At 59.3% G+C, this 230,686-nt stretch carries 196 protein-coding genes and 2 pseudogenes (1 of these 198 cut by a window edge); 89 read left to right on the forward strand and 109 right to left on the reverse strand.

The genetic code is table 11. The features are described from left to right. Positions 1-377: 377 nt before the first annotated feature. The 4 genes from DFT_RS17835 to DFT_RS17850 all read left to right on the forward strand — a co-directional run bounded on the left by DFT_RS17835 (position 378) and on the right by DFT_RS17850 (position 8,060). Entirely contained in the window at positions 378-2,474 is a 2,097-nt protein-coding gene (locus tag DFT_RS17835) for a serine protein kinase (RefSeq protein WP_054032637.1), read from the forward strand. Further along, on the forward strand, positions 2,475-3,851 hold the full coding sequence (locus DFT_RS17840) for a DUF444 family protein (protein ID WP_054032638.1): 1,377 nt from the start codon (positions 2,475-2,477) through the stop codon (positions 3,849-3,851). 20 nt (positions 3,852-3,871) lie between these two features. Then, a complete protein-coding gene (locus DFT_RS17845) occupies positions 3,872-5,521 on the forward strand; it encodes a SpoVR family protein (RefSeq protein WP_054032639.1) in 1,650 nt (549 codons plus the stop codon). 217 nt (positions 5,522-5,738) lie between these two features. Then, a complete protein-coding gene (locus DFT_RS17850; protein WP_054032640.1) occupies positions 5,739-8,060 on the forward strand; it encodes a serine protein kinase PrkA in 2,322 nt (773 codons plus the stop codon). Positions 8,061-8,153: 93 nt separating this feature from the next. Here DFT_RS17850 and DFT_RS17855 read toward each other — a convergent pair whose 3' ends face one another. Together DFT_RS17855 and fliN are read right to left on the reverse strand one after the other, a co-directional pair. Then, positions 8,154-8,456, reverse strand: a complete 303-nt coding sequence (locus DFT_RS17855) for a hypothetical protein (RefSeq protein WP_152972072.1) — start codon at positions 8,454-8,456, stop codon at positions 8,154-8,156. 417 nt (positions 8,457-8,873) lie between these two features. Further along, entirely contained in the window at positions 8,874-10,238 is a 1,365-nt protein-coding gene (gene fliN / locus DFT_RS25570; protein ID WP_083453618.1) for a flagellar motor switch protein FliN, read from the reverse strand. Positions 10,239-10,499: 261 nt separating this feature from the next. Here fliN and DFT_RS17865 point away from each other — a divergent pair, with 261 nt between their 5' ends. The 4 genes from DFT_RS17865 to DFT_RS17880 are packed head-to-tail and all read left to right on the forward strand — an operon-like array spanning position 10,500 to position 16,144. After that, entirely contained in the window at positions 10,500-12,155 is a 1,656-nt protein-coding gene (locus tag DFT_RS17865; RefSeq protein ID WP_054032642.1) for an ABC1 kinase family protein, read from the forward strand. 25 nt (positions 12,156-12,180) lie between these two features. Continuing rightward, positions 12,181-13,560, forward strand: a complete 1,380-nt coding sequence (locus DFT_RS17870) for a TrkH family potassium uptake protein (protein WP_054032643.1) — start codon at positions 12,181-12,183, stop codon at positions 13,558-13,560. A gap of 17 nt (positions 13,561-13,577) precedes the next feature. Continuing rightward, a complete protein-coding gene (locus DFT_RS17875) occupies positions 13,578-14,234 on the forward strand; it encodes a potassium channel family protein (protein ID WP_054032644.1) in 657 nt (218 codons plus the stop codon). After that, a complete protein-coding gene (locus DFT_RS17880) occupies positions 14,231-16,144 on the forward strand; it encodes a cation:proton antiporter (RefSeq protein ID WP_054032645.1) in 1,914 nt (637 codons plus the stop codon). Before DFT_RS17875 ends, DFT_RS17880 begins: the two co-directional genes overlap by 4 nt. A gap of 43 nt (positions 16,145-16,187) precedes the next feature. Here DFT_RS17880 and DFT_RS17885 read toward each other — a convergent pair whose 3' ends face one another. The 10 genes from DFT_RS17885 to DFT_RS17930 form a co-directional block, all read right to left on the reverse strand. Beyond that, positions 16,188-16,763, reverse strand: coding sequence for a VOC family protein (locus tag DFT_RS17885; RefSeq protein WP_054032646.1), 576 nt, complete (start codon positions 16,761-16,763; stop codon positions 16,188-16,190). Between the two features lie 233 nt (positions 16,764-16,996). After that, on the reverse strand, positions 16,997-18,505 hold the full coding sequence (locus DFT_RS17890; RefSeq protein ID WP_054032647.1) for a long-chain-fatty-acid--CoA ligase: 1,509 nt from the start codon (positions 18,503-18,505) through the stop codon (positions 16,997-16,999). A gap of 88 nt (positions 18,506-18,593) precedes the next feature. Further along, positions 18,594-19,745 (reverse strand): acyl-CoA dehydrogenase family protein, encoded by a 1,152-nt coding sequence (locus DFT_RS17895; RefSeq protein ID WP_054032648.1) that lies wholly within the window; start codon positions 19,743-19,745, stop codon positions 18,594-18,596. Further along, positions 19,742-21,772 carry an oxidoreductase gene (locus DFT_RS17900; protein ID WP_054032649.1) on the reverse strand — a complete coding sequence of 677 codons (2,031 nt, stop codon included), beginning with the start codon at positions 21,770-21,772 and terminating at the stop codon, positions 19,742-19,744. Before DFT_RS17900 ends, DFT_RS17895 begins: the two co-directional genes overlap by 4 nt. Before the next feature lie 19 nt (positions 21,773-21,791). Then, positions 21,792-22,601, reverse strand: coding sequence for a TIGR03084 family metal-binding protein (locus DFT_RS17905; RefSeq protein ID WP_054032650.1), 810 nt, complete (start codon positions 22,599-22,601; stop codon positions 21,792-21,794). Between the two features lie 89 nt (positions 22,602-22,690). Further along, positions 22,691-24,460 carry an acyclic terpene utilization AtuA family protein gene (locus DFT_RS17910; protein WP_054032988.1) on the reverse strand — a complete coding sequence of 590 codons (1,770 nt, stop codon included), beginning with the start codon at positions 24,458-24,460 and terminating at the stop codon, positions 22,691-22,693. A gap of 5 nt (positions 24,461-24,465) precedes the next feature. After that, positions 24,466-25,242 (reverse strand): enoyl-CoA hydratase/isomerase family protein, encoded by a 777-nt coding sequence (locus tag DFT_RS17915; RefSeq protein WP_054032651.1) that lies wholly within the window; start codon positions 25,240-25,242, stop codon positions 24,466-24,468. A gap of 43 nt (positions 25,243-25,285) precedes the next feature. Continuing rightward, positions 25,286-25,837, reverse strand: coding sequence for an acyl-CoA carboxylase biotin carboxyl carrier protein subunit (locus DFT_RS17920; RefSeq protein WP_054032652.1), 552 nt, complete (start codon positions 25,835-25,837; stop codon positions 25,286-25,288). A gap of 40 nt (positions 25,838-25,877) precedes the next feature. After that, positions 25,878-27,365, reverse strand: coding sequence for an acetyl-CoA carboxylase biotin carboxylase subunit (locus DFT_RS17925; RefSeq protein ID WP_054032653.1), 1,488 nt, complete (start codon positions 27,363-27,365; stop codon positions 25,878-25,880). A 52-nt stretch (positions 27,366-27,417) separates the two neighbouring features. Continuing rightward, the gene (locus DFT_RS17930; RefSeq protein WP_054032654.1) at positions 27,418-29,034 is read right to left on the reverse strand and encodes a carboxyl transferase domain-containing protein; all 1,617 of its coding nucleotides are present in this window, start codon (positions 29,032-29,034) and stop codon (positions 27,418-27,420) included. Between the two features lie 291 nt (positions 29,035-29,325). Here DFT_RS17930 and DFT_RS17935 point away from each other — a divergent pair, with 291 nt between their 5' ends. Further along, the gene (locus DFT_RS17935; RefSeq protein WP_054032655.1) at positions 29,326-31,047 is read left to right on the forward strand and encodes a sigma-54-dependent Fis family transcriptional regulator; all 1,722 of its coding nucleotides are present in this window, start codon (positions 29,326-29,328) and stop codon (positions 31,045-31,047) included. Positions 31,048-31,136: 89 nt separating this feature from the next. Here the strand turns inward: DFT_RS17935 and DFT_RS17940 are convergent, their stop codons facing one another. From DFT_RS17940 to DFT_RS17950, 3 genes are all read right to left on the reverse strand, one after another. Further along, complete coding sequence (locus tag DFT_RS17940) at positions 31,137-32,900, reverse strand: formate--tetrahydrofolate ligase (protein WP_054032656.1); 1,764 nt, start codon at positions 32,898-32,900, stop codon at positions 31,137-31,139. Between the two features lie 263 nt (positions 32,901-33,163). Next, positions 33,164-35,185 (reverse strand): ABC transporter ATP-binding protein, encoded by a 2,022-nt coding sequence (locus DFT_RS17945; RefSeq protein WP_054032657.1) that lies wholly within the window; start codon positions 35,183-35,185, stop codon positions 33,164-33,166. Next, entirely contained in the window at positions 35,175-36,914 is a 1,740-nt protein-coding gene (locus tag DFT_RS17950; RefSeq protein ID WP_054032658.1) for an ABC transporter ATP-binding protein, read from the reverse strand. The genes DFT_RS17945 and DFT_RS17950 overlap by 11 nt, the downstream gene beginning before the upstream one ends. Positions 36,915-37,367: 453 nt before the next feature. Here DFT_RS17950 and DFT_RS17955 point away from each other — a divergent pair, with 453 nt between their 5' ends. The 3 genes from DFT_RS17955 to DFT_RS17965 are packed head-to-tail and all read left to right on the forward strand — an operon-like array spanning position 37,368 to position 40,884. Next, complete coding sequence (locus tag DFT_RS17955) at positions 37,368-39,350, forward strand: ribonuclease catalytic domain-containing protein (RefSeq protein ID WP_054032659.1); 1,983 nt, start codon at positions 37,368-37,370, stop codon at positions 39,348-39,350. 15 nt (positions 39,351-39,365) lie between these two features. After that, on the forward strand, positions 39,366-39,782 hold the full coding sequence (gene arfB, locus DFT_RS17960; RefSeq protein ID WP_054032660.1) for an alternative ribosome rescue aminoacyl-tRNA hydrolase ArfB: 417 nt from the start codon (positions 39,366-39,368) through the stop codon (positions 39,780-39,782). 37 nt (positions 39,783-39,819) lie between these two features. Beyond that, entirely contained in the window at positions 39,820-40,884 is a 1,065-nt protein-coding gene (locus tag DFT_RS17965; RefSeq protein WP_054032661.1) for an NADH:flavin oxidoreductase/NADH oxidase, read from the forward strand. Positions 40,885-40,921: 37 nt separating this feature from the next. Here the strand turns inward: DFT_RS17965 and DFT_RS27030 are convergent, their stop codons facing one another. Beyond that, positions 40,922-41,050 (reverse strand): hypothetical protein, encoded by a 129-nt coding sequence (locus DFT_RS27030; RefSeq protein WP_268750697.1) that lies wholly within the window; start codon positions 41,048-41,050, stop codon positions 40,922-40,924. 10 nt (positions 41,051-41,060) lie between these two features. On the opposite strand from DFT_RS27030, the gene DFT_RS17970 reads away from it, so the two are divergent. The 3 genes from DFT_RS17970 to DFT_RS17980 all read left to right on the forward strand — a co-directional run bounded on the left by DFT_RS17970 (position 41,061) and on the right by DFT_RS17980 (position 43,465). Beyond that, a complete protein-coding gene (locus tag DFT_RS17970; RefSeq protein WP_235506273.1) occupies positions 41,061-41,468 on the forward strand; it encodes a DUF2179 domain-containing protein in 408 nt (135 codons plus the stop codon). A gap of 267 nt (positions 41,469-41,735) precedes the next feature. Further along, positions 41,736-42,071, forward strand: coding sequence for a hypothetical protein (locus tag DFT_RS17975; protein ID WP_054032662.1), 336 nt, complete (start codon positions 41,736-41,738; stop codon positions 42,069-42,071). Positions 42,072-42,388: 317 nt separating this feature from the next. Beyond that, complete coding sequence (locus DFT_RS17980) at positions 42,389-43,465, forward strand: porin (protein ID WP_054032663.1); 1,077 nt, start codon at positions 42,389-42,391, stop codon at positions 43,463-43,465. Between the two features lie 330 nt (positions 43,466-43,795). On the opposite strand, the gene DFT_RS17985 is transcribed toward DFT_RS17980, so the two are convergent. Next, positions 43,796-45,670 carry an acyl-CoA synthetase gene (locus DFT_RS17985; protein ID WP_054032664.1) on the reverse strand — a complete coding sequence of 625 codons (1,875 nt, stop codon included), beginning with the start codon at positions 45,668-45,670 and terminating at the stop codon, positions 43,796-43,798. A gap of 258 nt (positions 45,671-45,928) precedes the next feature. Between DFT_RS17985 and DFT_RS17990 the strand changes: the two genes are divergently transcribed. From DFT_RS17990 to DFT_RS18005, 4 genes are all read left to right on the forward strand, one after another. Then, positions 45,929-46,396, forward strand: a complete 468-nt coding sequence (locus DFT_RS17990; RefSeq protein WP_054032665.1) for a Spy/CpxP family protein refolding chaperone — start codon at positions 45,929-45,931, stop codon at positions 46,394-46,396. A 210-nt stretch (positions 46,397-46,606) separates the two neighbouring features. Further along, entirely contained in the window at positions 46,607-46,861 is a 255-nt protein-coding gene (locus tag DFT_RS17995) for a hypothetical protein (RefSeq protein WP_054032666.1), read from the forward strand. Between the two features lies 1 nt (position 46,862). Continuing rightward, positions 46,863-47,558, forward strand: coding sequence for a response regulator (locus DFT_RS18000; protein WP_054032667.1), 696 nt, complete (start codon positions 46,863-46,865; stop codon positions 47,556-47,558). Further along, entirely contained in the window at positions 47,551-48,882 is a 1,332-nt protein-coding gene (locus tag DFT_RS18005; protein ID WP_054032668.1) for a sensor histidine kinase, read from the forward strand. Before DFT_RS18000 ends, DFT_RS18005 begins: the two co-directional genes overlap by 8 nt. A gap of 27 nt (positions 48,883-48,909) precedes the next feature. Here the strand turns inward: DFT_RS18005 and DFT_RS18010 are convergent, their stop codons facing one another. From DFT_RS18010 to DFT_RS18055, 10 genes are all read right to left on the reverse strand, one after another. Continuing rightward, positions 48,910-50,370: a DNA integrity scanning protein DisA nucleotide-binding domain protein gene (locus tag DFT_RS18010; protein WP_054032669.1), complete on the reverse strand. Its 1,461-nt coding sequence runs from the start codon at positions 50,368-50,370 to the stop codon at positions 48,910-48,912. A gap of 67 nt (positions 50,371-50,437) precedes the next feature. After that, entirely contained in the window at positions 50,438-51,019 is a 582-nt protein-coding gene (locus tag DFT_RS18015; RefSeq protein WP_054032670.1) for a DJ-1/PfpI family protein, read from the reverse strand. Between the two features lie 612 nt (positions 51,020-51,631). Next, entirely contained in the window at positions 51,632-52,831 is a 1,200-nt protein-coding gene (locus DFT_RS18020; RefSeq protein ID WP_054032671.1) for a hypothetical protein, read from the reverse strand. A gap of 37 nt (positions 52,832-52,868) precedes the next feature. Further along, positions 52,869-53,885 (reverse strand): glycine betaine/L-proline ABC transporter substrate-binding protein ProX, encoded by a 1,017-nt coding sequence (proX, locus tag DFT_RS18025; protein WP_152972073.1) that lies wholly within the window; start codon positions 53,883-53,885, stop codon positions 52,869-52,871. Between the two features lie 137 nt (positions 53,886-54,022). Continuing rightward, positions 54,023-54,853 (reverse strand): ABC transporter permease, encoded by an 831-nt coding sequence (locus DFT_RS18030; protein ID WP_054032672.1) that lies wholly within the window; start codon positions 54,851-54,853, stop codon positions 54,023-54,025. A 23-nt stretch (positions 54,854-54,876) separates the two neighbouring features. Then, positions 54,877-56,121, reverse strand: a complete 1,245-nt coding sequence (gene proV / locus DFT_RS18035; protein WP_054032673.1) for a glycine betaine/L-proline ABC transporter ATP-binding protein ProV — start codon at positions 56,119-56,121, stop codon at positions 54,877-54,879. A 40-nt stretch (positions 56,122-56,161) separates the two neighbouring features. Then, the gene (locus DFT_RS18040) at positions 56,162-56,659 is read right to left on the reverse strand and encodes a MarR family winged helix-turn-helix transcriptional regulator (protein WP_161807199.1); all 498 of its coding nucleotides are present in this window, start codon (positions 56,657-56,659) and stop codon (positions 56,162-56,164) included. Positions 56,660-57,263: 604 nt separating this feature from the next. After that, entirely contained in the window at positions 57,264-57,782 is a 519-nt protein-coding gene (locus tag DFT_RS18045) for a shikimate kinase (RefSeq protein WP_054032675.1), read from the reverse strand. Further along, positions 57,779-58,648 (reverse strand): shikimate dehydrogenase, encoded by an 870-nt coding sequence (gene aroE, locus DFT_RS18050; RefSeq protein ID WP_054032676.1) that lies wholly within the window; start codon positions 58,646-58,648, stop codon positions 57,779-57,781. Before aroE ends, DFT_RS18045 begins: the two co-directional genes overlap by 4 nt. 115 nt (positions 58,649-58,763) lie before the next feature. Next, entirely contained in the window at positions 58,764-61,268 is a 2,505-nt protein-coding gene (locus tag DFT_RS18055) for a cation:proton antiporter domain-containing protein (protein WP_235506274.1), read from the reverse strand. 154 nt (positions 61,269-61,422) lie between these two features. Here DFT_RS18055 and DFT_RS18060 point away from each other — a divergent pair, with 154 nt between their 5' ends. Next, positions 61,423-62,034: a DUF3786 domain-containing protein gene (locus DFT_RS18060; protein WP_054032677.1), complete on the forward strand. Its 612-nt coding sequence runs from the start codon at positions 61,423-61,425 to the stop codon at positions 62,032-62,034. A gap of 15 nt (positions 62,035-62,049) precedes the next feature. Here DFT_RS18060 and DFT_RS18065 read toward each other — a convergent pair whose 3' ends face one another. Beyond that, positions 62,050-62,550, reverse strand: coding sequence for a rhodanese-like domain-containing protein (locus tag DFT_RS18065; RefSeq protein ID WP_054032678.1), 501 nt, complete (start codon positions 62,548-62,550; stop codon positions 62,050-62,052). Positions 62,551-63,443: 893 nt separating this feature from the next. On the opposite strand from DFT_RS18065, the gene aroF reads away from it, so the two are divergent. Both aroF and DFT_RS18075 read left to right on the forward strand, forming a co-directional pair. Further along, positions 63,444-65,312 (forward strand): 3-deoxy-7-phosphoheptulonate synthase, encoded by a 1,869-nt coding sequence (gene aroF, locus DFT_RS18070; RefSeq protein WP_054032679.1) that lies wholly within the window; start codon positions 63,444-63,446, stop codon positions 65,310-65,312. Between the two features lie 14 nt (positions 65,313-65,326). Next, on the forward strand, positions 65,327-65,710 hold the full coding sequence (locus DFT_RS18075; RefSeq protein WP_054032680.1) for a PilZ domain-containing protein: 384 nt from the start codon (positions 65,327-65,329) through the stop codon (positions 65,708-65,710). A gap of 98 nt (positions 65,711-65,808) precedes the next feature. On the opposite strand, the gene DFT_RS18080 is transcribed toward DFT_RS18075, so the two are convergent. From DFT_RS18080 to DFT_RS26550, 7 genes are read right to left on the reverse strand one after another with little or no spacing between them, the layout of a single operon-like run. After that, a complete protein-coding gene (locus DFT_RS18080) occupies positions 65,809-66,192 on the reverse strand; it encodes a hypothetical protein (protein ID WP_054032681.1) in 384 nt (127 codons plus the stop codon). A gap of 48 nt (positions 66,193-66,240) precedes the next feature. Further along, on the reverse strand, positions 66,241-66,492 hold the full coding sequence (locus tag DFT_RS25225) for an FmdB family zinc ribbon protein (protein ID WP_076750783.1): 252 nt from the start codon (positions 66,490-66,492) through the stop codon (positions 66,241-66,243). Positions 66,493-66,510: 18 nt separating this feature from the next. Beyond that, positions 66,511-66,930: an iron-sulfur cluster assembly scaffold protein gene (locus DFT_RS18085; protein WP_076750801.1), complete on the reverse strand. Its 420-nt coding sequence runs from the start codon at positions 66,928-66,930 to the stop codon at positions 66,511-66,513. Positions 66,931-66,980: 50 nt separating this feature from the next. Then, a complete protein-coding gene (locus DFT_RS18090) occupies positions 66,981-67,364 on the reverse strand; it encodes a NifB/NifX family molybdenum-iron cluster-binding protein (RefSeq protein ID WP_054032683.1) in 384 nt (127 codons plus the stop codon). A 24-nt stretch (positions 67,365-67,388) separates the two neighbouring features. Beyond that, complete coding sequence (locus tag DFT_RS18095) at positions 67,389-68,273, reverse strand: ATP-binding protein (RefSeq protein ID WP_054032684.1); 885 nt, start codon at positions 68,271-68,273, stop codon at positions 67,389-67,391. After that, positions 68,266-69,144, reverse strand: a complete 879-nt coding sequence (locus DFT_RS18100) for a nucleotide-binding protein (protein WP_054032685.1) — start codon at positions 69,142-69,144, stop codon at positions 68,266-68,268. The genes DFT_RS18095 and DFT_RS18100 overlap by 8 nt, the downstream gene beginning before the upstream one ends. Continuing rightward, positions 69,141-69,995 carry a DUF134 domain-containing protein gene (locus DFT_RS26550; RefSeq protein ID WP_200907090.1) on the reverse strand — a complete coding sequence of 285 codons (855 nt, stop codon included), beginning with the start codon at positions 69,993-69,995 and terminating at the stop codon, positions 69,141-69,143. Before DFT_RS26550 ends, DFT_RS18100 begins: the two co-directional genes overlap by 4 nt. Before the next feature lie 87 nt (positions 69,996-70,082). Here DFT_RS26550 and DFT_RS26820 point away from each other — a divergent pair, with 87 nt between their 5' ends. Beyond that, positions 70,083-70,400, forward strand: a complete 318-nt coding sequence (locus DFT_RS26820; RefSeq protein ID WP_054032686.1) for a hypothetical protein — start codon at positions 70,083-70,085, stop codon at positions 70,398-70,400. A gap of 41 nt (positions 70,401-70,441) precedes the next feature. Here the strand turns inward: DFT_RS26820 and DFT_RS27370 are convergent. From DFT_RS27370 to DFT_RS18155, 9 genes and pseudogenes are all read right to left on the reverse strand, one after another. Continuing rightward, positions 70,442-70,528 (reverse strand): annotated as a pseudogene (locus tag DFT_RS27370) (DUF5320 family protein); the annotation flags it as partial. Between the two features lie 33 nt (positions 70,529-70,561). Next, positions 70,562-70,930, reverse strand: a complete 369-nt coding sequence (locus DFT_RS18115; protein WP_054032687.1) for a DUF134 domain-containing protein — start codon at positions 70,928-70,930, stop codon at positions 70,562-70,564. 223 nt (positions 70,931-71,153) lie between these two features. Then, complete coding sequence (gene prxU, locus DFT_RS25235) at positions 71,154-71,870, reverse strand: thioredoxin-dependent peroxiredoxin (protein ID WP_083453623.1); 717 nt, start codon at positions 71,868-71,870, stop codon at positions 71,154-71,156. A gap of 139 nt (positions 71,871-72,009) precedes the next feature. After that, complete coding sequence (locus tag DFT_RS18130) at positions 72,010-72,213, reverse strand: hypothetical protein (protein ID WP_054032690.1); 204 nt, start codon at positions 72,211-72,213, stop codon at positions 72,010-72,012. Positions 72,214-72,240: 27 nt separating this feature from the next. Next, positions 72,241-72,681, reverse strand: coding sequence for a Fur family transcriptional regulator (locus tag DFT_RS18135; protein ID WP_054032691.1), 441 nt, complete (start codon positions 72,679-72,681; stop codon positions 72,241-72,243). Between the two features lie 88 nt (positions 72,682-72,769). After that, positions 72,770-73,192 carry a hypothetical protein gene (locus tag DFT_RS18140; RefSeq protein WP_054032692.1) on the reverse strand — a complete coding sequence of 141 codons (423 nt, stop codon included), beginning with the start codon at positions 73,190-73,192 and terminating at the stop codon, positions 72,770-72,772. 58 nt (positions 73,193-73,250) lie between these two features. Then, positions 73,251-73,613 carry a hypothetical protein gene (locus DFT_RS18145; protein WP_054032693.1) on the reverse strand — a complete coding sequence of 121 codons (363 nt, stop codon included), beginning with the start codon at positions 73,611-73,613 and terminating at the stop codon, positions 73,251-73,253. Positions 73,614-73,616: 3 nt separating this feature from the next. Then, positions 73,617-74,045, reverse strand: coding sequence for a thioesterase family protein (locus DFT_RS18150; RefSeq protein ID WP_054032694.1), 429 nt, complete (start codon positions 74,043-74,045; stop codon positions 73,617-73,619). A 129-nt stretch (positions 74,046-74,174) separates the two neighbouring features. Next, entirely contained in the window at positions 74,175-74,645 is a 471-nt protein-coding gene (locus DFT_RS18155; protein WP_054032695.1) for a YbhB/YbcL family Raf kinase inhibitor-like protein, read from the reverse strand. A 335-nt stretch (positions 74,646-74,980) separates the two neighbouring features. On the opposite strand from DFT_RS18155, the gene DFT_RS18160 reads away from it, so the two are divergent. Both DFT_RS18160 and DFT_RS26825 read left to right on the forward strand, forming a co-directional pair. Then, positions 74,981-77,002, forward strand: coding sequence for a PAS domain-containing protein (locus DFT_RS18160; RefSeq protein ID WP_083453624.1), 2,022 nt, complete (start codon positions 74,981-74,983; stop codon positions 77,000-77,002). Beyond that, complete coding sequence (locus DFT_RS26825; RefSeq protein ID WP_439950917.1) at positions 76,893-78,569, forward strand: hybrid sensor histidine kinase/response regulator; 1,677 nt, start codon at positions 76,893-76,895, stop codon at positions 78,567-78,569. Before DFT_RS18160 ends, DFT_RS26825 begins: the two co-directional genes overlap by 110 nt. Before the next feature lie 336 nt (positions 78,570-78,905). Here DFT_RS26825 and DFT_RS18170 read toward each other — a convergent pair whose 3' ends face one another. Both DFT_RS18170 and DFT_RS18175 read right to left on the reverse strand, forming a co-directional pair. Then, positions 78,906-79,676, reverse strand: coding sequence for an ADP-ribosylglycohydrolase family protein (locus DFT_RS18170; RefSeq protein WP_054032698.1), 771 nt, complete (start codon positions 79,674-79,676; stop codon positions 78,906-78,908). Positions 79,677-79,879: 203 nt separating this feature from the next. Continuing rightward, entirely contained in the window at positions 79,880-81,724 is a 1,845-nt protein-coding gene (locus DFT_RS18175; RefSeq protein ID WP_200907091.1) for a BCCT family transporter, read from the reverse strand. Positions 81,725-81,903: 179 nt separating this feature from the next. Between DFT_RS18175 and DFT_RS18180 the strand changes: the two genes are divergently transcribed. Continuing rightward, positions 81,904-82,155: an acyl carrier protein gene (locus tag DFT_RS18180; protein WP_054032699.1), complete on the forward strand. Its 252-nt coding sequence runs from the start codon at positions 81,904-81,906 to the stop codon at positions 82,153-82,155. A gap of 37 nt (positions 82,156-82,192) precedes the next feature. Here DFT_RS18180 and DFT_RS18185 read toward each other — a convergent pair whose 3' ends face one another. The 28 genes from DFT_RS18185 to DFT_RS18325 all read right to left on the reverse strand — a co-directional run bounded on the left by DFT_RS18185 (position 82,193) and on the right by DFT_RS18325 (position 113,420). Further along, complete coding sequence (locus tag DFT_RS18185) at positions 82,193-84,883, reverse strand: bifunctional acetate--CoA ligase family protein/GNAT family N-acetyltransferase (RefSeq protein WP_054032700.1); 2,691 nt, start codon at positions 84,881-84,883, stop codon at positions 82,193-82,195. A gap of 24 nt (positions 84,884-84,907) precedes the next feature. Next, positions 84,908-85,399, reverse strand: coding sequence for a universal stress protein (locus DFT_RS18190; RefSeq protein ID WP_054032701.1), 492 nt, complete (start codon positions 85,397-85,399; stop codon positions 84,908-84,910). A gap of 40 nt (positions 85,400-85,439) precedes the next feature. After that, positions 85,440-86,405 (reverse strand): protein kinase family protein, encoded by a 966-nt coding sequence (locus DFT_RS18195; protein WP_054032702.1) that lies wholly within the window; start codon positions 86,403-86,405, stop codon positions 85,440-85,442. 72 nt (positions 86,406-86,477) lie between these two features. Beyond that, positions 86,478-86,774: a hypothetical protein gene (locus DFT_RS18200; protein ID WP_076750785.1), complete on the reverse strand. Its 297-nt coding sequence runs from the start codon at positions 86,772-86,774 to the stop codon at positions 86,478-86,480. A 21-nt stretch (positions 86,775-86,795) separates the two neighbouring features. Continuing rightward, on the reverse strand, positions 86,796-87,044 hold the full coding sequence (locus tag DFT_RS18205) for an MBL fold metallo-hydrolase (protein WP_054032703.1): 249 nt from the start codon (positions 87,042-87,044) through the stop codon (positions 86,796-86,798). A gap of 132 nt (positions 87,045-87,176) precedes the next feature. Continuing rightward, positions 87,177-87,812: an MBL fold metallo-hydrolase gene (locus DFT_RS18210; RefSeq protein ID WP_054032704.1), complete on the reverse strand. Its 636-nt coding sequence runs from the start codon at positions 87,810-87,812 to the stop codon at positions 87,177-87,179. A gap of 13 nt (positions 87,813-87,825) precedes the next feature. Next, positions 87,826-88,005, reverse strand: coding sequence for a hypothetical protein (locus DFT_RS18215; protein WP_054032705.1), 180 nt, complete (start codon positions 88,003-88,005; stop codon positions 87,826-87,828). Between the two features lie 213 nt (positions 88,006-88,218). Beyond that, positions 88,219-88,542, reverse strand: a complete 324-nt coding sequence (locus DFT_RS18220) for a DUF6955 family protein (RefSeq protein WP_054032706.1) — start codon at positions 88,540-88,542, stop codon at positions 88,219-88,221. A gap of 451 nt (positions 88,543-88,993) precedes the next feature. Next, the gene (mtgA, locus tag DFT_RS18225) at positions 88,994-89,755 is read right to left on the reverse strand and encodes a monofunctional biosynthetic peptidoglycan transglycosylase (protein ID WP_083453627.1); all 762 of its coding nucleotides are present in this window, start codon (positions 89,753-89,755) and stop codon (positions 88,994-88,996) included. Between the two features lie 85 nt (positions 89,756-89,840). Continuing rightward, positions 89,841-90,152, reverse strand: coding sequence for a hypothetical protein (locus tag DFT_RS18230; protein ID WP_054032707.1), 312 nt, complete (start codon positions 90,150-90,152; stop codon positions 89,841-89,843). Positions 90,153-90,283: 131 nt separating this feature from the next. Next, positions 90,284-92,152, reverse strand: a complete 1,869-nt coding sequence (locus tag DFT_RS18235; RefSeq protein WP_054032708.1) for a hypothetical protein — start codon at positions 92,150-92,152, stop codon at positions 90,284-90,286. Positions 92,153-92,168: 16 nt separating this feature from the next. Continuing rightward, complete coding sequence (locus DFT_RS18240; protein ID WP_152972074.1) at positions 92,169-92,630, reverse strand: hypothetical protein; 462 nt, start codon at positions 92,628-92,630, stop codon at positions 92,169-92,171. A gap of 73 nt (positions 92,631-92,703) precedes the next feature. Next, positions 92,704-93,636: an alpha/beta fold hydrolase gene (locus DFT_RS18245; RefSeq protein WP_054032710.1), complete on the reverse strand. Its 933-nt coding sequence runs from the start codon at positions 93,634-93,636 to the stop codon at positions 92,704-92,706. Positions 93,637-93,680: 44 nt separating this feature from the next. Further along, entirely contained in the window at positions 93,681-97,172 is a 3,492-nt protein-coding gene (locus DFT_RS18250; protein WP_161807201.1) for a PAS domain S-box protein, read from the reverse strand. A 333-nt stretch (positions 97,173-97,505) separates the two neighbouring features. Continuing rightward, entirely contained in the window at positions 97,506-98,045 is a 540-nt protein-coding gene (locus DFT_RS26565; protein ID WP_200907092.1) for a putative adhesin, read from the reverse strand. 390 nt (positions 98,046-98,435) lie between these two features. After that, the gene (locus tag DFT_RS18260) at positions 98,436-99,320 is read right to left on the reverse strand and encodes a DUF2971 domain-containing protein (protein ID WP_054032713.1); all 885 of its coding nucleotides are present in this window, start codon (positions 99,318-99,320) and stop codon (positions 98,436-98,438) included. Then, positions 99,317-99,505 (reverse strand): hypothetical protein, encoded by a 189-nt coding sequence (locus tag DFT_RS18265; RefSeq protein WP_054032714.1) that lies wholly within the window; start codon positions 99,503-99,505, stop codon positions 99,317-99,319. The genes DFT_RS18260 and DFT_RS18265 overlap by 4 nt, the downstream gene beginning before the upstream one ends. Before the next feature lie 236 nt (positions 99,506-99,741). Further along, entirely contained in the window at positions 99,742-100,425 is a 684-nt protein-coding gene (locus DFT_RS18275; RefSeq protein ID WP_235506275.1) for an acetate--CoA ligase family protein, read from the reverse strand. Beyond that, positions 100,425-101,894 (reverse strand): CoA-binding protein, encoded by a 1,470-nt coding sequence (locus DFT_RS18280; RefSeq protein ID WP_054032716.1) that lies wholly within the window; start codon positions 101,892-101,894, stop codon positions 100,425-100,427. The genes DFT_RS18275 and DFT_RS18280 overlap by 1 nt, the downstream gene beginning before the upstream one ends. Positions 101,895-101,957: 63 nt before the next feature. Next, positions 101,958-102,398, reverse strand: coding sequence for a DMT family transporter (locus DFT_RS18285; protein WP_054032717.1), 441 nt, complete (start codon positions 102,396-102,398; stop codon positions 101,958-101,960). A 121-nt stretch (positions 102,399-102,519) separates the two neighbouring features. Next, positions 102,520-103,104, reverse strand: a complete 585-nt coding sequence (locus DFT_RS18290) for a DNA-3-methyladenine glycosylase I (protein ID WP_054032718.1) — start codon at positions 103,102-103,104, stop codon at positions 102,520-102,522. A 16-nt stretch (positions 103,105-103,120) separates the two neighbouring features. Continuing rightward, on the reverse strand, positions 103,121-104,542 hold the full coding sequence (locus DFT_RS18295) for a serine hydrolase domain-containing protein (protein ID WP_054032719.1): 1,422 nt from the start codon (positions 104,540-104,542) through the stop codon (positions 103,121-103,123). 66 nt (positions 104,543-104,608) lie between these two features. Further along, the gene (locus DFT_RS18300; protein ID WP_054032720.1) at positions 104,609-105,385 is read right to left on the reverse strand and encodes an enoyl-CoA hydratase; all 777 of its coding nucleotides are present in this window, start codon (positions 105,383-105,385) and stop codon (positions 104,609-104,611) included. Positions 105,386-105,457: 72 nt separating this feature from the next. Then, positions 105,458-106,258, reverse strand: coding sequence for an SDR family NAD(P)-dependent oxidoreductase (locus tag DFT_RS18305; RefSeq protein WP_054032721.1), 801 nt, complete (start codon positions 106,256-106,258; stop codon positions 105,458-105,460). 142 nt (positions 106,259-106,400) lie between these two features. Continuing rightward, the gene (locus DFT_RS18310; protein WP_054032722.1) at positions 106,401-107,843 is read right to left on the reverse strand and encodes an acetate--CoA ligase family protein; all 1,443 of its coding nucleotides are present in this window, start codon (positions 107,841-107,843) and stop codon (positions 106,401-106,403) included. A 45-nt stretch (positions 107,844-107,888) separates the two neighbouring features. Then, the gene (gene lpdA / locus DFT_RS18315) at positions 107,889-109,301 is read right to left on the reverse strand and encodes a dihydrolipoyl dehydrogenase (RefSeq protein ID WP_054032723.1); all 1,413 of its coding nucleotides are present in this window, start codon (positions 109,299-109,301) and stop codon (positions 107,889-107,891) included. Positions 109,302-109,303: 2 nt separating this feature from the next. Next, complete coding sequence (gene odhB / locus DFT_RS18320) at positions 109,304-110,590, reverse strand: 2-oxoglutarate dehydrogenase complex dihydrolipoyllysine-residue succinyltransferase (protein WP_054032724.1); 1,287 nt, start codon at positions 110,588-110,590, stop codon at positions 109,304-109,306. A gap of 52 nt (positions 110,591-110,642) precedes the next feature. Next, on the reverse strand, positions 110,643-113,420 hold the full coding sequence (locus DFT_RS18325; RefSeq protein ID WP_369688337.1) for a 2-oxoglutarate dehydrogenase E1 component: 2,778 nt from the start codon (positions 113,418-113,420) through the stop codon (positions 110,643-110,645). A 358-nt stretch (positions 113,421-113,778) separates the two neighbouring features. Between DFT_RS18325 and DFT_RS18330 the strand changes: the two genes are divergently transcribed. Continuing rightward, entirely contained in the window at positions 113,779-114,339 is a 561-nt protein-coding gene (locus tag DFT_RS18330; RefSeq protein WP_054032725.1) for an HD domain-containing protein, read from the forward strand. A gap of 18 nt (positions 114,340-114,357) precedes the next feature. On the opposite strand, the gene DFT_RS18335 is transcribed toward DFT_RS18330, so the two are convergent. After that, the gene (locus DFT_RS18335; protein ID WP_054032726.1) at positions 114,358-116,007 is read right to left on the reverse strand and encodes a B12-binding domain-containing radical SAM protein; all 1,650 of its coding nucleotides are present in this window, start codon (positions 116,005-116,007) and stop codon (positions 114,358-114,360) included. Positions 116,008-116,434: 427 nt separating this feature from the next. Beyond that, positions 116,435-117,580 (reverse strand): sigma-54-dependent transcriptional regulator, encoded by a 1,146-nt coding sequence (locus tag DFT_RS18340; protein ID WP_054032727.1) that lies wholly within the window; start codon positions 117,578-117,580, stop codon positions 116,435-116,437. Positions 117,581-118,191: 611 nt separating this feature from the next. Here DFT_RS18340 and DFT_RS18350 point away from each other — a divergent pair. The 26 genes and pseudogenes from DFT_RS18350 to DFT_RS18470 all read left to right on the forward strand — a co-directional run bounded on the left by DFT_RS18350 (position 118,192) and on the right by DFT_RS18470 (position 144,153). Then, positions 118,192-119,031: a hypothetical protein gene (locus DFT_RS18350; RefSeq protein WP_054032729.1), complete on the forward strand. Its 840-nt coding sequence runs from the start codon at positions 118,192-118,194 to the stop codon at positions 119,029-119,031. 169 nt (positions 119,032-119,200) lie between these two features. Then, a complete protein-coding gene (locus tag DFT_RS18355) occupies positions 119,201-119,683 on the forward strand; it encodes an arsenate reductase/protein-tyrosine-phosphatase family protein (protein ID WP_054032730.1) in 483 nt (160 codons plus the stop codon). Continuing rightward, positions 119,680-119,985, forward strand: coding sequence for a transcriptional regulator (locus tag DFT_RS18360; RefSeq protein ID WP_054032731.1), 306 nt, complete (start codon positions 119,680-119,682; stop codon positions 119,983-119,985). Before DFT_RS18355 ends, DFT_RS18360 begins: the two co-directional genes overlap by 4 nt. A 264-nt stretch (positions 119,986-120,249) precedes the next feature. Then, the gene (locus DFT_RS18365; protein WP_054032732.1) at positions 120,250-121,185 is read left to right on the forward strand and encodes an ABC transporter ATP-binding protein; all 936 of its coding nucleotides are present in this window, start codon (positions 120,250-120,252) and stop codon (positions 121,183-121,185) included. Between the two features lie 4 nt (positions 121,186-121,189). Next, positions 121,190-121,891 (forward strand): ABC transporter permease, encoded by a 702-nt coding sequence (locus tag DFT_RS18370; RefSeq protein ID WP_054032733.1) that lies wholly within the window; start codon positions 121,190-121,192, stop codon positions 121,889-121,891. A 16-nt stretch (positions 121,892-121,907) separates the two neighbouring features. Continuing rightward, positions 121,908-124,115, forward strand: a complete 2,208-nt coding sequence (locus tag DFT_RS18375) for a Gldg family protein (protein ID WP_054032734.1) — start codon at positions 121,908-121,910, stop codon at positions 124,113-124,115. A 48-nt stretch (positions 124,116-124,163) separates the two neighbouring features. Beyond that, a complete protein-coding gene (locus tag DFT_RS18380) occupies positions 124,164-125,150 on the forward strand; it encodes a DUF4340 domain-containing protein (RefSeq protein WP_054032735.1) in 987 nt (328 codons plus the stop codon). 357 nt (positions 125,151-125,507) lie between these two features. Then, positions 125,508-125,906, forward strand: coding sequence for a glycine cleavage system protein GcvH (gene gcvH, locus DFT_RS18385; protein WP_054032736.1), 399 nt, complete (start codon positions 125,508-125,510; stop codon positions 125,904-125,906). A 5-nt stretch (positions 125,907-125,911) separates the two neighbouring features. Next, complete coding sequence (gene gcvPA / locus DFT_RS18390) at positions 125,912-127,246, forward strand: aminomethyl-transferring glycine dehydrogenase subunit GcvPA (protein ID WP_054032737.1); 1,335 nt, start codon at positions 125,912-125,914, stop codon at positions 127,244-127,246. Continuing rightward, positions 127,243-128,688 carry an aminomethyl-transferring glycine dehydrogenase subunit GcvPB gene (gene gcvPB / locus DFT_RS18395; protein ID WP_054032738.1) on the forward strand — a complete coding sequence of 482 codons (1,446 nt, stop codon included), beginning with the start codon at positions 127,243-127,245 and terminating at the stop codon, positions 128,686-128,688. The genes gcvPA and gcvPB overlap by 4 nt, the downstream gene beginning before the upstream one ends. 4 nt (positions 128,689-128,692) lie before the next feature. Then, positions 128,693-129,412 carry a lipoyl(octanoyl) transferase LipB gene (gene lipB / locus DFT_RS18400; RefSeq protein ID WP_054032739.1) on the forward strand — a complete coding sequence of 240 codons (720 nt, stop codon included), beginning with the start codon at positions 128,693-128,695 and terminating at the stop codon, positions 129,410-129,412. Then, positions 129,409-130,293 carry a lipoyl synthase gene (gene lipA, locus DFT_RS18405; protein WP_054032740.1) on the forward strand — a complete coding sequence of 295 codons (885 nt, stop codon included), beginning with the start codon at positions 129,409-129,411 and terminating at the stop codon, positions 130,291-130,293. Before lipB ends, lipA begins: the two co-directional genes overlap by 4 nt. 235 nt (positions 130,294-130,528) lie before the next feature. Then, positions 130,529-132,064 (forward strand): sigma 54-interacting transcriptional regulator, encoded by a 1,536-nt coding sequence (locus tag DFT_RS18410; protein WP_054032741.1) that lies wholly within the window; start codon positions 130,529-130,531, stop codon positions 132,062-132,064. A gap of 317 nt (positions 132,065-132,381) precedes the next feature. Further along, positions 132,382-133,260 (forward strand): nitrogenase iron protein, encoded by an 879-nt coding sequence (gene nifH, locus DFT_RS18415; protein WP_152972075.1) that lies wholly within the window; start codon positions 132,382-132,384, stop codon positions 133,258-133,260. Positions 133,261-133,291: 31 nt separating this feature from the next. Further along, positions 133,292-133,648 carry a P-II family nitrogen regulator gene (locus DFT_RS18420; RefSeq protein WP_054032743.1) on the forward strand — a complete coding sequence of 119 codons (357 nt, stop codon included), beginning with the start codon at positions 133,292-133,294 and terminating at the stop codon, positions 133,646-133,648. After that, on the forward strand, positions 133,645-134,025 hold the full coding sequence (locus tag DFT_RS18425; RefSeq protein WP_054032744.1) for a P-II family nitrogen regulator: 381 nt from the start codon (positions 133,645-133,647) through the stop codon (positions 134,023-134,025). The genes DFT_RS18420 and DFT_RS18425 overlap by 4 nt, the downstream gene beginning before the upstream one ends. Positions 134,026-134,089: 64 nt before the next feature. Beyond that, a complete protein-coding gene (gene nifD, locus DFT_RS18430; protein ID WP_083453631.1) occupies positions 134,090-135,769 on the forward strand; it encodes a nitrogenase molybdenum-iron protein alpha chain in 1,680 nt (559 codons plus the stop codon). A 169-nt stretch (positions 135,770-135,938) separates the two neighbouring features. After that, positions 135,939-136,379: pseudogene (locus DFT_RS27035) on the forward strand (nitrogenase component 1); the annotation flags it as partial. A 127-nt stretch (positions 136,380-136,506) separates the two neighbouring features. Next, positions 136,507-137,232 carry a nitrogenase component 1 gene (locus tag DFT_RS27040; RefSeq protein ID WP_268750698.1) on the forward strand — a complete coding sequence of 242 codons (726 nt, stop codon included), beginning with the start codon at positions 136,507-136,509 and terminating at the stop codon, positions 137,230-137,232. Positions 137,233-137,565: 333 nt separating this feature from the next. Next, positions 137,566-138,933 carry a nitrogenase iron-molybdenum cofactor biosynthesis protein NifE gene (nifE, locus tag DFT_RS18440; RefSeq protein WP_054032745.1) on the forward strand — a complete coding sequence of 456 codons (1,368 nt, stop codon included), beginning with the start codon at positions 137,566-137,568 and terminating at the stop codon, positions 138,931-138,933. A 12-nt stretch (positions 138,934-138,945) separates the two neighbouring features. Further along, positions 138,946-140,352: a nitrogenase component 1 gene (locus DFT_RS18445; RefSeq protein ID WP_076750789.1), complete on the forward strand. Its 1,407-nt coding sequence runs from the start codon at positions 138,946-138,948 to the stop codon at positions 140,350-140,352. A gap of 19 nt (positions 140,353-140,371) precedes the next feature. Further along, a complete protein-coding gene (locus tag DFT_RS18450) occupies positions 140,372-141,649 on the forward strand; it encodes a NifB/NifX family molybdenum-iron cluster-binding protein (protein ID WP_152972076.1) in 1,278 nt (425 codons plus the stop codon). 63 nt (positions 141,650-141,712) lie between these two features. Further along, a complete protein-coding gene (locus tag DFT_RS18455; RefSeq protein WP_054032747.1) occupies positions 141,713-142,018 on the forward strand; it encodes a (2Fe-2S) ferredoxin domain-containing protein in 306 nt (101 codons plus the stop codon). A gap of 118 nt (positions 142,019-142,136) precedes the next feature. After that, positions 142,137-142,619, forward strand: a complete 483-nt coding sequence (locus DFT_RS18460) for a hypothetical protein (RefSeq protein WP_054032748.1) — start codon at positions 142,137-142,139, stop codon at positions 142,617-142,619. Continuing rightward, complete coding sequence (locus tag DFT_RS18465; RefSeq protein ID WP_054032749.1) at positions 142,610-143,113, forward strand: GNAT family N-acetyltransferase; 504 nt, start codon at positions 142,610-142,612, stop codon at positions 143,111-143,113. The genes DFT_RS18460 and DFT_RS18465 overlap by 10 nt, the downstream gene beginning before the upstream one ends. After that, positions 143,083-144,153: a hydroxymethylglutaryl-CoA lyase-like TIM-barrel protein gene (locus DFT_RS18470; RefSeq protein WP_054032750.1), complete on the forward strand. Its 1,071-nt coding sequence runs from the start codon at positions 143,083-143,085 to the stop codon at positions 144,151-144,153. Before DFT_RS18465 ends, DFT_RS18470 begins: the two co-directional genes overlap by 31 nt. A 16-nt stretch (positions 144,154-144,169) precedes the next feature. Here the strand turns inward: DFT_RS18470 and DFT_RS18475 are convergent, their stop codons facing one another. Then, positions 144,170-144,673 carry a PaaI family thioesterase gene (locus DFT_RS18475; RefSeq protein ID WP_054032751.1) on the reverse strand — a complete coding sequence of 168 codons (504 nt, stop codon included), beginning with the start codon at positions 144,671-144,673 and terminating at the stop codon, positions 144,170-144,172. A 239-nt stretch (positions 144,674-144,912) separates the two neighbouring features. On the opposite strand from DFT_RS18475, the gene DFT_RS18480 reads away from it, so the two are divergent. The 10 genes from DFT_RS18480 to DFT_RS18525 all read left to right on the forward strand — a co-directional run bounded on the left by DFT_RS18480 (position 144,913) and on the right by DFT_RS18525 (position 155,527). Further along, positions 144,913-145,362 carry a cytochrome c3 family protein gene (locus DFT_RS18480; RefSeq protein WP_054032752.1) on the forward strand — a complete coding sequence of 150 codons (450 nt, stop codon included), beginning with the start codon at positions 144,913-144,915 and terminating at the stop codon, positions 145,360-145,362. A gap of 78 nt (positions 145,363-145,440) precedes the next feature. Beyond that, complete coding sequence (locus DFT_RS18485; protein ID WP_054032753.1) at positions 145,441-146,727, forward strand: 4Fe-4S dicluster domain-containing protein; 1,287 nt, start codon at positions 145,441-145,443, stop codon at positions 146,725-146,727. Continuing rightward, positions 146,720-147,679, forward strand: coding sequence for an RnfABCDGE type electron transport complex subunit D (locus tag DFT_RS18490; RefSeq protein ID WP_054032754.1), 960 nt, complete (start codon positions 146,720-146,722; stop codon positions 147,677-147,679). Before DFT_RS18485 ends, DFT_RS18490 begins: the two co-directional genes overlap by 8 nt. A 1-nt stretch (position 147,680) precedes the next feature. Then, complete coding sequence (rnfG, locus tag DFT_RS18495) at positions 147,681-148,274, forward strand: RnfABCDGE type electron transport complex subunit G (RefSeq protein ID WP_054032755.1); 594 nt, start codon at positions 147,681-147,683, stop codon at positions 148,272-148,274. A 14-nt stretch (positions 148,275-148,288) separates the two neighbouring features. After that, positions 148,289-148,912 carry an electron transport complex subunit RsxE gene (gene rsxE / locus DFT_RS18500; protein ID WP_054032756.1) on the forward strand — a complete coding sequence of 208 codons (624 nt, stop codon included), beginning with the start codon at positions 148,289-148,291 and terminating at the stop codon, positions 148,910-148,912. 14 nt (positions 148,913-148,926) lie between these two features. Next, entirely contained in the window at positions 148,927-149,499 is a 573-nt protein-coding gene (gene rsxA / locus DFT_RS18505; RefSeq protein WP_054032757.1) for an electron transport complex subunit RsxA, read from the forward strand. A 249-nt stretch (positions 149,500-149,748) separates the two neighbouring features. Continuing rightward, a complete protein-coding gene (locus DFT_RS18510) occupies positions 149,749-151,830 on the forward strand; it encodes an FAD-dependent oxidoreductase (RefSeq protein WP_200907093.1) in 2,082 nt (693 codons plus the stop codon). 622 nt (positions 151,831-152,452) lie between these two features. Continuing rightward, on the forward strand, positions 152,453-153,490 hold the full coding sequence (dctP, locus tag DFT_RS18515) for a TRAP transporter substrate-binding protein DctP (protein ID WP_054032758.1): 1,038 nt from the start codon (positions 152,453-152,455) through the stop codon (positions 153,488-153,490). 172 nt (positions 153,491-153,662) lie between these two features. Then, positions 153,663-154,217, forward strand: coding sequence for a TRAP transporter small permease subunit (locus DFT_RS18520; protein ID WP_054032759.1), 555 nt, complete (start codon positions 153,663-153,665; stop codon positions 154,215-154,217). Continuing rightward, the gene (locus DFT_RS18525) at positions 154,214-155,527 is read left to right on the forward strand and encodes a TRAP transporter large permease (RefSeq protein ID WP_054032760.1); all 1,314 of its coding nucleotides are present in this window, start codon (positions 154,214-154,216) and stop codon (positions 155,525-155,527) included. The genes DFT_RS18520 and DFT_RS18525 overlap by 4 nt, the downstream gene beginning before the upstream one ends. A gap of 90 nt (positions 155,528-155,617) precedes the next feature. On the opposite strand, the gene DFT_RS18530 is transcribed toward DFT_RS18525, so the two are convergent. From DFT_RS18530 to DFT_RS18540, 3 genes are all read right to left on the reverse strand, one after another. Further along, positions 155,618-157,009 (reverse strand): FAD-binding oxidoreductase, encoded by a 1,392-nt coding sequence (locus DFT_RS18530; RefSeq protein WP_054032761.1) that lies wholly within the window; start codon positions 157,007-157,009, stop codon positions 155,618-155,620. Positions 157,010-157,084: 75 nt separating this feature from the next. After that, on the reverse strand, positions 157,085-157,876 hold the full coding sequence (locus DFT_RS18535) for an IclR family transcriptional regulator (protein ID WP_054032762.1): 792 nt from the start codon (positions 157,874-157,876) through the stop codon (positions 157,085-157,087). Between the two features lie 92 nt (positions 157,877-157,968). Beyond that, on the reverse strand, positions 157,969-158,871 hold the full coding sequence (locus DFT_RS18540; protein WP_054032763.1) for an MBL fold metallo-hydrolase: 903 nt from the start codon (positions 158,869-158,871) through the stop codon (positions 157,969-157,971). 429 nt (positions 158,872-159,300) lie between these two features. Here DFT_RS18540 and DFT_RS18545 point away from each other — a divergent pair, with 429 nt between their 5' ends. The 6 genes from DFT_RS18545 to DFT_RS18570 all read left to right on the forward strand — a co-directional run bounded on the left by DFT_RS18545 (position 159,301) and on the right by DFT_RS18570 (position 164,716). Further along, positions 159,301-160,461, forward strand: coding sequence for an MFS transporter (locus tag DFT_RS18545; protein WP_054032764.1), 1,161 nt, complete (start codon positions 159,301-159,303; stop codon positions 160,459-160,461). A gap of 59 nt (positions 160,462-160,520) precedes the next feature. Then, positions 160,521-160,820 (forward strand): putative quinol monooxygenase, encoded by a 300-nt coding sequence (locus tag DFT_RS18550; RefSeq protein WP_054032765.1) that lies wholly within the window; start codon positions 160,521-160,523, stop codon positions 160,818-160,820. 198 nt (positions 160,821-161,018) lie between these two features. After that, on the forward strand, positions 161,019-162,161 hold the full coding sequence (locus DFT_RS18555) for an acyl-CoA dehydrogenase family protein (RefSeq protein WP_076750805.1): 1,143 nt from the start codon (positions 161,019-161,021) through the stop codon (positions 162,159-162,161). Between the two features lie 264 nt (positions 162,162-162,425). After that, on the forward strand, positions 162,426-163,343 hold the full coding sequence (locus DFT_RS18560; protein WP_076750791.1) for a nucleotide-binding protein: 918 nt from the start codon (positions 162,426-162,428) through the stop codon (positions 163,341-163,343). Beyond that, entirely contained in the window at positions 163,343-163,993 is a 651-nt protein-coding gene (locus DFT_RS18565) for a J domain-containing protein (protein ID WP_054032768.1), read from the forward strand. Before DFT_RS18560 ends, DFT_RS18565 begins: the two co-directional genes overlap by 1 nt. Before the next feature lie 321 nt (positions 163,994-164,314). Then, on the forward strand, positions 164,315-164,716 hold the full coding sequence (locus DFT_RS18570; RefSeq protein WP_054032769.1) for a hypothetical protein: 402 nt from the start codon (positions 164,315-164,317) through the stop codon (positions 164,714-164,716). Between the two features lie 148 nt (positions 164,717-164,864). Here the strand turns inward: DFT_RS18570 and DFT_RS18575 are convergent, their stop codons facing one another. Together DFT_RS18575 and DFT_RS18580 are read right to left on the reverse strand one after the other, a co-directional pair. Beyond that, entirely contained in the window at positions 164,865-166,220 is a 1,356-nt protein-coding gene (locus DFT_RS18575; RefSeq protein ID WP_054032770.1) for an NHL repeat-containing protein, read from the reverse strand. 308 nt (positions 166,221-166,528) lie between these two features. Next, entirely contained in the window at positions 166,529-167,812 is a 1,284-nt protein-coding gene (locus tag DFT_RS18580; protein WP_054032771.1) for a DUF2254 domain-containing protein, read from the reverse strand. A 181-nt stretch (positions 167,813-167,993) separates the two neighbouring features. Between DFT_RS18580 and DFT_RS18585 the strand changes: the two genes are divergently transcribed. Beyond that, positions 167,994-171,326 carry an ATP-binding protein gene (locus DFT_RS18585; protein WP_054032772.1) on the forward strand — a complete coding sequence of 1,111 codons (3,333 nt, stop codon included), beginning with the start codon at positions 167,994-167,996 and terminating at the stop codon, positions 171,324-171,326. A 297-nt stretch (positions 171,327-171,623) separates the two neighbouring features. Further along, on the forward strand, positions 171,624-171,950 hold the full coding sequence (locus DFT_RS18590) for a hypothetical protein (protein ID WP_054032773.1): 327 nt from the start codon (positions 171,624-171,626) through the stop codon (positions 171,948-171,950). An 81-nt stretch (positions 171,951-172,031) separates the two neighbouring features. Here DFT_RS18590 and DFT_RS18595 read toward each other — a convergent pair whose 3' ends face one another. After that, positions 172,032-175,088 carry a PAS domain-containing protein gene (locus DFT_RS18595; protein ID WP_161807202.1) on the reverse strand — a complete coding sequence of 1,019 codons (3,057 nt, stop codon included), beginning with the start codon at positions 175,086-175,088 and terminating at the stop codon, positions 172,032-172,034. Positions 175,089-175,846: 758 nt separating this feature from the next. Between DFT_RS18595 and DFT_RS25995 the strand changes: the two genes are divergently transcribed. Then, positions 175,847-178,183 carry a DUF6600 domain-containing protein gene (locus DFT_RS25995; protein WP_152972077.1) on the forward strand — a complete coding sequence of 779 codons (2,337 nt, stop codon included), beginning with the start codon at positions 175,847-175,849 and terminating at the stop codon, positions 178,181-178,183. On the opposite strand, the gene DFT_RS27375 is transcribed toward DFT_RS25995, so the two are convergent. Next, on the reverse strand, positions 178,064-178,591 hold the full coding sequence (locus DFT_RS27375; protein WP_369688335.1) for a L,D-transpeptidase family protein: 528 nt from the start codon (positions 178,589-178,591) through the stop codon (positions 178,064-178,066). The two genes, DFT_RS25995 and DFT_RS27375, sit on opposite strands and share 120 nt — an antisense overlap. Before the next feature lie 221 nt (positions 178,592-178,812). On the opposite strand from DFT_RS27375, the gene DFT_RS18610 reads away from it, so the two are divergent. The 3 genes from DFT_RS18610 (at position 178,813) to DFT_RS18620 (ending at position 182,987) form a co-directional block, all read left to right on the forward strand. Further along, positions 178,813-180,258 (forward strand): HD-GYP domain-containing protein, encoded by a 1,446-nt coding sequence (locus DFT_RS18610; RefSeq protein ID WP_152972078.1) that lies wholly within the window; start codon positions 178,813-178,815, stop codon positions 180,256-180,258. Continuing rightward, positions 180,255-180,884 (forward strand): tetratricopeptide repeat protein, encoded by a 630-nt coding sequence (locus tag DFT_RS18615; RefSeq protein WP_054032778.1) that lies wholly within the window; start codon positions 180,255-180,257, stop codon positions 180,882-180,884. The genes DFT_RS18610 and DFT_RS18615 overlap by 4 nt, the downstream gene beginning before the upstream one ends. Before the next feature lie 402 nt (positions 180,885-181,286). Continuing rightward, on the forward strand, positions 181,287-182,987 hold the full coding sequence (locus DFT_RS18620) for a tetratricopeptide repeat protein (protein WP_054032779.1): 1,701 nt from the start codon (positions 181,287-181,289) through the stop codon (positions 182,985-182,987). Positions 182,988-183,038: 51 nt separating this feature from the next. Here DFT_RS18620 and DFT_RS18625 read toward each other — a convergent pair whose 3' ends face one another. Beyond that, positions 183,039-183,539, reverse strand: coding sequence for a tetratricopeptide repeat protein (locus tag DFT_RS18625; protein ID WP_054032780.1), 501 nt, complete (start codon positions 183,537-183,539; stop codon positions 183,039-183,041). 392 nt (positions 183,540-183,931) lie between these two features. Between DFT_RS18625 and DFT_RS18630 the strand changes: the two genes are divergently transcribed. The 4 genes from DFT_RS18630 to DFT_RS18645 all read left to right on the forward strand — a co-directional run bounded on the left by DFT_RS18630 (position 183,932) and on the right by DFT_RS18645 (position 188,167). Continuing rightward, positions 183,932-184,957, forward strand: a complete 1,026-nt coding sequence (locus tag DFT_RS18630; RefSeq protein WP_054032781.1) for an amino acid ABC transporter substrate-binding protein — start codon at positions 183,932-183,934, stop codon at positions 184,955-184,957. A 131-nt stretch (positions 184,958-185,088) separates the two neighbouring features. Continuing rightward, positions 185,089-186,285, forward strand: coding sequence for an amino acid ABC transporter permease (locus DFT_RS18635; protein ID WP_054032782.1), 1,197 nt, complete (start codon positions 185,089-185,091; stop codon positions 186,283-186,285). Between the two features lie 4 nt (positions 186,286-186,289). Continuing rightward, entirely contained in the window at positions 186,290-187,378 is a 1,089-nt protein-coding gene (locus tag DFT_RS18640) for an amino acid ABC transporter permease (RefSeq protein ID WP_054032783.1), read from the forward strand. Positions 187,379-187,396: 18 nt separating this feature from the next. After that, on the forward strand, positions 187,397-188,167 hold the full coding sequence (locus DFT_RS18645) for an amino acid ABC transporter ATP-binding protein (RefSeq protein ID WP_054032784.1): 771 nt from the start codon (positions 187,397-187,399) through the stop codon (positions 188,165-188,167). A 51-nt stretch (positions 188,168-188,218) separates the two neighbouring features. Here DFT_RS18645 and DFT_RS18650 read toward each other — a convergent pair whose 3' ends face one another. The 11 genes from DFT_RS18650 to DFT_RS18695 form a co-directional block, all read right to left on the reverse strand. Continuing rightward, complete coding sequence (locus DFT_RS18650; protein WP_054032785.1) at positions 188,219-189,142, reverse strand: MBL fold metallo-hydrolase; 924 nt, start codon at positions 189,140-189,142, stop codon at positions 188,219-188,221. Between the two features lie 143 nt (positions 189,143-189,285). Continuing rightward, the gene (locus DFT_RS18655; protein WP_054032786.1) at positions 189,286-191,664 is read right to left on the reverse strand and encodes an ATP-binding protein; all 2,379 of its coding nucleotides are present in this window, start codon (positions 191,662-191,664) and stop codon (positions 189,286-189,288) included. Beyond that, positions 191,661-192,869, reverse strand: coding sequence for an amino acid ABC transporter substrate-binding protein (locus tag DFT_RS18660; protein WP_083453636.1), 1,209 nt, complete (start codon positions 192,867-192,869; stop codon positions 191,661-191,663). The genes DFT_RS18655 and DFT_RS18660 overlap by 4 nt, the downstream gene beginning before the upstream one ends. Before the next feature lie 101 nt (positions 192,870-192,970). Beyond that, positions 192,971-194,536, reverse strand: coding sequence for a long-chain-fatty-acid--CoA ligase (locus DFT_RS18665; protein ID WP_054032788.1), 1,566 nt, complete (start codon positions 194,534-194,536; stop codon positions 192,971-192,973). A gap of 370 nt (positions 194,537-194,906) precedes the next feature. Further along, positions 194,907-195,779, reverse strand: coding sequence for a DMT family transporter (locus DFT_RS18670; protein WP_054032789.1), 873 nt, complete (start codon positions 195,777-195,779; stop codon positions 194,907-194,909). A 333-nt stretch (positions 195,780-196,112) separates the two neighbouring features. Next, positions 196,113-196,826, reverse strand: a complete 714-nt coding sequence (locus DFT_RS18675) for a ZIP family metal transporter (RefSeq protein ID WP_054032790.1) — start codon at positions 196,824-196,826, stop codon at positions 196,113-196,115. Between the two features lie 99 nt (positions 196,827-196,925). After that, positions 196,926-197,441, reverse strand: a complete 516-nt coding sequence (locus DFT_RS18680; RefSeq protein WP_054032791.1) for a hypothetical protein — start codon at positions 197,439-197,441, stop codon at positions 196,926-196,928. Positions 197,442-197,527: 86 nt separating this feature from the next. Then, positions 197,528-197,857, reverse strand: coding sequence for a type II toxin-antitoxin system PemK/MazF family toxin (locus tag DFT_RS18685; protein ID WP_054032792.1), 330 nt, complete (start codon positions 197,855-197,857; stop codon positions 197,528-197,530). Beyond that, positions 197,845-198,096, reverse strand: coding sequence for an AbrB/MazE/SpoVT family DNA-binding domain-containing protein (locus DFT_RS18690; RefSeq protein WP_054032793.1), 252 nt, complete (start codon positions 198,094-198,096; stop codon positions 197,845-197,847). Before DFT_RS18690 ends, DFT_RS18685 begins: the two co-directional genes overlap by 13 nt. 472 nt (positions 198,097-198,568) lie before the next feature. After that, on the reverse strand, positions 198,569-198,931 hold the full coding sequence (locus DFT_RS26000) for a hypothetical protein (RefSeq protein WP_152972080.1): 363 nt from the start codon (positions 198,929-198,931) through the stop codon (positions 198,569-198,571). 754 nt (positions 198,932-199,685) lie between these two features. Beyond that, positions 199,686-201,353: a long-chain-fatty-acid--CoA ligase gene (locus DFT_RS18695; protein WP_054032794.1), complete on the reverse strand. Its 1,668-nt coding sequence runs from the start codon at positions 201,351-201,353 to the stop codon at positions 199,686-199,688. Between the two features lie 1,151 nt (positions 201,354-202,504). Between DFT_RS18695 and DFT_RS27380 the strand changes: the two genes are divergently transcribed. The 4 genes from DFT_RS27380 (at position 202,505) to DFT_RS18710 (ending at position 205,455) form a co-directional block, all read left to right on the forward strand. Continuing rightward, positions 202,505-202,936: a phage integrase N-terminal SAM-like domain-containing protein gene (locus tag DFT_RS27380; protein WP_200907094.1), complete on the forward strand. Its 432-nt coding sequence runs from the start codon at positions 202,505-202,507 to the stop codon at positions 202,934-202,936. Next, a complete protein-coding gene (locus tag DFT_RS27385; protein ID WP_369688336.1) occupies positions 202,918-203,469 on the forward strand; it encodes an integron integrase in 552 nt (183 codons plus the stop codon). The genes DFT_RS27380 and DFT_RS27385 overlap by 19 nt, the downstream gene beginning before the upstream one ends. Positions 203,470-203,678: 209 nt before the next feature. Then, positions 203,679-204,191, forward strand: a complete 513-nt coding sequence (locus DFT_RS18705) for a DinB family protein (protein ID WP_054032795.1) — start codon at positions 203,679-203,681, stop codon at positions 204,189-204,191. Positions 204,192-204,444: 253 nt separating this feature from the next. After that, positions 204,445-205,455: a zinc-dependent alcohol dehydrogenase gene (locus DFT_RS18710; RefSeq protein ID WP_054032796.1), complete on the forward strand. Its 1,011-nt coding sequence runs from the start codon at positions 204,445-204,447 to the stop codon at positions 205,453-205,455. 50 nt (positions 205,456-205,505) lie between these two features. On the opposite strand, the gene DFT_RS18715 is transcribed toward DFT_RS18710, so the two are convergent. Continuing rightward, a complete protein-coding gene (locus DFT_RS18715) occupies positions 205,506-206,132 on the reverse strand; it encodes a TetR/AcrR family transcriptional regulator (RefSeq protein WP_054032797.1) in 627 nt (208 codons plus the stop codon). A gap of 384 nt (positions 206,133-206,516) precedes the next feature. On the opposite strand from DFT_RS18715, the gene DFT_RS18720 reads away from it, so the two are divergent. Together DFT_RS18720 and DFT_RS18725 are read left to right on the forward strand one after the other, a co-directional pair. Then, positions 206,517-208,475: an oxidoreductase gene (locus DFT_RS18720; RefSeq protein ID WP_054032798.1), complete on the forward strand. Its 1,959-nt coding sequence runs from the start codon at positions 206,517-206,519 to the stop codon at positions 208,473-208,475. A gap of 64 nt (positions 208,476-208,539) precedes the next feature. After that, positions 208,540-209,337, forward strand: coding sequence for an SDR family NAD(P)-dependent oxidoreductase (locus tag DFT_RS18725; protein WP_054032799.1), 798 nt, complete (start codon positions 208,540-208,542; stop codon positions 209,335-209,337). Between the two features lie 61 nt (positions 209,338-209,398). Here DFT_RS18725 and DFT_RS18730 read toward each other — a convergent pair whose 3' ends face one another. The 9 genes from DFT_RS18730 to DFT_RS18770 all read right to left on the reverse strand — a co-directional run bounded on the left by DFT_RS18730 (position 209,399) and on the right by DFT_RS18770 (position 222,160). Then, positions 209,399-209,839 (reverse strand): GNAT family N-acetyltransferase, encoded by a 441-nt coding sequence (locus DFT_RS18730; RefSeq protein ID WP_161807203.1) that lies wholly within the window; start codon positions 209,837-209,839, stop codon positions 209,399-209,401. A 250-nt stretch (positions 209,840-210,089) separates the two neighbouring features. Further along, positions 210,090-211,943 (reverse strand): acyl-CoA dehydrogenase, encoded by a 1,854-nt coding sequence (locus DFT_RS18735; protein WP_054032801.1) that lies wholly within the window; start codon positions 211,941-211,943, stop codon positions 210,090-210,092. Between the two features lie 37 nt (positions 211,944-211,980). Next, a complete protein-coding gene (locus DFT_RS18740) occupies positions 211,981-213,150 on the reverse strand; it encodes a CaiB/BaiF CoA transferase family protein (RefSeq protein ID WP_054032999.1) in 1,170 nt (389 codons plus the stop codon). Positions 213,151-213,155: 5 nt separating this feature from the next. Then, the gene (locus DFT_RS18745; protein ID WP_054032802.1) at positions 213,156-214,298 is read right to left on the reverse strand and encodes an acyl-CoA dehydrogenase family protein; all 1,143 of its coding nucleotides are present in this window, start codon (positions 214,296-214,298) and stop codon (positions 213,156-213,158) included. A 130-nt stretch (positions 214,299-214,428) separates the two neighbouring features. Next, positions 214,429-215,583: an acyl-CoA dehydrogenase family protein gene (locus tag DFT_RS18750; RefSeq protein ID WP_054032803.1), complete on the reverse strand. Its 1,155-nt coding sequence runs from the start codon at positions 215,581-215,583 to the stop codon at positions 214,429-214,431. A 47-nt stretch (positions 215,584-215,630) separates the two neighbouring features. Continuing rightward, positions 215,631-216,830, reverse strand: a complete 1,200-nt coding sequence (locus tag DFT_RS18755; protein ID WP_054032804.1) for an acetyl-CoA acetyltransferase — start codon at positions 216,828-216,830, stop codon at positions 215,631-215,633. Between the two features lie 13 nt (positions 216,831-216,843). Next, on the reverse strand, positions 216,844-219,591 hold the full coding sequence (locus DFT_RS18760; protein WP_054032805.1) for an SDR family NAD(P)-dependent oxidoreductase: 2,748 nt from the start codon (positions 219,589-219,591) through the stop codon (positions 216,844-216,846). Between the two features lie 85 nt (positions 219,592-219,676). Then, the gene (locus DFT_RS25575; RefSeq protein WP_083453638.1) at positions 219,677-221,440 is read right to left on the reverse strand and encodes an SDR family NAD(P)-dependent oxidoreductase; all 1,764 of its coding nucleotides are present in this window, start codon (positions 221,438-221,440) and stop codon (positions 219,677-219,679) included. Between the two features lie 93 nt (positions 221,441-221,533). After that, on the reverse strand, positions 221,534-222,160 hold the full coding sequence (locus DFT_RS18770; protein ID WP_235506276.1) for a TetR/AcrR family transcriptional regulator: 627 nt from the start codon (positions 222,158-222,160) through the stop codon (positions 221,534-221,536). 356 nt (positions 222,161-222,516) lie between these two features. Between DFT_RS18770 and DFT_RS18775 the strand changes: the two genes are divergently transcribed. After that, entirely contained in the window at positions 222,517-223,164 is a 648-nt protein-coding gene (locus tag DFT_RS18775; protein WP_054032806.1) for a lysoplasmalogenase, read from the forward strand. Positions 223,165-223,257: 93 nt separating this feature from the next. Here the strand turns inward: DFT_RS18775 and DFT_RS18780 are convergent, their stop codons facing one another. The 3 genes from DFT_RS18780 to DFT_RS18790 are packed head-to-tail and all read right to left on the reverse strand — an operon-like array spanning position 223,258 to position 226,035. Then, positions 223,258-224,061 carry an SDR family NAD(P)-dependent oxidoreductase gene (locus DFT_RS18780; protein WP_054032807.1) on the reverse strand — a complete coding sequence of 268 codons (804 nt, stop codon included), beginning with the start codon at positions 224,059-224,061 and terminating at the stop codon, positions 223,258-223,260. Positions 224,062-224,079: 18 nt separating this feature from the next. Further along, the gene (locus DFT_RS18785) at positions 224,080-225,039 is read right to left on the reverse strand and encodes a D-2-hydroxyacid dehydrogenase (protein ID WP_054032808.1); all 960 of its coding nucleotides are present in this window, start codon (positions 225,037-225,039) and stop codon (positions 224,080-224,082) included. Between the two features lie 12 nt (positions 225,040-225,051). Then, a complete protein-coding gene (locus DFT_RS18790) occupies positions 225,052-226,035 on the reverse strand; it encodes a GlxA family transcriptional regulator (protein WP_054032809.1) in 984 nt (327 codons plus the stop codon). Between the two features lie 367 nt (positions 226,036-226,402). Here DFT_RS18790 and DFT_RS18795 point away from each other — a divergent pair, with 367 nt between their 5' ends. The 3 genes from DFT_RS18795 to DFT_RS18805 all read left to right on the forward strand — a co-directional run. Continuing rightward, on the forward strand, positions 226,403-227,377 hold the full coding sequence (locus DFT_RS18795; protein ID WP_054032810.1) for an NAD(P)H-dependent flavin oxidoreductase: 975 nt from the start codon (positions 226,403-226,405) through the stop codon (positions 227,375-227,377). A gap of 216 nt (positions 227,378-227,593) precedes the next feature. Beyond that, positions 227,594-229,831, forward strand: a complete 2,238-nt coding sequence (locus DFT_RS18800; protein ID WP_054032811.1) for a molybdopterin-containing oxidoreductase family protein — start codon at positions 227,594-227,596, stop codon at positions 229,829-229,831. Positions 229,832-229,920: 89 nt separating this feature from the next. Beyond that, positions 229,921-230,686, forward strand: the 5' portion of a protein-coding gene (locus DFT_RS18805) for a 4Fe-4S binding protein (RefSeq protein WP_054032812.1). The gene runs 317 nt beyond the window's last position; only the first 766 of its 1,083 coding nucleotides appear in the window; it begins with the start codon at positions 229,921-229,923; its stop codon lies off the right edge, out of view.

The raw sequence follows: 230,686 nt of genomic DNA on the forward strand, positions 1-230,686 counted from the left end.
GTTTGAGCGCAGCGAGTTTCTGGGCCGCCCGCCGTGCATTTTACCGGCACTCGACCGCTTGGCGTGTGGCATCGGCCACTTGCTCTACCCACGCCGGGTTTAATGCAAAGCATTCAGATAGAATCGCTGGCGCCGCCAAAATAAAGTTGCGTCCCCATCTTCCAGCACTATAATTGATGTGTAGTGAACACCCATGCAGAACTCGACCTGATCCAGACCACCACCCGCTCCGGTTCCCAAGGCACGCGATTCTCCTCCTGAACATGCAATCATTTGTTTTGCAGGATCCCTACGAAGGCGCACTCAAGGCAAATCCACCCCTGGATGCACCTGCAAACACCAGTCGTCAACACTATCTATCAACGATGGGGGATGTCATGGCCAAAAAAGCCCAGGTCAAAATCAACACCCAAACTCAGAATCACAACCAAACCCAATTGCGCCATCACTGCCTGCAGGTCAGGGAAGGTGCCCGTTCGTTCGAAAATGCCTTTCAGAGCGTGGCCCGCATGATTCTGGAAAGCCACATCGAAAAGGTGGTCGTTAACGGAAGAACCACCTATGATTTCAGCATCTTCAGGCAGGGCAAAAAGCATGTGATCGGCGTCTACGACGAGATCAACAGCTTTGTCTCGTACGTAAAAGATGCGGCCGAGGGCGGATCCTCCAAGGAGATGGCCTTCGTTCTTGTTGGGGAGCCGGGCAACGGCAAAACCTTTTTCGTGGAATTTCTCTGCGCCCAGTACCGCGCCTTTCTGTCCCAGCCCAGGAACCGGAAATACACCTTCCGTTTCAAGGGGATCGATGCGCTCGGCAGCTATGGCCGTATTTCCACCATCGAATCCCAGACCTACGAAGACCCCATGATACTGGCCATGAACCTCTTCGACGACCCGAATGAAAACAAGGCGCTTCTCGCCCGCGACATCGGATTCGACGACCGGGCCATCGACAAAATCTACGACGATTATCGCCCCCTGGGCGCCTGCAGCGGCTATATCTGGAACGATATACGGAACTATTGCGACGGCGACCTGGATCGAATGCTCGCATTCGTGGAGATCATCCCGGTGCCGCTCACCGAAAGCCTCGGTACGGTGACCGGCAAATATCCGGCCAAGGACAAGATTACCTCGTCGGCCGTCGACCTGCTGGGCGAAGAGTCGATTCAACGTCTGCTGCACATCACCGACACCAACAACCCCTATCGGTTCGACCTGCGCCGTGGCGCCCTGGCGCGCGTGGCCGGCGGCGGCATCCACTTTGCCGACGAAATCTACAAGAACAAGAAAGACCTGGTCCAAGTCTACCTGGGCGTCATCCAGAACCGCAACATCGAAATCGATGGTTACAAATGGCCCATCGACACCCTGATCATCGCCACCAGCAACAATTCGGAGTTCAATCGCTTCCTGTCGGAAAAGGAGGAGGCGCCCATCGTGGACCGCTGCCGCATCTGCTACGTCTCGCACAACACCAATTACAAGATGCAGTCGGAGTTGACCAGCTACGCCATCGGCACCGAAGCCCGCACCACATTGACCCGCGAGGCGTTGCACCAGGATCCCAATCTCAACTACGCCGCTTCGGTGGCCACGGTGCTGACCCGCCTGCCCCGATCTGAAAAGCTCACGCCCATCGAGACCATGAAGCTGGCCGCCGGCGAGGTGGCCGGAGAAAAGAGCATCAAGACCCTTGCCGAGGTGATCGATACGCTCAACCAGGAGCCCGACATCACCAAGCGTTTCGGCCAAAAAGGACTGGGCCAGCGCAATCTGGGACGCGCCATCCAGCTGCTCACCGAAAGCTCGGAGACCAACGAAGGCCAGTGCATGTTCGCCTACGATGTCTTCCGCGCCCTGGAGCGCATCATCCTGGATTATGTATCCGAAGCCAATGACCGGGCCAAGTACCTGGAAGACCTCAAGCTGGCCAAGGGGCTCTACCGCGAGCGCATCATGACCGAGATGTTCAACGCCTACATGGACGAACCGCTGGCCATCCGCAAGGATGTGATGAACTACGTCAACATGATCATCGGCACCGACGCGGAGAACCTGGGTCCGGACAAGATGTGGAAATACAAGGACCCCCAGACCGGCGAGTTGCGGGCCCTTAAAATCGACGACCGCTTCGTCAAGAGCGTGGAGGAACGCCTGGGTCTGAAAACCGAAGAGCAACGGGATACCTTCCGCACCTCGATCCGCAAGATCTACGGCCAGAAAATCTCGGTGGACCCCAATTATGATTTCATGGACAACCTCGAGCTGGTCAAGGCGGTCACCGATGTGCGGCTCAAGTCGGACATCGCCGGCGCGGGCAGCTTGATCGGTGCCCTGGCCAACCGCACCAATGAGGAGAACCAGAAGCTCTACGACCGCATGATCAGCACCATGCTCAATAAACTGGGGTATTGCCGGACATGCGCACAGAAAACGATCGAGTATTTCTGCACCCAGGAAGATGAGAACTAGATGAAAAAAAGCCTTTGGGACATTTATCAATCGCTCAAGGAAAAGGGGCTCTCTCCGGAACAGGAAGAGAAAATCCTCGCCGAGATCCGTCTAAGCGAAGCGCACATGGAAGAGGGCCGGGGGGCGCCCAAGGCCCCGCCCGTCCAACCGAGCATTTACGCTTTCAACGACATGGCCATGCTCCAGGACCTGACCGTGGGCATGGGCAATTATTACGCCCACATCCGCACCATCGACGAATTGCTGGCAAAAGACCGGCAACGGGCTAAGGACGGCTTCCCCCGCAAACTCAAGGTGGGCCGCATGATCAAACCGGGACGCGGCGGCCACGACAAGGTCATCGTGGTTCCCACCACGGCCGAGGAAAAATTGATCCACGATCCCTCGTTTCGCCAGGAAGAGGAGGAAGAGGCCGGCGCCGGTTCGGGGGAAGGCCAGGAGGGTGATGTGATCGGCGAAGAGCCGGTGCGTCCGACCCAACAGGGCGGCGGCGCCGGTCCGGGCCAGGGCGAAGGCGAAGAGCACGAGCTGGAGTCCACCGCCTATGACATGGGACGCATCCTCACCGAGCAGTTCGAACTGCCCAATCTGAAGGACAAAGGCAAGAAGCGCTCGCTGACCCGTTACACCTACGACCTGACCGACCGCCACCGGGGTTTTGGACAGGTGCTGGATAAAAAGGCCACCCTGCGCAAGATCGTCGAGACCAACATCCACCTGGGCAACATTCCCGATGTCTACGACATCGACCCGGTCGGCTTCCTGATCTCGCCCAAGGACATGATCTACCGCATCCTGAGCCGCGAAAAGGACCTCGAATCCCAGGCCATGGTTTTTTTCGTCCGCGACTATTCGGGCTCGATGGTGGGCAAGACGACCGAACTGGTGGTGGCCCAGCACGTGCTGATTTACAGCTGGCTGCTCTACCAATACACCCACCAGGTCGAAACCCGGTTCGTTCTGCACGATACCAAGGCCAAGGAAGTCCCCGATTTTTACACCTATTACAACTCCAAGGTGGCCGGCGGCACCCAGGTATCGTCTGCCTACAAACTGGTCAACAGCATCGTGAAAGAGGAAAACCTGGCCAAGGACTACAACATCTACGTCTTTCACGGCACGGACGGCGATGATTGGGATACCGAAGGACGGGAGGCAATCCCGCAACTCAACATCATGCTCGGTTACGCCAACCGCGTCGGCATCACCGTCGCGCGGCACAGCTCCAGCAGCGCCACAGAAGTGGAACGATATGTGAAACGATCCGGCCTGCTGACCGCATCTCCGGAATTGATTCGCATGGACATTCTGGATGACGATGCCGACGAGTCCCGCCTGATCGAGGGCATTCGCCACCTGATTTCCCAGGAGAAGTAGCATGCACCAGGAGAGATAACGTGGAATTGATCGACCAACACACCAAGGACATCATGGAGGGATGCAAAACGCGCGCCCGGGAAGCCGGCTTGCGCTTTGAAGACGAGTCCCTCGAATATGTGGTGACGAACCGGGACCTGCTCGAGCTGTCGCCCAAATTGATGATTCCCACTCTCTATGACTACTGGGTTCACGACGTGGAGGTGCTCAAGGGCAAGGGCAAATATGAACTCTATCCCAGCAATCCCTATGAGACCGTGATCAACACGCGGCCGGCGATCTCCTATTACAACGACAACAACCCCGACTGGCTCAATGTGATGATCTTTTACCATGTGCTGGCGCACATCGACTTTTTCCAGAACAACATATTCTTTCGCCACACCTGGGATTACGACTTTACCGGAGAGGCCCTGTCGGACAAACGGGTCATCGCAAAATTGCGCTCCGAGCACGGCCGATGGGTCGACTATGTCATCGAATTCAGCCGCAGCATCGACAACCTGGTGGGCTACTATCAGGAGCTGGAAAATCTTTTCCCCGTTGCCACGACCCGACATACGCTGCGATTGGACTATTACTTCGATATTTTTCTTCAGGACGTCAAGAAGGTGAAAACCAACGAATACATCAAGGAAATCGAACGCTACAACCAGTGCCGGACAGAGATCGGCGAACTTTTCGAGGACATCTTTTTTGCCGAAGTGGACCGGCGCTATCCTGAATTCAAGGCCCTGCTGGCCAAATACAAAAGTACCCGAACCACACGACCCAACGATCTGCTCCAACACATCCTGGCGCATTCCGAATTTGTCAACAAGGAAGAGAACAAGTGGATGAAGACGATTATCGAAATCGTGCGCAAGACCTCCCTGTTCTTCCAACCCCAGATCCGCACCAAGATCATGAACGAGGGGTGGGCCAGCTACTGGCACGAAACGCTCTTCCTTCAGGACGACCGCATCCGGGGCCATGAAGTCGAATTTGCAAGGGTCAACGCCGGGGTCACGGCCATGCCCCGTGTGGGCCTCAATCCCTACGCGCTGGGCATGCGCCTGTTTTACGACATCGAAGAGGCGGCCGACAAAGGCAAATTGCACTGGGATTTCCAACGGCTCAACGATGCGCATATCCGTGATACTTTCGACACCCATGCGGGCAACGGACGGGAATATATCTTCTACGTGCGTGAGAATCTCAGCGATTTCAACTTAATCCACCAGTTCGTCACCCAGGATTTCGTGAACCGCCACCGGCTCTTCGTCGCCGGGCGACGACTCAACGAAAGCAAAATGGTTTGGGAATACTACGTAAAAAGTCGCGACGCGGAGGCCTACCGCGACATGCTGCGCCAATCGCTGTATCATCCGCCGACAATCGTCATCGATTACGAGAAGGGCAAAAAGAAGAACGCCCTCTATCTGATTCACACATTCGAGGAGAAACCCCTGCTCAAGGATTTCATACCCAACACCCTGTTGGGCATCGAATATCTTTGGGGAGGGCCGGTGATGCTCGAGACCCACGAGTTGGCCCCCACCGGCCCCCGGTCGGATCGACCGCGCTCTGGTACCTCCGGCGTCGACACACCCGAAAAGCCCGAGCTCCGCTGGCAGCGCGTGGTTTACAGCATGGAAAATCGCCAGATCAAACGGCAACTCATGGAATGACAATGGAAACACGAAAGATTCTAAAGGGGGACGGCCGGCACCCATGCCGGCGGCCAGCAGTTTGTATCAGGGTGGCTATGAGGCAACAGTCTATTCAATTGGTTAGAAAATCTAAAATCTTAAATCGACACCATACCTTCACTTTTAACTTAACACTTTAAACTTAACACTTAAAGCTACCGGCATCACCGGTTCAGAACCAACAAGGCAATTTACCATGGTGCAAAAAACAGCCATCAGCGAACCCGCGTCGAACATCGACAAGGCCATGCATCAGATTCAACGGGCACAGGCCACGCTGGACCAGGATTTTCCCATCACCTTCAGAGCCTTTCTGGAACGGGTGGTTCAGCAACCCGACACCATGATTCGCAATGTGTTTCAGTATTTTCACGACATGGTCAAAGCCTATGTGGGCACCGGTGTCGATGAATATCCCGACGACCCCGAGTCGATCAAATATGTGGATTACGATTGCACACGGCTCTTCGTGGAGGATTCGGACCATCCGTTTCTGCCCGACCGGCTCTTTGCCAACCGGTTTGTCAAACAGGTGGAAAGCATGCGCCAGGGCGCCCAGCAAAACAAAATCTACATTTTCGATGGGCCGCATGGCTGCGGCAAAAGCACGTTTCTGAACAATCTGCTGACCAAGTTCGAAGCGTATGCCAATACAGAGGAGGGCACCCGCTTTGAAACCATCTGGCGCATCGACACCTCGGCCCTGGGCGGTCCGGCGGTGAGCGACGAGACTTTCTCCATCTTGGAAAGGCTGTTCCAGCTGCAAAAAGAATCCCAGCAGGACCAGTACGATCGGATCAAATCCCGAATGCTGCGGCGGCGCAGCGATCAGTATATCGACATCCCCTGCCCCAGTCACGACAACCCGCTGCTGCTGGTGCCCAAGGCCCAGCGTCGCGCCTTTTTCGACGATTTATTCAAGAACGATGCCTTCAAATATGCCTTATTCACGCACAAGGACTACGAGTGGGTCTTCAGCGACCAGCCGTGCACCATCTGCAGCTCCCTGTTCGACATCCTGCAACGCCGATTCAAGGACCCCTTGAGGGTCTTCGATATGCTGTGGGCCAGGCCCTATCATTTCAACCGGCGCCTGGGTAATGGCATCAATGTCTTCAATCCCGGCGACAGCCCCCAGAAGCAATCCGTCCTGACCAACGAGATGCTTCAGAGCCGCATCAACCGGCTATTTGGAGACAGCAACCAGGTGCAGTACCTCTATTCGCGCTATGCCAAGTCCAACAACGGACTCTATGCCCTGATGGACATCAAGTCACACAACATCGAACGTCTTATCGAACTGCACAACATCATCTCCGAGGGCGTTCACAAGGTCCAGGACATCGAGGAAAACGTCAACTCCCTGTTCATGGCCCTGATGAACCCCGAAGACAAAAAAAACATTCAGAACATTCAGTCTTTTTCCGACCGCATTGCCTATATCAACATCTCCTACGTGCTGGACCACAACACCGAGGTGGATATCTACCGCAACATCTTCGGTCGCCACATCGACAACGCTTTCCTGCCGCGCGTGTTGCACAACTTCTCGCGCATCATCATCTCTTCACGGCTGAGCCTGCGGTCCGAGGCCCTTCTGGAGTGGATCGGCGAACCGGAAAAATACAGCCGGTATTGCGACAAAAACCTGCAACTGCTCAAGATGGAGATCTACACCGGCTATATTCCCACCTGGCTGAGCGAAGAGGATCGCAAACGCCTGACGGCCAAAAGGCGCAGGCGCATCATCGCCGAGGCCGAAAACGAAGGCAAGCACGGGATCTCCGGTCGCGATTCGATCAAAATTTTCGGCGAGTTTTACACCACCTACGCCAAAGACGGCGAACTGATCGACATGTCGACCCTGTGCAAATTCTTCAGGTCCCGCAAGGATCTGCGCGCTTCCATACCCGACGGCTTCCTCGACTCCCTGTTGCACATGTACGATTACGCGGTCTTGCAGGAGGTGAAAGAGGCCCTGTATTACTACAACGAGGATCAGATCGCCGTCGAGATCCAGAACTACATCTTTGCCGTCAATTTCGAACCCGGATCCGTCGAGCGCTGTCCCTACACGGGGGAAAAGATTGAAATCACCGAGGAGTACCTGGGGCATTTCGAGCGGCGCATCCTCGGTTCCGGCGCCTCGCGGGCCGAGCGCCACGCCTTGCGCAAAGACGTCCAGAAGGAGTATGCCACCCAGACCCTTCCCCTGGAAGTGCCCAGCCACGTCAAGGACCTGCGTCAAACCACCCTGTTCGCAAAACTCAATGAACGTTACATCTACAACATCAAGGAAAAGGTGCTCGATCCCTTCCTTGAAAACGAAAATTTCCGCAGGGCCATCAAGGATTTCGGTGAGGAGGATTTTAAAACCTACGACCGCAGGATCCGCGGCGATGTGACCTACCTGATGAAGAACCTGACGGCCAAATTCGGCTATACCCCCCAGGGCGCCAAGGCGGTTTGCATCTATGTGATCGACAACGATCTGGCGCGGGTGTACATGGGGCCTTAGGCCGTCCGGCCGAGGCCGGGGTTGAATCACGAATCCGTGTCCGTCCACAAACAGGCGCATTGGGCCTTTGCGGATGGGCACGTATCAAGGGTTTCAGGCGGTTTCGGGTGGGTCGGTGCGCTTTGGCGGCGGGGGAGCACAGGCCGCGGAAAAGTGGTCGTCCTTGACGAAATCATAGAGTCGGCCGTTGTAACGGCACTGGATCATATCCCGTATCTTGCGCATCAGATACTCTCGCGTGGCGCTCTCCCCATCGATGCGCAGACGGAAGGCCAGAAGACGTTGAAGGGCCACATCCTGCTGGTCCCTTTCCGGCACCATGCGCATGATGTTCTGCAGCATCATGGACAATGCTTTGTCCAACGATTCGATGGAGATGATTTTTTCTTCAGACATGGCATGCATCCTGGAAATGAATTCGGCGCCCGTGGTCATTAATGGCTATCATAACGAATCCATCTCTTTTTGCAAGCCTAACGATGTGACGGCAGCGACTCTAACTCAAGGCTATTCATTAAACCCGGCGTGGGTGGAGCAGGTGGTCGATGCCACACGCCAAGCGGTCAAGTGTCGCTAAAATGCACGGCGGGCGGCCCAGAAACTCGCTGCGCTCAAACAGTCTGGACCGCTTGTCCGCCGTTTGCATTCAAGCGACACTAAACCGCATGGCTCACGTGGCCCTGGCCACCTGCTCCACCCACGCCTGCCATGTCCGTTGCGAGGCGAATTTTTTAATCAAAAAACTTTTTGAAGGCGCGCCCTTCAAGGTGAATCACATTCAATCAGAATGGCTGATGCGACGGCGGTTCGGGTTTACAACCTGAAACTGCTGACCCGCTCCATGCGGCTGACCACTTCGACGATGCGGATGCCGTACTTTTCCTTTTCCACCACCACCTCCCCCTTGGCGATCAGGGTGTCGTTGACCAGCAGATCGACCGGTTCGCCCTCGAGTTGCACCAGATCGACCACCGATCCCTGGTTGAGCTTGAGCACATCGTAAATGCGCTTGCTGGTGCGCCCCAACTCCACCGTCAGCTCCAGGGGAATCTCCATGATCAGGTCGAGGTTGCGCCATGGGTCATCGAGCGCTTCCTCCGAAACGGAGGGGGCATCCTGTTTGGCGAGCTCCTCGGGCGAAAAATCGGAACCCACCGGCGCATCCAGCTCATCTTTCTTGATTCCGGCATCGACGATGATCGTGTTCCCGCCGCACGAAAACAGAAACCGCTGGGTCTTGATGATGTTGAGCGACTCGACCCGGAAATCCATGCCATTGGTGATCGCCGGTGTGGAGAGCACGCACGACAGGCCCACGTCCACAAAAGCCGACTTGAGGTTGCCGCCGATGATGTTGCTCAGTTCACGCATCACGTCGAACACCTCTTCCTCGCTCTCGATCTCGCTGACGTCCATGCCCAGCATGGCGGCCGTCATGGTGCGGGCAAAGTCGTCATTGACCTGGATGTTGAACAATCCCTGCACATCGCCGGCGAAACTGACCGTGCCCACCGTGCGTTTATCTTCACGGAACCCTTCGGGCACCGCCGGGATATTTTCGGTCTCCATGGAGAGCATGGTGTAAAAGACGTCGATGACCGCGTTGATCACGGTGGTGGGAATATCCACCGAATTGATCTTGGACAGGATTTCGGCGCTTTCCAACTGGGCGATGCCGGCGATTTCGCGCTTGGCGCCGATATCTTCCTTGAGGGAAATTTCGACGATGATTTCATGCTTTTTGTGCCTGAAGATCCATCGATTGAGATCGCCCATCTTGCTGGCCTCGATTTTGAAATCGGAGCCGCGGGTGATCGAGGGGGTCGAAATCACGCAGGCCAGGTCACTGTCCAGAAAGTCACTCTTCAAGTTGCCGCTGATGATATTGGCCAGCTCGCCGAGGACATCCTTGATCTCCTCCACACCGTCGATCTCGCTCTCATCGATGCCCAGCATGGCGGTCGTCATCAGCGAGGCGAACTCCTGACTCACATGCAGGCTCATGGTGCCGACCACCTCGCCGGCAAAATGCACGGCGCCCACCAGCCGTTTTTCATTGAGTCCCGGATCGGTGACCTTGCCCACCTTGTTCAGATCCATGGAAAGCATGGTATCGAAAGTCTCGATCATGCAGTTGGTAACGGTCTTTTCGACGGCGGTGATGCGAATCTTTTCCATAGCGTGTTATCCGGCAGTCCATTCGAATACGAGCCCCGGCCAGGAGCGACAGTCAGTAATTTGACAGGCCGACCGACCCCTGTCGGCGGCCCGATGCGGCATTCGGCGGCGACCAGCGGCCGAATCACCTCAATATCCTTTTATTTCAATATAATAAAAGTGCACTGACCATCCTCGGCCATACACCCCAATTGTCGTTGCAAATAGTTGGCCAAAAAATTAATATAGCGCCCACTCGCATTCATGCCCTATGAAAGACATATGATGGAATTGAAAACCTTGATGCGGCTCGGCCGTTTTAAAGAGATCGTCATGATCCTGTTCAAGTATGGCTTCGACGATCTCATCGACCGTCTCGACCTGCCCGGCGTCGGGCTTCTCAAAAGAATCACCCGTGCGAACGACGGGCTGAACACCTTCCAACGGATCCGCCATGCAGCCGAAGAGTTGGGTCCGACTTTCGTCAAGTTCGGACAGATCATGAGCCTGCGTCCCGACCTGCTGCCACCCGGGCTCATCGAAGAGCTGAGCAGGCTCCAGGACGACGTGGCGCCGGTCGAACTGGCCCAGATCCAGGCGGTCGTGGAAGAGAGCACCGGGCGGCCCCTTTACGAGATCTTTTCCATCTTCGATGTCGAACCGCTGGCGGCCGCCTCCATCTCCCAGGTGCACCGGGGCGTATTGAAACAGGAAGGGCATATCGTTTCCATAAAGGTACAACGCCCCGGCATCCGGGCCAAAATGAAGAGCGACCTGGACATCCTGGCCATGGCGGCCGATCTGCTTCATGAACGTATCGAAGAACTCGAAAGCTTCGATCTGCCCCGTCTGGTGCAAAATGTACGCAAAACGCTGCTGCGCGAACTGGACTTCAAAAGAGAAGCCCGGAACATGACAATCGCCCGCAGCCGGGCGGGAGAGAAGCCGCTGGTCGACATCCCCGAGCCGTACGAAGACTACTGCACCGAGCGCGTGCTGGTGATGACCTTCATCCAGGGGACGCCCCTCAAGCAGCTGCCCATCGATACGCTCACCGACCCCGAATCGCTGGCCAGGGCGGGCTTGAGTGCCGCCATCAAACAGATCCTGGAAGACGGCTTTTTCCATGCCGATCCCCATCCAGGCAACGTCCTGGTCACCCCCCAGGAACGGCTCTGCCTGATCGACTGGGGAATGACGGGCCGGCTGGCCGAGCGCGATCGCCATGAACTGATCCAGCTGCTCAAGGCGGTCCTGGAAAAGGACGGCGAGGCCATGGTCCACGCCCTTCTGCGGGTGGGCCATGCCCTGGAGATAGTGGACCGCGAAGCCCTGGAACGGGAATTGCTCGACATTCTGGATGCCCACCATGCGGTTCCCATTCAGGAGATGAACATCGGCGCCCTGCTCATGGCGGTCACCGACCTGCTCAGGACCCACCGTCTCAAACTGCCGCCGGACCTGGTCATCATGATCAAGGCCCTGGTGGCGGCCGAAGGCACGGCCCGGCGCATCTATCCGGATCTGGACATCGTGGCCGAAGCCAGGGACCAGATCACGACGCTCGCCAAGCGGCGATTCAAACCTAAATCGCTGCTCAGGCGCCTGCGGTTTACGCTCTTCGAATTTTTCAGCCTGCAGCAATCCCTGCCCAGGCGCATGGAGACCCTTCTGGGCCAGGCCGAACAGGGCAAACTGACCTTTGGATTCCGGCACGAAAACCTCGGCGGCCTGATTCATACCCTGGACAGCATCATCAACCGGCTCACCTTCGGGATCATCATCGCCGCCATGATCATCGGCTCCTCCATGATCATCACCACCGGTATCGGCCCCTTTCTGTTCGGATTTCCTGCCCTGGGCGTAGTGGGCTACCTGATTTCCGGCGTCCTCGGGCTGTGGCTGGTCTTCACGATCCTGCGGCAGCGCAAATATTGAGCCGGCCCAAAACCAAGGAGTGTTCATGCCAGATCCCCCGCTCTCATCCTGGTTGCACCGGCGCCTTTATCACGCCCATCCCACCAACCTGCTGTTGACCAGTTACCTGGCGACCATCGTCATCGGGAGCCTGGCCCTAATGCTGCCGGCGGCCACCGTAGGCCGGGGCATCGCCCCCGTCGACGCCCTGTTCACCGCCACCTCGGCCGTGTGCGTGACCGGCCTGATCGTCGTGGACACGGCCACCTGTTTCACCAGCTTCGGCCAGGCGGTGATCCTCTTTCTGATCCAGATCGGCGGCCTGGGCATCATGACCCTTTCCGTGGCCCTTTTCCAGATCATCGGCAAACGGGTGGTGTTTCAACAGCGCATGGCCATGCAGGAAGTCTTTTCGCATGCACCCCGGGAAGACATCTACGCCCTGATCCGATCGGTCCTCGTCTTCACCCTGGCGATCGAAGCGGCCGGCACCGTGCTGCTCTTCGCCCACTGGCAATCGACCTATCCCTGGCCCGAAGCGCTCTTCAAAGCCGTTTTCCATTCGGTCTCCGCGTTCTGCAACGCCGGTTTTTCCCAATTCAGCAACAACCTGATGGATGAACGCACGTCCATCCTGGTGAATCTCACGGTAGGCGGCCTGATCGTGCTGGGAGGCATCGGATTTCCGGTGGTGTACGAGCTTTTCCAGCGGGCAACGGGCCGCCGGAGCGGCAAGGTGTCCCTGCAGACCAAGAGCGTCATCGCCACCACCATCGGACTGACCGCCGCCGGCGCGCTGGTGCTGCTGATTTCGGAGCGCTCCCTGACCGGCACCCTGGGGTCGGGGCAGGGGATCATGGCCGCCCTTTTCCAATCGGTGACCTGCCGCACGGCCGGTTTCAACACCCTGGACATCGCCGGCCTCAATACGGCCACCCTGCTTTTCATGATGTTCCTGATGCTGGTGGGCGCCTCGCCGGGATCGTGCGGCGGCGGCATCAAAACCACCACCCTGGCCGTCCTGGCCACCTTTTCGTGGAGCCGGCTGATGCGGCGCAAGTGCGCCAACCTTTTCGGCAAGACCCTTCCCCAGGAGACGATCGCCAAGAGCATTTCGGTGCTGGTGTTCTCCCTGGCCGCCGTTTGCCTGGCCGTCTTCCTGATCCTGATGTTCGACCCGGACCATGGGGCGCGCATCTCGGGCAACCGCCAGTTTTTGAGCTTTCTTTTCGAGACCGTATCGGCCTTTGCCACGGTGGGCCTCTCCATGGGCATCACCGCGGCGCTTACGTGGTCCGGCAAACTGGTGATCATCGTGTTGATGATCATCGGCCGCGTGGGCGTGCCCGCCTTCACCTATATCATTGCCGGCGGCGGGGCCACCAAAGGCGTCCAGTACGCCGAAGAGAACATGATGATCGGATAGCAAAGAAAGGAATTCCCATGAAACGATTCGCCGTCATCGGCGCCGGAAGTTTTGGATACTACGTGGCCAGGGCCCTTTACGAGAACAAGAACGAGGTGATCGCCATCGATCGCAGCAAGGAGCGGGTCCAGGCCATCGAACCCCACTGCACCAGCGCCATCGTGCAGGACGTCACCGACATGGAGGCGCTCAAGGGGCTGGGACTCAAGGAGATGGATGCGGTCATCGTCAGTACCGGGGCCAACATCAAGCCGAGCATCCTGATCTGCTTTCACCTGAGCCGCCTGGGCATCAAGCGCATCATCGTCAAGGCCGAGGACGACGACCACGGCGAAATCCTCAAGGAGCTGGGCGCCACCGAAATCATCCGGCCGGGCATGGACATGGCCCAGCGCCTGGCCTTGCGGCTCACCTCGCCCAACATCCTCGAGTTTCTGCCCCTGGAGGAAGACTACACCATCGTCCAGGTCGACCCGCCGCCCTCGTTCATTGGCAAGACCCTCAAGGATCTGAACCTGCGCAAACGCTACGAAGTCTACATCATCGCCGTCAAGGAACTGGTGCCCGAACGCTTCAGGATGGTGCCCGACGCCGATTTCACCATCAAGGACAGCGATGTGCTGATCATGTTGGGCCGCGACGGCGATTTGAAAAAAATCAAGGAGCTGAAATGACGCCGGCCGGCCTCGCCCAGAATCCGGGCATGACCATTTCACTGGCCCTGGCCCTTGGCATGGCGGCCCAGACTCTGGCCCATCATCTCCGGGTGCCCGGCATCGTTCTGCTGCTGGCCGCCGGTGTGGCCTGCGGTCCGGACGGCCTCGGCCTCATCCATCCCGCGGCCCTCGGCCCGGCCTTGGGCATTCTCACCGGATTCGCCGTGGCGGTGATTCTCTTCGAAGGCGGCATGAACCTGAAGTTCAGGCGGCTGCGACGCGCCCAGCGATCGGTGCGGCAGCTCATTCTGCTCGGCGGGGCGGTGACGGTCGTCGGGGCCGCCGCGGCGACCCACTTCATTCTGGAGTGGCCCTGGAAGAGCGCCATCCTCTTCGGCACCCTGGTCATGGTGACCGGCCCCACGGTGATCAATCCACTGCTGAAACGCCTCAAGGTCAAACGTTCGGTGGCCGTGGTGCTCGAAGCCGAGGGGGTGCTCATCGACGCCCTCGGCGCGGTGGTGGCCGCCGTGGCCCTGGAAGCGGCCCTCAGCCCGGCCCACGGCAGCCCCCTGGTGTGGGGCTGGCATGTGGTGTCGCGCCTTGGCTTCGGGGCTCTGGCCGGCGGAGCGACAGGGTTGGCGCTCATGTTTCTCTACCGCTTCCGGCGCATGATCCCCGAAGGCACCGAAAACGTCTTCACCTTGTCCATCGTCCTGGCCCTGTTCCAGGGCAGCAACCTGGTGCTGGCCGAAAGCGGCATCGCCGCCGTGACCATGGCCGGCCTCGTCATCGGCAATTTCAGCACCTACGTTCTACAAGACCTGGTTGAATTCAAAGAAGAACTCACCGTTCTGCTCATCGGCATGCTCTTCGTACTCCTGGCCGCCGACGTGCGCATGGCCCAGGTCGCCGACCTGGGCTGGCCGGCCCTGGGCGTGGTCCTCGTGCTCATGTTTCTCGTCCGTCCGGCCGCCGTGCTGGCCGGCACCGGCATGACCGAACTCAAGTGGAAAGAGCGGGCCTTCATCGCCTGGATCGGTCCGCGGGGCATCGTGGCCGCGGCCGTGGCCTCGTTTTTCGCCGCCGCCTTCGCCGAACGCGGCCTTTCCGGCGGGTACGAACTGCGCGCCCTGGTGTTCCTGGTGATCGCGGTCACGGTGGTCTTCGCCGGATTGACCGGCGGCCCCATGGCCGGCCTCCTCGGCCTGCGGCGCCCCAGTCAGGCGGGGTGGGTGATTCTGGGCGCCGGTTCCCTGGCCCGGGCCGTGGCCAAGCTGTTCAAACAGACCGGCCAGGAGGTGGTGTTGATCGACTCCAACGCCGACCACTGCAAGGCCGCCGAACAGGACTGCACCCGCGTCATCTACGGCAACGGACTGCAATCGAGGAACCTGCTGCGCGCCGAGATCGACACGCGCCGCGGGGTCCTGGCCCTGACCGCCAACGACGAAGTCAACTATCTCTTCGTACAGAAGGTCAAGCAGGAGTCCAAAGAGATCCCCCTCTATGCTGTCCTGAAGACCGACACCGCCTCCCTGACCGTCAAGATGCTGCACCAGGCCGGCGCCCATCTGCTCTTCGGCGCCACCGCGGATGTGGAGATCTGGCAGCGCCGCTTCAACAACGAACAGGTGTACCTCGACATCTGGCAGCCCGCCCCGGACACCATCGGCGAGACGAACGGCGATCCGCCGCTGGCCGGTTACAGCGGCAACGGCCTGCTGGCCGCCGCCGTGCGCCGCAACGAGCGCCTCATCCCCTTCGGAGACGGCATCCAGCTCAAGAAAGGCGACCAGGTCTGCTTCCTGGTCTTCGAGCCCGAACAGAAACCGGCCGGTGAATTTCTGGAAAAAGCAGGCTGGCAGCGCATCGGCCAGGCCGACCGGGAGGCTTTCACCACCTCGACGTGCGCGCTCGAACCTTGATGGCCATGTGAAAAGTCGTGACCAGGGCAATCATCTCCATCAACTATGTCATGGCCGACAACTCCCGTATCAACGCGTCGATCTGATCCCGGTCCAGGTGTTTTTCGACGATTCCGCCGCCCGGATGGGCCATCTTCAGGGTGCAGCCCGTGTCGGTGCGGGTCACTTCCCAAGCCTTGCCCCGGGGCATGGTCACCTCCGGCGCCAGCCACTCGTCGGCCTCGAACTCGGCGATCTGGATCAGTACCCCGAAGGCATGCCGGGGATGGATGAACAGCTCCTTCCAGTAGGCATCCGGATACTCGTTGTATCCGAAGTAGGGAATCCCCGCCGCGTCCAATGTTTTTTTGGCGGCCTCGATGTCGAGGGTCTGCATGGTGATGTGGTGCACGCTGCCCTGGCGATCCGCGAGAAACGGGTCGAGGAAACTGCCCGCCTCGGTGGCGTGCAGCAGTTCGATGCGGCTCAGGTCGCCCAGGGCAAAGCTTTGCCAGACATACTTCATCCGGTCGTCACGGGCCGTGGCGCAGGGAATGGCGCCCAGCACCTTCTCGAAAAAGGCGCGCGCCGCGGGGTAGTCCTTCACCGCAACGGCCACATGGTCAATTCGTGAAATCATGATGATCCTTTCATGGCTGGCGCTCCCATATGTGCGATTTTGAAAGTGGTCGATAGATCCAAACTTTGAAGCAAAAAAGCATCAATCCCATGTAGGTGTCAAGCCACAAAAATACGCCCGGACCGAAGCCCGGGCATCGGTTTGAACATTCGTATCGCGGGTGCACGGAAGATGCCGCTCACCTTGCAGTCCGGATCGACGTCGTTACGGCGAAAGGCAGGGTTAGCGCTGCCCTAGTTGAACTTTTCCCGCAGCAGCCGCTTGAGGATCTTGCCGGTGGGGGTGCGCGGGATCTGATCCGTGAAAACCACCTGCTTGGGCGTCTTGAATCGCGCCAATTTGTCCCGGCACCACTCCCTGAGGGCGTCCTGGGTGAGGCTCTCGCCCTTCTTGAGCACCACGATGGCCTTGACGGCTTCACCCCACTGTTCGTCCGTGACGCCGATCACCCCGACATCGGCAATCGCCGGGTGGGCCAGCAGGCACTCCTCCACCTCGGCCGGATAGATATTCTCTCCGCCGGAGATGATCAGGTCCTTCTTGCGGTCCAGGATGTACAAAAAGCCGTCGGCATCCATCCGGGCGATGTCGCCGGTATGGAGCCATCCGTCGATGATGGTCTGGGCCGTGGCCTCGGGGTTGTTGTAATAGCCTTTCATAAGGTGGGTGGTGCGCATAAGCACCTCGCCGGGTTGGTCAGGGGCAACGGGTTTTCCTTCCAGGTCCACCACCCGGATATCGGTGTGGAAGAACGGGGGGCCGCACGATCCGGCTTTCTTGATCGCCCACTCCGCGTCGATGACCGAGGCCGGGCCCGTGCATTCGGTCAAACCGTAGAGTTGGCGCACCCCCATGCCCTTCTCGGCAAAGGCCTGGATCAGGGGCACGGGCACGGGCGCTGCATAGACCAGGGCCAGCTTGATGGTGGACCAGTCGAAGGTTTCGAATTGCGGCACCGATCGCAGGAACATCAACACCTGGGGAACGGAGCCGAACCAGGAGATGTTCTCGGTCTGAATCAGCTTGAGAAACTCGGCCGGCTCGAAGGCGCGCTGGAAGATCATGGCAGAGCCGAAGTGCACGCACATGGGCACCGGCGCCAGGGCGCCGATGTGGAACAGCGGCAGCGGCATCAGCATCCGGTTGCCGACCTCACCCAGCGTGGCCTTGAGATTGACCGAGGTGTGGTAGTAGCCCAGGTGGGTCAGCTCGGCCCCTTTGGGCCGGCCGGTGGTGCCCGAAGTGTAGAGGATGGTCAGGGTGTCGTCATCCCCGCCGACGTGCTCGGGTTCGTCTGCCGGGGCGGTATCGATGACTGACTTGTAGGCGCCGGCCCACGCCGGAGGGCTGTCCATGATGCCGATAAGGGTCTTGGCCGGGATCTGGGCGCGGATGGCCTCGGCCACCGGTGCGAATTCCTTGCCGAAGATGAGGGCTTCCGCGCCGCAATTATTGGCGATGTAGGCCACCTCGGGCGGTGCCAGGCGATGGTTGATCGGCACCATCACCACCCCGATCTTGGCCAGGCCGAAGAAGAGTTCCAGGTATTCGGGCTCGTTCAAAGCCAGCACCGCCACGCGGTCCCCCGGTTTGATTCCCATCTCGCGCATGGCGTTGGCGACCCGGTTGGCGCCGTCGTTCAACTCCCGAAAAGAACGCCGCACATCTCCGACCACGAGGGCCTCCAGCTTGGGACTCAGCATGGCCCGCTTGTAGAGCAGATAACCGATGTTGATCTTCATGACCCAGCTCCTTTTTTAATGGTTTTTGGTTACACGTCGACCCTCCTGAAGTGGATGGAACTGCCACTGAGTTTAAGACATCAACACCCTAAAACCCTTCGAGCTTGGCGACGATATCGCTCATCACTTCGCTGGCGCCCGCACCGATGGAGATCAACCGGGCGTCCCGGAAGAACCTGGACACGCGCATCTCGTTCATGAATCCCATGCCGCCGTGCATCTGCAGGCAGCCGTCGGCGACCTGGTTGAGCAGACGCCCGCCGATCAATTTACCCATGGAGATCTCCCGGGTGGCGTCCTGGCCGGCCATCTTCATGCGCACGATGTGATAGGTGAGCTGCCGCAGGCACTCGATTTCGCTGAGCCAGTCCACCAGCCGGTGGCGCAGCACCTGCTTTGTGATCAAAGGCTTGCCGAAGACGACGCGCCCCTTGATGTAGGCCACGGTTTCGCGGATCATCTCTTCCGCGCCGATGTAGCAGATCGGCAGGGCCGAGAATCGCTCGTGCTGAAACTGCCGCATCTGGTAGATGAAGCCTTCGCCTTCCTGGCCGATGAGGTGATCGGCCGGAATGCGCAGGTCGTCGAAGTAGAGCTCGGCCGTGTCGCTGCTGCGCATGCCCAGCTTGTCGAGTTTCCGGCTGATCTTGAACCCGGGCAGATCGGTGGGGACCACGAAGAGGCTGAACGAATGATATCCCGGCGCCTCGCTGGTGCGGGCCAGGAGGGTCAGAAAATCGGCTTGGGTGCCGTTGGTGATATAGGTCTTGGAGCCGTTGAGCACATAGGTGTCGCCGTCCCGCCGGGCGAATGTCTTCAGCGCCGCCACGTCCGAACCGGCGTCCGGTTCGGTGACGGCGATGGCGCCCACCATCTCACCGCGGATGGCGGCGGCCAGGTACTTCTCTTTCAGATAATCGCTGCCGAACTCGGCGATGGCCGGCGTCGCCATGTTGGTCTGCACGGCAATGGCCATGGGCACGCCGCCGCAACGCGCGCGGGCGATCTCTTCGAGCATCACGGTCTCGTACCAGTAGTCGAGGCCTTCGCCGCCGTACCGCTCGTCGTAGCGAATGCCGAGGAACCCCAGTTCCCCCATCTCCTTGAACAGATCGTGAAGCGGCGCGGCCCCCTTCTCTTCCCATTCGTCGATGAACGGGTTGATCCGCCGGTTCACGAAATCCCTTATGGCTGCGCGCACCTGCTCGTGCGCTTTGGTGAAATACAGATTCTGGCTCATGCGGCTTCTCCCTGCTTCTGCTTCCGGTCGAGGTTGAAAGCGGCCAGGAAGCCGCCGTGAATGGCGTCCTGGATCTTGCGCGGTCCGGTGCAATCGCCCACGGTCGTAAATGGTATTTCCTGGGCCGTCAGACGCTCGGCCAGGGTGTTGACCGGACACGAGCCCGAGGCCACGACGACCTGGTCGAACGCCCGATGATGCGCCGTGCCGTCCTGTTCCCAGGCCACCGACAGGGCGGTCAATTCGGTGACCCTCGCGCCGGTTTCGATGGTCACCCCGTACTGCTTCAGGCGTTCGAACAGCACCCAGCGCGTGGAGCGTCCCACATCGCCGCCGGCCCGGGGCAGCATTTCGAAAACCGTCACCCTGGAGCTGCCGTTGAAGACCAACTCGCGCAGCCGCTCCTCGGAAGCCGCCCGGTAGGTGAACAGGAAGGCGAGGGTTTCGGCGGAGATGGTGCCCTTGGCGGCTACGAAAAGCGCGGTTTCAAGTCCCACGGCGCCGCCGCCGATGATGGCCACCTCGCGGCTCAGGGGCGGGTTGTGGCGTAGCACTTCCCAGGCGGTCAATATGCCTTCGGCGTCCGCGCCGGGTATGGGCGGCCGCAGCGGTGCGGCCCCGGTGGCGGCGATGACGTGGTCCGGCGCCTGGGCGCGGATCAGCGCCGCATCCACCGGCGTGTTGAGATGCACCGGGATCTCGAGCCGGTTGAGCATGGCCCGGTAGTAGCGGATATACTCGAGGTACTCCTGCTTGTGCGGCGGGGCGCCGGCGAGCCAGAGCTGCCCGCCGATGTCCGGTGCCTGTTCGAAAAGCTCCACCCGGTGCCCCATCAGGGCGGCGGTGACGGCCGCCTCCAGGCCCGCCGGACCAGCGCCGGCCACCAGAATACGTCGCGGCGTGTCGGTCTTCTCGATCACCCGCTCGGCCTCGAATCCGGCCCGGGGATTGCCTGCGCAAAAGACCGGCTGGCCGGTGAACACCTGGTCGGCGCACCCCTGACCGCAGGCCGTGCAGGGCCGGATTTCGGCGGCGCGCCCTTCGAAGGCTTTCTGAGGCCAGAAGGGATCGGCGATGAGCACCCGGCCCAGGTTGACCATGTCGGCACACCCGTCGCGCAGCAGTCGATCGGCCCCTTCTGGATCGGAGATACGGTTGGAGGCCATCACCGGCACGGACACGGCCCGCTTGATGTTCAAGGCCAGGTAGGCGTAAGCGCCGCGCGGCAGCTCCATGGGCAATTGGGGCACCCGGGTCTCGTGCCAGCCGCCGGTGACGTTGATCACGTCCACGCCCGCCGCTTCATACGCCCTGGCGATGGCCGGCGTTTCCGAATCGGTGTTGCTGCCCGGTACGAAGTCGTTGCCGGCCATGCGGACGCCGACGGGAAAGTCGTCCCCCACCGCGGCACGCACCTTTTGGATGGTCTCGCGGGGAAAGCGCGCCCGGTTCTCGAAACTGCCGCCGTACGGGTCGGTGCGCTGGTTTTTGAGCGGCGACCAGAACTGGGTGAGCAGGTATCCGCCGCTGGCGATGATTTCGACCCCGTCGAAACCGGCTTCCCGGGCGCGCCGCGCCGCCGCGGCAAAGGCTTCCTGAACCCCCAGAATGTCTTCGAGGGTCATCTCCCGGGGGGTGGTCCGGGAGTATTTGGAGAATACGGCCGATGGGGCCATGGGCGTCTGGTTGTCGATCAATATCGGGTGCGAATAGGCGCCGGCATGGAAGAGCTGGATCCATGGGCTGGCCCCTTCGCGGCGGATCATGTCGGTGAGGCGCTTGAAATCAGGAATGGCGCCGTCGTTGTCCAGGGTCAGCACGATAAAACCGGCGCCGATGACGTCGACCCCCACGGGTCCCACGGTGACGATTCCGGCACCGCCCCGGGCGATCTCCTGGAAGTAATTGAAATAGCGGTCGTTGAGCCGCTGGTCATGGGAAAAGGCCAGGCCGAGGGCCGGGTAGGCGATGCGGTTTTTGACCTCCAGCCGGTTGATGCGGATGGGGCGGAACAGATAGGGATACATCCAAACCTCCTGGCAATGGCTAAGTATGGTGCTTCTGAATGACCCGGGTCCCGGGTGCCGGCCCCAGGGTGGGCGGCCCGGCGAAGCACTGGGCCACTGCCATCCACTGGCGGGCGACATCGCCGACCACCACCAGGGCCGTGTCGTCCACGTGCCGCCGCTGGATCACCACCTGGCAGAAGTCCACGACCGGGCCGCTGATGCACTGCGAGGCGGCCGCATCGCCCCAGGTCCAGATTTCGCCTGAGGGCGCGGCCAGTTCCACGCGCACGGGCGTTTCCGGCACCGCCATGCCCCGGTTGGCGAAGCTCCATCCGAAAGTCGTGACCCCCAGGTGGGCGATATGGCGCAACCCCGGGCTGACGGGCCGCTCGATGGCCAGGGCATCGTAAATGTCCTGGCCGTGGGCCCAGGTTTCCATGAGCCGGGCGCTGGCGAACGAGCGCGCGCTCATGGGCGGCCCATACCACGGCAGGCGGTCTTTGGGGTCCAGACGAACCAGGGCGTCGACCAGTTGCCGCCGCTCCCCTCGCCACCAGGCGAGCAGGTCGCCGATGGACATGGCCCGTCCCTTGGCCAGAGTGATTTCCGTGGCTTCATCCATATTCTTGATCCGGCCCAGATCCTCGATCAGGTGGCGCTGGAACGCCTCGGGATCCGTGGCTGCCAGGCGGGCGGTGTGGTCGAAGTAGGCCAGGTGGCAGATTTCGTCCTTGACCGTCCAGCGGCCGCACGGTGCCAGGAGTTGCCACTGGTCCGGGGCCAGTCCGCTCACCAGGGCGTCCAGGGTATCCTGCTCCCAGGCCAGGTCGGCGCAGATCGCTTTCATCCAATCTCCTTTACTTCAGGCCCTATTTGCTTCCGGGCTATTTTGGTTCCGGTCAACCTATTTTGATTCCGACCAGCTCATTTTACTTCCTAATGGGTCACCAGGATCGAAACGGGCATCTCCACTATTTTGGCCCGCAGATATTCCCCTAAAGTCTTGGCCTGGGGGTCGCTGCGCACCGATGCCGCCACGCCGTCCCCCAGCAGACCGCGGATGTAGAAATTGACCGCCAGCAAATTGGGCAGTTCGTAGCGCTCGATGGGCAAGGACGCGCAATCGGGAAGCAGCCGCTTGAGACGCTCGATGGTGAGAAAGCGTCGCAAGAACGCATAGGCTTCCGGGGTCTGCGCCCAGATGCCGAGATTGGCGTTGCCGCCCTTGTCGCCCGACCGCGTGGCAAAGGCCCGCCCCAGAGGCGCCCGGACGGTCGGGCCGCCGGGGACCGCCGGGATGTCCGGGATGGGGGCCGACACCACGAAGGGTTCATCGGCACCGGCGGCTTCGACCACCACCGCCGGCCGGTCGTCGATGCAAATCGTCTGGTGGATGTGGCGATTGGAGACCAACGCGGGCCAGTGCACCACCGCCGGCGCGCCGTTGGTGGGCGGCGACGTCAAGGTGAAGCCGGGGATGTTGGCCAGGGCCATCTCCACCACCTTGGCCGAAAACCGTTTACCCACCTTGTCGGCATCCGGATCCATGACCGTGATGCGCAGGAAGGCGAAGGCCTCGTCGTTGGTGGCCGGATCGATCTTTTCGGCGTGCACGAGCTGCACGTCCACCGTTCGGAACCGCTCCCGGCCGCCCAGGCTGTCGAACAGGGTGTCGGCGACGATCTCGGCCTTGCGGTCGATGTCCAGGCCGGTCAGCACCACGGTCATGGTGTTCTTGTAGCCGCCCAGGGTGTTGATGCACACCTTGGTGGTCTCCGGCGGCGGTTCGCCCCGGGTGCCTGCGCCCCGCACCCGGTCGGGCCCTTCCTGGGTCAGCGACAGGGTGTCGATCCGCACCGCCACGTCCGGGGTCAGGTAGGTCGGTGCCGCGATTTCATAGAGCAGTTGGGCCGTCACCGTGCCCACCGACACCAGGCCGCCGGTGTCCGGATGCTTGGTGATGACGAAGCTGCCGTCCGGATGCATCTCGGCGATGGGAAACCCTACGTTGCGGTAGGAGGGCACCTCGTGGACGAACGAATAGTTGCCGCCCGTGGCCTGGGCGCCGCACTCGATGATGTGACCGGCGGCATAGGCCCCGGCCAACCGGTCCCAGTCGGTGCGTTGCCAGCCGAAGCGCCAGGCGCAGGGGCCGGCCACCAGGGCGGCATCGGCCACCCGGCCGCAGATCACGATGTCGGCCCCCTGCGCCAGCGCCGCGGCGATGCCCCAGGCGCCCAGGTAGGCATTGGCTGTGATGGGAACGGCGCCGGCATCGGCCAGGGACACCCCCTTGTCCAGGTGGGTGAAGGGTTCACCGGCCTGTTGGAGCGTTTTCAGACGCGGCATCAGATCGTCGCCTTCGATGTAGGCGATTCTGGGCGACAACCCCAGCGTTTGAACGGTGGTCTTCAGTGTCCGCGCCAGGCCCGCGGGGTTCAATCCACCGGCGTTGGCCACCACGCGGATGCCCTTCTCCAGGCATTGGCCCATGACCGCTTCCATCTGTTTGAGGAAGGTGGGCACGTAGCCGCCCTCAGGCGACTTGAGCTTCTTCTGGAAGAGAATCGCCATGGTCAGTTCGGCCAGATAATCTCCGGTCAGCACGTCGATGGGGCCGCCCTGGACCATCTCCCGGGCCGCCGACAGGCGGTCGCCGAAAAACCCGCTACAGTTGGCGATGATCAGTTTTTCAGGATCGCTCATGCGGATCATTCTCCTTTGAATCGGGGCGGGCGTTTTTCCAGAAAGGCGGTGATGCCTTCCCGGGCGTCCCGGGTGCCTGCCACCTCGACCAGTTGGCCGCCGAGGAAGCGCACGGCTTCGGCCAGGGGCATCCGTTCGGCGGCGGCAAAGGCCGCCTTGCCCAACTTGAGGCCGATGGGGCTCTTGGCCGCCAGGGCGGCAAGCACCATGCCCACCTCGGCGTCGAAATCCTCCTCCGGCGCCACCCGGGTGACCAACCCCATCTCCAGGGCTTGGGCGGCGGTGAGCCGCTCGCCGAGCAGGATCATCTCCATGGCCTTCTTGCGGGGCACGTTACGGAAAATCAGGGCGCCGATCATCATGGGAAACAACCCGACGTTGACCTCCGGGGTGCCGAATTGGGCCGACGCCCTGGCGATCACGATGTCGCAGGCCAGCATGAAGCCGGTGCCGCCGGCCAGGCAGTGACCGTTGACGCGCGCCACGGTCGGTTTGGGAAATTCCGCCAGTCGGCTGATGAGCCGGGCATAGCTGTCGAAGTGGCTTCGACGGTCGGCGTCGTCCTGCATGCCGCCGCCCAGGTCGGCGCCAGAACAAAAGGCCTTGTCGCCGGCGCCGGTGATACAGACCACGCGCACACCGTCATCCGCCTGGGCCTGGTCCAGGGCCGAGTGGAACAGGACCACCGCTTCGGGCGTGATGGCATTGCGCGCGGCGGCCCGGTTGATGGTCACGGTGGCCACCTGCCCGTCGACTTGGTAGATCAGATCCTTTTCAGCCATGAACCGCCCTCCTTGATCGTTTCGACGATCATTACGCCGATTTTTACGACGCCCGTGACGACGCCCCTCCGGCGGATGGCGCCCCTGGCGAATCGGCCGCCTCGGGTTCGATATCCACCAGCACCTGCTTGGGCGCCACTTTCTCTCCTTCGGCCACGTTGATCCGCGTGACCACTCCGGAGTAGGGTGCAGTCAGGGTGGTGTCCATCTTCATGGCCGACACCACCACCAGGCCCTGCCCCTGTTCGACCGTCTGGCCTGCGGCGACCAGGATCTGGGTCACCACCGACGGCATGGGCGGCGTAACCGTCTTGGGCCCCGCTTTGGACCCTGACCGGGTACGCATTTGCGGCGCGCGGTCGTCCGACAGGAAAAAAGTGCACCCCTCGATCATCACCGCCTTGCCCTCGGCGGTTTCGACAGCGAACGCCGAGGTCTGGCGGCCGTCCACGATCAGGTGCAACCGGTGCTCGGAAATGCGCTCGAACACCACATGGGCTTCCCGATCGCCGAAGTTCGCGATAAACCCGCTCTCTCCGGACGGTTCCACCGCCAGGGCGATGGTCTCTTCTTTGTATCTCAGCTTCCAATCCATGCAGCCGATCCTCCACTTTCCGGTCCTGGTCGATGGCGGGCTACAGCCGCCAATGGTTCAACGTGTGCCAGGGGCCGGGATGCGCCGCAGTCGCAGCCACCGGCCCTGCCGTACGCGCCCGGGGCGCCATGGCATCGGCCGCATAGGCCATGGCAGCCAGTTCCAGGCGCTTGCGATCCGGCGCCCAGTCGGCGAAATGGGCGGCGATGAAATCAGTATAGGTCTCTCCGGCCTGGAACGGCGCCGAGGCGAGCACATCGAGCAGAAAGTCCATGGGCGTCCGCACCCCCAGCACCACATAGGATGTCAGGGCCCGGATCATCCGCCGGATGGCCAGCTCCCGGGTTTCCGCATGGACCACCAGCTTGGAGAGGATGGGGTCGTACTCCACCGGGACCTCGCTCCCGGCATAAACCCCGCAGTCGTTGCGGACGCCCGGCCCGGCCGGTTCCCGCAAGAATGCAATCCGTCCCGGCGACGGCATGAAGCGCTGCTCGGGGTCTTCCGCATAGATGCGGCATTCGATGGCGTGGCCCCGGCCGCGCACCTCGTCCTGGGTCAGGGCCAGCGGCCGGCCGGCGGCGATCTCGATCTGGTGGCGCACCAGGTCCAGGCCGGTGATCATCTCGGTGATGGGATGTTCCACCTGCAGGCGCGTGTTGACCTCCAGGAAGTAAAAACGGCCGGCCGGGTCCAGGATGAACTCCACCGTGCCCGCGTTCACGTAGCCGGCCGCCCGGGCCGCCGCCACGGCCGCCTGTCCCATCTCGGCGCGCAGCTCGGGGCTCAAGGCCGGGCTGGGGGTCTCCTCGATGATCTTCTGGTGCCGGCGCTGGATCGAACACTCCCGTTCGAAGAGGTGAAGGATTCGGCCCTGGCCGTCGGCCAGGATCTGGAACTCCACGTGCCGCGACTTGGGCAGAAATTTCTCCAGGTAGATGGTGCCATTGCCGAAAGCGGCGGCCGCCTCCCGGGAGGCCGCCCGGCAGGCCTCGGCCAGGTCGTCGGGGCGCTCGACGATGCGCATGCCTTTGCCGCCGCCGCCGGCCGATGCCTTGACGAGCAGCGGGAAGCCGATCCGTTCGGCAGCGGCCGCCCAGGCGCCGGGGGCGTCGGCCGCCTCGATCATGCCCGGTATGATGGGCACCCCGCCCGCCTGCATGATCCGCCGCGCCGTGAGTTTGTCCCCCAGGCTGCGGATCACCTGGGCCGGCGGACCGATGAAGACGATCCTTTCCCGCTCGCAGCGTTCGGCGAAGTCCGCATTTTCGGCCAGAAACCCATAACCGGGATGAACGGCCTCGGCGCCGGTCTGTTTGGCCGCATCGACGATGCGGTCGATGTCCAGGTAACTCTTGGATGGCTCGGCGGGTCCGATGGGCACCGCCTCGTCGGCCTCCAGGGCGTGCAGGGCGTGCCGGTCGGCATCGGAACAGACGGCCACCGTGGCGATGCCCATCTCCTGGCAGGTGCGCATGATCCGCACCGCGATCTCTCCGCGGTTGGCGATCAGAATCTTTTTAAACATGCGGTTCCCCATGGGATTGGCCTCTGCTGTCGGGCATGGGTTACAATGAATGTTACATGCGGAAAATGCCGTAGCCGTGTACATCGCTGCGCAAAGGCGCGTTGAGGGCCGCGGAAAGGCCAAGCCCCAGGACGTCGCGGGTCTTGGCCGGATCGATGATCCCGTCATCCCAAAGGTTGGCGGTGCTGTAATAGGCATCGCCCTCCTTGAGGGCCGCCGCGATGACCGGCTCCCGGATGGCCTCGACCTCCTCCCCGGTCATGGGCGGCTGGCCCGCCCTCGCCCGCTGGTCGTTCTGCAGGGTGATGAGCACGTCGGCCGCCTGGCGGCCCCCCATGACCCCGATCTGGTGGTTGGGCCAGGTCCACAAAAACCGAGGCCCGTATGCCCTTCCGCACATGGCGTAGTTGCCGGCGCCGAACGATGCGCCCACCATGACGGTGAACTTGGGGACCGTGGCCGTGGCCACCGCGTTGACCATTTTATGGCCGTTCTTGGTGATACCCCCGCGCTCGTAATCCCGGCCGATGATAAAACCGGTGATGTTCTGCAGGAACACCAGGGGAATCTGGCGCTTATCGCACAACTGGATGAACTGGGTGCCCTTCAGGGCGCTTTCGGAAAAGAGGATGCCGTTGTTTCCCAGGATGCCCACCGGGTAGCCGTGAATGTGGGCGAAACCGCAGATCAGGGTGGCGCCGTACATCTCCTTGAACTCGATGAACTCGCTGCCGTCCACGATCCGGGCGATGATTTCCCGGCTGTCGTAAGGTTCCGAAATATCCCCGGGCACGATCCCGTAGATCTCTTTAGGGTCGTAGAGGGGCGGCCGGGGCTCCCGGGCGGTCAGGCGGGCCTTGGGGGTGTCCGGCAGGTTGGCCACCAGCCGGCGCACGATCTCGATGGCGTGGGCGTCGTCTTCGGCATAGTAATCCGACACCCCCGATTCGGCACAGTGCACCTCGGCGCCGCCCAGTTCGTCGGCCGTGACCTCCTCGCCGGTGGCGGCTTTCACCAGCGGCGGGCCGCCCAGGAAGATGGCGCCGTGGCCCCGGACGTGGACCACCTCGTCGCTCATGGCCGGCACGTAGGCCCCGCCGGCCGTGCACAGGCCCATGACGGCCGTGATCTGGGGGACGCCCATCTTGCTCAGGATCGCCTGATTGTAAAAGACCCGCCCGCCGTCGTCCACATCCGGAAAAATTTCGGACTGCAGAGGCAGAAAGGCGCCCGCCGAATCGAGCAGATTCACCATGGGCAGTCGGTTCTCCATGGCGATCGTCTGGCTGCGCAAGGTCTTCTTCACGGTCATGGGATAGGAGGAACCCCCTTTGATGCCGGGGTCGTTGATCGACAGGAGCACCTCCCGGCCGGAGACCATGCCGATCCCGATGATCACCCCGGCCTTGTGAATCGTGCCGCCGTACATACCCTTGGCGGCCAGCGGCGCGATTTCGAGAAACGGGGTGTTGGGGTCCAGGAGCAGATCCAGCTTCTTGGGCGTCGGCAGTTTGCCGATTTCTTCCAGCCGCCTCAGCGCCTTTTCCGGACGTTCGTTCATCGACCGGCTCAATTCCACGTTCAAATCGGCCACGCGCGCCGCCATGACCTCATAATTCTTCCGATACCCATCCGATTGGGTGTCGATGCGGGACTCGATCACATGCATGGTGTCGCCTGTCTCCTTTTGGGTGCCTGCGCTGTTTGCCGGGAGATGCGTGAAAAGGGATGGACGATGGCGATAACGCTGTGATTCAGGTGCAAAGGCCCATCCCTATCAGGGGAAGGGTCTTTCAAGGTTGGTGCCAAACATCGGGATCGAATCTTCAGGTTGATTTAACAACGAATATGAATCGACGGGAATCGATTGACGCCCGACATGTTTCAATTTATGCTTAACGCGAATGAAATATGTGAAACATCAGAGAAACAACATTGAAACACGAGGAGCGATCTCCATATGCCGCCCAACGCCGTGAACTCCCGGGACAACGTCAACTTCAAGCGGATCCTCGACGATCTGAAGATCAGTTACTGGCTCACCGATCTCAACTTCGTCCTCCTGGACGTCAACGAGACCTTTCTCGAATTTGCCGGTGCCAGCCGGAAGAACTTGATCGGCCGGGACATGCGCACCCTGATCAGCCGCGAAGAGATTCAAATGGTGGAGCATAATGCCAGGCTGCTCAAGGAGGGGAAAAAAACGGTCCAGTACGAACTCTACATCTACGGACCGCGCAACCGGGAAAAGATTCCGATCCTGTTTCACCAGTCGCTCAACACCGACGCCAACGGCCGACCGGCCACGGTCAACATCCTTCTGGTGGATATCAGCGAACAGAAACGCATGCGCGACGACCTGGAAAAAGAGAAGCGTATGCTCCAGAGCATTCTCTTCGGCATCCGGGATTGCGTCTCGATCTTCGATGAGAACGGACGCTACATGTTCGGCAGCCCCGAGAGCTTGACCCTGCATGGCGGCCGCACATCGCCGTTGGTGCCCCTGGGCGCCAAGGGTCCGGTCGAACTATCCATGACCGCGGCTGGTCAAACCCGCCAGTTTCTGGGTGAGATCCGCCCGATCCACGACCACGAAGGCCGCCTGTTCGCCCATGCCGAAACCCTCACCGACATCACCGACAACGTCCGCCTGGCCGAAAAGGAGCGGGAGTTGTTTCACTTCAGGCGGCAGAAGCGACGCAGCGACTTGCAGACCGAAATGATCGGCAGCGGACGGGAGATGGAGGCGGTCTTTGAAACTATCGTGCGCTGTGCGGAGGTCGACTCCAGCGTTCTGATCACCGGGGAGACGGGGGTGGGCAAGGAGGTGGCCGCCCGTGCCATCCACGGCCAGAGCCATCGTAAGAACAAGCCCTTCGTGGCCGTCAACTGCGGGGCCCTGCCGGAAACGCTGCTCGAGTCGGAGCTCTTCGGCCATGTAAAAGGCGCCTTCACCGGGGCGATCTCGGACCGGGCCGGCCTGTTCAGGGAGGCCCACGAAGGCACGCTCTTTCTGGATGAAATCGGAGAGCTGGACACGGGCATGCAGGTCAAGCTGCTCAGGGTGCTGCAGGAACGCAAGGTGCGCCCGGTGGGCTCGGACCGCTTCTATCCGGTGGACGTGCGCATCATCTGCGCCACCAACCGGGATCTGCAGGCCGGTGTCCGCCAGGGAAGATTCCGGATGGATCTCTACTACCGGGTGGCGGTGATTCCCCTGGTCCTTCCCCCGCTGAGGGAGCGATCGCAGGACATCCTCCGGCTGGCGGGCCACTTCATCGACAAGCACCAGAAGAAAGACCGCCGGCATCTGAAAACCCTCAGCCTCTCCGCACGGCAACTGCTCCAGCAGTACCCATGGCCGGGCAACATTCGTGAACTCGAGAACGCCATGGAGCACGCCCTGGCCATGAGCCGGGAGATGGAAATCACGCCCGCCTGCCTACCCCTGCAGATCCTCTATCCCGAAAGCCAGGCGCCGATGGCTGCCCAGGAGTCCCACTTTGCCGGCCTCCTGAACGATCCACCGAAACGGCACGAACGCGAGCACCGCGCCATCGTGGACGCTCTCGCCAGGCACGACGGCCACCTGGGCGACGCGGCCGAGGAATTGGGCATATCCCGGGTCACCCTCTGGCGGAAGAGAAAGAAGTACGGATGCATATCATCCGTATCGCGATAAAGCTGAAAAGATAATGTCACTTGGGGGCATCAAAAAAACGCCCCGGCCGAAGCCGGGGCGTTTGATGTATTTACATATCCTGGTAAAGCTTAGAACAGGCCGCTCACCTTGCCGGTAGCCGGATCGACGTCGATGCGGCGGAAGGCCGGGTTGGAGCTGGTGCCGGGCATCAGGCTGATGGTGCCTGCGCAGGGGCACAGGAACTTGGCGCCCGAGTAGATGAGGACGTCGCGGATCGGCAGACGCCATCCCTTGGGCACGCCCTTCTTGACCGGGTCGTGGCTCAGGGAGAGGTGGGTCTTGACCATCATGGTGGCGAAATCGGCGTACTTGGGATCGTTCTCCAGCATCTCGGCCTTGGCGGCGGCATCGGGCAGCCAGTCCACGCCGTCGGCGCCGTACACTTCCTTGGCGATCAGGTCCACGCGGTCGCGCAGCTTCATCTCCAGCGGGTAGAGGAATTTAAAGTCGTTGCCTTCCTCGCAGGCTTCGATGACCGCATCGGCGAACTCCAGGGCGCCTTCGCCGCCCTTTTCCCAGTGCTTGGACTCGGCGCAGCGGGCGCCGGCGGCTTCGGCCGCCTTACGCACGATGGCGCACTCGGCGTCGGTGTCCGTATAGAAGCGGTTGATGCAGACCACCGGGTTGATGCCGGATTTGCGGATCACGCCGATCATGTGCACCATGTTCTCGACACCCTTTTCCACCAGGGCCAGGTTCTCCTTGGTGTAGGCATCGTCCAGGGCCTTGCCGGCCACGACCTTGGGACCGCCGCCGTGCATTTTCAGGGCGCGGACGGTGGAGGTCAGAACCGAAACATGGGGCTTCAGACCGGAGAAGCGGCACTTGACGTTCCAGAACTTCTCGAATCCGATGTCGGCGGCGAAGCCGGACTCTGTGACATGGTAATCCCACAGCTTGAGGCCCACGCGGTCGGCGATGATCGAGCTCTGGCCCACGGCGATGTTGGCGAACGGGCCGGCATGCACCAGGCAGGGCTGATATTCGGCCGTGCTCATGAGGGTGGGGTTGATGGTGTTGCGCATGAAGGCGGCCATGGCGTTGCCCACTTCCAGGTCGCGGCAGGTGACCGGTTTGCCGCTCTTGTCGAAGGCCACGGTGATATTGTTGATGCGCTCTTTCAGGTCGGCCAGGTCGGTGGCCACCGCCAGGATGGCCATCAGCTCGGAACCCACGGCGATGCCGAACTTGGACTGCATGGTGTAGCCGTCGGTGCGGCCGCCGAGGCCGATGACGATGTTGCGCAGGGCCTGGGCGCAGAAGTCGATGATCCAGCCCATCTCGACGCGGGTGGGGTCGATGTCCAGCCTGCGCATCTTGGTCAGGCGGGCCAGCTGCTCGTCGTTGTAGTTGCGCTCGTGCTGCATGCGGGCGGTCATGGCCACCATGCCCAGGTTGTGGGCGTTCATGATGTCGTTGATGTCGCCGGTCAAACCCAGGGAGAACTCGGTCATGGGGATCAGCAGGGAGTTGCCGCCGCCGGCCGCGGTACCCTTGACATTCATGGTGGGGCCGCCCGAAGGTTGACGCAGGGCGCCGCCCACGCTCTTGCCGCGGGCGCCCAGGCCTTCCATCAAGCCTAACGAGGTGGTGCTTTTGCCCTCGCCCAGCGGGGTCGGGGTGATGGCGGTCACTTCAATGTACTTGCCGTCCGGTTTGCCTTGCAGGCGCTTGATGATTTTCAGAAAATCCAGTTTGGACAGGCGGCCCATGGGCAGCATCTCGTCCGCTTCAAGACCCAGCTTGGCCCGCCACTCCTCGGGCATGGGCATGTTCTTTTCCGCTTCTTCGGAAATTTGCCAGTCGGCCATCTTTGTCGCATCGTAAGCCATCGATCCAACCTCCTTTTAAGGGTTTCGTTATGAGAATGACGGGCGCATGGTCCTGAGTGCGCCGGGTGATTGCGTGGTTGCGAGCCGCATGGAAACCTTTGAAGTTGTGCAGCAGGAAACGCCGGCGGTTTAGACTTCTTACATGGTGCAAACAGTGCGCTCCTTAGCATGCGACCGCAAATTTGGCAAGCGCAAACGGGAGGAACCGGCGATTCTCACTGAATGCCATTCATTAAATTCGGCGTGGGTGGAGGGTGCTGATTTTATGGCATGGACCGGGCGGCCGCGTTGATGCGGTCCTGCCGGTGAAGCCGGGCGTAGAGCCCGCCGGCGGCCAGGAGTCGGTCGTGGGATCCCTCTTCAACGATGCGCCCCTCATGGAGCACTACGATGCGGTCGGCCATGCGGGCCGTGGAGAGACGGTGGGCCACGATGATGCAGGTGCGCCCGGCCATCAGGTTGTCCAATGCGCCATATATGGCGGCTTCGGTCTGGGAGTCGATGTAGGAGGTGGCTTCGTCCAGCAGGATCAACTGCGCATCGCGTGCCAGGGCGCGGGCGATGGTGATCAGCTGGCGTTCGCCGCTGGAGAGTCCGCCGCCGCCCTTGTCGAGATAGGTATCGAGACCCTGGGGCAGCCTTGCCACCAGCTCTTCGCAATGGGCCGCGGCGATCACACGGCCCTCGGCGGCCGGATCGACCTCGTCCGAATCAGGGAAAATGTTTCGGCGCAAGGTGGCGGAAAAAAGAACCGGCTCCTGGGTGACCAGGGCGGTCAGCCCCCGGAGGCGGCGCGGATCGATGCGGCGCACATCGAAGCCGTTGATGCGCACCTGTCCGGCGGTCGGGTCGTAAAAGCGCTGCACCAGATTGAGCACGCTGGTCTTGCCCGCACCGGTGGGGCCGACCAGGGCCATCCGCTGGCCCTGGCGAAGCTCGAGGCTCACGTCGCGCAGCACCCATTCGCCCGGCGTATAGGCGAACGAGACACGGTCGAGGGTCAGCCGTTCGAGGACCAGGGGCGTCGATGGGGAGGCAACCTCGGCGTCCGCATCCTGGGACAGCCGTTCGTCGATATCGAGCAGCCCGAAGATGCGTTCGGCCGAGGCCATGGCGTTTTGCAGGACATTGTAATTTTCGGCCAGGTCCCGCATGGGTCGGAAAAACATCCGGATGTAGGAGATGGCCAGGACCAGGACGCCCAGAGTGATGTGGCCGCCCAGCACCTGGTGGCCTCCGTAGAGCACCAGCACGGCCAGCGTGGCGATGCCCAGGGCCTCGATCATGGGCATGAAGACGGCGAACACATGGATCTCCTGCATGCCCAGTCGATAATTCTCTGCATTGAGGCGCTCGAAGCGTTGCCGGTTGCGCGCCTCCTGCACAAAGCACTGGATGGTCTTGATGCCATCGATGGACTCGGCCATGTGCGTGTTGATTTCGGCCACCTTGACGCGCAGGGCGCGAAACACTCCCCGGGCACGGGCCGAAAAGCGCATGGCCAGCCACACCACGATGGGCAGGACGGCGAAGGCCACCAGGGTCAGTTGCCAATCGAGGGCCAGCAGCACGATGGTGATGCCCGCCAGAAGGAAAACGTCCTTGAACACCATGGAGACGAAGGTGGTGAACAGTTCGTGCATGTTCTGCACGTCGTTGGTGGCCCGCGTGACCAGGCTGGCCACCGGCCGGCGGGCAAAAAAGGCCATGCTCTGCCGCTGGATATGCGCATACAGCCGCATGCGCAGGTCGTGCATGATGGTGTGGCCGGCCCGTTCCATGATGACGCGCTGGAAAAAGGTGAGTCCGAACTCGGCCGCCACAAGGACGAGAAAGACGACCACCGCCCATCCCAGCCCCCGGATGTCGCCCCGCCGCAATGCGGCGATGTCCTCCGGCGATAGATGCGCCAGATCGTCGTAGGCGATGCGGGCCGTATGGCCGTCGGTCGCGAAGAGATCGGCGTGCGCGGATACGATGGCGCGCGCCTCGGGCGTGGTCAACGGCACGGTGAGATAACGGCTCGCCTCTGTTTCGCTGGCACCGCCAGTCGCACCCGGAGCAACATCGCCGCTGTTGGCCGGCGGCACGATGTAGCGGTCGATGGCGATTTTGCCGAAATAGGGCAAGGCCAGCTCGATGAGCGTCAGGACCACGACCAGGGCCACCGACCCCAGGAGCATGCGCCGATGGGGCCGCACCAGTGGCCAAAGCCGACGGATCAGGGCCGGATCGTAGGGCTTGCCGCTGTGCCCCTCTTCCACATAGCCGTAATCAGCGCGCATGTTCCAACTCCTGCAGACCATGGACCCGGGCGTAATACCCCCCGGTGGAAAGCAGCTGCTCATGGGTGCCGGCCTCGACCAGGCGGCCGTTGTCCAGGGTGACGATCTGGTCGGCAAACCGCACGGCCGACAGCCGGTGGGAAGCGATGAGAATCGTCTTGCGGCCGGCCATGCGCCGGATGGCCGCCACGATGACGGCCGCGGTCTGGGTATCCACCTGGCTGATGGGATCGTCGAGCAGCAGGATGGGGGCATCGACCAGCAGGGCCCGTGCCAGGGCGATGCGTTGCTTCTGACCGCCTGACAGCAGGACTCCCTTTTCACCCACGCGCGTCTCCAGGCCGGCCGGCAGATGGGCCAACGTTTCGGTCAATCCGGCATCGGCCGCAACCTGGTCGAAACGGGCGGCGCAGTCGCGGGGGCAGCCGAACATCAGGTTCTCCCCCACTGTGCCGGCAAACAAAAAGGGCTCCTGGGGCACATAGGCCACCTGGCGGCGCAAGTCGGCCAGGTCGATGTCGCGCACATCCATCCCATCGATGGTCAACCGGCCCCGGGTGGCATCGTACAGCCGCGGCACCAGGCTCAGCAGGGTGCTCTTTCCGCTGCCCGGCGCCCCCACGATGCCCAGCACCTCACCGGGTCGGATCTCGAGCCGGATGTCGGACAGCACCGCATGGCGCGGATCTCGATCATAGGAGAAGGTGACGCCGTCGAACACGATGTCTCCCCGGACCGACGGCAGACGCTTGGCTGAGGAAGCATTGCGGATTTCGGGCTGCTGTTCGAAGATGGCGCCGAGGCGTTGCAGCGAGGCCCCCCCGCGCTGGATCAGGTTGGTCACCCAGCCCAGGGCCATCATGGGCCAGGAGAGCAGGCCGAGGTAGCTGATGAAGGCCACGAAATCGCCGGGCGTGATCTCGTTGAGGATCGCCTTGCGGCCGCCGAAATAGAGCACCACCGCCAGGCTCAGGTTGGTCAGCATGACCATCAGCGGGAAGAAAACCCCGGTCACCCCCACAAGCCGCATGTTCTGGGCCACATAGTCCCGTGACACGCTCTCCACCGCCGCCAGGGACGCCCCTTCGGCGTTGTGCGCCTTGATCATGCGCATGCCGGCCAGACGTTCCCGCACCGCTTCGGTCAAGTCCGAGAAAGCGGCCTGCACCCCCTGGTAGCGATGGTGCAGACGGCGCCCGAGCAATCGTGCGCTGAGCACCACCAGCGGCATGGGGATGAGCACGTAGAGGGTCAATTCCACGTGGATATAGAGCATGAAGCCGATGGCGGCGGCGCCCAGTACGATGGCATCGTTGAGCGCCACCAGCCCCATGCCGGCGGCCATGCGCACCTGCTGGATATCATTGGTGGCGTGGGCCATCAGGTCGCCGGTCTTGGTCCGGTCGAAAAATCCGGCCGACAGGGTCTGCAGATGGGTCAGCAGGCGGTTGCGCAAATCCGCCTCCAGGTACCGCGCCGTGCCGAGCAGGCAGCGCCGCCAGACATAGCGGAATCCGCCGATGAAAAGCGCCAGGACGGCGATGGCCGCCGCATAGCGCAGCAAGCCGCTCCCGCTGGCGCGCAGCAGGGTCAGGTCATCCACCGCCCACTTGATGACCCGCGGCACCATGAGCTGCAAGAAATCGACGATGATCAGGGAAACCAGTCCCAGGGCGATGACGCGCCAGCGTGAAACGAAATAGGGTTTGATGAGTTCACGGGGTTTCATGGGGACAGAAGTTTAAAGTGTAAAGTTTAAAGTGTAAAGCGGAGGTATTCTGTCGATTTATAACCAATGTCGTTTGCTTACTGCATATAGACGCTCCAATTTTGGGGGATACACTCAGCCCCAAGAATGTGGGTTTATGGTAACGGACGGTAGGACCACCCGAATCTCGTCGGGGCGAGTTTTACAGCCTGCCCCGCAACCTCCGCTCGAGTTAAGAATGACGACACGTTACATCGCCATCAATTTTAAACGATAGAATTCCTTCACTTAAAACTTAACACTTCAAACTTTAAACTTATTCATCCCTCGACCATCGCCTTTCCGAAAAAACCAGGTGATAACCTAAGACGCCCGCCGCCATTGGTCAACACCTTGTTTTGGCTTATTTTTCTTTCATGACGCCGATTGACTTCGACCGGGCGGCTTGTTAAAAGGGGCCGAGAAAGGAATCCTATGGAACCGGGTCAGGTCGTTGAATATATCGAAAGCCAGAAAATATTGTGCGCCGTGGTGCTGGAGGCGAAAAATCTGCGGTTGCGGCTCCTGTCGGAAAACAACCGCGAGGTCAAGCTCTCGGCCGGCCGGCTGCTGCACCGCTCGACCGAACGGCTCGACCCGACCATAGGGCGGGACAAGCTGACCGCCCGTCTCAAGGAAATCGCCGCCCGCAGAAAGGCGTTGAGCCTCACCGTGGATATCCAGGGGCTGTGGGAGGTACTGCAGGAAGAGCAGGCCGCCGTGGACCTGACCACCCTGACGGCACTCAGCTTTCCTGAGCATGCCAACAGCGAACAGGAATCGGCGGTGATGCGCGCCCTGTTCGACGACCGGCTCTACTTCAAGTTCGGTCCCGATCAATTCCATCCTCACCCGGCGGCCAAGGTCGAGGAGATGATCGCCCAGCGCGCCCGCCAGGAACAGGAGGCGCGCCTCGTGGAGCAGGGCGGCGCCTGGATGAAGAGCGTCCTGTCGGGTCCGGCGGCTGCCGGTCGGCCCGAACTGGCCGACGGCATCGTTCCGATCCTGATCTCCTACTACCTGTTTGAAAAAGAGAGCCCCCGGCGAGATCTGGGGCGGGACATGATCAAGCGGGCCGGGGTCGGTTCCATAGAGACGATCTTCGACTTCCTGGTCAGGATCGGTGTCTGGCAGCCCAATGAAAATCTCGATCTGCTGCGCGAGGGCGTCACGGATGCGTTTCCCGAGGCGATCCAAAAGCGCGCCGCGTCCCTGGCCGACCATCCGCCGACGGCCGAAGAGGGCCGGCGCGATCTGCGCGAGCTGGCCTTGATGACCATCGACGGGCCGTCGACCCAGGACTTTGACGACGCCTTGAGCATCACCCCCAAGGGCGATCACTTTGTGATCGGCATCCATATTTCGGATGTCGGCCATTACCTCGACCGCCACGATCCCATCGACCAGGAGGCCAGGGGCCGCGCCAGTTCCATTTACATGCCGGACCGTAAGATCTCCATGCTGCCGGAACCCTTGTCAGTGGGCATCTGCAGTCTCAAACAGGGCCAGGACCGCCCGGCCATCAGCACCCTGGTGACCCTGACGTCCAACGCCGAGGTGGTGGCCTACGACATCGTGCCCAGCCTGATCCGGGTCAGCCGGCAGCTCACCTATCAGGATGCGGACGCCTTGACCGAAACCGACGCGCAAATGCGCGCCTTGCACGCCATCGCCCAACACTACCGCAGCCGGCGGCTGGACGACGGCGCCCTGATCATCGAACTGCCCGAGATCGCCATCCGCATCGATGCCAATGGCAAACCGGTGGTGACGCGCATCGAACGCGAAAACCCCTCCCATCTGTTCGTCTCCGAGCTGATGATCCTGGCCAACAGCCTGGCCGCCCGCTTCCTCAGCGAAAATGGGCTCCCGGCCATCTTCCGCTCCCAGGCCGAACCGCGCGAGCGCCTTTTCGACCGCGACCAGGGGTCCCTGTTTCAATCCTGGATGCAGCGCAAGCAGATCAACCGCTTCAACCTGAGCAGCAGCCCCGAACCTCACGCCGGCCTGGGCGTGGCGGCCTACGTCACCTGCACGTCACCGATCCGCAAATACTTCGACCTGGTGACCCAGCGTCAGCTGCGGGCGGCACTGGGCCTGGAGAAGCCGTACCAGGCCGAAGCGATAGATGCGGCCATCGCCGCCCTGGCCGAACCCATGGCCCGGGTCGGCCGGCTTCAGTACCGCCGCCACCGCTACTGGCTGCTCAAATACCTGGAGGGCCGCATCGGCACCAAGGAAGAGGCCGTCATTCTGTACAAAAGGCGCGGCACCTATTTCATCCTGCTGCCCAAATACCTGATCGAATGCCCGCTGGCCGGCGCCGAAAACATCAAATTCAAGCCCGAAGACCTGGTCCAGGTCACCATCCAGCATGTCCATGCGCGCAAGGATGTCATCACGGTCTACCTGGGATAGGAGAAAGGGCCCGGCATGTTGCCCATCACCGACACAGTGGCCATCCCCCTCGGGGAAATCGACATCGAGGCCATCCGCGCCCAGGGGGCCGGCGGCCAGAATGTGAACAAGGTGGCCTCGGCCGTCCATCTGCGATTCGATATTCCGGCATCCTCCCTGCCCGAGCCGTTCAAGGAGCGCCTGCTCAAACTGAACGACCAGCGCATCACCCGGGAAGGGGTGGTGGTGATCAAGGCCCAGGAGTTCCGCAGCCAGGAGAAAAACCGTGCCGCGGCCCTGGCCCGCCTCCAGCAACTGATCCGCAGGGCGGTCGTCACCCCCAAACGGCGACGGCCCACCCGACCGAGCCTCAAGGCCAGGCAAAAACGGGTGGACCAGAAGGTCCGCCGTGGGCGCATCAAGGCGCTGCGGACCAAATTCGAAATGGAATAGGCGCGTTGCACCGAACCGATGCCACGGAGACCGAAAAATGAGCCGACTCTTTACCCCATTGCAAATAAGATCCATCACCTTCAAGAACCGCATCTTCGTCTCGCCCATGTGCCAGTACTCCTGCAGGGACGGGATGCCCAACGAGTGGCACCTGGTCCACCTGGGCAGCCGGGCCGTGGGAGGCGCGGCCCTGGTCATCGTCGAAGCGACCGGCGTAAGCCCCGAGGGGCGCATCTCACCATGGGATTGCGGCTTGTGGAACGATCGGCAGGTCGAAGCCTTCAGACCCATGACCGCGTTCATCAAATCCCAAAATTGCGTGCCCGGCATCCAACTGGCCCACGCCGGGCGCAAGGCCTCCACCGATGTGCCCTGGCGCGGCGGTGGAACGGTCGCCTTAAACGACGGCGGTTGGCAACCCATCGCGCCCAGCCCCCTGCCCTTCAGCAACGCCTCGCCCATGCCGCGGGAGATGACCACCGAAGAGATCCAACAGGTCGTGGATCAATTCGCCGAAGCCGCCACCCGGGCCCTGGCCGCCGGCTTCGAGGTGCTGGAACTGCACATGGCCCACGGCTACCTGCTGCACGAATTCCTGTCGCCGCTCTCCAACCGCCGCACCGACCGCTTCGGCGGCGACCTGGAAAATCGCATGCGCCTGCCGCTGATGGTGGCCGAGGCCGCCCGCCAACAGTGGCCGGCGCACCTGCCGCTCTTCGTGCGCATCTCCTGCACCGACTGGGTGGACGGCGGCTGGGACCTGGACCAGTCGATCCAATTCTGCCGGCGGCTCAAGCCCATGGGCATCGATCTCATCGACTGCTCCAGCGCCGCCTTGGTGCCCCATGCCAAAATCCCGGTCGCGCCGGGCTTCCAGGTGCCTCTGGCGGCCGCCATCCGCAAAGAGGCCGACATCGCCACCGGTACCGTCGGCCTCATCACCCAGCCGGTGCAGGCCGAACAGATCCTGGCCACGGGGCAGGCCGATGCCGTGCTGCTGGGCCGCGAAATGCTGCGCCAGCCTTACTGGCCCTTGAAGGCCGCCCGGGAGTTGGGCCAGGACATCGACTGGCCCGACCAGTACGCCCGCGCCAAGGTTTAGGCCACAGGAGTACCGTTCCATGTTCGAGATGCACATCTTACTGACCGGCCTCATCATCTTCGTCGCCAGAATCTGCGACGTCTCCATCGGCACGGTGCGCACCATCATCACGGTTCAGGGCCGCACCACCATCGCCTTTTTTTCTGGCCACCTTCGAGATCACCATCTGGGTCCTGGTGGCCAGCGCCGTCATCAACCAGGTCAAGGAACAGCCCCTGCTGGTGCTGTTCTATGCCCTGGGGTATGCCACCGGCAATGTGGTCGGCATCGTCGTCGAACGCAAGCTGGCCTTCGGCCTGATCATCCTCAAGGTGATCACCCCCGATACCGGCCGCCAACTGGCCGACAGCCTGCGCCAGAACGGCCAGCCGGTCACCATCTTCCGCGGCGAAGGCATGTATGGCCCGGTCGAAGAGCTCTACATCGCCTGCCGCCGCAGGGATTTGAAGTGGATCCTCAGCGACGTGCGCCGCATCGACCCGGCAGCCTTCTATGTCATCGAGCAGGCCCGGGACATCAGCAAGGTGCTGCGCCCCACCTATTCCGCCCTGGGCGGGTGGCGCTCGGTGGCCAAACGCAAATGACACAAGCGGCACCTGCCATTCCCCTGCCATAGCACCCCTCTTCATCTGCCATTGAACCTGCATCCAGAATACCTAAATTTTTGTCATAACAATTGATTGTTTTAATGAGTGTCCGTCCACAAATAGGCAAATTGGGTTGAGATCAAGGCGCGCGAAAAATTTAACCGCAGGCATATGGTCGATATTCCGAGGATTAAATTTTTCGCGCAGCGCCGATATCGGGCCAATTGGCCATTTGTGGATGGGCAATGAGAAGGAGGTATCGTGATGAACGCTCATATCAACGACGTGCTCGACCGTATTGGAGAGATTTACCATGACCAGATCGAACCCGACGCCAGACACTACATGGAGGTGAATATCGGCGAAAAAGCCAGAGAACTGGGCTACCATGAGCTGTATGCACCCTTGCGCGACGTTTACGCCGTGGTCCCACTCAAATCTCCGGTGCCCGGCATGAAGGTGCGCATCGACGGACGCACCTTCCTGAACTACCGCCGCCACCCCGCCGGCATCGCCATCCCCGGGCATGTGGCCGAAGCGGCCGGGAGGGGGTTCGATAGATATACGGCGCGGGATAGTATGATATTGAATTTTGGATGAGGCCCGGTGGGGCAAGTTATAAGGGATAGTTTAAAGTCTAAAGTGTAAAGTTTGAAGTGAAGGTATTCTGTCGATTATAAAGAGGGGAGGAAAACGCCCGCCTAACCGACATCTAACGATAAGCTATCACAGACCTCATGAAATAGTTGCTAAATGCGCAAAGTTTGGTAATAGGGAATGCCAACGGTTTTTGAAGATCCGCGGCCGGATTCCAGACCGTACTATCTCGCCTGTCGATGGTTCGTCCAGGAGTGCGCCCGCGGTATAACCTAAGTGGGGATTCCCCGCAAAAGATCCAATCCCTTAAAGGAGGAAACATGAAACAGGTTTGTGCAAAAACTCTATTGGTAGGCGCGGTCTGCGCGGCGATGGTGTTTGCCGGCATCAATCCGGCCTGCGCCCTGGAGGCCAAAGTGAGCGGGCAGATCAACCAGATGGTGATGTATGCGGATGATGGGGATCAGAGCGACGTCTTCATCACCGACAACGACGCCTCCTCGACCCGCGTGCGCATTACCGGCTCCGAGCAGTTCGGCCAGGTGAAGGTCGGTATGCAGTTCGAAATCGAGGCCCAGCGCAACGCATCCAATCGGGTGACCATCGATCAGGATAATGATGGTGCTTTCGAATGGAACGATCGTTGGTTCAATGTCTATTTCGACACCCGCTTCGGTATGTTCGAAATCGGGAAGGGCGACACCGCCACCAACGGCACCCTCGAAGTGGATCTCTCCGGCACCTCTGTGGTCACCTATTCGGACATCAACACCACGGGCGGATCGCTTCTGTGGAAAAATGACGACGGAACCTTGTTTGGAGGCGGTGTCGACATCGGCGATACACGAAGCAATTTTGACGGCATTCTTAGCCGTGCGGAACGCGTCCGCTACAACACCCCCAGCTTTGCAGGCCTTACGCTCTCCGCGAGTGCCGCTAACGGAGGTGCCTATGACGCCGCCCTGTGGTACGCGACCGAATTTGGCGGAAACAAACTGGCGGCTGCTTTAGGTTATGCCAACCCCCAAGGTCAGGCCGATACCGTGGATGCCCAGTGGGGTGGTTCGGTCTCCTGGTTGATGCCCTTCGGCCTGAACTTCACCGTGGCCTACGGCCAGCGTGACTTCGAAGCCAGCGGCCGGGATGAAGCGGTCAGCTACTATGCCAAACTCGGCTACATGTTCGACATCCATGCCTTCTCCATCGAATACGGCGAAACCAAAGACCTGTTTGCCGAGGGAGTTGACGCCTCGAACTATGGCGCCGCTTACGTTGTGAAGCCCTGGAAGCCGATCGAGCTGTATGCCGCCTATCGCATCTACATGGCGGACGTAGATGGCGTTGGCGACCCGGAAGACATCCACGTGGCCGTGGCCGGTACCCGCATCAAGTTCTAAGCGAAGGCTCAATAGTACTTCAAGACAGGCGTAATTCTGTAATTAAAACGGCGATCCTCACCTGGTGGGGATCGCCGTTTTCTTTTGGCCGCCTACTATTTAAAACCTTAAGGAAACATAGCGGGCGGGCATAAAGCCCGCCCCTACATATTCACGGCAAAAAATAGGATAGCGGCAGTGCACGCATTCCCTCATCCGCCTCTTGTCTTTCCAACGCGAAGAGTTTGGATATTATGCTGCCGGTCGGTCTGCACTACAGCCACCCTCCAATCGACAGAATTCCTTCACTTTAAACTTAAAACTTTACACTTTAAACTTCTTCTTTTCCCTTTAAACAAACTCAACCCCAAACCGAACCGTATACCGCGCCAGCAACTCCCCGACCTTCGCCTCGATCGCCGCGCGGTCGGCGCCGGCCGCGGCCTGGATGCGGATGGTGGCCAGGGTGCCGTGCACCTTGTCTTCGGACACGCGCACCTCGATGGATTGGGCGAGATCTCCCAGCTGGGCGAGCTCCTGCTCGTAGGCCCGGCGGATGGCGTCCCAGCGTAGGGCCGGTTTGAAGACCTTGCCCACGGCCGTGAGGGGGATCTGATCCACGATATAGACCGCCTTGGGGATGGCGGCGCGCTCGCCGATGTGGCTCTGGGCCCACTGCACGATGTCGTTCTCGCTGATCCCGGCATCCTGGGCCAGCGCCACGTAGGCCACGGGCACCTCGCCGGCGTGGGCGTCCGGGCGCCCCACGGCCGCCACCATGTTGACCCCCTTCATTTTGTACAGGGGTTCTTCGATGGTGGCCGGATCGATGTTGTGGCCACCGCGGATGATCAGCTCCTTCATGCGGCCGGTGAGCCAGAAGAAACCATCCTTGTCCATGCGCCCCATGTCGCCGGTGTTGAACCATCCCTCTTTGACCCACAGCCCGCGGTTGTGGATCTCTTCCACGTAACCCTTGAAAGCCGTGGGACCGCTGATGCAGACCGAGCCGATCTCGTCGATCTCGGCGTCGCGCAGGTAGCGGCCGTCGGCGTCCAGGATCATCACCTTGACGTTCTGATAGGGCAGCCGGATGCCGATGCTGCCGATCTTGCGCTCGCCGTCCTTGGGGTTGACGCACGAGGCGCAGGTCGATTCGGTGAGGCCGTAGCCTTCCAGGATCTTCATGCCTGAATGGGCCTCGAAGCGCCGGAACAGCTCGACGCTCAGCGGCGCCGCCCCGCAGATCAGGTACTTGAGCGAGGAGATGTCGGCATCGCCCACGGGAATGTCCAGCAGCACCGAGAGCACGGTGGGCACGCAGGAGAAGAAGACGGGTTTGTAATATTCCACGATCTTGTAGAAATTCTTCATGATCGAGGGGTTGCGATAGCCTGACGGGGAGAGAATCACCACCTCGCCGCCCAGGGAAAAGGGCAGCAGGCCCGTGACGCAGGTGCCGTTGCAGTGGAACAGGGGCAGGCCCACCATGACCGCCTCGCCCGGCTGGAGTTCGGCGGCGGCTTTGAGCCCCCAGGAGAGGGCCACTTCGTTGAAATGGCTGCGCCTGGCCAGTTTGGGCCGGCCTGTGGTGCCGCCGGTGTGATAGAGGGAGGCGATATCGTCGGGCGCGATCTGCCGATCGAAGGTCAGGCGATCGCCCGCATAGCGCTCCACTGTCTCCTCGTAAGAAAAAATCCCTTCGGCCTCGTCCGTGGGGCCCATGACGCGCAACACCTTTTCCAGCGACGGTATGGATTTACGGATCTGCTCGACCTTGGGCCAGATATCGACCCCCGGCATGTCTCCCAGGGCGACCAGGACCTTGGTGCCGGCGGCCTGGCAGATCTCCTTAATGGTGTCGGCCTCCAGCATGGGGTTGATCGGGTTGGCGATGCCGGCCGTCTCCGCACCCCACAACACGAAATGGGTCTGGGGCAGATTGGGCAGCAGGTAGGTGACCACATCGGTCGGCCCCACGCCCCAATCGGCCAGCATGTTGGCCGTCTGGCGGATCTTGGCCATAAACTGGCCGTAGGTGACCCGGATCGGCTCCTGAAAGCGCTCGCCGTCCAGGATAAAGCTCATGGCCGTGGCGTCCGGATTGATCGCCGCGCCCTTACTAATCAGTTCATAGGTGCTTTTTTCGGTCACCCGTTCGAGCAACGGTACCTTTTCGATCGCTTCGATGTCGGCCAGATTGCGAATCGTGAATGTTTCCCCCATGCCTCTCTCCTTCCCGGTTGCTGTTTCGATTGCCAGGTTTCCCATTCGGAAACCGTTTGAGAAAGATTAGTCCAATTCCCTGGCGATCGCCAAGGCAAAAATGAAGAAAGACGCCTGACGATTGATCAACGACACCGATGTTACAACTTGTTACCATTCGTTACCCGCCTGAAAAGCGCCACGCCAGAATGTGCGATAGGGTCCACACACAATCGGAACCGTTTTAACTCCCATCAACAGACCCAAAAGGAGGTCATCATGAAAAAACGTCACATGGTTTACGGCGGCATGGTCGTCGCGCTGGCCGGCATCATTCTCACCGGCGCAGCCTATGGCTACCACCATTTCTATTCACCTGAGGAGCGCATCGCCCATTTGACCGACAAGATCGTCCGGGAACTCGAGCTGGACGAGCCACAGCAACAGCTCCTGCAGGAGATCGCCGCCGCGTTCAAGGAAAAAATCGTCGAGCTGCACACCGGACGCGAGCAGGCCCATCGTCAGGTGATCGCCCTGGTCGGACAGGAGCGTATCACCGAAGAGGAGGTAGCGGCGTTGATGGCGCAGCACCGCGAAAAATTCGACCGCATGGCCGCCTTTGCCGCCAGCCAGTTCGTGCGTTTTCATGCCGCCCTGTCCGACGAACAGCGCGGGCTGCTGGTGCAGGCCATGGAAAAGCACGCCTCGAGCCGTGGCGGTTGCCGCTTGTGGTGGGACGCCAGATAGAGTGCAGGCTTACATGGGATCCGGCCATCGGCGCACTACGGGTCCGGTGGCCGGATCGTCGCAAGGCAGCAATTCTAACTGAATCTGATTCACCTTGAAGGGCGCGCAGCGTGGCATCGGCCATCTGCTCCACCCACGCCGGGTTTAATGAATGGCATTCAGTTCGAATCGCTGACCGTACGGCTTCGAACTTGAAAGGATATGAAAACAATGCCAAAAGAGAATCAATCAAAATTCGATCAGACGCCCGCACCTTATGAAGATCACCCAACCGTCCCACCCCTCCGGCCGACCGGCAAGGCGGCGATACGTCCCCGGGAGGGCGCCCCCGGATGGGTGCCGGAGGGTGTGGACAGCCGATTCTGGTCCCTGTGGCGCGCCCATGTCTTGGCCGGCATCGGCTTGATCGCCGGCTATCCGATGGCCGTTCTCACGCCCGGCGGTCAACCGAGGAAAATGGAGTGATGTGAACACGACCCTGCTGATCATCGACGACGACGAAAAACTCAACCGCTTGCTGGTCAAGTATCTGGAAGGGTTTGGATTCAGGCTGCTGGCGGCCGCCCACCCGGGAAAGGGAATGGAGCTGCTCAAGCAGAAGGCACCCGACCTGGTCATCCTGGACGTGATGCTGCCGGATACCAATGGGTTCGAGGTGTGCAAACAGATTCGTGCGTCGAGCAGCGTGCCCATCATCATGCTGACCGCACGTGGAGATCTGATGGACAGGGTCGTGGGCCTCGAGCTGGGGGCCGACGACTACCTGCCCAAGCCCTTCGAACCACGCGAACTGGTGGCCCGGATCCAGTCGGTGCTGCGCCGCACGCGCCAGGCGCCGGATAACCGCCTGCTCGAGCGCGGACGCCTGACCATCGACCTGGGCCGGCGCCAGGCGATGATCGATGGCGCCCAGATCGCTCTGACCACCAACGAATTCAATGCGCTGTCTCTTTTGGCCAGCCATCCGGGCCGGGTTCTGGATCGCGATGACATCCTGCAGGAGCTGCGCGGCATGGACAGCGAGGCCTTCAATCGTACTGTGGATATTACCATCAGCCGGTTGCGACAGAAACTGGGCGACGATCCGCGCGCTCCCCGGTTCATCAAAACCGTATGGGGCGCGGGCTATGTTTTCGTGGGAGGCGATGCCCAGGATGCATAGGCGGCATTTCAAGCGGTTCTTTCACTCGGTCTTCTTCCGTCTCGTGGCCGTCATCGCGTTGGCCGGCATCCTGATGACCCTGACCGTCATGGGCGGGTTCTACACCCTGCGCCGGAACATGGCCGACGCTTTCCGGCTCAACTTCGCCCAATATATCCACTACCTGGTGCAGGATATCGGCGACCCGCCCGACCGGATGAGGGCCCAGGCCATCTCGGCCCGCACCGGCATGATGATCCATTTCGAGGGGCCCGATGGAAGCTGGACCATTCCCCAGGGAACACCTCTGCCCGATTTCAGCTCTCATCGGCACCTGTGGCACGACAGCCCGAAGGTGCAGGTCGGGGCTGGCCGGGAAGGCCATTTTATCCTTGTGGCCCACGGCGGCGGCCGACTGATTTTCTGGCGATTGAAAAGCGAAGCCTTCGAACGCCAGGCGGTGAAAACCCTGGTCATGGTCTGCATCGTTTTGATGCTGATCCTCGCCGCCGCCTATCTCTACATCCGCCGGGTGATGCAGCCGGTGCGCTGGCTGACCGCCGCCATGGATCAATACGGAGATGGAAACCTGGGCTATCGCATGCCGCTGAGACGTTCGGATGAATTCCAGGACCTGGCCGCATCGGTCAACCATATGGCCGAGCGCATCCAGAACCTGCTCGCATCCAAAGAAAAACTGCTGCTCGACGTAAGCCACGAGTTACGCTCGCCCATCGCCCGCATGAAAGTGGCCGTCGAGTTGTTGGACGACGAGACAACCAGGGCCGGCTTGAGGGAAGATCTGGACGAGATGGAGGCCATGGTGACCGACATCCTGGAGACGGCCCGCCTGCGCCAATCGGCTGCAGGGCTCGACCTGCGGGAAGTGGATATGAGCGAACTTATCCGTTCGGTGACGGCCGAGTTCACCGGTCAAACCCCTGCTGTAGAAGCGGCAACCATCGAAGCGGCCGCAGTGCGCGTCGACCCGCAGAAGGCGCGCACGGTGCTGAAAAACGTCATTGACAACGCAGTCAAATACTCCGGCCCAGAGAGCGGCCCGGTGAAAATCGCGGCCGGCCGGGACGGGACGGAGTATCGCATCACGGTTCAGGACCACGGCATCGGCATTCCACCGGAAGATCTGGACCGTGTTTTCGAACCCTTTTTTCGTGTCGATCCCTCGCGATCCCGCGCCACCGGCGGTTTCGGGCTGGGGCTCAGCCTGTGCAAGGCGATCATGGCGTCACACGGCGGCAGCATCCACATCGACAGCCAACCGGGCCAAGGCAGCCGGGTGACGATCCTGTTCCCCATGCTGAAAACAGATCCAAAAATGGAATAAAACCGAATCATGGAAGCTGGCATTGTTCTATTCTTCTATGTTCGCATCATGAACCGTCGAGTGGATCCAATCTTCAAGCAGCTGAGGCTCCATGACGGATGTCGGAAGAGGGCTCCACCCACACTGGGCGTTGATTTCAACGCCTTGCTGAATGACGGATACGGGGTGATCAATCGACACCACGACCACGATGATATTGGCGTTGGCCTTTGTAAAACGCAGCGCCGAATTGAACCTGGCACCTCGAGATCGGTCTTCATTCTCGAGTTTTAGTCCGTCCAGCAGGCATGCAAATCCATGCAACTTCAAATCCCGGCAGATGTGCAGGGCTCCGTCCACCCTGCAGAGGGACTGGGCCAATTCGATGGAATTGGGCGATGTCAGATCAATGGGATCATCAGGCTTGTGGCCTGCGATCGTTACAGGTGTCCAGTTCAAATCAACGACCAGCGTGCATCCGAAACGGTTAGCTTGGGCATGATGCACGAGCTGCAAGACAATTCTGTAGAGTTGACTTCCGGTTTCGTTATCCAGCTCCGATTCGAGCAATGCTTCTTCGACCTGTACCAGCTTGGCCCGACGGGTGGTGGATTTGAAGCTGCCATCCGAGAAACTGCACACTGCCTCTTCTTTGATGGATACATACCCATACTGACCAAAAAAATATGCCACCAAATAGAAGGCGGGCATCGCCCCCTCGGCAATGCCGATGATGAATATACCGTCAGACACCAAGACCCTCGGGGCGTTCTCCACCGCCTGGAGCAATTTGCACACGTGCTTGAAATTGGCCAATATCGGCAATTCGTTGGCCGGGAAGCGGATCACGTAGTTCAGCTCCTCAATGGATCCTCGCTCGACGAAAACAAGCCTTCCACGCGGCCAGGCATGCTCCTCACGTGTTTTGGATATGCTCAATACCGCGTCCAGAATGGGAAAAATGCGAAGTGGGGTATCCCATCCCAAATGGATATTCATCTGGTCGACGATATAATCTCGAACGGCGTGGGTGGCATACTCTCTTAAAAAGCTTCCGGATATGCCGGTATAAAGCTCGGTGCTGTTGGCCAGATCATGCGACAGACGCCAGGCGGCATATTCAAGCCAACGCTCGGTGGGACCGACGGAGCAGACATCGGGATGGTGCTCGGTAAACCACATCTGGTAAGCCACCTCTCGCGAACGGCTGCCGTAAGAGACCAACCCGGCTAAATGCAAGTTCTTCTCAGGAATAAAATGACCAAACCCCTTCATATACTCCGACAAGGCCGTCTTTGCCTGCCACTCCGCGCGATCCAGGTAAAGCTCTTTGAGGATGGGTTCATGTCCACGCAATAGATGTTGCGGATCGAAAATGGAGGGAGGGTCTTCCGGCTGAACCCTATAAATCACGGCGACACGACTGGCGCCAGAGTAATGAGAAAGACCGTCGCGCAATCCTTCGCCGGTGTCATTTATGCATTTACGAATAAAATTGGAATCGGCCAACGCACCTCTCCGTTTAAGACTTGGTCACAATGGCGTCACTGATCAGGCAGGGGATCTTCGCCCTGAATCACAATTCGATGCGCGTGCCCAAAGCAGCCAGAAATTTCGACATCCACTGGGGATGGGCGGGCCAGGCCGGGGCGCTGATCAAGTTGCCGTCGACGTGGGCCTGATCCACGGCAATATCCATATACTTGCCCCCGGCCCGCGTCACGTCGGGTCCCACGGCCGGATAGGCCGAACAGCTTCTGCCCTCCAGAACCCCGGCCGCCGCGAGCACCTGCGCGCCATGGCAGATAGCGGCAATGGGTTTGCCGGCCGAAGCGAAATGACGCACCATTTCCAACACGCGGCCGTTGAGGCGGATATATTCAGGTGCCCGCCCCCCGGGAATCACCAGTGCATCGTAACGCTCGGCCGCCACGTCGTCGAAGGTGGCATTGAGGGTAAAGTTATGCCCGCGCTTCTCGCTGTAAGTCTGGTCGCCCTCGAAGTCGTGCACCGCGGTCTTGACCGATTCCCCGGCCTTTTTATCCGGGCAGACGGCATGGACCTCGTGGCCGACCATCAACAGCATCTGAAACGGCACCATCACTTCGTAATCTTCAACAAAATCGCCGACGATCATCAATATTTTCTTTTGGGCCATGGGACACCTCCTGTTCCGGCGAAACCGGAAATTTAAAGATTAACGTCATAAAGAAAATCAAACAATGAAGGATGCCTCCGAACTCCGACAAACCCATATCGCAAGTTCTGCCGTTGAAGTCGCCGTCCCGACTGATGCCGCATGAATTTCAGGACTCGCAGAGTTGAAAGGGCCGGTCCAAGGTCGGGGCATATCAACACCATAGCATTTTAATCGCTGGCAGTGGATTTGACAACCGACAGGTTACCTTGTCAGCTATTCTAACTGAATGCTATCCATTAAACCCGGCGTGGGTGGAGCAGGTGGCCGATGCCATGCGAATTTTTTTATCAATCGCCTTTTGGAAAGCATGCCCTTCGGGGTGAATCGCATTCAATTAGAACTTCTGTTACCTTCTTAGACGGAAGGTCGTGCCAAGGCAATCATGTGGCCATTGATGCGCTGCAGATCGAGCAGGAGGCACAAGTCAGACACTCTCAATCGTAAAAAATAAAAGGATCGCAACCTCGCCAGCCCAATCCCCAGTGGCCGCGCGATGTCGCGATCCTTTTCAGTTTCCACCCGTTCCAGAACAGTCTCCGGTCAACCGGAGACTATACCCATTCACAGGGATTAGAAGTAATAGCCGAAATTGACGTTGAAGCGGTACTGCCAGTCGTTGTTCTGATTAGAACCAAAATCACCCGAGTCGCCGATGAAGTAGTTGCCGTCCGACCAGGCATAATCGATATACGTATACCATCCGCCGCTGGCGATGGCCATGCCGGTCACGTTCAGCTCGCTGTCTCTGAGGTCGTTGCCCAACTCATCCCTGCCGTCTTTGATGATGATGCTGTAGTCGTTGTAAAAGGTGATGCTGTCGATGAACGACACCGGGTTGGCCCAAGTGTAAGCGAGGGCTACCGAGGGAATGGTCCCTTCGCTGGCCACCGGGGCGGCATAAACCCATGCCCCCATGCCGATGAGGTCATCGCTATAAGCGGGATCGTCATAGTCGGCATCGTATTTGTACTTCGTCAACTGCAGCATCAGGGCCCAGTTGCCCCAGGTGGTCTTGCTGTGGACAGATCCAGCATAAGCGCTGGTATCGTCGGCATAATCCTCCTTGGCATCGAGCAGCCCGTACTGCAGCGAGACGCCCAGATCGGTGGGCAGGCTGCTTTCTCGGAAAAAGGAGTAGACGGCGCGCAGGTTGACCTGATGTTCCTCTTCGTAAGCGGAATATCCGGTGGGATCGTCCGTTTCGTGGACCATGTCGTAGGAGTAGCGATCGCTCTGGTCGCTGTCGCCGCGGCCGTTGGGTTCGGGCATGGCATAGTAGGCCAGGTCAAGCTTGAGATTGCCGAACTGGGTCATGTACTTGACACCCAGGTCCATGTCGTCGGAGAGCCCTACATAGTAATGTTGATCGAAAAAAAAGTTGTTAGAGGGACCGTAGGGGCCGACGCCGAAGGGCACCCGGTTCACGCCCGCCTGGATCTGGCTCTCCGGCGTGAGCTGATAGCCGACCCAGCCGGTGTGCAAAAAGTGATAGCCGTCGTAGAAGCGATACTCCACCTTGCCAAGCAGGTTGTCGCGCTGGTAGTCCAGGTTAACGCGGAAGGTGTCGAACTCGAAATTACCGTCGTTGTCACCCCGCTGGGCCCTGCCCGTGCCATCTTCGTCATAATCACCGTAGACATAATTAACGCGGATCGCGCCGCCCACCTTCAGGTCGCCGACCTGGAATGCCGATGCCGCTTCGGCACCCAACAATCCGCATCCTAAAACCACTGCCAAAATCCATAACCAAACACTTCGTGTCACTTTCATGGTAATCGCTAGTTCTCCTTTCCAGTTTGATCCATTACTACTTCGCTGCGTTACGGGCCGCCTCGATCCAACCGTTCCACTGGGCCTGGTTCTTGGCGATCCACTCGTCCACGTGACGTTCGATGTCTTTCTGGGATTTCTCCCCTTCGTTCATGCGCGCATTCTGCTCGTTGATATCCGCCAGCTTCAGGCTGAACACCTCGAAGAACTTCCGAGCCGCCGGATTGTCGGCCAGAAACTTCTTGTTGGCCACGATCTGGATGTCGTTGGCCTCGAATCCCATATGGATGGGATCGCTCACCGCACCTTCGAGTCCGGAAACGGCCTTGTCGGCGTCGTCCCTTTCCGGCACATTGATCCACATCACATCCTCGCCCGGCTTGAGTTTGTATGTGGTCCAGTTGGGCGTCCAGGTGTAGAAGAAGACGGGGCCTCCGGACTTGTAGTTGCCGATGGCCGAGGCCATGGCCGCCTCGTAACCGGCCTTGATGGGATTGATGTCATCCTCGAGGCCGTAGATGTCCAGATGATGGGCGATGGCCTTTTCACACCCCCAACCCGGCGGGCAGGCCGTCAGGTCGGCCTTGCCGTCGCCGTTGCTGTCAAAGGCCTTTTTGACATCGTCGCGTTTGAAATCGTCGAGGGACTTGATCTTGAACTTCTCGATCTCCTTCTTGGAGACGAGGTATCCCTGAAGTCCGCCGGACTTGGCGATGTACCCGACCACCTCGGCCTTTTCGTTGAAATCCTTGGGCAGCTGTTCGTCGTGCAGGGGAAACCAGCCATTGGCCCAGTAGTCCACATCGCCTAACACGACCGACTTGTAGAAGATGGGATTCTGAAGGTCTTTGGGCTGCTTGACATCGTACCCCAGCTCCGTGAGTCCCCGGCGCACCAGGGCTTCATTGAAAAAGCCGGTGCTCCACGTGGCCCGCGCCGGTTGAACCTTGATCCCTTTGCCCGGTTTCATCTGCTTGGCGAATACCGGCCCCGGCATCATGGCCAGAGCGGCCCCGACAAACAACACGGTCCATATTGAGATAAACTTGCGCATAACGTCTCCTCCTCTATCATGTTGATTAAAAGAACGGCCCGACCGCGCCTGCAACCGGGTCATCTACCCCCGGCGCCGGATCGATCCGGCTTCACTTTCCGAATGGTGATGCGATCCGATCGGTTCTGTCCGACGGCCTATCGCTTCTGTGCCATGGACTGGGTGATGCGATCGAGCACGATGGCCATGAGTACGATGGCCAACCCGCCGATCACCGCCCGACCGATATCCAGGGTGTTCAGACCCAGCATCACCGGAGATCCGAGACCGCCGGCACCGATGAGGGCCGCGATCACCACCATGGACAGGGCCATCATGATGGTCTGGTTCAGACCGGCCAGAATGGTCGGCATGGCCAGCGGCACCTGAACCCGGCGCAGCACCTGCCAGTTGGTGGCGCCAAAGGCCTGGGCCGCCTCGACCAGCTCCGGATGGACCTGGCGGATGCCCAGGCTGGTCAACCGGATGATGGGCGGAATGGAAAAGATGATCGTGGCCAGGACTCCCGCCACGTTGCCCACCGAAAACAGCATGACGATGGGAACGAGGTAGACGAAGGCCGGCGTGGTCTGCATGGCATCCAGGGCCGGCCGGATCCATGCCTCGAAGCGGTCGCTGCGCCCGGCGACAATGCCCAGGGGAATGCCCACGATGGCGCAGAAAATCACCGCCGACAGCACCATGGCCAGGGTGGTCATGGACTCCCCCCAAAGGCCGAGCAGACCGATCAGCGTCATGGTGATCATGGAAAAGATCGCCAGCGAAATGCCGGAAAACCGCCAGGCCGCTACGGCAATCAACACGATGACCAGAAGCGGCGGCAAAGCGTTCAGACCCGTATCGAATCCGTTCAACGTCTGCTCGATGGGCCACTTGATGGCCTGAAACACATGCCGATAATTGTCTACCAGCCAATCGACGAACTGGGACACCCATACATCCAGGGGAATTACTTTATCTTCAAACATGGGGCACTCCCGCTATGATATGGTTAAGCCGCACTCTCTTGATGGCGGCCATTTTCTTCCATCTGCTCTTCTGTGCGATGCAGCGTTCTCAGAAAACGATTCTTCGACACCACCCCTTTGTACACATTGTTCTCATCCACCACCGGCACCGGCCAGGCTTTCGATGCCACCTCCGGCAATATGTCCTGCATGGATGCGTCTGCTCTCACGGCAACGCCTTCATGAAGATAGGCCAAATCGATGGCGCTGCCCTTGGGAGAGGATTCGATGGCGTTTCGCAGCGACTCGGAAGAGACGACGCCCAGGAATCGATGCTTGGCATCGAGCACATAGCCGTGATCGCGCTCGCTGCTGCTGAGCAGTTCGTGGGCGGCCCGCAGGCTGCCCACCTTGGTCTTGATGATGGTGGGATGCGTGTCGCGGACGATGTCTCCTGCGGAGATGACATTGGTGGGGTCCACGCCCCGGAAGAACGCGCGCACATAATCGTCGGCCGGATTCTGCAAAATTTCTTCGGGCGTCCCGACCTGCACCACCCGGCCGCCCTCCATGATGGCGATCCGATCGCCGATGCGAAGGGCCTCGTCCAGATCGTGGGAGATGAACACGATGGTCCGCTGATCACTCTCCTGAAGTTTGAGCAGTTCATCCTGCATCTCGGTGCGGATCAACGGATCGAGGGCGGAGAAGGCCTCATCCATCAATAGAATATCCGGATCCACGGCCAGACCCCTGGCCAAACCGACCCGCTGCTGCATCCCGCCGCTCAATTGCGAGGGATAAGATTCTTCCCAGCCTTCGAGCCCGACCTGGGCCAGCGCCGCCATGGCGCGCTCGCGTTGTTTGGCTTTGTCCGCGCCGGCCAGCTCCAGTCCGAAGGCGGCATTTTCCAGGACCGTCAGATGGGGCATCAAGGCAAAGGATTGAAAGACCATGCTCATGTTGTGCAGCCGGAATTTGACCAGTTCATCCTGCCCCATTTTCACCACGTCCTTGCCATCCACCATGACCTGGCCGGACGTGGGCTCGATCAGCCGATTGAGCATGCGCACGATGGTCGATTTGCCCGAACCGGACAGCCCCATGATGACAAAAATTTCCCCGGCGTGAATCTCGAAATTGGCGTTGTTGACCCCGACGGTCATGCCCGTCTTTTCGAAAATTTCCGCCTTTTCGAGGCCCCTGGCCAACAGCTCCATCGCCTGATCGGGGTCTGATCCGAAGATCTTGTAAAGATTCCGCACGACGATCTTGGCATCGCTCTCCATGTGTTATGTCTCCGTGTAATTCCGGAACAGGTCGGAAATTCTATTCCGGGAAGTGAATGTCATCGGCCGCCACGGCTTCGCTGGGGCCGAAGGCCCAAACCGGCATGGCCGGCGCCTCCATCATTTGCACCAGCCGTTTGAGCATGGCGTCGATCTGCTCGATATCTTCTGCTTTCAATGCCGCCAGCCCCTTGGAAAACCGCTCCTGGAGCGGCCATGGCATGCCATTGGCCTTGCGGGCGCCGTTCCCCGTCAGCCGGACCAGGATCTTGCGGCGATCCAGTCGGCTGCGCTCGCGAACGATCCATCCTTTTTCTTCCAGCCGATCGATAATGCCGGTCACCGTGGCCTGGCTCAAGTAGACGCGTTGGGCCAAACGACCGGGCGTCAGCTCACCGTCCATGAGCAGTTGCCGCAGGCAGACCAGCTGCGGAACCGTGAGTTCATATCGCTTTCCAAGCTGCTTGTTGTGCTGATCGATGGATCGTATGATCCGTCTCAAGGACAGTAAAATACTGCCTGCATAGTCGGTTTTCATTCGCAAGTCCCGGTGAATGCCGGCCAAGGCTCGCATAAAAAATGGCACGACTTCCCGAAGCGGTATGCCGCTCGCTGATTTTTATTTCGTATACTAAATTTTCGTAAAAAAACCTTTTAACCTATAAATGTTAGAATGTCAATGTCGCGAAATGAGGGCCAGCAGTTCTAACTGAATGTGATTCACCTTGAAGGGCATGCATTCCAGTTGTTTGATAAAAAAATTCGCAAGGCAACGGAGATGGCAGGCCCTGGTGGGGCAGGTGGCCAGGGCCACGTGCGCCTGCGGTCTTAGAGCCAGTTAAATGCAAACGGCGGACAAGCGGCCCAGACTGTTTGAGCGCAGCGAGTTTCTGGGCCGCCCGCCGTGCATTTTACCGGCACTTGACCGCTTGGCGTGTGGCATCGGCGACCTGTCCCGCCCGGGCCGGATCTAATGAATGGCGTTCAGTTAGAATCGCTGAATGAGGGCCAGCGATCAGATAGAGGAGATAGATTGGGTGCAATGGGAAGGGCGTGTTTTTAAAAAAACTCGCTTCAGCAGCGGTTTCTGCAGGAACTCGGATGCAAAAAAGGAATTCGAAGGGATTAATCGGAAAGTGATATCATTGACCGCAGACGGCACGGTAAATATCGACGATCCTATGGGCAATCTGATCGATGGACAGATGGTCGGTGTCGATCTCGTGATGGGCCGCGGCCCGATACTTGGGTTTTCGCTGCGTGAGCACCTCGGCGACCTCATCGGTGAAGCTCTTGCCGCTGGTCAGGGCCGGCCGCTCGCTGCCCCCCGAGATTCGCGATACGATCACGTCCACCGAGGCCTTGAGCCACACCACGCAAGCATTGGCACCGAGAGTGGCCATGTTCTCGGGCCGTTCGATCACGCCGCCGCCGGTGTCGACGACCAGGCGGTCCCGGCCGCTCAGTTCCCGGGCCACCTCGGTTTCCCTATCCCGAAAGCCGGGCCAGCCGTATCGCTCCACGATTTGGGGGATGCTCATGCCTGCCTTTTCGACGATGCGGGCGTCCATGGAGACGCAATTCATCGCCAAACGCCGGGCCACCTCGGCGCCCACCGCACTCTTGCCGGTTCCCCGGTATCCGATCAGGACGATATTCATGGTTTCAAATGGGTCATGACCACCTGCCGCATCACGTCCACTGGCGCATCCACGCCGGTAAACCGTTCGAACTGCAGCACCGCCTGGTTGATAAACATCTCCACGCCGGAGATGGTCTGAAGCCCTCGGGCCCTGGCATCGGCCAGAAGACGGGTTTCGAGGGGCGTGTAGACGATGTCGAACACCACCTGGCCGGAGCGGAAAAGGGTTGGCGGCACCAGGGAGGCGTCCACGTTGGGATGCATGCCCACCGAAGTGCAGTGGATGATGACATCGGCTGTCGCCATGGCCGCGGCCAGGTGGCTTTCGGTGAATGCCTGGGTAGAGACGGGGATTCGGGTGCCGGCCGCCAGGTCCGCGCCGAGCCCTTCGCGCAGGGCGGCGTTGATGTCCAGAATCGAAAGCTGTGCGGGTTGCGCGGCGCGCACCAATGTAAAGGCGATCATGCGCGCCGCACCGCCGGCCCCCAGCATCAGGATGTGACGGCCGTGCAGGTCCACCCCGGCGTCGGTCAAGGCCTTGAGGGCGCCGGGGCCGTCCGTTCCCAGACCGACCAGGCGCTCCCCTTCGTGAATCACGGTGTTGATAGACCCGATGGAACGATCCAGCTCCCCGATCTCGTCCACGTGCTTCATGGCTTCTATTTTATGGGGAATGGTGATGCTCATGCCCCTGAAGTTGCTCAACGCGCGCATGCCGGCCAAGGCGCTTTTCACATCTTCGACCCGGCTGGCCAGGTAGACGAAATCCAAGTGCAGGGCCTGGAAGGCGGCGTTGTGGATGGCCGGCGAAAGGCTGTGGGCGATGGGATTGCCGATCACCATGCAGAACTGGGTGCTGGTGCCGATGGATCGGGGTGAACGCATTGTTGCTCCTTCATCAATCGTTGAAAGCCGCGGATGCAGGCTGCCGAGACTCCTTTTAGATCTTCCCGATAGGCGCCGTCAACCTCCTGCCACACCGGCGCCATCAACATACAATCTACACCTGTACGATATTGCGCAGCGCCCAGATGTTCCTGGCCCGCAGCCACCGCTCCTGGAATTGGGGCTGCTGGACCTGCTTGGCGATGGTCGAAAGGGCGAACAGGTGTTGATTACGCTGGTCCCGCGTGCCCGCCAGTACGACAACCGCCGTGACGCGGGGCGCCAGTTCTGAGAAATAGATACCGGCTTTGCAGCGCGCCAGCAGGATATGAAACGTTCCGGTCCCCTCGATGATGATATGCGGAATCGCAAGGTCCGGCCGCAAGGCAGTGCTGCTCTCCTTTTCCCTTTCCACAAGCAATCCATAGACGGTGTCGGATGAGACGCCGAGCGACTCGGACAACGCCTCTGCCGCACGCCGGAAAAACGAATCCACGTGCATGGGGTCATTGAAATCGAGAATCGAGCTGTTATCCAATGCCTGGCGGTAGCGCACCTTGCACAAATCGCCCTCTCCGCCGCAGGAGATCTCCCGGACCTCCTTCTCCAGCCGCTTAAACACCATCTGCTTTGGCACTGCGCGGCCAACCATACTCAATACGGCGTGGTCACGATTCTCCCCGAACTGCAGCATCATCTGTTCGAGGCTCGGTCTGGACCCCACCACGGTCAGCCAGTCGCCAACCTGCAGTTGGGTGAATCCGCCGCAGACGATCAATTCCCCATGCCGCCGGATTGAAATGATATGAATATCCAGGGGCAGAAGCAAATCGCGCACGGCAAACCCATCAAGGTCGGGATTGCGCAGTTCGAATTCGATCACTTCCCGTCCCTTTTCGAGGCCGAGCAGCAGCGTGGCGGCAGAGGGCGATCGGACAAATTGATCCAGCAGATTGACCACCGCTGTACTCGGCTCGACCACCAGGGCCCCGAGGTGATGGAAACGCCTGGCATGGCTCCTTTCGTTCAACCGCACGACCAGGTTCTGGGCCGTGAAATACTCCTGGGCCAATTCACAGATCCGGTAGTTCTCTTCGTCGGATAGCATGGCCACGATGGCGTCGGCCTGGGCGACCCCCAACCGGTTGAAGCATTCGAGGCTCACGTCGCTGATGGGATGGATTTCGATTTCCGGGTTCTGGGACGAATGTTGGGCGTAGCGCACCTGATTGGTGGCGATCTTGACCTCCCACCCATTGGATTGCAGCAGGCGCGCCAGGGCCAGGGACTCCCCGTCCAAACCAAAAATGAGCGCATCACGCACGCCGCCGAGGCTATGGGCAGCCAGCCGCGGCTGGACTTCATTGGCCAGGAACAGGGCCCATTTGAACAGCGGCGGCCCCAACAGCTGATTCAACACGATCACCGCGATGAGCAGCGTCGCAAAAACCGATCCCCAGTCGGGAAACTCCGCGGCCACCTCCTTGGCCAGACCCAGGCTGACGCCGGCCTGGGTCACGTAACCCATCCAGGCAAGGGCATTGTATTTGATCGGATCACCGGCCAGCTGTCCCCCGCAAAAAGCGCTGATGAAAATGGCGACCAGGCGAAAAGCAAAGAGGGCGAGCGCGATTCCCCAGCATTGAGCCAGGATATCCAAGGAGATGGCGGCGCCGGTAAGCGTAAAAAAGGCGACATAAACGATGGGTCCGAGATCATGGAGCACCTTCATCAACTCGGTGCGATAGGGAGTGTAGTTGCTGACCACAAAGCCCGCGATCATACAGATGAGCATGGGCTCCATCAGCACATCGATGACGAAATGGGCCTGGGACCAAGATCGAAGCCACGAAGACAGGACAAAAACCCCATAGCCGGTCAACAGCACCGCGACGGTCTTCAGGCCGCGACGCAGTCGCCAGGATAACACAGCTGCCAGCCACCGGCCGAGAGAGTATCCGACGACCGCGGAGAGGAACAGCTCCAGGACCAGGATCAATAAAAAGCGCAGATCGAAGGTTCGCCCGGTAAGCAGGGTTGCGGCCACGGCGGCGCAGATGCTGAACAACGTGATCACAATCACATCCATGATCATCGTTACGCCCAGGATCGTTTTGGTAAACGGGCCTTTTGCCCGCAGCTCGTTCACTACCGCCATGGCCGACGATGGCGATCGGGCCACCAGGATGGCACCGGCCATCATAGCAACCGCAAGCCGTTGGGAGGTCGGCAGGGAACGGGTAAAAGAGATCCACTCGGACAGGAAGAAAAAAGCGGCACTACCCAGAACGAAAATGGATGGAATCTGAAAATAGGCGTTGTATCGAATGGTTTTAAACCTGGGTTTGAGCTGGCGAAGCACCAATTCCGCACCTGCGGCAAAGGCAATAAAGGCAAGGGCCGCTTCATCCACGAACCTGAGACGCCGGACCGCATCGACAGGAATGAGATTCAACACGTAGGGACCCGCAACGATCCCGGTGAACAAAAAACCGCTGATCAGAGGAAGCTTGAGTTTTGCCAGAAGCTGGCCAATCTGCCTGGATGCCAGAACGACGATCACAAAACCAACGATCAATGCCGGCAGCATGAAAAATTGGCCCATCACGGCTTCACCCATATTCTTCTCAAAAAGATTCGATGGAAATGGTAAACGTCATACCGCATCCGGCGCCTCGGAACTCATCGTCGCGACCGGACCGGCAGACATTGATTTAACGTCCGAAACGAGTTAGAGTCCCACGCAACGTCAATACGCAAGGAGTCGCACACCCATGGCACGAGTCGATGATTTTCAACAAGCCCGGGACCTGGCCGCGCTGGAACTGGCCAATCAGAAGTTAGCCGAAATCGCCGACCGATCAGGATTTGAAACGATCGGAATCGATAAGTTGCGCATCCCTTTTCTGGATCGCGTCTACACCGTCTCCTATCCGGAATTTGCTTTCCGCGATGCATACGAAGCGTCGGCTGAAGTACCGCTCCAGGAACAAGTGCTGGTGCTTCATTACCTGCTGGGGTGCCAACCCAGGCTCACCGGCCAGTGGGTGGCCTACCGCGAAATCCCCGGGGCCGGATTCTACTATGGTCCGTTTGTCAAGCGCGCCATCGATCCGCTCAAAAAGGTATTCGGCCAGAACATTGCGGCATTTCAAAAAGCCGCCGGCAAACTCGGGGGCACGCCGATCGATGCCGGACCGGCCGCTTTTCAACTGGACGTGCTGCCCTACGCTCCGATTCAAATCTTCGTATGGGAAGGCGACGACGAATTCCCGGCGGAAGCCAATATTCTATTCGATGCGTCGATCGGGGACTACCTCTCACCGGAAGATGCTGCGTGGTTGGGCAGCCTGCCGATCTATCGCCTGATGGCCCTCGGGCGCTGATAACGTTATCAAATTTTACGGGGACGAGATCAAACTGGAAACCGGAAGGCCGTGTGCCTGCCACAATCCCCAGCCGTCCACCAGGTAGTAGACGCGTTCAAACCCCAGCCAGGTCAGCTTTTCGGCCAGTTCACGGGCGAGCGTGCACTGCGGACCGTCGCAGTAGGTGATGATCACCTGATCGGGCGCCGTGCCGGCCATCAGCCTATCGGCCCACTGATCGAAAGCGTAGGGATCGAGATGTATGGCGCCCTCGATATGGCCGACCTCGTAGGCGATCAACGGGCGCGCATCGGCAAACAGGGCCTCGTTGGCTTCATGCATCCGCCGGGCCTGTTCGAAATCGATGACTTTGAACAGATCCATGTCGATATTGCCGGAAGGCGCCGGCGGCGAAGTGGCCACCAGCGGCAGCACTTCCGGCCGCAACAGATAACTGCCGGCCGCGAGCACAACGGCGATGGCCACCACCATCAGGGTCTCATATAAAAACCGGTGCAAGATTATTTTTTTCATCGCTAAAACCAGCCTTCGGGAACGGCATCTGCATCGAATTCATGTGATCATGTGTGCCGATACTCTCTACCACGAGGCTTTCCTCAACTCAACATCCCCAGGCACCCGCCGGCAGTTCCAAATGAATGGGATTCACCTTGGAAGGCGTGCTTTCCATGCGTTGACGACACCGCAAAGAGTCCGATATCTGCGTTGCGCTCATCCCGTCGTCCTTGCGGCGTACGACAAGTACGCCTCAGGACACGGAATTTCGCACGCCTTGATCTTGAACCTTTTACGGCGCCGTCCGGCAACAACTTTTTACATGGCCACCATGCGTTGTTTGATAAAAAAATCGCATGGCAACGGTCATGGCAGGCCCGGGTGGGGCAGGTGGCCAGGGCCACGTCAGCCAGCGGTCGATAGTGCCGGTTGAATGCAAACGGCTGACAAGCGGCCCAGACTGTTTGAGCGCAGCGAGTTTCTGGGCCGCCCGCCGTGCATTCTACCGGCACTTGACCGCTTGGCGTGTGGCATCGGCCACCTGTCCCGCCCGGGCCGGGTCTAATGAATGGCATTCAGTTGGAATCACTGTTGCAACACAAACCCGTTGACGTGCGCTCGTTCGATGAGGTATAGGATGGATCAGATTGAATCAATGAAAAGATACCAAGCCATGTCGACCAGCAGCACAGGACATATTTTTCGTTTTTTTAGTGGATGCTTCTTTTTTAGCTTTAGAGGCATCCATCCGGCGGATTAGCATCTAAATCGAGCTGCGACCCCGGGTGGAGATCATCCTTCACCTGGGGTTTTCTATTTTCCGGCCCCGTGGAGAAGGCACCCCTCCACGGGGCCTTTTGTTTGCGACGGATGCACCGATAACCAAAGAACCGTAACAAAGGAGCAGGACCATGATTGTGGTATTGAAGCGCGATGCCAGTGACGAGGAGAAGGGTCGCATCCGGGCCGCATTGTATGAAAAAGGGTGCGTGGTGCGGGAGTTGGACACGGCCGGTCAGAGCGTGATCGGCGCCATCGGCCGGGGAGACCTGGACCCCAAGCATCTGACCGCCATGGCCGGTGTGTCCGAAGTGATTCCCATCAATGGAAAATTCAAGCTGGTGAGCCGCCAGTGGCATCCCCACGACAGCCAAGTGAAGGTGGGGCCGATCGCCATCGGCGGTCACCGCGTGGCAATCATCGCCGGCCCGTGTGCGGTGGAGAGTGCGGCGCAAGCCCTGACCATCGCCCGTGACGTCAAGCGTTACGGCGCTGCCATATTCCGGGGAGGGGCCTACAAACCGCGCACCTCGCCCTATTCGTTCCAGGGGCTGGAAGAGGAGGGTCTCAAGATCCTGGCCCGGGTGCGCGAGGAGACCGGCCTGCCGGTGGTTACCGAAATCACCTCGCCCGGCCAGGCTGAACTGATGCGGCAATATGTCGACATGGTTCAGGTCGGCGCACGCAACATGCAAAACTACGAACTGCTCAAATGCGTCGGCCGATTGGGCATGCCGGTGTTGCTCAAACGGGGGCTGGCTTCGACCATCGAGGAGTGGCTCATGTCCGCCGAATACATACTGGCCGAGGGCAACGACAACGTGGTGCTGTGCGAACGCGGCATCCGCACCTACGAGCCATATACCCGCAACACCCTGGATCTGTCGGCCATTCCAGTGTTGAAAAAATTGACCCATCTGCCGGTGGTCGTGGACCCGAGCCACGCCACCGGTATTCGTGAAAAGGTGGCCCCCATGGCCCGCGCGGCAGTAGCCGCCGGTGCCGACGGCTTGATGGTGGAGGTGCACCACGATCCGGATCACGCCCTTTCCGACGGCCCCCAGAGCCTCTACCCGGAGCAGTTCGGTCAACTAACCCGCGATATTTACGTGATCGCTCCCGTAGTCGGCAAGCAGCTCGATTTCGACTCCGTGGAAAAAGCCGGCCGCAATGGTAAAAGTGCCGATACCGACCCGGCCATGGTCGCCTATTTAGGCGAACCGGGCAGTTTCAGCCACATGGCCTGCCGCCAGTACCTGGGCGACGACATCAAAATGGCTCCCCAACCCGCCTTTCGATCCATCTTCGAAGCCGTTCGCTGCGGCCACGCCCACTATGGCGTGGTTCCTCTGGAAAACGCGCTGACCGGCAGCATTCATGAAAATTACGACCTGCTGCTCGAATACGACCTGAAGATCGTCGGAGAACTCTACCTGCGCATCATCCATCATCTCATCGCCTCAAAAAAGACGCCGCTGGACCAGGTGACGCACGTGCTGGCGAGCGAGCCGGCAATCAACCAGTGCCGCCAGTTCCTGGAGCGCTACCCCCACTGGCAGATCACCCACATGAACTCCACCACCAGCGCGGTGGGCCGCTTGAAGCAGATCGAGCGGAGCGGCTATGCCGCCATCGGCAGCCGCGACGCCGCCGACATCTACGGCATGTCCGTGATCGCATCAGGGATCGAAACAAACCCTCGCAATTACACCCGTTTTGTGATAATAGGCAAAACACCCCTTTCCGAAAGACCCAAAACCAAATCGTCCATTGTGTTTTCAACCGTGAATCAACCCGGCGCCCTGATCGAGGTCATGAAGGTGTTTGCCGAGAACCGGATCAATCTGGTCAAGCTGGAATCGCGGCCGATTCATGGCAAGCCATGGCAGTATATGTTCTATGCCGATGTTGAAGCCGACATCGAGGCCGACCCGTATCGAGAGGCCTTGGCGAACATTGCCGCCAAAACCGATTTTCTCAAAATTTTAGGCGGATACTAAAAAGGAGAAGATGCATGTCCCAGGATGAAAAAAGGCTTTACCCACGGCTGGCCCTGAACATCGAGGACGGTTATTTCGGTCATTTCACGCTTCCCAACCAGGACCGGGTTGCCGCTTTGATCGTCAACCTGAGTGCCGGGGGCATCAACATCGCGGTTGCCGAATCCCAAAGCCACAAACTGAAGGAAGAAGACATCCTGGAACTGCAGCAAATCGCGGGCGGCACATCCTTCTCCTTCTTGAAGCAACTCCGGGCCGAAGTGCGATGGATGAAGTCATTGGATATGCCGGGATATGTATCGGTGGGGTGCCGCTTCGTCGATCTCGCCGAGGAGTTGCGTGATCAGTTGAGCCGATTCGTGACCTCTGAAAGAATGGCCCGGGGGCAATACGATTGAACCCAAACAAAATACCCCCGATGGAGGTTCCGTCCCATCGGGGGTATTTTGTTAGGAGGCGCCAAGATGGTGGCACCGAAAAATGATCCGGCAGCGGACTATCCGAGAGGTGCCATCTCCCGCAACTTGGCGAGCAGACCGGCGGCATCCTTCTCATCGGGCCGCAGGGGCAGTCCGGCCAGCACACCCAGTCCCTCGCTGTGTTCGTGGAACAAGGCCTCGTCCATGTCGGTCAATACCGCGGTGTGGATAAAGGCATTGACCGATAACAGGCGTTGAACGATTTCCAGGGCCGTTGCCCCGGGCACCTGCTGATCGACAACAGCCATCACGGGTACCAGGCGAACGGCGGCATCGATGGCCTCTTCCGCAGTGCCGATGGTGATCAACTCCACGCCGGGATCCGACCGTAAGGCCTTCTCGAACGACGCCAACTGATCCAAACGCGACGTTACCAATAGAATGATCTGTGGATTTCCCATATTTATCCCCGTTGCATAAAATTCAGGTTCTGTCCGACGCGTTTGCTGTCAAAACGTTTTCCCGCAGCACGAACCCGGTCCTGCGCACGACGCTTCAGACGGACGCTTTCCGCAGCAGGCCGTATCTCCCGTGCCGGGAAAGGTTGGCGAAGATTTGCCGGTCATGCTGCTGGTGGCGGACATGAGCTTGCGGGTATCGGTGCTGCCGCACGACGGACATGCCAGCGGACCGCCGGCATTGAGCGCAATCACTTCTCCCGAATAACCGCATGCGGTACATGTAATCTCGTAAATCGGCATGGGATCCTCCCAGTTGCGTTACCGCATCATCGTCCGATACGCGTCGGCGATGGCTTCTCCGAGGGTATTGACCGCCAGTCTGGCACAATGACGATGATCCTCGGGCAGTCCTCCCAGTTCATTCTCCACATCTTCCGGTTGTAACCGCAGCGCCTCGTCGATGCTCCGGCCATGGGCCAGCATGCTCACGGCGCTGGCACACGCCACAGTGTAGGCACAGCCGTTGGGACGGTGGCCGATGTCCGCAATGGTTTCGCCATCGAGACGGATGGTCATCTCGATGGCATCACCGCAGCTGCCGACACCGGTCGCCCGGCCATCGGCGGCCGCCAGGATGCCAAGGTGTTGGGGAAAACGGGCATGCCGCTGGAACTGTTCGCAATCCGGTCCGGCATCGTGAAGCGCGTCTGCGTCCCTGTGATCCAATGAAGTTGTCATTGCATTCAATCCGATCGGCAATGAAGGGTCCATGGCAAACCGGGTGGAGACTAACGACCGCCTCCGCCGCCGCATGTATGCTCCTGGCTGAACTGGGGCAGGCGCCCTTCGATGGCAGCCTGCACCGCCTCGCCGACCGTCCTGGCGTTTCCGCCGTGATAGACCTCGATACCCACCTGGTTGAATCCCATCAACGGCCGCAATCCCATGCCGCCGGCGATCAGACGATGGACGCCCTTGCTGGCCAGGTACTGCACCGGCGCCATGCATCCGCCCTGTTGATGCGGCATGTTGGGAATCACCGTTACATCACCGATGGCGCCCCCCTCCACGCTGACGAGGGTATAGAGATCACAATGCCCGAAATGGGCGCCCAGGCCGGCTTCCAACCCGCCCGGGTTTTCCGAAGGGACAGCAATTAAAACATTATTCATAATTCCTCCTGTTCGTATAAAGCGTCATGCGGCTTTCAATTCAGCCGCTTGTTGAAGCAATTTCTGCCACGCCTCGCGAAGCTTCCGAGAGGTCGGGCCTTGGGAAAATTCGGTAATGGCGCGCGCCTGAACCATGGCATTGACGAAATCCGAATCGTGGGGCAACTCGCCCAAAAGGCAAATGCCCCTCTTATCACAAAAGGTACGGATATCGCCAGCAATGGTTTTATTCAGATCGCATTTGTTGATGATGACCGACGTGGGTATTTTAAAATAGTCACACAATTCCACCACGCGTTCCAAGTCGTGAATCCCGGATGGGGTCGGCTCGGTCACCATCACCGCCAGGTTGGTACCTGAAAGCGCGCTGATGACCGGGCAGCCGATACCCGGAGGGCCGTCGGCAAGGATCAGAGAGGCGCCTTCGGATGCGGCCAGCTCCCTGGCCTTGGTACGCAGGAGCGCGACCAGTTTTCCAGAATTCTCCTCACCCGGAAAGAGCTGGGCATGGGCCATGGTACCGAACCGGGTATCGGAAATCGACCAGTCACCGCAGTGCTTGGGTAGGAAATCGATCGCCTTTTCAGGGCAAAAATAGACGCAGACACCGCAACCTTCACAGCGGATGGGATCCACCACGGCACCTTCGTCGCCCACTTTAATGGCGCCGAAGCGGCACATCTGCTCGCAGGTCCCACACGATGTACACTTCTCAGCGGCAACCCTGGGTTCAAAACCCGATATGAACGCAGTGGTCTGCCTCGGCTCGGGTTGCAGTATCAAATGCAAATCAGGGGCATCCACATCCAGGTCGCAAATGACGGCCTTTTCACAGATATGGGCAAAGGCCGCCGTCACCGATGTCTTGCCGGTTCCGCCCTTGCCGCTGATGATCAGAATCTCATGCATGACGGGCCTCCTTTGCCGGTGCAGCCGCTTGGCGAATGGTTTCGGCAAGGCGCTGGAACAGGGCCGTCATCGATGCCGAGGTGCGGGCGATGACGTTACCCGCGGCATAGGCCTCCGCAATGGCCCGGTCATAGGGGATTTCGGCCAGGATCGACAAACCCGCCTGGGAACAGAACCGGTAGACCTCATCATTTCCCACGCCGGCACGATTGACCACCACCCCCATGGGTTTGCCCAATGTGGTGAACGCCTGGTGGGCCAGGCGCAGATCGAAGACCCCGAAAGGGGTCGGCTCGGTGACCAGGACGACGAAATCGCTGTCGATCACCGCGCTGATGGCCGGACAGCTGACACCCGGTGGGGCATCGATCAACACATCGGTGAGATCCGCGGAGACCTCCGGTCGTTTCAACTCCGTCATCACCTGATGAATGAGCGGTGGGCTCATCGCTTCACCCACGCGCAAACGGCCCATGAGAAACCTGTTCTCTCCGGACGTTCCCCAGGAAACCTCCCCCAATTTCCGATGGGCCGGCGTCAGGGCGCCGGTCGGGCATAGCGCCAGGCATCCCCCGCAACCATGACACATCTCCGGAAAGATCATGATCACGTCGCCCAGCACCGATATGGCCTTGTACTCACAAAATTCGGCACATTTCCGGCAATAGTCGCACTTGGACGTGTCGACTTGGGGCACCTCCATCAATGCATCCCGACTGCCGGTGATGTCGGGTTTTAAAAACAGGTGCAGATTGGGTTCTTCCACGTCCAGGTCCACGGCCACCACCGGCCTGCCCCAGCTGGCGGACAGGGACGCGGTCACCATGGTTTTTCCGGTCCCGCCTTTGCCACTGGCGATCGCAATTTTCATTTTCCCAATCCTCTGGCTTGGTCGGCGTTGGACCACGTGACGTCGCCCTTAAGATAAAGTTCCACAGCCTCGCGCACACTCATATTTTCGAGATTCTGGGCAACGCGGATACCCGTGGCCGCAAGCGCCTGAAAGGCCTTGGGGCCGACATAACCGGTCAGCACGGCTTCGACGCCGGTGGATACGACGTTCTCGGCAGCTTGAATCCCTGCCCCCTGGGCTCTGGCCTGGCTGGCGCCATTGTCCAGATACTCGAACTCCATGGTTTCCGGATTGACGATAACGAAACCGGCCGCGCGGCCGAATCGTGGATCGACGCGATCGTCCAGGGTCGGTCCTTCACTGGTGACTGCGATTCTTTTCATGGACATATTCTCCTTTTGAACGAATTGGTGCTCCTGGTGCTGCTTCTGTTGATCCTTTTGGGCATGACACTCAGCACCCACAGGTTCTCCAAATGCGCAGGTCCGGGGCTCGTGCTGATCATCCGGGTTGTTGTTCGGGTTATCGAATAGACTTTCGGTGAGATCCTCGGTGGCGGCTTCTTCGGAAGCCGATTCCGCCAAACGATAATCCCCCCCGTGAATACGTAATGCCATTCCGCCGACTAGAGCCTTGGCGACCGTCTGGTGAGCCGACGCCAGGATTCGGCCAAAGGTCTGGCGGGAGACATGCATCTGCTGGGCGGCCGCCTCGTGGTTCAACCCTTCCAGATCGGCCAGGCGGATGGCTTCGAAGCCGTCCAATGGCAAATAGACTTCCGCCAGTTCACGCAACGGCACTCCCCGGGGCTTGAAATAGGTCACCTCAGGGGTTGTGTTGACATTCCGACATTTTCTAGGTCGCGGCATATTCTCCACCTTACCTTTGTCATCGTTTTTACGACCAGGACAGATTGGCTTACTACGTTGATGGGCATTCGTCAAGGAAAAGAGCATATGCTCATAAACAGGGTCGCCAAAGATGGGCCGACACCCGTCCAGATCCAGCCGGGGCCCGACGACGATACGGGTTCCGGCGGCAGCCCGGGCACGTCCGGATTCGGCTCCGAAAATGCGGTGGCTTGCCGCCGGGACAACGGTTATCGACGGTTTCTGCCCGCTCCCCTGGGTCTGCCGCCCCAGACGTCGGAGGAAGAAATTTCCGGCGATGCACCGGTGGCGCGGAATCGGCCGCCGCGGCCGGTCCCCATGGGCGCGCCGGTCAAACGCCCCTGTCCGGGGAGCATCCCCAGCAGGCGCCGGCATCTATGCTGAAAGCGCTGCATGATTTGGCCGCCCCAGCCGCCGGCGGCACCCGGCTGATATCCGGTTCGACAACCGCCATACCCTCTTCCAGTTGCGGGACCATTGCCAAGAGGTCCCCTTCCATCACGATTTGGCATGATATGCCTCCTTTGCTCAGGGTTTTTCACCCGTTAAAACTCTCTCATTCGTCTTCCACGGCCGTGGCCGCCCCCCATGGGGCCGGGCCGATGCGCCTGACCTTCCTGGCCGACCACCCGGTAACTGCCCCCGTCGATGTGAATGGCCCATCCGTTGCTCAATGCCCGGGCCACGACACGACGCGCTTCGGCCAGGATCCGGGAAAAGGTTGGCCTGGAAACGCCCATGCGTTCGGCCGCCTCCAGATGGTCCATCTCTTCGGCATCCGCCAGGCGAATCGCCTCCAGCCCCTCTATGGAGAGATTTAGGCCGGTCAACCCCTCCAGCGGCACACCTTGGGGTTTATAAAAGGTGTGCACGGGTTCACGTCCCACACGGCGGCATTTTCTGGGTCTCGGCATGTTCACTCCCCGTTTGTTTTGAAATCACGTTCATAATAATGATGGGCGCCCGGGTTGTCAACGAGAGTTTTGAACATTATTTCAAAATTAACAAGTGTCCCTCCACAAATAGGCAAATTGGCCATTCGTGGAGGGGCACGAACTAAAAAAAGAGGCCGCATCCCCAACCCAAGGGATACGACCTCTTGCGTCAACCGATTCGACTCAGCGGTGAATCGCTATATCAATCGAATGCCATCTCGGTTTTCCACACCTCCCACACCTTGCCGACCAGATCGGGCCCGGGTTTCAAGGTCACTTTGCCCGGTTTCCAGCCGGATGGAGTGGCTTCCTTGCCCTTGCTGTTTCTCACCAACTGGAAAGCCTGCACCTGTCGGATGGATTCCATGATATTGCGTCCCACCGGCGGTGTCAGCACCTCGAAACCCTGCACCACGCCCTCGGGATCGATGATGAACCGGCCGCGGGTTTCCACGCCGGCGTCTTCGTCGTATACGCCGAACACCTTGCCGACCCGTCCGCCGGCATCGGAGAGCATGGGGAACGGCACCCCGCCGTTCACCATCTTGGACAGTTCATTGTCGTTCCACATTTTGTGGACGAACACGCTGTCGATGCTCATGGAGAGAATCTCAACGCCGAGTTTCTGAAATTCGGGATACTTTTCGGCAACTGCCGAAATTTCGGTCGCTCAGACGAAGGTGAAATCGCCCGGATAGAAACAGAGAATGACCCACTTGCCCAAATACTCGGACAGTTTAACCGCGCCAAATTTTCCTTGATGATAGGCCGGAGCAGTAAAATCCGGAGCTTTTTTACCAACTTTTATCATGGGGGTCACCTCCTTTTGCGTTTGATGAACAACTTCCTTCGGCTCTGCTACCGTCTCTCCGACCGGTCCGCCAGTGGGCCTGGCACAGCCAACCTCCACCTCTTCCATACGGTTCTCCTTTCCCGTTTTCCCTTCCCGTTCTTTCGCGGGAGAAGGATGTTAAAGCTGAGCCTCCCCATCACCGCCATCCCTCCCCATGCGTTTCAGGCAGGCCATGGCCCTGATGGTGGATGCGAGCGTATCCGCACTAAACATCCAGCCAGATGTCGGCCTCGCTTCCGCAGTGGCTGCACACGGCATGCCCCTTGGTTTTGCCTTCAGCCGCTCCGACGATTTTCGGCGGCGGCGCATCATCCGGCAACACATCCGACAACGAGCACGTCACCACCATCTCCGCCTCGTTGCCGCAGTTCTTGCATTCACACACCTGTTTAAAAGTTTTTTCTGCCATGACGTCACCTCCTGTTGCCACCCCGCCCTATTCTATTGGCCTGCAATTGGCGCAAAGGCCGAAAAAATCGAGCCGATGGGTCAATATTTTAAACCCGGTCTCTGTCTCGACCTCCTTGGACATGTCCCTGAGGCTCTCGAGATCCGGATCCACGATGGTTTTACACCTCACGCAAATCAGGTGAGGGTGTGGGTAAGGCTTGTTGCCATCATAACGGTTGCTGCCGTCGGCAAATCCCAGTTCCAGAACTTCGCCCAACGACTTGATGAGCATCACGTTGCGGTACACCGTGGCGAGGCTCATGGTCGGAAATTCGTCCCGCAACTGTTCGAAAATACCCTCGACCGACGGATGACCCTCGCTCATCGCCAGCAACCTGGCAATGGCCAGGCGCTGAGGCGTCAACTTGTGGTTGCTGCCCTTTAACTTTTCGATAATGGAACGAAACCTCGTGTCATGGTCGGTCATTGACGGCAACCTCGATGGCAAGTTTTAAATAATAACAATTATTATTAACAAAGCTTTCGCGCCACTGCAAGTGATAACTTCTATCTTATCAGGGGCTGAAATCCGGCAGGGGGGTGTGGAGCAACCACCTTTCTTTCTGTTCATCAAAACGCCAGGTTTGACGGTATTCAATGGTTTTCAGGATATTGCGATCCAGCAGGAAATATTGCAGCTGCACCACCTGATCGACAGTGAGATAATCTTCTGAGATGTTTACATGAGTCACCATGAAGTCCACGACCTTGATGTTTTTATAGGTCTCGAAGGCGACATCTTCACCTCTGTAGGCAGGGTCGATAAAATCTTGAACGGCGTGGAATTGGGATCGCCTCAAGGTGATGTCGTACACCTCAAACGTCGTGTCGAACTGGGACAGCCGAACTTTTTCGGCCAGGCTGGCACATGAAAAGAATAGCGGCACAACTAGAAAAAGAAGCAGCCGCCCATATGATTTTAACGTACAGATGCCCACGGCGCCTTCTCCTCATTAGATGTGCTGGTCATCCCCTATGGTCGGCTTCAATGCCCTATCAGAGCCCCTTGGCGGAGTAGAACACCACGCTTTCACCGCCAAATTTGACGTCAATGTGTCGGGTTTCGTCGCCCCACGTACACTCCTTGAAACCCAATGCGCCTTCGCACGCGTCGGGTTGCCCCAGGATCTTCACCACCTCTTCGAAACTCATACCGACCCGAAGTTGATCATACGCTTCAGGCGTCAATTTGCTGCATCCAAAAACGATCGACAGAAGGGCGACACAAATGAGTACACACCCGAATCTTCCCATCTCCTTGTTCATGGCGACCACCTCCAACCCAACGGCCATACTGGCCTGATTCGCCTGTGCGCCCGCGGCAATTTCCGGTTCCTGTTGCGTGCGGCGACAACGCATCCGTTATCCATCGATGGACTTCGCCTTTTCTTCGATCTTTCGATTGAATCTCTTTGCATCGATGATCATGCGTTCGTGAAACCCCTTGCCGATGAGACCCGATTCATCGAAGGCCGCCACCTCAAAGACCACTCTGCGGCCGTCCACCTCGATGACCTTGACCTGCGCACGCACCTCCATCCCGGGTGGCGTGGCCGCAACATGGGCCACATTGATGTGCGTGCCGACGCTCTGCTCGTCGGGCCAGTCGATGTGGGGATTAATCGTCTGGACGCACGTCCATTCGATGAAACCCACCATATAGCCGGTAGCAAACACCTTTGGCATGACCTGGAATTCGGCTGCCTCCGGATAAAGGGCCGGTACGGTTTTGGCCTCGGTCAGACGAAAACGGAATTCATGTGCAAGGCCCGGTTTTAGCGTCTCTTTCATGCGCGCTCCTCTTTGCCCGATGTCCGCCCGCCAGCATATCAAAAATGATCCCCATGAGGAAGGTGCCGATGCGTATGACGCCACACAGACGCCAGAATCAGGCATGCCGGAAGGAAAATGTGCCGGGCCCTACTTTCGCTGGTACATGCCGATCAATTCGGCTTGGGAAAGAATATGGCCGGACATGGCTTTCTCCAATGCGGCCTTGGCCGGGCGCTTCAAATCATCGAGGACGACGTCCAAGGCGTACAGCTTATGGAAATAGCGGTGCTGGCCGATCGGCGGACAGGGGCCGCCGTATCCGGTGCGTTTCCAGTCGTTTAGCCCCTGCAGCGTGCCGGCGGGCAGGGCATCGCTCGAAACCCCCTCCGGCAAACGATCCGCCGTGGGCGGTATGTTGTAAAGCACCCAGTGCACCCAGGTCATTTTTGGCTTGGCCGGGTCGGGCGCATCCGGATCGTCGACGACCAATGCCAGGCTTTTCGTCCCCTCGGGCAGTCCGGACCATCTCAACTCCGGGGAAAGATCGTCGCCATCGCAGGTGAACTTTTTGGGTATCGACTGCAGATGCCCAAAGCTCGGAGATGTGAGCTGAACCATCTCGCTACCTCCCTCTTTTATCTTGGTGAACCAAAGGCATGCCCCCGGTGGGGTCGGCCCCGCCGCAACCTGACACGCCGATGGAAAGGACGGGAAAAAAGATACGTAAACGATTCAAAATGCTAACGTCAAGCGCCGATAGGGTCAACAGATAAAAGTGGACCTCATTTGGTGTCCTCCGGTCCAACCCTATCTGAATGGGGCAAGGGTCTGAACACTGCAGGCTTGGCGCTTGACAGCCATTGGATGGGTTGCCATACTCGCAGAAGGAAATTGGGTATTACCTTCTTTTTCATTATTTCGGGTTGTTATCCCACTTCAAGAGTTCAGCGAAAATGCCGATAACCTGTCTGGCGGCAACGGCATGCCTCGATGTCGGCGCCAGGAGAATCCATAACAAAGGGGGAGCGGCAAAGCGGATGAACACCGGTCCGACCAGGGAAGACCTATTAGAAAGAGTAGCGAAACTCGAAGACGAGATCCGGCGCCTCAAAAACGCATCGGGTGAACACGAAGAGAAACACCGCCAGGTGCTGCAGAGTATCGAGGAGGGCTACTATGAGCTCGATCTGAAAGGAAACATCATTTCCTTCAATCAGGCAGCCGGTTCCCTCTTAGGCTACCCGGCCCAAGAGCTCGTGGGAATGAATTACCGCAGCTACACCACGGCGGACATGGCCCATCAAATGAAAGAGGTGTTTCACCAGATTTACGAAACCGGTCAACCCGGCCGGGTGGTCAACTACGATGTGATCCATAAAGACGGTTCTGTCAGAATCCACGAAATGTCCGCGGGTCTCATGCGCGACGACGCCGGCAGGCCTGCCGGGTTCCATGTCATCGTCCATGACGTGACCGCACGCAAGGCAGCCGAAAACCTTTTAAAAGCGAGTGAAGAACGCTATCGCACCATTTTCGAGAACACCGGCAATGCCACGATTCTCATTGCTGCGGACACCACCATCCTCCTGGCCAATTCCAAATTCGAGAGCCTGACCGGATACACCAAAGCGGAAATGGAAGGCCGGATGAGCTGGACCACGCTCATCCAAGCGGAAGACCGTGAACGGATGAAACGCTACCATTTCGAAAGAAGAACGCAAGCCGGCTTGTCCCCCAACTGCTACGAGTTCCGCCTGATCGACCGCAGAGGGGAGATCAGGGAGATCTACCTCACCGTGGCCCTGATACCGGGCAGCGGGGAGAGTATCGCCTCGTGCATGGATATCACCGACCGCAAGCGTGCCGAAGAGGCCCTGCGCCAAAGCGAGGAGCGCTACCGCACGATCCTGGAAACCATGGACGAGGCCTACTTCGAGTGTGACCTGCATGGCAACTACACCTATGCCAATGAGGCCCAGTGCAAGGTGATGGGCTATCCCAGGGAAAAACTTCTCGGCATGAACCATCGGGAGTGCACCTCCTCTGAAACCGCCAGGCGCGCGTACGAGATTTTTAACGAAATCTACCGAACCGGCCGGCAACAGACCATTGCCGATTACGAAATCATCAGAAAGGATGGGAAAAAGATCATCGCCGAACTCTCGGCATCGCTCGTGCGCGGCCCCTCTGGAGAACCCATCGGGTTCAGGGGGTTGGGTCGCGATGTGCCGAAAAAAATTGCGGCGGAGAAGGCGCTGAAGGAGAATGAAAGAAAGTACCGTTTGCTTGCCGAGAACCTCCGGGACGTCATCTGGATTTTGGACGCCGATCTGAAATATGTCTATGTGAGTCCTTCGGTGATGGAACTCAGGGGATATTCGCCCGAGGAGGCCATGCAGCAGACGATGGATCAGGTCCTTACTCCCGACTCCTACCGCAAGGCCATGGCCCTTTTCGCCAGCGAAAAGATGCAGGTCCCCAGGCGTCAGGCCCAGGGTAAAGATTGGACCATGAATCTCGACTTGGAGATGATCCGCAGGGACGGCGCCACGGTATGGACCGAAGTCACCCTGAGCATTCTTTACGATGACGGCGGCCGACCCGAAGGCCTGTTGGGCATCACCCATGACATCAGCGATCGAAAAAAGGCCGAAGAGGCCCTGAGGAAGAGCGAAGAGCGCTACCGCACCATTTTCGAACACACGGCCACGGCCAATATCATCGTGGCCGAAGACACCACCATTTTGCTGGCCAACTCCAACTTTGAAAAGGTCACCGGCTATTCCCGTGAAGAGGTGGAAAAACAAGATGAGCTGGACCGCCTTCGTGGTGGAGGAAGACCTGGAACTCATGAAACAGCACCACCTGCAGCGCCGGATCGATCCCGGTTCGGCGCCAAATGCCTACGAATTCAAGGCAAGGACCCGCACGGGCGAGGCGCGCGACTTTTTCATGAGTGTGGCCATGATCCCTGAAACACGGGAAAGTGTCGCATCGCTCATCGACATGACCGATCGCAACAAGGCCCAGGACGCCCTCAGGCAGAGCGAAGAGCGCTTCCGGGATCTGGCCAGGCTGCTTCCCGAGACGGTCTTCGAAACCGATGTCGACGGTCGATTTACCTTCGTCAACGAAATCTCCCTGGAGCGCTTCGGATACACGCTGGAGGACGTGGAACAGGGCATCACGGTCATGGATGTCATCGCGCCCGAGGACCACCAACGGGCGCTGGCCAGCTACATGCGCGTCATGCAGGGCGAACGCCTCGGCCTCAGCGAGTACACTGCACGCAAAAAAGACGGCACCAAATTTCCGGCCCTGATTCATTCGACCCCCATTTACAGGGATGGCCAATTCACCGGCCTCAGGGGATTTCTCATCGATGTCACGGAAAAAAAGAACCTGGAAGAGCAACTCTGGAGGTCCCAGAAGCTGGAGGCCGTCGGGACCCTCGCCGGCGGCATCGCCCACGACTTCAACAATCTGCTCATGGGCATCCTCGGGAACATCACCCTCATGCTCATGAACCTGTCCGCATCGCATCCTTTCCACGACCGGCTCAAGAACATGGAAGCCTACGTGCAGCGCGGATCGGACCTGACCCGGCAACTATTAGGGTTTGCCCGGGGCGGTAAGTATGAGGTGAAATGCACGGACCTCGGGACGTTCCTGTTGAATAGCGCCCAGATGTTCGGCCGAACCAAAAAAGAGATCCGCATCCATCACAAAGTGGATGACCATCTCTGGCCTGCAGAAGTGGACCGGGGGCAGATGGAGCAGGTGATGCTCAACCTGTTCGTCAATGCCTGGCAGGCCATGCCCGGCGGCGGCGATATGTATCTCTCCGTGGAGAATGTCGTGCTGCGCCAGGATGAGGTCAGTCCCTACGACCTCAACCCCGGGCCATTTGTCAAAATCACGGTGACCGACACGGGCGTGGGGATGGACGAGGCCACCAAGGCACGCATCTTCGAACCGTTCTTCTCCACCAAGCAGCGCGGCCGCGGCACGGGTCTGGGTTTGGCATCGGTATACGGTATCATCAAGAACCATGGGGGATTCATTTTAGTGGAGAGCGAAAAGGGGGTCGGTACCTCATTCATGGTCTACCTGCCCGCGTCCACAAAAAGTGTCGAACAGGAGCGGCCGGCCGCCGAACAGATTGAAAAGGGAATGGAAACGATACTGCTCATCGACGATGAAGAGATGATCCTGGACATCGGCACCCAAATGCTCGAAGGGCTCGGGTACAAGGTGATCACAGCCACCGGTGGCAAACAAGGGCTCGAGGTTTTCGATCGCAACGAAGGGGCCGTCGATCTCGTGATCCTGGACATGATCATGCCCGATTTGGGAGGCCGCGACACCTTCAGCGCCCTTCGTTCCCGCGCGTCGAATGTCAAGGTGCTGCTTTCGAGCGGGTACAGCCTCGACGGACAGGCCGAGGAGATTCTGGCGCAAGGCTGCAAGGGCTTCATCCAGAAGCCCTTCACCATCAGCGAGCTTTCGAAAAAGGTCAGGGAGATACTCGAAGAAAATTGAACCGTATCGCTGAGATGCGTGCGCTCTACCGGTTCTGTTGGCTGCGCTCAATCCCGGTCCTGTGTGTTTGGGAAATGGCGCCCCTTAACTCCCGCAACGTCAAGGGTTTTCCCATGATAACCTTTTCGAACACGATAAAACAGCATCATTATCATTCATCCTCTGCCAGACCGGCAACGTTTCAATCCGATCCCCATCGGCCCGTGTAAAATACCCACCTCATTAGTTCGGCAGGTTCTTCATTTTCTTGACCTGAGATGAAACGGCTGGTTTGCCCTTTGAACCCCAGGCACCTGAATCGCGTCAGAAAGATGCGCATCCCTGCTGGATCCTGCATCAGGTTTTGAATTTGCGGTGAAATGCATCGACTACTTCTCTCAGATCCGGCGTGAGATGTGCGTCCACCGCCGCCCGGATCTCCCCGGGCACCCCACCGTAGAAGGCTTCGGCGATCCCCCCGGCGATGCATGCCTGGGTGTCGCTGTCGCCGCCCAGCGATACGGCATTTCGAATGGCATCCTCAAAGGAGGTCGAATCGAGAAATGCGATGACGGCCTCGGGCACGCTTCCCTGGCAGGAGACGTCGAATGCATAGCCGGGCCGAATATCATCCACGCCCCTGTTCAAATCATAACCGAACCGGCGGGTGATCTGCGATCGGATATCCTCCTTTTCATGGCCGGCTCTCGCCAGGAAAACCGCCAGGGCAGCGGCCTGGGCCCCCTTGATACCTTCCGGATGATTGTGCGAGATGACCGCCGTCTGCCTCGCCTGCTCGAGTACCTCTTCTTCGGAAGTAAAGGCGAACCCGACCGGACTGACCCGCATGGCGGCGCCGTTTCCCCAGCTGTTGTACGGGGTGGGTTCGGAGGAAAAAAGCCAATGGATAAAAGAACCCCCATAGCCGGCATGGGGATAGCGCCGACCGAACGCTCTCACCGCATCCTGGTAGGATCGTCGATTGACGATGGCGTCGGCGATGGCGACCGTGAGCACCGTATCGTCGGTAAAACGGCACTGCGGATGAAAGAGTGGAAACGCCTTGGTCTTGATCGGATGCCCTTCATGGACCGATCCGATGATGTCTCCGGCAATCGCGCCGATCATATGCGGGTTCCTTCTCATTCAGCCTTTGGATTTGGCTACGGCATGGACAGAGACTATCAGTGTCCGTCCACATATAGGCAAATTGGGTCGAGATCAAGGCGAGCGAAAAATTTAACCGCAGGCATATGGACGATATTCCGAGGATTAAATTTTTCGCGCAACGCCGATATCGGGCCAATTGGCCATTTGTGCATGGGCACTATCTATCGGGCCTGATCCGGCTCCCCTGCCGGATCCGCCCGGCTCACCGGAATCTCGATCTTATGGGTTTCGGGTTTCAATTTGGCGATGATCGTGGCGTGGTAGTGCTCTTCCTGCAAGCCTCGATACAGACTGTAGCACATGACGAGCAGCACAATCGTAAACGGCAGGCCCGTGGCGATGGAGGCGCTTTGCAGGGCGACCAGACCGCCGCCCATGAGCAGCGCCGCCGCGCAAACCCCTTCGATCACGGCCCAGAAAATGCGCTGGGGCACCGGCGAATCGAGCTTGCCGCCCGATGTGAGGTGGTCGACCACCAGCGATCCGGAATCCGAAGAGGTGACGAAGAAGATGACGACCAGCACGATGCCGATGAAGGAGGTGATACCCGTCAGCGGAAAACTTTCCAGCATGACGAAAAGGGCGGTGGAGACTTCGGCGCGAACTGCGGTGACGATATCTGCGGCGCCGGTGATTTGGAGCCAGAGTGCCGATCCGCCGAACGACGACATCCACAGAAAAGAGAGCATGGTCGGAAAGATCATGACGCCGAGGATGAATTCACGAACGGTCCGCCCCTTGGAGATTCTCGCGATGAACATGCCCACGAAGGGGGACCACGATATCCACCAGCCCCAGTAGAAAATGGTCCAGGGATTCTGCCAGTTGCTCCCCTCGGCACCGTAGAACGTCTCGACCCAGAAACTCAGTTGCGGCAGGTTCTGGATGTAAAATCCGATGTTCTGCGTAAAGGCCTTTAAAATATAGACGGTCGGCCCGGCGATCAACAAAAAGACCATGAAAGCCGCCGCCGTGTACATGTTGGCCATGCTGAGATTCTTGACGCCTTTATCGAGGCCGGCGGCCACTGAAAGGACGGCGAAAAACGTGATGATGCCGACGAGCAATACGGCGAATTCGGTCGAGGTCGGAAGGCCGAACAGATAGTTGAGCCCTGCCGAGACCTGCTTGACCCCAAGCCCCAGCGATGTCGCCAGGCCGAAAAGGGTGGCCAGGACCGACAGGATATCGATGAGATTGCCCCAGAAACCGTAAATACGGTCGCCCAGCAGCGGAGAAAAAATCGAACGAATCGTCAGCGGCAAACCGCGGTTGTAGGCGAAAAAGGCGAGGGAAAGCCCGACCAGCGCATAGATCCCCCAGGGATGAATTCCCCAGTGATAATAGGTGAGCCCCAGGGCCACCTGGGCGGACTGGGCCGTTTCCGGAGGCACATCGAACATCGGCGAGGGCGTCATGTAGTGAAACACCGGTTCGGCCACGCTCCAGAACATCAGCCCGATCCCCATGCCGGCGCTGATCAGCATGGCATACCAGCTGAACGTGCTGAACTCGGGCAGGGCATCCGGACCGCCGATCCTGATCTTGCCGTAGTCGCTCCAGGCGATCAACGCCATGGTGATGATAAAAAAATTGGCCGCCAGGATATAGAGCCACCCGAAGGTGTTGCCGATGCCGTCGAGCAGTCCCTGGAAAAAGGCGGCCGATTGCTCCCGGAACATGAGGGTCAGGACGATAAAGAGCAATACCAGGCCGCCGGCCGTCAAGGAGACCTGGGGATGCAGATCGAAGCCGAACCCCTTCCAATTATGTTCACCCGGCTTGTGCCCGTGGGATTCATCGTAATAGCTGGCCGTTGGGATGATCTGCAGGCCTCGAAAGGTTCGCCGCTCCTTGATGGCCTTCTCTTTTTCCTTTTCATAATATTCGCGCGCCATCTCGATGGCTTTGTGCTGGTAGGTCAGCTCTTTTTTCTTTTTCTTCTTTTTCTGCTGCTTTCCCATCACGGTCACCTCTTCCGTTTCAATTCGGTGCTTCCACTTCATCGAATGGTGCGGACGGGCATAAAGCCCGCCCCTGCGAGACTGGGGTAGCCAACAGGCACGTTGTTCGTCTCACCCGTGGTCCGATTTAGGTATTGACGGCCGGCCCGATTTAAGGAATGTAAATCCACACGATACCCAGACGAGCGGAACGCTTTTCCATACAGAGACAGGTGCAATCCATGCCAACCGAAGATCAGATCAGACAAACGGCCCTGGAGGTTATCGGTAAAATCGCGCCTGAGGCCGACCTGGCGCAACTCGATCCCGCCGATCGATTTCGCAATCAGTTCGATTTCGATTCCGTGGATTTCATGAACTTCGCCATGGGGCTCCAGGATCGACTGAAGATCCAAATTCCAGAGCAGGACTATCCACAGCTGGCGACGCTCGACGGCTGCATCGCCTATTTGAGATCAAAAACCGCCACATAACAACTTTGACGTCACCGCAACCTTTGACCTGCGCGCCTTAAAGTGCCAAGGAGACCATCACCACGTCGGGCTCATGGGGATCGCGCCGTCTCTTGAATCCAAATGCCTCGCAGATCCGCAGCATGGGCCGGTTCTCGGACAGCACCTCTCCGAACACCTCTCGGATGCCGCGCTTTCGGGCATAGTCGATGATGCGGCGCATGAGCATCGGTCCTAGCCCCATGCCGGTCATATCACCGCGCAGGAGAATGGCGAATTCGGCGCGTTCGTTGTCCGGATCCGCCGCAATACGCACCACGCCATACAGCTCCGGCTCTTTTTGGGGGGGCGGGGTGCAAAGGACCAGGGCCATCTCCCGGTCATAATCGATCTGGGTCAATCGCGCCGCCATGTCGTGGCTCAAAATTTTCATGGCGTGCAAAAACCGCAGGCGGATCTCATCCTTGGAGAGCCTGGCAAACAGGGCCTGGAATGCCGGTTCGTCCTCGGGTCGCACGGGGCGCAAGTACAGCTTCTGGCCGTCGGAAAGGATCAGCGTCTCCTCCAGTTCCCTGGGATAGGGTCGAATCGCCATGCGCCGGTCGGCCGGAAGACCGGATTCGGCCACCTTGATGCGCGCGTCCAGGGCCAGCACACCCCGTTCATCGGCCAGCAGGGGATTGATGTCGATCTCGGCGACCTGAGCGATATCACTGATCAGTTGCGACACCTTGACCAGGGTCAACGCGACGGCATCCAGATCCGCGGCCGGTTTGTCGCGGTAACCTTCAAGCAGCCGGTAGACGCGCGTACGCCGCATCATTTCCCGGGCCAGATTCATGTTCAGCGGAGGCAGGGCAACGGCCTTGTCCTGAATCACCTCCACGGCCGTGCCTCCGTGGCCGAACAAGATCACCGGCCCGAACTGCACATCCTCGCTGACCCCGACGATCAGCTCCCTGGCGTTGGACCGGCGCACCATGGGCTGCACCGTGAATCCGGTCAACCTCGCGTCGGGCACCGTTTCGCCGATGCGCTGCAGCATGGCCCGGGCCGCTTCCAAAACCGAATCGCCGGATGTCAGATTCAATGCCACCCCGCCCACGTCTGACTTGTGGGTGATATCGGGCGACAGGATCTTCAGGGCTACCGATCCCTCCAGCCGGGCGCTGATCTCGGCGGCCGCTTCGGCGGTGGCCACTTCGCGGGTCTGGACAACGGGTATCTGGTAGGCGGCCAGAACGGCCTTGGCCTCGATTTCGGTCAGCCAGGCGCGCCCCTCGGACAGAACGGCGGCCACGATCCGGCGCGCTGCCTCGGTATCCGGAGCAAACGCTTCGGGAATGTTGGGCGGCGTCTCCATCAACATTTCCTGGCTGCGACGGTAGCGTACGATCTGCATGAAGCCGCGAACCGCCTCGCCCGGTGTTTCATAGGTCGGGATCCGGTTCTCGGCAAATATCCGGCGCGCCTCTCGGGCGGCATCGATTCCCAGCCAACTGGTGAAAATGCCCTGGGAACCGGCGCGTCCGCTCTTTTTCAAGGTATCGACCACCGCCCGGGCCGCTTCCGTGCCCGAGGCCACTGCCGTGGGACAGTTCAAAATCAGCAGGGCGTGAACCCCCTTGTCCTCGAGCAGCACCTTCAGGGCATCCACGTAGCGATCGGGCGGCGCGTCGCCGATGATATCCACCGGGTTGTTGTGCGACCAGGTTCCGGGCAGCACCCGGTTCAGGCGTTCGATGGTGTCGGGCGACAACTCGGCCAGACGTCCCTTCTTATCGATCAGCACATCGGTGGCCAGCACGCCCATGCCGCCCCCGTTGGTCAAAATGGCCAGGCGATCGCCGTAAAAGGGCCGGGCCATGGCCAGGGTCTCCACGCTGTCGAAGAGGGCCTGCATATCCATGACGCGCAACATCCCGGCTCGCTCGAAGGCGGCGTTGTAAACGTCATCCGCGCCGGCCAGGGCGCCGGTGTGGGAGGCGGCCGCCCGCGCCCCTTCCCGGTGGCGCCCGGCCTTGACCACGACCACCGGTTTCATGCGGGCGGCGGCCCGGGCCGCCGACATGAACTTGCGGGCATGGGTGATATTCTCGATGTACAGCAGAATCGCCTTGGCGCTGAAATCGGCGGCCAGGTAATCCAGCAAGTCGCCGAAATCCACGTCCGCCATGTTGCCCACGGAGACGAAGTGGGAAAAGCCGATCCCCCTGGACGTGGCCCAATCGAGGACCGCCGTCTGCACCGCCCCTGACTGGGCGACGAAAGCGATATGGCCGCTGAGCGGTTGGACATGGCCGAAGCTGGCATTGAGCCCCACGCCGGGAACCATGATCCCGAGGCAGTTGGGGCCCACGATGCGCAGCAGATGGGGACGTGCCGCGTCGAGCATCTGCGCCCGCAGCCGCTGTCCGTTCTCGTTGCCGCCCTCGCCGAATCCGGCCGTGATCACCACTGCGGATCGGGTGCCCCGTCGGCCGAAATCTTCGATCAGCTGCGGCACGGCATCGGGCGGCGTGGCGATGACGGCCAGGTCCGGAGCCTTGGGCAGGCTCTTCAGGTCCGGATAGACGGGCAATCCTTCGATGGTCTTGTATTTTGAGTTGACGGGGAAGATCTCCCCCTTGAAACCGGCACCCACCAGATTGCGTGCCAGCACGGCACCGATGGAGCCCGGCCGCTGGCTCGCCCCCACCAGGGCCACGGAGGCGGGTTTGAACATGAAATCGAGATTGCGGATGGTCATCGTCTCACCCCACGGGGCCTGGTGCTACTCCACGACCCAGATCGTGCACTTGCGCGCATGATTCACGATTTTGCTGGAAATGCTGCCAAAAAGAAACTGCTCGCTGCGTGACAGCCCTTGCCGGCCGACCACGATGGTGCTGTAATCGGCGCTGTCCCGTTCCGCCAGGATGCACTCGGCCATGGAAGGACAATAGCGGATGGTCGACCGGGTCGACACATCTTCCGGGGCAAACCCCTTCTCGATCAGCAATTGCCGGTAATCTTCGAGCAGCACATCGATCTTCTTGACATACTGGGCGAGCCATCGCTCTTTTTCCGCTTCGGTGGGAAAATAATCTTCTTCCGGTTCGGGCACCACATGGAGGATCGTCACCTTGAAGCCCTTCAGGCCGCCCAGAAGCTGGCCCACATAGGACACCGCCCTGCGGGCGTTGTGGGATTCATCCACGGCGATCAGGATGTTTTTGTTGAAAACCTTGTCGTCATTTGGATCATGGTCCGTGCTTTTTCCCATGTGCCTCTCCATATGATTCGGTCTATCGCATGATGGTCTGTCACGCCCCCAAATCATTCCGGACGGACTCCAAGTCATGGCGAAATTGGGCCGTGTGTTCATAATACCAGTTGGCTCCCTTGGAGAAATGCATCATCACCCGGTTCAACGATTCCGGAATGTAAGGAAAGATCTTCTTCAAATTGGCCACCCGGTTATGAAAGACAATGTTCAGATCATCCTCTTCCAGCGCGTCCAGATGCGGGCTGCCCTGGTTCTTTAGATCGAACAACAGCACGTCTCCTTTGCCGGCCAGGAACATGAGAATGTTTCCCAGGCCAAAAAGGTCGTACCCGTAAATATTCTCTCGGTGGCGGTAGTTGAAATCGAAATCGATCCAGCGGTAACGGTTGTCTTCCCGATCGACGAAAATGTGATCCCGCCGGATGTCCCCGTGCTTTTCGCCATGCTCGTGCAGAAACTCGATGGCCCTGACACACGCCAGAAAGCGATCGAAGATTTCCGGGAAACGCTCCTTGAAGTAGGTTGGGTGATCCAGATCCAGGGACTCGATGGACTTGGAAAGCGGCCCGCCTTGAATCACATCGAGCACCCGGACAACGTTTCCCTTTTCATCCTCGACGGAAAACCCCTGCATGAAGTTGTCATGGCCCGCCACGAGTTTCAGGATGCGCGCCTCTTTCCGGGGACTGCGAAAGCACTCGAATTCGATGTCGCCGATGTGTGAAAAAAAACTTTCGTAAAAGACGAGCTTGATGATCTTGGCATCCCCGGTCTGCAGATCGATGGCGCGCTTGACCCAGAACTTGACCTCGTCATCCACCCCGAAGCGTCCTTCCTTGGCATTTTGACGCACGAGATAGGGATTGCCGTTGAGGATCACCACGTCACCATACTCCACGCCGAAATAGTCCGTGGTGTCCGTGTGAACCTTCAACCGCCCGGAATCCCAGGATGGCGGAAGCCATCGGGCGGCTTTTTGCCGTATCTCTTCAATGGTCATCATCGTCCGAATGTCACTTTGTAAAATTCTAACATCAATTGGATGCCTACGGCCATCCAAAATTTCGGAAATTGTTCAAGTCTGCGGCACAGCTTTTATTTTTCCATGCTCGATGAGCGCCTGCCAGCCCCGTGACCAGCAATCCGTCCAATCCGCCTCGCCCCGCGCATTGGCCTCGTGCCAGCCGTCCGGAACGGGAAGCCATTGGTAGAGCTCTTTACGCCATGCTTCAAGCAGCAGCGGTTCCCGCTCCATGAAACCGGCCGCACAAAAGACCTGGTTTTTCGACTCGCGTCCGAGCTGCCGCAACGATTGCAGCCCTTCTTCGAAGCGAAGCAGATGGTGATCCACGAGGAGCGTGTCGACATGCATGGGGAGTCTGAGCGCATTTTCCTAGGCAAGGTCCCGCTGCAGGCGGCAGGTTTCAGCGGCGTAACGGTACAGGGGCGGCCCGGACACCAGCACCATGTCCGGATGCCAAGCCAATAGGGTGTCGATGGTCCGGCCATCCAGCAGTTGTGAGTCCGACGCGTGCACAAAGACAAATCCATCCTCTTCGATCCGGCTCATCATGATGGTGTGCGCGGTGCGCTCCTGCGGGCCATGGGGAACGGCGCACGAGAATTGAAAAGGATAAGGCAATGCCCGGGTCGATGAAAATCTTGCGATCCTTCAGTTCGACCCACCAGGAAAGGCCGCGGGCACCCAGGGACTCGGCGCATACGATGTGAATGATCATGATGCTCCCCATCCAGACATCTGGATGGCACTCGGCTAAATTTCGATCACCCGGCCGGCTCCCCCCTCGATGTATTTTCCCGGGTAAAGCGAGGCGATTTCGTCTTTATATTGAGTGCAATGGGTGGCGCAGATGAGTTCCAGACCTTTCAGGGATTCGGGTCGATTGCCGTGCAGGCCGCCGATGATGCCGTAGACTTTGCCAAGATGCAATGCCGCTTCCAGAATGTGCGTCATCCTGGGATGCGAGCATCCCACGACAACGACGATGCCTTTATGCGTTTCTATGCATAGGGATTGTTCGATTCCCTCCAGTTCTCCCGTGCTGTAGATCCCCTCGTACAATTTCCGGGCACGCTCTATCTCGACCACCTCCCCGAGCTTTTTCACGCCTCGCAAAGAGACGGGGACCCACAGCTTGACATCGTTTTTCTGATCCAGGAAAGTGGACAAGCCGCCGGTGTGATCGAAATGGGCATGGGAAATAAAGACATCGGTAATTTCCCTGGGATCGATGCCGAGTTGCGCCATGTTGGAAAGGAGGATGGAGCCTCTCGCACCGGTATCGAAAAGGATCATTTTCCCCTTTGCCTCCACCAGGGCCGAAAACCCCCAATCCGCTTTCAGCTCTTTTTTGAAGGCGGTGTTGTCGTAAACAATCGTGACTTTCATCGTACCCCGCAGACTATCTTTTTGCGGCGCTGGCGCAGGCTTCATCCATACGCGCTTCGATATACCGTCCCAGCGCCTCGTTTTCCTCGTCCGCATGATTCTTGTACCCAATAGATGATGCGTTGGCTTTTGTCGGGGATTCCTGCCATTCCGCGATGAGTTGCGCCAATGCCTCTTGCGTTTCTTTTGTCATTGTGCAGCGTCCTTGTGCGGCGCGCGTGGAGAGTGGAACTTGATTTATAGGTGAGAATGTATTGCAAAATCGCGGACGCGTGTCAATTCCATGTATTTTTTGAATAAAGGCGTCTATTCCGTTATGGGCGCAGCCATAAAAAACCCCGCGGCGATTCAGCGCGCGGGGCTTTTTAAGGTCTCGATCGGCGCGACACCGCGCCGTTGACGTCTATTAGCGCAAGGCAGATCGGGGCGCTTTACCGGCCAGCGGATTGTACAGTTTCATGATGGCGAATTTCATGACATCCAGGGTCTTCATATCAGCGATGATGCCCACCAGCTTGGCTTCCGCTTCGGCCGGCAGTACGCAGGCATTAGAAGCGTCGAAAGCCAGGTCGCTGAAACCCTTGACCAGTTTTTTCTGCTCTTTGGCGGACATCTCCACCTGCACCGCCTTTTTGCCGTCGATCTCGACGATCTTGTCCGCCAGCCCGGCCGCTTCGATTTTGCCGCGTTTCTCATCATCCAGAAAAATATTGATCAAATAATCTGCCATGGGGAATTCTCCTGCTTTAAAGGTCATTGTTGATGGGTGGCCGTTGCAACCACCCAAGGCCTCGATGTTGGTCCTTTGAATATGTGACTATGACGTTGGTGTCAAGTTTCTATACAAAGACGGAGGGATTCTAACTGAATGCCATTCACCAAATCCGGCCCGGGCGGGACAGGTGGCCGATGCCACACGCCAAGCGGTCAAGTGCCGGTAAAAGGCACGGCGGGCGGCCCAGAAACTCGCTGCGCTCAAACAGTCTGGGCCGCTAGTGCCGTTTGCATTCAACCGGCACTATCGACCGCTGGCTGACTTGGCCCTGGCCACCTGCCCCACCCGGGCCTGCTTCAACCGTTGCCATGCGAATTATTTATCAAACGCCTTCTGTAATACATGCCCTTCAAGGTGAATCACATTCAGTTAGAATTGCTGACAATTACAGAGATGTATCCGGCCCTCAGCGGGCACCTATCCCGATCGCGGACAGATAAGCCACACCCCCCAAACGACGCACCTCCACCTGAATATCCGCGGCCCGCTGCGACACGTAGGGGGTTGGCGGCGAGACGCGATGCGTCCCGGGATTGGGCAGGGCCGCGGCCAGAAGGGCGGCCTGGTAACCGTTGAGCCGCGACGGCGGCAAGCCGAAAAACCGCCGGCCCGCGGCATCGGCCCCGAAGATGTCGGGTCCGAACTGGGCGATATTGAGATAGACCTCCAGAATACGCCGCTTGGACCAGACCAGTTCGATGGCCACCGTCAGCCCGGCTTCAATGCCCTTTCGGACCCAACTGCGACCGGACCAGAGAAAGAGGTTCTTGGTCACCTGCTGGGAAATGGTGCTGGCCCCCCTGGGTGTCGACCTGCGCCGATTATCCTCCAGCGCGTCGGAGATGGCCTTGAAATCAAAACCCCAGTGGTCGGGAAAACGCTGGTCCTCGGACGCGACCACCGCTACAGCCAAGGCGGGCGAAATCTTTTTCAGCGGCACCCAGCGGTATGCGACCGGGTTACCCCTGATCTTGTGCCCCAGCATGAACGCACTGGTGGGCACCGGCATCCAGCGCAACAGGAGGATGACACAAAACAGAACGACGGCAAACGCCGAAACGACAATACCCGCCCACTTGGCCGCGGACCTGAACCGCCGGGGGCTGGGTCCCTGCCGTTGTGCCTGCGTCTCGAAATAATCGGACCAGAAGAGTTTGGACTTAAACATCTTCGAGATGACAAAAAAAGCTGCCCGGCAGTTCCACCCAATCACCGATCAGGGGGCTGCCGGGCGACGCGTTTATCACATCTGGTTAGCCGGGGATGGACACCGGTGCGGCCTTGCCGATGAATTCCAGGGTTGCCTCGTACTTGGCACGCAAATCCACTGTGCCCTCATCGATCTCCTTTTTGACCGGACTCCATTCGGTGGGGCACTCGTTCCGCAGTCCGGACAATCGATCTTCCATTTCGGTGATAATATTAACCAGATCGCCGTACTGATACAACACCTTATCCTTATCAACGCCGGGAAGCTTATCAAATTTCCGCTGAAGATCAAACAGGCGGGCCTTCCACACGCCAAGCTCGAGTTCCACATTTTTGCAATAATCGTTTACATTCATGGCTTCTCTCCTTTTAATGAGGTCGTGTTAACTTCACAAGAAAGATATTTAAAATGAAAGTTAACCGTCCCTGAGCATAACGCAATCCGAGGGAATTCAGCGCTGAATGGGGGTCAAAACCTACCAACGTGTCAATTGGGACGGCCCGCATATCCAAAGGGATCGTAGTGGTTGGCGACGAGCACGACCCAACCCGTGGCGCAGGTGCTGGGAATGGGATTGGCATACCAGCCGAAGGGAATCATGGCCCGTCGGCTCGCGTAGAGATAGGGTTTCGATCGGGTCCGGATCAGGCGGGCGTAGCGGTCGGGGCGGCCGGGAAAAGCCTCGTTCGCGTATCGGTCATGGCGCAGGCGCACCAAGGCGGACAGCATCTGCCGTTCGTCGCGGTCCAGGCTCGCGACCCGCGCCTGGGCCTTGGCAGCCCCGTCGGCCGCCGCGCGCAGATAATGCCGGCGGAGGTTGCGCACCATGGTGATGGCGCCGGCAGTCCACTCGGCGGACATCATACCCTGGCGAAAGTCTCCACCGGCGGTCATGCCGTTGCCGTCGCGGTCCGAATAGCCCACGCCCCACAGCGTTTGGCCCGCGCCGTAGCCCCCCCAGCGCTTGACCTGCTGCCAGTTGTCGAAGGCCGCGCCGCTCCCGAACCAATCGTCGATCATGCCCGCGCCGAGGGCCGCCACGCCCCAGGTATTGACATCCACGGCCAGGGGCGAACGCATTGGCACCCACGTCTCGACCCGGTCCGCTGCATTGGCCAGACCGCCCGGGACAAACCCGCCGTCATGCCACGCCCGATGCCTGAAAAAGTCGAGGAGGCCGGCGGTGGTGCGGCCGGAAGCCGATTTCCCACCGTGAAGCATGGTTTGAATGCTGGCCAACGCTTGCCGGATCGCTCTCTTGTCCCGCTCGTCCAGCGTTTTCTGGCCGGCCAAGGTCCCCTCCAAGGTCGCCCGCAGCACCTTCAAGCCGGCATAGAGCGAGAAGTTGTTCTCTACCGACACCTGCTGGGGATGCACAAAGGTGCCGCCCACGTTGCCGGCCGTACCCGCAGGCGCATAGTAGACGGCGCCGATGTCGGACTGCATCGCGGCAAAGGTGGGCAGCAGGGCCAGGGCCTGACGGATCGCCGGATCGTCGAAAGGAATGAAACGGCCCCCTTTATACCGCACGTGGTGCAGATAGGCGGCGTGCAGCGGCCCCAACAGAAACGCCCAGGCGTTTTCACCGGTGATCGGTTTCCAGTCCGACCAGCTGATCCGGCCGCGCCGGTATGCGGGTGTCGGCCCGGTCTGACGGGTCGGCAGCCCTTCAACGGTGATCCAGCGCTCCCAGGGCGTACCCCTGAAAGGATCATCGGACAGCCAGGACCGGCCGAACATGCGGAAGGCAAAAGCGCTTTGGGGATCGGAGACCGACCGGCCGTTGTATCGAAAGATCTCCTTGCGGGTGACGGCCCGATTGGCCCCCTTGACCACCACTTCCGCATCGCCGCAATGGCCTTCGCGAAGTAGCAGGCTCTGGTTGCCGGCCAGATCGTAAGCGTCGGCGGCATATGGATTGATGAAACCGTTGGCCGCCTGCCCCAGGACCACCGCAATCTGCCACACTGCACCATCGTAAATGTTGGCGCCGTTGTGGACAAAGACCCGCTCGATCTGCAGGGGACCACCCGCACCGGGCAGCGGGGAGAGGGTCGAGTCTTCGGGATTGTAGCGGTCGACGACCGCACAGACGACATCCGGCGAGGCGCAGACAAATTCACCCCAGTAGTCCGCGCTGTCGAGGTAGCTCAGCGGCAGGACGCGGCCATTCAAGGCGCCGGCCGTGGCCGTGTAAAGGGCACCGCCGTCGGCATCCCGATCGCTCACCAGGAAGCGATAGGTTGCCGCCAGATCGTCGAAAGCCGCCTTAGCCCGGGCCGACACAAAGGGAATTGAAAGGATGATCCCTATACCGATGAGGCACCGGAACAATCTGGAAAAGCACGTTGTCATGTCGCAACCAGCAGGGTCATGGCGCAACCTCCTGCTCCGCTCCTCTATCCTGGTGCAGGGCACACCACACCCACAGGGTCGTGGCGAGGGGAGTCAGCGCCGTGGCATACCACACCCCGTCGAGCCAGGTCCGGATGTGAATCCCCGCCTGAGGATCGATGGCGGGTTCTCGGAAAAGATAGCCGAGCGACACCGCAACGACCATGATGGCCACGAAGAGGGCGACCGCGGAAACGAGGATGCACGCCAGGATGCGCGTGGCCGGCAGCGACACGGGCAAGCGCAGAAAACGGGGATTGCGCACAAGAAGCCAGACGATCAAGGCCAGGGCGGACAACACCGGCAGCCAGAGCATGGCGGCTTCGAACAGCAGGTGCGGCGCGCCGCCACCTGAAAATGGATTCAATTCCTGAAGTCTTTCGATGAACCTGGGAAAGAGAAACACGAGCAGCCACACCGCGGCCGGTGCGAAAAGCATGCGGCAAATTTGCGACCGCAATTGTTCCAAATATTGCAAAGCAGTCAAAGACAGACGCATCGCCTTATGAACACTACCTCGTATCCGTCAGCATCCGGATCGCCTTGTCCAGGGACCGATTGAACGCTTCCGGACGGTTCATCATCAGGAAATGATCGGCATCCTTCAACACAATGGCCTCATACGACGCCATGTGCCGCCGGTTGGCATCATAGTTCACCGGCCACAGGTCTCCATTCACGGAGATGACCGGGACGCGGATCTGCTCAAAAATCTTTGCCGCTTCACCGCTGATATACTGTTTCAGCATCTCCTCCATGGCACCGATGGCCACCTCCGGCGGCGCGGCCGACATGTCCGCCAGGATCCATTCGCGCAGCCGCCCATCGGTTCTTGGCGAAATCATTTCCCCCACGAACCGCCGGATTTCGGCTTTGAAATCTTTCCTGAACGGAACGACCATTTTATCAGCATCTTCCTGCGTCACCGGATACTCGATATTTTCAAGGGTGTCCACGCCGATCAGGCCGACGACGCGGTCGGGCATGAGACGGGCGGCTTCCGCGATCACCGACCCGCCCATGGAGTGGCCGATCAGGATCACCCGGGCCGCGCCCGCCGCCGTTGTCACCGCACACACATCCTCTCCGAAAGCACGCATACTATAGCGCGTGCGCGTCGCCGCCGAGTGGCCGTGACCGGCCAGGTCGAGGATGACCAGGCGGTGCCGTTTCGCAAAATAGGGCACCTGGGCCCGCCAGTAGCGGGCATCGCAATTCCAGCCGTGCACGAAAACCAGCGTGGGTTCCCCGTTGCCGTGGACCTCACAGGAAATCGCCGTGCCATCCGCGGATCGCACCATTTGGGGCCATTGCGCCAAGGCTTTCGCCGCTCCGAAAACCAGCACCATCAATGTCAGGCCAGTGGTCACGCTCAGCGCCCGCCTGCCGTGGGATCGGCGGCAAAGCCCGCCCTTATTGCGAAACGCAGTTGAAACACTGTTCATCTGTGAGTTACTCCATTGTCAAATGATCGTCCCGACCGTTGCATTCAATCGAGGGCGCGGCGCAGTGCATTGCGCAGATTGGACATGGTGTACGGCTTCTGGATAAACCCTGTCAACCCTCTGCCGATAAAACGTTGCGCCACCTCCTGCTCGCTGTAACCGCTCGACAGGATCACGCGCACATCGCTTCGCATCCTGCGCAGCTCCCGAAATGCCTCCTCCCCCCCCATCTCGGGCATCATGAGATCGAGAATGACACACACGACCTCTGACCCCCGGGTGCGGAAGATCTCTAAGCCCTGCCGGCCATTGGTCGCCGTCAGAACCTGAAAACCCAACATCTCCAGCATCGCAGATGCCACGTCACGGATATCGGGATCATCGTCGACGAGCAGGATAGTGCCGCCGCCATGCAGCGGCGCGCCCTCTTCACCCGGCCTCTCATGGTCGCCTGCTTTCCGCCCCACAGCGGGCAGGAGGATCTTGAAGGTGGTTCCCCGGCCCACTTCGCTGTAAACTTTGATCGCTCCCTTGTGACCCCGCACAATGCCCAGCACCGCCGCCAGTCCCAGCCCCCGGCCGGTAAATTTCGTGGTAAAGAACGGATCGAACATCTTTTTCAGGGCTTCGGCATCCATCCCGCAACCGCTATCCGAAATTTCCAGGTAAACGTAGTCACCCGCGGGGAGACGGTCATCCAGATAGCTCGTGGCCAAATAGACGTCATCGCATGCCATGACGCCGGTCGTGATCGAAATGACCCCTTTCCTGTCGCCCAGGGCTTCGGACGCGTTGGTGATCAGGTTCATGATCACCTGACGGATCTGGGTGGCATCCACCTCCACCGCCGGTAGGTCCTCGCCAAGTGTGTAGCTCAATATCGCTTTCTTGGAAATCGACACATCGAGCATCTGGCCCATTTCCCGGACGATCTCCGAAAGGTCGTGGCAGCCGACCACGAAATGCCCCTTGCCGGAATAGGCAAGCATCTGACGGCACAGATCCGCACCGCGATGGGAGGCCCGGATGACCTCCTCGATATGATTGCGCGCCGGCGACACCGCAGAGAGCTTCAGGGCTGCCAGATCGGCGTTCCCGAGGATGGCCATGAGCAGATTGTTGAAATCGTGGGCAATTCCTCCGGCGAGCAACCCCAGGCTCTCGAGTTTTTGCACCTCGCGCATCTGGGTCTCGAACCTTTGGCGCTCTTCCTCCGCACGCTTTTCCGCAGTGATGTCCTGCACGACGCCAAAGGATTTTATGGGACGCCCCTGTGGGTCATATTCGGTATGGCCGATCTCGTTGACCCACTTGATCCGTCCATCCTCCATCAGCAAACGATGGGCGATTTCGTATGAACTGCCATCTTTGACGGAGCCGTAATAGGCCTGTTCCACCTTTTCGCGATCCGCCGGGTGGATGGCATTCAAAAACGCCTCGGCTGTGGCGCCGAACTCCTTGGGATCGATTTCAAAAAGCGCATACACGCTTTCCGACCATTCCAGCTTATTGCTTACCAGATCCAATTCCCAATTGCCGATCCTGGCGATCCGCTGTGCTTCCTTGAGATTTTGTTCGCTTCGCGCCAGTTTATCCTCCACTTTCTTGCGCTCGGCAATGAACCGCGCCTGCTGAATATTCTGATAGGCCGTGTTGGAGAGTTGATTGGCCAGAGTGAAAAGGGATTGGGCGATCTGTTCGAAAGTCTTTTGGGGCATGACGGGAACTTTGAGCAGGGCATCGCGGAACGCTGCCTCGTCGGCGCCGATGGCGCGCGCGTAGGCCATCGTTTGCGCTTCGCTCTGCGTCTCACTGCGGACCTGGCCGATCAGCCAGCTGGCGATGTGGCGTCCGGCGACGGTGATGCTGGCGCCCGCGCCCAGCAGGCCGGCGCTCAAACAGGCCCCGATGGTCGGCCCGGAAGGATTGTGCCGGCCGAGGGTCGCATCCGAGATCTTGCAGTTTCTGAATCCTATCTCGTTTTTGCGGATGAACTCGCTGCAGAAATAGGTGAAGTTGCTTGGCCGCGTGATGGGTGTCCCGTCAGGTCGGGTGATGAGCGCACCGACGCCCCAGACCTCCGCGAAGAGGTCCTGCAGGCGTTGAAGATCGGAAAGGTTGAACAGGTCTTCGAAGGCAATGTTCTCCACATCGTCCAGAGGCTGGGTGAGCGCCAGGACGCGCTTCTCGAGCGCATCCTCCATGCGTTTGCGGTCCGTGATGTCCGGAAAAACCAGAAATGCGGCGATGATCTTCCCCTCACTGTTGTAAATGGGAGCCGCGCTGACCATCTCGTATCGCCGGCTACCATCCTTGCGCTGTACAATCATCTCCTTGTTTTTGGTCGTTGCCCCCTGGAGCGCCAGGATCAGGGGCAGCTCGTTCCAGGGAACCGGATGGCCCTCGCCGTCGAAATCCTGCCAGGTGGGTGAAATTTCATCCAGGGACCGCCCCGACAAGGACGCTCCATCTATGCCCAGCATCTCCCTTCCGGCATCGTTGGCATATAGAATGACCGCTTCGGGAGCGCTGACCAGGACCATGGGAACCGGTGTCTGGTTGAAGGCCGATTGCAGCAGAATCTTGGTTTCGGCCAGTTCCCTTTCGACCCGGACGCGTTCCGTAGTGTCAAACGCGATACCTGCCACCATGGCCGGCACATCGTGCCCCTCGATCGCGAATTTATAAGTATCAAAGAAAATTTCGGCGCCGTTCGGGTCGGTGAGTCGTTCCTTAACGAGGATCGGTCCCTCTGTCAGGACCCTCAGGTCGTCCCTGCGCATGCGCTTGGCGATCTCCAGCGGGACCATTTCTTCGGTAGTTTTGCCGACGATGCATTGCTGTCCGAGAAGCTGCTCCAGGTATCGGTTGGCATATAATATACGCCCTGAACCATCCTTGATGAAAGCGCTGGCAGGCAGGTGCGCCATGAAGGCGGAAAAACGCCGCTCGCTCTCCCTTAACGCCGACTCCGCCCTCTTTCGTTCCGTCATGTCTCGGCAGATGGTGAAAATCAGTCGATTTCCCGATGATTCGAACAGTCGGGCCGATATCTCCACTGGGACCCGGGTGCCATCCCGTGCCTGGTGAATGGTTTCGAACAGATGATGGCCCTGCCGCCGCAGGGCCTCGAATCGCCCGGGTATCAACTCAGCCTGTTCTGAAGCGTCCACCTCCCGGATGTTCATTTTCAAAAACTCTTCCCGGCTGTAGCCCAACCGCTCACAGGCTTCCCGGTTGGCCTCCAGAATTCGGCCATCCACCTCCAGTATGAATGCGGGGTCTTTCACGACCTCGAAAAAGCTGCGGAATTTCTCCTCGCTCTCCCGCAGCTTGTGCGCCCCCGTCTTTCGTCCCAAAGCATCGCGGACAGCACGGATCTCGTTGAAGAATCGCTTCTTTGCCGTTTCGATCCGCGACGGGGTCATGACGGTTGTGGGCTTGGCCTCGCCGGTACCGGAGGGCTTCACGCCGGCTTGGCCGGACGTCTGGGATTTTGTCCGTTCGTCCAGATCTTTACCACCGTCGATCCTCATACGATCCTTTCCAGCCTCCCGCCAAAAGGGCATCTCTGGCCTTCCTCCTGATGAGCATTGGGGAAAAAGGTCTCTCTCACATGCACCTCATCTTGATAAACGCGCACCTGTTGAGCCCAATCCTTGGGACACTCTGGGAAGATCCCGTTTGTAATGCTTACACATGGGAATACCCCATACAATCAGAAGTACTATAATGTCTGGCACTCCGATTCCGACCATAGCTCTTTCCTTTCAAGCAGCGCTTGGTCATTTCAGTGAGCTCGGTTCGGCACACACATGGGACCATGGTCCCCTATGAAAGTCTTTCCCGTTTACGCCGTCTCCAATTTTTCAGCGCTTGACCGGCTCTAACATGCGGCTGCTGCAGGCGATCCAATGAAGGCGGGATGGTGTATAGGCACGAAGAAAGTAGCTCAACTGTGTAGGGCTCGCCACTGCGTGCCAGTTGGCGCCTCCCGCGGTCGCGGCGGCACCGAGATTCCGCCAGAATTCTCGCGCCGGAAAAAGTGTCATCTCCGGGCAACTCTCGAAGGATCGGATCACTCGGACCGGGCGAAGCGCATTGGGGGCCCCTCTCAGGATAGCTTCGGCTTCACTCACATAAAGAACGTCTCCGATCTCCTTGTAGAACACAACCTCCGTGCCTGCCGGCACCTGCACAAAAATCGAGGACCGACCATCGACGCCCCATCCTCCATGACCGCACACATAAATGTCCATATCCTCCTCCTTGGCAGCACGCAACGCCTGTACGATAAACTGCTCTGTGAGCTGACTGATCGCCGAGGTCTTGAATGCGTCGATGGTCACCTCGCTTATCGCGATAATGTCGCCGGGCGCCTCGTCCCTGATAGTGACCTTTGAATTCAAGATTCCCTTATCCCTTCGACTGAACCGTACATCCATTCATCCGCCATCGATAGGCCAGCCTTGCCCGGCGCGGAGAAAACCAATAACCGTTCTCTACGGCCGCCCCACCTGAGTCTCAACCCTATCGCCGTCCAGATCCGAGGCGCATTTAAGACCGAAGAGAGGATGCGCTTTAAGGTCAAGCTAACCCATTAAAATAATATCTTATAGTTCTCAAAATGGCTAAATTGCAAGCCTGCTGTAAAGAAAATGCCACACTGTTCTGAAACCAGCTGGCCATTGGAGTGGATCACATTTGGCAAGCAGTCGGAAATATCTATAGAAAACAAATGGTTCAAGGCAAATGAGTGGCCACATATTGCTGGCAGTGGTCTAAAAATTGAAATATATCTATTTCTGACGGAAGGGGATCTGGCAGTAGTCGGCACCTCGCGCGGGCGTGACCTTATTTTTGCGCAGGTACATGTTCAGGGAGTTCATGGAGATGTTGATGTTGGGCGTCGGGCCCAGAAAGACGTGCTCCAGTGCGATGGGCCTGCCGTTCTCGGGCTGGAACTTGAATTCCACGTAGGGAACCAGCATGGAGGCGCCTTCGCGAAAAAGCACCGGGGCGTTGAGATAGTCGGTGATGGCCGGCGAAACGATGCGCCACTCGGCCTCTTCCTCGAACGAGGGATGCTTGAGCACGGCCGCGATGCGCAGCAGGTCGCCTTCGATGTGCTGGAACGCGGCGTGGTAGGGCAGCGAGCTGCAGGGATTGTCCGAATCGGATACTTTGGGGCGCTGCTCGACAAGGGCTTCGACGGCGTCGACCACCCTGACGATGAGCCGGCGCTGTTCATCCGGATCGTAGATGCACTTGCCGATCTGAAACGACTGGGCTTGGGCGCATTTGAGGATATAGGCGGGGTTGAAGCCCAGGCTGACGCCCTTGCCCAGTCTGCTGTAACCGCGCCACTGGCTGAGCAGGTTGCCGTTGGAGCGGAACGAAGCGCCGAAGAGCAGGTGGCCGTTGGTGATGCGATGGGAGACCCAATCGAGGAACTGGTTGAGCAGATTGGGGTTGGGATGGCCTGCGGCGATGCGCCGGCTGATCTCCTTGGCGATCAGGTCGGCCGTGTGCTTGAGTTCGGCCGAATCGTTCATGTAGCGGATGTCGCTGGCCCACAGGGCGCGGCTGCCCACGATGCCCAGGAGACCGGAGAAGGTGGTGTAGTGATAGAGGATTTCCCGGGGGATGTCGGCGTAAAGTTTCTGAGTGATGTCCTTGATCATTTGTATCGTTTCAGGTCGTACTTGTCGGCCACTTCGCGTCTCTGTTCGGCGGAGAGGGAACGCATGTAGCCCCGCCAGCCGGGGCACCAGGAGGTGTGCCAGCGCCACAGGCGGCCGAGCAGTGAATTTGGATTCCGGTCATATTTGGCCCGGAAGGCGCACGATTCACACTTTGGGGTAGGCATGACAATCACTTCCTTTCCCTTGCGGCTCAAATGGCGCAAGGTACGCGTGGAACAATGGACCGATGAGCGGCCCGGCCGCCTTGGGCTTGCCCACCAGCTGGGGCACCCAGCGGTTCAAATGATAGATCAGCGGCATGGTGCCTAATCGCGCCACATCGATGAATCGGATGCGCTCTGAGGACAAATTTTTTCATGCAACGCCGATATCGGGCCAATCGGCCATTTGTGGACCGGCGCTATTTCACCACGATCAACGCATCCACGGCCACCGGTCGGGCGCCGTCCAGAATCACGGGGTTGAGGTCGATTTCGGCCACGGCCTCGATCTCCACGCCGATCTGCCCGATGCGGATCAGCATGTCGGCCAGGGCCCCGGTGTCGGCGGCCGGCATGCCGCGCACGGCCTCCAGGATCTTATGGCCCTTGATGTCGCCCATCATCTCCATGGCGTCATGGTGTTCGAGGGGCGCCTTGCGGAACGAGATGTCCTTGAGAATCTCGGTGAATATCCCGCCCAGGCCGAACATGACGCAGGCCCCGAACTGGGGATCGCGCGTCAGGCCCATCACCAACTCGCGCCGGCCGCCGATCATCTCCTGGACCAGCACGCCGCCCTTGCCGTCCAGGCCGGCCATGATCCCGTCGAAGGCGGCAACGGCTTCGGCCTCGCCACGGACATCCACGCGCACGAGGTTCTTTTCGGTCTTGTGTGCGATCTCGGCGGCGCACCCTTTCATCACCAGGGGAAAGCCGATGGCGTTCAGGGCGCCGGCCAGGGCCGCGCGATCCCCGACCAGAATCTCCCGGGTCACGGGAATGTCCCAGGCGGTCAGCACCTGTTTGGCTTCGTATTCGGAGAGCGTTTTGCGCCCCTCTTTGCGGGCGGTCTCGATCAGTTGCAGGGCTTGATCCTTGTTCATCATGATTTCCTTTCATAATACGCGTTGAGATGTCCGATGGCCCGAAGTGCGTCGCGCAATTCCGCGAATACCGGTATGCCGCGCTCGATGAAGGCGCGGCGGGCATCCACGAACATATCGACCACATCCAGGTGATCCGGCCCGCTCTTGGGGTTGGACAGGATGACGACGATGGGTTTGCCGGTTTCCGCCGCCACCTCGCGGATGTCGTCGGCCAGTTCCAGGTAGGGGGTCACGGCCTTGATCGGTCGTCCTGTCAACATGGCCATATTCTTATAATGATGCAGCAGGGAAGTAAAGATCTGCAGATCGATGCGCGGATCGCCGGCCGCCAGTCGCATGATCGCCTTGAGCGTTTTGGGTGGCACGAAGGGATTGGCCACGTCCACCGGATTGCCGGGGCTCGATCCGGGTTTGGGCAGCAGTTCGTCGATGCGGCCGGCCAGATCGGGTTCAAAGGCCGGGATCTGCAAGCCGAAGTTTTCGGCCAGGTCCGCGGCCGCCACACCCAGGGCGCCGCCGCCGCCCAGCACCGTGATGTTGTGAAAAGTCTGCGGGGGCAACAGGCTGAAGGCCAGGCAAGTCTGCACCATCTCGCCCATGTCGCCCACCTGCACGGCATTGGCCTGGCGCAGGATCGACTGCCAGATCTCGCGGCTGCCGCCCATGGAGGCGGTATGACTCTGCACTGCCCGGCGGCCGGCCGCCGAGAGGCCGCCCTTGTTGACGATCACCGGCTTTCTGGCCGTGGTGCGCCGCAGGGATTCGAAAAAAGCGTCGCCGTCGCGGATGCCCTCGATATACATGGCCACCAGGCCGGTTTCAGGATCCTCGCGGTAATAGTCGAGCAACTCGGTTTCGCGCAGATCGCAGCCGTTGCCGAAGCTGACCACCTTGCTGAATTTCAGGCCCACCGACTTGCCGGCGTTGGCAAAATCCACGGCCATGCCGCCGCTCTGGGACGAGAAGGCTACCGGACCGGTCTCCCGGGAAAGGTCGGGACCCGGCAACACGGTAAGGCCGCTGCGGGGGCAGTAGATGCCGAAACAGTTGGGGCCGATGACGCGGATGCCCCGGGCCGCCACCCGCACGATCTCTTGTTCCAGGGCGATGCCCTCGGCGGTTCCCAACTCCTTGAAACCGGATGAAAAAATTTCGGCGCCGGCTGCACCCTTGAGGCGGCACGCTTCGAGCACTTCGGGCACGGCCCGGGCCGCCACGGCGATGATGGCGAAATCGATGGCGCGGGGAATCTCCTCCACGCTGCGATGGATCGGCTCGCCGTTCAACTCGCCGCCCTTGGGATTGACCAAGAAAATTTCACCTTCGAACCCGATGAGCCGCAGGGAGACGAAAATGCCGGCGCCGAAGCCGAGCCCCTCCTGGGAAACCCCGACGATGGCGATCCGTTTGGGATGGAAGATGCGTTCGAAGTCGATTGGGGATGTTTGCGTTGTCGTTGGGGCCATGGGCCGGTTACCTCCTTGGATCTTGTGTGGCACGTTGCTGCGGCATGGGAAAACCTCCCTTGCTCAGAGCGTGGAAAAAACGGCGCCCAGCATGACCAGGGCGGCGCCGACGAGTTTCTTGGCGGACAGTGGATCGACCGGTGTGGAGAGCAGGCCGAAATGGCCGACCACCAGGGCGGTGAGGATCTGGCCGCTCACGGTCAAGATGAAAAACTGGCGCACCCCGATGCGCGGGATCAGATAGGTGGTGGCCAGGACGATGAAGGCACTGACGAAGCCGGTCAGATACAAATAGATGGGCACGGACCTGAGGCGCACCAGGCTGGCGGGATCGCCCCACACGGCGAACAGAACGATGGAGGTGACCAGCGCCATGAGAAAGAAGGTGATGTTGGCCGTGATGGCCGATCCCAAATGCCGGGAGACCATGCTGTTCATCGGCAGATAGATGGAAAGCAGGGCCCCGACCAGCAGGGAGAGGAGGGTGATAACTATGGGGGGCATGGCGTGCTCCGTATCTTTTTTTGCCTGCTCGTACTCGATCTTTACACTAAATGGCTTCGCAAAAAGCCCAAACGCCTCTTCGACTGCATTCCGGCGAAAGCAGGAATTCATTCACATGCGGCTATCGCTGCATCACCAAGATCTCCCCGTGTCGGAAGCAGCCGACCAGATGGTCGTTGATCACGCCGGCGGCCTGCAGGAAAGCGTAGCAGATCGTGCTGCCCACAAAGGCGAAGCCGGCCTGCTTGAGCGCCTTGCTGACCCGGTCGGAGAGCGGCGTATTGGGCGGGATCTGCTCCGCCCGCTTCCAGCGGTTGTGCACCACCCGGCCGTCGGTGAACGACCAGATGAAGTCGCTGAACGATCCGTGGGCCTCTGCCAGCGACAGAAAGCAGGCAGCGTTGTGGACTGCGGCGCGCACCTTCTGGCGGTTGCGGATGATGGCCGGATTCAACAGGGCCGCTTCGATCTCCGGTTCGGTCATGCGCACCATACGCAGGGGGTCGAAACCGTGAAAGACCTGTCGGAACGCTTCGCGCTTGTGCAGCACGGTACGCCACGAGAGACCGGCCTGAAATGCGTCCAGGGTAATGTGTTCCATCCAGAGGCGGTCGTCATGAACCGGCACGCCCCACTCATGGTCATGATAGGCCACCATGAGGGCATCGTCGCTGGGCCAGGGGCACCTGGGTTTGTCGTCTTTCATCTGGATACCGGCTCCTTCATGGCAGGGCCGCCAATACGTCGTGGATAAAGCGGCTGGTGTTCCATGTGCTTCGGTCGGAGGTGGCCCCGAAGCGCACCAGGACCGTGTCGCGGGATGGGATGACGATCACCTTCTGTTCCTGGAACCCTTCGGCGGCATAAGCGTCGCGCGGGGCATCGGGCCACCGTCGGTCGTTGGGATCGCCCGGCGCGCCGGCATTGAGCCAGAACATGGCGCCGTACTCCCCTTTGGGCGCCGGCGGTGTGGGCGTGGTCGTATAGGCCACCCACCCTTCGGGCAGGATGCGCTCGCCGTTCCAGACGCCGTCCTGCAGATAGAGCAGGCCGAAACGCGCCCAGTCCCGGGCCGTGGCGAAGATATAGGAGGAGCCCACGAAGGTGCCCGAGGCATCCGGCTCCAGGATGGCGCTGGACATGCCGATGCGGTCGAAAAATTTCTCATAGAGCGCCGGGTAATAGTAGGCGGCATCCGGGGCTACCGCCTCGCGCACGATGCGCGCCACGATATTGGCCGTGCCGCTGGAGTATTGCCACTCCGTACCGGGCGGCGCGGCGAGCCGCTTTTCCGCGGCAAAGGCCCCAAAATCTGCGCTGCTGTAAAGCATGTTGGTGACGTCGTAAAAGGGTGCGTACACCTCGTCGAAGGCGAGGCCGCTGCTCATGCGCAGCAATTGATCTGTCGTGATCGATCTCTTTGGATCGCTGGGATCATTCCACTCGGGCACTGGGGCCGGGGCCATGATATCGAGCTTGCCCTCACCGACCAGCACGCCCACCAGGGCGCTGGTCACGCTCTTGCTCATGGACCAGCCAAGCATGGGCATCTCCTTGTGAAAACCGTCGGCATAACGCTCGGCGATCAGTTGCCCGCGATAGACCACCAGGACGGCCCGGGTGTTGCGCCTGGGCTCGGGACCGGGTTCGGCGAAGGCCTGGTCCACGACCTGCGCCAGCCGGTCGGCATCCACGCCGACACCGGCCGGATCGACCGGATCGCCGCTGCCGTGCGGCCACGGTCGATCCGACGGGCGCGCGGGCGGCAGCCGCTTGAAATCCGGGGGGAGCGGCGGCTTGGCGTTCATCCCGCCCGCGGTCGTGTTCGCGATCAGGCTACAGCCGCACCCCTCCCGGTAGATGGCCGTACTGGAGACGAGTCCCAGCGACGAGGCGCGGACGCTCCTGGCGACGGGGTCGATCTCGTAGGAGACCAGGTGCGCCATGGGATTGACCGGCAGCACATCCTCGCGAAAGACGGGTTCCGGGTCGCGCCCGGAAATGAAGGTGCTCGAACAGAGATACTTGGCAGTATAGCCCGTACCGATGGGCATGCCCTTGAAAAAGGAGGCGATCAGAGCGATCACGGCCAGTCCGCCGACCAGGATCCCACCGATGAGGCCTAATTTGACGCTGCGTTTCATGTTGCAACCATTGGTAGTTCGTGTCCGTTCACAAATAGGCCAATTGGCCACTTTGGATGGCCACCGTTAACGGTTTTTCCACTCGGGCGTTTTCTTTTCGATGAATGCGCTGATACCGATCTGGGCATCCTCTGCCAGCATATTCAAGGCGATGGTCTGGGTGGCCACCTCGAAGGCCTTCTGGTCGGTCGCATCGATCTGGGCGTAAAACCCCTGCTTGCCCACGGCCAGGACGTAACGGCTGGCCTCGGCGATCTGTCCGGCAAGGGTTTCGGTCTCGTCGGCCAACTTGTCCAAGGCCACCACCCGGTTGACCAGCCCCAGGGCCTTGGCTTCGTCGGCCGGGAAATAGCGACCCGTGAGCAGCATTTCGAGGGCGGCCTTACGGCCGATGGCACGGCTGATGGCCACTGCCGGGGTGGTGCAAAAAAGTCCGATCTTGACGCCTGGCGTGGCAAAGCGCGCCCCCTCTTCGGCGACCACCAGATCGCACCACGACACCAATTGGCAGCCGGCGGCCGTGGCCACGCCTTGGACCTGGGCGATAACCGGCTGCGGCATGGCGTGGATCAACTGCATCAGGCGGCCGCAGTTTTCGAAGATCTGTTTGGCCCGCCGGGCGCCGGCGCCCACCATCTCGGACAGATCGTGGCCCGCGCAGAAATGCTTGCCCGCAGCACGAATGATCACTACTTTGACCGATTCATCCTGAGAAACGGCTGTCAGGGCGTCGATCATCTCGGCGATCATCTTCTGCGAGAGCGCGTTGATCTTTTGGGGCTGGTTCAGGGTCAAAAACGCGACCGGGCTTTCGGTGGCAAAGAGGATCTGCTCGTATGTCATGCGAAACCTCCTGTGGGATTGAATCCGATCTTCCTCCGGACCGGCAGGCGCGCTGCCGGCCCGGGGAGCCGACTATTTCTTTTCGTAGAACAGCGAGGTGCGGCCGCCGTCGACCACCAGGTCGTGGCAGTTGACGAAGCTGCCCTCGTCGCTGGCCAGAAAGAGCGCGGCGTAGGCGATATCCTTGTCCAGACCGGCCCTTGGGATGGGCGTGGCATTGGCCAAGTTTTTCATCAATTTTTCCATTTTCTTCTTGTTGGTCTCCTCATCCAGGGTGTTGGCCACTTCGGAACCGCCCCAGAAGATGGGCGTGGCGATGGCGCCCGGCGCAATGGAGTTGACCCGGATATTGAAAGGCCCGAGCTGCACGCCGGCCATCTTGGTGATGTGCACCACGCCCGCTTTCAATGCGCTGTAGAGATAGCCGCCCTGGTTGCTGCGGATGGCGGCGATGCTCGAGTTGTTGATGATGCAGCCCGACTGCTGCGGCTTCATCGCCGCCGCAGCGTATTTGATGCCGAGGGCCACGCTGCCGAGCAACAACTTGGCGCTGTATATAAAATCGTCCATGGTCACGGTGTCCAGCGCGCCGCGATCCTTGCCGCCAGCGTTGTTGAACATGCAGTCGATGCGCCCGAACCGATCCACGGCCATTTCCACCAGGGCCTTGATGTCGGCCTCCTCGGTGACATCGGCACGCTGATAGACGACATTGGCGCCCAGCTTGGCGGCCAGTTTGGCGCCCTTTTCTTCCGACCGGCCGGCGATGACCACCTTGGCCCCTTCGCCGGCAAACACTTCCGCCGTGGCTGCACCGATACCGCTGGTGCCCCCGGTAATGACCGCAACCTTGCCTTCCAGACGTCCGCTCATGAGAATACCTCCGTAAGTGAATAAGTTTTATGTATTGACGCAACCTCGTGTCTTTAATGCTTTCAGGCCTTCATTCGGGCGGGGATAAACCCCACCCCTACGAGGCCGGAGATGCAAATGGTTCGTTGTATTGAATCCTTCCTTATGTTTTCTTCCCCCGCACCCGCCCGTAGTGCACCAGCGCATACATGGCCCGGGCGCACTGCTCGGGCGAGCTGTAGACCGGGATGCCGCCTTCGCCGAGCATCTCCTCCATGATGTCGTTTTCCAGGTTGGCGAAACGCAGGCAGATGACCGGTTTGCCGTATTTGCCGGGCAATGCGGCATACCGCGCGCCGCCGTCGATGGCCGCCTTGATGTGCGGCGGGTGATCCGCAGCGCTGCGGTCGACCACCAGATGGCTGTCGAAAAGTTGGGGGCTGACCGGTACGTTGCTGATCACCCCGTCGATGTAGTCGAGCCGAAGAAACTGCTCGATGATCTCCGCCTCCTGCATGGCCGTGCGCGTGGCCCCGGCGAAATCGACCGGGTTCCGGGCCGGCGGGGCATGGGACGGCAGTAGGGCGTTGATCCGCGCGGCCGTGTCAGAATCGAGCCGGGGCAATTCCAATCCTAGTGCGGCGCAGGCGTCGGTGCCCACCACGCCCTGCCCCCCGCTGCCCAGGATCGCCACCCGGTTGCCGTTGGGCAACGGCAGGCCGGCCAGGGCCTGGGCCATCTCGAAGAGGTGGAACGACTCGCGCACCTGCAGCAGCCCGATCTGCCGGCAGATGTTGTCGAAAACGATGGACGAGCCGGCCACCGATGCGGTGTGGGACAGGGCCGCCCGTTCGGCGGCCTCGGACCGGCCGGCCTTGTAAATGACTATCGGCTTTTTCCGGATCGCCCGCCGGGCCACCTGGAAAAACCGTTCACCGTCCTTGAACCCCTCGACATAGAGGGCGATAACATGGGTCTCGGGGTCGTCGGCCAGGTATTCCACGTAATCGGCCACGCCGAGGTCGGCCTGGTTGCCGATGCTGACAAATTTGCTCAGGCCGTAGCCCTGGGATGCGGCCACCTGGGCGATGGAGACCCCGAAGGTGCCGCTCTGGGAGACGAACGAGATCGAACCGGATTTGGGGGCTTGCTGAAAACAGAGGCTCAGACGGCCCGATGCGCTGAAGATACCCATGCAATTGGGGCCGACGATCCGGATGCCCTCGGCGCGGGCCACAGCCATCATCTCGTTTTCCAGCCGCCGCCCCGTCTCGCCCGTTTCGGCAAAGCCGGCGGTGATCACCACCGCCCCCTTGATCCCCCTGGCGGCGCATCCTTTGAGCAGGTCCGGAACCGTGGCCGTGGGCGTGGTGATCACGGCCAGGTCGATATGGCCCGGTACGTCCCCCACGCTCGGGTAGGCGGCGAGCCCGAGAATCTCCTTCTTACGGGGGTTGATCGGGTAGATGGGGCCCTGGTAACCGGTTTTCAGGGGCCGGTCGACCATGCGATGGCCCCATTTGCCGAAGGTGTCCGATGCGCCGATCACTGCGATGGATTTTGGGTTGAAGATGGCCTCGAGCGCATCCAGGGACGAGGGGTGCAAACGCGTATCCTCCTGTCTGGTTCAGTCAAACGATCCAGCGCGCGGTCAAGAGGCGTAGATCGAACATTTGCGAACGGCCATGGCGGCCTCCTGCAACGCCTCTGAAAATGTGGGGTGGCCATGGATGGTACGGGCTATATCCTCGGAGCTGGCTCCGAATTCCAGGGCCAGGACACACTCGGCGATCATGTCCGCGGCCCGGGGTCCGATGATATGTACGCCCAGGATGCGATCGGTCTTGGCGTGGGCGATGAGCTTGACGAAGCCGTCGGTCTCGCCCATGCAGCGCGCCCGGCCGGCGCCGGTGAACGGATAGCTGCCCACGCAGTGGGGGATGTCGCGCTCCTTGACCTGTTGCAGGGTCAATCCCACGCTGGCCACCTCGGGCCAGGTGTAGATCACCGACGGGATGGCGTCGTAGTTGACCTCACCGAAGCGGCCGGCCATGTTTTCCACCGCGGCGATGCCTTCGGCCGAGGCCTTGTGGGCCAGCATGGGGCCGGGAACCAGATCGCCGATGGCATAGACGCCCGGCACGCTGGTCTGATACCCCTCGTCCACCAGGATGTGGCCGCTGCGTTCGTCGGTCTTGATACCCAGCTCCGAGAGACCCAGGTCCTGGGTCAGCGGCCGGCGGCCCACCGCCACCAGAAGCCGGTCGAAGTCGAGGGTCTCGCGCTGGTCGTTTTTCTCCACGGTGACCTCCACCTTGCGACCGCTCGTCTTGGCCTCGACCACGCGGGTCTCCAGGCGCATTTCCAGTCCCTGCTTGCGCAGAATGCGGTCCAGGGTGCGGGCCACCTGGCCGTCGAGGCCGGTGCCGATCTTGGGCAGCATCTCGATGACGGTGACCTTGGCGCCCAGCCGCAGCCAGACCGATCCCAGTTCCAGCCCGATATAACCGCCGCCCACGATGCCCAGGTGACGGGGCACTTCGTCCAGGGTCAGTGCTTGGGTTGAATCGACGATGCGTTCCCCGTCGAACGCCAGTCCTGGCAGCTCGACGGGCGTGCTGCCGGTGGCGAGCAGGATGTTGCGGGCGGTCGCCTCCCGGGCCTTGCCCTTGTCGCCCTGTATGCTCACGCGTCCCGGCGCCGTCAACCGCGCGCGACCCTGGATGATTTCCACCTTGTTGCCCTCGAGCAGCTTGCGCACGCTGTCGGTCAGGTCGGCCACCACCTGGTCTTTGCGGGCCATCATGGCCTTCAGATCGAGGCTTACCTTTCCGGTCTTGATGCCGTGGACCGCCAACCCCTCTTTGGCCAGATGATAGTATTCGCTCGAATCGAGCAGGGCCTTGCTGGGAATGCAGCCTTCATTGAGGCAGACGCCGCCCAGTCGCGACCGCTTCTCGATGCAGGCCGTTTTGAGGCCCAGTTGGGCGGCGCGCACGGCCGCCACGTATCCGCCGGGGCCGGCGCCGATAATGATCAGGTCATAATCGCGGGTCTCTGCCATGGCTACACCTCCAGCAGGAGCCGTTCGGGATTTTCCACCAGCTCCTTGACGCGTTTGAGAAACGTGACCGCCCCGCGCCCGTCCACGATGCGGTGGTCGTAGCTCAGGGCGAGGTACATCATGGGCCGGATGACGATCTGCTCGTCGACCACCACCGGCCGCTTTTCGATGCGGTGCATGCCCAGGATGCCACTCTGGGGCATGTTGAGGATGGGGGTGCTGAGCAGCGAGCCGTAAACGCCGCCGTTGCTGATGGTAAACGTCCCGCCCTCCAGGTCGGCCAGTTCCAGACGATTCTCCTTGATCTTGGTCACATAGTTGACGATAGCCTTCTCGATCCCGGCGAAGCTCAAACGCTCGGCATGGCGGATCACCGGCACCACCAGGCCGCGCGGCGAACCCACGGCCACGCCGATGTGCTGGTAGTTGTGGTAGACGATGTCGCTGCCGTCCACGAAGCCGTTGACTTCGGGAATCTCCCGCAGGGCCGCCACGCAGGCCTTGACGAAAAAGGACATGAAGCCCAGTGAGATGTCGTGCTTCTCTTTGAAGGCATCCTTGTACTGCGTTCGCAGGACCATGGCGCGGCTCATGTCCACGTCGTTGAAGGTAGTGAGCATGGCCGTGTTCTGCTTGGCTTCGAGCAGCCGTTCTGCGATGCGCTTGCGGATGGGCGACATGGCCTTGCGCACCTCGGCCGGTTCGCCTTCCCGGCCCAGCTCATCCGGCGGCACACACTCTTCGGGTACGCCGGCGGGCGCCTGTTCCATGGCCAGAAGCACATCGCCCTTGGTGATGCGGCCGCCCGGGCCGGTGCCCTTGATCCTGGAGAGGTCGATGCCCTTCTCGGCGGCCAGTCGCCTCACGGCCGGGGCATACTCACCGGGTGCGGTCGCGGGTGCGGGGGCTTTCTTTTCGGGACTTGGCGCCTTCTTTTCGGCCGGCGCAGGCTTTTCCTCGGCTTTTTCCGGCTTGGCCGCCTCGCCCGCTTTATCCCGGCTCTCCTTCTCTTCGGGCGCCGCATCCGGCTTCTTTTCGGCCGCCGGTTTGGCGCCTCCGGTTTCTATGGTGGCCACCACGGTGCCCACGGCCACGGTCTCACCGGCCTGTACCTGTATCTTGAGGGTGCCGGACGCCTCGGCAGTGACTTCCAGGGTCACCTTGTCGGTTTCGATAACGAACAAGGGCTCGTCCTTTTCGACCACATCGCCGTCCTGTTTGAACCATTCGGTCAGAACGGCCTCCTGTACCGATTCTCCCACGCTGGGGATTTTCACCTCGATGGCCATTGGCTCTCCTTATCGGTCATGTCTCGATGTCGTTGATGCTTGAACGTACCCCTTATCCCGCACTCTTCGCGCCGGCGTCGTATGGCCCCACCGCCTCGTCGGAAAGGGCCGCCTGCTGCTTCTTGTAGAGATTGGGGAAACCGGTGGCCGGGCTGGAAGAGGCCTTGCGCCCCACATAGGTGAGGGCATGGCCGACCATTGCCTCGAGGCGGGACCGCACGAACTGCCAGCCGCCCATGTTCTCCGGTGCCTCCTGCACCCAGGTCCAGGACTCGGCCGACGGATAATTGGCCAGCACCGCTTTGAGCTGTGCTTCGGGAAACGGATAGTACTGCTCGAGGCGGATGATGGCGACTTTGCTCGTCTCCAATTCCTCCCTCCGCTGCAACAGCTGGTAGAAGATCTTGCCGCTGCAGAAGATCACCTTGCTCGCCTTCTCGGGGCGCACCGGATCGTCCAGCACGGCCTGGTAGCGCCCGCCGCTCAAGTCGGCAAGGGTGGAGACGGCCTGGGGATGGCGCAGCAGGCTCTTGGGGGTCATCAGCACCAGGGGCTTGCGGTAGGCGGCATGGACCTGGCGGCGCAGCAGGTGGAAATACTGGGCCGGGGTGGTCAGGTCGCACACCTGCAAGTTGTCGTCGGCGCAAAGTTGCAGGAAGCGCTCCAGCCTGGCGCTGGAATGCTCGGGGCCGAGCCCTTCCCAACCGTGGGGCAGGAGAAGGACGAGGCCGGACAGGCGGCGCCACTTCGTTTCACCGCTGGCGATGAACAGGTCGATGATCCCCTGGGCATTGTTGGAAAAATCGCCGAACTGGGCTTCCCACAGCACCAGCTTGTCCGGCGAAGCCAGCGAATAGCCGTAGTCGAACCCCATGACACCGACCTCGGAGAGCGGACTGTCGTGCACATCGAATCGGGCCGCCCGCTCTGAAAGGTGGTGAAGCGGCACATACGGCTCGCCGCTCTTGCGGTCGAAAAGCACACTGTGGCGCTGACTGAAGGTGCCGCGGCCGCTGTCCTGACCGCTCAGGCGGATGGCCGTCCGCTCTTCGAGCAGACTGGCAAAGGCCAGGGCTTCGGCATTGCCCCAATCGATGCCGCTTCCCTTTTCCACGGTTTCCCGGCGGCGGCGCAACAGCAGCTTGATCTTGGAATGGGGCGAAAAATCCTTGGGCAGGGTGTTGATCCGGCGGGCAAGATCGATCAGCGTCTCTTCCGATACGCCGGTGTCGACCGCTTCATGGGTGTATTGCCCCGTGTAGCCGTCCCACTCGCTGTAGAAACGTCCCTCGGGAAATGGACAGGCGCTGTTGCGCACTTCGTCGTAGGCGGCCTCCATGCGTTTGAGGACGTCTTCTTCCATCCGATCCACCACGCCGGCGGACAGCACCTCGGCTTCGATCAGCTGATCGGCATACAGCCGGTGCAGGGAGGGGCGCTCGCGGATGCGGTCATACATCAGGGGTTGGGTGAAGTAGGGCTCGTCGCCCTCGTTGTGGCCGAATCGGCGGTAGCAGACCACGTCGACCACCACATCCTTGCCGAAGGCATATCGATAGTCAACGGCCAGCCGGATCACCTGCACCAGGGCTTCCGGATTTTCACCGTGCACGTGGAAGATGGGGACCATGAGCATCTTGGCCAGATCGGTGGTGTAGCGGGTGGAACGGGCATTTTCCGGCAGGGTGGTATAGCCGATCTGGTTGTTGATCACCACGTGCACGGTGCCGCCGGTACGGTAGCCTCTGAGCTGACTCATGTTGAGCGTCTCGGCCACCACTCCCTGGCCGGCAAAGGCCGCATCACCGTGGATCAGCAGGGGCAGCACCTGCCGTTGCCCATTTTCGCCCCGCCGCTCCTGGCGGGCCCTGGCAATACCCAGCACCACGGGGTCCACCGCTTCCAGGTGGCTGGGGTTGTTGACCAGCAGCGCCTGGATGCGGCCGTCGGCCCCCAGGTCGATGTCGCCTAAGTAGCCGTTGTGGTACTTGACGTCGCCGGCCCCCACCAACTGGCTGCTGTCATAGCAATTTTCGAACTCGGCCAGGATCTCCTCCACCGGACGGCCCAGGATGTTGGCCTGTACATTGAGGCGGCCCCGGTGGGCCATGCCCAGCACCAGCTCCTCGGCACCCTGACCGACCGCCCGACGCAGCATCGCGTCGAGCATGGGGATGATGCCGTCCCCGCCTTCCAGGGAAAACCGGGTCACGGCCAGGTACCGCTTGTTTAGAAACGCTTCGAACATGGCCGCATCGGTCAGTTTTTCGAGCAGATGGCGCTGCGCGTCGCGCGAGAGGTCGATCCGGTTGCGATTGGGTTCCATGCGCTCCTGGAGCCAGCGCCGTTCGTCCGGGTCCTGCAGGTGCATGTACTCCACACCGATCGAACGGCAATAGGTCTGTTTGAGGATCTGGATGATCTCCTTGAGCGGGGCCTGCTCGACAAAGGCAAACTGCGGTGTGGCATAGACCTGCTCGAGATGACCGGCGGCGAGCCCGAAAGCACCGAGGGAGAGCAGGGGATGTTCGGTGGGGCAGGCGCTCAACGGGTCCATGCAGGCGAGCAGATGGCCCAATTGACGGTAGCGCAGGATCAATTCCCCCACCTGCCCCTCGGCTGGGCCGGTGGGGGGTGGCTGCGGCGTGCCAGTTCCGGCTTCGCTGCGCTGCCTGCCCATGTCGAAGCCGTAAAAAAAGACGCGCCACTCGCGGCCCACCGAATCGGGGTCACGGCGATATCGCTGGTATTGATCGTCGATATAGTCGAGGTTGAGTGTTTCGGGTATGGACATGGTGTCATTCTTCTGATGGGTTGATGGCATGGACATGGGCGGCAAGGTTGGCAACCCCTTACCGTCCGGACGTCGTCATGGCCCTGTTTCAAGGCTGCTGGGATCAAAAGCGAAGAAGAACCAGTGGCAACGTGCAAATGATAAGTAAAAGGACCAGAAGTGTCAATTGGAAAGGCGAACGGCCGCCTCAGCTGATGTTCGTAAAATCTCGTAGTTGGTGCGATATCGTCGAACCGAAAAACATGCCGGGCCCCACCGGTTCCGGATCCGGATCACCCGGCCGTCAGAATGGCCTTGTCGTATGCGCCGGCCCTCGGTTATAGTGATCATCGACACACCGGTTGCTGTGTCATGAAACTCAATGCGCGACAGTGCTGGCAGGAGCGAACCGCCCATGCGTATTCCCCCCAGGTCCGAGTGTATGCACATGTTGGCCGACATGGAGATGCCGCCGCACATCAAGGCCCACTCCATGCTGGTGTGCCGCGTGGCGCTGCTGCTCACCGACGGCCTCCTGTCGGCAGGGGTCGCGCTCAATCGGCCCCTGGTGAAAGCCTCGGCCCTGCTCCACGACATCACCAAGCCGCGCAGTTTCACCACCGGCGAAAACCACTCCAGAACCGGTGGTGAATACCTGGCTGGCCTGGGTTATCCGGAAGTGGGCGACATCATTCGGCAACACGTCATCCTGGATGCCTATTTCAAGGAGGAAGCCCCCTGCGAAGCGGAAATCGTCAATTACGCCGATAAACGGGTGCTTCACGACCAGGTGGTCTCGCTCAAGGAGCGCATGGTTTACATTCTCCACCGCTATGCCAAAACCGAGGAACACCGCCGATGGCTGCAGGAGGTGTGGGACCAGACGCTTCGATTGGAAACACGCCTGTTCAGCTACCTGGCCTACGAACCAGACCAGGTTTGCGAGCGGATCGACGGAAACCCGCCCAACGAATAGGACGAGCAGGCCCAACACCTACTCGCATCCGAACTGATCTGCATCCGGACATGCGCCTCTCAGGCACATACCTGCCACACCATCGATGAACGCCCGGCAGAGCGCGGCATCCACCTCGTGGGCATAGAGACGGCCGTCCTTGTCGATTCCCCTGATCACGCCATCTTTCAGGAAAGCCGATAGAAGCATGCGGCCCGCGCTGTCGCGGTCAATGTCGGGAGTAATTTCAGCCGGCGGCGCTGCCGGTGCCGGCAGGCCGTGTCCCATGTCCAGCCGATGTTTCATGTAATTGAGAATACGCCCCAAACGGAGCAGGGTGACGGTCTGGCGACGGTCGGTGGCGTGTTCCAGGGGCAGGGTCGATGCCCGCCACAAGCCCGGGCGGTCCGGCAATTTCCCGCGTTGGCGGCACCATTGGTAATCGGCGCTGCCCGGCGCCGGATAGAAGACCGACACGCCGGCCAGGACCGGCCGCCGGGCCAGGAAAAGAAGGTCGGCCAGAGATGCGAACGGATCCTGGTCCGGACCGCCCACGATCAGGTAAGCCACGCTGTGCAAGCGCTCCCGCCCCGCCGCCGACAGCACCCGGTCCAGGTCCGCACTCAAATCGGGCCGTCCGAAGCGCCGGAGCTGTCCTTTATCGGTGGTGATCAGGGCGAAATTCAGCGCCTTGAACCCGACGCGCCTCATTTCCAGGAGCATTTCGCGGTCCAGGGTGGGCACGAACATGCCGTTCATGGCGCGCAGTTCGGGCAAGCGGCCCTTGAAATAATCCCCGATGGCGCCCAACAGGGCCATGAACCATGAACGGTCCGCGGTCAGGTGTTCGTCTTCGAAATCGATGAAACCCAGGGGGGCGATCCGGTCGGCGGCCTTGATCTCGGCCATGACCGCATCGACCGAGCGGGCCCGAAATCCATGATAGGTGGAGGCATTGACCGCACAATAGGTACAGCGCATCGGACAGCCGCGGCCGGCCGACAGGGCCAGGCTGCCTTTGCCGGAGCGACGGTAAAAGCGCCAGTCCAACAGATCGAAGGCCGGCAGAGGCAAGCCGTTCAAATCATCGACCACCGCCGGCGGAGAGGCGATCAGGGCGCCTTTCGGGCCCCGCCGCACCAGGCCGGCAACGGTCTCCAGATCCCCGCCGTCGCGCAAGGCCCGGGCCAAGGGGGGTAGTGTCGCCTCGCCGTCGCCGCGCAACACGAAATCGACCGCCGGATGGCGCATGACCGCCTCCGGCAGCACCGAGGGGTGGTGCCCGCCCATGACGATGGTGGCGTCCGGGCAAAATTTACGGACCGCCGCGGCCGTTTCCAGGGCCGTGTGGCTGTAAGCGCTGAAGAGCGATGAGATGCCGATGAGGCGGGCGCCGGAATGCCGGGCTATGTGTCCGATGTGCTCGAAGCTGTATCCGAAATGGCGGAAATGGTGAAACAGGGCGAACGGGGAACGGTCCTCCCGCCCGTAAAAGGGTTTCAAGAAGGCCATCTCGCCGGGCCATTCTATGATGCGGGCCTTATCGGTGGCCAGGGAATCGAAAATGGCGACGCTGAATCCCTCCTTGCGCAGGGCACCCGCAATACATGCCAAACCGTATGGCATGGTGCGCTTGGCGGTCAGATAAAAGTCGCGGATCGGCGGCTGGATGAGCAGGATGTCAGGCATGGTTCATAGGTATACCGAAGTCAAAGCGTCAAAGCTGAAACCAGCTCGAACTGAAAGCTATTCATTAAACCCGGCGTGGGTGGAACGGGTGGCCGATGCCACACGCCAAGCGGTCAAGTGCCGGTAAAATGCACGGCGGGCGGCCCAGAAACTCGCTGCGCTCAAACAGTCTGGGCCGCTTGTCCGCCGTTTGCATTAAACCGGCACTACATCGCATGGCTCACATGGCCCTGGCCACCTGCTCCACCCACGCCTGCCAAACTCGTTGCGATGAAAATGTCTTCATTGAATCAACGCAGAATCCGATTTGGGGTGTACCCCCAACTGCTGAAACGGCTGAGCGCGCCGGAGTCAAGGCGCCGGAGGTGAAGCTGTAGTGCCCTACCGCGATCCTCCGGCAACGCCGAATCTGGAGTGCTCATCCGTCTCAGCTCATTTTGGAGATGGTTGAGAACGTCTGTATCTCCGCCGGCAGGTCCGCCGGCTGGATGGACTCTTCGACACCCAGGGCCAATGCCCGATCGATCACGTTCTGCAGTTGGATCAGGTTGCCCGGCCAGTGGTAATCCATGAGGATATCCAGTGCTTCGGGAGAGACACCGATGGTGCGGCGATTGTGTTTGGCGCAGGCCATATGGATAAAATGGTTGATGAGCAGGCAAATATCTTCGAGCCGTTCGCGCAGGGGCGGCAAACGGAAGACGACGGCATTTAGCAGGTCGAAAAAGTTCTTCTTCAGGGCGCCGCTGGCGATCACTTCGCCCAACTCCTTGCTGGTGGCGGCGATCACCCGGGTGGTGGTGCCCTCCTTTTTCTGCTCGTCTTTCAAGGCCTGCAGAATGGAGAGACGCAACGCGGGCGCCAGGTCCGCGATTTCATCCAGGTAGATCGAACCTCCGTGGACCTTTTGCATCAGGGCCCTCACATGGCTGACCATCTCCTCCTCGGGCACGCCATCGGTGATGCCGCTGCAGTTGACCGGAACGAAGGCGTTTTCCCGTCGTTCGCTCATAGAGTGAATGGTGCGCGCCACCAACTCCTTTCCGGTACCGCTTTCGCCCTGAATCAGGACCATGGGGTTCTGCTGGCTGACGGTTTCGAGGAGTTCATAGACCTGCTGCATCGGCGGACTGATCCCGATCAGTCCATGGAATCGATGACGCTGCTGCCCTCGTTTGCGCACCAGGGCTTTCTTGTCCTTGACCTTGCGCTCACCGGTGATGCGGTCGATGATCAGCTTGAGGTGGTCGAGCTTGAAGGGCTTTTGCAGGTAATCGTAACTGCCGAATTTCATCGCCTGAATGGCCGACTCCATCGAACCATAGCCCGTGACGATGATCACCTCGATGCTGGGCTTGTATTGTTTGACGGCCGCCAGCAACTCCAAACCGTTGAACTCGGGCATTTTGTAATCGGTGAAGATGATGTCGATATCCTGATCCTTGACCAGGTCGAGGGCCTTCATTCCACTGTCGACCGTAGTGATATCATAGCCTTGCATTTGCAGATACTGCTCGACCATCATCAATATATCTTTGTCGTCATCTACAAAAAGAATGCGGCAATCAGTCATAGTTGTTCTCCACGGCGGAACAATGACGAGTGGTTTGGGAATGCGACCGGCAGTGGCGATATCTCCGTCGGTTGTCTCACAGGCAACAGGGTGGTGCGTTCGATCGGTCCGGCACTTCCGCCGGGTCTTCACGCAAAGGGATGCCCGAATCTGGCAAGCGTCTCCATGGCCCGATGGAACAATTTATAATGGACCGCATAAAAAAGATCAAGCACGGATCGGGGAGGACAACGAATCAAGCTGATTGTGATTCATTAAACCCGGCGCGGATGGAACAGCTGGCCGATGCCACACGCCAAGCGGTCAAGTGGCCCTGGCCACCTGCTCCACCCACGCCTGCCATTCCCGTTGCCATGCGAATCTTTTTATCAAACGCCTCTTGCAATGCATGCCCGTCAAGGTGAATCACATTCAGTTAGAATTGATGGTCCGGATGGTATGCGGATTGCAATATCCAAAAAATGAAAATGCCGGGCTTCGGCAATGGGGCCAACAACGAAAGAGTCCGTTCACAAAATTATCCAGGTGTATGATTTTGGAAAAATGAATTGGACATCAGGGGCGGTGAAATGCCCCAGCGGCCACACGCGCGGGAAAAGGGGTGTCAAAAAATGATCGCACAATTGACCTGCAGGCTTCTGGCCAAACGCTCGCATGCACCGCTGCCGGCTCTCCTGGGCCTCGAGACAGAGGATCATGGGAGCCAACGCTCGTTGAACCGCTATTTTTTTGCCTCGCCGCTGACCACCCAAAGACTCGCCATTCTGAACAACATGGTGGGCGGCAGCAGCCTGGTGATTGTCGTAATCGGCGAACGGGGCAGCGGCAAAACCACTTTGATGAACCGTTTTCTTTACGATGCCGGCAATCGATGGCAGGCCGGCCGAATCCGCCTGAAGCGCCGGACAAAATGCCGTCTCGACCCTTGGCGCAATCTGAATAACCGCATGGTCTATTTGTCCCGCAACGACACGCCGCCGTCGGTGATCGTGGACGATGCCCATCAGCTTTCGCCATCGGAGTTGAGACTGCTGCTGCAGTCGGCCTTCGCGCCGGACGGCCGGCGGAAACTGCAAAGCATCGTCTTGTTCGCCGAACCGGAAATGCGCCGACGTTTTGCGGAGATCGCCCAATGGTTGCCGCCCAAGACGGTGATCGAAAAGATCTTTGTGGCCGCACTCACCGAAAAACAAACCAAAGCCTACCTGGAACACCGCATGAAGGTGGCCGGTTTCCTCAAACGGCTGCCCTTCAGTGCGGATCAAATCCGCGCCATCCACCAGGCATCGAGGGGCCTGCCCGGCTGGATCAACGGCGAAGCGTTCATGCAGCTCAAGCGCATTTGCGGCGTCAATCGAAACGAACTGACCAACGCCTTGAAGCGCTGGTGCATGCCCAAGGCATCGCGATTCAAGTGGTTCGACAAGGTGTATGCACTGACACGCGATTAAAGATCCGGCCAACCCGCTCCTGGTCCGTTTCGCCTGCATCCGGGAATGGACCCGCCCCGGGCCGGCCCCTTTTGTGGCCAAGGCCGTTTTAGAATGTTCCATCGCGTTGACAGGCCGGTAGCGGCGGCTTATCATCGAATCTTTGCCTTAAATCGAAGGATGGTCCGACATGTTCGATATCTTGATGGTGTGCACCGGCAACATCTGCCGAAGCCCCATGGCCGAAGGGTTGTTGCGCCATCTGCTGCCAACGGAGCTCAGACACCATGTGCGCGTCTCTTCGGCCGGCACCTATGCCATGCACGGCAATCGAGCGGCCCCCCATGCGGAGGCCGTCATGGCCAGGTCGGGAATCGACATCAGCGACCACCGGGCCCGGATGGTGAGCCCCGATCTGGTGCGTCGGGCCGATTTGAGCCTGGCCATGGCCCAGGAGCACCTGAGGACGCTGCGCGGCATGCTGCTTTTCGGCAAGAGCAGTGTGAAGTTGTTGACTGCCTTCTCGACCGATCCGGATCAACGGGACCGCGACGTGGAAGACCCCTATGGCGGGCCTTTGGAGATGTACCAGGCAAGCCTGAAGGTCATTCAACCCGCGGTGGAAGGGCTGGTCGAGTGGCTTCTGGCGCAGCCCGGCATTACGGAAAAATGAGCCAAACCATCCGACAACGCATCATCGCGGAACTCCGGCAGCGGGAGATGGATCTTTACCAAATCGCCCAACTCCTCGGAATGACAGAAAAAGAGACCCTTACCCATCTGCCGCACGTTCAGAAATCAGTGACCGCCCAGGGCGGCCGACTCCTGGTCAGACCCGCCCGCTGCGACGGATGCGGCTATGAATTCACGTCGCGGCAGCGGCTGGCACCGCCGGGACGCTGCCCGAAATGCAAACAATCGAGAATCTCTGGACCGTGGTACGCCGTGAAGCTTCGGGGCCAACCCGAACGATGACCGACTTTTGTAACACGCCACGTTCTTGTCACATTTCTGTTGGAATCGCTGGATGACTGCTGGGGCTATTGACACCCCGGCCGATATCCTCTATTAAAAACAACTTCATACGATACCCGAAGGGGCATGCGAAACAGTGACCGGCCGCGTATTCGGTCAGACCTGAATACCACCTCCCGAAGCGGTCGAGAAAACCCGTAAAAAATATTCTGATGAGAGACATGCACGATTTCACATCGCCTGCTACAAACAAGGAGACCACGAATGATCCATGTTGAAGGCCTGACTAAATACTACGACGATTTTTGCGCCGTGGATCACATCGACCTGGACATCAAGGGGGGCGAGATCGTGGGGCTGCTGGGCCCCAACGGCGCGGGCAAAACCACCACCTTGAGGATGCTGACCGGCTATTTCCAGCCCTCGGCCGGGGACATCCAGGTAAAATCGCATTCGATCTACGAAAACCCGCTGGCCATCAAGCGCCTGATCGGCTATCTGCCCGAATCGGCCCCTTTGTACAAAAGCATGATCGTCTATGACTACCTGGACCATGTGGCGCGCATCCGCGGCCTGTCCGGGGAGGCCAAGCAACGCCGCATCGTCGAACTGGCCGATATGTGCGCCCTGCGGGGCATCATGCACAAAACCATCGACACCCTTTCCAAGGGGCTCAAACAGCGCGTGGGCCTGGCCCATGCCATGATGAGCGACCCGGAGATTCTCATCCTCGATGAACCCACTTCGGGACTCGACCCCAATCAAATTGTGGAAATTCGTGAAATCATTAAAAAGATTGGACGGGAAAAGACCGTCATTCTCTCCACGCACATTCTCAGCGAGGCCGAGGCCACGTGCGACCGCATCGTCATCATCAATAAGGGAAGAATCATTGCCGACGGCAGCACCCAGCAGCTCACTGCAAGCAAGGACGGCGAATGCCAAATCCAGCTCGGCCTGATGGGTGTGGCCGCCGACGAGGCAGTGGCGCTCCTGAAGACGGTGCCCGGTGTGGACCGGGCCGCGGCCCTTCCCATCGACACGCCCGGGATCGTGCCCTGCAGCGTGGTCAGCCGGGCCGATCGAGACATCCGGCCCGACCTGTACGCGGCGGTCAAAGCCACCGACTGGGTCCTTGTGGAGTTGAGCCAGGAGACCAGGAACCTCGAAACCATTTTCCGTGAATTGACCAGGGAGTAGCGACATGCGCCAGGCACTGCTCATTTTCAGCAAAGAGTTCAAGGATTATTTCGTTTCACCCATCGCCTACATCGTCATCGCCGTCTTTCTGATCGTCACCGGCTGGCTCTTTTTCTCCACCTTCTTCATTTTCGATCAGGCGGACATGCGGCGGTTTTTCAACCTGCTGCCCTTCATCTTCGCGCTGGTAGTGCCGATCATCACCATGCGGCTCTTTTCCGAGGAGATCAACGTCGGCTCCTACGAACTGTTGCTTACCCTGCCGGTCACCTTCCGCGACATCATCATCGGCAAGTTCCTGGCCGCCGTGGCCTTTGCCGGAGCGATCCTGGTCCCCACGCTCTCCTATGCGATTTTCATCAGCGCGGTCGGCGATCTGGACTGGGGCGCCACCCTGGGCGGATACCTAGGCGCCATCCTGCTGGCCGGGGCCTATGCCGCCATCGGCCTGTTCGCCTCGTCGCTGACCCGTAACCAGATTATCGCCTGCATCGTGGCCATGGTCATCTGCGTGACACTGGCCATCATCGACCAGATGCTCTTTTTCTTTCCGCAGACCATTCTGGATGTCATCACCTTCATCAGCGCCAGCGCCCACTTCAACAACATCGCCAAGGGAATCGTGGACTCGCGCGACCTGCTCTACTTTTTGAGCGTTGCTTTCCTGGGACTGTATGCCACCCATCTGTCGATGGAAGAGAAATAGTAAAGGATAGATCGAAATGAAAGCCACTCCCCGCAGCCATGCCAAGTATATCAAATTCGGGCTCTATGCCCTGATCGTCATACTGATCAACATCGCGGGCATCCGCCTCTTCTTCAGGGGCGACCTGACCCAGAACGGCATCTACTCTCTTTCGCCGGTCAGTGTGAAGGTCGCCGAGACGCTCACCGAGCCGCTGACCGTCAAGGTGTTTTTCACCAGGGACCTGCCCGCGCCCCACAACACCACCGAGATCTACCTGCGCGACCTGCTCGGAGAATACGCCCTCAACAACCAGAAGTACTTCCGGGTCCACTTCTACGACGTGAGCCCCGAGACCGAAGGGGTGAGCGAGGCGGCCCGCGAAAACCAGCAGATGGCCCGCGACTACGGCATCCATCCGGTTCAGATCCAGATCGTCGAACAGGACGAACTCAAGTTCAAGCAGGCCTATATGGGGTTGGTGATGATCCACGGGGACATCATCGAGCGCATCCCCACCATCACCACCACCGATGGGCTCGAGTACCAGTTGACCACGGCCATCCAGAAGCTCAACCACAAGGTCAGCGCCCTGCTGGCCCTGGATGGCAACATCAAGGCGACCCTGGTTCTCTCTTCCGACCTGTTCAAGGTGGCGCCCTACATGAACCTGAAACATCTGGACCAATACCCCGAAGAGATCAAGGCGGTCGTGGACCGCATGAAGGCCAAAACCTACGGCAAGCTTGAATTCGAGCGTATCGACCCCAGCCGGGCCGGCACATCGAGCCAAGGGCTGGACGGTTTCAATCTGCTCCGGCTGCAATGGCCGGATATCGAAAAGGCCAATATCGCCGCCGGCCAGGGCACCATCGGAATGCTGTTGCAGTACAAGGACAAAACCCGCGAAATCCCGCTGCTGCGGGTGGTACGGGTTCCGATTTTTGGTGACCAGTACCAGCTCACTTCGGTGGAAGAATTGGAAGATCTGATCAACACCAACATCGAACGGCTGATCAACATCAATGAGGATGTCGGCTACTTGACTGCCTACGGCACGTTGGACATCGGCGGCGGCAGCCCGCTCGGCCCCCAGGAGGACAGCCTGAACCTGTTCGGCAACCTGCTTAACAAAACCTACACTGTAAAGCCGATCGACCTGAAGGAGGAGACGATTGCCCCAGGGCTGAAAAGCATGGTGATCGTGCGGCCCATCGAAAAAATGTCCGACTACGATCTCTATCAGATCGACCAGGCCCTGATGCGCGGCACCAACCTGGCGCTCTTCATCGACGCCTTCGAGGAGAAGATGCCCGCCAACCAGGGACCGTTCATGTCCAACCAGATGCCCACGTTCGTGCCCCTGGACACGGGCCTGGAAGAGATGCTGGCCCATTACGGTGTCCGGATCAAACAGGCCGTGGTGCTGGATGAAAAGTGCCATCGCCAGGTCAAACCGCGGCAGCAGGGCGGCGGCGAGCAACCGATCTATTTCATTCCCAAAATCGAGGGCGCCAACATCAACAAAGATTTGGATTACCTTAAAAATATCAAGGGCCTGTTTGCCTATCTGGTCTCGCCCCTGGAGCTGGACAATGAACGGATCGCGGCCCAGGAGGTCAAGGCCCACGAGTTGTTCGCCTCGTCCGAGCGCTCATGGGAGATGCGCGACCGCATCGTTCTGAACCCCATGTTCCTCACGCCGCCGGCATCGGACACCGAAATGGCCCGCCGACCCCTGGCCTACCTGCTCGAAGGCGTCTTTACCAGCTATTTCAAGGACAAACCCATGCCCGAAAAACCGGCCAAGGATGATGCGGACAGCTCGTCCGACCAGCCAACGGAAGAAGCGGCCGCCGACGCGGACAAGTCGGTTGAAACGGCCGACCTCTCCCAGATCCAGGACCAGGGTGGTTTCAGGGAAACCAGCATGCCGGCCAAAATATTCGTCGTGGCCTCCTCCAAGATGCTCTCGGACCAGTTGCTGGACGAAAACGGTCAGAGCCCCAACACCATGTTCGTGCTCAACATGATCGACGCCCTCAACGACCGCGAGGCGGTCGCAGCCATGCGCAGCAAGGAGCAACGCTTCAACCCGCTGGCGCCGACCACCAACAGCACCAAGGTGTTGATCAAATCCTTCAACATGGTGGGCCTGCCCATCCTGGTGGTGGGATTTGGACTGCTGGTGTGGTGGCGCCGCCATGCCCGCCGTAAAATGATTCAGCAGATTTTCGGTCAATAACGAGCGAACGGTTGTTGTGATGTTTTCAATCCAGTCAAAGAGGTTTGCATGAAAGTCAAAAAGGAATACGTCATCCTCGTATTGGTCATCGTGGCACTGGTGTTTTACCTCACCCTGCAATCCGCCAATCACGAACCCGGTGAGTTGCCTCAGCCAGCCAGGGTGGAGAGCGCGGATATCGACTGCATGGTGGTTTCCGGTCAACCGGACGGTTCGGTGGAACTGGTCAAGAAAGACGAAAAATGGTTCATTCAACCCCAGGCCTATCCGGCGGACACCGTCAAGGTGAAAAACATGGCCAATGCCGCCGCCCAGCTGACCCTCACGGCCCTGGTGTCCGAGTCGGGGAGCTACGAACGCTACGGGCTGGCCGAAGGCAAACGCATCACGGTGGACGCCTTCCGGGGCGCCGATGCCGTTCGACGCTTCCATATCGGCGAACCGGCACCGACTTTCCAGCACACCTTCGTGCTGATTGACGGCGATCCCAATGTCTATCATGCCCGGGGACAGCTCAAGCGCACGTTCGAGCACACCATCGCGGACCTGAGAGACAAAACCATTCTCGACCTTTCCCGGGAGAGCATCGCCACGATGACCCTGAGCAAGGGGGATCGCACCATCGCGTTGACCAGAAAGGAGATCGCCCCGCCGGCCGGTGAGACCCAGGAAGACAAAGCCGAAACCCCATCCCCGCCACCATCCACGAAGGTCGAATGGCACGATGCCCAGGGCCAGGTTGTGGCAAAAGAAGAGGTCGATGCGCTGCTGAACGGCATCGCGCGATTGAATTGTGACGGGTACCTGGACGACACGGTCAAAGATGGCTTGGGCGCTCCCCGTTGGCAGATCACCCTCAAGGACGATCAAGGCGAGTATGCCGTGCAGGTGTTTGCCCCCGAGAATGACACGGCGGACAAGATACCGGCCGCCTCGTCGGCCACCCCCTATCCTTTCGTGTTGAACAAGAGCCGCGTGGAAAATTTCGAAAAAAGCATCGACAAGCTGATGAGGATCGAAGAAGCGGGAAAATAGCTTCCGAATCTTGACATGCCGTTCAGACCAAGGATGCGGGCGGGCGCATAGCCCGCCCCTGCGCTTTCGTGCCCAAATTCAGCGTGCGGCGGCCCTACCCAGCCTGTGCAAAGGCGGGTTTTATGCCTGCCCGTGCCACGTGCCATGCCCGGGATAGGGTCAAAATCGCCGCCCCCCTCCCCTTCCCATTGCATTTTGACCCAAATCGGTCCACAATAACCTCCAGCCGATGGGGCCGATCGCCCGGTCATCTGCCTTGCAATTCGTTTGAGCGACACATTCCGACGCCGCCCCATCCGTTTATCCGCGACCGTATGGCATACCAATCCCTTGTCCCCTAAAGCGAAGGAGAAAGCGATGAAAGAGATCGACGAACTCAAATTCCCCGAAGACGTATACTACAGCAAGGACCATGAATGGGCCCGCAAGGAGGGCGGCCTGGTGACCGTCGGCATCAGCGACTATGCCCAGGACCAGCTGGGCGACATCGTCTTCGTGGAGTTACCTGAGAAGGGCAGCAAACTCGAGCAGGGTGAAGAGTTCGGGTCGGTGGAGTCGGTCAAGGCGGTTTCGGAGCTCTTCATGCCGGTGGCCGGTGAGGTGGTCGAAATCAACGGCGACCTGGAAGACAGCCCGGAGCTGGTCAACAACGATCCTTACGACGGCGGCTGGATGCTGAAGGTCAAGCCCGCCGGCGCCGACCCGTTCGCCAAACTCATGGATCGCGGCGCCTATCTGGCCATGCTGAAAGGATAACCGCCATGCGGTACATGCCTCACACCGAATCGGATATCGCAGCCATGCTGGCGGCCGTGGGAGTAAAAACAGTGGATGGGCTTTTCGCCGACGTTCCCGAACCGTGCCGGCATTCCACACCGCTGAACCTTCCACCGGCCCTGAGTGAATGGGACCTGGACCGCCACATGGAGCACCTGGCCGGCCAGACGGCCACGGCGCCCGCCTATAACATATTCCTCGGGGCCGGCAGCTACGATCATCATATTCCCGAAACCATCAAGCAGCTGCTGCGCCGCGGCGAACTCTATACGGCCTACACCCCCTACCAGCCCGAAGTGAGCCAGGGCACGCTCCAGGCCATATACGAATACCAGACCCTGGTCTGCCGCCTGCTCGGCATGGAGGTGGCCAACGCTTCCATGTACGATGGCGCCTCGGCCCTGGCCGAAGCGCTGCTCATGGCCATTCGCACCACCAAGCGGCGGCGCGTGGCCGTTTCCCGGGCCGTTCACCCCAATTACCGGCGAGTGGTGGAGACCTATCTTCGGCCCACCGGTTTCGAAATCGTCGACCTGCCCTACGGAACCGACGGCCGCACCGACCTGGCGCTCCTGGCGGATAAAAGCGAGCTTGCGGCCGTGGCCCTCCAGTCGCCCAACTTCTTCGGCTGCATCGAAGATCTCCAGGCGGCCGAAAGTCGGATCCACGCAGACGACGCGACCTTGATGATCGTGGCATTCAACGAGCCGCTGGCCTACGGCCTGTACGAGGCGCCCGGCCGCCTTGGAGCGGACATCGTCTGCGGCGAGGGCCAGAGCCTGGGCATCCCGCGCTCGTTCGGCGGACCGGGCGTGGGGCTGTTCGCCTGCCGCATGAAACATGTCCGCAGCATGCCCGGCCGTCTGGTGGGCCGCGCCAAGGACGCCGAGGGGCGGCGCGGCTTCGTGCTGACCCTCTCCACACGCGAACAGCACATCCGGCGCGAGCGGGCCACCTCCAACATCTGTACCAACCAGGGGCTGTGCGCCCTGGCCGCGGCCATGTACATGGCCTCCCTCGGCCGCACCGGTTTCCGTCAACTGGCCCGCCTCAATTTCGACAAGGCCGGTTACCTGAAACATGCCCTGCAAGCCGCCGGCGCCGAACTGCCGTTCAGCGCGCCGGTCTTCAACGAATTCGTCGTCCGCTGGCCCCAGGCATCTTCGGCGCCTTACCGGCGACTGGTTGAAGCGAAGATTGTTGCCGGCCTGCCGCTGGCCCCCTATTACCCTGAATTGGCGGATCACTACCTGCTGTGCGCCACCGAGACGTGCAGCAAGGCGGGCATGGACGCTTTGGTCGAGGAGGTGACGCGATGATCGGCACGACCGGACTGATCTTCAACGAACCGCTGCTCTGGGAGATGGGCGCCGAAGGGCGCACGGCCTTTTCCGTGCCGGACCGGGACGTGCCCGAGCAGCCGCTGGATGCGGCTTTAGCCGGCGATGGCCCCGACTTTCCGGATTTGAGCGAACCGGAAATTGTGCGCCACTACACCCGCCTGAGCCAGTGGAACCTGAGCGTGGACAGCAGCATGTACCCGCTCGGGTCGTGCACCATGAAGTACAATCCCAAGACCAACGAGCGCCAGGCCGGCCTGCCCGGCATCGCCGATGCCCATCCCCTGTTGCCGGTGGCGTTGAGCCAGGGGCTGCTGCGGCTCATGTTCGATCTGGAACGCTGGCTGGCCGAAATCACCGGTCTGGACGCCGTCACCCTGCAGCCGGCGGCCGGGGCCCAGGGGGAACTCACCGGCATGCTGATCTTTCACGCCTATCACGCAGAACAGGGCCGGCCGCGCAGCAAGATCCTGATTCCGGACACGGCCCACGGCACCAATCCGGCCAGCGCCTCCCTGTGCGGCTACGCCGCCGTGCCGGTCCCGTCCGGACCGGACGGGATTCTCGATCCCGAGACCGTGGCGCGGCTCATGGACGACGAGACCGCCGGTATCATGGTGACCAATCCCAACACCCTGGGCCTGTTCGAGCGGGAAATCCGCCGGGTGGCCGAGATCGTCCACGACCGCGGCGGCCTGGTCTATGCCGACGGCGCCAACATGAACGCCCTGCTCGGCGTGGCGCACATGGGTGCCATGGGTGTGGATATCCTGCATCTCAATCTGCACAAGACCTTCTCGACCCCGCACGGCGGCGGCGGTCCCGGCGCCGGGCCGGTGTGCGTCACCCGCGCCCTGGCCAAATTCCTGCCCGTGCCGCGGGTGCTGGAACAGGAGGGGGGGTTCGTCCTGAGCAACGACTGTCCCCATTCCATCGGCAAGTTGCACGCGTTCTATGGCAACTTCGGCATCCTGGTGCGCGCCTACAGCTACATCCTCAGCCTGGGCCCCATGCTGGAACAGGTGAGCCAGTACGCCGTGCTCAACGCCAATTACATCAAAGCCGGCCTCAGGGGCGACTACCATCTGCCCTATGACCGGCCCTGCATGCACGAATGCGTCTTCTCCGACAAGCGTCAGCTGGCCCACAAGGTATCGGCCCTGGACATCGCCAAGCGGCTCATCGATTACGGCTTTCACCCGCCCACCATCTATTTCCCCCTGGTGGTCAGCGGCGCCCTGATGATCGAGCCCACGGAAAGTGAATCCAGGGAGACCCTGGACCGCTTCATTGAGGCCATGCGGGCCATCGCCAGGGAGGCCGAAACGGACCCGGAGCTGCTTCACCAGGCGCCGCGCAACGCCAAGGTCAGGCGTCTCGATGAAGTGCAGGCGGCGCGCAAGCCGTGCCTCATGGGATAACAGAATGCATCCGGCCTTTCTGCTCGATCTGCCCCTGATCCCTTATGGCGAAGCCCTCGACCTGCAACGCGCGGCCGTGGCGGCCCGCAAGGAGGGCCGATTGGCGCGCGACCTGATTATCCTGATCGAGCATCCGCCGGTCTTCACCCTGGGGCGCCGGGGCGGACGGCAAAACCTGCTGGTTTCCGAATCCGAACTGAATGCGCGGGGGATCGAAGTGATCCCTGTGGAGCGCGGCGGCGACATCACCTATCACGGGCCGGGACAGCTGGTGGCCTATCCTTTGGTGGACCTGAACCGGGGCGACCTCCGGGTGGTGGCCTTCGTCGAGGCACTCGAGCAGGCCATGGTACGCACCGCGGCCCGCTGGGGCGTTGCCGCCGCCGGCGATGCGGCCAACCGCGGCGCCTGGGTACAGGGGCGCAAGCTGGGCAGCGTGGGCATCACCGTTCGGCGCGGCATCAGCTTTCACGGCCTGGCGCTCAACGTCACCACCGATTTGACCCCGTTCACCTGGATCAACCCGTGCGGCATCCAATCGTGCCGCATGACCACCATGGCCGCGGAAGCCCAACAGCAGATCGACATGGCGGCCGTGCGTACGGAAATGGCGGGCCAGATCAGCTCGCTGCTTCGACTCGATCTCCAACCGGTCTCCCTGGAACATATCCGGGCCGCCCTCGAAACAAACCGGCAAACCCAGGAAACCCAACAAACACAATGAACTCCAAAAAAACAGCAAATCCAGTCCATAAAAAACCCCCCTGGCTGCGCGTACGCTTTCCCAGCGGTTCGGCCTATGAAGAGACCCGGCGCCTGATCCGGGAAGGACGGCTGCATACCGTCTGCCAGGAAGCGTGCTGCCCGAACATGTTCGAATGCTTCTCGCATCACACGGCCACCTTTCTCATCCTGGGCGACCACTGCACCCGGGACTGCCGGTTCTGCGCGGTCAAAGGTGGAAACCTGCAGCCACCCGATGGGAACGAGCCGGAGCGGGTGGCCCAGGCGGCCGCCGACATGGAGTTGCATTACGTGGTGGTCACGTCGGTGACCCGAGACGACCTTCCGGACGGCGGCGCCGGCCACTTCGCGTCCACCATCACCGCCCTGCGCCGCAAGATCCCGGAGGTTCGCGTGGAGGTGTTGATCCCTGATTTCCAGGGGGACCCTGCTGCATTGACCACGGTCCTGGACGCCGGCCCCGATGTGCTCAATCACAATATCGAAACCGTGCCGCGTCTGTATCCCACGGTGCGGCCCCAAGCCGTATATGAACGCTCGCTGCGTCTGCTGGCCCATGCCGCGCGGCAGGCCCCGCAGATTCCCACCAAATCGGGCTTGATGCTGGGGCTGGGGGAAGACGATGCGGAGATTCACCAAGCCCTGCGGGATTTGCGACGCGCCCGGTGCCGCCTTTTGACCCTCGGGCAGTATCTCCAACCCACATCCCAGCATCTTCCCGTGGAACGCTACGTACCGCCCGAAGAATTTGCCCGCTGGCGAAGCGTTGCGCTTGAACTGGGATTCACCGAAGCGGTGGCCGGCCCCTTTGTGCGCAGTTCCTACCAGGCCGAACAGACGTATCGGCAATCGAAATCCTGAATCGATTTATTTCATTTTAGTACTGTCGTTGGACATTTTTTACATTATTGTATCATCTAACTGACGGTCCAGCCACCCCGCCAATCCAGCTATGTATCTTATATATCAATAATTTTTTTCCTATCGTCACCCATCATAGGAAATGGCCCGAGGATTGCTTAACCCTAAACGGCATGCCCGGCGTATCCATCGCGGACGGACCGCCGGCCTTGGGCCGGGAACGGAAACGGCAAACATGGATCAACTCTTGCGCAAAAACGAGGAGCTCAGTGCCATTCTCCAGGTGAGCCAGGTGCTGACCAGCTCCTTTGACCTGGAGAAAAATCTCTATTCGGCCATGGCCATCCTGGCAGGTCGCCTGGCCATGCAGCGCGGCTGCGTATTTTTGCTCGATTCCCTTTCCCGGGAGCTGAACATCGTGGCCGCCTATGGTCTGACACGCGAAGAGATCCAGCGCGGCAAGTACCGCATCGGCGAAGGTATTGTCGGGCAAGTCATCGAAACCGGTCAGCCCATGTTCATTCCCAACATCGGAGCCGAACCCAAGTTCCTCAATAAAACCGCGTCACGGCCTCAGAAAAGCGGCGTTTCGTTTCTTTGCATGCCCATCGCCATGGATGGCAAGACCCTGGGGGTGATCAGCGTGGACGGCATCTACGATCCACGCCAGGGGAGCGTGGACGACGACCTGCGGGTGCTTTCCATCGTGGCTTCGTTCATCGCCCAGTATGTACTGCTCTGGGAAAATTTCCGCCAGACCGAGGACGAATGCGGCCACCTGCGCCTGCAGCTCGAAGAGAAGTACAGCCTCCCCAACATCATCGGTGAATCTGCGCCTTTCCAGCAGGTGCTCAAGCTGGTGCGCAAAGTGGCGGCCACCGATACCGGCGTTCTCCTGCTCGGCGAGAGCGGCACGGGAAAGGAGCTGATCGCCCACACCCTGCACTACCAGAGCCGGCGCGCCCGGCAGCCTTATGTGGCCGTCAACCTGGCCGCCCTGCCGGAGAACCTGATCGAGGCCGAACTCTTCGGTGTGGAAAAAGGGGCTTACACCGGGGCCACCGGCCGCCGCATCGGCCGTTTCGAAATGGCCGACCAAGGCACCATTTTTCTGGATGAAATCGGAGAACTGCCGCTCAGCCTCCAGGTCAAGCTGCTTCGCGTGCTGCAGGAAAGAAGTTTCGAGCGCATCGGCTCTTCGGACAGCTTGACGGTCAATGTGCGCGTCGTGGCTGCAACAAACCGCAACTTGATGGAAGAGGTCGCCAAAGGCACGTTCCGTGAAGATCTCTACTGGCGCCTCAACGTCGTCCCCATCGTACTGCCCCCCTTGCGCGAACGCGCCGATGACATTCCCCTGCTTGTCGATTTTTATCTGGAGAAGTTCAACCGCCTCCACGGCCGAGGGGTGTGCATCGCGCCATCGGTCGTGAACTGCCTCAAAATTTACGCCTGGCCGGGCAATGTGCGCGAACTGGCCAACACCATGGAGCGCCTGGTCATCATGTCCGACCGGGAGATGGTCACCGAGGTCGATCTGCCGGCCAATATCCTTTGCCCAGGCCGAGGCGGTAACGGCAGCGGGACACACTGCACATCCACACCGGCGGATCTGGTGGATCAGGTCCAGGAACTCGAACGACGACAAATCATCGAAGCACTCAAGACCAGCGGCGGTGTCCAACAGCATGCCTCCCGCATCCTTGGCATCACGCCCCGTCAACTCGGTTACCGCATCCGAAAATACGATATCGATCTGCACCGCATCTGATCAACCGGCTTAACGTCCCTCGGGCGTAAATAAACCCCGCCCCAAAATGACCAGGGGAATGTCAGCCGTCCGCAATCCCACCCAAGCCGGATGGAATCATGCCCGGCCATGCCGTTCCGCCCCATGCGTCCAATGTCGACACAATTGTAGATCCCTTCAAAAATGTCGATCAAAAGTGTGAATCCACCCGGCACTGTCCGTCGATGTAAGGGGTCGAACCGCCAATTCCCCTCTGCTCCAAAGGCTTTTGAAGAATTCTCAGGGCGGTTCGCAAGGCTGGCACGTTTATTGGTTTACTGCTGGTCAAACGACACCGCATGCGGCGGATAGGGCGAAGGCTGCATCGCGCATCAACCAAAAGGAGAAAGAACATGCGAAAAGTCGCCATCTATGGAAAAGGAGGCATCGGCAAATCCACCACAACCCAGAATACGGTGGCCGGCCTGGCCGAGATGGGTAAGAAAGTGATGGTGGTGGGATGCGACCCAAAGGCGGACTCGACCCGACTGTTGCTGGGCGGACTGGCCCAACGCACGGTGCTCGATACCCTTCGCGAAGAAGGCGAGGATGTCGAGTTGGAAGATGTCCGTAAGGAAGGCTACGGCGGATCGCTCTGCACCGAGTCGGGCGGCCCGGAACCGGGTGTGGGTTGCGCCGGACGCGGCATCATCACCTCCATCAACCTGCTCGAACAACTGGGCGCCTATGCCGAAAGCGAAGCACTGGACTATGTCTTTTACGATGTCCTGGGCGACGTGGTCTGCGGCGGATTCGCCATGCCCATCCGGGAAGGCAAAGCCCAGGAGATTTACATCGTCGTCTCGGGAGAAATGATGGCCATGTATGCGGCCAACAACATCTGCAAAGGCATCGTCAAGTTCGCCGAGGCCGGGGGCGTCCGACTGGGCGGGCTGATCTGCAACAGCCGCAAGGTGGACAACGAGCAGGAGATGATTCAGGCCCTGGCAGACAAGCTGGGCACCCAGATGATTCATTTCGTACCCCGCGACAACATGGTACAGCGGGCCGAAATCAACCGCAAGACGGTCATCGACTATGATCCCGGTCATCCCCAGGCCGATGAATACCGGACCCTGGCGAAGAAAATCGACGGCAACGACATGAAAGTGATTCCGACCCCGTTGAAGATCGACGAACTGGAAAAACTGCTGATCGATTACGGCATTGCCGCATAACCATTCTTCAAAATGATAGGAGACGATTCCCATGCTCATGATTCGATCCATCGTCCGCCCGGAAAAGGTCGACAATGTGCTGGCGGCCTTAATGGAAGCCGGTTTTCCCGGTGTCACCAAGATGTCGGTCGTCGGCCGCGGCAAGCAGCGCGGCATCAAGATCGGCGAAATCACCTATGACGAGATTCCCAAAGAACTGCTGCTGACCGTGATCAAGGACCAGGATAAGGAGTTTGTCATCCGCACGATCATCAAAGCGGCCCGCACCGGCGAGAAGGGCGCCTTCGGCGACGGAAAAATTTTCATCGTTCCGGTCCTGGAATCCTACACCATCAGTTCCGGCGTCAAGGAAAACAAAGACGGCACCACCGAAGAGGTGAAGATATGAAAGAGATCCTCGCCATCGTCAGGCTCAACAAGATGAACCAGACCAAACGCGCCCTTGCGGAGGTCGGGCTGCCCTCGATCACGGCCCGCGACGCCCTTGGACGAGGCAAGGGCATCGTCGATCTGCAACTGCTCAAAGGCGCAGAGCGCGGATATGAAGAGGCCATCTCCCAACTGGGCCAGAGCCAGCGCCTGATACCCAAGCGGGCCATCCTCATCGTCGTGCCGGACGAGCTGGTCGGCAGGACGGTCAAGACGATCATCAAGGTCAACCAGACCGGCAAGTCGGGAGACGGCATGATCTTCGTCACACCCTGCCTGGAAGCGGTCCGCGTGCGTACCGGCGAACGCGGCGACGCGGTCTTGGACGACATTTGACGGACATTGGGACAGTACCACGCCAAGAGACCGCGAACGAATAGAAATCGACAAGGAGAACCCTATGGCTGCCATACCCGCCAATAAAGAAGCCCCCACCTGCGACGATGCCGCCTGTGAATTGGACGGCCTGAATGTCCGGGAGGTGAAAAAGAAACTCATCGAGAAGTATCCGCCCAAGGTGGCGCGCAAGCGTGACAAGCAGATCGTCGTCAACCGCGTCGAAGGAGACGGCACGGTGCCGGTCATTCAATCCAATGTGCGCACCGTCCCGGGCCTGATCAGTCAGCGCGGCTGCTGTTACGCTGGCTGCAAGGGCGTGGTGCTGGGCCCCACGCGCGACATCGTCAATATCACCCATGGCCCGGTGGGCTGCGGATTTTACAGCTGGCTCACCCGGCGCAACCAGACCGATCCGGACAGCACACCGGACGGCCACAACTTCATGACCTACTGCTTCACCACCGACATGCAGGAAGAGGAGATCATCTTCGGCGGCGAAAAGAAGCTCAAACGCGCCATCCAGGAGGCCTATGACAACTTCCATCCCAAGGCCATCGCAGTCTTTTCCACCTGTCCGGTCGGACTGATCGGCGACGATGTGCACGCGGTCTGCCGCGAGATGAAAGCCAAGCTTGGGATCAACATCTTCGGCTTCTCTTGCGAGGGATACAAGGGGGTCAGCCAATCGGCCGGCCACCATATCGCCAACAACGGCATCTTCACCCACGTGGTGGGCACCGACGACACGGTTCACGATGGCCGATTCAAGATCAACCTTCTCGGCGAGTACAACATCGGGGGCGATGCCTTTGAAATCGAACGCATCTTCGATGCCTGCGGCCTGACCCTGATCTCCACCTTCAGCGGCAACTCGAGCATCGACAAATTCGCCAACGCCCATACCGCGGACCTCAACCTGATCATGTGTCACCGCTCGATCAACTATGTGGCCGAGATGATGGAGACCAAGTTCGGACTGCCCTGGATCAAGATCAATTTCATCGGCGCCGAGGCCACGGCCAAATCGCTGCGCAAGATTGCCCAATATTTCGATGATCCCCAGCTGACCGAACGGGTCGATGCGGTCATTGCCGCCGAACTGCCAGCCGTCCAGGCGGCCGCGGCCGAGGTTCTGCCCCGCACCGAGGGCAAACGCGCCATGCTGTTCGTGGGCGGCTCCCGGGCCCATCATTACCAGGAATTGTTCCGCGAACTGGGGATGCGCACGCTTTCGGCCGGCTATGAATTCGCCCATCGCGACGATTACGAGGGGCGGGCGGTCCTGCCGACCATCAAGGTGGATGCCGATAGCCGGAATATCGAGGAGCTGGAAATCGAACCGGATGCGACCCGCTTTCGTCCGCGCAAGAGCCCGGATGAAGTCGACCGGCTGATGGAAAAAGGCCTCGATTTCGGCGGGTATGAAGGCATGATGCCCGAAATGGACGCGGGCGCCCTGGTAATCGACGACATCAGCCAATGGGAGACCGAACGGCTGATCGCCATGTTCAAACCCGACATCTTCTGCGCCGGCATCAAGGAGAAATATGCGGTCCAGAAGCATGGCATTCCCCTCAAACAGCTCCACAGCTATGACTACGGCGGACCCTACGCCGGGTTCAGGGGTGCCATGAATTTCTACTACGAAATCGACCGCATGGTGAACAGCCGGGTATGGCGCTATCTGAAGGCCCCCTGGCAGGAAAACCCCGAACTGGCCGCCAAATATGCTTTCGAATAGCCCCCCGTGCGGGAGTATGAAGTGGAACGTCTTAAGTCTTAAGAGAAGATATCCTGCCGATTCTATAAAATAGGGAGTTCATATGCTGCTCAGACATACCACCCCTGACATCAAGGAGCGCTCGGCGCTCACTGTCAACCCGGCCAAAACCTGCCAGCCCATAGGGGCGATGTATGCATCCCTCGGGGTCCATGGCTGCCTGCCCCACAGCCACGGTTCCCAGGGGTGCTACGCCTACCACCGCAGCACCCTCACCCGGCACTACAAGGAGCCGGTCATGGCTGCCACCAGCGCCTTTACCGAAGGCGCCTCGGTGTTCGGCGGCCAGGCCAACCTGCTGCAGGCCATCGACAACATCTTTTCGGTCTACGAGCCGGATGTCATCGCGGTGCATACCACCTGCCTGTCGGAAACCATCGGCGACGACATCCCCCAGATCATCAACAAAGCCAGGGCCGACGGCCGCATACCCGAAGGCAAATACGTCTTCCATGCCAACACCCCCAGCTACGTGGGGTCCCATGTGACCGGCTTTGCCAGCATGACCAAGTCCATGGTCGACTATTTTGCGGAAAACGACGGCCATAGAAGCAAAGTGGTCAACCTGATCCCCGGATACGTCGAACCGGCCGACATGTCCGAAGTCCGGCGCCTGGCCACGGAGATGGGGATCGCCTCGATCATCTTCCCCGACACCGCCGGGGGTACTCAATGGTCCACTGACCGGCAAATACAAAATGTTTCCGGAGGGCGGCGTCACCGTCGAACAACTTCGCCAGAGCGGATCGAGCTCGGGCACCATCGCCCTGGGCAACCTCGCCTCCTCGCCGGCCGGCCTGGCGCTGGACAGCAAATGCAAAGTGCCCTGCCGGACGCTCAACCTGCCCGTCGGCTTGATCGACACGGACCTGTTCATCGATGCCTTGCGGCGCATGGCCGGCGTCAATGTCCCCGAGTCGATCACCCTCGAACGTGGTCAGCTGGTGGACGCGATTTCCGACTGGCACCAGTACCTGCATGGCAAACGGGTGGGGATCGTGGGCGACCCGGATCAACTACTCGCCATGACCCGTTTCCTGGCCTCGCTCGATATGCGCCCGGTCTACCTGGTCACCGGCTCACCGGCCGGAAAAAAGTTCGAGCAATCCCTGCGCGAGGCGGCAGCCGAAGTGCCCGGAGAGGTCCGGATCAAGGTACCCGGCGACATGTATCTCTTCCACCAGTGGATCAAAAACGAACCGATCGACCTGCTCATCGGCAACACCTATGTCAAATACATTGCACGGGATGAAGACATACCCTTCGTGCGCTTCGGCTTCCCGATCCTCGACCGTATGGGGCACAGCTACTTCCCTTCGGTGGGCTACCGGGGGGCCTTGAGGTTACTGGAGAAGATTCTGGATGCACTCCTCGACCGGAAGGATCGGGACAGTTCGGATATCGAGTTTGAATTGGTGTTATAAAGAAGAGTTTAAAGTTTAAAGTGAAAAGTCTAAAGTGAAGGAATTCTATCATTTGAGAGCTTGTCTTCGGCGTTCGCAGTGACTTGGACCGCATATCTCCATTGAAGGCGGAACGATTTCGCATCCTCACATATGATAATTTCCGAATGAAGGCTCGGACATCTCGAGAGGGAAAAAGTCAATCAAAAGTACTTTTAGGCAGAAATTCCCGTTGGACCATTTTCCTAATCGATAGCATACCTTCACTTAACACTTAAAACTTAACACTTAAAACTTAACACTTTAAACTCCTCCTCCCCCTACGCATAACAGAAAATCCATAAGGATAATTCCATGACCCCCATCCCCATTCTAAAACAACGCGAAAAGCAGATTTATGAGAAGGGTGAAGCAAAGGACGGCCGGCCGTTCGACATGGCCTGCGACCGGCACAGCCTGGCCGGCAGCGTCAGCCAGCGCGCCTGCGTCTTCTGCGGTTCCCGGGTGGTGCTCTACCCCATCGCCGACGCCCTGCACCTGATCCATGGGCCCATCGGGTGCGCGGCCTATACCTGGGACATTCGCGGCGCCCTCTCTTCCGGTCCGCAGCTGCACCGCATGAGCTTCTCCACCGATCTGAGGGAACAGCAGGTCATATTCGGCGGTGAAACACGACTCTATCAGGCGTTGTGCGATCTCATCGACGCCTACCGGCCGGCCGCCGCCTTTGTCTACAGCACCTGTATCGTCGGGATCATCGGCGACGACGTCGAAGCGGTGTGCCGCCGGGTCTCCCGGGAAAAGGGGATCGATGTCCTGCCGGTCCACTCGGAGGGATTCAGGGGCACCAAAAAGGACGGCTACAGAGCGGCCTGCGATGCACTTTTCAAATTGGTGGGCACCGGCGATACGGCCGGCATTCAGCCGTCCAGCATCAATATCCTGGGCGAGTTCAATATCGCCGGCGAGGCCTGGGCGATCCGGGACTATTACGAGCGGATGGGAGTACAGGTGCTGTCGGTAATGACCGGCGACAGCCGTGTATCCGAAATCCGCCGGGCGCATGGCGCCGCCCTCAACGTGGTGCAGTGCTCCGGCGCCATGACCTTCCTGGCCGAACGGATGACGGCCGAGTATGGCATTCCCTTTATCCGCGCCTCCTATTTCGGCATCGAAGACATGGCCAAGGCATTGTACGACGTGGCAGCGTATTTCAGGTTCGATCCCACCCTTCAGCAACGGACCGAAACACTGGTACGCGATGCGGTCAATGGCATCATGCCCGAGCTCTTGCGCATCAAGGCCGACCTGGCCGGCAAGCGCGCCGCTATCTATGTCGGCGGCGCCTTCAAGGCGTTTTCATTGATCAAGGCGTTGCGTCTACTGGGAATGCGGGTCGTGCTGGCCGGTTCGCAGACCGGCAACAGCGACGACTACCAGACCCTGCGCGACATGTGCGATCCCGATACCGTGATCCTGGACGATGCCAATCCCCTGGAACTTTCTAAGTATGTCATCGAAAAGGGAGCCGACCTGTTTATCGGCGGTGTCAAGGAGCGCCCCATCGCTTTCAAGCTGGGCATCGGCTTCTGCGATCACAACCACGAGCGCAAGATCTCCCTGGCGGGATTCGAAGGCATGCTCCACCTTGCCCGGGAGATTCACACCACCGTGACGAGCCCGGTGTGGCGCTTCGCACCCTTCAGAAGCAAACAAGAGTAAAGGAGGCCCCTCATGCCACCCACGATTACCAAGGAAGCCTGTCTCCTCGATCGTATCCGGGTGACGCCTTCGGCCGAGGCCACCCAGAATGCCTGCAAGCTCTGTGCGCCGTTGGGAGCGGCTTTGGTCTTCAAGGGGATTCAAGGCGCGGTGCCGTTGCTGCACGGCTCCCAGGGCTGCAGCACCTACATCCGCCGCTACCTGATCAGCCACTATAAAGAGCCGATAGACATCGCCTGTTCCAACTTTTCGGAACACTCGGCCATCTTCGGCGGCGGCGCCAACTTGAAGCTGGCCCTGGAGAACGTGCGACATCAGTATGCGCCAAGCCTGGTGGGCATCGCCACCACCTGCCTCTCCGAAACCATCGGCGACGACGTGGCCATGTTCATCAAGGAATATCGAAGGTCGAAGACCGGCCAGACCCTGCCGCCCATCGTTCATGTGAGCACACCCAGCTACCAGGGGAGCCACATGGAGGGGTTCCATCGCGCCGTATGGGCCACGGTATCGGCCCTGGCCGGCGACGAGCGCCGGGGGGACGCCCGCCGGGTCAACCTCTTTCCCGGCATGCTCTCGCCGGCCGACATCCGGCATCTGAAACAGATGACGGCGGCATTCGGCCTTGAGGCCGTGGTGCTGCCCGACTACAGCGAAACGTTGGATGGCGGGCTCTGGAAGGATTATCAGCGGGTGCCGGAAGGTGGAACCCCGGTGGATGCCATCGCCGCCGCCGGCGCAGCCGAGGCCTCCATCGAGCTGGGCGGCTCCCTGGCCATGGCCCGCGAGACGGCCGCCAGCTTTCTGCAGCAGAGGTTCGCTGTCCGCCCCTTCCGGTTGGGTATGCCCATCGGTATTCGCCAGACCGACGTTTTGATTCAGTCGCTCGCGGAAATCAGCGGCCGTCCGGTGCCCGGCTGCTACGCCGAACAACGCGGCCGGCTGCTCGACACCCTGGTGGATGGTCACAAATATGTCAACACGGTGCGTGCGGCCCTCTATGGCGAAGAGGATCTGGTGGCCGGCATGGCCGGATTCCTGGCCGAAATCGGCATTCACCCGGTGGTGTGCGCTTCGGGCGGCCGCAGCATGCACCTGGCCGAAGCGATTCGGGCGCAGATACCGGCCTCCTGGCACGCCGAAACCGCCATCCTGGAGGATGCCGATTTCACCGCCATCGAAACAGCCGTGGATACCGCCCGCCCGGATCTGATCATCGGGCACAGCAAGGGCTACGCCATGTCCCGCCGCCTGGGAATTCCCCTGGTGCGCATCGGCTTTCCCATCCATGACCGCATGGGCGGATCGCGCCTGCTGCATGTGGGCTACGAAGGCGCCATGGCACTCTTCGACCGCCTGGCCAACACCCTGATCGAACGCCGCCAGGACGCATCGCCGATCGGCTACACTTACATGTAATGTGGAAAGGTGGTTGCCCATGAACCTCGAACAACACCCCTGTTTCAATCGCAAGAGCCATCACACCTTTGGACGCGTCCATCTGCCGGTGGCGCCCCGCTGCAATATGCAATGCAAATTCTGCAACCGCCGCTTCGACTGCGTCAACGAAAGCCGTCCCGGCGTCACCAGCGCCCTGCTCTCGCCCGGACAGGCCATGGTCTATCTGGCGGCCGTGCTCAGGAAAAAACCGAATATCAAAGTCGTGGGCATTGCCGGCCCGGGCGACCCTTTCGCCAATGCCGGGCAGACCCTCGACACCTTCGAACGGGTGCGCGCCGGCTATCCCGACATGATGCTCTGCGTGGCCAGCAACGGTTTGAATCTGCTGCCCCATATCGATGCGCTGCACCGCCTGAAGGTCAGCCATGTCACGGTCACGGTCAACGCCGTGGACCCGGCCATCGGCGCCAACATCTACAGCTGGATGCGCATCGACAAACGGGTCATCAGCGGGGAGGCGGGCGCATCCTTTCTCCTGGAAAGGCAGTTGGCGGCCATCACGGCCCTCAAGGAAATGGGCATCCTGGTCAAGGTCAATGCCATTATCCTGCCAGGCATCAACGAGACGCATATCGTCGAGGTGGCACGGCGCGTCGGCGCCCTGGGGGTGGACCTGTTCAATGCCATGCCCTACTTCCCCTGCCCGGGCAGCGCTTTCGAGCATCTCGAAGAACCTTCAAAAGAGCGCGTCGCCGTCATCCGCGAGCAGGCCGGACAATATGTCCGCCAGATGCGCCACTGCACGCGCTGCCGGGCCGATGCCGTGGGTCTGCTCGGAGAAGCGCCTTCCCGGTCATTGATGGAGACTCTGAACAATTGCCAACACCTGTCGGTTCTGCCCGACAAGGGGACGCAGCTCTCCAACCGACCCTATGTGGCGGTGGCTTCCATGGAGGGCGTGCTGGTCAATCGTCATTTAGGCGAAGCCGACCGGCTGCTCATTTACGGTCCCACCGAAGGCTGTATCGGCCTGATCGAAGCCCGTCCGACCCCGGCGGCCGGCAGCGGACTCGTGCGCTGGCAAGAGATGGCCGCCCGGCTCGGAGACTGCCGCGCCCTGCTGGTTTCCGGTATCGGGGAGAACCCGCGCAACACCCTGGCCGACAGCGGGATCGACATCTACACCTGCGAGGGGCTCATCGACGAGGCGGTTCGGCGCGTCTACAGCGGCGAAAGCCTCAGCGACCTGGCCGTGCGCAAGGCACGGGCCTGCGGGGCCTCGTGCGGCGGGGACATGATGGGGTGCGGGGCATGAAGTTTTAAGTGTAAAGTTTGAAGTTTGAAATGAAGTTTTTTCCTCATGAAAGGAGTACTTCCAATGGACAAACCGAGTTGCCATATTTTCGTCTGTGCCAGTTTTCGATCCGATGGAGACGCCAAGGGCGTTTGCCACAAGAAAGGATCCACCGATCTGCTGGCCTATATCGAAAACGAAATCCTGGACCGGGGCATGGATGCCCAGATCACCAGCACGGGCTGCATGAAGGCGTGCGATTACGGCCCGGTCCTGGTCGTCTACCCCCAGGGCCACTGGTATGGCAAAGTGGAAGCCGAAGCAGTGGTGGACGAAATCCTCGATGCCATCGAAGACGATGCCGTGGCAGAGAAATTCCTGATCCAATAAAGGATCCGGTTGGAGGTCCGGTTGGGACGACCGGCGATCAGCGCCGTATATGGTCCCGAAAGGCCAAACTTTGGCGGCAACGCATTGTCACGAGACTATCGACTTTGGAGGTGCAACGATGAGCGATTGGTCGGCATTTGTCCACGAGGGGCATCAATACTTGAAAACCGCACGCAATGGGCACCAGCGCAAAACCGTATTCAACAACGAACTCGTTTTCAACCTGATCGGCCTGTCCATAGAAAAGCTGCTGGTCGGCTTATGTCTGCATCGGGGGCATATGCCCATGGATCACACCCTGTCCGGCATCGTGTCCGAGGCCGACCGACTGTGTCCCATGGGGGCATCCCTGACCACGGCCGTCGGAATGATGAATCGGGTTCAGGACCTGTGCTCCCTCGACGCCGATTCCAGGTGCACCGTGGACGACGACCAAATTGAAAACCTGCTGGCGATGAACGAACGGGTGGCCGCCTTTGTAAGGGACAAGACAAGATGGGCCGGGCCTTTGCCGGTGGCTGCAGATCCGGAGAAGAGCAAGTCGGGAACGCCTTTCGGAAGACCGCTTGCCGACGACCAGGGAGCGGGAATATGCCTGTGACGATCCGCGATGCCGGTATGGAGGACATCGAAACGATGGTCGCACTGCTTCACCAGCTGTTTGCCATCGAAAAGGACTTCAGGATCGACATCCAGCGCCACCGCCGGGGTCTGGAGCTTATGTTGGACGGGTGCGGCAAACACCGCTGCGTCAAGGTGGCGGAGGCGCTGGGGACGGTCGTGGGCATGGGCAGCGCCCAACTATTGATCTCCACGGCCGAGGGCGGTGCGGCGGCCCTGATCGAAGACATCGTGGTCGACGCCCGATGGCGCCGAAACGGCATCGGCAGGCGAATCATAGACGCCCTGGAACGATGGGGGATCGAGCGGGGGGTCACCCGCATGCAATTGCTGGCCGACCGCACCAACTTCGCGGCGCTTGATTTCTACGACCGCATCGGATGGCTGCCGACCCGGATGATCTGCCTGCGAAGGAGGTCCGCCGAAATGAGGGGGACACCTCCATGCCGGATACCATCATGTCCCGAAAGATAACAATCATCGACACTACCCTGCGCGACGGGACTCAAGCACCCGGGGTTGCCTTTGATCGGGAAGCCAAGCTGGCCATTGCAAAGGCCCTGGAACGATCGGGGGTGGACGAACTCGAGGTGGGAACGCCGGCCATTGGCGCTAAGGAAGAGGATGATATCCGGCATATTCTCGACCTGGGCCTGGCGTGCCCTATCAGCGTCTGGTGCCGCGCCCGTGTGGAGGACTTGATGGCGGCCGAACGCTGCGGAGCGAGCAACATCCATATCAGCCTGCCGGTCTCGGACATCCACTTGTCGGCCCTGGGAAAGAATCGGGCCTGGGTGTTGGATCAATTACGCGTACTTCTTCCCCCGGCCCTGGACCGGTTTGAAGCGGTCAGCTTGGGCGCCCAGGACGCCACGCGCAGCGATTCGGCCTGGATCAGCCAGGTCGCCCGGGCGGCCGCACGAGCGGGGGTCTGTCGCCTTCGCATTGCCGACACGGTGGGCATCGCCCGGCCCTCCTCGATATCGCCGTTGATCCGGACTCTCGCCGCGGCCGTTCCCGGATTGCCGCTGGAATTCCATGGGCACAATGACCTGGGGATGGCCACGGCCAACGCCTTGGCTGCCGCCGAGGCCGGCGCCGACGCCATAAGCGTGACGGTCAACGGCCTGGGCGAACGCGCCGGAAATGCCGCCCTGGAACAGATCGCCATGGTCCTGCAACAACACCCAGAACTCTCTTGCGACATTGCCGGCGAGTCGCTTCTTCCGCTGAGCCGGCATGTGGCCCAGGTCTCCGGACGCCCCATCGCGCCCGGCCAGCCGGTTGTCGGCGACATGGCCTTCTCCCACGAATCGGGCGTCCATTGCCACGCCCTGCTCAAAGACCCGCACACATACGAACCTTTTCCGCCGAAACAGATAGGAAGGCGCCGCCGTTTCATTTTGGGCAGCCATTCGGGCCGGGCCGGCATCCATCACCTGCTCGGGCAAGCCGGCATTCAGGCGTCGGCGCTTCAGGTCAAGACGCTGCAAGATTTACTGAAAAGCGCGTAAGCCCCTCTCCTCTGGCTCAATCCCGCTCATAACAACGGGCGAAATCGTCCACCGTACGATCGTCCATGATCTTCATCCGACGCATCAATTTGGCGCTCAGCAGGGCGAAACGGCCTTTGGCACGAGCGCAGACCTGGTTCTCGGAGTTGTAAAGAACGGCGCCGACCTCGGCTTCCGTGTTCTTGATCTGCCGCTCGATGCGTCCTTCGGTGCGCAGGGGGGTATTGGGCGCCGCCGGCTGGATGAACTCGATCTCCATGGTGCGCGTCAAAATCAAACGCTTCAGCAGGTGAATCGCGGTCCAGCTCATGGTCTCATCGAGCAACGTGGCGATGATACCACCATGAACGAGATCTCCCCAACCGCACATGTATGAAGGGACAATCACTTCGGAGGCGACGATGCGGCCGTCCGTGAGAAAGGTCATGTGCAGGCCGAAGGGATTGTCTTTCCCGCAGGCAAAACAGAGACGATCGCTGGTAAAATTTTTCAGCGGCGAAAAAGCGGATTCCGTCTGCATGCCAGGCTTTCCTTTTGCTATTCCATCGGGGTCCCGGCACCCCGTGGCACCTTATGAAAATGCAACGAACCGGGTGCTGCTTTCATTAGCCAAATTTGCTATTATATTCAATTATTTCATCCATATTGCAATAAAAGACTTGAAAGGCCCATACCGTTATGGTAGTCGAGTGCCTTGGTTTTCAATCGCTCGGTGTCCGTTTTTTTTCATAAATTTAATAGAGTAAGGAACTTGCGCAGATGACTTCCAAGAAGCACCGAATGATCGTCTATGGCGTCGCCATTCAGTTACTGCTCATCGCCATTGTCTGTTACGCCGCATTCCCCATCGAGAAACCCCCCGAGCCGATCCGCCTGATGTATCAAACCAATGCCGGCAAAGTTCTCTTCGATCATCAGACCCATGCCACCGTAAAGGGATACGCACTCGATTGCATGGATTGCCACCACGCCCATTTCGGCGAAGAGATCGAACCTGTAGCCTGTGGTTTGTGCCACGCCACGGGGCAAAAGGTCAGCGAATACCCCCAGGCCTGCTTTGATTGTCACGGAGATGCTTCGGAAATCGAATCCCCGGACATTCTCAAACGGTCCGATGCGTTTCATCAGCAATGCATCCAATGCCATGAACAGTATGGCGCCGGACCGGGGGCAGGTGCTGAAAATTGTTCCAAATGCCACGTTCTGTAAAAGAACTGTCGTTTTTCAAAGGCCATGATGGATTCATCCGTTTACTGTTTACCGTCGCAGCCCAGTAAAGGTTAAGCCATGCTATCCAAACCGTTTTTCGGCTACACCCAACCCAAGTTCCAATACGAGTTGTTGAGCACCAAACTCCCCCGTCCGGCCATCACTACCCAACCGGCGACTGTGACCCTGTTGCTTCCCCGGGAAATGGGCCCCAATCCATCGCCGATCCTCAAACCGGGGGTCAAAGTCCGCACCGGCCAGCGGTTGACCTGGGATGAAAATCCGGGCCCGGCCGTGGTCTCCAGCGTGACCGGCACGATAACGGGAATCAGCGCCCACCTCGGCGATTATGGCCGCAAATTCACGGCGATTGCCATAGCGGTGGACCCAAAAGACGATTGGGACAAACAGTTCGCCGAGACGCGCGGCGACCTCACCCTGCAAGCCCTGACGGCGCATTTGACCGGCGCACCCGGCGCACCGCCTCTGGAAACGATTGCCAATGCCACAAGGCCGATCGAAACCATCGTCATTTATGGCGGCGATACGGATCTGCTGGTGGACACCAACCTCTATGTCCTTAAAAGCCAGACGGCGGCCATCGAGCAAGGAATCAAGACGCTTAAAAAGGTGACCGGCGTCGAACGGATCATCATGATGGTTCCGGGCGATAGTTTTCAGAATTTCGACGGCCACTTCGGTGCCGACGTGCGCGCGGTGCCCAACAGCTATCCCCAGGGGCAGCCGCTCATGATCTATTACCGGCTTTTCGGACGGATCCTCGAGCAGGGCCAGACGTTCGAAGGCCAGGGCGTGGTTTTCATGCGCGCCGAAGCGGTGGCTTCCATCGGCAAAGCCGTAACCGACGGCCGCGTACCCATGGAAAAAATCGTCACGGTGGTGGACAAGCAAGGGCAGAAAAAAGTCTTTGCGGCCCGGATCGGCACCCCCGTCGGTAACCTCCTCAAAGCGATGAACATCACCCTGGCGGATCGTGACCGCCTGATCTTCGGCGGTCCCATGACCGGAACGGCCGTATACTCCGAGGAGTTGCCGGTCCTGCCCGACACCGATGCGATTCTGGTGCAGGACAGCCATGATGTCGTGCTGTCCAGCGACTACCCCTGCATCAACTGTGGAGAGTGCGTTCGCATCTGTCCGGCCAATGTGGGCGTCAACGTCCTGGTTCGATATCTGGAAGCCGGGCAATACCAGGAAGGTGCCAATCTTTACGACCTGTATTCCTGCGTGGAGTGCGGACTGTGCAGCCTCGTGTGCGTGGCCCGTATCCCCATCCTCCAGTATATCAAGCTGGCCAAATTCGAACTCGCACGTGAAGTCCCGGCGGAGGAAGAGAATGAATAGTCAGAACAAACTCCTTGTTTCCCATGCCCCCTTCTGGCACATCGGCACAGCGGTACCCGCGCGCCATTACAACACCATCATCGCCGCTCTGCCCGCGATCCTGATGGGCCTCTCCGTGTTCGGCGTGCCGGCCCTGGCCGTCATGTCCATGTCCATTGCCAGTGCGATCGGCTGGGAGTTGATCTACACCAAAATCGCCAAGCGTCCCAATACCTTGGGCGACGGCCACGCGGTGATGATCGGCACGATCTTCGGGATGCTGCTGCCGGCCACCCTCCCCTGGTGGGCGGTCGTCACCGGCACCTTCGTGGCGATCTTCATCGGTAAGCAGATCTTCGGCGGCATCGGCAGCAACCCGTTCAATCCCGCCGTTCTCGCCCTGGCGATCATCTCCATTTCCTGGAAAAACCACCTGGATTTCGACGCTCAACTGGTCCATTTCAATTTCGACTTCAATGCAGCCCACCCACTGGTGGCCCTGAAGGCCTTCGGACCGGAGGTGGTTCAGGGGTACAGCCTGACCCAGCTGTTTCTCGGGCAACAGGTGGGCGGCATCGGCAGCACTTGCGGACTGGCATTGATCATCGGCGGCCTCTATCTGATCATTCGGGGTTTCGTGCGATGGGAAATCCCTTTCGCATTTATCCTGGGGCTCTTCATCACCGCGACGCTGTTTCACATGGCGGCCCCGGAACGATTCGCGGGTCCCATGTTCCACCTGCTGACCGGCTATACCCTGATCGGCGCCTTCTTCCTGGCCACGGAAGACGCGACGTCGCCCGTGTATCCCCTTCCTATGCTCTTATACGGCGCCCTTGGCGGAATCATGACCATTCTGATCCGAAACATCGGATCTTACCCGGATGGTATCATCTATGCCATTTTAGTAATCAATCTGATAAATCCTCTTGTTGACAAGATCAGACCCAAAGCAATTGGAAAGGTAGCCTAAAATGGGTGAAATGATCAAAATGGTGGTCGTCCTTACGGTGTTGAGCGTCATCTCCGGTGGTGGTTTGAAATGGTATGAAGGATTTACCAAGCCTGCGATCGAAAATGCGGAAATGCAACTGGTCAAAGGTCCCACGGTCCTTCAAATCATGGAAGGCGCCGAAAACAATCCCATCGAGCAGCGATTCAAGATACCCTCCGGCGAGACCGAGCAAACGATTTTCGTCGGCAAATTCGATGGCCAGCTCAAAACGATTGCGATGGAAACGCAGGTCAACGGGTTTGCCGATAAGATGGGATTGATGGTGGCCATCAACACCGACGACGATACCTTGAAGGGCATCGGCGTGACCACCCACAAGGAGACGCCGGGCCTGGGCGGCAACGCCAAGGCCGACCCCTCTTTCGCTGCCCAATTCAAAGGCAAAACCATCGACCAGGAGATCAAGGTCACCAACGATGGTGGGGATATCAACGCCATTTCGGGTGCCACGATCACTTCCCGAGCCGTCTGCAAAGGCACCATGCAAGCCATCGAAGCGTACAAACAGCTCAAACCCCAGATCCTGGAACAGCTTAAAAGCCTTGAAAAATAAGAGGAGTTTCTGAAATGGCCAAATCGTTAGCTGCTGAGTTTACCAAAGGCCTCTGGAATGAGATCCCGCCGTTTCGGCTGGTCCTCGGGCTTTGCCCGACATTGGGCGTCACCACATCGATGAAAAACGGTATCGGCATGGGTCTGGCCACCACTTTCGTGCTGCTTTGCGCCAATATCCTGGTGTCGGCACTCAGAAAGGTTATTCCATCCAAGGTCCGCATCGCCTGCTTCATCATTATCATCGCGTCGTTCGTCATCATCGTGGAACTGACGATGCAGGCCTATGCATACACCCTCTATCTCGACTTGGGCGTATTCATCCCCTTGATCGTCGTCAACTGTATCGTGCTGGGACGGGCCGAAGCCTTTGCTTCCAAAAACGGATTGGTCCGCTCCGCGGCCGACGGCCTGGGCATCGGGATCGGATTCACCCTGTCTTTGGCCGCACTGGGTGCCGTTCGTGAGTTGCTGGGCACGGGAAGCCTGAAAGGCGACGTATTCGGCCTGTTGCCGTATGATATCCCCAATATTTTCGGCGCATCCTTCGAACCATTCGCTTTTGCGGTCCAGGCACCAGGGGCGTTCATCGCCCTGGGGTTGATGCTTTGCGTGATGAACCTTATCCCGAGCAAGTAGTCTGAGGAGTTACCATGGAATATATTGAGCTGATCGTTGCCACCATTTTTGTCAACAACATTCTGCTGGCGCAATTTCTGGGCAACTGCCCCTTCCTGGGCACATCTAAGAAAATGGAAACGGCCGTCGGAATGGCCATGGCGGTTATCTTCGTGCTGGTCATGGCCGGAGTCATTACATGGATCGTGTATGAGTGGCTGCTGGTTCCCTTCAAGCTGCAATTCCTGCGCACCATCGCCTTTATCCTCGTGATCGCCTCCCTGGTGCAGTTCGTGGAAATGTTTCTTAAAAAGAGCATTCCGGCCCTCTACGCCGGTCTGGGCATCTTCCTCCCCTTGATTACCACCAACTGCGCTGTGTTTGGTGTCTGCGTGCTCAATATCGACAAAGAATTCAGCTTCATGCAATCCTTGATCGCTTCGTTCGGTTACGCGGCGGGGTTCGGCTTGGCGTTGATCCTGTTCGCCGGTGCCCGTGAACGGATACTGGTGGCACGGGTGCCGCGTCCCTTGCAGGATACCTCCATCGCACTGGTCACGGCCGGCATCATATCCTTGACATTTTATGCTTTCCGGGGAATGGTCTAATCCACGGCACCTGCCCGGATCGGAATGGGGCATCTGTTTTCCGCATGAACCGTTCAGGGCGATAAGTTCCGAACGGTTTTTGTGTTACTGGGGCAAGGCTGCCAGGGTTGGCTGGCCACCTTGCCGGAATAATCGCACACTATTTGCACAGTGAACCTTGGCAGGAGAGACGACGAGGGCACTCATACCTGCACATGAGAGAATGCCCTTTTCAATCCGACCTGCTGGCGTGGTTCCAAGGAGGATCCTGTGTTCGAAGCTGTTCTCATTATGTTAGGTATCGGCGCCGCCTGTGGCATCGTCCTCAGTGTGGCCTCCAAAGTATTTTACGTATGGGAGGATCCCCGCATCTCCCAGGTCGAATACTTCCTATCCGGCGCCAATTGCGGCGGCTGCGGTTACGCGGGTTGTTCGGCAGCCGCCAATGCGGTGGTGGCCGGCAAGGCGCCGCCCAGTGTATGCATCGTGGCCGGTGCGGAGGCCGCGATCGAAATTGCAGCCATCATGGGCGTGGACCCCGGCACGGCCGAACCGCTGCGCTCGCTCAACAGCTGCCTTGGCGGTCATCGCGCCGCCGATAAATACTATTATGATGGCGCCCAAACCTGCGCGGCCCTGGCCAATCTGCACGGCGGGCGGCGGGTCTGCTCGGTCGGCTGCCTGGGCATGGGCGATTGCATCCGCTCCTGTAAGTTCGACGCCATTCACATGGGCCCCGACGGCTATCCAGTCGTCGACGAAGCCAAATGCGTGGGTTGCGGTGCCTGCGAGAAAGCCTGTCCCAAGAGCATTCTCACCGTCCGCACCATGAGCCAGCGCCTGCTGCACTTCAACGAGCTCGACGATGCGCTGGCTCCCTGCCAGCAGACCTGCCCGGCCGAAATTAATATCCCGCAGTACATCGACTGTATTCGCAAAGGGGACTATGCCGGCGCCGTCAACACCATCCGCGAACGCAATCCTCTGCTGCTCACCTGCGGCCGTGTGTGCCCCCATCCCTGTGAAGATTACTGCCGCCGCGGCATCGAGGACGAACCGGTATCGATCAATCAGCTCAAACGCTTCGTGGCCGATTGGGAAATGAATTCGGGCAAACGGCTGCCCATCCCCTGTGCACCGGATACAGGCAAAAAAGTGGCCGTGATCGGCGGTGGACCGGCCGGCGTGAGCTGTGCCTATTTCCTGCGCCGCCTCGGTCACTCGGTCAACATCTTCGAGGCCATGCCCAAGCTGGGGGGCATCACGCGCTACGGGATCCCCGAATATCGCCTGCCCGACAAGGTACTCGATTGGGAAATCCAGGGCATTCTCGATCTGGGCATCGAGGCTTACACCAACCATATTCTCGGTCGCGATTTCACTATCCAGTCTTTGCGCGAAGAGGGGTATGACGCCATTTTCATGGGCATCGGCGCCTGGAAAGATTACGCTATCGGCGTTCCGGGCGAAGACATGGAGGGATGCTGGAAAGGTATCGAGTTTCTCTCCAAGGTCGCCGGATCACCAGACAAGAAAATCCCGGTGGGCAAACGGGCCGCGGTGGTCGGCGGCGGCAACTCGGCCATCGACTGCGTGCGCACCCTCAAACGTCTGGGATGCGAGGAGGTTTATATCGTTTATCGCCGGACCCGCAAAGAGATGCCGGCCAACGAGGTCGAAATTGTGGCGGCCGAACACGAAGGGGTCAAATTCCAGTTCTTGGCGGCTCCCAAACGGGTGGTGGGCGACGACCAGGGCCGCGTCACCGGCCTCGAATACCTCCGCATGGAGTTGGGCGAACCCGACGCCAGCGGCCGGCGTCGTCCCGTACCCGTCGAAGGGTCGGAGACCATTCTGCCCATCGACATGCTGATATCGGCCATCGGACAGCAGCCCGAACTCGACTTCCTTGAAAAGGAGCCTGAAAAAGAGCAGCTGACCATCACCCGCTGGAACACCTTTGACAACGATCCCGAGCTGTTGCAGACCAGTCTGCCCGATGTATTTACCGGAGGTGATGCGGCCACAGGCCCCTCGCTGGTCGTGGACGCCATCGGCGGCGGCCGGCGCGCGGCGCGCTCCATCCATCAATACCTGACCGGAGAGGAGATCCATACCTCTCCCAAGTCCCTGCGTAAGAAGCATATTCCCGAATCACTATTTAAAACGGTTTCCGGCGTGGAGACAAAGAAACGCACTCCCATGCCGGAGTTGCCAGTAAAAGAGCGTATCGACAGCATGATTGAAGTCGATCTTGTGATCAGCGAACAGGACGCGGCTCATGAAGCGGGGCGATGCCTGCACTGCTGCCGGATTTGTTACGATCCGGAGAAGTCGATCAACGCCGCCTGATCCATCACCACCTCTGACATAGGTCCATGGCATGCCCCTTGGCCCCTGCAGTGTACGCCAAGGGGCATGTCTGTTTCATAAGACCCGATCCATGCGAGAGGCCATCCCCCACCGAAGCGTTTCCAGAACAGATTCAATTAGTTTTAGGAGCATACACCGTTCGGCCCTATCATACATAAACACTCTCTGATTTTCTTTAACCGTTTGTAATATCGTCCAATTCTAAACATGGCACATTTTTGCCCGTTGACAGCGCACCACCCGTCTGTCATAGTAATTTTTCATTATCAATTACTGGATGCCATTACCTGTTTTTCAAGGCGACGAACTGCTGACCCCCATTCAGTATTTAAATCATTTAGGGATGTTACGCTGCCGGAGGGATCAAAACGGCATGGTACACGATCAACAATCGATGCCCCGGGACTTGATGCGCTCCTGCTGCGCACTCTCCCATTGGGGCGTCCATCTGTTCTATCCCGTCGCCCCACCTGTTTGGACCGTTTTTGAAGTGCGGTTATCGATAGGAAAACCCGTTGACGACGAAAGGAGGTGGCGCGCACTATTTTAAACTCGTGCACAACAATGCTTCCAACCCCATCCCATACAAGGAGGATTTGATATGAAAGCGAAGTTTCGGATTTTTGGTCTATTGATTGTCGGTTTGGCTTGTTTTTCGATGATTTGCTTCAATGTCGGTCAAGCAGACGCCGCGGACAATGTCATTAAATGGAAAATGCAGACCCACTGGCCCGCCTCAAGCTCCTCCTTCGAAGACAGCGCCAAGGTGGTCGTGGAAAAGCTGAAAAAGCGGACCAACGGAAGATTGGATATCGAGCTCTATCCGTCGCCCGCCCTGGTTCCCCCCACAGAGCTCTTCGACGCCTGCAAGCGAGGAATGCTTCCGATCATCGTCACCTCCTCGGCCTACCCCCGCGACCAGGTGCCCTTGATGGACATCGCTTCCGGATTGCCCATGAATTTCAAGAACGTCTGGGAAATCATCTACTTCAATAAATGGCTGGGGTTCGATGACATGGTGCAGGCCTCTTTCAACCAGCACGGCCTCTACTACGTGCCCGACAAGGTCTACCCCACCGAGTTGTCCTGCAAAAAGCCGATCAAATCAATCGACGATTTCAAGGGATTGAAGCTCCGTTCGTCAGGCATCCTGCAGGTCTATCTCTCTTCCATCGGAGCGGCTGCTTCCATGCTTCCCGGCAGCGAAATCTACACCGCCCTGAGTTCCGGGGTTATCGACGGCGCCCATTGGGGGGCGGTCCAGGGCAGTGACAGCATGAAATTTTACGAGGTGAGCAAGTACCACCTGCGGACCCCTTTGAATTTCGCCCAGACCGATATCTGGCTGGTCAACATCAAGGCCATGGAAAAATTGCCCCAGGATATCCAGGACATTCTCAAAGATACGCTCGAGGAGCACTTCTGGCTGCGCACCAATCAGTATCAGTACCAGGAAGAGATTACTCTGGCAAAGATTCAAAAAGAAAAGGGCGTCACGGTCACCACCTTGCCGGACGCCGACTACAACAAGATGAAAGCCGCCGCCATGGCCACGTGGGATGAGGCGGCCAAACGCAGCCCGGAGAACGCCAAGGCCGTCCAGATGCTCAAAGATTTTCTCGTGACCTTGGGTCGATAGGTACGAATGGCTTTCAATTCCACCATCTGCGGTCAAGGGCGGGTGTTTGCCCGCGGCTGGTTTTTTGTCCCTTAAACATGCTTGGTGTTTCGATCGGTTGGGGTTGCTCGGCCCGGGTAGGGATCACACATAGGCTCAGGCCAGGCAACCCTTTTTCAATGGAGGAAAGAGGGTGCAAACCATCAACGCGGTGCTACGATGTATCGATAACTTGAACGACTGGATCGGCAAAATTCTCTCTTATGCCGTTTTTATCATGTTCGTTCTAGTCTTGTCAGAGGTGGTGCGGAGATACTTTTTCAACTCTCCCACGGTCTGGGCCAATGAGCTGACCCAGCTGGTTTTCGGTGTCTACGTCATTCTTTCGGGCGGCTATATTCTCAGGTGGGGCGGGCATGTCAATGTCGACATTTTTTACTCCACCCTCTCCGATCGCTGGAAGGCCATCCTGGACATTTTCACTTCAACTATTTTTTTCCTGTTTTGCGGCATGCTTTTCGTCTATGGCGGCTCACTGGCCTTGGAATCCCTCTCCAACTTCGAGCACTCGCGCTCGGCATGGAATCCGCCGCTCTATCCTTTCAAACTCTGCATACCTTTGGCCATGATATTGCTCATGCTGCAAGGCATCGCCAAACTGATCCGCGATATATACACCGTCATTCATGGGAAACCCATGAGTCCGGTCAGCGAAGCCGCTGAAACGGTAGAAAGGGAAGTGCTGTGAGCATCGAAATCCTGACCCTCCTGTTTTTCCTGGCCCTGTTCGTGTTTCTTTTTCTTGGGCTGCCGCTCTCGTTCGTCCTCGGCGGCGTCTCGATTCTTTTCATCTGGTGGACCTGGGGTCCCGAGGCTTTTTTCATGGTGGCGGCCCAGACCTGGGGGGCTATGAATAAGTTTACACTGGTCGCCATACCGCTATTCATCTTCATGGCCATGATCCTTGAAAAATCGGGTACTGCCAAAGACCTGTACGACATGATGTACCTGTGGTTCGGGGGGCTGCGGGGCGGCCTGGTCATCGGGACCCTGGTGATCTGTGCCATCTTCGCGGCCATGTGCGGCATCAGCGGCGCGGCCGTGGTCAGCATGGGGGCCATCGCCCTGCCCTCCATGCTGGAACGCAAATATGACAAACTCATGGCAGTGGGCTGCATCAACTCGGGCGGCGGGTGGGGCATTCTCATTCCACCCAGCGTCATCATGATCCTCTATGCCCTGATCACGGGCGATTCGGTGGGTCGGCTCTTCGCCGGCGGTGTGCTGCCAGGATTGCTGCTGTTGGTCATCGTGTCATCGTACGTCCTAATCCGCTGCTATTTCCAACCCCATCTGGCGCCGGCCTTGCCGCCGGAGGAGCGCGGAGACTGGGGCCGTAAATTCAAAGCCCTCAAGGCGGTGATTCTCCCCGTTTCCATCGTATTCGCCGTGCTCGGATCGATCATCTTCGGTATCACGACGCCCACCGAAGCCGCGGCCGTGGGATTGCTGGGATCGCTGGTCTCGGCGCTGGTATACCGTCAATTGACCTGGAAGCTGCTGCTCGAAGCCAGCATGCGCACCTTCAAGTTGACCGGCATGATCATGTGGATCCTGTTCGGGGCATACAGCTTCACGGCCGCCTACCACGGCATGGGCGCCTCGCACCTCATTGAAAACATCATGCAGTATGTACCCGGCGGGCCCTGGGGCACCATCATCTTCATCCAGATCCTGGTCTTTCTGCTGGCCATGGTGCTCGATCCGGCCGGCATCATGATGATCTGCATCCCGGTATTCCTGCCGATCATCAAGGCCCATGGATTCGATCCCCTGTGGTTCGGCATCCTGTTCATCATGAATATGAACGTGGGCTACATGACGCCGCCCTTCGGCTTCAACCTGTTTTACCTGAAAGCCATCGTGCCGCCTTCGGTCACCATGGGCGATATCTATCGCTCGGTCATTCCGTTCGCTATCATGGAGTGCACCGGGCTCGCACTGGTCATGGCCTTCCCCAAGATCGCCACCTGGTTGCCGGATATGTTTTTTAAATAGGACCCATTCACGAATGGTTCATTGACCCCTGACAAAACAAGGCGCGGGATCCCCCCGCGCCTTGTTAATTTTAAACAGCCGCCACCGGTTTCAGTCCGGAAACATCTTACCCGGATTCAATATGCCATTGGGATCGAACAGGGTTTTCACTTTCTTCATCCACGCCAACGAATGTCCGTGTTCGGCCGGCATGAATTTGCGTTTTCCGATGCCGACCCCGTGTTCACCGGTGGCCGTTCCGTCCATCTCCAGGGCCTTCATGACCATACGCTGGTTGAGCCTGTCGATGGCCTGCCACGCGAGGGCGTCATCCGGTTTGGCCCCCACGACCAGGTGTATATTGCCGTCTCCCGCATGACCAAAAATATAGGCCGTGGTTCCCGCTGCCTCTCCGGCCGCCTCGCGGGCAAATGCGATCATTTCCGGGTAGGCGGAGATGGGCACGGCCACGTCGATGACGATGCGATGTTGATCTTTGTGGACTTGTCGGATCATTTCGCCCAGCGAGTGGCGCGCCTCGATCAGCCGATCCCGCTCGGCCCGATCCAGGCCCGGTCTGAAATCGATCCCGCCCTGGTCTCCGCATAATACCTGTAACAGATCCATGGCCTCGGAGAGATGCACGGTGGAGGCGCCATGCATCTCCACGAAAAGCGTGGGCGATACGGTCAGATCGAACCCTTTGCATCGATTGATCACCTCAATACATTCAGGCGCCAGCAATTCGATGGCCGCCGGGTTGATACCCGAGCGCATGACGTCCAAGACGGTCCGGCTGGCCGCCTCTACACTGGAGAAGGTGGCCACCGCCCAGGCAAACTCTTCCTGGATGGGGGCCAGCCGCAGGGTCGCCTCGGTGACGATCCCCAGCATGCCCTCCGATCCGACGAACAGATGCAGCAGGTCATACCCCGAAGAGCTTTTCGACGCCCGATTGCCCAGCTCGATCACCTCTCCGTCGGCGAGCACGACGGTCAGGCGCTGGACATAGTCCTTGGTCGATCCATAGCGCACCGTGCGCGTCCCGCTGGCGTTGTTGGCGATCATGCCGCCGATGGTCGCACCGGCTCCCGGGTCCGGCGGAAAAAAGAGACCGCTGTGACGCAGCTCGTGATTCATCTCCTTGTAAACGACCCCGGGCTGGACGTCGATCTGGAAGTCGTCCGGACGGACACTCAAAATTTTGTTCATGTAACCGAAACTCAACACGATACCGCCGCATACGGGAATGGGGTTGCCTTCCAGGCTGCTACCCGAACCCCAGCCCGTCACGGGCAGCCGGCGCTCGTTGGCATAGGTCAAAATCGCCACGACCTCTTCAGTGGACTGAGGCCAGATCACCACCTCGGGGCGAACGGGTCGGTGCCGGGATTGATCCCTGGAGTGGGTGTTGAGTGCCGATTCGCCGGTCGAACAGCGCGCCGTATCGACCAATGACGCCAGGTAATGCAGATCCTGCTCGTTGAGATGATTGAGCGACATGACTTTACCATTGCCCCTTTCTATCGGACCGGCAAATCACCGGCCGGCATCGATCGGAAATCGATCAAAAATTGCTCATATCGTGTTCGAAGCGGCGCCCGGGTTTGCAAAATCAGGTAGATAGCCCATGTAACGGGACACCTCGGCCGTTGTTTTCACAAGCTCCTCGGCCAACTCCTCAATCTTACCCTCATCCATGCGCTGGGCCGCGCCCGAAAGGCTGATGGACCCGGCCACCTGTCCGTCCCGCTGAAATACTGGTGCGCCGATACAGACCAACCCCTGGACCGCTTCCTGGCGATCGATGGCGTAACCCCGCCTGCGAGTTGCTTCCAGATCCGCCAACAAATTTTCCGGATCGGTAATGGTCATATCGGTAAATGCGATCAATTCCGTACGTTGAAGGTACTGTTTGACCTGGTCCTCGCCCAAATGGGCCAACACCGCTTTGCCGATCGCCGAACAATAAGCGTGCACCCGGGGACCGAACTGGTGGGGCAGGACGGCACGGGGTCGCGGATGGGCATCCGATGTGATCACCATGGAGTCGCCGTCCCAAATAGCCACACGCACCACGCGTTGCGTCGATTTGGCCAATTGGTTGATCAGACCGGCCGATTTTTGATTGATTTCCAGGGTACCGGCCAGAATAATGCCCAATTCGTATATTTTCAGACCCAATCGATATTTACGGCCGGGCAGGTCCTGCTGCAAAAACCCTTGCTGGAGCAACGTCCGGATCAGCCCATGGACGGTGCCCTTGGACAGGTCCAGCGCACGACTGATTTCGGTCACCCCGAGCACCGGGCAGCGGTGTGAAAATAGAGCCAGGATCTGTAGCGCACGATCGACGGACTGGATGGACATGGCATGACCTCCGTTCCAACAGGTGGATTTTGGGTTTGAAGCCTGATGCCGGTCGACAACACCTGCGCCGGCAACACCGAAAAGATTTCCGATTATTCGATTTTCATTGTCTTGGCAATATATCGCACCATCTGACCGGCGACCATGGTACGAACATCGTCCGAGAGAAACGAATCGCCGGAACGTTTGAGAAAAATCTCTTTGATCTCCTTGGTGCATCTGTCAATATCGCGCGTACGCCGGTAGGTCTCTTCCAATAACTTGCGGGTCTCCTTGGCCGCCGCGATGGCCGCAGGGAAAAAAGCCCGTGCATCTTGATCCAGATAGGCCCCGTAATGCTCCAGAAGAAGCACGTCTATGTCGTAGCGGGACACCCGCTCCAGATTCTGTTGATATTGATCAAAATTGGAGTTGGGCGTCGGATGATACTGCCCCTGGTGACACAACCCGACAGCATCCGACGCAAACATGGCCCGCTGTTCCGGCATATAGCACGCGATGGAGCACGATGAATGGCCCGGGACCTCCAGCACGTCGAACCGCAGGTCTCCACAAACCAGGTGGTCTCCCTCGGAAAGGGTCTCTTCGATGACGATACGGTCGAACTGGTATCCCAGCGCGCTCTCCGATTGCCCCCGTCCCAAGCGCTCGGTCGCTCGCCGGTTCATCTCGGCGATACTCTGGTTGATCGCGGGATTGGCAAGCAGTTGCCCGGCCCTGACCGATGCTGTCACCCTGGCCCATGGCCAACGCTTCTTCAGAAACGGCACCGCGCCACAATGATCGAAGTGGGAATGCAGGATACAAATGCGCGCAATTTTCAGCTCGTCGATGCCGAATGCCTCGATCTGCTCCAGCAGGTCGGGAACGATATAGGCCATGCCGCCGCCCATGAGCATACTCTCCCGGCCGCCGTCGACCAGGTAAACGCATGACTCGTAACGGCCCAGCAGAGTGATGCGGTCCGTTACTCGTCCAGGGTGGGAAATGATCATGCCGATAGCCTCCTGCGGCCACTTGGATCGTCTGGAACGGTGAAGTCATCCCATGGCCTCATCTTTGATTAAAATGCTAAGTAACACAATACGTTTTGGGATGTCAAAATGTGTTCCATCTCGCCGAATCGATCATCACCACCAACCGGGCGCTACGTGCCACGGGAACGGCTGTTGACAAGCCCTGAGGACTCCTTTAAGTTGGAACTGTCGTGCAGCCCTTGACCTGCATAACCCGCATAAAAAAATCAACTTTTTGACAACGGTGACGTCCGCCGCAAGGATAGTCGGCGAGTTGGGGGATGCCCCACCGGACAGATATCCGGCCTGACATTCGGGCAGGTATCCGACCCGATATTCAACTCGATAATCAACCCGATAATCAACCGGATAATCAACCCGATAAACAAATTGATCGGAACGAACCACTTGAAGCTCAGCCAACTCATTCCCATTTATATCGGAGCGGCCATCGGCCCCATGGGCGGCTTCGGTATCGTCACCATTCTGCCGGTCATGGCCCACAACTGGTCGGTCAGCTTCGGCAGCATATCCGTGGCCATTACAGCCTACATGATGCCCTTCATCGCCATCCAGATTTTTTCGGGCGCCATTGCCCAGATATTCGACGCCCGCAGGACCCTGCTTTTTGGATTCACGGGGTACGCTATCGGTGCCCTGTTCAGTGGGCTTTCATCCAACTTCGGTACGTTTCTCGCGTTTCGAATCGTCCAAGGCATCGGAGCCGGTTTTCTGACGCCCATCATCATGGCGCTCATCGGAGAACTGGTGCCGGAAAAACACATCGGAAAGGCCATCGGTTTCCTGGGGGTGGCCTACACCGTCGGCGTGACACTCGGCCCATATCTTTCCGGCGCCATCGAGGTGCGCCTGGGTTGGGCCTTCTTTTTCTACTTTTTATCGGTCGTTGCCCTGCTCGCCGGCTTGTTCTACCTGCTGACCAGCACATCTCAGGAGCGCCCCATGGACCGGCAGGCGAACCTCCTGGACATCTTTCCTCTTTTGAAAAGCGCCGTCCGCGAACCCGGCACAGTCTTGCTCAGTTTCGCGGCCTTCGCTCTCTTTTTCGGGTATATCGGCATCATGACCTTTACGGCCGATGATCTCAAGACGCTTGCCGGCCTGCCGTCGGATAAAATCGGCACCATACTTTCGATCACCGGCCTGTCCGGCATCGTGGTCTCTCCCATCGCCGGCTACGTAGGAGACCGGGTGGGCCGAAAGATCGTATTTGTTTTCGGGAGCCTCATTGCCATCATCGCCATCGGCCTGATGCTATGGCTTCCCTACGGTTTTTTCAACCGCCTGCTGCTGTTTCTCCTGCTGGGAACCGGTGCGGCCACGGCCTGGACCTCCCTCAACACCATGGCAGTGCGCATCTCCACATCGCTGCGTCAACCGGTCACCTCTATCTACAATGCCATCAAATTCTCGGGATATGCCGTTTCACCGGCTGTCCTGGCGCTCTTGTATGCGCCTTACAAACTCCAAGCGGTCCAGGTCGGCAGCATGCTGGCGATTGCAGCAGCCACGATCCTGGCCTTGTCCGCGAAACCCAGAATGAACTGACAAAAGGACCAAACGCCATTTCGGCACCCATCAAGAACATATCAAACAGGAGGAAAAAAATGATTTCAGTCGTTGCCAAACTCCCCGTACAGGAAGGAAAAGCCCAGGAAGCCATCGACATGTTCAAGGCGCTGCTGAAACAAGTGGCCACCGAAGAGGGCACCTTGCTGTACAGTTTGAACCAGAGCAAAAAAGATCCCAACACCATCGTTATCATCGAGCGGTATAAAGACGATGCCGCTCTGGCGGCCCATTCGGCGACACCCCATTTCAAAGAGTTTTCGGCCAAACTCGGCGGCTTCCTGGCCGGCCGCCCCGAGATTACCGTGCTCAACGAACTGGATGTGACATTCAAATAAGATACCCTGATCTACTCAGTGTCCGCCCACAAATAGGCAAATTGGGTCGAGATCAAGGCGCACGAAAAATTTAACCGCAGGCATATGACGGATATTCCGAGGATTAAATTTTTCGTGCAACGCCGATATCGGGCCAATTGGCCATTTGTGGATGGGCACTGCTTCAAACGCCCCGCCATTGGGGTTGAGGAGACCATTATGCATAGCTTGCTGTCCCAGGAGGACCTTGCCTTCAAGGCGCACTGTGAGGCGTTCGCCTCCCAAACGCTGGCCCCATTGGCCAAGAAACTCGGCGACATCAACGATGTGCCCCAGGAGTTGCGAACGTGCCTCGCCGAATCGGGTCTTTACGGCCCCCTTTTCCCCGAAGCATACGGCGGCACGGGACTCAGCGCCGTGAGGATCTGCCTGGCCCGTGAAGCGATCGCCGGCGTCTACGCGCCGGCCGACACGACACTGGCCATGCAGGGCTTGGGGGGGTATCCCATCGTCCTGGCCGGTAACGAAGACCAGAAGAAAAAATATCTTCCCAAGCTGGCCGCCGGCCAACGCCTCACCACCTTCTGCCTGACCGAACCCGAGGCCGGATCGGATGTTTCCGCAATCCAGACCAGGGCTGTGGCCGATGGGGACCACTTCGTCATCAACGGCCGCAAGCGCTTCATCTCCAACGGCTTTTCGGCGGATATGGGTGTGGTCTTCGTCAAAACCCCGACGGCCGAAAAGCCCAACGCCCTTTCGGCCTTCATTATTGAAAAAGGCATGCCGGGGTGGAATGTCGATTGGCGCATCGAGCTGATGGCCAGCCATGACATCGTGGAATTCGAATTCAACAACCTTCGGGTTCCCAAGGAAAATCTCTTGGGTCCTGTAGGCGGCGGTTTCAAGCTCGCCATGCAGACGTTGGATTTGATGCGCATGTCTGTGGGCGCTGCGGCACTGGGCATGGCCCGCACGGCCATGGAGAGAAGCATTCAATACGCGCGCAAACGGGTCCAATTCGGCCAGCAGATTTCGAAATTTCAGGGCGTGTCCTTCAAGCTGGCTGAGATGGCCGTGGACATCGAAGCCGCCCAATGCCTGGTCTACCTGGCAGCGATTAAAAAGGACCGCTCCGACCCGGCGGCCTCCTTGAGTTCGTCCATCGCGAAACTGCATGCCACCGAAGCGGCCTTCCGTTGTATCGATCAGGCCATCCAGGTCCATGGCGGCATGGGCGTGGTCAAAGGAGCGGTGGTCGAACGGCTCTATCGTGAAATCCGCCCCCTGAGAGTCTACGAGGGAACCACCGAAATCCAGAAGCTGATCATCGCTAACCACTTGATCAAACAGCCTAAATAGACAAAGAAATGATGCCGAACTTGACGGGGGGGCAGGCTATAAGACTGCCCCAACTGTTTCCAACGGTTGAACCGATGCGTGCTTGAGACCTTCACCATACAATGATTTCATGTAAGTATAATTAATCAATTCATAATCTTAGACACTCCCGCCGATGTCATTATTTTTTACAAACACCAACCCACGGCATTGCCTGGCACTATAATTGCTTTTATTCAAACCCCATGAGCATGGCCAATTCAATCCATAGAGCGATATCGCCATATGCCTGAGATACTACCGATAGGCGGTGGCAAGGGTGGCGTGGGAAAAAGCTTTATCTCCGCGAACTTAGGCGCCCTTATAGCAAAACGGGGCAAACGGGTCGTCTTGGTCGATTTGGACTTGGGAGCATCCAACTTGCATTCCTTTCTGGGCCTCACACCCCATAGAGACGGCCTGAACAGCTTTTTAAGCAAGAAATCCAGTAGCTTAGAAAACGTCGCACTGCCAACCGATCATGCCAACCTCTATTTTATCAGCTCGGTGAACTGCTCCATAGAGATCGCCAATTTGTATCATGCCCAAAAGCTAAAATTGCTCACGGCCATCGCCAGATTACCCTTTGATTATGTTTTGCTCGATCTTGGCGCTGGAACCAACTTCAACACCTTGGATTTTTTTCTTACCTCCAACCAAGGCATCATCGTCTGCACACCAGATCCCACATCCATTGAAAATGCCTTCCGTTTTATCAAAGCCGCCTATTTGCGCAGCATCAAACACGTCATCAAATCCAACGGCTTTTGTGAAACCATCAAAAATGCCGTCAGAGAGAATGAAAAACCATCGATGACAGCCAGCGACATTATTGACATGGTCATTAGGCATGACCCGGCAAAAGAGGATTTCTTGCGCGAGCGGATCAGCCAACTCAAATTTGATTTCATATTGAATCAATTTCGCAAGAACTCCGATCCCGCATTGGGAGAAAAACTCAAAATGGTATGCAATCGGCACTTTTATTCTTGTTTTGAGTTCCTTGGCAATGTCCGATTTGAGGAACGGGTCCCCAGCGCCATTGTGAGCAAAAAGCTTTTCATAAGAGAACATCCGGATGCGGCCGCCGCTGCGGATTTATACCGAATCAGCGAACTATTGCTGCAAAAACTGTCTAGTGGAACAAAAAAGGGCCAACCCTGATGAAAGATTTTGAAGCGCAGAACTATTACCAAATCCTGAAGATTCCAATGGATGCCGATCTGATCACCATCAAACGCGCCTACCGGGAAACCCTGAATATTTATGGTGAAGAAGCTTTGGCAACGTATAGCCTTTTCCCCGAGGAGCAGCGCACCCAATTGCTTCAAATCATAGAAACGGCGTTCCATACCCTGATCGACACACAGAGGCGGACAGTCTATGATCAGATGCTTCGCGATTCGGGCAAAGTTCACGAAGTGCATGAACCAATGCAGTGGATTCAGACAATCGAGACATGTTCCGACAGCACTGTGACCTGCAAACCACAAGACCTTCGTTCCCGGGTCAAAGAAAAATATTCGGATGAAAAAATTCGAAGTATGGCAGACCAAATCATTGCAAAAGACCAACTTTCGGGCCTGGAATTGAAGTGCTTGCGAGAGGCGCTTGATGTCGAAATCAGCGAAATCTTCGAGGAGATGCGAATCCCAAAATCAACCCTGAACCATATCGAAGCAGACGAATACGCCAGTCTGCCTGCCGAGGTATTTCTAAAATCCTTCCTCAAGTCCTATGCCCAAATACTCCAAGTTGATTCACAACGCGTCATCGAAGGCTATTTTAGACGCATGGCCCTCTCCGATCGTTGATTCGAAGTTTCGTTCTCGATCGCCAGGATTCACCGGCCGCCGGTAGACGCGACGCTCGATAGCGTCAGAACATCTGTTAAACTGGCCATAGGAAAAAGGTGGCTCACGCACAGGTCGGTCAAACACCGTTGCCCTTGGAACAACAAAGGCCGCATTTCATGTTGACAAGCCGCCAACTGATTGGCAGACTTATATAAATTTAATGGAATTCAGATTTTAGAGAGCCACCGATCCACTGAGCGCTTCACTTGCAAGAAGTGCCATAGGTTCATGTAACGTAGCCTCATTTTATTATTCTATTCATCAAGCGAGGTTTGAGCGATGATTCTCCATTTCAGATACATTACTCTGCTGGCTGTCGTCATGTTATCCATTGGGGCCTATTCGGCCGCGGCGGACGAGGAAAGCTTCTGCTACGTCACAGCCTACTCCTACAATTTAAGATCAGCGTACCACACACCGATTTTTGTGCAGATGTCCAGGGGAAAATCCTTCAACAATGAGCAGTATGTCGCAGACATGAAGCAGATCCGTAAATTGGAGGATGCTTTTCAAGCGCATCTTAAAAAGAAATATAATATCAATCCGTCATTCTTTGTGTTCAGTGCGGCAACTGGATTTAAAGAGATGGCCTTTGCTGAACGACGTTTGAACCTTGAACTGGTCGATTTGCAAACCAAAGGACTTAAGACGCAAGTCGTTAACGATTTTAAGGCGGATTAAGGATCATCCGCCAAATTCGCCAAGATAAATTGGAAATAAAATAGACACCACATAGTCATCTCCAGCTCACTGATACGCAAGAACCCCGGACACTTTCATACCAAGAATATCCGGGGTTCTATCCTGCGTCAGAGCTTTAATCCAACCGCTACTGGTAGATCTTCACCTGGTTGTTCCAAGTATCCGTGACATACACCTTTCCACTGGCATCTACCAATACCTTGTAAGGAAGGAATATGTCCTCGGCAAAGCTGAATTTGTAATTTCCGTTGGCATCATACTGATCGACCTGGTAATTGTCGGTATCTACGACCAATACGTCTCCGTTTTCTGCGACGGCGATGCCATTGGCGTTTATAAAAAGACCTTCCCACGATCCGAGTTGATTTCCACTCAGGTCGAATTTCGCGATCAGATTGGAGGAACCCGCCAAGACATATACCACCTGATTGTTCTCATCGACAACGACATCGGTAAATTCCGGGTGACCAAGCGCAGCCAGCTCTGGAGTTTCACCGAAGGTGCCCAACAAGTTGCCTTGACTATCGAATTTAAGAATTCTGGACCCATTATCGCCGCCCTTGTCCGTCACATAAATGGTGTCGTTGCTATCGATATATAGTCCAAGTGGAGAACTGATGATGGTCGAATCTGAAACAAACGGCAAGGGTGCCCCGTTCGCCTCGAATTTCTGCAGGGGAGGGGATGCGGATGAGTCAACCACATATATGCTGCCATTAGAGTCGACGGCTATGTCCAAGGGGTCATTTAAAGTAAAGGAGCTCCATCGCGAAAGTTGAGCGCCCGAGGCATCGAATTGAATAACAGATAGAGCGTCCCTGTCCAATACGAAAAAATTACCGGCATCATCCATATCGAAGGCATGCGGATATGAATACCCTGTACTTAGCGCTCCGATCTGTTCCGGTGGGACAGCATCCTGTGGATCGCACCCGGAGGAAGCCTGCCATTCCATATAGGCTTGTTCCAGACGGTCATCGCATGCCGCATTCAGTTGGGTAGTGAGATTGGCCAATTCACTTTCATGGGCAAGACTCAACTCATTCAATTTCTGCTGGGTGGTTGCCTGACATTCCAACTGGGCCTCTGCCAAACGCGTATCACATTGCGCGTTCAATTGCGCCGGCAACGCATCGAGCGATTGCTGCAATGATGCCACACTGGCGTTCAATTCGGCGATCTGATGTTCATACTGATCTCTCAGGGCTTGAATCTGTTCTTCATTCGAGGATCCCGTTGTGCCAATATACTCCAGAAAAAGCTGGCGGGCTTCAGGCAATGATTTGTCAAACTTCAGTTTGAGTGAACGAAGTTGATATTGGACGATCTTTTGGTGGATGTGCTGTTTGAAGTGTTCATAGTAGGTTTTCTGTTGTTTTTCCACATGAGAGTTCCATTTTCGCCGATCACCTTGGGCGTGTGTGATAGAAGCCAGGCTCATCAACAAGAGAATCACGAACAGAGTTCTAATTGGCTTTTTCATAATGCTCCTCCGTCTGCTGCGAGTTCAGATCCAAATTCCATCAGGTTCGTGGGAGTCGTACCAACCAATAGCATCAGACGGAGCACGCAAAAAAAATGCCTAAGATTAAAGGATCAATAATTCCTTAAGATTCAATACAAACCATTAAAAATAGCATTCCCAGGGATTCAAACCTGTTCCAATTTTCATACCTACCCTGTGCACGATACCAGACACCGACCCAGGTGTCTTTAAGATGGTCTCCTCAAAAATTGAATTCTTCTTCCGCCTGATCCGGAAAACAAAGGGGAAAGATGTTTTACTGACTGTTAAGGTTTCAAATGGGTAGCGAAATCGGACAGTCGGCGCACACTGGACAGGTCTTCGGGCAGCGCGAGAGATTTTTCCGCCCAGGCAAGCGCACGCCGGGCATGATGCATGGCCGCATCGCGCATGGCCGCATCATCGAGGGATGCCAGCGATGAGAGCGCTTTTTGCAAACGCACCATGACCTCGACGGCGCCGCTGCCGTCGCGACCGATGGCCGTAAATGCGTCATCGAACATTTCCCTCACCGACAACTCCGGCACCTCGACACGATCATACACCACCTCAGGAGGGGTTTCCGGATCGGGCGGTTCACTCCAGATCGTCAACAATCGCACCAGAATACCGATAACGTCGATGGCAGTGCCCGGATCGTTCACCGCCGGGGACAACGCCCGGCCGGCGATTTGCGAAAGCACGACCAGGCCGTAGCGGGGGTCCTCATCGAACACGCGTTCATTGCCTATCAAAAAGGCCTGGGCCAGTTTTCCCGCGTCAAATTCGGCCTCGGACCGGAAATCTGGCCGAACATAGGCCAGTGGCCGCCCAGGGGCCACAAAAGAGCCCGGCAACACCGCCACGGTGACCCAACCGTCGGTCTCCTCGGCACAGGCCTGCAGTACATCGATGTCGATCCGCTGGACATAACCGATCCGTTCACAAAATACGGCCTGACCCGAGGCGGGTCGTGGCAGGGCGGCCACGCCATTGAGGGCAGGCGCCTTCCGACGGCGCTTCAATGCGGCAGCGGTCGCTCGTTCCACCTTTTCGATGGTCGTTCCAAGGCGACCCAGGCGGGCGATCCGATCGACCCAACGAACAAAGGTGAAGATGACCATGCCGAACATGGCAACGGTCAACAGGAAAAGGACAAATCGGCCGGCGGTATCGAAAAAGTCGTTCTTGGCGGCGATCAACCCAACGATGCTGAAAATGAAAGCGCCGATAAAGGTCGAGAGTGCCCGCTGGGACACATCATCGGCGACAACGAGGGAGAAAGACCTGGGAGATGCCGTCGTGCTGACGGATGCATACGCCGACACCATCGATCCCACGGCAAAGGTCGCGATGACCAGCATACTGGAAGCCATGATCGAAAGGAGGGTTTCCACCGATGCTGCCGTAACCTGCGGCACGATGTGGCCCAGCGGGAGAAGGTCGGCAATCTTGGCGATGAACGCGCCGACGATCGACAACAGGCAAGCGGCCAGCGGCATCACCCACAAGCGCTCGCGAATCCGGTGGATAAGAAATCTCAGCCGATCATTCACTCTGACTATCGACATAACGGTACCCTCCGAAATAGTTATCTGTAATTACATATATTTTTATTGTCAAGGCAAAGGTCGGCACCATCATGTTCGATAATATCAAACACAGTTTGGGCTTGAACATCGTCCAAAATACCGTTACTTAAAAATAGTAACGAAAGATGAAACGAACCATCGCGGATGAAAGGTATTTTCCATGATGTATGCGTCCGTTCCATCCAAGTTGTCTCCTCCGCGTATCCAACTCCCTCTGATTCGAAAGCGCCTGATCCGCCGACTGAAAGTTGAGCCGGGGAGAAGACTGACCGTCATCCAGGGGCGGGCGGCCCAGGGCAAAACCACCCTCATGGCCACCTATGTCGCGCAATCCAAAATGCCCTTTGCCTGGATCAACCTGGAGGCCGAAGAATCGGATCCTGCAACCCTGTATCACTCGATGGTACTTGCCCTCTCCCCGTATGTACTCAAAAACTCACTGCTGCAGTTGATGTCCTACCCGTCGATCAATATGGGGCCGCGGGATGCCATGTCACGATACAAGGAGTGGGTCACCGCGCTTTTCCAGCGGGTCACCGGCCCCCTGCAGATCATCTTCGACGGGGCCGACCGCATGATTCCCAGTGCGCCTTCCTGGGGACTTTTCCAGGAGATGGTGGATTTACTTCCTAAAAACTTCCATCTCTTTATCGTCTCCCGTGAGCCACCCGGCATCGACTGCGGAAAGTGGTCCCAACCCCGGGAAATCAATATTCTCTCAGACAAAGAACTTGACTTCTCTTCACGGGAAACAGAAACCTTTTATCGCAAAAACCTGGGGGTTCGTCTATCCGAGGAAGAACTCCAAAGGATCCAGCGCATCACCGAAGGTTGGGTCGGGGGATTGATCCTGATCGGCGACATGATCAAGAACGGCCCCCACCGGTCCGATGGCGCCATTCTCAAGAGCGGCCCATTGGCCGAATTCCAGACCACGGTAAACCAATATTTCGACGAGGCGATCTTCGATGCCCAGCCTGAAACCGTGAAGCATTTCCTGCTGAAGACATCGATCCCGGATGAATTTGACCTGCACCTGATAAACCATCTGCTTCCAAAGACAGACAATGCGGCGATCATCCGGTCGCTCCTTGACCGGAATTTATTCATCGAGGTCTATGAACGTTCGTCAGATTTTCCGATTTACCGGTTTCACAGCCTCTTTCGAGACTATCTCGCCTACAAGTGCAAGGCGATGTTGTCAGAGGAAGAAATCCGCAAGTTCTACGCGGAAACCGCTCAATATTACGAGAGGCAGGGCCTGAATATCTCGGCTGCACAATTTTACCTGAGGTCCCATCATTTTTCCGAGGCGGTCGCAATGATCGAACAATTCGGCAGCACACTGGTTAAAGAGGGCCGCCACGCCATCCTCGCCGACATGCTCAAGGTGTTTCCTCCGGAGATAAGGGACAACCAACCCTGGCTCCTGTTTTTCGCCTCCATGCTCTCCCGGTTCACAGAGGCGGATAAGAACATTTCGCGACTGTGGAAAGCCTATCAAATTTTCGAATCCCAGGGGCGGGTCGACGGGCGCATCCTCTGTCTGGCCTTTCTACTGGAGGCCACTTTGATGCGAGGACGCGACGTGATCCCCCTGCAGGATCTTCTGAAAGAAGCCAATCGGTTGGGAAACGCCGTTGGTCCGCAGGGGTTCGATTGGGGAAAGGCGTTGCTGTGGCTTAATACCGGCCTGGCCTTGACGATCCGCGGCGGAGAACCGCGAAGGGGATTTGTCGCCTGCCAGAACGCCTGGCTTTTCGCTGCCAAGGCCGGCGACCCGATCCTGCAGTTCAACGCGCTGATTAATAGCGGCATTGCCGTGACATGGCTGGGCGAATTCCATAAACTGCCCGGCCTGCTGCGAAATCTAGAGATGTTGGAGAAACGCATAGACTCCCCGGAACTCAGCATCCTGAAAGAGAAAATGTTGAGCGAGATGCACCTGTTCCGCGGCGATCTGGCTCCCGCCAGGGCGTGCCTGGACAAACTGGATCGAGCCATCTCAGAAATGGGTCTGGTCTACCTGGCGCCCCTCAAACTCTATTCCGATTTTCTGCTGGCATTCTACAGCGAGTCCTACGGCGAAGCCCAAAAAATATCGGAGCAACTCTTCCAGCTTTGTACCGCCATGGATCACAGGACCGGCATGGCCTTGTCCTCAACCTTCCGGGGGGCCAATTTCTACTGGCAGGGACACTTCGACGCAGCGAAAGGCTGTTTTCGCGACAGTCTCGCCATCTATCAAGAACCCGGATGCCGATCGGGCTTGCATGAAAACTGGACCCAACTCCTGCTCGCCCTGTCGGAACTCCATCTTGGCCAATGGGAATCCGCCGAAATCCGAATGCGAACAAGTCTGACCTATTTCAGGCGCATTCAGAGCAACACCTTTACCACCGAAGCGCTCCTGTCCATGGGATTTCTATTTATTCGCCGCAATCAGATCGAAGCGGCCGAGGACTGTCTATCAGAAGCCTTCGAGTTGGCCGAACGTTACGGTGTTTCTCATTTTGCTATCGTTCGACCGCTCGATGCGATCGAAATATACACGCGGGCCCTGGAAATGAATATCGACGACCGGTTCGATCATATCCGAAAATTGCTCACCCGCAAATACGGCCCCCGCGCCAGCACCAACCTGTCGGCATTGGCCGACGAGGGTACTCCAGGCACGCGAGCCAAGGCCCTGGAGATCCTCAAAGCCATCCGCACCCGGACCCTGCCCCGAATCAAGGTCCGCGCTCTGGGTACCTTCGAGGTCTGCCGGGACAAAAGCCCGATTCCCGAATCGGATTGGAAAGGCACCCGCTCAAAAGATTTCCTCAAAGCCCTCGTTTCCAGGGGCGGCCGTCACATTCCCAAGGAGATACTGATCGAAGACCTCTGGCCTGACTCCAAGGCTTCGGGCGAAGGCACCTTCAAGGCATCGCTGCATCGGCTGCGGCGGGTGTTGGAGCCGGACATGGACCAGAAGATCGGCTCCATCTACATCGTATTGCAGGACAATCTTGTCTCACTGAATCCCGATCTTTGCGAGGTGGATGCCTTTCGCTTTCTGCTCATGTGCGAGAACGCGCAAAACGAGGAAAACGCCAACCGGCCCCGGGAAGCATTGGAGCTTTTTCTTGCGGCAAAGGCGCTTTACGGCGGAGACTTTCTGCCCTCAGACCCTTACGCCCCGTGGGCCGAACCTATGCGACGGCGCCTGTCCGCCATCTATTGCAACCTGTTGGCGAGCATCGGCAACCTTTACGAGCAGCGCGGTGCGCTGCACAAAGCTTGTCAGATGTTTCATTGCCTGCTCGATGCGGATCCGCTGGATGAAACGGCCTGTCGGCGTCTCATGGCGCTTTACGCCCGGCGCGGCCTTCCAAACAAGGCCGACCGGGTCTATAAAGCTTTCCGGCGCCGCATGGAAAAAGAACTGGGCGAAAAACTCGATCCCGAATTGGATGCCCTGTATCGGGGAATCATGGAAACCCAAAAATAGCCATAAATATAAATCAAATGTTGAATTCTAATCATCACCAAATATCCATCTGGTACGAACACTATAATTTTTCAGTAAGTTATAACCCACCCTCACATCCCATTCATCCATCCTTTTGAAACCTCAACGCAACCCCCGGCATGATAGTTTAAATATCAGGATGGACGCACCGATATGATCAAGCGGGCACTGGCGGCCCGAATTTTCCCGTTTCCCGCTGGAGGCCGGGGGACGCATCGTAAACGCGACGATGACCGCGCCATTAGCAGATGAACACCAAACAAAGGGGGGTGCACCATGAAACAGATTATGATCGCACTGGCGGTTTGTGTGCTGACCGTGGCGGCCGTATCCGTCTCTCAAGCCGGCAATCTCGCCGATTATTACGACGATTACCTGACCGCGGCATCCGAAAAGTGCGCGGGCAAATGCTGCTTCCTCAACTCCAGGTGCTGTGCCTTACGCGAATACGCCATGAAAAATCAGGCCAAGGCCGAGTTTTTAAAAAATCACAAGGCGGAATTGATCGAAAAGATGATCGCCGCGGATGTCGGCCAAAAGCCATATAAAATTGACTACTTCCTCACAGCTGAATTTGGAGCCCACCAGAGAGGGCAGCGGTGACGAGGTCCCGAGCGGCGTGAAGCTTGAGAACGGAAAAACCTGATCGAACCAACGGCGCCCGCCTTGCCCGGGCATCGCATGTCAATTTTCGCCGAAGGGCAAGGCGATGGAGATCTGCGTGCCTTCACCCGGATTGCTCGTCAGGCTGACGCTGCCACGGTGTTCTTCCACAATTTTCTTCACATTGGCCAAGCCGATGCCGGTTCCGCGCGCCCGGGTGGTAAAGAGAGGCTCAAAGGCGCGTTGAAGTGTCTCTTCTTCCATGCCGGTGCCATTGTCCGTGACCTGGATCATCACACCATCCTTTTCCACGGTCGCGGCCAGTCTGATTTCGGGCACATACGGCGCACCCGCCGCCTTTTCAGCCTGCTCGCGTGCCCGAACGGCCTGGATGGCGTTGTCCAGCACATTGATGATCACCCGCCGCATCTTTTCCCGGTCATGGGGCACGGCCGGCAGGTCGGTGCCTAAATCCGCTGCAATGGCCATACCTTCGGATTCCTTGAGCTGTTGGATGACCTGGGCCAGCCATGGGGTCAGCGCCTCCTTGACCATCGAGGCATTGCGACCGCGGGTGTATTCGAGCAGATCGGCCACGATGGCATCGCACATGGAGACCTGGTCGTCGATGCGTTTCAGGTGCTTGTCGATTTTGGCATCCTTCTCCTTGATTTTTCGGTGCAAATAGAAATTGGACGACCGGATCACCCCAAGGGGATTGCGCAGTTCGTGGCTCACCGTGGCCGTGAGCTGGCCGAGCACCGCCAGCTTTTCGTTCTTGACCAGTTCGGCCTGGGCGGCTTCCAAAGCCTGGGTGCGTTCCCTGACCATCTCTTCCAGGTGCTGCCGATACTTCTCCAGCTCCCGTTCGGCGCGCTTGCGTCCGGTGATATCGACGGCCATGGAGAGAAGGCAGTCCTGCCCGTCGAACCGAATGGGCAGACCGGACATCAGGTTGGTGAAGACCTCTCCGGATTTGGTCCGGAAGTCGATTTCCATGCCGTCCACCCGGCCTTCCGCCTCGAAGGTCTTGAAATACAGCCGCCGATCATCCGGGTTGACATAAAGGCCCAGTTCGAGGGAGGTGCGCCCGATGACCGCTTCACGATCATATCCCATGCGCCTACAAAAATTGTCGTTGAGATAGACGAAACGGTAATCGTTCCGCCGCGTGATCAGAATGGAATAGGGCGCCCCATCGAGGATTTTGCGATAGTTTTCCTCGCTCTCCTGCAGGGCCTTCTGAAAGGCCTTTATCGTGGTCAAATCGACGGAAGAAGTAAGCAAACACGCTTCGCCTTTGTAATGAATCGGCGTGATGGAAATCAAATTGTCTTTGATGCCGCCGTCCTTGCCGCGAAGCTGCATCTCCATGCTGCGAATCCGGCCGTGCCGGGCCAGCTCATCGAGCAGGCGCTGCCGCGCAGCGGCATCGATATACATATTGAGCGACAGGACCGTGCGGCCCATCACCTCCTCCCGGCGATAGCCGGTGTGCTGGGTAAAAGCCTCGTTGACCTCGACGTAGCAAGAATCCGACGCCCGCAGGATCCCCATTGCAATGGGCGTCGATTGGATCACCTTGCGGTAGCTCGCTTCGCTCTCGCGCAGGGCGCGTTGGGCAGCTTTCAATTCACTGATATCCACGGTGACGGACAGGATGCACGCTTCGCCCTTGTAGCGCATGGGCGTCATGGAGATCAGGCTTTCAAGCGTGCGCCCGTCCCTGCTTCGGAAACGGACCTCCATGCCCTCCACCTTTCCGTCGCGGTGGAACCTTTCCATCAAACGTTCGCGGTCGGCCGGGTTTTCGTACAAATTGAGCTGCTCGGCCGTACGCCCGATGGTCTGTTCCGGCGTATGGCCGGTGCGTCGGTAGAATGCGGCATTGGCCTGCACATAGGTGCCGTCCGAGAGGCGCGACACCACGATCGTATAGGGAGCGGTCTCCAGGGTCGAGCGGTAGCTCTCCTCGCTCTCCTTAAGAGCCTCCTGGGCGGCCTTGAGATCGTTGATCAGAGTGGAGACCGCCAGCACGCACGCCTCACCTTTGAATTGCATCACCCTGGCCGAAGTCAAGGCGTTCAGAACGGTGCCATCCTTGGCCCGGTAGCCGACCTCCATGCCTTGAACCTGCCCATGCGCCAGCAGGTCGGCGATCAGCTTTTCGCGTTCGGCCGGATCGACATAGAGGTCCAATTCAAGGGGGCTTTTTCCCACGGTTTCGTCACGGGTATAACCAGTCTGCTGATAGAAGGCCTCGCTGACCTCCAGGTACTTGCCGTCGGACACCCGGGTCAAGCTGATAGCATCTGGCGCCAATTCAAGCACCTGGCGGTAGCTCTCCTCGCTGTCACGCAGGGCCTGCTGCGCTCGCTTGAGAGATGCAATCTCCGTGGAGACAAACAGAAAGCACGGTTTGTTTTTGAACTGAATGCGGCGACCCGACACCAGGTTTTCCAGAACCGTCCCATCCTTGGATCGAAATTGCACTTCCAGGCCGTCCATGGAGTCACGCCGCATGGCCTCGAGGAACTGCAGCCGTTCCTCGGGCACGGCGAAAAGTTTCAACGCTTCGGGGGTGCGTCCGACGACCTCATCCGGGCGGTATCCCGTTTTCTCGAAGAAGGCTTTGTTGGCCGCCACGTATCGGCCGGTGCCGACCTCGTTGATGGTGATGGCGTCCGGCGAGAGGTCCATGATGCTGCGATAACTCTCTTCGCTCTCACGAAGCGCCCGCTCCATATCGAGCTGCTCGGTGCGATCCCTGGAAATGCCGAAAAAACCGATAGGTTCACCGGACGGCTGCCGCAGCAGGGAGACCGAAATTTCATGGATGCGCAACGCCCCGTCCGGATGGATGATGTCGCATTCGATGCCTTTGGCAGGCCTGCCCGTAAGATAGACCTGATTGAAGATGCCGAAGATCGTTTTGGCGGTATCCACTGCCATGTAGGTCTGGTAGTTCGTGCCGATCAATTCGTCGACCGAGCGGCCCAGGTGCGCGCTGGCGGCCGGGTTGACATAGGTAAAATGGCCGGTCAGATCCGTCTCGTAATATCCCTCTTCCATTTGATCCAGGATATTGCGATATTTTTTTTCTTCCGGGCTCGGCGCATCATGATGCGTCGTTGTCACGATTCCGACCTCCTTCCTGAACGGCATCCCATTGGTAAAAATACAATTGAACACCCAACGCATTCAAATTTTCATTTAACACTCCTTGATTTGGGAATACAAGCCGTTCCATGGCGATTCAGCAGTTCTAACTGAATGCGATTCATTATACCCGACGTGGGTGGAACAGGTGGCCGATGCCACACGCCAAGCGGTCAAGTGCCGGTAACATGCACGGCGGGCGGCCCGGAAACTCGCTGCGCTCAAACAGTCTGGGCCGCTTGTCCGCCGTTTGCATTCAACCGGCACTATCGACCGCAGGCTCACGTGGCCCTGGCCACCTGTCCCACCCGGGCCTGCCATGAACACTGGATTGCGAATTATTTTATCAAACAACGCTTGGAAAACACGCACTTCAAGGTAAATCACATTCAGTTGAATCCCTACTGGCGATTCCCCGGGGCCGCCCCTTGCCGGTCTATTCGCATGGCGGCAATTTAGTGCACGTTGTAAACTTTTCCCGTTGATGCACGTCTTTTTAGTTGTAACTTTAAAATCAATTCGCCGGCAGACCGAATCGTCCCGAATCGAATAGGATAATGGCATGGCTTCAGCCCGATCGATTTAAACGCACAGGTTCAACGCACATGGAGTTTCATCATCGAGTGGCCACTGACCGGCATGGTCTGCCGGCTTAAACAAAGGAGCATGAAAACATGCGGGCGACAATGACATTCATGTTGATAATGGCATGTTTCCTGTTAATCCCGGGCATGCCGATGGTTCATGACAGCATGGCTCAGGAGGCGCAAACCGATGAGATCGGCCACACCCCGCCGCGCCTCAGTTTCGTCGAGGGACTGGCCTCGTACTGGCGGCCCGGTGCCGAGGATTGGGTCGCGGCGCAGGTCAACACCGCCCTGGCGCCAGGCGATCAACTCTATGTCGAGGGCGAAGGCAACCTCGAGCTGCAAATCGGTTCCCAGGCGTTCGTCCGCAGCGGCCCGGACACGCAGATCGGGCTGGAGAGCCAGGAACCCGATTTCCTGCAGTTCAGAGTGACGGCCGGCCGTATCGCCCTGGATATGCGCGCTATGGGTTCCGGACAGATGGTGGCGGTGGAGACGCCCCATGCCGCCTTTAGAGTCGACATCGAGGGATATTTCCGCCTGGATGTGGACGATGCAAAAACCACGTTGAGCACTCACCGGGCCGGCAGGGGGACGCTCGTCACGGAAAGCGGCGAAACCATCCCGGTCGGCACCAATACATCGGTGACCATCCACGGCGCCCCAAACGCGCACATCACCTCGCGCACCGCTCCGCCGCTGGACGATTGGGACCAGTGGAACTATGCCCGCACCGATCAATATATCGATTCGGTGAGCGGTTCGGAAAGCGCGCGTTACGTTTCATCGGATGTCTACGGCCTGAGCGACCTTGACCGCTACGGCACCTGGCGGGTCCTACCCACCTATGGTCCGGTCTGGATGCCCAGAGGGTTCGCGGCCGGATGGGTCCCCTACAGCACCGGTGCCTGGGTGCGCGATCCCTTTTATGGCTGGACGTGGGTGGACAGCGCCCCATGGGGTTGGGCGCCGTATCACTACGGCCGCTGGGTCTACGTGAACAGCTATTGGTGCTGGGCACCCGGACCGCGGATTGTGCGTCCTCCCTATGCGCCCGCGCTGGTGGCATTTTTCGGGGTTCCCGGCGTACAGGTCAGCGTCGGCATCGGTGCGTCGTCCGTCGGATGGGTGTCGCTCGGGTGGGGGGAACCACTGATTCCCTGGTGGGGCAGACCCGGCTTTATCCACCGGCCCTGGTGGGGCGGTTGGGCAGGACCCCGGTACGTGAACAATCGGGCCGTCCATCACCATACCGTGGTCAACGTCCAGAACATCAACGTCTACCGCAACACGAAAATCAGAAACGGCATGGTGGTGGTCCACCGGGATCATTTCGGCCGCGGTCCCATCGACAAAGCCCATCGGGTCAAGACAGACACGCACCGCTTGCGCCCCCTGCACGCGGCGCCCAGGGTATCCACGTCCAGCGCCGGTTTTGTTCCCAGCCGTCAGCACGGCCCGCGTCCACCGGATAAATACGTGAAGCGTCCCGTGGTTGACTATCGCCGGGCGCATTCACCGGCCAAACCGGCCATCGCCAAGCCGCACAACAACGGCCGCAGGGATCGCACGACCGTTCATCCGCCTTCGGCCGAACCGCCTCGGCCTGCTACCGCATCCGGCCGTTCTCCTGAAGCCGTGAAGACGAACCACGGCCGCGGTGAACCTTCCCGAATGGATCGGCCCCGGACGCCGCGCATCACATCGCCGGACGATAGACGCCAGCCGCCGGTGCGCCCGTCCCGGACGCCTGAGATGCGCACACCACCACCCCGCACATCGCCCGCCGCATCCCCCAACGTTCGCCAGCAGCCACCTGAAACGAGCGGGCCGCGGGTTACCCGGACCCCGCAAACGGCACGGCCTCAATCCGGGACGCTTAGATTCTATAGAAAAGAAGATTCGAAAACGGGTTCAGGGGAAAAAAAGAGGCGCCCCAATACACGCCGGGTCGCCCGGATGTATCCCGGACCCGGCCAGAGCGTGCCATCGAGCGCGGGCAGGAACGCATTGCAGCGCCTTCGGCCAGGCCGGTCCCGGACTCTCCGATGCGTGGGCGTGACGCCATCCGGCGGCCTCTCAACGACATGCGGGGCAACGAGGGCGGCCCTGTTGTACCTGAACAAGGACGGCCGCCATCTTTTCAACAAAAAGAACCTGGGAGCGAAAATCGTGGGGATGATCGACCGGGAAACGCCAACCGGAATGAGGCCCCTTCACGCCAGGGTCGGGGTTCCTGGCGGGGTGCACCGGACAATCATGGCAATGTTGGCCGCTGGCGATAGTCTTGAAAAACACCAGGCGCTTCCGCTGCGTCAGCCGTCTGGGTCCGGGCGAAACTCACGCCCCAGCGATGGAACATCCTGTTCAGGGTCTGATGATAATAGGGGTACCGACAGTGACCGCCTCCCAGATTGCATCCATGGCGCTGTTGGACACCGCGATGCAGCCGTCTGTCCAGTGATACGGCTCTTTCAGCCGGGATAGCCACTCGAAACCACTCTTATGCCCGTGGATCATGATCATGCCACCAGGGTCAACGCCCATCGTCCTGGCTCTGCGCATGTCCGCCGCATTGGGGTAGGATATGTGAATGGCCTTATAAAAAGCGCTGTCTTCTTTTTTATAATCGAGGATGTATCGACCCTCCGGCGTGCGCTGATCGCCTTCCTGCAGCTTCTTTCCTTTAGGATTAGCGCCGAGCGCAACCCGATAAACATCCATCATCTTTCCATTTTTCATCAGGTAGAGTTTGGCCCTGGATTTGACGACCAGAACCAGATCGGCCTGTTCGTGGCCAAAAGCGGAGAATGGCATGAGGATCAATAGGAGGACGGTCCAGAGTCTCATCGAAAGTTCCATTGTGCGCCTGCCCTGTCGGTCTGCTGTTGCCATAACATAAACGCATCACGGCCGATCGGAAAAGTCATTTTTTTCGGATCAGCGACGGAAAGCGGCCAGGAGGCCCAAAGAGGCCCGGTGAGACATTGACTCACCCGACGGCATGAAGTGCCCCACCCCCGATAGGGCTAAAGTTCTCCCTGAAGTGGCCGATAACATGTTTTGCATACGTCTGAAAAGGTCGGGTGCAGAGGGAGAGGACAGTGATTGCGCGCATGGGCTCATCCGTTGGTAAGGCAACTGATCATTTCAGTGCATGCCTCAAGCCTGGTCGGACCGCTTTGCGGTTGGCGGCGCGACGATGCCGTTCGGCCAGCCTCCGATTCAAAATCGCCTTTTTCGTGGTCTTGCTGCTGACCTCCACCTCCTTCGTTCTCAGCCTCGTCACCGTTCAGATCATGAACAACCATATCCTGAACGAGATCCTCAAAAGGGGCGAATCGGTGGGCAAGAGCATTGCTGCCGCCGCAGGATACAGCCTCCTCTCCAAGGATCTGCTGGGTCTGGACAACCTCGTCTATCAGAGCAAGTCCTCCAATGACGACATGCCTTACGTATACATTGTCGATACGAATTTGAAGACGATCGTCCACAGCGAAAAGCCGATCATCGGGGAGAGCATGCCTGCCTCCCAGGGCCGGCTTTACCGCCAAGGCGCCGACGGGGTCATCGTGAATGAACTGGCGAATGCATCGGGAACGATTTTCGAAATATCATGCCCCATCGTCTTTATGAAAAAACCGCTGGGCAGCGTGGTCGTCGGCATGAACAAATCCGTCCTGACAGCGGCGCAAAACAAGGTCGGCCGGATGATATCCATCGTCTTCGGCATTATCGTCGTTCTGGGCATTTTCGCCAGTTCGCTGCTGGCCTCCTTCTTGATCAAACCCATCAAAGAGCTCGCCGCAGGTGTCGAGGAATTGAAGCACGGGACCGGAGAGAGTCCCCTGCGGATCTACTCCCAGGATGAACTGGGCAAACTGACCCGCAACTTCAACGAGATGTCGGCCTTGATCGCCCAGCAACGAGGCAAATTGACCAGGTATGCCCAGGATCTCGAAGAGGCCTATGTCTCCATCGTGAAAGTGGTGGCCGCGGCCATCGATGCGAGAGACACCTACACCCATGGCCACAGCGCCCGTGTGGCCAAATATTCGCTGCTCATCGGCAAGGAGATCGGCCTGGCCAAAGAGGAGTTGCGGGACTTGGAGATCGCCTGCCTTTTCCACGATGTGGGGAAAATCAAAACGCCGGACGCCATCCTGCTCAAAGCGGACAAACTCAACCGCATCGAGTACAGGGAAATGATGCGACACGTCGAATACGGCGCTTCCATCCTCAGTTGGGCGCCCTCGCTCGCCAGATACATTCCTTCGACCCTGCATCACCACGAATGGCATAACGGCAAGGGCTACCCGGACGGGCTGGCCGGTGACGCTATCCCGCTGTTCGCCGCGATCATCACCATAGCGGATGCATATGACGCCATGACGTCGAACCGCCCCTACCGCAAGGCACTGCGCAAAGAGGAGGCGCTGCGCGAAATTGCACGCCAGTCGGGGGCGCAATTTCGCCCGGACCTTGCCCGGGTGTTCCTTGAATTGATGAAAAAGGGCCGCGACCAGCATGCGCCCCTCTATGTCGTGAGGGCCGCCGGATGACCCTCACCGCCCGCCACATAGGGTTCATGCTCATTGTGCTGCTTTTGCCGGGCATCTGGTCGTGTGCGCAGACAGGAGAGCGGGTATCACCCCAAAAAGGCATGGAGACGCCACCGGCCCCTGCCGAACAGACCTCGCGGCCATCCGCTGACGGATCGGCCCGGGCACCGATCCCGGCGGCCGACCTGGCTCGAAGAGAGATGGATGCGGGCCGGTACCAGAAAGCCCTCGACCTGTATGACATGGCGCAGCGCAGCGCCCCCCAGGATCGGCAAGTGCTGCAAGACTATACGGTCAGCGTGGAAAAGATCAGATCCGTGGCCCGGCAAGCCATGGATCAGCAGGATTTTGTTTCCGCAGGCCGGATTTATCATGTGTTGCTGAAAAACCATTCAAACTTCCACCGGCTCGACGGGACGCTTTCGTTCGACGCCGCCGATCTCGATGAAAATCTGGCCAACTGCAAAAAATGCATTGCCAAACAGGGGTTCGAAGCCTATCGCAATGGCGAGCTCGATGAGGCCATCGCCTTGTGGGAGGCGCTTCTGGAGATCGACCCCGGCAACACGGAAATCAAGGATGCGTTGCGCATCGCCAGGATGCAGCACAAGAACCTGCAGGAATAACGCCCGGCCGCGTCCATCGCAGCCCACGATAAAAATCGTGCGATCCCGTCCTGAAAATTCACGGCAACCGCTTTGACAGCCGGCCCAACCCGTTTTAACCTATGCGACACCGGGTGTGGTGGTGCCCAGGGATGTTTGTTTGCCACTGCCGAATCCATACCATCTGCGACATCGTTCATGCCGGCGTTCCAAGCGATCCCGCTACTGCCCGCTCCTGCCCGCTCCTGATAGATCCACCGCTCTCCCCGAGGTGCCCGCCCGCCTGAGTGATCCGACGAATCATACCTGTGACACGGCCCTGAGATCGCGGTGGACCGCCCACCGACATCGAGGGCCCGGGCTTTTGCCAATTGAGACATCCCACCGTGCATGCGATGCGGTGGCGAGATGGGAGGTAGCGATATGAACGGTAAACTTAAACATATGGCCCTGTATGGGGCATTGCTGTCGATAATCCTATTCACGACAACCACATGGGCCAGTTCCCTGCATGTGGCCAGCCATGACCCGCGCGCCCTGAAGGCCGATCCGAAAAAGGCCGGCGAGCCGATTGCACCCGTGCTGACCGACATCGGCGACACCCATATGCCGATCACGACCCGGTCGGAAAAGGCCCAGTATTTTTTTGATCAGGGGCTTCGTCTGACCTATGCATTCAATCACCAGGAGGCATTGCGCAGCTTCAAGGAGGCCGCCCGGCACGATCCCGACGCGGCCATGGCCTACTGGGGCTGGGCGCTGGTGCTGGGCCCCAATTTGAATCTGCCCATGTCCGCCGAGGTGGCGCCCCAGGCCTATGAAGCAATTCAGATGGCATTGGGCCTCAAAGAGAAGGTGACGGCTAAAGAGAGCAGCCTCATCGTCGCCTTGGCCCAACGTTACGCAGCAGACCCGCCGGCCGATCGGGCGGCCCTGGACGCCGCCTACGCCGACGCCATGAAGCAGGTGCACACTCGATACCCCGAAGACAATGACGTGGCCACGCTCTACGCCGCGGCATTGATGAATCAGTCCCCCTGGGACTACTGGACCCGGGACGGCCGGCCCAAGGCCCGCACGCCGGAAATTCTGTCCACACTGGAAGGGGCCATGCGGCGCGACCCGCACCATGAAGGCGCGCTGCACTACTACATTCATGCTGTCGAAGCAGTGGACGCCGAGCGCGGGGCCGCCGCTGCGGACCGCTTGCGGGGATTGACGCCCGGGGCCGGCCACCTGGTGCACATGCCCACCCATGTCTACATGCAACTGGGCCGCTATGCCGAATCGTTCGAACTCAACGGCCAGGCGGCCAAGGCCGACGAGAACTACCTGGTCCAATGCCGTGCCCAGGGGATCTATCCTTTGGGGTACTATCCGCACAATATCCACTTCCAGGCCTGGGCCGCGCTGATGATGGGCCACCAGGAAAAGGCGCTGGAAGCCGCCCGCAAGGTGGCATCGAAAGTGCCCGCCGACTTCTCCCACAACACATGGGGCTTGTACCAGACCTTCGCCAGCATGCCGCTCTTCGCACTGGTACGCTTCGGGCAGTGGGATCAAGTGCTGGAGGAACCCCGGCCGCCGGCCAAGTGGCACTATATGACCGGCATCTGGCACTATGCCCGCGGCATGGCCTACGCGCATACGGGCCAATACAAAAGCGCCCAAAAAGAGCTCGAAACCTTGCTGGGCATCGCCATGGATCCCGTGTCCGGCCATGAGATGGTCGGCTTTGGCAATACGCCTACCCTGCTGAGCATCGCCGGGGAGGTGCTGGCCGGTGAGCTGGCGGCCAAGCAGAAACGGTTCGAAGCCGCCATCGGCCATCTGGATCGGGCCGTTCGGCTGGAAGACAGCCTGATGTACAACGAACCGCCGGACTGGTACTACCCGGTACGCCATACTTTGGGGGCCGTTCTTATCGAAGCCGGCCGCCCGGCCGAGGCGGAAGTCATTTACTGGCAGGATTTGAAACGGTACCGGAACAATGGCTATTCGCTCTACGGGCTCTGGCAAAGCCTGAAGGCCCAGGGGCGCGATGCCGAAGCCCGGCAGATGCAGCAGTCCTATGCCCAGGCCTGGGCCCATGCCGACCGCTCGCTCTCTTCTTCGCGCTTCTGATGACCTCGCGTTGATGTAAAACGGGGCGGGGCACCCCCGCCCCAGAGGTTTTTACGGCTTCATCTTTTCAATAAACGACTCCAGTTCCCGTGCCTCTTCCTGATCCAGTCGCTTCAGGACCTTCAGTTGCGCTTCGGCCAGATCGAACTGCTTCATCTCCGCATAGGCCTCGCCCAGGTACTCATAGGCCTCGGCCAGCTCTGGATCCAAGGCGATGGCGCGCTTGTAGGCGGCCACGGCCTTGTCGAAAAGACCCTGCTTGCGGTAGCTGTAGCCCAGGTTGCTGTAAGCTTCGGCATAGCTGCCGTCGATTTCGACGGCCCGCTCGTATGCCCTGGCCGCCTCCTGGTAACGCATCTGGTCGGCATGGGCCTCTCCCTGTCGAAAGTGGACATTGGCCTGGCGCCGCTTATCGGCCCCGGGCTGCGAGTCGGGGATATCGGCCGATGGTCTTCCGGCGGCCCAAGCCGCGGAGATCAGCCCCGGGAAGACGGACCAGACCAGCGCGGCGGCTATATATATGGCGGAATTGTGTTTGAATTGGGTGCTCATGGTGCCTCCTGTCTATCCTCATCGGTTCATCCGGCGACCGGGACTTGCGCTCCAGCCTTCGTGCCCATGTGGGGCACGCAGCCGGTCACGCCATGATAGTCTCAGGTCGCCTTTGGTCTGCGGACGTTTATAAAAAGAAAATTACGACGCGGCGGGGCAAAGTAAAGGCGGGACCCTGCCGAGAAAGATCCGCATGGGCCGGAACGGCGCATCGGAAGCGGATGGATGCCGGCCTTGGTTGATTTCTTGACAGACGGGATGATTGGGGGATAACTTGACCCGTGTAGGGTCACCACCGGCGTAAATAAGGAACGGACGCCAAGCGAGACGGACGGTCCTCTTCACACCTCAAGTTCCCGGAATCCCAACCCCATATACAAGGAGAAAAGCCCATGAAGGTCACCAAAACCATGATGGTTCTAGTGTTGGCAACCGTTTTTTTGTCTCTGCCCCTGGTGGTCGACGCGGGAGAAACCCTGGATGCCGTCAAGGCGCGCGGCTATCTGATCGTAGGGGTTCACAGCTCCCTCTTCGGTTTCGGTATGCCGGATGACAAGGGGGTGTGGCGGGGCCTGGACGTGGACACCGGCCGGGCGGTGGCGACGGCCGTTTTCGGTCAACCGGACAAGATCAAATTCATCACCCTGACCACCCAGACCCGGTTCACCGCGTTGCAGTCCAAGGAGATCGATGTGCTGTGCCGCAATGCCACCCGCACCCTGACCCGCGACACAGAACTGGGCCTCAACTTCGCGGCCACCAACTACTATGACGGCCAAGGGTTCATGATTCCCGCCAAACTGGGCGTCAAGAGCGCCAAAGAGCTCGACGGCGCCACGGTCTGCGTCCTGCCCGGCACCACCACCGAGCAAAACGTATCCGATTATTTCAGGGCCAATAACATGAGCATGAGACCGGTCGTGATCGAACAGCCCACCGAGTTGAACAAGGCCTTCTTTGCGGGGCGCTGCGACTGTCTCACATCGGATGCCTCCCAATTGGCCGCCGTGCGCGCCGTGGCCCCCAATCCGGCCGACTACATGATCCTGCCCGAAATTATCTCAAAGGAGCCCCTGTCTCCCGCCGTGCGCCATGGCGACGACCAGTGGCGCGACATCGTCGATTACGCGGTGCTGGCTATGATCGCCGCCGAGGACCTGGGCATCAGTTCTAAAAATGTCGACGACATGCGCAAAAGCAATGATCCCAACATCAAACGGTTTCTGGGGGTCACGCCGGGCAACGGTAAAGCGCTCGGCCTGGCGGAAGACTGGGCCTACAACATCGTCAAACACGTCGGCAACTACGGCGAGGTGTTCGAACGCAATGTCGGCCTGAACACCGCACTGAAACTGCCCCGTGGCCTCAACGCCCAGTGGAAGGATGGGGGCCTGATGTATGCGCCGCCTTTCAAATAGAGGGTGTGTCATCTCAAGGTCCGCTGTAAGTGGTTGAGATAGCCTGATGGGACAGATAGAATTTTCCGGTTCGAGCGGCCCCCTGCCGCGCACGGGGCCCGCCGGAAAAACAGTTGCGGAGTAGAAAACGGATGCCGGCTGCACAGGATCGACCAGGCGGAACGGAGACTTCCCAGGCGGTTCCCTTTTGGCGCAACCCCCGCAACCGGGCGGTCGTTTTTCAAGCGGTCACCTTGTTGCTGGTATTTTCCGCCGGCTACTACATCTTCGTCAACACCCAGGCCAATCTGCAACGCCAGTCCATCTCTACCGGATTCGGATTTCTGAACCGCGAAGCCGGATTCGGCATCGGCGAAGCGCTGATCCGCTACTCGGCCGCCGATTCCTATGCGCGCGCCTTGCTGATCGGCTTGCTGAACACCGTGAAGGTCGCATCCATCGGCATCCTCTTCACCCTGCTGCTCGGCGTCGTCATCGGTGTCTCCCGTCTTTCCCGCAACTGGCTGCTCTCCAGACTGGCCGCCGCCTATATCGAGGTGGTGCAGAACATACCCGTGCTGCTCCAGCTTTTTTTCTGGTACGCCATTTTCCACGATGTGCTGCCTTCGCCGCGTGAATCCATTCAGCCGCTGCCCGGCGTCTTCTTCAACAATCGCGGGTTCTATTTCCCCATGCCAGCCGGTCATGCGGCCTACGCCTGGGCTGCGGCGGCCTTGTGCGTGGCCGTCGTATCGAACGGGTTGCTGCGCCGCTGGGCCCGGCGACGCCAGGAACGGACCGGACAGCTGTTTCCTTTCTGGCCGGTTGCGGTGATTCTGCAGATCGGCCTTCCCCTGCTGGCCTGGTACCTGGCCGGCGCACCCACGGCCATGAACGTTCCCGAGCTCAAAGGCTTCAATTTTCTAGGCGGCTTTTCCCTGAGCCCGGAGTTCAGCGCATTGCTCATCGGTCTGGTCCTCTACACCTCGGCCTTCGTTGCGGAGATCGTCAGGGCGGGCATCCAGGCCATCCCCAGAGGTCAGAGCGAAGCGGCCATGAGCCTCGGTCTAAAATCCAATCTGGTGTTGTCGCTGATCATCCTGCCCCAGGCCATGCGCGTCATCATTCCGCCGCTCACCAGTCAGATGCTCAACCTGACCAAGAACAGCTCCCTGGCCGTGGCCATCGGCTATCCAGACCTCGTCTCAGTGGCCAACACCACCATCAACCAGACCGGACAGGCCATCGAGGGGGTCCTGATCATCATGGTGGTCTATCTGATGCTCAGCCTGATCACCTCGGCCTACATGAACTGGTACAACAAGAAAAAGGCCTTGGTGGAGAGATGACCCCATGACTGCACGCATCGCGTCACCTGACGTCGAAGATCTCAAACCGCCCGTCCGTTCGACAGGCATTCTGGGATGGCTGCGCGCCAATCTTTTCAACACGCCGCTCAATTCCATCCTGACTCTCTTCATCCTGTTCTGTCTCTACAAAACGATCCCGTCCATGGTTCAATGGGCATTCGTGGACAGCCTCTGGTTATCAGATGCCGAAGCCTGCCGGGAGGCGGACGGTGCCTGCTGGTCGGTGGTCAGCCAGAATCTGCGTTTCATCCTGTTCGGTTTCTACCCTTACGACCTGCAGTGGCGGCCCGCGCTGGCCATCGCCATGCTCATCGGCCTCTTTTTCTACAGCCGCAATACCCGCCGCTGGAACCGCAGACTCCTGTACCTGTGGGCGGCCGGCCTGCTGGTCATGGGAATCCTCATGCATGGGGGCGGGCCGGGGCTGCCCGAGGTGGAAACCGACCAATGGGGCGGCATATCCCTGACCCTGCTGCTGTCGCTCTTCGGCCTGACCGCCGCCTACCCGTTGGGCGTGCTGTTGGCCCTCGGACGCCGCTCCGAGCTGCCGGCCATCAAAGCGGTCTGCGTAGTCTACATCGAACTGATCCGCGGCGTGCCGCTGATCAGCATGCTGTTCATGGCTTCGGTCATGTTCCCCCTGTTTCTGCCGGAAGGGATCACGATCAACAAAATACTCCGGGCCCAGGCCGCCATCATCCTGTTCACCGCCGCCTATATCGCCGAAGTGGTACGGGGCGGATTGCAGGCCATTCCCCGCGGCCAGTACGAGGCCGCCGAATCCCTCGGACTGGACTATCCGAAGACCATGCGCCTGATCATCCTGCCCCAGGCGCTCAAGATCGTGATCCCGCCGACGGTGAGCATCCTGATATCCGCCTTCAAGGATACCTCCCTGGTGGTCATCATCGGCCTGTTCGACCTGCTCAAGACCACCCAGGTGACACTCTCCAATCCGGCCTGGATCCGATTCAGCGCCGAAGCCTATCTGTTCATCGCCGCCCTCTATTTTCTGGGCTGCTTTTCCATGTCCAATTTCAGCCGTTATCTGGAAAAGGAACTCAAGACCTGAACGAGAGGTATGTGCCCCATGACCGATCCCACCCCTGAAGGGTCCGCTTTGGACAACGAACCGATCATCAAGCTGATCGGCGTGCACAAATGGTTCGGGGATTTCCATGTCCTCAAGGATATCCATCTCAGCGTGCACCGCGGCGAGCGCATCGTGATCTGCGGACCTTCCGGGTCCGGCAAATCGACGATGATCCGCTGCATCAACCGGCTGGAACAGCATCAGCGGGGCAGCATCATCGTGGACCGCACCGAGTTGACCAATGACATCAAGAAGATTGAAAAGATCCGGGCCGAGGTGGGCATGGTGTTCCAGCACTTCAACCTTTTTCCCCACCTGACGGTCAAGGAGAATCTCACCCTGGGGCCGGTGTGGGTGCGCAAGATGCCGCGCAAGGAGGCCGAACAAACCGCCCTGTATTACCTGGAAAAGGTGCACATTGCCGAACAGGCCGACAAATACCCCGGGCAGCTGTCCGGAGGCCAGCAGCAGCGTGTGGCCATCGCGCGCAGTCTGTGCATGAAGCCCAAGGTGATGCTCTTCGACGAGCCGACCAGCGCACTGGATCCAGAGATGGTCAAGGAGGTCCTCGACGTGATGATCGAGTTGGCCCGCGAAGGCATGACCATGATCGTCGTGTCCCACGAAATGGGGTTCGCCAGGAGCGTGGCCCACCGCGTGCTGTTCATGGACCACGGCCAGATTTTGGAAGAAAACACGCCCGACGAATTCTTCCTCAACCCGCAGCATGAACGCACCCAGCTCTTCCTGAGCCAGATCCTGCACTGAAACCGGCGGCGACGCGAACCACACGGCACGTTTTTATCGGCCGAGCCCGTCTTACGGCGCCACCGTCGTCGATAAAGTCCCAGCCTTCGCCCTCACGATGCCTCTTCGCAAAAAAGATTCCATAATTTCATCGTATTTGGACCGGTAGGTGCCGCCGAAGTAGAGATCCACGGTCTCCCTGAACCAGGCCGTAGCCATGAGCTCCTCGAAAAAGTCGCCGGCCTCGACCGCTTTTCGCATCAGGAGGGTGTAGACGATAATCTTTTTGAGCAGGTCCTCGCCGATGAGGGTACGGTCGGCCAGATAGCGCCCGAGCTTCTCCCGGCTTCTATCGATGGCCGCCGGCATGTCGTCGAACGGCGGCCCGTGACCGGGATAGACCCATTGCACATCCAGGCCCGCCAGCCGGTCCAGGGAGTCCAGCATGCGGAAGGGGGCCGTACTGCCCTCGACGCGCAGGGTCATGACGGCCATGTCGTTCTCCCACAGCGTGTCGGAGGAGATCAGCAGCTTTGCTTCGCGGTTGTACAGGACGATGCCGTCCGAGGCGTGGCCCGGCGTGTAGATCACCTCGAAGCGGTGGGGCCCCAGCGCGACCGTATCGCCGTCGTTCAACGCCCGGGTGGCCGTGAAAAAGTCCGCGGCCTGGCGGTAGTAGCGCCACCAGGTGGCCCAGTCGTCCCGAGTGTCGATGAAGTGCTTGCCGATCTCATGGAGGGCGATGCCGCACCCGGAGCGCTCCTGGATCAAGCGGTTGCCGCCGATATGGTCGCAGTGGGTGTGGGTGTTCACGATCAGAGAGACGTCAGCCGGATCCACGCCCACCCGCCGGATCGACTTTACGGTGAAGTCGAAATCGGCGATATAACCGGTGTCGATCAGGATGGGAGATTCGCACCGATAGACAAAGTGGTTGGCGTTGAGGTAGCCCCTTTCGATGAAAAACAGGTCCTCCAGAATTTCGACTGCCCTCATGAGCCCCTCCGCTGGGCGTATCGATACACTTCAAGAGCATCCCACAGTACGATTGCCTGCGAGACCGCGACCGCAGCTCGGTCGTTAGGACCCTGCCCGAACAGGTCTTGGACGACGCCGTGAAATGCAAACTCCGCTTGCTATCACACCTTGGACAATTCCGCCCGAACGGCCAGACCGATTTTCTCGATGGTGTAGGGCTTGCGGATATAGGCCCCGGCCCCCAAACGCTGGGCCGATCGAACCCGCTCGTTTTCCGAATAGCCGCTGGCGATGATCGCCTTTTGGCGGGGATGACGTTCCACGACCCGCCGGTAGGTGTCCAGGCCGTCCATGCCGGGCTCCATGACCATGTCCAGCAGCAGCAGGTCCACGGGGTGTTCGCGCAGATAGGCCAGGGCCTCCTCTCCGCTGGAGACCGCAGCGACCGAATAGTTCAACTTCTTCAGAATGCTGGACGCCAGCTCTCTCTGCGTCTCCATGTCGTCCACCACGAGGATGGTTTCGTTTTGGCCCATGTAGTCTGCGGTGGAGATAGCGGTCGACGCCGGTCCGATGGTGTCGTGGGTGACCGGGAAGAAAAGCGTGAGGGTCGTGCCCCGCCCCTCGGTGCTCTCCAGATCGATGTAGCCGTCATGGTCTTTCACCGTTCCCCAGACCACGGCCATCCCCAGGCCCGATCCGCTCCGGCCCATGACCTTTTTGGAGTAGAAGGGTTCGAATATCCGCTCCCGGTCTTCGATGGGGATGCCGATGCCCGTGTCGGTCACCGTCACGATCACGTAATCCCCTGTTTCCACATGGTCGTACCGGCGCAAAGGCCGATCGAGGTAGCGATTGTCCGTGGAAATGGTGACGGTGCCGCCGTCCGGCATGGCTTCGGCCGCGTTGGCGATCAGGTTCATGATCGACTTGGCCAGATGAATCGCCGAACCCTTTATATTCAACAGGTCCGCGGCCAGGCGGGTTTCGACCCGCACCTCGGGATGGAAGGATGCCAGTTTTTCGAATTCAGGGCTGTTCAACTGCGCTTCGATGATCCGGTTCAGATTGACCACCTCCGCAATGGCGATACCCCGCCGGGCAAGGGTCAGCAGATCCTGCACGATCGTAGCCGCGCGTTCCCCGGATTGTTTGATGGTCAGCAGCGGCCTGCGCAACGGGCTGCCGTCAGGCAGGTCCATCAGGAGCAGATCGGGATAGCTGACAATCCCTGACAGAATATTGTTGAGATCGTGGGCGACCCCGCCGGCCAGGGTGCCGATGGCCTCCAGCTTTCGGGCCTTTTGGAGCTGGACTTCGAGCCGCAGGCGATCGCGCTCTTCCGCCGAAAAGACCAATTCCACGGCCACCATGCGGCACACGGTGCGGATGAGGTTGAGGCTCCACTCGTCAAATGCGCGCGTTCGACCGAACACGTTCATGATGCCGATGACGGCGCCGTCGCGATCGAGGATGGGCATGCCGATATAGCTCTGCGCCTCGGTGGCGGCCAGGCCGGTCGCCGAAGGAAACCGCTCGGCCGCGCCGGTTTCGATGATCAGCGGCTGCTTGTCTTCCAAAATCGGTCGAAGCGGCAGGCCCACGGTCGGATCGGTCAATGCTTGATCACCGTCAGGCCGCTGTGCAAACGCGATCGTCTGGAACCGATCTTCCGGACGGCCGCAACTGACAATCAGGACATGGAGCGCCAGCGCATCGGCCAGGGCGTCGGCCACCTCCTTGAAAAATGCTTCGCCTCTGTGCGCGATGGCGATGTGATAAAAATTTTCGATCCAACGATTTCGATCTTCCAGGGAACGCATCATGGTGGCGATGTTATCGCTCAAAAACTCGAATTCATGCACCCCCTGGTAGTCCGGCGCCCTACCCATCCGGATGGCGTCGATAATCCGGCTCAGGGGCCGGCGGAGCAACCGCTCCTGAAGCAGCAGGATCAGAACGATCCCGCAGGCCAGCAGGAGGCCGGTGACGATGTAGACCGTATTGACCCGCTCGATGAGGGGGGAGTAAGCCGCCTTGTCCTTGACCAGATCGATGTGCCATCGCCAGGGTTTGAATTCAAAATGATGAAAAAATCGGCCCTCCCCCTGAAAACTGGCGTCCGGCGAACGCCACATCTTGTGGAACTCGGCAATCGCATGGGACAGATCCGGCATATCCGGTTCGAACCGGTTGAGCAGCAACTCCCCGTGCGCCTCATCGATCAATCGGCACCCGATGTCATTGCGGACGACATACTCTTCGATGGCGCCCAGGGTAAACGCCTTTTTAATCGTCACGGCCCTGGCATCGTCCATCTTGCCGCTTTTGACCAGTTCGGTGAAGTTCTCGTCGCAGATGCCGTAGATTTCTTCGGAGATGCCGCGCAACGCCTCTTCGATCTGTTCATCGGCAAAGCTGGCCACCGATCGCAGGACCAGAAAGTAGAGCCCCGCACCCACCAGGCCGATGACCAACACCACCGGCGCGATCATGCGCAGGGGAAGGCGGTTGAGCATCGAAGCTGGCACCCGGCTCATGGGAATATCGCCTCCGCCGTCTTGATGGCATCGGGCCAGACCAGCTCCTTGCGCCCCTTCTGCCACTGAATGATAAACGTGTGCTGCCTCACCTGCTTGCCGTTGCGGTCGACTCCGAACCGGCCGATGATGGTCATGGTGTCCATGCCGAACAGCGCATCGCGCACCTTGCGCCGGTCGATCGTGCCCGCCTCGACCACGGCCTTTGCGAGCACCTGCCCGGCCGCGTAGGCGAGTCCGGCGTGGTACCCCGGAACCTCTCCGTAGGTCTCGATGAACCGCCGGTTGAAGTCGTTGGCGCCAGGATAGTTGGCCCGGGGTTCCCACAGCGAGGTGGCAAAGACATGCTCGGCGGCCGGTCCGCATCGCTCGTAGAAATCGTCGATCGCCGGTCCGATCGAAGCGTAAAGCGCCCGGGGCCGCCACCCGATGCGTTGGAGGGCTTCGACCATATGGACGGCCTCCCCCATGTGTCCGCACACGATCAGGGCGTCCGGGTTTTTGGCCTTGGCCTTGAGCGCCAGGAGGGACAAGTCACGACGCCCCTTGCTGAAACCCTCGACCCCTGTCACCGTCAGCCCGAAGCGCCGCGACCATTTTTCGGCACTCTCAGCCAAGTCCTCGGAAAACGGATCGTCGGCGTGAACGATGGCCACGCGGGCCAGATCGTTCAATACGAGAAGCTCAAAAAAGCCGATCATGAATTTACTGACCGGCGTGTAGACCCCCACGGCATGGCGGAAGCCTTGTTCCCACAGGGTGTCGGCGGCCGCTCCGGCAATCAGCATGGGCATGTCGTGCTGCTCGGCGATGGGCAAGACCGCCAGGGTGATCAGGCTGGAGTATGGGGCGAAGAGAAAATCGACCTTCTCCTGGTTGACCAATCTCTTGTAGATGAAAACCGCCCGGTCCGGATCCCCATGATCGTCGTCGACGATCAGCCGCACCGGCCGTCCCGATATGCCCCCGGCACGGTTCACATCCTGTTCCCACAGCGCGAAACCTTTTCTGAGGGCTTCGGCCATGGGTGCGAACCGGCCGGTCAGTCCCAGGCTCACGCCGATCTTGATCGGCGCTTCCGCCATGCCCGGCATGGGCCGGAACACCGCCAGGATCATCAGCACCAGGGCCAACCGTTTCCATCGGCCCGCTGCGGCCATGGCCGGCCAGGGCCATCTCAACCCGATAGGGCGCATCGACCTCATGGTGCGAAGATCCTCCTGAAGGATTTCAAACGTCGTGATTTTCGACGGCAGCCGCCGTTGGGCACCCCCGGACACAACGCGACCATACCACGATACGGCCGTTACCGAAACCGCGACCGCAGCTCGGTCTTGAGGATCTTGCCCGAGCCGGTCTTGGGCAGCTCTTTCACGAAGGCGATCGCCTTGGGCGTCTTGAATCCCGCCAGCCGCTCGCGGGCAAAGGCGATCAACTCCTCTTCCGAGGCCGCGGCGTCCGGCTTCAGGGCCACGACCGCCTTGGGAACCTCGCCCCACTTCTCGTCGGGCATGGCGATGACCGCGCACTCCAGCACGGCCGGATGCATGTAGAGGACGTTTTCGACCTCCACCGAGGAGATATTCTCCCCGCCGCTGATGATGATGTCCTTGGCCCGGTCCACGATGAGCACATATCCTTGGGCATCCACCGTGGCCAGGTCCCCGGTGTAGAAATAGCCGCCGCGGATCGCCTTTTCCGTTTCGCCGGGCAGCTTCCAGTAGCCCTTCATCACGTTGTCGCCGCGCACCACGATCTCTCCGACGCTCACCCCGTCCCAGGGCACCTCATTGCCGTCGGCATCGACCACCTTCAGATCCACGCCCGGTACTTCCAATCCCGTACGCGTGAGATATGTTACCTGCTCTTCTTCGGGCAGATGCAGCAGGGTGTCTTTGATGTTGCCCACGGTCAACAGCGGGCAGGTTTCCGTGAGGCCGTATCCGGAGATGTAGCGGCAGCCCAGCTCTTTCATCATGCGCAGGGCGTTGGCCGGTGACATGGGCGCCCCGCCCACCATGACCCACTTCAGGGCGGAGAGGTCGTAGCGTGCCAGGTCCGGCACGTTGAGCAGAAAATTGATCATCGTGGGCACCATCATGGCGGCCGTCACCCCCTCGGCCTGCATGGTCGCCAGCACCTTATCGGGCACGAACTGACGCTGCATGACATGCCGGCCGCCCTGGTAGGTCACCGACCAGATGAAAAAGGCGTCGGCCAGATGGAACAGCGGCGCGATGTGGTGCCACACCGTGCGGTCCTCGAGCCGGAAGGAGATGATGGTGGTCAGGGCGTTGGCGTAGATGTTGCGGTGGGTCAGCATCACGCCCTTGGGTTTTCCGGTCGTACCGCTGGTGTAGTAGAGGTTCAACACCGCGTTTTCGTCCTCGACAGCCGAAAAGACCGGATCGTCGGCCACCTGTGCGATGAAGTTGTCATACGTATCGGTGATCCAGTCCGCATCGGCCGCACCTTCGGCGATATAAAATCGTTTCACGGACCGCAGATCGGTCCGGATCTTTTCCAGCACCGGCTTGAAGTCCGCGTGGAAGATGATGGCCTCGGCCTCGGCGTCGTTGAGAATGTAGGTGTATTCGGCCGGCGACAGGCGGATGTTGAGGGGCAACAGGACCCTTCCCGTAAGGGCCATGCCGAAGTAGAGTTCGAGATACCGGTAGGTGTTGAAGTCCAGCACGGCGATGCGCCCGCCGTCGGTGATGCCCGCCCCGTTCACGGCGTGATACACCCGCCGCACGCGCCGGTCCACCTCGGCGTATGTGAATCGCACATCGCCGTCCACCACGGCCGTCTTTTCACCATACAATTTTACCGCTCTTTTCAGAATACGACTGGGCGTCATGGGCACCTGCATGGTCTGTTCTCCTTTCCCATTGATGTGAATATCGCGCCCCGGCCGTCAAAGGGGCGACTTCCCGTCGAGGGCTCGCCTGACGTCACCGGCCGATGAGACATCGCCTCCACGCGGCGCATGCGCGAGGCATCGTGGCCTCGATCGCCGTCTTGTCGATGTTCCTTAGAATGTAAACACAATGTCGTTAACTTCAGGCCTTCAGGTTGCCATACGGGCGGGGTTAAACCCCGCCCCTACGCCCCCTTTTTATGCCGACTGACTGTGTGTTACGGCCCAAATTTCGCAGGGGCGGGCTTTACGCCCGCCCGCGACATCCGCTTAAGTTAATGACGTTGAATGTAAACATGTGAAGAGCGTCCCCTCGTCTCCATCAACGGGCGCTCGAATAAACGCTCAGCGCAGTGACCGTGACCAGAATCAATCCCATGCCCAGGATCTGCAGCGCGACCAGGCTTTGATTTAAAATCGCCACACCGAAGAGCGACGCGGTGACCGGCTCGACCATTGCCACAATGGAGGCCACGGCCGGCGCGGTGTGGTTCAGGCCGACAATGTAGAAAATGAACGACAGTCCCGCACCGAACACCCCCAGTACGGCGAACAGCGGCCAACTCGGCGTGCCCAGCACTGCCAAGGTCTGGTCGGCATCGACCAGCCAGACGAGAATGGCGATGAGTGCCGCGAACGCTATCACGAGAATCGCCTGTGGGCTGCCGTGCGGCGCCGCATACTTGAAGCCGAAAATGAATACCGCATAGAACAGGCCGGAAAGCAGTCCGGCGCCGGCGGCGACCGGCGTGACATCGGCCGCTCCAATATCGTAAATACCTGTAAGCAGCACGACGCCAAGCAGGACCATCGCTATCGCGGCCCACTTGAGCGCAGTAGGTCGTTCTATCTTGAGCGTAAAGGAGACGAGATAGACGAACACCGGTGCGCAATACATCAGGGTCGCTGCAACCGCGACACTGCCCTGGGCGATGCTGACGAAATAAAAAGCGAAGTTGCCCGCTACGCCCACCCCGGCGATCGCCGACCAGAACCACAATCGTGGACTTGCCCATCCGCTGCCCTTTGGGCGCAACGCCAGCCATACGAGAACGAACAGCAGTCCGATCGCGCCACGGTAGAGCGACACCACCAGCGGGTCCCAGCCCTGGGCCGCGAGAATACCGCCGATCCCGCCCGATACCCCCCAGCACAGTGCCGCAAGTGCCACAAACGCCGTACTCAAACGTGCCATTCTGTTTGAAGATCCTTCTGGCAGGCAACAATTTTAGGGAGTTGCCAACCCAATAGGGCATCGCTGCTGCCGCTTTGAAAAAAGAGACTATTGGAGCTTTCTTTTTAAATTCTCAGCTATTGCATTGTCATTTGCTTCTATACGCTCCTCTGGTGACAACTTAAGGAACATTGCAACCCATACTCTCTCGACAGTTGAACTATTCAAGGTTTCAATTTTTTATCATAATACAACCATTTCATAGTAGATCACATTCTATCAACCGAATGCTGAGGATCAAGAGCGGCTGTAGGCCGTCGCGTGCATCCGGCTTGTTGGAAGCTGTCTTTGCCCTCATCCAAACAACTGCTTTCCGATCATGCCGACCATGAACCCCATGACGGCTCCGAGCGGCGGTGTCCAGTGCCGCCTCATCCGCGATTGCGGCGCGATATCCTGAAACACCAAATAAAGAATTCCGCCACCAGCAGCGCTCATGATGCATGCGGTCACGGTCGGTTGATCGCGAAGAAAGAGGTATCCGGCACAGGCGACTATCGGCCCCAACAGGCTTACGGCGAGCAACGCGAGCATGAAAACCTTCGCAGAGCGCCCCTCCGTCTGCATATTCTCGCGGTACGCGTTGAATCCCTCGGGCAGGTTCTGTGCACCGATGAACAATGCGAGCAGCAGTCCCGTCTTGCGGGAATGCTGAAATAATGCACCGAGAGCCACGGCTTCGGGAACGAAATCAAGCAACATCGCCATGAACTGAGCTTTGTTGCCCCCGCGCCGACTGATGACAACATCAAACGCGCAGATCAACAGCCCTCCAGCACAAAACGTTGCGGCAAGAACAACTGGCGAAAGGGTGGAAAGCCCTTCTGGCGCTAACGCAAAGGCCACAGCCGCCAAAAGCATACCGCCGCCAAAGGCGACAATCCCGTGTATCAGCTCGCGTTTGCCCTCTGTCTCCGCAGAGCCTTCGGCCTTTGCCAAGGCACCACCAATGAAGGCAGCGATCCCTGCGAGCCAGGAGGCCAACGCTATGATAGCGAGCTGTTCCATGCAGTCCTGCTTCCGACGGCCGCCAAAACCGGCAGTAAAAAGTGAGGCAGCGAAGGCGCCCCGCTATTCACTGGCCGAGTTGATGGTGTTGTTGGGCATCTATTTTATGCGTTCAGAAGCGTCGTACCCCTTTTTTGTGATCTCGAATACCTCCCCACGATCGCCCTGCGCAGATAGCAGGCCCTGGTTGACCAACTCCTGTAAGGCAGATTCCCATGCCGCAAGAGCGTGGTGATCTTCTTTGCTCGTCAATAGACTTTTGCCATTCGTATGAAGATCGACGCCTGCTCCGTAATGTTCAAACAAAACCAGACCGCTCGGGTCCAAAGCGGCTTCTTTAAGAAGGATCCTCGCCTCCTTAGAGAGAGTATCTGTCGAGGTGACCGGCTGGGGCGATATCGACGCACCGGTAGACGCACGAAACATGGCCGCACCAAAACCAAAAACGCCCAGAAAAAGCAAAACAAAAATACCGACCTTTACCTTCTCAGAGGCCTTGGCAAAGAAAAAATATGCGAGAAGGGAAAGAACGACAGACAACAACGCGAAGGTACCGAGATAGCTTTTCGCTGCCGCAGTGATGATATCCGGAAGACGCTCTATTAATTTTTCCATCTTCTTTGCTTTTTGTGCCCAACGCCAGGCTGTGCGGTGAGGAAAACGAGTCCGCTACCAGCGATAGGTTGTGCCAGCCTATATTATTAAAATGCAAATAGTCTCTGGAGTACGGAAATAACGTCCAATTGCGATTTCGAGTCTATCGTACCAAGTTTTTGAATCAGACGCGCCTTATCTACTGTTCGCACCTGATCAAGTACAATTTGTCCCTGTTTCTTTCGAAACGTGCATGAAACCCGGGTGGGGTATTCTTTCTGGGCAGAGGTCATCGGAGCTATAATTACGGTGCGAATGTTACGATTCATTTCATCAGGAGAGATAACCAAACAAGGTCGAGTCTTTTGAATTTCTGACCCAATAGTTGGATCGAGATTTACCAGGTAAACGTCAAAACGTTTCACTACCACTGCCATTCTTCATCATCCCATGAATGTGAAATGTTTTCGCCGAGTATCGGTTCATCATCACCTTTTTCGCCCATAATTTTGAAAGCGGCATCCCAACCCTCCCGAACATTTTTAATGGGTCGGATGATTATTTGATTTTTTTCAACCTCGATTTCAACATCATCCATTATCCCTGTTTGCTCAAGAATGGGCTTTGGAATACGCAATCCTTGGGAATTGCCAATTTTGATTACGCGCGCTCTCATTACCGTTCTCCTTTATTAAATAATGTGCCCACATTGTAATTACATTGACGTCGAAAGTCAAGAATTTAGTTTTTTAGAAGCCTATCATGCCGATCACCGGCGGCTGTAAGCCTCTGGTGGATTAGCGGGTTAGCCAAGAATACCCAATACCCTCAGTTATTCATACTAAGGAAGCGAATCAATGATCGCACATCGGGCCTTGGCATTTGAGTTTGTTGAAATCATACATTTTTGAATGACCGGGATTCCCTTTCGGCTGAGGTACTCCCTTGAGGATAAAGAAGGTTGCCATGTTGCCACCATATAGCCCTGCCGGATATGTAAACGGTTTAAGTACAACATATGCATTATAAATACTAGGACGTTTGGGCTTGGGGCGACCTTCTCCCGCAATAGACGGCACATCTCGGTGGGGCGCGTTTGAGATTAAAGCATTAAGCCAAACATCGATGTCAGAATCAGTTGCCTTGCGTTATAACCCTTTTCGAACGGCATCCTCTATACCTGCGGGGCCTGCCAATGGTGCTGTCCTGTCATAAAATGATTCTGGTGTAGTAAATGTAGAAGTTATTAATTGTGTACTTTCTGGTATCGAGTTCCCTATAAGGATATCATCTTGTTTTGCCACATATACCATATCCATGGTTTGCCTAAAGAAACGGCGAGACATCGGATTTAGTTTTTCAAGATTATTTCCTCCAACGTAGAAATAACCACATGACCCTTTGTTGTCATAACTAGAATTCAGCATCGGGACAGAAGCATCAAGGCCAGGACAGCCTGCCGGCGATATCCACTCACCAATAAAGCGACAATATGGGTAGTTGGAGTCCATTTGATATTCCAAATCTTAGGTTCGTAAGCACCGAGCATGAGCACTACAGGTTTGGAAGAATAATTCACTACAACATCCATCTGAGTAGCCTGATGACCGCTTTGATCTATTTGAAAATTGATTTTTCTTCCTGAATAACTTCCTGCAGCGAATATGCTATATTCCTCAGGAAGCTTCAGTCCAGAGAATTCACAGGGCTCTATGCCGCTACTGACACGCTGTTTCTCATCATATGTAGCGAGATACTCTATGCGTTATTTATAGACACGTTTGAGGCACGCAACATCCTGTCACACGTTTCTTTCATTATCCAGCCAATTACGTTGTTCTTGTTTGAGTACATCGGGGGCGAATGCAATTTCTATCGCGTTCTTGTATGCCTCGTCTAATTTATCATCCAACTTCGATTATCGTTTATTGATACAAATAGCTTGTTCAACAAAAATGCGGCTCTTCTTGCAGTCGAAGCTGGCGCCTATGACAGTGATCGGAAAGATTAATAGTACCAATACAGAAAGAAAATTTGCAGCACTGATTATTTTCACTGGGTTTACCTTTAGAAATTAAGTCTTCTCTTGCATTCTCCTAATATTGTAGTGCAATTGCTAACGTATTTCTCACCTGACGGTGTGTAGCGACAGCGGAACACCGTCAGGTGCAGAAAGAGGTTCGCAAATTTGACCTTTTTAGCGGCCGTTGGCCGTTGACGTTCCAGAGACATTTCGATTCGTTTTTTTGGCCAAATTGTCTCCATTTATTTTGAATACAATTCCTTGTATTGAGCGCGAATCTCCTTTTTGTTCAATTTACCCACACTTGTTTTGGGAATTTCATTCACGAATACGACCTCATCCGGCAACTGCCATTTGGCAAAAGTATTGGCCAGATGATTGCGGATATCATCTGCGGTTACCCCTTCCTTCTCGCCTTCGCGCAAGACCACCAGGGCCAGTGGCCTTTCTTCCCATTTGGGGTGGGGGATGCCCACCACAGCCGCTTCCAGCACCGCGGGAAAAGAAATGATTTCGTTTTCCATATCTACCGAGCTGATCCACTCGCCACCGCTTTTAATGACATCTTTAACGCGGTCGGTGATCTTGAGATAGCCGTGTTCGTCGATGGTGCCCATATCGCCGCTGCGCCAGTATCCGTCTTTGGTGAACTGCGATTCCGTGCCTGGGGCGTCGTGATACTTCGCCGTGATCCAGGGGCCCCGGATGAGAATTTCACCGGGTGTTTTACCGTCGTGGGCGATCTCTGCGTCGAGGGCGTTGACGACCTTTAGATCCAGCCCCACCACTGTGAAGCCCTGCTTCTTTTTCAACTCCCACTGCTGGTCCTTGGTCAACTCGCCCACCAGCCAGGGCATGAGGCGGTTGGTGGTCACCAGCGGGGTAGTTTCAGTGGCGCCGTAAGCGTGAATGACTTCCGCACCGGTCAGCTCCCAGAACCCTTTCATCATGGCTACCGGCGGCTCACTGGCTCCTGAAAGAAGACGGGCACCGCCCAGGTCCAGCTTTTCGTCCAGGCCGCGGATGTACTCCAGCAGGGGCATGAAAATGGCCGGGGCCCCGGCGCTGACGGTTACCTTTTCATCCACGATCAGCTTGCTCAGCCCTTCCAATCTGTCTAAGGTATACATGCCCGGAAACACCAGACGGGCGCCCACCATGGTGGCGGCCTGGCTGAGGCCCCATCCCAGGGCATGGAACATGGGCACGATCTGGCAGTAGGTGTCAGCGAGGCTGATTTCAGCGTTGTTACCGATGGCGCAGGAGTGCAGATATACATCCCGATGGGAATAATATATCCCTTTGGGCTTGCCGGTGGTGCCGGTGGTGTAGCAGGCTGCATAAGCAGACGTTTCATCCATGTGCGGCCATTCAAAATCCGCGGAGGCTTCGGCGATCAGGTCTTCGTAGGAATAAGCATTTTTCAGGTTGGTCTTCACGTCCGCCAGCTTTTTGCCGGGCAGAGTGATAATCACAAACCCCTTGAGGCTTTTACACAAAGGGGCCACAGCGTGTGCGATAGGTAGCAGGGTTTCGTCCACGATGATGAAGCTGGCGCCGCTGTGATCGATCACATAGGCCAGGTCCTGCGGTGTCAAACGCAGGTTCAGCAGCAGCATGACCGCGCCAAGACCGGGCAGGCCAAAATAGATTTCATAGTTTTCGTGGCTGTTCCAGGCCAGCACCCCCACCCGGTCACCCACCTGGACACCGATGGACCGCAAGCCGTTGGCCAACCGTTTCATGCGTTCGTGGGCATCCGCGTAAGTGTACTTGAACATACTGCCGTCCAGCCGGCGGCTGACGATCTCCTGGCGCCCGAAGCTCCGGGCGGCATGTTTGATGATGGTCGTTACGTTGAGCTGGTAATTGTCCTGACTGGTGGCGGGAAATCCTTTGACGATGTCCATAAAATTCTCCTTTCTGCTTAGAGCTCAGGGTTTTAATGGAGCCGTTCCAAGGTTGATCCGTTTGCCCGTGTTGTAGATAAGATTAGCGGTTTAAGGTGAATGCGGTTCTTCGATAAGATCAAGTAACCGGTTTCTGTAACGATGCAAATCAGCGGCGTAGAATACGTCCGTTGCATTTGTTTTGTTAGGCGCCTATAGAAAGACAGAAACTAAACTTTCGATTGATTGCCAGTATGAATTGAAATGCCAAATATCAAAATAGCGAATAATTAAAAGGTCTTAGATTTTCTGCGCATAGTCAATTTCCTATCAAGGAAAAAGCTTACTGCAAGACTAACCGCACCGAGAATAACTGGCTGCCACAATCCTCCAGCTTTTTCATAAAAGTTAAACATTTTTTGAAATATAATCATCCATAAGGGGTACAGGATTAAAGAAGATGATATAAAAAAAGGAGATAATTTATAATCTTTCAAACGTGCTACCGTATTTCTCTTGAGAGAGTGTAGCTCTTCATATTACCTCATAAACATAACCATCAATAGCGAGCAAAAACGCTCGATATCCCATCGGGGCCAATCCCCATTTCTGCCATGGAATGACAATACTTACAGGCAATTATCACAAAAAACCGATTCATATCGAAAATGGAAAAGCGAGCAACTTAGCTCGTTTTCCCAGCCAATATCCGATATACGAGCCAAAGAGCACGATATTCCTAAGCCTGTATAGTATGAAAAATCTGTTTATTCTCTGTTAAGACAAATAGTTATCAATATACCAAGTGGTATTTTTAAAGGAACAAAACGAGCTTTCCATCTCGTTTTCCCCAATATGAAATATCTGAACCAGGAACCCAGCCAATATCGTATCCAAGGATTTGATTTTATGTCACTTACAAATAGATCACAGGATCCTATAAAAAAGGTTGGATTTGTCAGTAATTTTGTATAGGCATTGTACTTTACAAAGCATTTACATTATAGACTTTACCGCTCCCGCTCAATAATCCTGCGTTCATTCGCTCAGTTGGATAGATTCTGCAATCGCCGGTCGCCTGTATGTATAATGGGAATGGATGCTGCGCCACTCATCGTAATTATGCGCTAATACAACACATTGCGAAAAACAAGAATAAACTCGGAGTGCACATGAATCCTTCTGTCAAACTACTCGATCAGGTCCGACAGCGCATTCGGTTGAAAGGCTGTTCCATCAGGACGGAAAAATCCTACACGGAATGGATTCGTCGATATATTCTATTCCATGGGAAACAGCACCCTAAAAAGATGGGAAAAAGGGAGATTGAAGCGTTTCTCTCCCACCTGGCAATCAATCGAAACGTGGCGTTTTCTACCCAGAACCAGGCATTCAATGCGCTATTGTTTCTCTACGATCAGGTGCTTGAAATCAAAATGCCTGAGGATATCAGGTCCGTTCGTTCCAAGAAGCCGGTTCGCACGCCGACGGTCATGACACCGGATGAGACCCGGCGGGTGATATCCGCCATGCGAGGCGTTCACAAGCTGATGGCGAAATCCTTTATGGCTGCGGGTTGCGAGTGGTGGAGTGTGTTCGGCTGAGAGTAAAAAACGTCGATTTTGCCATGAGCCGGATCATGGTCTGCGACGGGAAAGGCGCAAAGGACCGCATCACGGTTCTTCCCCAGAAGATTTTCAAACCGTTGAAGAATCATCTGCGCCATGTCCATCATTTGCATGAAAAGGACCTTCGGGACCGGTACGGTCGTGTGTTTCTGCCGCATGCCTTGTCCCGAAAATATCGGAATGCAGACACGTCCTGGGGTTGGCAATATGTATTCCCGGCCGGAAAGCGATCCGTCGATCCCAGGTCCGGCATCCTGCGCAGGCATCATGCACACGAGACCGGCGTTCGCAGGGCGCTCAAGCAGGCTGCGGAGATGGCCGGCATCGACAAGCCGATTTCCTGCCACACCTTGCGCCACAGCTTCGCCACCGATCTGTTGGCCAACGGCTACGACATCCGCACCGTTCAGGACCTGCTCGGACATAAAGATGTCAGCACCACCATGATCTATACCCATGCGCTCAACCGCGGGGGCAAAGGCGTGGTCAGCCCGTTGGATGCCCGATGACATCGGCGGAGGGAGCGGCGGGATCCTGGGCAGCCAAGCCGCTTCCGAACGCATGTACCTGTTATTTGGGCCGTGCGGCAGTTCTTTTCCATCTATTTGACGCGCAGAAAAATGGTTGAGGGCGCTTGGGATACACGCTAAAATGAAGCGTCTCGTCAACAATCACAGACCTTTTCATCAGGGATGCCTTAGATTCAAGGAGAAAAAAAATGGAACTGCAACGCTATATCGGTATCGAGCTGTCCGGCCTGAAAATGGCGCTGGAACGCGTACTCAAGGGTCTCACCCAGGCGGAGGTGGCGTGGCGGCCGGCCTCGGGGTGCAACGCCATCGGTTTGATCCTGTTTCATATGGCCCGCACCGAAGACTCTTTGATGCAGGGGCTGCTCCAGAAGAAGCCCTTAATTTGGAACTCCGAAAAGTGGTACGAAAAGCTCGGACTGTCCCAGGATGAGGAAGGATCGCACTACAGTGTCGACCAGGTGAATGCCTTTCCAGTGCCGGAGCTGGCAAAGATACTGGCCTTTGCCGACGCAGTACGCGCCGGAACCAAGGAAAAACTGAGAAGCATGCCGATCGAGGCGTTCGATGAAAAGGTCAACTTTCCGAACTTTGGAGAGATGCCCGTAGGGGCGCTTTTCTCTTTCATGATCGCACATGCCGCCGAACACATCGGGGAGATATCCTACCTGCGGGGAATGCAGCGGGGCATAGACAAGTAGGGGTCGAGACGGTGGTGTTCGAAAAACTTGCTTGACAAGATTCGTACACGTCTATAACAACGTACGTTGTAAAAAGTCGCAATCGAAACCGACGGCACTTGAAAAGTCGGGAATTCGTTCTTCCGTCATCCCGGCCAAAGCCGGGATCCCGTATTTACAACAGGTACTGGATGCCGGATCGAGACCGGCATGACGTTTTTTCTACTTATTTCAGGTGCATCGAACATTAAAGGATCCCAGGGAGGCCCATGCCATGAAAGCCGCCGTGATGCGAGGCATCAAAGATATCCGCACCGAAACCGTACCCGACCCGGTCCTCGAACCCCATGGGGTGATCATCAAGGTCAAGGCCTGCGGGATCTGCGGCTCGGATCTGCATATATACAAGCGCGACGAGCAGGGGACTATTTTCGGGCACGAATTCAGCGGAGAGGTGGTGTCGGTGGGGGACCAGGTTAAGGGCATCGCGCCGGGCATGCGGGTGACCGCCGTGGGGTTCAGGCCTTGCGGCAAATGCTTCTGGTGCAGCCAGGGCAAGGGCCACCGCTGCTCGAACATGGCCCTGCTGGGCTACCAGTTTCCCGGAGCCATGGCCGAGTATGTGCACATCCCTTTTGCAGCGCTGGGACGAACGGTTTTTCCGCTGCCCGAGGAGCTGAGCTATGAAGAGGCGGCTTCGGTGGAACCCCTGTCGATCTCCTATTTCTCGGTCAACCGGGCCCAGCCCAAGCCGGATGAGAGCGTCGCCGTGTTGGGGCTCGGGGTGATCGGCCTGTATGCCGTCCAGGTGCTGAAGAGTTTCGGGGTAACCAGGATTCTGGCCAGCGGCCGGAGAGCGGCACGTCTGCGGGCGGCCACCGAATGCGGGGCCGACGTGGTGATCGATGCCGCATCCCAGGACCCCACGGCCGCTGTGATGGACGCCACGGCCAACATGGGCGTCAATACGGTGGTGGAATGCGCCGGCCAGCAGGACACCTTCGACCAGGCGGTGGCCATGGCCCGCGGCGGCGGCAAAATCCTGCTGGTGGGCATTTACGAACAGCCCCTGACATGGGACCCGCTGCCGGCGATCTCCAAGAACCTCTCCCTGATCGGCTGTCTGGGCGGGAACTTTCCGGCTTCCATCGAGCTGCTCAGGAGTGGCAAGGTCAGCGCCCGACCCCTGATCACCCATCGCTTCACCCTGGATCAGGCCGCCGAGGCGTTCCGCGCCCAACTCCAAGATCCGGGCGCCATCAAGGTTATGTTCACCATGGATTAGAAATTGAAGATTTTGAAACCACTTCGAGGCCAACGGGTTGCATACAACGCTCAGGCGAGAATGGCGCCCATGATGTGGCTTTCCACCCGTTGAATGAGTTCCTCTTTGGAAAAGTGCTTCAAGTTCCAGCTGCGCAACGGAAAAAGGGAGAGTTCGTAGGCGATCATGCCGGCCGTGAAGGCAGGATCTTCCATGGCGAACGCCTTCTTTTCCAGCCCCTTTCGTAATATGGCTTCGATTTGCCGGATGAAACCGCTCTCCCTGGCCAGGATCTCCTTGAGCAGCTTTTTGGGCAGCTGCTTGGATTCCCTGTAGAGCAGCAGCACTTCATCTTTGTAGCGGAAGGAAAAATGCATCATCTCGCGGATGACGGCCCTGAGTTGTTCCGCCGGGTCCTCCAGCGCCATGATGGCCTTGTTTTCAAAGACACTGCTTTCCGGCCGGTGAATCATCTCGAAGACCCGGAAGAGAATCTCCTCCTTGCTTTCGATGAAATAGTACAAATTGCTCAAATCGATGCCGGTGGCCTTGGAGATTTCCCGCATGGAGGTCTGGGCATACCCCTTTTTCGCGAAAAGCTTTGCAGCTTTCTTGATGATCTGGGTGCGCCGTTTTTGAAATACGCTGCTTTTTTCGGCCGAGGTTGGTCCGCCGTCGATTTCTTTCTTTGTCCTCATTAGGGCCACTTCCTTGGTTTATTCGATAAAAGAATTCGCATGGCAACGGAGATGGTAGGCGTGGGTGGGGCAGGTGGCCAGGGCCACGTGAGCCTGCGGTCGTAGTGCCGGTTGAATGCAAACGGCGGATAAGCGGCCCAGACTGTTTGAGCGCAGCGAGTTTCTGGGCCGCCCGCCGTGCATTTTACCGGCACTTGACCGCTTGGCGTGTGGCATCGGCCACCTGTCCCACCCACGCCGGGTTAAAAGGATCATGTTCAGCTGGAATCACTGTAAATCCCTCAAGGTTATTGACACACCCCGGGTAGTTGTATAACAACGCACGTTGTAAATGTCTACAAACGAATTTAGCCCCGAACAACTCATGGGGCGGGAGAAAACCATATGAAAACACTCGAACATCTGTTGACGCCGATCCGGATCAAATCATTGGAGATCGCCAATCGGGTCGTGATGCCCCCCATGGGGACCGGGCTGGGAAACGAGGACGGCACGGTGAGCGAGGCCAATCTGGCCTATTTGCGGCGCCGCGCCCGCAGCGGGGCAGGGCTTTACATCACCGAGATCACCGAGATCGACCCGGCCGGCGCGGTGGCCCCCGCCTGCCTGGGGATCTGGGACGACAAGTTCATTCCAGGGTTGCGGAAAATGGCGGACATTGTCCATGCGGCCGGAAGTAAAATTGCCATGCAGCTGCACCACTGCGGCCGCGAGAGCCTCTACCAGACGCGCAAGAGGACGGCGGTGGCCCCTTCGGCGGTGGGGAGTTTTCTGTTTGGTTTTATCGCCCCGCCGCGCGAAATGACACCGGAGGAGATCCAGCAGACCATCCGCGCCTTTGGCGAGGGCGCCCGCCGGGCCAAGGCGGCGGGTTTCGACGCGGTGGAGCTGCACGGGGCCCACGGGTATCTGCTCATGCAGTTTCTCTCCGCATTTTCCAACCAGCGCACCGATGAATACGGCGGGGACTTCCGCGGCCGGGCCCGCTTCATGCTCGAATGCCTGGCGGAGGTGCGGCGGCAGGTGGGCGACGATTTCCCCATCTCCATCCGCATCTCAGGCGAAGAGGGCATCCAGGGAGGGTACACCATCGACGACATGCTGACCATCGTTCCGGACCTGGTGACGGCCGGCGCCGATCTGATCCATGTCTCGTTCGGCACCCACGGCAATGCGAAAATCTACACCGATACGCCCAATCCCAGCGCGCCCATCGAGTACGCGCCGGGATTCAAGACCGACCTGGCCCGCAAGATCAAGGCGGTGGCCAGCGTGCCGGTCATTACCGTGGGCCGCTACACCGATCCCTATGTCATGGACGAGGTGATCGCCCGGGGCGATGCCGACTTCGTGGCCGTTGGCCGCCAGCACCTGGCCGATCCCGACTTTTTGATCAACGCCCGCGAAGGCCGGTCTGAAGAGACCTTCGAATGTCTGGCCTGCAACCAGGGGTGCATCGAACGCGAGGCGCTCGAAGGCCAGCCGGTGCGCTGCGCCATCAACGTCGAAACCGGGCAGGAACTGATCTATCCGACCCAACCCGCGCAAACGCCCCGCAACGTCTGGGTGATCGGCGCCGGACCGGCCGGCCTGACCGCCGCCGACGAAGCCGCCCGTCTGGGACACAAGGTGACCCTCTTCGAAAAGGAAGAGCAGATCGGGGGGCAGATCCGGTACGCGGAAAAGGCGCCCCACAAGGCCGCCTACGGCAAGTGGATCCGCACCCTGGCGGCGCGCGCCGTCAAGAGGGGTGTGGATTTGCACACCGGCACGGAAGTGACCGAGGCGATGATCGACCAGAACGATCCGGAAGTCGTGATCCTGGCGATCGGCGCCGACAAGGCCGAATGCCCGGCACCGGGGACGACCATGTCGGTGGTCTGCGACGCCTGGCAGATCCTCAACGGCGAGGTGCCGCCCAGGGAAGATGCGGTGGTCATCGGCGGCGGTCTGGTGGGCATGGAAACGGCCGATTTTCTCTGTCAGCAGGGCATCCGCCATGTGACCCTCGTGGAAATGCTGGCCAAGCCGCCGGTGCGCCCGATTTCCGCCCATGGCACCATGCTGCACCGGCGTCTGGCCGCAGCCGGCGCCCGCTTGATGTTCGATACCCGGGTGGAGCGGATCGAGGAGGGGGCGGTCATCGTCTCCACTGCCGGGGTCGAAAAGCGGCTGGCGCCCGTGGGCCAGGTGATCGTGGCCGTTGGGGTGACGCCCCGTCAGGAACTCAAGCAGATCCTGGAGCGCAAAGGCGTCCGTCATGTCGTGGTCGGCGACGCCAAGCACCCGCGGCGAATCATCGAAGCCACCACCGAAGGCGCCCAGGCCGCCTGGGAGATTTGAGGTGAAAGCCTCGGCTTAATCGTGCTTTAGATTCGCTCTATGGATAATAAAGGAGGAGGTTGAAGTGATCACACTGGACATGACGGGCAAGGTGACGCTGATCACCGGCGCCGGCGGCGGCATCGGCGGCGGCATCGCCAATGTGTTCGCCCAGGCGGGCGCCAAGGTGTATACGGCCGATCTCGAACGCGAAGTCGCACAGGCCAAGGCGGATCAGCTGCAGAAAGAGGGCCTTCTCGCGGAGGCGGTCGAACTGGATGTCACCCGGAAGGCGCAGATCGACGCGCTGGTGGAGCGGATCGTCAAAACCGACGGAAAAATCGATCACCTGATCAACTGTGCCGGCATCATGATCAGCAAGCCGTACATGGAAACCACCGACGACGAGTTCCGCCAAATACTGGAGGTGAACCTCATCAGCGTGCACAACTGCTGCCAGGCGGTCCTCACCCAGATGATTCCCCGCCGGGAAGGCAAAATCGTGAATATCCTATCGGCCTCCTCGAGAATGGGCAGCGACTTCTACTCGCACTACTCGTCGTCGAAATTCGGGCTCATGGGGCTGACCCAGAGCATCGGACTGGCGGCCGCTCGCCACAATATCAACGTCAACGGCATCTGCCCGGGCATCGTTGTCACCCAGTTGGGCGAAAAGCAGGGCGGCGGCCTGGTCCAGCAGATGGCCAGGTATTCCGGCAAGCCCGAAGAGCTGTTGCAGGAAAACATTCGAAAGTCCATTCCCCTGCGACGGTTTCAGAGCGGCGAGGATATCGGCTACACAGCGCTTTTCCTCTGTTCCGATCTGGCGGCCAACATCACCTGCCAGGCCATCAATGTCTGCGGCGGCATGCGTATGAATTAGCGTCTATCCACAGATGGCAAAGCCCATTGACGCTTTGGCCGATATCGCTGATAGGCGGCATTCAACTCCGTTTGCCGAACACCAGGTTGAGGTGCGCTCCCAGGTCTTTCCACCCATAACGAATGTAGACCGGATAGCCTGATTGGCTGGGTCGGTTCACCTGCAGTTCGTAGCACCCTTTTGAGCGCGCCTCTTCGATGGCGGCCTGGATGAGTTTTCCGCCGATGCCCTTGCCGCGCCCTCTCTGGTCCACGATGAACTCTTCGATACAGGCGTAAGGTCCGGCGCAGCGGATGGCGATCGGATAGGAGAGCGTGACCACCCCCAGGAGTGTCCCCTCCTCGTCGGCCACGAAAACAGAGCCAATGGCCGGGTTGTCGACGATGCGGCGAAAGGTTTGCGCACCGGTCCGCCAGTCGTAATCATTGCCCTCCACCGGAAACTGCTCCAGCAGGGAAAGCAGTTGATCCTCGTCCTGGATGGTCGCCCTGCGAATCCGCATGATCCACCTCGTTTCTTTCGAACGAACATGCAATTTTCCATTGCCTGACCTGTAAATTGTCGCGCAACCGTCATCCCGGCGAACGCCGGCATCCAGACCGGCATCCAAAATCGATCGGGCATTCTGGACCCCGGCTTTCGCCGGGGTGACGGGCATGACAACACAGGGGCGGCAGTGAGATCGAATTCCGGACATACTGGGCGGGCATCACATTCGGAACTCGAGGACCCGCCGAGTGGCACGAACGGCACTACCCGCCGAAGCCCGCCTCCGGGATCTCCACGATCGCCTTGCTGCCGGCGCGGATGGCGTCCATGCGGCCGAGGGTGACCGGCAGCACGGCCTCGATGAAGTAGCGGGCCGATTGGATCTGGCCGGCGTAGAAGGCGGCGTTCTTGTTCTTCTCGATGAATTCCCTGCGCTCCGCTTCAGAAGTGTTGCCGACCAGCTTGTCGAGGGCCGGCTGGGCCACGGCGGCGCGCCAGAGCAGCATCCAGCCCATGATCACATCGCCCATGGCATCGAGAAACGGCGAAGCAAAAGAGAAGGCCACCTTGAAATCGGCGGACATGGCGGTCTTGCCGATCTGCATGGCGGTTTCGGCCAGCCGGTTGACGGCGGTTTCCAGCTTGCCGGCCAGTTCGGTCAGGCCGGGCGTCTCCTTGGCCCGGTTGATGATGCTGCCGATTTCACCCAACAGGGCCATGAAGACCGCGCCTTTTTTCATGCCCAGTTTGCGGCCGAGCAGGTCCATGGCCTGAATGCCGTTGGTGCCTTCGTAGATGGAGTTGATCTTGGCGTCGCGCATCAGCCGCTCGACCGGATAGTCGCGGGTATAGCCATAGCCGCCGTAGACCTGCACCGCCTGCACCGTGCACTCGAAGCCCCGGTCCGTGCAGTAGGCCTTGATGACCGGCGTGAGCAGGCTGATGATATCCTCGTAATTCTCCTTCTCTTCCTCGGTGGCCGCACACGCCTGCTTGTCGAACAACTCGGCCACATAGTAGACAAAGCTGCGCAGCCCCTCGGTGTAGGCCTTCATGCCCATGAGCATGCGGCGCACGTCCGGATGGCGGATGATGGGCACGGACGGCGCCTCCTTCTGGAGCATATCGGCCAGGTCGCGTCCCTGGACCCGCTCCCGGGCGTAGTTGAGGGCATATAGATAGGCGCAGGAGGCGTTGCACAGGCCCAGGGCGCCGACGCCCAGGCGGGCCTCGTTCATCATGTGGAACATGACCCGCATGCCTTTGTTCTCCTCGCCGAGCAGGACGCCGCGGCACTTGCCCTTGCCGCCGAAGGCCAGTTGGCAGGTCGGGCTGGCGTGCAGGCCCAGCTTCTCTTCGATGCCGGTGCAGACCACATCGTTGGGTTCGCCGAGGGTCCCGTCGTCGTTCACCCAGATCTTGGGCACGATGAACAGGGAGATGCCCCGGGTGCCGGCCGGCGCGCCTTCGATGCGGGCCAGCACCGGATGGATGATGTTTTCGGTGACGTTGTGCTCCCCGCAGGTGATGAAGATCTTGTTGCCGGTAATGGAATAGGTGCCGTCATCGTTTTTCACCGCAGATGTGGTCAGGGCGCCCACGTCCGAACCGGCCTCGGCCTCGGTAAGCACCATGGTACCGGCCCAGCGGCCCGAATACATGTTGCGCAGGTACAGCTGCTTCTGCTTTTCGGTGCCGAAGATTTCGATCATCTTGGCCGCGCCATGGGTGGCGAAACCGAAGGCCGAGAACGCGAAGTCGGCCCCCAGCAGGTATTCCAGGGCGGCCTGGGCGACCAGCACGGGCAGTCCCTGGCCCCCGACCTCCGGGTCTTCGGACATGGAGATGTACTCCGCTTCCCGGAAGAGTTTGTAGACCCGGTGAAAGCTTTCCGGCACCTGGACCTGGTTGTTCTCGAATTTCAGGCCGATCCGATCGCCCTCCTCGTTGAGCGGCAGGATCTCTTTGATGGCGAAATTGCGCGCCTCCTTGAGCAGCAGGTCGAACATCTTGCGGTTCTGACCCTTGAATTTGGCTGTCTTTTCGAAATGCTCCGCCCCGAGTTGCTCGTAAAGGACAAAATCGACATCCCGTTTGTCCGCGATAAGCTGTGCCATGATGGTTGCTCCTTGAATTCCAATGTCGTTAACCCGGTCAGATGACCCCCTGCCGGGTGAAGGTTTCGATCTGGTCCTGGGTGTAGCCGAATTCCGCGAGCACCCGGCGGGTGCTCTCTCCGAACGAGACGGCCGGGCTGCGGATCGATCCCGGCGTGACGCTGAGCTTGACCGGCACGCCCAGGGTGGTTTCGGTCGTGCCGTCGGGCCGGGGCACCGCCACCACCATCTCCCGTTGCCGAAACAGGGGCGATGCCAGGGCCTCGTCCATGGTGCGCACCCCGCTCACGCACAACTCCAGCCGCCCCAATGCGTCGTCCCAGGCGGCCATGGACTTTTGCGAAAATTTGACCCGGAAGGCCGCGATGATCTCTTCCCGCCGCCGCTCGTCGTACTGCAGGTCGGCGTACTGCGTTAGATCCAGGGCCGCGCACAGCCCGCGCCAGAAGCGGTTTTCCAGGGCGCCCACGGCCATGTATCGCCCGTCCGCGGTTTCGTATGTGTTGTAGCAGGCATAGCGATGGGACAGCATGTTGTCGCCCCGCAACGGCGCCTGGCCGGTCAGGGCCTGCCAGTACTGGGCCACGGGCAGGAAGGCGAGCATGCCGTCGGCCATGGAGATGTCGATGTACTGGCCCTGGCCGGAGCGTTGGCGGGCAAATAGAGCCAGCAGAATGCCGATGGCCGCGTTGAGGCCGCCGCCGGCGATGTCGGCCATCTGGACGCCGGGGATCACGGGCGGCTCGCCGGGACGGCCGATGAGATCCAGCACGCCCGCGTCGCCGAGGTAGTTGACGTCGTGGCCCACCCGGTCACGGGCCGGACCGCTCTGGCCGTATCCGGTGATCGAACAGTAGACGATGTCGGGCTTGACCGCGCGCACGCTGTCGTAATCCACGCCCAGGCGCCGCACGACACCGGGACGGAAGCCTTCGATCATCACGTCCGTCTCTCGAACCATGCGAAAAAAAATCTCCCGGCCGGCATCGCTCTTCAGGTCCAGGCTCATGTGCGCCTTGTTGCGCTGCACCGTGGGCAGAAAAAGCCCGTCGGCCGCATATTGCTTCTTATCCTCGATGGCGATCACCCGGGCGCCGTGATCGGCCAGGATCATGGAGCAGTAGGGGCCGGGCAGCAGCCGGGAGAGGTCCAGGACCGTGATTCCGGACAGGGCGCCCTGAGCGTTTGTGGTGTTCGTTTCCGTCATATCCGTCATAGCCCCATGAATTTGGCGGCGATGCCCTTCATGATTTCGTTGGTGCCGGCAAAGATCGACATCACCCGGGTGTCTCGGAAGGCGCGCACCATGGGGCAGGCTTCCAGCGCCGCATCTTCGCCGATCAGCTCCAGGGAGCGGGCGGCCAGGCGATGGGCCATGTCCGTGGTCCAGTACTTGGCCATGGAGACCTCGACCACGATGTTCTTTTTTTCCATGTGGTCGGCGATCAGCTTGTCCAGGAACGTACGCCCGATGCGCGCCTCGGTGCTCATCTCCACCAGGGCGAACTGCGCGGCCTGGGAGCGCGCCAGGGGTTTGCCGTCCTCCAGGGTTCGTTTGCAGTGGTCGATGGTGTATTCGACGATGCGTTCGGCGGCCGCCACCGCACCCATGGCACAGGTCAGACGCTCCTGCTGGAGCTTGTCCATGAGCAGGAAAAACCCGCTGCCGGCCTGGCCGAGACGGTTTTCCACGGGGATGCGGCAGTCGGTGAAGAAGAGCTCGGCCGTGTCCTGGCTGTGCCAGCCCATCTTCTCCAGGCGGTTGCCGCGTTTGAAGCCGGGTATGCCGTCCTCGACCACGTAGAGCGAGACGGCCTGGTGCCGGTTCTCGATGGCCGGGTCCACGGCGGCCACGATCACCAGGTCGCAGTGGATGCCGTTGGAGATGAAGGTCTTGGCGCCGTTGATCGCCACCCAGCCGTCCCGCTCGACGCCCGTGGTCTCCATGGCCGCCAGATCGCTGCCTGCGGCCGGTTCGCTCATGGCCACGGCCGTGACGATGTCGCCGGACACGCAGCCGGGCAAATACTTGCGCTTGAGCGCCTCGGATCCGAACGACTCGATGTAGGGCACCACCACGTCGCTGTGCAGGGGCGCGGCCAGGCCTGTCTGGGCCGTACGCGACATCTCCTCGGTCACGATGAGCGAGTAGATGAAGTCGCCGCCCAACCCGCCATATTCCGGGGATACGCCCGGGCAGAGGAAGCCGGCGCGCCCCATTTTACGCCACATCTCCCTGGGCACGTCGTGATCGGCCTCCCACTGGTCCACGCAGGGGATGATCTCGGTTTCGCAGAAGGCGCGCAGCCGGCGGCGAAAATCGTGGTGGGCGTCGGTGAATTTTAGAATGTCCATTTGACCGTCTTGGACCGCCTGAAGGCGGCGAATTTGGATTAAAAGTGTAAAGTTTGAAGTGTTAAGTTTAAAGTGAAGGTAGGAAACAAGTCCTATCGATAGCATTCCTAAACTTTCACACTTTCCACTTTCATACTTTTTTGCTTTCTTCTTTTCCTGTCTTTCGCCCAATCGTCGCTTCCGCGATTTTGTTCTTCATCGCCCCCGGCCCCCCCAACATCAGCTGCAGGGCTTTGGCATCCCGGTAGAAGCGCTCGACCTCGGACTCCCGCATGTACCCGTAGCCGCCGTAGAGCTGGACGGCTTGGTCGGCCACCGCCACCGCGGCGCGGTCCGCGACGAGCTTGGCCACTGCGGCCAGGGTGCCGGATTTGCCCGCGTCGTGTCGCCGGGCGGCCTGCCGGACGATGGCCCGGGCGCTCTCCACCTGGGCCGCCATGTCGGCGATGTTGTGACGGATGATCTCGAAGGCGCCGATCTTGCGCCCGAAGGCCGCACGCTCCTTGACGTAGGCCTGGGCGCGATCCAGGGCGCCAGCGGCGATGCCAGTGGCCGCGGCGGAGAGCAGCACGGCCGCGTCGTCGTTGAAGTGGGTCAGGAGGGCCGCGCCTTGGCCGCTCCGCCCCACGATATGGTCGACCGGCGCGCGCACGTCGGAGAAGCGCACCTGGGCGCTGCCGGTCATGTTGGCGCCCAAGCGGCGCCCCTGGTCCTCGAGCGTGAGGCCGGCGCTGTTGCGCTCCACCGCGATCATGCTGCGCTGGTCGTCGTCGGTGCGGCACAGGACGATGAACAGGTCGGCATGGGCGGCATTGAGCACGTGGGCCTTGAGGCCGTTTATGATCCAGGCGTCACCTTCCCTGCGGGCCGTTGTCTGCAGGGAAGAGAAGCCGGAGCCGACGCCCGGCTCGCTGAAAGCGGCGGCGGTGCGCAGGCGGGCCTGGGCCACGGCCGGCAGATATCTGGCCTTGAGCGCCTCGCCGCCCGAGCGCCACAGGCATTCGGCACCGAAACCGGCCAGCAGCAACGCACAGCCCGTGGTAGACTCCTGGCGGCAGAAGGCCTCGGTCACGAGGGCCGCCTCGAAAAATCCAAGCCCGCCGCCGCCATACGTTTCCGGCAGATGCAGCCCTATAAAGCCCAGCTCGCCGGCCTTGGCCCATATCTTTGCGGGAAAAATGCCGTCGCGCTCAAGTTCCAGGGCCTGGTCGCGGTCGAACTCGCCCTTGGCGAAATCACGGGCCGCCTTCAGGATCTCCTGCTGGGAGCGATCGAGGTCGGTCATTGCAACTACTCCTTCGGGCGCCCGTCGAAACGAGGCGCCCGGTTCCCCTATTTGCCGATGATGGCGATACTGCAGATGTTCTGGAATGGGAAACCGCCCAGGTTGTGGGTCAAACCATAGCGCGGGTCAGGGAGCTGGCGCTCGCCGGCCCGGCCGTGGAGCTGAAGGTACATCTCGTAGAGCATGCGCAGGCCCGATGCGCCGATGGGGTGGCCGAAGCACTTGAGCCCGCCGTCCACCTGGCAGGGCACCTTGCCGTCGATGTCGTAGAAGCCGTCAAGCACGTCGCGCCAGGCCTGGCCGCGTTCGGAGATGTGCAAATCCTCCATGGTGACCAGTTCGGTGACGGAGAAGCAGTCGTGCACCTCCATCATGCTGATCTGGGTCTTGGGATCGTCGATGCCGGCCTCCTGGTACGCCCTGGTGCTGCAGTGCGAGGTGGTGACGAAGTGGTCGCCGTCCCAGTTGTTGAAGGCCATCTCCTCGCCGCTGCTCAAAGCCACCTGAAGGGCCTTGACGCGCACCGCGTCCCGCTTGCCCATCTGCCGGGCGATCTCCGGCGTGGTGACGATGGCGCAGGCCGCGCCGTCGCTCACGCCGCAGCAGTCGAACAGGCCCAGGGGATGGGCGATGATCGGGGCGTTGAGCACCTGTTCGAGGCTGACACGCTTGCGCAGGTGGGCCTTGGGGTTGAGGGCGCCGTTGGCATGGCTCTTGACCGAGACGTGCCCGATGGCGCGCTTCAGGTCCTGGTCACCCACGCGGTACTTGGCCCGGTAGGCGCTGGCCAGTTGGGCGAAGGATCCCGGGGCCGTGAGGTTGGGCCACCACTGCCACTGCAGGGTGCCGGCCCCGGAACCGGGGTTGGGCAGTCCGCCGTAACCGGTGTCCTTGAGCTTTTCCACCCCCAGGGCCAGGGCGATGTCGTAGGCCCCCGAGGCCACGGCGTAGCAGGCTCCGCGGAACGCCTCGGTGCCCGTGGCGCAGTAGTTCTCCACGCGGGTCACCGGAATCATGGGCAGCCTCAGGGTGGTGGACAGGGGCATGCCGGTCTTGCCCACGTTGATCTCTTCCAGGCAGGTGCCCAACCAGGCGGCCTCGATCTGCCGTTTTTCGATGCCGGCGTCGGCCAGCGCCTCTTCGAAGGCCTCGACCATCAGCTCCTCGGCGCCAACGTCCCAGCGCTCGCCGAAACGTGTACAGCCCATGCCGATGATGGCCACTTTATCTTTGATGCCGGTTGCCATGGCGAATCCTCCTCTATCCGATTTTAAAGAGCTTCTCGATCAGCTGGGACTTCATCACGTCGCCCTCGATCTTGAGCTTGCCCGAGGTGAAGGCCTGCATGGGCGGCAGGCGGCCGCCGATCATGGCGCCGAAATCCCCGGCGGCCATCTTGAGCGTGCAGGTGGGCTTGTCGTGACGGCCGCGCGCCACGCTGCAGGTCTGGTCGCGGATGGTGCACGACCACTCGCCCCCGCCGCTGCCGGAGATGAGGAACTGGAAGACCACGTCCACGCCTTTGGCGGCCTCGGCCTTGAAGGTCCCGGCCAGGCCGTCGAAGATGGCCTGCACGTCGACGCCGCCTGCCGCCGCGGCGGGTTTGGCCTCGGAACCTGCCGCGGCCGGAGAGGGTTTCTGGACCGGGGTCATCAGGTCCACGGTGGCGGCATTGAGGTCGACCAGCTCCTTGGCACCGCGCAGGTCGTTGATGCGCTCCCAATGGTCGGCGATGTCCTCCACGGTGGGCACCGTGTCGTCGCCGCCGAGCTGCACCGGCGGCCCGGTCATCACGGCCGCGCGGCTGAAGTAACCCATGCCGGCATTGAAAATGGCACCGCTGCAGTCGCACGCCTCGCTGCACAGGTAGAGGGCCATGGGTACCACGTACTCGGGTTGGGCCCGCTCGAAGAGCTCCGGCGGCATGACATCCTCGGTCAATCGCGATGCGGCCAGGGGCGCGATGGTGTTGACTTTGATGTTGTACTTCTGTCCTTCGAGTTTGAGGCTGTTCATCAGGCCCACTAGGGCCATCTTGGCGGCAGCGTAGTTGGTCTGGCCGAAGTTGCCGTAGAGTCCCGCGGCCGAGGTGGTCAGCAGGATGCGGCCGAAGCCGCCGTCGCGCATGGCGGCCATGGCCGGCCGGGTGACGTGGTAAGCGCCGTGCAGGTGCACGTCCAGCACGGCACGCCAGTTTTCGGGTTCCATCTTGATCAGGCTCTTGTCGCGCAGGATGCCGGCGTTGTTGATCAGGATATCCAGACGGCCGAAGGCCTCCAAGGCGGCGCGCACGATCCGCTCTCCGCCTTCGGGCGTGGCCACGTTGTCATAGTTGGCCACCGCCTCGCCGCCGGCGGTACGGATCGCTTCGACGACCTGGTCGGCCGGCGTGCTGCTGCCTGCTCCCGATCCGTCCCGGGCCCCGCCCAGGTCGTTGACCACCACCTTGGCGCCCCGCCGGGCCAGTTCCAATGCATAGGCGCGCCCCAGGCCCGCGCCCGCGCCGGTGACGACGGCCACCCGGCCGGCTAACGAGATGCGCTTCATCTCTTCGGCCGCGCCCGGCGCCGGGGTCGCCTTCCAGAAGTAGTTGACGAAGCCGCGCTGCTCGTCCTCGGTGCGCTTGCGGAAAACCATCTGCACGGGCAGGCCCACCTGCAGCTCCTCGAAGTCGCAGTCGGTGAAGTCGGCCATCAGGCGGCCGCCGTCGTCGAACTGCACCATGCCGTACTTGTGGGGCGGATCCACGGAGACGGCCAGCAGGTCGCCGGTAAAGGTCTTGATGCGCGCCGGCCGGTCGGCGAACTCATAGTCGTCCTGCGTGTGGTGAGCCCCGCACTCGGGATTCACGCAGATGTCCATCCGGGGGAACTGGGGCGTGCCGCACTGGCGGCAGATGCCGCCCACCAGGCCGAGGAGCATCTTGCGCTTGCGCCACAGGGCGGTCATGGCGGTCTGGGTGGGAGCCTCGGCGCGAATGCCCATTTCGGGTTGAATCAGGTTCCGGAACTTGAGCCACCGGGTATAGTTGCCGGTCGTCTTCTTGCGGGCCAGGTGGCCGCTCACCGCGATGCGCGGCGGCAGGTCGGCGATGGCGTCGGTCACCTCGAAGCAGAGGGCGTTGCACCCCTGGCCGAAGCCGGCCACCACGATGCGCTCGCCCGGGCGCGCCGTCTCCAGGGTGCGCACCAGCATGAGCAGGCTGTGGGCCGTGCCGGTCTCGCCGCACACGGCGTGCATGTTGTCGGCCACCTTCTCGGGCGCGGCGCCGAGCTTTTTGGCGATGTTGCGATGCTCGGCCTGGAAGACGCAGGGAAAGACCAGGTGGTCCACGTCTGCCATGGTGAGCCCCAGCTTTTGGAGCAGGCCGCCGACCGCCTCGGGAATGATCTTGCCGTAGCCTTCGTCCCGGGCCCAACGCTCCTCCCAGGTGTAGTCGAAGTGCCGGCCGGCCGCGCGGTAATGTTCCACGAAGTCATAGGAAACCGTATAGCTGCCCTTGAATTCGGCGATGACATCGCGATCGCCCACCATGAGGGCCGCGGCGCCGTCGCCGCACCACATCTCGTAAAAGGAGGCCGGCCGCGTCTCGCGCCGGTCGGCGGCGGCCACCAGGATGGGGTTGCGCGCCCCGCCCTGTGCCGTCTCCAGGGCCGTGAGGAGGGCCGTGGTGCCGGCCTTCAACGAGGCAGTAAAATCCGAGGCCAGTATGGCGTCGGGCAGGTTCAGGGCCGTGGCCACGATTCCTGCGTTCTGGCGGTCGTCGAACGGCAGAGTGGTGGAAGCCAGGAAAAGCCCCTGCACCTGCCGCTTGTCCAGGCCGGTGAGACAGTCCCGGGCCGCGGCCACGGCCATGGTGACCGAGTCCTCGTCCCAGTTGCACATGGCGCGTTCGCCGTCGGCCACCATCATGAGGGCCGGGGCGAACCAGCCCATGGCCTGGAAGATGGCCGTGCGCTCGAGCCGCAGTTTGGGAATATAGGCGCCGTAGGAGGTGATACCGATCATGGGATGCTCCTTGGGAGTGAAGTGTAACGTGTTAAGTTTAAAGTGTTAAGTGAAGGAATCGGGTCGATTTCGATGTGTCTCTCCTTCAACCCTCACTCTTCAAACATTCCATCGTATCCACCAGCTGCTCGGCCAGTTGGCCGTATTCCTTGCCCGCTTCCAACGAGGCCAGGGCCTCCATGGCGTCGCGAACCGATTCGATGGTGGGGATGCGTCCCTCTTTCACCGGGACCACCCCCGGTCCGGTAAGGATGGCCGCCCGGTTGTAGAAGCCCAGGCCGGCATTGTAGATGCTGCCGGTCACCGGGCATTGCTCGCTGCAGAGAAACAGGGCCATGGGCACGGCGTACTCGGGTTTCATTTTGGCGAAGAGGTCGGGCGGCAGAATGTCTTCGGTGAGCCGCGAAGCGGCCAGGGGGGCGATGGTGTTGACCTTGATGTTGTACTTCTCGCCTTCGAGCTTCATGGCGTTCATCAGGCCCACCAGCCCCATCTTGGCGGCCGAGTAGTTGGTCTGGCCGAAGTTGCCGTACAGGCCGGCGGCCGATGTGGTCATCAGGATGCGGCCGTAACGGTTTTCCCGCATGGCTGCAAAAGCCGGCCGGCTCACGTGGTAGGCGCCGTTGAGGTGCACGTCGAGCACCGCGTGCCAGTTCTCCGGTTCCATCTTGGCGAAGCTCTTGTCGCGCAGGATGCCGGCGTTGTTGATCAGGATGTCCAGCTTGCCGAAGGCATCCAGGGCGGTCTGGACGATCCGCTCGCCGCCCTCGGGGGTGGCCACCGAGTCATAACTGGCCACGGCCTCGCCCCCCAACGCGCGGATCTCCGCCACCACCTGGTCGGCCGGCGTACTGCTGCCCGCACCGGATCCGTCCCGGGCTCCGCCCAGGTCGTTGACCACCACCTTGGCGCCCCGCCGGGCCAGCTCCAGGGCATAGGCCCGGCCCAGACCCGCGCCCGCGCCGGTGACGATGGCCACGTGGCCGTCGAAGCGGATGCGGTGGGCGGGAAGATCGCCGTATTCGAAGACGCCGTGATCGATGACCGTATCGCCGGTCCGGGCATTGACCACGCGCCACAGGGCGCGGCCCTCTTCTTCCTTCCAGATCAGGGTCTTGATGGACACGCCGGGGTAAAGCGGCTTGCTGAAACGGCAGGCCATGCGGCGCGCCTTTTCCGGTTCGCCGGGAATCAGGGTGTCGCACAGCGCCCGGCAGGCATAGCCGTGCGTGCACAGGCCGTGCATGATCGGCTTTTCGAAGCCGGCCATCCTGGCAAACTCGGGGTCCACGTGCAGGTGGAACAGGTCGCCGGAGAGGCGGTAGAGCAAGGGTTGACTGTCGGCCGGATGGGCCTCCACCACGGCATCGGGTTCCCGAACGGGAAATTCGAGCTCCCGCCTGGGGGCGTTATCGCCGCCGAACCCGCCGTCGAGGCGGCCGAACACCGTGCAGACGCTGGTGAAGAGCTTCTTGCCGTTGGCGTGGTACGTATCACTTTCGCCGATGACCAGGGCGCCCTTGCCCTCCCCCTTGTCGTAGATGTGGGTGATGCGCCCCTCGGTAGTCATCTCGCCTTCGATGGGAATGGGGTTGTGGAAAATCAGCTCCTGCTCGCCGTGCAGCACGCCGGCCAGGTTGACATTGGCCTTGAGGCCGATCTGGGCCAGGATGTCGAAGATGGTGGCGATGGAAAAGCTGGGGATCACTTTGAGCCCCTTTTCATAGCAGTAGTGCAGATCGTCCGGACCGGCGCCCACCCCCAGGGCGTAGAGCACCACGTCTTTCCAGGTGTAGCTTTTGGTCAGGGGACCGAGCTTCTCTCCGACCGCATCGAGATTGAGTGCCATGAAAATTCTCCTTTGCGAACCGTCGTTTCTTAACGGGGTTGTTCAGACTACCTTTACCTTCCTACTTTCAGACTTTCATACTTTCCTGCTTCTTTAACCCTTTTGGGTAAACGCGGGGATGAGAATGAACTTCAAGGTCTCCTTGACCACTTGGACATAGGTCTGCGGATCGACCCGCAGCAGGGGCCGGAAGAAACTTTCGCCGGCCGCAAAATTGATCACCGAATTCCACACCGCCAGCACTCTGGCGTTGGCCTGGGGCGGCACCTGGGACTTGTCCACGGCCAACCCCATGGCCACGGCGATGTTGGCCAGATGGCGCGTCAGGCGGACATCGATGTCCGAGGTGAGCCGGTTTTTGGAAAAATAGCTGAAGAGCATCAGGTTGGCCGATTCGGGGTTGCCGAAGAGGTGATCGCACATGACGTCGATGGCCACTTGGAGGCGCACGGCCAGGGGCTTGCCGTGCACCAGCGCCTCGATCTCCACCAGCTTGGCGCGGATCTCGTCGCTCAGATCGGTCAGCACCGCTTCGTACAACTCCTGTTTTTCACCCCAATGGTAGTGGAGGGTGGAGATGTCGATGCCCACCTCCTTGGCGATCATGCGCGTGGTCACCCCGTGAAAACCATATTCGCCGAACAGCTTGCGTGCGGCCGAGAGGATCCGGGCTTTCATCGAATCGGGCGCCTGGCGCGCCTTCTCAAGAGCGGTGGGCATGATCGAACAGCCTTTCCATGACTTTTAAAAATCCATCAAGGTTGCGGCGGACACATTGTGGGTATGCCCAGCATTTGATTCCATCTTTTGATGGACAAATCTAAGCAACAATCTGAAGAGGTGTCAAGCAATAAATTTTGTTCATTTACACTTTTTTTAAATCTTGCCGCTACTAAGGTGGGCGCAGTCGCGGGCGGGCATAAAGCCCACCCCTACAGCCTCGTCTATCGCAATGGCCTGGCTTTCTGCTCAGTGAATTATCCTGTTGCATCTTCTGTACGGATTGCGGTTTAATGGACGCATCATCGACCCGTTGAATTTCGAACCCGACCGTTGAGCCCCAAAGGAGATGATCCATGACACCCGCCGTTCTTTTTGCCGCCACGCTTCTGCTCGCCCTGCTCCTCTGGGCCGAAAAGTACGACAGTACGACCTGGAAACTCGGCTCCAAGCCTTTGATATCGGCGCTTTTCATCCTCGCAGCATCTCTTCAGGCCTGGCCGCACCCCTCCCTGGCCCATTGGGTGCTGGCCGGATTGATCTTCAGCTGGATCGGGGACGTGTGCCTTATTTTTTCGTCCCGTAAGCTGTTCCTGGCCGGGCTGGTGGCATTTCTGCTCGGGCATGTCTGTTACGCGGCGGGATTTTACGCCCATGGCGTATTCAATTCATGGATGGTGGCGGGATGGGTGGTGCTGCTGGTCGCCGGGGTGTTGGTCTTCAGGTGGCTGCAACCCCACCTGGGAAGCATGACCGGTCCGGTGATCGGCTACATTGTGGTGATATCGGTCATGGTTGGCGGGGCACTGGCCGTTTACGCCCATGCCCAATGGCCCCAAAACCCAAGATGCATGATGTTAACCGGCGCGATCCTGTTCTATCTCTCGGACATCATGGTGGCCCGCGACCAGTTCGTCGTCTCGGCATTCGTCAACCGACTGGTGGGACTGCCGCTCTACTACGCCGCCCAATTCCTCTTCGCATTTGCCATCGGCCGGCTGTAGGTCCGCCACCTAAAATCGACACGCAACCTTTACTTTACACTTCAAACTTTACACTTTAAACTTCATCTTTGAAACTCCTCCGCACAGCGGGAGCTAATGCATCACCGCCCCCCCATCCACGTTGATGGCCTGCCCGGTGATGTTTTTCGCCTTTTCAGAAGCCAAAAACGCCACCAGGGCGGCGATATCCTCGGCGGTTTGGGGACGGCCCAGAGGCACCATGGACTTGACCCGCGCATCGAAGATCTGCTCCGGCGTCTTGTCGGCCATCAGCACGAAATTTTCGCGCATGGCCTCGGCGAGCCCTTCCCAGCCCGGCGTCCAGACATAGCCGGGACAGACGCAGTTGACGGTGATATTGTAACGGGCAAGTTCCTTGGCCAGCACCTGCATCAGTCCGATGACCCCGAATTTGCCGGCGCAGTAAGGACCGATGAGGGATTCGCCCATCTTTCCCGAGATCGAAGAAATACTGATGATGCGCCCCTGCCGGGTCTTGATCATCTCCCGGGACGCGGCGCGCGAGCATAGAAAAGCGCTGCGCAGGGTGATATCGATGGTGCGGTCCCAGTCGGAGGCGGAGAGCTTGACCACCGGCTCCGGTCCGCCCGAGCCACCGCCCACGTTATTGACGAGAATGTCGATGCGGCCGAAGACTTCCAGGCACTTTTCGATCATCCCGGCCACCTGGGCTTCGTCGGTGGCGTCCACCGCAATGGCCAGAGCCTCGCCGCCGCCCTCCTCGATTTCGGCGGCCACCTCTCCGGCAGCCTGCGGGTTGACGTCCGCCGCCACGATGACGGCACCCTCCTCTGCCAACTGCAGGGCGATACCCCGCCCAATGCCATTGCCCGCGCCGGTCACGATCGCGATCTTCCCTTCCAGCATCAAATCCATCTTCTTATCCTTTTCTGCCTAATACCCGTAAGTCAAATCCACCACATTCATCATCTCCCCCTGCCCCCTGACGTAAGCCTTGAGATTGTGATCGATGATCTCCATGGCGCGATCCATGTAATGGGGCGTCATGCCGCACACATGGGGCGAGATGATCACGTTGTCCAACGCCCAGAGCGGACTGTCGTCCGGGAGGGGTTCGGTCTCGTAGACATCGCTCATCATGGCGCGGATCTTCTTCTGCTGCAGGGCGGCAATCAGATCGGTTTCGTTGACGGTCTGTCCGCGTCCCATGTTGATAAAGCAGGCCGTGGGTTTCATGAGATCGAACGAACGGCGATCGATCAACTTCTCCGTATCCGGCGTCCAGGGCAGCAGATTGACGATGTAGTCGCTCCGTTCGAACACCCGCCCCATCTCTTCCTGTCCGTAGACCTCGTCCACGTCCGCCATGGGCGCCGCAGTCCGACGCACGCCGATGACGCGCATGCCCATTGCCGCGGCCTTGCGGGCCAGCTCGGCGCCGATGGCGCCGAGGCCGATGATCCCCAGGGTGGCGCCGTGGATCTCTCCGGCCGGCAAGCTGCGGTCCCATCGCTTCTGCAGCTGGTTGCGGACCATGACATGGAACCCCCTGGCCAGGGCGATCATGGCGCCGATGGCGAATTCGGCCATGTTGATCGTGCTGATGCCGCGGCCGTTGGTGAGCAGGAGCCCACGGCGCCGGATCTCCGCCAGGTCCATGTAATCTACGCCCGCGCTGATGGCCTGGATCCATTTCAGCTCAGGGGCGGCATCGAGCATTTTTCGGCTGCAGCGGAAGAAGGTGAGCAGAATCCGGGTCTGCGGGAGATAGTCGAACGTCTCCTTCTGTTCGGTGGCCTGGACGAATGTCAATTCCGGAAAGTCTTTCTTGAGCCGCGCCACGTGGGGCGCGGGCAGATCGAAGGCGATCAGAACCCTGGTCATGGTGTCCATTTCTTTCCCTCTTTAGGCCGGTATCCGGCAGAATTTATCTCGATACGCCCTGGGCGACAATCCCATCTCCCGCTTAAACAGTCTTCTGAAGGTGCTGCTGTCTTCATATCCGATGCGATAGGTGATTTCATTGACGCTCTCCTGGGTGGTTTCCAGCTTCTCCTTGGCCGCTTCGAGGCGCACGTTCTGCAGGTAGACCAGAGGGGTGGCGCCGGTGGCTTTTCTGAACCGCCGTTTGAAGTGGCGCGGACTGATGCCCACCTGTTGGGCCATGGCATCGATGGAGATATTTTGGGCGTAATTGGCTTCCATCCATTGTTGTGCGGCGAGCACCTTTTCGTCGCCGTGATCTTTTCGTGACCTGAAGATCACGTAGGGCGCCTGGCTCTCCCGGTTGGGGTCGACCAGAAAGGCCTTGGCGCACACGGTGGCGAGCGCCTTGCCGCCGAACCGCTCGATGAGGTACAGGGCGAGGTTGAAAATGGCCGTGGAGGCGCCGGCGCAAATCAGTCCGTCGTCCTCGGTCATGATCCGGTCGGTTTTGAGATCTACATCCGGATAGCGGCGCTGGAACATGCGGGCGAACTGCCAGTTGGTCGTGGCCGCGCGGCCGTGCAGCAGACCGGTTTCGGCCAGGAGAAAGGTGCCGGTGCAGGTGGTTGCGATAGGTGTGCCCTGCCGGTGGCGGTCCAACAGCCAGTCGATGACGGCGTCGATCCCCGGGGCCGCGAGATGGCCCATTTCGCAAAAAGCCGGCAGAAAAATCATGTCCATGGCGCCGCTGTCGGCCATGGCCCGGTCGGGCTGGATATGGATGTTGCCGCTGGCCCGCACGCAGCCGCCGTCCACACTCACGATCTGGGTTGCGAACAGGGGGGACGTAGCAGTGACGTCCAGGGCACGGTGCCACAGGTTGGCAATGCTGAAGGCATCGATCAGGTTGTTGATACTCGAAAACAGGCACCCATCGATGGCCACGAACGTCATTGTTTTCATGAACGCCTCTGCCTGCAAGGCCCGTCGGGCCCTCGGCCATCATGTCCCTATTGGAACGTTTTTTGTCATTTATGCCACTTGCCTTTTTCTGGCACATGGTATTTGGTAAATCAAGAAATTCTTGACGGCACCGGCTTTTTACGACTCCATACCGTCTTGACAGACTCGTAGAGATTTCGTCGCGGGACGGCGCCGTAAAAAGTTCGGAATTTGCTTTTCCCGTCATCCCGGCGAACGCCGGGATCCAGTATTTTCAATATGTTCTGGATGCCGGCGTTCGCCGGGATGACGCCTCTGCGACTTTTTACGATTTTATCAAATCTTGGGGCTCACGCTTATTTTACCGAACGTTCAAAGGGGGGCATCTATGAAAACACGCATCACCGAGCTTTTCGGCATCCAACATCCGATCATTCAGGGCGGCATGCACTTTGTCGGGTTTGCGGAACTGGCCGCGGCCGTCTCCAATGCCGGCGGATTGGGCATCATCACCGCGTTGACCCAGAAGACCGCGACGGACCTGGCCAAAGAGATCGCGCGCTGCCGCGAGATGACCGACAAGCCGTTCGGCGTCAACCTGACCTTCCTTCCCACCGTTCACGCGCCCGACTATCCGGCCTATATCAGCGCCATCATCGAAGGGGGGGTCAAGATCGTCGAAACCGCCGGCCGCAATCCCCAGGAGCACCTGCCGCGGCTCAAGGCTGCGGGCGTCAAGGTGATCCACAAATGCACCTCTGTGCGCCACTCCCTGAAAGCCGAGGCGATCGGATGCGACGCCGTTTCGGTGGACGGGTTCGAGTGCGGCGGCCACCCCGGCGAAGACGACATTCCCAACATGATCCTGCTGCCCCGGGCGGCCGAGGAGTTGAAGATCCCCTTCGTCGCTTCCGGCGGCATGGCCGACGCACGCAGCCTGGTCGCCTCCCTGGCCCTGGGCGCGGATGGCATCAACATGGGGACCCGCTTCATCGCCACCCGAGAGGCGCCGGTGCACGAAAACGTGAAGCGCGCCATCGTGGCCGCCAGCGAACTCGACACGCGCCTGGTCATGCGGCCGCTGCGCAACACCGAGCGGGTGCTGGTCAACCCGGCCGTGGAACGGCTCCTGGAAAAAGAGGCCTCCCTCGGAAAGAACATCAAATTCGAGGACATCATCGAAGAGGTGGCCGGCGTCTATCCCAAGATCATGAAAGAGGGCAAGACCGATGCGGGCGTCTGGTCGTGCGGCATGGTGGCCGGGCTGATCCACGACATCCCCAGTTGCAAGGAACTCATCGATCGGATCATGTCCGAGGCAGAGGCGATCATCCGCCAACGCCTGACAGGGATGCTGGGTTGAAACCATAGTCGTCCAGGCATCGCGGTGCGTTCACGGGCGGGCATAAAGCCCGCCCCTACACTTTCGAGTACGAGATCGAGTACGAGTATGAGAACGACTACAGCGGGGCGACATCCTTTTGCTTATAGCTTTTAAAGAGACAGGATACCTTCACTTAAAACTTTATACTTGACACTTTAAACTTCAATTCCGGCGAAGCCGGCTAAAGGAGGCCCCATGTCCCAATGGCATAAAACCGGATGCGTCCTGTGCGCCCAGAATTGCGGGCTGGAAATTCGCGTGGAAAACGGCCGCATGGTCCAGGTACGCCCGGACAAGGAGAATCCCCGCAGCCAGGGCTATGCCTGTCGCAAGGGATTGAACGTGATCTACCATCAATACCCGGCCGACCGGTTGACCGAACCGCTCAAACGCCACGGCAAGGATTTCCAACCGATCTCCTGGGATCAGGCCATCGATGAAATCGCCGAGCGGCTGCAAGCCCTGGTGGACCGCCACGGCCCGCGCTGTCTGGCATTCATGGGTTTCGGCTCACAGGGCGGCCATTTGGAAGGCGCTTTCGGCGTGTCCATTCTGCGGGCTTTGGGTTCCCAGTATCTCTACACGTCGGCCGGCCAGGAGTTCAGTGGTATCTTCTGGGTCAACGGGCGCATGATCGGCAAGCAGTACCTCACGCCCATTCCCGATGAGCACGAATCCGAAATGATGGTGGCCTGGGGCTGGAACGGCATGCAGAGCCACCAGATTCCCCGGGCGCCCCTGGTGCTCAAGGGGTTCAGCAAGGACCCCGACCGCCTGCTGGTGGTCATCGACCCGCGCCGCAGCGAGACGGCGGCCATCGCCGATATTCACCTGGCCGTGCGCCCGGGCACCGATGCACTGTTGGCCAAAGCCATGATCGCCATCATCGTCCAGGAGGGCTGGGAAAACCAGACCTACATTCGCGATCACGTGGCTGGATGGGAGACAGTCCGCCCCTGGTTCGAACGGTTTGACGCCCGGGCCGCTGTGGCGGTGTGCGAACTGGACTTCGAGGCGGTTCACCGCCTCTGCCGCCTGATGACCACCCGGCGCTGGGCCATGCATCCGGACCTGGGCATCTATATGGGGCGGCGCAGTACCCTCAACTCTTATATGATCAATATCCTGGCCGCCATTTGCGGCGGCTTCGCCAAGCGAGGCGGCAACGTGATCCCCGGCATGGTGATGCCCCTGGGCCGTCACGCCGACGACCGCGACCCCAAAAATTGGCGCACCATGGCCACCGACATGCCGCCGGTAGCGGCCGGTTCCTTCCCGCCCGCGGTCATGCCCGAGGAGATTCTCAGCGACCACCCCGAACGGCTGCGGGCGGTCTATGTCAGCTCCTGCAACCCGCTGCGCGCCTATCCGGACACCACGGCCTACGAACGCGCCTTTGCCCAACTCGACTTGCTGGTGGTCAACGACATCGTCATGAGCGAAACCGCCCGTCTGGCCCATTACGTGCTGCCCTGCCGAACCTTTTACGAATCGTGGGACGGCACCTTCTTCCCGCTCACCTTTCCGGAGGTCTACTTCCAGCTCCGGCGGCCCATCGTCCAACCACCCGAGAGGTGTTTGGAGGCCTCCCAGATCTTCACCCGCCTGGCCGACCGGCTGGACCTGATTCCCGATATTCCTCCCGAGGTGCGAGCCGCGGCCAGCGGGGACCGCATGGCCTTCGGCGCCCGATTGATGGCCTGGGCGGCCAAAGAGCCCCGGGCACTTGCGGCCATGCCATTTGTTTTGGCCAAAACACTGGGTGAACAGTGGGACAGCGCGGCCAAGGCCGCACTGTGGGGGATACTGATGACGGCACCCAAGGCGTTGCGGGAGAACGCCGCCCGTGCCGGCTTCGAGAAAACCCCGGAGCAGGGAGATCGCATCTTCCAGGCGTTGCTGGACAACCCCCAGGGCATGTGGGTGGGCCGGGTCGACCCGGCGCAGAATATGGCGGACCTCAAGACCCCATCGGGAAAGATAGAGGTCGTGATCCCCGAACTGGCCGACCAGGCCCAGGCGCTGAATGCTGAAAGCGAGGCCGAAGATCTTGAACTGCCACCAGAGTTCCCCCTGATCCTCAACGCCGGCCGCCACACCCGGTTCAACGCCAATACCCTGATGCGCAACCCTGAGTGGAACAGAGGCAAACGCGCCTGCACCGTGGCGGTCCATGCGGACGATGCCGCCCGGATGGAATTAAGCGACGGCCAGCAGGTGCGGGTGACCACCGCCGCCGGCAGCTCGGTGGGCGAACTGGAGATCAGCGATCAGGTCCGGCCGGGAACGGTGCTGATTCCCCATGGCTTCGGCCTGCTCTATGGGGACGAAACCTACGGCATCAACGTCAACCGCCTGACGAAAAACACGCACCGCGATCCGCTGGGCACGCCGCTGCACCGCTTCGTGCCCTGCCGGGTAGAAGCGGCATGAAAATTATATAGACAGAATTCCTTCACTTTCATACGTTGAACTTTCCACTTTAAACAGCCCCCATGGAGGGGGCCAAAGGAGCCGACAGCATGACCGAACCCGTCTACACCGAACTGATGAATGTGATGAAAAAAAGGGGTGGGGAGTTTGCGGGAATGGACATCCCCGAATTCTACGCCATGGCTCAGGAACTGTTCACCCCGGCCGAGGCCGAGGTCAACAACGCCATGCCAAGGGGACCTTTCACAGCCCCGGACCTGGCCAAGCAGATGGGCCGGCCGGTGGAAGAGATCGAGCCGATTCTGGAGGCCATGGCCGACAAGGGGCTTTGCGTTTCGCTGCGCATGGGCGACACCACTTTTTATCAGAGCGCCCGCTTCATGCCCGGCATCTTCGAGTTTCAGTTCATGCCGGGCCGGTCAACCGAGCGGGACAAAAAGATCGCCAGGCTTATCTATGCCTATAAGAAAGCCCACGATGAAAAGTCGGATATCGGCAAGCCAAAATTTCCCACCAACCGGGTCATTACCGTCGACCGCACCATAGCGGCGAACAATCAGGTCCATACCTACGATCAGGTGCAATCCTTCATCGACAAACACGATCAGATCGCCGTGACCACCTGTTATTGCCGCCACGCCGCGGCCCTGAGAGGCGAAGACACCCACGGCATGCCCAACGATGTCTGTATGCAGTTCGGCATGGGCGCCCAGTTCGCCGTCGAACGGCTTAACGGACGCAAGATCACCAAAGCGGAGGCGCGCGAGGTACTCGATCGCGCCGAGGCGGCCGGCCTCATTCATATGAGCATCAACAAAGCCGACGACGTGGAGTTCATCTGCAACTGCGACCGCT

Origin of the sequence: Desulfatitalea tepidiphila (assembly GCF_001293685.1) — a bacterium.
GTDB classification, from domain to species: domain Bacteria; phylum Desulfobacterota; class Desulfobacteria; order Desulfobacterales; family Desulfosarcinaceae; genus Desulfatitalea; species Desulfatitalea tepidiphila.

Coding starts and splice junctions, on each gene's coding strand:
- DFT_RS17835 (WP_054032637.1), top strand. CDS start 378: ATGGCCAAAAAAGCCCAGGTCAAAATCAACACCCAAACTCAGAATCAC.
- DFT_RS17840 (WP_054032638.1), top strand. CDS start 2,475: ATGAAAAAAAGCCTTTGGGACATTTATCAATCGCTCAAGGAAAAGGGG.
- DFT_RS17850 (WP_054032640.1), top strand. CDS start 5,739: ATGGTGCAAAAAACAGCCATCAGCGAACCCGCGTCGAACATCGACAAG.
- DFT_RS17855 (WP_152972072.1), bottom strand. CDS start 8,456: ATGTCTGAAGAAAAAATCATCTCCATCGAATCGTTGGACAAAGCATTG.
- fliN (WP_083453618.1), bottom strand. CDS start 10,238: ATGGAAAAGATTCGCATCACCGCCGTCGAAAAGACCGTTACCAACTGC.
- DFT_RS17865 (WP_054032642.1), top strand. CDS start 10,500: ATGATGGAATTGAAAACCTTGATGCGGCTCGGCCGTTTTAAAGAGATC.
- DFT_RS17870 (WP_054032643.1), top strand. CDS start 12,181: ATGCCAGATCCCCCGCTCTCATCCTGGTTGCACCGGCGCCTTTATCAC.
- DFT_RS17875 (WP_054032644.1), top strand. CDS start 13,578: ATGAAACGATTCGCCGTCATCGGCGCCGGAAGTTTTGGATACTACGTG.
- DFT_RS17880 (WP_054032645.1), top strand. CDS start 14,231: ATGACGCCGGCCGGCCTCGCCCAGAATCCGGGCATGACCATTTCACTG.
- DFT_RS17885 (WP_054032646.1), bottom strand. CDS start 16,763: ATGATTTCACGAATTGACCATGTGGCCGTTGCGGTGAAGGACTACCCC.
- DFT_RS17890 (WP_054032647.1), bottom strand. CDS start 18,505: ATGAAGATCAACATCGGTTATCTGCTCTACAAGCGGGCCATGCTGAGT.
- DFT_RS17895 (WP_054032648.1), bottom strand. CDS start 19,745: ATGAGCCAGAATCTGTATTTCACCAAAGCGCACGAGCAGGTGCGCGCA.
- DFT_RS17900 (WP_054032649.1), bottom strand. CDS start 21,772: ATGTATCCCTATCTGTTCCGCCCCATCCGCATCAACCGGCTGGAGGTC.
- DFT_RS17905 (WP_054032650.1), bottom strand. CDS start 22,601: ATGAAAGCGATCTGCGCCGACCTGGCCTGGGAGCAGGATACCCTGGAC.
- DFT_RS17910 (WP_054032988.1), bottom strand. CDS start 24,460: ATGAGCGATCCTGAAAAACTGATCATCGCCAACTGTAGCGGGTTTTTC.
- DFT_RS17915 (WP_054032651.1), bottom strand. CDS start 25,242: ATGGCTGAAAAGGATCTGATCTACCAAGTCGACGGGCAGGTGGCCACC.
- DFT_RS17920 (WP_054032652.1), bottom strand. CDS start 25,837: ATGGATTGGAAGCTGAGATACAAAGAAGAGACCATCGCCCTGGCGGTG.
- DFT_RS17925 (WP_054032653.1), bottom strand. CDS start 27,365: ATGTTTAAAAAGATTCTGATCGCCAACCGCGGAGAGATCGCGGTGCGG.
- DFT_RS17930 (WP_054032654.1), bottom strand. CDS start 29,034: ATGCATGTGATCGAGTCCCGCATCGACACCCAATCGGATGGGTATCGG.
- DFT_RS17935 (WP_054032655.1), top strand. CDS start 29,326: ATGCCGCCCAACGCCGTGAACTCCCGGGACAACGTCAACTTCAAGCGG.
- DFT_RS17940 (WP_054032656.1), bottom strand. CDS start 32,900: ATGGCTTACGATGCGACAAAGATGGCCGACTGGCAAATTTCCGAAGAA.
- DFT_RS17945 (WP_054032657.1), bottom strand. CDS start 35,185: ATGCGCGCTGATTACGGCTATGTGGAAGAGGGGCACAGCGGCAAGCCC.
- DFT_RS17950 (WP_054032658.1), bottom strand. CDS start 36,914: ATGAAACCCCGTGAACTCATCAAACCCTATTTCGTTTCACGCTGGCGC.
- DFT_RS17955 (WP_054032659.1), top strand. CDS start 37,368: ATGGAACCGGGTCAGGTCGTTGAATATATCGAAAGCCAGAAAATATTG.
- arfB (WP_054032660.1), top strand. CDS start 39,366: ATGTTGCCCATCACCGACACAGTGGCCATCCCCCTCGGGGAAATCGAC.
- DFT_RS17965 (WP_054032661.1), top strand. CDS start 39,820: ATGAGCCGACTCTTTACCCCATTGCAAATAAGATCCATCACCTTCAAG.
- DFT_RS27030 (WP_268750697.1), bottom strand. CDS start 41,050: ATGGTGATCTCGAAGGTGGCCAGAAAAAAAGGCGATGGTGGTGCGGCC.
- DFT_RS17975 (WP_054032662.1), top strand. CDS start 41,736: ATGAACGCTCATATCAACGACGTGCTCGACCGTATTGGAGAGATTTAC.
- DFT_RS17980 (WP_054032663.1), top strand. CDS start 42,389: ATGAAACAGGTTTGTGCAAAAACTCTATTGGTAGGCGCGGTCTGCGCG.
- DFT_RS17985 (WP_054032664.1), bottom strand. CDS start 45,670: ATGGGGGAAACATTCACGATTCGCAATCTGGCCGACATCGAAGCGATC.
- DFT_RS17990 (WP_054032665.1), top strand. CDS start 45,929: ATGAAAAAACGTCACATGGTTTACGGCGGCATGGTCGTCGCGCTGGCC.
- DFT_RS17995 (WP_054032666.1), top strand. CDS start 46,607: ATGCCAAAAGAGAATCAATCAAAATTCGATCAGACGCCCGCACCTTAT.
- DFT_RS18005 (WP_054032668.1), top strand. CDS start 47,551: ATGCATAGGCGGCATTTCAAGCGGTTCTTTCACTCGGTCTTCTTCCGT.
- DFT_RS18015 (WP_054032670.1), bottom strand. CDS start 51,019: ATGGCCCAAAAGAAAATATTGATGATCGTCGGCGATTTTGTTGAAGAT.
- DFT_RS18020 (WP_054032671.1), bottom strand. CDS start 52,831: ATGAAAGTGACACGAAGTGTTTGGTTATGGATTTTGGCAGTGGTTTTA.
- proX (WP_152972073.1), bottom strand. CDS start 53,885: ATGCGCAAGTTTATCTCAATATGGACCGTGTTGTTTGTCGGGGCCGCT.
- DFT_RS18030 (WP_054032672.1), bottom strand. CDS start 54,853: ATGTTTGAAGATAAAGTAATTCCCCTGGATGTATGGGTGTCCCAGTTC.
- proV (WP_054032673.1), bottom strand. CDS start 56,121: ATGGAGAGCGATGCCAAGATCGTCGTGCGGAATCTTTACAAGATCTTC.
- DFT_RS18040 (WP_161807199.1), bottom strand. CDS start 56,659: ATGAAAACCGACTATGCAGGCAGTATTTTACTGTCCTTGAGACGGATC.
- DFT_RS18045 (WP_054032675.1), bottom strand. CDS start 57,782: ATGAATATCGTCCTGATCGGATACCGGGGAACCGGCAAGAGTGCGGTG.
- aroE (WP_054032676.1), bottom strand. CDS start 58,648: ATGCGTTCACCCCGATCCATCGGCACCAGCACCCAGTTCTGCATGGTG.
- DFT_RS18055 (WP_235506274.1), bottom strand. CDS start 61,268: ATGGGTGAAGCCGTGATGGGCCAATTTTTCATGCTGCCGGCATTGATC.
- DFT_RS18060 (WP_054032677.1), top strand. CDS start 61,423: ATGGCACGAGTCGATGATTTTCAACAAGCCCGGGACCTGGCCGCGCTG.
- DFT_RS18065 (WP_054032678.1), bottom strand. CDS start 62,550: ATGAAAAAAATAATCTTGCACCGGTTTTTATATGAGACCCTGATGGTG.
- aroF (WP_054032679.1), top strand. CDS start 63,444: ATGATTGTGGTATTGAAGCGCGATGCCAGTGACGAGGAGAAGGGTCGC.
- DFT_RS18075 (WP_054032680.1), top strand. CDS start 65,327: ATGTCCCAGGATGAAAAAAGGCTTTACCCACGGCTGGCCCTGAACATC.
- DFT_RS18080 (WP_054032681.1), bottom strand. CDS start 66,192: ATGGGAAATCCACAGATCATTCTATTGGTAACGTCGCGTTTGGATCAG.
- DFT_RS25225 (WP_076750783.1), bottom strand. CDS start 66,492: ATGCCGATTTACGAGATTACATGTACCGCATGCGGTTATTCGGGAGAA.
- DFT_RS18085 (WP_076750801.1), bottom strand. CDS start 66,930: ATGACAACTTCATTGGATCACAGGGACGCAGACGCGCTTCACGATGCC.
- DFT_RS18090 (WP_054032683.1), bottom strand. CDS start 67,364: ATGAATAATGTTTTAATTGCTGTCCCTTCGGAAAACCCGGGCGGGTTG.
- DFT_RS18095 (WP_054032684.1), bottom strand. CDS start 68,273: ATGCATGAGATTCTGATCATCAGCGGCAAGGGCGGAACCGGCAAGACA.
- DFT_RS18100 (WP_054032685.1), bottom strand. CDS start 69,144: ATGAAAATTGCGATCGCCAGTGGCAAAGGCGGGACCGGAAAAACCATG.
- DFT_RS26550 (WP_200907090.1), bottom strand. CDS start 69,995: ATGCCGCGACCTAGAAAATGTCGGAATGTCAACACAACCCCTGAGGTG.
- DFT_RS26820 (WP_054032686.1), top strand. CDS start 70,083: ATGCTCATAAACAGGGTCGCCAAAGATGGGCCGACACCCGTCCAGATC.
- DFT_RS18115 (WP_054032687.1), bottom strand. CDS start 70,930: ATGCCGAGACCCAGAAAATGCCGCCGTGTGGGACGTGAACCCGTGCAC.
- DFT_RS18130 (WP_054032690.1), bottom strand. CDS start 72,213: ATGGCAGAAAAAACTTTTAAACAGGTGTGTGAATGCAAGAACTGCGGC.
- DFT_RS18135 (WP_054032691.1), bottom strand. CDS start 72,681: ATGACCGACCATGACACGAGGTTTCGTTCCATTATCGAAAAGTTAAAG.
- DFT_RS18145 (WP_054032693.1), bottom strand. CDS start 73,613: ATGCGTTGTCGCCGCACGCAACAGGAACCGGAAATTGCCGCGGGCGCA.
- DFT_RS18150 (WP_054032694.1), bottom strand. CDS start 74,045: ATGAAAGAGACGCTAAAACCGGGCCTTGCACATGAATTCCGTTTTCGT.
- DFT_RS18155 (WP_054032695.1), bottom strand. CDS start 74,645: ATGGTTCAGCTCACATCTCCGAGCTTTGGGCATCTGCAGTCGATACCC.
- DFT_RS18160 (WP_083453624.1), top strand. CDS start 74,981: ATGCCGATAACCTGTCTGGCGGCAACGGCATGCCTCGATGTCGGCGCC.
- DFT_RS18170 (WP_054032698.1), bottom strand. CDS start 79,676: ATGATCGGCGCGATTGCCGGAGACATCATCGGATCGGTCCATGAAGGG.
- DFT_RS18175 (WP_200907091.1), bottom strand. CDS start 81,724: ATGAAGTGGAAGCACCGAATTGAAACGGAAGAGGTGACCGTGATGGGA.
- DFT_RS18180 (WP_054032699.1), top strand. CDS start 81,904: ATGCCAACCGAAGATCAGATCAGACAAACGGCCCTGGAGGTTATCGGT.
- DFT_RS18185 (WP_054032700.1), bottom strand. CDS start 84,883: ATGACCATCCGCAATCTCGATTTCATGTTCAAACCCGCCTCCGTGGCC.
- DFT_RS18190 (WP_054032701.1), bottom strand. CDS start 85,399: ATGGGAAAAAGCACGGACCATGATCCAAATGACGACAAGGTTTTCAAC.
- DFT_RS18195 (WP_054032702.1), bottom strand. CDS start 86,405: ATGATGACCATTGAAGAGATACGGCAAAAAGCCGCCCGATGGCTTCCG.
- DFT_RS18200 (WP_076750785.1), bottom strand. CDS start 86,774: ATGCATGTCGACACGCTCCTCGTGGATCACCATCTGCTTCGCTTCGAA.
- DFT_RS18210 (WP_054032704.1), bottom strand. CDS start 87,812: ATGAAAGTCACGATTGTTTACGACAACACCGCCTTCAAAAAAGAGCTG.
- DFT_RS18215 (WP_054032705.1), bottom strand. CDS start 88,005: ATGACAAAAGAAACGCAAGAGGCATTGGCGCAACTCATCGCGGAATGG.
- DFT_RS18220 (WP_054032706.1), bottom strand. CDS start 88,542: ATGGCAGATTATTTGATCAATATTTTTCTGGATGATGAGAAACGCGGC.
- mtgA (WP_083453627.1), bottom strand. CDS start 89,755: ATGTTTAAGTCCAAACTCTTCTGGTCCGATTATTTCGAGACGCAGGCA.
- DFT_RS18230 (WP_054032707.1), bottom strand. CDS start 90,152: ATGAATGTAAACGATTATTGCAAAAATGTGGAACTCGAGCTTGGCGTG.
- DFT_RS18235 (WP_054032708.1), bottom strand. CDS start 92,152: ATGACAACGTGCTTTTCCAGATTGTTCCGGTGCCTCATCGGTATAGGG.
- DFT_RS18240 (WP_152972074.1), bottom strand. CDS start 92,630: ATGCTTTTCGCACCGGCCGCGGTGTGGCTGCTCGTGTTTCTCTTTCCC.
- DFT_RS18245 (WP_054032710.1), bottom strand. CDS start 93,636: ATGAACAGTGTTTCAACTGCGTTTCGCAATAAGGGCGGGCTTTGCCGC.
- DFT_RS18250 (WP_161807201.1), bottom strand. CDS start 97,172: ATGAGGATCGACGGTGGTAAAGATCTGGACGAACGGACAAAATCCCAG.
- DFT_RS18260 (WP_054032713.1), bottom strand. CDS start 99,320: ATGATCAAGGACATCACTCAGAAACTTTACGCCGACATCCCCCGGGAA.
- DFT_RS18265 (WP_054032714.1), bottom strand. CDS start 99,505: ATGCCTACCCCAAAGTGTGAATCGTGCGCCTTCCGGGCCAAATATGAC.
- DFT_RS18275 (WP_235506275.1), bottom strand. CDS start 100,425: ATGAACAAGGATCAAGCCCTGCAACTGATCGAGACCGCCCGCAAAGAG.
- DFT_RS18280 (WP_054032716.1), bottom strand. CDS start 101,894: ATGGCCCCAACGACAACGCAAACATCCCCAATCGACTTCGAACGCATC.
- DFT_RS18285 (WP_054032717.1), bottom strand. CDS start 102,398: ATGCCCCCCATAGTTATCACCCTCCTCTCCCTGCTGGTCGGGGCCCTG.
- DFT_RS18290 (WP_054032718.1), bottom strand. CDS start 103,104: ATGAAAGACGACAAACCCAGGTGCCCCTGGCCCAGCGACGATGCCCTC.
- DFT_RS18295 (WP_054032719.1), bottom strand. CDS start 104,542: ATGAAACGCAGCGTCAAATTAGGCCTCATCGGTGGGATCCTGGTCGGC.
- DFT_RS18300 (WP_054032720.1), bottom strand. CDS start 105,385: ATGACATACGAGCAGATCCTCTTTGCCACCGAAAGCCCGGTCGCGTTT.
- DFT_RS18305 (WP_054032721.1), bottom strand. CDS start 106,258: ATGAGCGGACGTCTGGAAGGCAAGGTTGCGGTCATTACCGGGGGCACC.
- lpdA (WP_054032723.1), bottom strand. CDS start 109,301: ATGGCAGAGACCCGCGATTATGACCTGATCATTATCGGCGCCGGCCCC.
- odhB (WP_054032724.1), bottom strand. CDS start 110,590: ATGGCCATCGAGGTGAAAATCCCCAGCGTGGGAGAATCGGTACAGGAG.
- DFT_RS18325 (WP_369688337.1), bottom strand. CDS start 113,420: ATGTCCATGCCATCAACCCATCAGAAGAATGACACCATGTCCATACCC.
- DFT_RS18330 (WP_054032725.1), top strand. CDS start 113,779: ATGCGTATTCCCCCCAGGTCCGAGTGTATGCACATGTTGGCCGACATG.
- DFT_RS18335 (WP_054032726.1), bottom strand. CDS start 116,007: ATGCCTGACATCCTGCTCATCCAGCCGCCGATCCGCGACTTTTATCTG.
- DFT_RS18340 (WP_054032727.1), bottom strand. CDS start 117,580: ATGACTGATTGCCGCATTCTTTTTGTAGATGACGACAAAGATATATTG.
- DFT_RS18350 (WP_054032729.1), top strand. CDS start 118,192: ATGATCGCACAATTGACCTGCAGGCTTCTGGCCAAACGCTCGCATGCA.
- DFT_RS18355 (WP_054032730.1), top strand. CDS start 119,201: ATGTTCGATATCTTGATGGTGTGCACCGGCAACATCTGCCGAAGCCCC.
- DFT_RS18360 (WP_054032731.1), top strand. CDS start 119,680: ATGAGCCAAACCATCCGACAACGCATCATCGCGGAACTCCGGCAGCGG.
- DFT_RS18365 (WP_054032732.1), top strand. CDS start 120,250: ATGATCCATGTTGAAGGCCTGACTAAATACTACGACGATTTTTGCGCC.
- DFT_RS18370 (WP_054032733.1), top strand. CDS start 121,190: ATGCGCCAGGCACTGCTCATTTTCAGCAAAGAGTTCAAGGATTATTTC.
- DFT_RS18375 (WP_054032734.1), top strand. CDS start 121,908: ATGAAAGCCACTCCCCGCAGCCATGCCAAGTATATCAAATTCGGGCTC.
- DFT_RS18380 (WP_054032735.1), top strand. CDS start 124,164: ATGAAAGTCAAAAAGGAATACGTCATCCTCGTATTGGTCATCGTGGCA.
- gcvH (WP_054032736.1), top strand. CDS start 125,508: ATGAAAGAGATCGACGAACTCAAATTCCCCGAAGACGTATACTACAGC.
- gcvPA (WP_054032737.1), top strand. CDS start 125,912: ATGCGGTACATGCCTCACACCGAATCGGATATCGCAGCCATGCTGGCG.
- gcvPB (WP_054032738.1), top strand. CDS start 127,243: ATGATCGGCACGACCGGACTGATCTTCAACGAACCGCTGCTCTGGGAG.
- lipB (WP_054032739.1), top strand. CDS start 128,693: ATGCATCCGGCCTTTCTGCTCGATCTGCCCCTGATCCCTTATGGCGAA.
- lipA (WP_054032740.1), top strand. CDS start 129,409: ATGAACTCCAAAAAAACAGCAAATCCAGTCCATAAAAAACCCCCCTGG.
- DFT_RS18410 (WP_054032741.1), top strand. CDS start 130,529: ATGGATCAACTCTTGCGCAAAAACGAGGAGCTCAGTGCCATTCTCCAG.
- nifH (WP_152972075.1), top strand. CDS start 132,382: ATGCGGCGGATAGGGCGAAGGCTGCATCGCGCATCAACCAAAAGGAGA.
- DFT_RS18420 (WP_054032743.1), top strand. CDS start 133,292: ATGCTCATGATTCGATCCATCGTCCGCCCGGAAAAGGTCGACAATGTG.
- DFT_RS18425 (WP_054032744.1), top strand. CDS start 133,645: ATGAAAGAGATCCTCGCCATCGTCAGGCTCAACAAGATGAACCAGACC.
- nifD (WP_083453631.1), top strand. CDS start 134,090: ATGGCTGCCATACCCGCCAATAAAGAAGCCCCCACCTGCGACGATGCC.
- DFT_RS27040 (WP_268750698.1), top strand. CDS start 136,507: ATGTTTCCGGAGGGCGGCGTCACCGTCGAACAACTTCGCCAGAGCGGA.
- nifE (WP_054032745.1), top strand. CDS start 137,566: ATGACCCCCATCCCCATTCTAAAACAACGCGAAAAGCAGATTTATGAG.
- DFT_RS18445 (WP_076750789.1), top strand. CDS start 138,946: ATGCCACCCACGATTACCAAGGAAGCCTGTCTCCTCGATCGTATCCGG.
- DFT_RS18450 (WP_152972076.1), top strand. CDS start 140,372: ATGAACCTCGAACAACACCCCTGTTTCAATCGCAAGAGCCATCACACC.
- DFT_RS18455 (WP_054032747.1), top strand. CDS start 141,713: ATGGACAAACCGAGTTGCCATATTTTCGTCTGTGCCAGTTTTCGATCC.
- DFT_RS18460 (WP_054032748.1), top strand. CDS start 142,137: ATGAGCGATTGGTCGGCATTTGTCCACGAGGGGCATCAATACTTGAAA.
- DFT_RS18465 (WP_054032749.1), top strand. CDS start 142,610: ATGCCTGTGACGATCCGCGATGCCGGTATGGAGGACATCGAAACGATG.
- DFT_RS18470 (WP_054032750.1), top strand. CDS start 143,083: ATGCCGGATACCATCATGTCCCGAAAGATAACAATCATCGACACTACC.
- DFT_RS18475 (WP_054032751.1), bottom strand. CDS start 144,673: ATGCAGACGGAATCCGCTTTTTCGCCGCTGAAAAATTTTACCAGCGAT.
- DFT_RS18480 (WP_054032752.1), top strand. CDS start 144,913: ATGACTTCCAAGAAGCACCGAATGATCGTCTATGGCGTCGCCATTCAG.
- DFT_RS18485 (WP_054032753.1), top strand. CDS start 145,441: ATGCTATCCAAACCGTTTTTCGGCTACACCCAACCCAAGTTCCAATAC.
- DFT_RS18490 (WP_054032754.1), top strand. CDS start 146,720: ATGAATAGTCAGAACAAACTCCTTGTTTCCCATGCCCCCTTCTGGCAC.
- rnfG (WP_054032755.1), top strand. CDS start 147,681: ATGGGTGAAATGATCAAAATGGTGGTCGTCCTTACGGTGTTGAGCGTC.
- rsxE (WP_054032756.1), top strand. CDS start 148,289: ATGGCCAAATCGTTAGCTGCTGAGTTTACCAAAGGCCTCTGGAATGAG.
- rsxA (WP_054032757.1), top strand. CDS start 148,927: ATGGAATATATTGAGCTGATCGTTGCCACCATTTTTGTCAACAACATT.
- dctP (WP_054032758.1), top strand. CDS start 152,453: ATGAAAGCGAAGTTTCGGATTTTTGGTCTATTGATTGTCGGTTTGGCT.
- DFT_RS18530 (WP_054032761.1), bottom strand. CDS start 157,009: ATGTCGCTCAATCATCTCAACGAGCAGGATCTGCATTACCTGGCGTCA.
- DFT_RS18535 (WP_054032762.1), bottom strand. CDS start 157,876: ATGTCCATCCAGTCCGTCGATCGTGCGCTACAGATCCTGGCTCTATTT.
- DFT_RS18540 (WP_054032763.1), bottom strand. CDS start 158,871: ATGATCATTTCCCACCCTGGACGAGTAACGGACCGCATCACTCTGCTG.
- DFT_RS18550 (WP_054032765.1), top strand. CDS start 160,521: ATGATTTCAGTCGTTGCCAAACTCCCCGTACAGGAAGGAAAAGCCCAG.
- DFT_RS18555 (WP_076750805.1), top strand. CDS start 161,019: ATGCATAGCTTGCTGTCCCAGGAGGACCTTGCCTTCAAGGCGCACTGT.
- DFT_RS18560 (WP_076750791.1), top strand. CDS start 162,426: ATGCCTGAGATACTACCGATAGGCGGTGGCAAGGGTGGCGTGGGAAAA.
- DFT_RS18565 (WP_054032768.1), top strand. CDS start 163,343: ATGAAAGATTTTGAAGCGCAGAACTATTACCAAATCCTGAAGATTCCA.
- DFT_RS18570 (WP_054032769.1), top strand. CDS start 164,315: ATGATTCTCCATTTCAGATACATTACTCTGCTGGCTGTCGTCATGTTA.
- DFT_RS18575 (WP_054032770.1), bottom strand. CDS start 166,220: ATGAAAAAGCCAATTAGAACTCTGTTCGTGATTCTCTTGTTGATGAGC.
- DFT_RS18580 (WP_054032771.1), bottom strand. CDS start 167,812: ATGTCGATAGTCAGAGTGAATGATCGGCTGAGATTTCTTATCCACCGG.
- DFT_RS18585 (WP_054032772.1), top strand. CDS start 167,994: ATGATGTATGCGTCCGTTCCATCCAAGTTGTCTCCTCCGCGTATCCAA.
- DFT_RS18590 (WP_054032773.1), top strand. CDS start 171,624: ATGAAACAGATTATGATCGCACTGGCGGTTTGTGTGCTGACCGTGGCG.
- DFT_RS25995 (WP_152972077.1), top strand. CDS start 175,847: ATGGTTCATGACAGCATGGCTCAGGAGGCGCAAACCGATGAGATCGGC.
- DFT_RS27375 (WP_369688335.1), bottom strand. CDS start 178,591: ATGGCAACAGCAGACCGACAGGGCAGGCGCACAATGGAACTTTCGATG.
- DFT_RS18610 (WP_152972078.1), top strand. CDS start 178,813: ATGGGCTCATCCGTTGGTAAGGCAACTGATCATTTCAGTGCATGCCTC.
- DFT_RS18615 (WP_054032778.1), top strand. CDS start 180,255: ATGACCCTCACCGCCCGCCACATAGGGTTCATGCTCATTGTGCTGCTT.
- DFT_RS18620 (WP_054032779.1), top strand. CDS start 181,287: ATGAACGGTAAACTTAAACATATGGCCCTGTATGGGGCATTGCTGTCG.
- DFT_RS18625 (WP_054032780.1), bottom strand. CDS start 183,539: ATGAGCACCCAATTCAAACACAATTCCGCCATATATATAGCCGCCGCG.
- DFT_RS18630 (WP_054032781.1), top strand. CDS start 183,932: ATGAAGGTCACCAAAACCATGATGGTTCTAGTGTTGGCAACCGTTTTT.
- DFT_RS18635 (WP_054032782.1), top strand. CDS start 185,089: ATGCCGGCTGCACAGGATCGACCAGGCGGAACGGAGACTTCCCAGGCG.
- DFT_RS18640 (WP_054032783.1), top strand. CDS start 186,290: ATGACTGCACGCATCGCGTCACCTGACGTCGAAGATCTCAAACCGCCC.
- DFT_RS18645 (WP_054032784.1), top strand. CDS start 187,397: ATGACCGATCCCACCCCTGAAGGGTCCGCTTTGGACAACGAACCGATC.
- DFT_RS18650 (WP_054032785.1), bottom strand. CDS start 189,142: ATGAGGGCAGTCGAAATTCTGGAGGACCTGTTTTTCATCGAAAGGGGC.
- DFT_RS18655 (WP_054032786.1), bottom strand. CDS start 191,664: ATGAGCCGGGTGCCAGCTTCGATGCTCAACCGCCTTCCCCTGCGCATG.
- DFT_RS18660 (WP_083453636.1), bottom strand. CDS start 192,869: ATGAGGTCGATGCGCCCTATCGGGTTGAGATGGCCCTGGCCGGCCATG.
- DFT_RS18665 (WP_054032788.1), bottom strand. CDS start 194,536: ATGCAGGTGCCCATGACGCCCAGTCGTATTCTGAAAAGAGCGGTAAAA.
- DFT_RS18670 (WP_054032789.1), bottom strand. CDS start 195,779: ATGGCACGTTTGAGTACGGCGTTTGTGGCACTTGCGGCACTGTGCTGG.
- DFT_RS18675 (WP_054032790.1), bottom strand. CDS start 196,826: ATGGAACAGCTCGCTATCATAGCGTTGGCCTCCTGGCTCGCAGGGATC.
- DFT_RS18680 (WP_054032791.1), bottom strand. CDS start 197,441: ATGGAAAAATTAATAGAGCGTCTTCCGGATATCATCACTGCGGCAGCG.
- DFT_RS18685 (WP_054032792.1), bottom strand. CDS start 197,857: ATGGCAGTGGTAGTGAAACGTTTTGACGTTTACCTGGTAAATCTCGAT.
- DFT_RS18690 (WP_054032793.1), bottom strand. CDS start 198,096: ATGAGAGCGCGCGTAATCAAAATTGGCAATTCCCAAGGATTGCGTATT.
- DFT_RS26000 (WP_152972080.1), bottom strand. CDS start 198,931: ATGGACTCCAACTACCCATATTGTCGCTTTATTGGTGAGTGGATATCG.
- DFT_RS18695 (WP_054032794.1), bottom strand. CDS start 201,353: ATGGACATCGTCAAAGGATTTCCCGCCACCAGTCAGGACAATTACCAG.
- DFT_RS27380 (WP_200907094.1), top strand. CDS start 202,505: ATGAATCCTTCTGTCAAACTACTCGATCAGGTCCGACAGCGCATTCGG.
- DFT_RS18705 (WP_054032795.1), top strand. CDS start 203,679: ATGGAACTGCAACGCTATATCGGTATCGAGCTGTCCGGCCTGAAAATG.
- DFT_RS18710 (WP_054032796.1), top strand. CDS start 204,445: ATGAAAGCCGCCGTGATGCGAGGCATCAAAGATATCCGCACCGAAACC.
- DFT_RS18715 (WP_054032797.1), bottom strand. CDS start 206,132: ATGAGGACAAAGAAAGAAATCGACGGCGGACCAACCTCGGCCGAAAAA.
- DFT_RS18720 (WP_054032798.1), top strand. CDS start 206,517: ATGAAAACACTCGAACATCTGTTGACGCCGATCCGGATCAAATCATTG.
- DFT_RS18730 (WP_161807203.1), bottom strand. CDS start 209,839: ATGCGGATTCGCAGGGCGACCATCCAGGACGAGGATCAACTGCTTTCC.
- DFT_RS18735 (WP_054032801.1), bottom strand. CDS start 211,943: ATGGCACAGCTTATCGCGGACAAACGGGATGTCGATTTTGTCCTTTAC.
- DFT_RS18740 (WP_054032999.1), bottom strand. CDS start 213,150: ATGACGGAAACGAACACCACAAACGCTCAGGGCGCCCTGTCCGGAATC.
- DFT_RS18745 (WP_054032802.1), bottom strand. CDS start 214,298: ATGGACATTCTAAAATTCACCGACGCCCACCACGATTTTCGCCGCCGG.
- DFT_RS18750 (WP_054032803.1), bottom strand. CDS start 215,583: ATGACCGACCTCGATCGCTCCCAGCAGGAGATCCTGAAGGCGGCCCGT.
- DFT_RS18755 (WP_054032804.1), bottom strand. CDS start 216,830: ATGGCAACCGGCATCAAAGATAAAGTGGCCATCATCGGCATGGGCTGT.
- DFT_RS18760 (WP_054032805.1), bottom strand. CDS start 219,591: ATGATCGGTATCACCTCCTACGGCGCCTATATTCCCAAACTGCGGCTC.
- DFT_RS25575 (WP_083453638.1), bottom strand. CDS start 221,440: ATGGCACTCAATCTCGATGCGGTCGGAGAGAAGCTCGGTCCCCTGACC.
- DFT_RS18770 (WP_235506276.1), bottom strand. CDS start 222,160: ATGCCCACCGCTCTTGAGAAGGCGCGCCAGGCGCCCGATTCGATGAAA.
- DFT_RS18775 (WP_054032806.1), top strand. CDS start 222,517: ATGACACCCGCCGTTCTTTTTGCCGCCACGCTTCTGCTCGCCCTGCTC.
- DFT_RS18780 (WP_054032807.1), bottom strand. CDS start 224,061: ATGGATTTGATGCTGGAAGGGAAGATCGCGATCGTGACCGGCGCGGGC.
- DFT_RS18785 (WP_054032808.1), bottom strand. CDS start 225,039: ATGGACACCATGACCAGGGTTCTGATCGCCTTCGATCTGCCCGCGCCC.
- DFT_RS18790 (WP_054032809.1), bottom strand. CDS start 226,035: ATGAAAACAATGACGTTCGTGGCCATCGATGGGTGCCTGTTTTCGAGT.
- DFT_RS18795 (WP_054032810.1), top strand. CDS start 226,403: ATGAAAACACGCATCACCGAGCTTTTCGGCATCCAACATCCGATCATT.
- DFT_RS18800 (WP_054032811.1), top strand. CDS start 227,594: ATGTCCCAATGGCATAAAACCGGATGCGTCCTGTGCGCCCAGAATTGC.